Here is a 224,288-nt window from a genome sequence, read left to right as displayed (position 1 = left end):
GGAGTCCCGGCGCTGGGAGCCGACGTGGAGCGACGAGCAGCGCGAGGCCGGGTATGCCGGGTGGCGCAAGGCGGTCGAGCGCACGCTCGACTGGGTCGACGTCGACGAGGAGTAGCACCGACATGAGCAGCGGACTGTCACCACAGGACCGTCAGGCGGCCATCGACACCCTGGCCTCGGGCCGGGAGCTGGACCAGCTGGTCATCGGCGGTGGCGTGGTCGGCAGCGGCACGGCCCTCGACGCCGTGACCCGGGGCCTGTCCACCGGTCTGATCGAGCAGCGCGACTTCGCCAGCGGCACGTCGTCCCGCTCGAGCAAGCTCATCCACGGTGGCCTGCGCTACCTCGAGATGCTCGACTTCGGCCTCGTCCGGGAGGCCCTGCGCGAGCGCGGGCTGCTCCTCACCCGGCTCGCGCCGCACCTGGTCCGGCCGGTGCCGTTCCTCTACCCCCTCACCCACCACGTCTGGGAGCGCGGCTACGTCGGCTCCGGTATCGCCCTCTACGACGCCATGGCCATGCAGTCCGGCACCGGTGCGGGGCTTCCCCACCACCGGCACCTGACCCGGCGTCAGGCCCTGCGGCTCATGCCGAGCCTGCGCAGCAGCGCCCTCACCGGCGCCGTGCAGTACTACGACGCCCAGGTCGACGACGCCCGCCACACCATGGAGATCGCCCGTACCGCCGCCCACTACGGCGCGCACGTCGCGAACCGGGTCGCCGCCATCGGGTTCCTGCGCCAGGGCGAGCGCGTCACCGGGGTCCGGGCCGTCGACAAGCTGACCGACCGGGAGTTCGAGATCCACGCCCGGCAGATCGTCAACGCGACGGGCGTCTGGACCGACGACACCCAGGCCATGGTCGGCGAGCGCGGCCAGTTCCACGTCCGCGCGAGCAAGGGCATCCACCTCGTCGTGCCCCGTGACCGGATCCACTCCTCCACCGGGCTCATCCTGCGCACCGAGAAGTCGGTGCTGTTCGTCATCCCGTGGGGCCGGCACTGGATCCTCGGCACCACCGACACCGACTGGAACCTCGACAAGGCCCACCCCGCCGCGACCCGCGCGGACATCGACTACATCCTCGACCACGTCAACCGGGTGCTCGTGACGCCGCTGACGCACGAGGACGTCGAGGGCGTGTATGCCGGGCTGCGGCCGCTGCTCGCGGGCGAGTCGGAGTCGACGTCGAAGCTGTCACGCGAGCACGTCGTGGCCCACAGCGCCCCCGGCCTCGTGGTCGTCGCCGGCGGCAAGTACACGACCTACCGGGTCATGGCCAAGGACGCGGTGGACGAGGCCGTGCAGGGCCTCGACGGCCGCATCCCCGCCTCGACGACCGAGACCATCCCCCTCGTGGGCGCGGTCGGCTTCCAGGCCGCCTGGAACCAGCGGCACACGCTCGCGTCCGACGCCGGCCTGCACGTGGCCCGGGTCGAGCACCTGCTGCGGCGGTACGGCGCGCTGACCCAGGAGCTGCTCGACCTCGTGGCCGAGCGCCCCGAGCTCGGCGAGCCGCTCGAGGGCGCCGAGGACCACCTCAAGGCCGAGGTCGTCTACGCCGCCTCGCACGAGGGCGCCCTGCACCTCACCGACATCCTCACCCGGCGCACCCGGATCTCGATCGAGGCCTGGGACCGCGGCGTCTCGGCCGCGCCCGCGGCGGCCGCCCTCGTGGCCCCCGTGCTCGGCTGGGACGAGGCGCGGCAACAGTCCGAGGTGGACATCTACCTCGGCCGCGTGGAGGCCGAGCGGATCAGCCAGACGATGCCCGACGACGAGACGGCCGACGAGGCACGCCGCAGCGGCCCGGACAGCCGCATCTGAGCCGCTGCGGGCGCCTCAGTCGCCTGACCTGCGACGTTGCACCGTTCGTCCTAGGGTTTCGGGCATGGCTCGGTTGCGCACGGTGTCCCCCGGAACGCGCGGGTGGACCCGGCGTCGCAGCGGCAGGGGGTTCGTCTACCTCGACTCCGACGGCACGCGCCTCCCCGCCGAGGAGGTCGAGCGCATCCGGTCACTGGCCATCCCGCCGGCGTGGGAGAACGTCTGGATCTGCCCCCACCCGCGCGGCCACATCCAGGCCGTGGGCACGGACACCGCCGGGCGCCGGCAGTACCTCTACCACCCCGACTGGCGGGTCAAGCGCGACCAGATGAAGTTCGACCGGGTGCTCGCCGCGGCCGCCCACCTGCCCGCCGCCCGGCGCAGGGTCCTCGTCGACCTGGCGCTCGCGGACATGCCCCGAGAGCGTGCGGCCGCCACGGCCGTCCGCCTGCTCGACCACGGCTACTTCCGGATCGGCAGCGACGCGTACACCGACGCGAACGGCTCGTTCGGCCTCACCACCCTCGAGCGCCAGCACGTGCGCCGGCGCGGCGACGTCATCGTCTTCACCTTCGTCGGGAAGTCCGGCATCGAGCACCGCATCGAGATCGACGACGAGCTCGCGATGGCCGCCATCGACCGGCTGCGCAAGCGCAAGTCGGCGAGCAAGCGGCTGCTCGCCTACCAGCAGCAGCGCCGCTGGTCCGACCTCGACGCCGCCACCGTCAACGCCTACCTCGCCGAGCTGCTGCACGGCGAGATGACGGCCAAGGACTTCCGCACCTGGCACGCCACCGTCCTCGCCGCGCTGGCCCTGGCCACCACCCCCGAGAAGGGTGACACCAAGGCCTCCCGCCGCCGCGCGGTCAAGGCGGCGGTCGAGGAGGTCGCCGGCTACCTCGGCAACACCCCGACCATCGCCAAGAACTCCTACATCGACCCGCGGGTCCTGGACCTCTACGAGTCCGGGACCACCATCGCCGTCGATCCGTCCCGCTACCGCAGCCCCGAGCGCCGCCAGGCCGCCGTGGAGAAGGCCGTCCTGGCCCTGCTCGCCTCCGACTGAGCCCTCCGCGCTGCCGGGGCGCACCCGGCATACCCGGTTGCGCGGCGTGGCACCATGGCCTCGTGACCGCCAGCGAAGAGCAGAAGAAGCCGGAGAACCGCGCCCGTCCCACGACCGACGAGCTGCGGGCGTTCATCGCCGAGGACTGGGCGCCGCGCGCGCCCGGCGCGACCGGGCTGAGCGAGGCCGCGCGGTATGCCGCGGCGCGGCGTGCCAAGGTCAGCGAGGCCTTCCCCGGCGACCGGCTCGTGATCCCCGCCGGCGGCCTGAAGGTGCGCAGCAACGACACCGACTACGTCTTCCGCCCGCACAGCGCGTTCGCGCACCTCACCGGGCTCGGCGGCGACCGCGAGCCCGACGCGGTGCTCGTGCTGGAGCCCCGCGACGACGGCACCCACGAGGCCGTCCTGTACTTCCGCCCCCTGGCCGGCCGCGACACCGACGAGTTCTTCGCCGACGCCCGCTACGGCGAGTTCTGGGTCGGCGCCCGCCCGACGATCGAGGACATCGAGCTCGAGCTCGGCGTCACCGGCCGGCACATCGACGAGTTCGCCGACGCGGCGGTCAAGGACGCCGGGGAGGTCACCGTCCGCGTCGTGCGCGACGCCGACCGCGACCTGACCCGCCAGCTCGACGAGGCGCGCACGTCCGAGTCGGTCGAGGCCGAGGACCTCACCGAGGCCGACGACGAGCTCGCGCACTTCCTGTCGAACCTGCGCATGGTCAAGGACCAGTGGGAGCTCGAGGAGATGCGCAAGGCCGTCGCCGCCACCAAGCGCGGCTTCGAGGCCGTCATCGCCGACCTGCCCGAGGCCGTGGCCCGCGGCCGCGGCGAACGCTGGGTGGAGGGCGTGTTCGGGCTCGTCGCCCGGCACGAGGGCAACGGCGTCGGGTACGACTCGATCGCCGCCGCCGGCGACCACGCGACCACGCTGCACTGGATCAAGAACACCGGTGAGCTGCGCGACGGCGACCTGCTGCTGCTCGACGCCGGCGTCGAGATGGACTCGCTGTTCACCGCCGACGTCACGCGCACCCTCCCCGCGAACGGCACGTTCACCGACGCCCAGCGCGAGGTCTACGACGCCGTCCTCGAGGCACAGGAGGCCGGCCTCGCCGCGGTGAAGCCGGGCAACCGGTTCAGCGACATCCACGCCGCGGCCATCCGCGTCATCGCCGAGAAGCTGCACGGCTGGGGCCTGCTGCCCGAGGGCGTCGACGTCGAGGGGACGCTCGACAAGGAGCACGGCCAGTACCACCGCCGCTGGATGGTGCACGGCACGAGCCACCACCTCGGCATCGACGTCCACGACTGCGCGCTCGCGACCCGCGAGGAGTACATGGACGCCGTCCTCGAGCCCGGGATGGTCCTCACGGTCGAGCCGGGCCTGTACTTCAAGTCCGACGACCTGAAGGCGCCCGAGCGGTTCCGCGGCATCGGCGTGCGCATCGAGGACGACGTCGTCGTCACCGCGGACGGCCACGAGAACCTGTCCGCCGCCATGCCGCGCACGTCCACCGACGTCGAGGCGTGGATCCGCGAGGTCCAGTCCCGCTGACGGCCGTGGGGGCGGGCAGGCGCCCGCCCCCACACCGCAGGCCTCAGCGCCCGTCCCCGCGCGCCGCCCTCAGCGCCGGTCGACGACGTCCAGGACGAGCGCCTTGTCGACGCCGGCCGCCTGGCCGCCCCAGCCCAGGACCATGCCCAGCAGCTCGGGCGGCTTGGGGAACTGCTCGGGCAGCGCGGCGTTGTAGGCCCGGTGCGCCTCGAGCGAGGCCACGGCGCGGTCGAACTGGGCCGCCACGTCGACGTAGTGCGTCGCGGTCGGCGAGCCGCCGAAGCACAGCCGCCTGACGTTCCACGGCTCGAACCCCTCCTCGAGCAGCTCGGGGAAGATCCAGCGGTTCCCGGCATCCGCCACCGCGTCGACGCAAGCGAGCCCCACGGCGCGGTGGTCGGCCTGGTTCAGCATCCCCTGCACGAACCGGTCGCCGTAGTGCCCGGTGACGACGACGTCGGGCCGGCGCCGGCGGATCTCGCGGGCGATGTCGCGGCGCAGGCCCAGCCCGTACTCGATGACGCCGTCGCGGTGGTTGCCGAAGTCGACCTCGGTCACCCCCACCACGGCGGCCCCGTCGCGCTCCTCCTGCTCGCGCACCCGGGCCGCCTCCTCCGGGTGCATGGTGTCGATGCCGGCCTCGCCTCGGGTCAGCAGGAAGTAGGTCACCCGCTTCCCGGCGTCGGTCCACTTCGCGACGGCCGCAGCCGTGCCGTACTCGATGTCGTCGGGGTGCGCCACGACACACATGACCGACTCGAAGTCGTCGTCGAGCTCCTGCAGCGCAGGACGGCCCCCGTTCCCCATGGGTTCGCTCATGGGCGGCAGCGTAGGGCGCGGGCGCGCCGGCGGCCTCCCGCGTGTGGCGGATATGCGGTCAGGCGCGCGGGGGTCAGGCGGGCGGGGCCGGCGGAACGGGGGGCTCGCCGGCGGCGCGGTGCTGCGCAGCCTCGCGCTCGGCCTCGCGGGCCGCGGCGACCTGGGCCTGCGCGGCGGCCATGGGGTCCATCTGCGTGAGCATCTCGCGCGCCTGACCGGCGTACTTGTGCTCGACGAGGACCTCGTACTGCGTGGCCACGACCTGCGTCACCGAGGTGAAGTCGCGGGGGCCGCGCGCCAGCTGGTACCCGATGAGGCTCCACACGAGCCCGAAGAGCGCACCGAAGGCGATGGTGGCCAGGATGCTCGAGAAGCCGGCGCTGCTGGAGGTGTCGAGCAGCGCGAAGATCATCCCGACGAACAGGCCGAGCCACGCGCCGGAGACGAGGCCGCCGACCGCGGCGCGTCCACGGGTCAGCCGGCCGGTGACCCGCTCGAGCTGCTTGAGGTCGGTGCCGACGATGAGGACGTTCTGCACCGGGAACTCGTGGTCCGAGAGGTAGTCGACCGCCTTCTGTGCCGCCTCGTAGGTGTCGTAGCGCCCCAGCGACATGGGGTACTCCAGCGTCAGGACCGCCCGGGACCGCGACAGGGCGCTTGGCTGCGTGCTCATGGCACCAGTCTGTCAAAACCCGCTGCACGTTGTCTGTGCCCCGGCCGTGGAGCCGCTGACCGCGCGCTCGCGGCGGACACCCAGCCGCACGGCCGGTCCGCGGCGAGTGACACTCCCCCTGCTGCGGCGGGTGCCGTCCGCGCCCCAGCGGGGGTACAACTCCTCCATGGCACCGTGTGCGCCCGGCCGGGCGGCCTGAGTGGGCTTCGGACAGCTGGCCCTCATCTGCGCCGTGGCCCTGCTCGGCGCGCTCCTGTCCCTGCCGCGCGCGCTGCGCCTGCCGGTCGTCGTCGGCGAGCTGGCGGTCGGGGTGGCCCTCGGCGCGACCGGGCTGCGGCTGCTGTCGGCAGACGACCCCACCTTCCACTTCCTCGCGGAGATCGGGTTCGCGCTGGTCATGTTCGTCGCCGGATCGCACGTGCCGGTGCGGGACCCGTTGCTGCTGAAGGGCATTCGCACCGGTCTTGCCCGGGCCGCCGCCATCGGCGTCCTGGCGGCCGGCGTCGGCGCTGTCCTCGCCGCGGCCTTCGGCACCCCCCACACCAGCCTGTATGCCGTGCTGCTCACCTCCTCGTCGGCGAGCGTCGTGATGCCCGTCCTCGGGCCCGGCCCCTTCACCGCGAGGTCGGTGGTCGAGGTCCTGCCCCAGGTCGCAGTGGCCGACGCCGCGTGCATCGTCCTGCTGCCGCTCGTCCTCGACCCCCGGCACGCGGGCCGGGCCGCGCTCGGGGCCCTGGTCGTCGCGGCGGCCGCTGCCGCGGCGTGGTGGGGGCTGCGGTGGGCCCACACGTCGGGCCGGCAGCGGGCGGTGCACCGGCTGTCCGAGGAGCGCGAGCTGGCGATCGAGCTGCGGCTGCTCCTGTCGGTGCTGTTCGCCCTGGCCGCGCTCGCGGTGGCGCTGGACGTCTCCGTGCTGCTGGCCGGCTTCGCCCTCGGGCTGGTGGTGGCCGCGGTGGGCGAGCCGCGGCGTGTGGCCAAGCAGCTGTTCGCCGTCACCGAGGGGCTGTTCGCCCCGGTCTTCTTCGTCTGGCTGGGCGCGTCGCTCGACCTGCGGACGCTGGCCCAGCACCCGAGTGCGGTCGTGCTGGGGCTCGCGCTCGGTGTCGGGGCCGTGGTCGTGCACGGTGCCATGGTCGCCACGCGGCAGCCGTGGTCCCTCGCCGTCGCCACGTCCGCGCAGCTCGGGGTCCCCGTCGCGGCAGCGACCCTCGGCCGGGCCCACGGGCTCCTGGTCCCCGGCGAGGACGCCGCGATCCTGCTCGGCGCGCTCGTCACCATCGCGGCAACCGCCCTGGCCAGCACCCGCCTGCCCTCGCGGCGGCGCGCCGCTACTTCTTGAGGGCGAAGTCCTCGAGCAGGCGCCGGCCGATGATCATCTTCTGGATCTCCGCGGTGCCCTCGCCGATGAGCAGCATCGGCGCCTCGCGGTACAGGCGCTCGATCTCGTACTCCTTGGAGTAGCCGTACCCGCCGTGGATGCGGAAGCTCTGCTCCACGACGTCGGCGCAGTTCTCGGCGGCGAGGTACTTCGCCATCCCCGCCTCGAGGTCGTTGCGCGCACCGGCGTCCTTGAGCCGTGCCGCCTTCACCATCATCTGGTGGCTCGCCTCGACCTTGGTCGCCATGTCGGCGAGCCGGAACAGGATGCCCTGGTGCTCGGCGATCTTCTTGCCGAAGGTCTCGCGCTGCTGCGCGTAGGCGATGCCCAGCTCGAAGGCGCGCATCGACACCCCGCAGGCCCGTGCCGCGACGTTGACGCGGCCCACCTCGACGCCGTCCATCATCTGGTAGAAGCCCTTGCCCGGCTCCCCGCCGAGGATCTGGGCCGAGGTGGTGCGGTGGCCCTCGAGGACGAGCTCGGTCGTGTCGACGCCCTTGTAGCCCATCTTCTCGATCTTGCCGGGCACCGTGACGCCCTGGGCCGTCTCGCCGAAGCCGGGCTCCTTCTCCACCAGGAACGTCGTCATGTTCCGGTAGACGGAGTCCGCGCCGAGGTCGGTCTTGACCAGCACCGCCACGAGGTTGGCCGAGCCGCCGTTGGTGAGCCACATCTTCTGCCCGGTGAGCGTCCACTCCGTGTCGGCGCCCTCGCCGGCCCCCCGGACCGCCTTGGACCGGATCGCCGAGACGTCCGACCCGAGACCGGGCTCGCTCATCGAGAACGCGCCGCGCACCTCGCCGGTCGCCATGCGCGGCAGGTACCGCTGCTTCTGCTCCTCGGTCCCGTGCTGCAGCAGCATGTACGCCACGATGAAGTGGGTGTTGATGATGCCGCTCACCGACATCCAGCCGCGCGCGATCTCCTCGACCACCAGCGCGTAGGTCAGCAGCGACTCCCCCAGACCGCCGTACTCCTCGGGGATCATCAGCCCGAAGATCCCCATCTCCTTCATGCCCTCGACGATCTCGGTGGGGTACTCGTCGGCGTGCTCGAGCTGCTGCGCCACCGGGATGATCTGCTCCTCGACGAACTCCCGGACCAGCTTCACCAGCTCGGTCTGCTCCTCGGTGAGGCCGTCGGTCGTCTGAAGTCGGGACATGCTGGCGAGTATGCCGAGCGCCTCCGGTGGTGGGTACCGGACGGACGTGTGAGCCTGCCCACCCGCAGGTCGGGCGCGTGCCCCGCCCGTGTGTCCGCGGAAACTCGGTGGCGGACGTCACGTCGTCGCTGCCAGCATGGCCGGGCACGCCGACGGCACCGGCCGCGGCACGACTCGCTCGACGGGGCCACCACGTCGAACGGAAGGAGGGGCGACATGTCCACGACTGTCCCGGGCTGCCCTCGCGCCCACACCCCTTCTTCGATGGAGTCTTCCGTTGCACGCTTTTGGAGAGAACCCCGAGTTCTCGTTCGACAGCCTTCCTGACGCGCCGCCCGAGGGCGAGCGCTGGTCGAGCTGGGACGGTGCCACGCACGGTCCGAAACCCCGACCCGACTGGGTCATCACCGCCCTCGCAGCCGTCGAGGCCGACCTCGGCATCCTCAAGACCGGCAAGGAGGCCGACGTCCACGTCGTCCGCCGCTGGGTGCCCGACGGCACCGACCAGCCCGCGCTCGACACGTGGATGGCGGCCAAGCGGTACCGCACCACCGAGCACCGCATGTTCCACCGCGACGCCGGCTACCAGGAGGGCCGCCGGGTCCGCCGCAGCCGCGAGATGCGGGCCATGGCCCGGCGCACCGAGTTCGGCCGCGAGCTGCTGTCCGGCCAGTGGGCCTCGGCGGAGTTCGAGGCGCTCGGGCAGCTGTGGGAGCTCGGCCTGCCGGTCCCCTACCCGGTGCAGCTCAGCGACCGCGAGATGCTCATGGAGTTCATCGGCTCCGACGGCGAGGCGGCACCACGCCTGGCGCAGACGCGTCCGGCGCCTGACCTGCTCGCCGACCTCTTCGAGCAGCTCCGGCGGACGATGACGGTGCTCGCCGAGCACGGCTGGGCGCACGGCGACCTGTCGCCGTACAACGTGCTGGTCCACGACGAGCGGCTCGTCGTCATCGACTGGCCCCAGGTCGTCGACGTCATCGGCAACCCCCGCGGCTTCGAGTTCCTCGAGCGCGACGTCGCGAACATGTGCCGGTGGTTCCGGGCACGCGGCCTGGAGGCCGACGAGTCCGAGCTCATGGGCGACCTCGTCGCCGCGGCCACGTCACGCTGGTAGCCGGGCACCCGGCGTACCTAGGGTGGCGTCATGTCCACGATCCCCCGGCGAGCGCTGCTCGGCGGCGCCGCCGGGGCGGTCGCGCTCGGCCTCGCCGGGTGTGGCGCGGGCAGCCGCGCGGACGTGCTGGCGAGCGCAGGAACGCTGACCTCCCGGCACTGCCCCGGGCGCACCGTGCACTGGCAGCTCGCCCGACCCAAGGGCGTGCAGCGGCCGCCGCTGGTGGTCGTGCTGCACGGCAAGGGCGGTGACGCCAGCCACGCGTTCCGCATCCTGCACCTCGACGACCACGTCGCAGCCACCGGGCTCGCACTGGCGTCGGTCGACGGCGGCGACGACTACTGGCACCGGCGCCGGTCCGGGGTGGACCCGGGCGCGATGGTCGTCGACGACCTGATTCCATTGATGCGCAAGGAGACCGGCTACGAGGGCAGGATCGCCTTCCTCGGCTGGTCGATGGGCGGGTACGGCTCGCTGCTGCTCGCCAGCGAGCTGGGCCCCGAGCGCGTGTCCGCCGTGGTGGCAGAGAGCGCGGCGCTCTGGACGACCCCGGGTGCCAGCTCCCCCGGCGCCTTCGACGACCGCGAGGACTTCCTCGCCCACGACGTCTTCGCACCCGGGCGGCTCGCGGTGCTGCGCCGCATCCCGGTCCGGATGGACTGCGGGCGCTCCGACCCGTTCGTGTCCGGCAACCGCGCGTTCGCCCGCGCCCTGCCCTCGGCGCGGCTGACGGTCGACGACGGCGGCCACACCGCCGCCTACTGGCGCGACCACGCGGCCGCGCAGCTGCGCTGGGTCGCCGCACAGCCGCGCTGACCGGCACGCCTGCCGGGCACGGGCGCCGGTGGGCTCGTGGACCGGTGCGTCGGCCCGGTCAGCCGGGACTCGACAGCCGCGCGCGGTTCTCGTCGGCCCGGCGTTCGAGCACCACCCGCTCGGCGGCGTTCCGCGACCGGGCGGCTGCCTCGGCGAAGGCGGCCGCGGCCTCGGCGTGCCGAGAGGCGCGTTCGAGCAGGTCGCCCCGCACGCTGGGCAGCAGCGGCGAGCTCCCGAGCTCGTCGCCGCGCAGGGCGTCGAGCACGGCGAGCCCTGACGCGGGGCCGTGGGCGCGCCCGTGCGCGACGGCGCGGTTGACCTCGACGACCGGCCCCGGCGCGGCCTGCGCGAGGACGTCGTACAGGGCTGCGATCTGTGCCCAGTCGGTGTCCTCGGCGCGCCGTGCGCGGGCGTGCTGGGCGGCGATCGACGCCTGGAGGAAGTACGTCCCGACCGGCTTGCCCTGCGTGGCCAGCGCCCGCGCCTCCCGCAGCGCGGCCAGGCCGCGACGCACGAGCTCGTGGTCCCACCGCGACCGGTCCTGCGCCTCCAGCAGGACCGCGGCCCCCTCCTCGTCGACCCGCGCGGGCAGTCTTGAGGCCTGGAGCTCGAGGAGTGCCTGGAGGCCCAGGACCTCGGGCTCGTGCGGCGTGAGCCCGGCCAGCATCCGGGACAGGCGGATGGCCTCGGTCGCGAGGTCCGGCCGCAGCCAGCTCTCCCCCGATGCCGCCGCGTAGCCCTCGTTGAAGATCAGGTAGATCACGGCCATGACGTCGTCGAGGCGCTGGTCGCGCTCCGGACCGGTCGGGACGTCGAAGTCCGCGCGGGCCTCGGCGAGGGACTTCTTGGCCCGGGAGATCCGCTGGGCCATCGCGGGCTCGGTGGACAGGAACCCCCGCGCGATCTCGCTCGTGGTCAGGCCACCCACGAGGCGAAGGGTCAGGGCGGCCCTCGACTCAGGGCTCAGCGACGGGTGGCAGGTCAGGAACATCAGGCGCAGGACGTCGTCCTCGATGTGGTCGACCTGGTCGTCGAGGTCGGGCACGCGTCCCTCCTCTGCACCGGGTAGCGCGAGTGCGAGCCCCTCGACCTTGCGACGCAGGGTCTCGACTCGCCGGAAGTGGTCGACACCCCGGCGCTTGGCCGTGGTCATCAGCCAGGCGGCCGGGTTGGCCGGCACACCGGTCACCGGCCACTGCTCGAGGGCGGCGACCAGCGCGTCCTGGGCGAGATCCTCGGCCAGGTCGACGTCACGCGTCATCCGGGTGAGCGCACCGACCAGGCGCGCCGACTCGGCCCGCCACGCGGTGGTGATCGCTCCGGCGGTCGAGGCCTCGGTTGACACCCGTCGAGCCTACGAGACGGACGCCGCCGCCAGGCGGCGTCCGTCCCGTCGTGCTTCGGGCGGGCCTCGTCAGGCTCCCGCAGCCTCCGGCGGCGCCTCGGAGATCTGGCGCAGCGTCGCGACCATGCGGCACTCGGGCCAGTGCTTCGCGTGCAGGTCGGCGAACTCCTGCTGACCGGCGATCGCCTCCTCGACGGTGTCGTACTGCATGATCGCGAACCCGCCGACGACCTCCTTGGCCTCGGCGTAGGGGCCGTCGACGCGCGAGGTCTGGCCCTCGCGGACGACGAAGTTGACGGCGTCCTCGGTGCCGTAGAGGCCTCCCCCGTCGAGGAAGGTCCCCTTGGCCGCCTGCTCACCGATGTACACGTCCATCGCGTCCATCAGCGCCTGCGGCGGCGCCCCCGAGCCCTCTTCCATCCTGACGAATCCCATGAAGCGAGGCATCTGCTCGATCCTTCCGTTGTGAAGACGTGCACTGTCGCACGTACGTCGAACGGCGACCCCGGACTTCGACATGGGCCCCAGAAGTTTTTCCGGGTGCGCGCCTCAGTAGACCGTGACGCGGCGACCGAGGGGCACGCGGCCGGTCGCCCAGAGCATGTCCATCGCGGCGATGCTGACGCGGACGCAGCCGTGCGACGCGGGGTACGGGGGGACCGACCCGTAGCCGTGCAGCGCGATGCCGCCGTTGAAGTACGCCGGCCGCCACAGCGACCCCAGCGGCCCGGTGTCCCAGCCGTTCACCGTGCAATAGACGCGGAACGACCCCGTCGGGGTGTATGCCACGTGCCAGGCACCGCGGCTCCAGTAGCGCTGCCCCGAGCCGGTGCTCGTGTTGAGCGTCAGCACCAGCCGGCCGTCCACGGCATACACGAACAGCTGGCGGGCCTTGTCGATCTCCACCCAGGTGCCCGTCCGGGTGCGCACGCGGGGGCGGACGCCGGCGGCCAGCCGGCTCCAGGTGACGGGTCCGACGACGCCGTCACGGGTGATGCCGGCGGCCTTCTGCAGCGCGTAGACGGCCTGCTGGGTCAATGGGCCGAAGACGCCGTCGACGGTGCCGCACCAGTAGCGCAGCGCGGTCAACCGGCTCTGCAGGGTGCGCACCACCGTCCCCCTGCTGCCGAGCTGCACGGTGGGGTACGCCGCGTCGGCGCCTCCCGCCCCCACCAGGGTGAGTGCCCCCGCACCTGCCGTGACCGCCGCGGCCTGGAGCGCTGTGCGCCTCGTGATCTCCATGGCCCACCTCCGCTGCGTCCAGCACAGCGGAGGTGGGGGGCGAGCACCCGGGGAGAAGGTCCCGCGGGCGGTGGGCGGCGCGAACCCGACCGGCGGAGCCGTCACCGGGGACCGCCCGCCCCGTGGCGGGACCGGGTCAGTAGACGGTGACGCTGCTGCCGACCGGCATGAGGTCGTTCGCCCAGATCATGTCCATGGCGGGGTTGCTGACGCGGGCGCAGCCGTGCGACGCGGGGTAGCCGGGGATGGCACCGGCGCCGTGCACCGCGATGCCGCCGTTGAAGTACCGCGGACGCCACAGGTCACCGAGCGGGCCCTTGTCGAGGTGGTCGACGGTCCGGAAGACCCGGAACGACCCGGCCGGGGTCAGGGCGATGTGGTCGACCCCGTTGTAGGAGTAGTGCTGTCCGCTGCCGGTGCTGGTGTTGAGGATCGTCGTCACGCGACCACCGCGCACCACGAGCAGCAGCTGGCGCGCCTTGTCGATCTCCACCCCGGTGCCTCCGGTGCGGGACTGGGGACGGATCCCCGCCTGGAGCGCCCGTCGGGTCGCAGGGCCGAACACGCCGTCGCGCCCGAGCCCGGCCGCCTTCTGCAGCGCCATGACGGCCTGGGAGGTGAGGAAGCCGTAGGTGCCGTCGGCGCCACCGTTCCAGTAGCCGAGCTCGGTCAGCCGCTGCTGCACCTGCTTGACGTAGGGCCCCGAGTCACCGGCCTGGAGGGTGTCGCCCTCCTTCTTCTGGGTCGGCTTGGGCGTCGGGGTGGGCGTCTTGGTGGGGGTGGCGGGCTTCGTCGGCGACGTCGACGGGGTGCTGGTGGGGGTCGTCGGCGCCGAGGTCGGGGCCGTGGTGCCGGAGGGCTCCGGGGTCTCGCTCGTCGGGGACGGGGCCTCGCTGGTGGGGCTCGACGGCGACGTGCTGCTCGGGGCCGCGGACCCGGCGCTGGTCTGCGCGGTCTTCTGCCCGAACGTCACGCCCCCACAGCCCCCGAGCAGGAGGGCTGCGGCGACGGCCCCCCCGAGGGCGGCCGAGGTGGTGCGTGCGCGGTTCATGGTGTCCCCTTCCGTGGCCGGGTGCCCGGCCCACGAACGTCGAGCCTGCAGCCATGGTGACGCACGAGGCGGCCGTCAGGTTGTCTGCGACACCGACTGGGTCGCAGACCGTGACCAGAACGAGGCCGGACACAGTGGTGCGGCCGCCCTCCCCCCGAGGACGACCGCACCCTCCTAGACGCGCGCCCCGGGCGGGAGGTTGCCCCTCCCGGAAAGTTTTTTCTTCAACGACCTCGCGGCCGTCAGGCGTCGTCCGCCGCGAGGCCCGTGATCGCCTCGTGGACGGCCAGGACCCGCTGCGCGGTCTCGACGTGCAGGGCCTCCACCATCCGGCCGTTCAGCGTCACCACGCCCGTGCCGGCACCCGCCTCCCACGCCGCCAGGACCGCCCGGGCGTCCTCGACGGCCGCCTCGTCCGGCGCGAACGTCGCGTTGCAGGTCTCGACCTGACCGGGGTGCACGAGCGTCTTGCCGTCGAAGCCCATCTGGCGCCCCTGCCGGCACTCGGCCGCGAACCCCTCGGCGTCCACCACGTCGTTGAAGACGCCGTCGAGGATCACCGTGCCGGTCGCGCGCGCCGCGAGCAGGCACAGCGACAACCCGGTCAGGAGCGGCTGCCGTCCGGGCACGTGCTCGGCGTGCAGCTCCTTGGCCAGGTCGTTGGTGCCCATGACCAGCACCTCGAGCCGGTCGGACGCGGCCGCGATCTCCTCGCAGTGCAGCATCGCGGCGGGGGTCTCGACCATCGCCCACAGCTTCGTCCGCGCGGGGGCACCCGCCGCCTCCATGGCGGCCACCAGCGCGCGGACCTCGTCGGCGGAGCCGACCTTCGGCACGACGATGCCGTCCGGCCCGGCGGCGCACGCGGCAGCGAGGTCGTCCTCGTGCCAGCGGGTACCGAGGCCGTTGACCCGGATCGTCACCTCACGGCGGCCGTACTCCCCGGATCGCGCTGCGGCACAGGCGTTCTCGCGTGCCCGCTCCTTCGCGTCGGGGGCGACGGCGTCCTCGAGGTCGAGGATGAGGGCGTCGACCGGGAGCGTCTTCGCCTTCTCGAGCGCCCGCTCGTTGGACGCCGGCATGTAGAGGACCGAGCGGCGCGGACGGTGTGCCGCGGTGTCGCCCAGCGGCGCGTCCGCCGTGGTGCCAGCCACCTCAGGCACCCGCGCCTTCGCCTGAACCGGGCTGCACGGCATACAGCTGCGCTAGCTCGGGGTCGGTGGCGGCGAGCCGCTCCGCGAGCTCGAGCATCACCCGGCACTGCTTGAGCGAGGCGTCGTCCTCCATCTTGCCGTCGAGCATCACGGCGCCCGTGCCGTCGCCCATGGCCTCGACGACGCGGCGGGCGTGCGCGACGTCCTCCGCGGACGGGCTGAACACCTTCTTGGCGATGCCGATCTGCACCGGGTGGAGCGACCACGTGCCGACGCAGCCCAGCAGGAACGCGTTGCGGAACTGGTCCTCGCAGGCCACGACGTCGGCGATGTCCCCGAAGGGCCCGTAGTACGGGAAGATCCCGTGCATCGCGCAGGCGTCGACCATGCGGGCGATCGTGTAGTGCCACAGGTCCTGCTGGAACGTGGCTCGGGGCGCGTTGACCGCGTCCTCGACGCCGGCCGGCGGGTCCTGGCGGACGAGGTAGCCGGGGTGGCCCCCGCCGACCCGGGTCGTCTTCATCCGGCGGTCAGCCGCGAGGTCGGCCGGGCCGAGCGACATGCCCTGCATGCGCGGGCTGGAGCCGGCGATGGCCTCGACGTTCGCGACACCGCGCGCCGTCTCCAGGATCGCGTGGACGAGGACCGGTCGCGTGAGCCCTGCCTTCGCCTCGAGCTGGGCGAGCAGCCGGTCGACGTAGTGGATGTCCTCGGGCCCCTGGACCTTCGGCACCATGACGACGTCGAGCTTGTCCCCGATCTCGGTGACGAGCGTCGTGAGGTCGTCGAGCACCCACGGGCTGTCGAGGGCGTTGACGCGGGTCCACAGCTGGGTGCTGTCGCCGAAGTCGGTCGCCTTGGCGATCGCGACGAGGCCCTCACGGGCGGCGACCTTCTTGTCGGCCTTGACCGCGTCCTCGAGGTTGCCGAGCAGGACGTCGACCGTGCCGACCATGGCCGGCACCTTGGCCGCCATCTTCTCGTTGCTGGGGTCGAAGAAGTGGATGACGCGGGAGGGCCGGGCGGGCACCTCGGTCAGGGGCGCCGGGGCGCCGACGGCGAGCGGGGCGAAGAAGTCCTTGGGGCTGCGCACGCGGCGAAACTAGCAGCGCGGTTCACGGGGCGGTTATGACACAGTTCACGTGTGACCGAGACCGCGCCGCGACCCGCCGACGACGGGTCCCCGGCCGTGAACATCACGGCGCTGTTCGCCGAGGCCGCCACCAAGTCCGGGCTCATGTGGGTCCAGCCGCCGGACGACCGTGCGTGGCCCTTCTGGCACGCCTGGGCCGACGAGACCGTGTATGCCGTGTCCGGCCCCGGTGAGCAGACGCTGCCCTGGCTGCCCGCCGAGGTCGTGCTGCTGCTGCGCAGCAAGGACACCGGCGGCCGGCTGCTGGCGGTGCACGCGACGTGCGAGGACGTCACGCCGCAGGACGAGCGCTGGGCAGCGGCCACCGCCGCCCTGTCCGCGGCCCGTCTCAACGCGACCGACGACCTGCTGGACCGGTGGGCCCGCGAGTGCACCGTGCGCGCCTTCAGGCCGTTCGGCTCCCCGGTGGAGGCCCCCGGCAGCTACGGCACGGCCTCGGGCGCGGCCCCCGTCCCGCCGAGCACCGCCACGACGACGCACTGGCGGCCGTGGCACCTGCGCGGGCGACCGCGCCGGCGGCGGGGCACCCGTCGCCCGGACGACCGCTGAGCCTGCGGGCCGTGCACCGGCCCGGCGGATAGCCTTGCGGCGTGAGCACTCCGTCGCGCGTCTTCGTGGGCCGCCTGACCAGCCTGAGCGTCTTCGACCCGCTCGGCGACCAGGTCGGCCGGGTCCGCGACGTCGTGGTGACGTTCACCGCCTCCCGCCGCCGCCCTCGCGTCATCGGCCTCGTCGTCGAGGTGCCTGGCCGCCGCCGCGTGTTCGTGCCGATGACCCGGGTGACCTCCGTCGACGGCGGCCAGGTCATCACGACCGGGCTCGTGAACATGCGCCGGTTCGAGCAGCGCGCCAACGAGGTGCTCGTCATGGCCGAGATCCTCGAGCGGCCGGTCACCGTCAACGACCCCGAGGGCGCCTACGAGGCGACCGTCGAGGACGTCGCCATCGAGCGCGAGCGCGGCCGCGACTGGTCGATCTCCAAGGTGTACGTCCGGCAGGGCACGCAGAAGTCCTCGCTCGGGCCGTTCCGCCGCCGCCGGGGCACCACCGTGCTCGTGCCGGTCGAGGACGTCAGCGGCATCCACCGCCACGCCGAGGGGCAGTCGGCGGCGATGCTGCTCGAGACGTACGACGAGCTGAAGTCGGCCGACCTCGCCGAGGTGATCCACGACCTGCCCAAGCGCCGCCGCGCCGAGGTCGCCGAGGCGATGGACGACGCCCGCCTCGCCGACGTCCTCGAGGAGCTGCCCGAGGACGACCAGGTCGAGATCCTCGAGGGCCTGCCCGTCGACCGCGCGGCCGACGTGCTCGAGGCGATGGAGCCCGACGACGCGACCGACCTGCTGCACAACCTCCCGGAGGAGAAGCAGGAGGAGCTGCTGCGCCGGATGGAGCCCGACGAGGCCGCCGACCTGCGCCGCCTGCTGTCCTACGACGAGGAGTCGGCCGGCGGCATGATGACGACCGAGCCCGTCATCCTCGGCCCCGAGGCGTCGATCGCCGAGGCGCTCGCGGTCGTGCGGCGTGCAGAGATCTCCCCCGCCCTGGCGTCGACCGTCTACGTCTGCCGCGCGCCGCACGAGACCCCGACCGGCAAGTTCCTCGGCATCGTCCACATCCAGCGGCTGCTGCGCGAGCCCCCGCACGGCGCCATCGGCGCCATCCTCGACAAGGAGATCGAGCCGCTCACGGCCGACGCCCCGCTCGGCCAGGTGACCCGGATCCTCGCGACCTACAACCTCGTCGGCGTGCCCGTCGTCGACGACGAGGGCCGCCTCATCGGTGCCGTCACCGTCGACGACGTCCTCGACCACATCCTCCCCGACGACTGGCGCGAGGAGCGGCGCGAGGTGACCCATGGCTGAGCGCGAGCGCCGGCGGGACGCCTCGTCCCGGCTGGACCAGCCGCGCGACACCCGTCGCGCGGTGCTGCCCCGCCCCGCCCTGTCGCAGGAGACCTTCGGGCGCTGGAGCGAGGGCTTCGCCCGGTGGATGGGGACGGCGCAGTTCATCATCGCGATGACGGTGTTCGTCGTCGCCTGGGTGGGCTGGAACATCCTGTCCAGCCGCAGCCTGCACTTCGACGCCTACCCGTTCATCTTCCTGACCCTCATGCTCAGCCTCCAGGCGTCGTACGCCGCGCCGCTCATCCTGCTCGCGCAGAACCGCCAGGCCGACCGCGACCGCGTGGCGCTGGAGCAGGACCGCGCCCGGGACGAGCGGAACCTCGCCGACACCGAGTTCCTCACCCGCGAGGTGGCCGCCCTGCGGCACGCCATGCGCGACGCCGCGACCCGGGACTTCGTCCGCTCCGAGCTGCGCAGCCTGCTCGAGGAGTTCGAGGAGCGCGGGCTCGAGGTGCGCCGACGTGACGAGGCCGACAGCCGCGAGGAGACGGGCGGGTCGGCCCCGGAGACCGCGGCGACCTAGCATGGAGGCATGTCCGCCCCCTCTGCAGCACCGGTGACCGACGACGCCCTCCGGCAGGCGCTGGCCACGGTCATCGACCCCGAGATCCGCAAGCCCGTCACCGAGCTGGGGATGGTCGAGAGCTGCACGGTCGACGAGGCCGGTCGCGTCGCGGTGACGATCCTGCTCACCGTGTCGGGCTGCCCGATGAAGGACACCCTGACCAAGGACACCACCGCGGCCCTCGCCAAGGTGCCCGGTGTCACCGGCGTGACGGTCTCCCTCGGGGTCATGAGCGACGAGCAGCGCACCAAGCTCCGCGAGCAGCTGCGCGGCGGGACGCCCGAGCGCGAGATCCCGTTCGCCCGGCCCGGCTCCCTCACGCGCGTGTATGCCGTGGCCTCCGGAAAGGGCGGCGTCGGCAAGTCGTCCGTGACGGTGAACCTCGCCGCGTCCCTGGCCGAGAGCGGCCTGCGCGTGGGCGTGGTCGACGCGGACGTCTACGGCTTCTCCGTGCCGCGCATGCTCGGCGTGGAGCACCGGCCCACGCAGGTCGACGACATGATCCTGCCGCCCGTCAGCCACGACGTGAAGGTCATCTCGATCGGCATGTTCGTGCCCGGCAACCAGCCCGTCGTGTGGCGCGGGCCGATGCTGCACCGCGCGCTGCAGCAGTTCCTCGGCGACGTCTTCTGGGGCGACCTCGACGTCCTGCTCCTCGACCTGCCGCCCGGTACCGGCGACATCGCGATCTCGGTGGCGCAGCTCATCCCGACCGCGGAGATCCTCGTCGTGACGACGCCGCAGCAGGCGGCCGCCGAGGTGGCCGAGCGCGCGGGCTCGATCGCGCTGCAGACCCACCAGCGCATCGTCGGCGTCATCGAGAACATGTCGTGGCTCGAGCTGCCGGACGGCTCGCGCCAGGAGATCTTCGGCTCCGGCGGCGGCCAGGCGGTCTCGGAGTCGCTCACCCGCGCGGTCGGCGCCCCGGTGCCGCTGCTCGGGCAGATCCCGCTCGACACGAACCTGCGCGAGGGCGCGGACGAGGGCAACCCCGTCGTCCTGCGCGACCCCGACTCGCCGGCCGCGGTCGCCCTGCGCGGGATCGCCCGCGGTCTCGGCACGCGCTCACGCGGCCTGGCCGGGCGTTCGCTGGGTCTGTCCCCCGTCGGCCGCTAGCCGCCGGGGGCGCACGCACCCGCCCTTGCGCCGGTCAGCGCGCAGATCTCCGTCCCACTGCGCAGCGAGCGGGTCAGCGCGCAGTGGCACGCCGGTCTGTGCGCGGACGCGCGATCAGGTGGCGTCGTCGTCGAAGGGCGTCGGCAGCGACGGGTCGCGGGACACCGGGCCCGAGCCGGGTGACGCGGCCGCCCCGGTGGTGGCCGCCGAGGTCTCCGGCTCGAACGGTGTCGGGTCCATGAGCGCCTCGCGCACGATGCGGCGCGGGTCGTACTGGCGCGGGTCGTACTGGCGCCAGTCGATGTCGTCGAACTCGGGCCCCATCTGCTCGCGCAACTGACCCTTCGCACCCTCGGCCATCGCGCGCGCCTGGCGCACGAGCCGGCCCAGCTTCGCGGCATACTCCGGGAGCCGCTCGGGGCCCAGGATCACCACCGCGAGCACGATCAGCAGGATGAACTCCCAGCCGTTGACGCCTGCCACGAGCCCTCCTGCTCAGCTGCCGGACTTGCCGGCCAAGGTCAGTGTGACCTCGATGGTCTCACTGCCGCGCCGGACCGTCATCGACACCCGGTCACCGACGCTCTTGGCACGGATGGCCACGACGAGGTCGTCGGCACTGGTGACCTTGCGGCCGTCGAACTCGACGATGATGTCACCCGCCTTGACGCCTGCCTTGCCGGCGGGGCCGGACGGGTCGACCGGGTCGCCGCTGTCCGAGGTCGCCTTCGGCAGGACCCGGACGCCGTCGCCGGTGTACTGACGGTCGAGCACGACCCCGATGACCGGGTGCTGGGCCGAGCCGGTCTTGATGAGCTGCTCGGCGGTCTTGACGACCTGGTCGCTCGGGATCGAGAAGCCGACGCCGATGTTGCCGGACTGGGTGTCGGTCGAGCCCGGGATGCGCGCGATCGCCGAGTTCACGCCGATCACCTCGCCGCGCATGTTGAGCAGCGGGCCGCCGCTGTTGCCCGGGTTGATCGCCGCGTCGGTCTGGATGGCGTTGATGTAGGACTGCTGGTCGCCGTCGCCGCCGGGGCTCACCGGCCGGTTCAGCGCGCTCACGATGCCGCTGGTCACGGTCGACTCGAGCCCGAGCGGGGCGCCGACCGCGATGACCTGGTCGCCGACGACGACGTCCTTGGAGGCGCCCATGGTGAGCGGCTCGAGGCCGGTGCGCTCGGTCTTGAGGACGGCGAGGTCGTACGACGCGTCGCGGCCGACGATGGTGGCGGCGATCTCCGAGCCGTTCGAGAGCTCGATCTTGATCGTGCCGTTGTTCGCGGCGCTGGCGACCACGTGGTTGTTGGTGATGATGTGGCCGTCGCGGTCCAGGACGAAGCCCGAGCCGGTCCCCGCACCGTCGGCGCCGCGCACCTTGATGGTGACGACGCTCGGCAGCGCCTTGGCTGCGATGTTCGGGATGGATCCCTCCGGGCGCGCGGTCGACCCGGTCCCGGCCGTCGGGATCGAGGACGGCGCGCGGTCCAGGCGGCCGAAGTCGACGCGGTCGGTCGCGCCGAGCCAGCCGCCGAACATGCCACCGAGCACGGCGGCGACGAGCGCGGCAGCCGCGGCGACGGCCACGAGGGCACCCCAGCCGGGACCCTTCTGCTGCGGCGCGGTCGCGGGAACGGGGTGGGCACCGGACCACGGAGCCGCGCTGCCGGCATACCCGGCGTCGGCGGAGGGCGCGGTGATCGGGTCCCAGCCACTGCCCGGCAGGCCCGCCGCGGAGGCACCCTGCGGGTGGGCGGGCTGCTCCTGGCCGGACGGCTGCTGGGCTGACGGCTCCTGGCCGGACGGCTGCTGGGCTGACGGCTGCTGGTGGGCGGAAGCTTGCGTGGGCCAGCCCGTGGGCTCCTGCGCCCAGACCGGCTGCGGAGTCGCCTCGGCCTGCGACCCACCGGTGGGCTCCCCCTGAGCGGACGCGGGGGCCCCTGCCGTCGGCGTCCACGGGGCGGGCTCGGCAGCTGCGCCGCCCGTGGGCGCGGGCGCACCGGAGGCGCCGAGCTCCCGGGTGTGCGACAGGTCGACGGGCTGCGTGTGCTCGACCGGTCGCGGCGGCGCCCACGGGTCCCAGTGGTCGGGAGCCTGCACGGGCTGGGTGTCCTGCGGCTCGACGGCGGGAGCAGGGTCGGCCGGTGCGGCAGCGCGCTCGTCGTCGGCGCCCTGAGGACTCGCCTCGGGGTCGCGCTCGTTGGTCATGGCGTCGATTCTGCCGAACGTTGGCGCGCTCCGCTGACAGTGGGTCCGACGTTGCGGGCCGACACCGCGGTCCCTGCGGAGCTGCCGAGACCGCGCACGGTGAAGGCGGCGGTGGCGAAGCCGGGCTGCGCCGACCGCGTGCGCTGCACCGCGGGCGAGGCAGGGGTGGTGGGCGACGGCGCACCCGCTCCACCGGTCACGACCAGCCCCCAGGCGGCCGCCGCCGTGGCTCCCGCTGCGATGCCGGCGAAGACGGTCGCGCGACGCACCGACCGGTGCATCGCGGGCGCGCCCCGGTCGACGACCGGTACGGGGGCCACGGGCACGGGCGGCAGGAAGTGCGGACCGGCGCCGGCCCGCGCCGCGCCCCGGCCCGGACCCGCCCCGGCGGGGACATCGGCCGTCCCCTGCTCGAGCGCCTGCTCGGCGACGGCGAGCAGGAGGGAGCGCAGGTCGCCCGGCACCGCGGAGCAGGCCGGTGCCCGCAGGGCGTCGAGGACCCGGCGCTCCTGCTCGACGAGCGCCCGGCAGCGGGTGCAGGCGACGAGGTGGCGGTCCCAGTGGAGCAGGCTCGCAGCGTCCATGGCCCGGTCCGCGTAGGCGGTCAGGCGGTCGCCGAGGCACCGGCCGCCCCGCGGCGCCGGCCCCCCGACCAGCCCGAGGCGGGTCACCGCGACCCCGGCACCGCCCGGCCCAGCACCGGCAGCCGGCGCCGCGGGCTGGCGGGACGCTCGGAGTCCGTCGCGGGGCGTCCCAGCGAGGGGTCGCGGTGGGCCAGCGACTCGCGCAGCTGGGCGCGGCCGCGGTGGATGCGCGAGCGCACGGTGCCCAGCTTGATGCCGAGCGTGGCCGCGATCTCCTCGTAGGACAGGCCCTCGATGTCGCAGAGCACGACCGCCGCGCGGAACTCCGGCGACAGAGCGTCGAGCGCCCGCTGGACGTCGTCGTCGAAGTGCGTCGCGTCGTACGTCGCCTCGGGGCCCAGGTCACGGCTGGGCAGGCGGGCGGCGGACTCGTCGGAGAGGGCGTCGAAGCGGATGCGCTGCTTGCGGCGCATCTTGTCGAGGAAGACGTTGGTGGTGATGCGGTGCAGCCAGCCCTCGAAGGTGCCGGGCTGGTAGGAGTGCAGCGAGCGGAAGACGCGGATGAACACGTCGTGCGTGAGGTCCTCGGCGTCGTGCGGGTTGCCGGTGAGACGGTACGCGAGCCGGTACACCCGGGCCGAGTGCTGCTCGACGATCTCCTCCCACGTGGGCGGGACCCACGCGGGCTGCTCCTGGCCCTCTGCCCGGGGCGTGCCGATCATGTCGGTCGCGGTCACGTCCCTCACCTCCGGTCGGCGCACCCGGGGGTGCGTGCTGTGCACTCGGTCCAGACGACCGACTGCTCCGAATCGTTCCCGACCAACCTGAGGGTTTCCTGTACGTCTGCGGTCCGGGGAGCAACGCCCACGGCAGTAGGGTTTGCGCCATGAGTGCACAGAAGCCCGCAAGCTGGGCGTATGCCGAGGAGTTCGTGACCGAGAACGAGGTCATCGAGTCCGCCCGGCACCGCGGCGAGGAGCTGGGGGCGGTGCCCGTGGGCAACGGCGCCGGCGTCCTGCTGCGCCTGCTGGCGGCAGCCGTGCGCGCCCGGTCGGTCGTCGAGATCGGCACCGGCGGCGGCACGTCCGGCCTGTGGCTCCTGCAGGGGATGCCCGAGGACGGCATCCTCACGACCATCGACGTCGAGGCCGAGCACCAGGGCGCGGCCCGCAAGGCCTACGCCGAGGCCGGGATCGCCCACCAGCGCACCCGCGTCATCACCGGGCGGGCCCTCGACGTCCTGCCGCGCATGACCGACGGCGCCTACGACATGGTGGTCGTGGACGCCGACAAGCGGGAGTACCCCGAGTACGTCGACCACGCGATCCGGCTGCTGCGCTCGGGCGGGGTGCTCGTCCTGGACAACATGCTCTGGCACGACAAGGTCGCCGACCCCGCCGCCCGCGACGCCGAGACCACCATCCTCCGTGACCTCGGCAAGCGGCTGCGCGACGACGAGCGCCTCGTCCCGGCCCTGCTGCCCGTGGGCGACGGAGTGCTCGCGGCCGTCAAGCGCTAGGCGGTACCCGGGCCGGGGCCGCGACGGAAGCCCTCGGGGCCCTCGGCGATCGCCACGACCTCGAACGGCTCCACGAGCACGGGTGCCGACCCGATGATCTTGCTGCCGGCCGACTCGGCCGCGCCCACGCTGAACTCCTTCTGGAAGTCGTCGCGGTAGACGGCCTGGTCGAAGACGTAGGTCCCCTCGAACCAGCTGCCCTCGACCATGCGCCACGTCTTGAACGCGAGCCCGTCGAGGAACATGAACTTCGCCATCGACGTCCCGACGACGTAGTCACGCAGCTTGCCCGCCACGTCGGCGGGTGCCTCCTCCAGGGACCAGCGGACGGTCAACCCGTATCCGGCGTTCATCGCATCTCCTCCAGCCAGTGCAGGAGCAGCCGGGCACCGAAGCCCGTGCCGCCCTTGGTGTGGAGCCCGCTGTCGACGTCGGAGCGGCCGACCCCGGCGATGTCGAGGTGCGCCCAGCTCCGCGAGCCCGCGAACTCCCGGAGGAACAATGCTGCCGAGATCGAGCCGGCTCCGCCGCCGATGCCCGCGATGTGGTTGATGTCGGCGACGTCGCTGTCGAGGTTGGGCCGGTAGTCCTCCACCAGCGGGAACGGCCACAGCCGCTCCCCGGTGGCCTCCCCGGCCCGGACGAGCGCCTCACCGACGGCGTCGTCGGTGGCGTACACGGGCGCCATCGAGCGCCCCAGGGCGACACGGGCGGCGCCCGTCAGGGTCGCGATGTCGAGCAGGACGTCGGGCTCGAGCTCGAGGTCGGCGTATGCCAGGGCGTCGGCCATCACGAGCCGCCCCTCGGCGTCGGTGTTGCCGATCTCGACCGTGCGGCCGCCGTAGTGGGTGATGACGTCGCCGGGCCGGTAGGACGCGGCTCCCACCGCGTTCTCCGCGAGCGCGAGCAGGCCGGTGACCCGCACCGGCACGGCCAGGTCGCGGCACGCGGCCAGGACGGACAGGACGATGCCGGCGCCGCTCATGTCGGTCTTCATGGCGAGCATGCCCTCGGCCGGCTTGATGTCCAGGCCGCCGGTGTCGAAGGTGATGCCCTTGCCGACGAGCACGACGTGCGGCGTGCGCGCGCCGGCTCCCTCGGGGGTCCAGTCGAGCCGGACGAGGCGCGGCGGGGTGGCCGAAGCGGCGCCGACGGCGAGCAGGCCGCCGAAGCCCCCGGCGCGCAGCTCGCGCTCGTTCCACACGGTCACGTCGAGGCCGTGGCGCCGTCCCAGCGTCCGGGCCTGGGCGGCGACCCAGGCCGGGTTCTTGGTGTTCGACGGGACGACCGCCAGGTTGCGGGCGAGCATGGTGGCGGTGGCGCGTCGCACCGAGCGGCGAACGACGTCCCCGTCGTACGGGCCCACCAGCGCGACGACGGCCACGGGTGCGGGAGTCGGGGTGGTGCGGTCGCTGAGCCACCGCGGGCTGGCGTACCCACCGAGGGCGAGCCCTTCGGCGAGCGCCGACTGCGTCGCCAGCGGTTCCCCGGCCCCGATGGTGGTGACGAGGGCCGAGCGTCCCCGCACCGCGCGGCCGAGCGCTGCGCCGGCCGACCGGAGGTCCGCGGCCGAACCGGTCCCCACGCCCACGAGCAGGATGGTGCGTGCAGCCCGCTCCCCCGGGGCCAGGGGCACGGCCGTGACCGCGCCGGCGGCCACGGGCGGCTCCCAGGTCGCCCGCACCGACGTGGCGTCGAGGCCGACCAGCTCGAGCGCCTCGGCCCCGGACGCGTCGACGCCTGCCTCACCGACGGCGACCGCCAGGGCGAGGTCGCCCGGCTCGTGGTCGGCGAGGACGTCCGCGAGGGGTCGGTCCTGGACGGACCAGTCGCTGGTGGGGGGGTTCAGGAGCTCGGGGTCTGGCACGGCCCCGACCCTACCCACCCGGCCGGACCGGCCGGCATACCGCCGCCGCACCCACGGGGACGACGAAGGACCCCGGCCGGGCGTCCCGGCGGGGGTCCTTCGTGGTGGGGCCGAAGGGTTACTTCAGGCCCTCGCAGTTGTCGATGGCGTCGCCGAGGGCACGCACCTCGTCAGGGGTCATCTCGACGACGAGCCGACCGCCACCCTCCAGGGGCATGCGCAGCACGATGCCGCGACCCTCCTTGGTCACCTCGAGCGGGCCGTCGCCGGTCCTCGGCTTCATTGCCGCCATGGGGATGTGTCCCTTCCGTCAGGCGTGGTTTTGGCTGGGCACACGGGTCCACGCCAGTGGTCGTCGGTCAGCAGGTGCGCGCCAGTTTTCCCTCATTATCCCGTGAACAGCCTCACAGGTGAAATCCGCCCCACCACGCGCCCGGCATGATGACGCCATGACCGACACCCCCGCTCCCGGCCAGTCCCCCGTCCTCCTCGAGCGCGACGGCGCCGTCGCCACCGTGCGGTTCAACCGGCCCGAGGCCATGAACGCCCTCGACGTGGCGACGAAGGAGGCCCTGCTGGCGGCGCTGACCGAGGTGGCCGCGGACCCCGGGGTGCGCTGCGTCGTGCTCACCGGGTCCGGCCGGGCGTTCTGCGTGGGGCAGGACCTGCGCGAGCACGTGACGCTGCTGCAGTCGGACGACCCGTCGCTGTGGGAGACCGTGCCGACCCACTACAACCCGGTGGCCGAGCTGCTGGCGACGATGGACAAGCCGGTCGTGGCCGCGCTCAACGGGGTCGCGGCGGGCGCGGGCGCGGCGTTCGCGATGGCGGCCGACATCCGCATCATGGTCGACACCGCGGGGTTCAACCTGGCGTTCGCCGGCATCGCCCTGTCCTGCGACTCCGGCTCGTCGTGGTGGCTGCAGCGCCTGGTCGGGCCGGCTCGGGCCAAGGAGCTGCTGCTCCTGCCCCGCACCGTGCCCGCGCAGGAGTGCCTGTCACTGGGCCTCGTGACCACCGTCGTGACGGCCGAGGAGTTCGAGGCGGAGGTCGCGCGGGTCGCGACGCAGCTCGCGGCCGGACCGACGATGGCCTACGGCTCGATCCGGCGGGCCGTCGCGTATGCCGCGGGGCACCCGCTCGCCGAGTCCCTCGCCAAGGAGGGCGAGTTCATGGCGCGCACCGGGGCGAGCGCGGACCACCACGCGGCCGTCGACGCGTTCCTCGCCAAGGAGAAGCCGGTCTTCACCGGTCGCTGAGCCCGCCCGGTCGCGGAGCCCGCCCGGCCGACCGCGTGTCACGGCGGTGCGGCCGCCCAGGGCGTGTAGGTCAGCAGCGTGCAGGTGAACCAGAACATCCCCAGCACGAGGACGACGGCCACGACACCGACCCGGCGGCGCCAGTGCGGCACGATGCGCGCACCGGTGGAGGTCCGCATCGCCACCGACGCGACGAGCGCGGCGATCGGGAAGTCGAGCAGCAGGAACCGCCACATGCTCGTGATCGGCCGCACGACGGCCAGCAGGTAGAGCGGGTACGCGAGCGCCCACACCCGCAGCTCGACCGCGAGCCAGCGCCCGTGCCGGCCGAGGATGAGCGCGATGTAGGTGGCCACGAGCGAGACGAGGACCAGCACGCCGAAGAAGCCGTGCGACTCCCACGCCCACACCACCCAGAGCACGAACGGGCCCGACTCCGGCTTCTGCCCCCACGCCGCCTGCACGTCGAAGAACGCGGTCGGCAGCCCGCTCACGAGGCCGACCACCACCGGCCACGACAGCGACGAGACCGCGGTCGCCGCGATCATCAGCCCTGCCGTCACGCGCTGTCCGGCGAGCGGCGCCACCCCCGCAGCCCGGTCCTCGCGCCACCGCAGCGCGAGGTGGGCCAGCACCGCGCACGCGATCGCCGGGGCCACCGCGCGGGTGAAGCCGAGGACGATCGCCAGCGTGGCCACCCACGCGTAGCGCCGCTGCATGAGCAGCAGCAGGGACCCTGCGATGAGCACGGCCGCGACGGCCTCGGTGTACGGCATGACGAGCACGCCCGTCGCCGGGTAGAGGCACCACAGCGACGCCGCCGTCAGGGCCAGGCGCTCGCGGGCGGGCTGGGGCGAGGCGTGCAGCGCGAAGTGGAAGCAGCGCCACACCAGCAGGGTCGCCCCGGCGCCGAGCAGCAGGTTCAGCGCGACCGCGGCCCCGAGGAACGGCAGGCCGGTGACCATGAGCCCGCGCACGAGGAACGGGAAGACCGGGTAGAACGCCCACTCGCTGTAGGTCAGCAGGCCCGTGTCGGGGTCGGCCGGCAGCGGCACGGGGTAGCCGGTCTCGGCGATCCGCCGGTACCAGACGCCGTCCCAGCTGCCGAGGATGTCGGCGACGTTGGGGTCGACGTGGCCGACCCCGGCAGGGGTCTGGAACCAGACGGCGGCCACACCCATGGCGGCCACGACGAGGACGCGCGACGCGGCATACACGAGCAGGAGGTAGGCGACGGGGTGGCGCAGCGCCCGCTGCGCCACCGCGCTGCGACCGGCGGACGTCCGCAGCGCGGTCAGGCCGATGGTGCTCACGGCGGGTAGTCCGAGGGCGGGTGGAAGACGAGCAGCTTCCAGATCCAGGCGACCTGGCCCACGACACCGAGCGCGACGAGCACCCCGGCACGCGTCCACAGCCACCGGGCGCCGCGCTCGACCCAGCCGCCACCCAGCACCACGGCCACGAGCGGGAAGAGCGGCAGCGCGTAGCGGAAGATGCTCGTGAACGGGTCGAGGACGAGGGCGAGGTATGCCGGGTACGCCAGGCACCACGTGCGCAGCTCGGGTCCCAGCGCCGTCGCCCACGGCCCCAGGGTGAGCACCACGATGGCCGTCACGAGGGCCGCGAGCCCGACGGGTCCGTAGACCGCGGCGCCGTGGAAGTCGCGGAACGCCCACTGCGACATGCCGAGCCACGGCGTGAGCGGCTCGATGACGTGGCCGACCCGCCAGGCCGCCATGGTGTCGACGTAGGCCGTCCGCACGCCGGTCACGTGCCAGGCGACGAGCGGCCATGCGATCGCCCCGAGCCCGCTGCAGGCGAGGGCGAACGCGCCCGCGGCGTACTCCCCCGGCCCGACCGGCTCCCGCCCGCGCCCGCGCCAGCGCAGGAAGAGCGCCACGGCGACCACGGCGATGACCGGCACCGCGATCGGCCGGGTGAGTCCGAGCACCAGGGCAGCCACCCCCGCGCCGACCCACTGCCGCCGGATGACGGCCCACAGCAGCAGGCACAGGACGAGCATGGCCATGGACTCGGTGTAGGCCAGCTGGAGGGACACCGCGGCCGGGAAGGCCGCCCACACCGCGACGGTCGCGAGGGCCACCGGGCGCCCGACCTTCTCGGCGAGCAGGACGGCCATGACCAGTGCGGCGCCGAGCCCGCACAGCAGCGCGACGCAGGACGCCACGAGCGGGAAGCCGAAGCCGGTGAGGTCCATCAGCGCCCGGGAGACGAGCGGGAAGAGCGGGTAGAAGGCCCAGGCGTTCTGCGCGACCTGGCCGTCGGGCAGGCGCGGCAGGACGTGCGGGTAGCCCAGCTCGGCCACGTGCCGGTACCAGCTGCCGTCCCACAGCACCGTCATGTCCAGCGGCTCGACCGTGGGACCGGTCCAGTCCATCATCACCGGCTGCCGGTGCGAGGCGATGACGAGCAGCACCCAGCTCACCGCCCTCAGGACGAGGTAGACCAGGCCCGCGCGCCAGAGCAGGGCGCGCACCGGCGACCGGTTCACTCCGGGCCGCCGGCCCGGTGGCACCCCACGAGGTGGTCGTCCACGAGCCCGCAGGCCTGCATGGCGGCATACATCGTCGTCGGCCCGACGAAGACGAAGCCGGCCTTCTTCAGCGCCTTGGCGAGGGCGACGCTCTCCGGCGAGGTGGCGCGCAGCTCGGCGGTGCTGCGCGGAGGGGTGTGCTGCTCGGGCCGGTGCGACCAGACGAGGTCCTCGAGGCCGCCCTGCTCGCGCAGCCCCAGGACGGCGCGGGCGTTGGCGATCGCGGCGTCGACCTTGAGCCGGTTGCGCACGATGCCGGCGTCGGCCATGAGCCGCTCGCGGTCGGCGTCGTCGAAGGCGGCGACCGCCTCGGGGTCGAACCCCGCGAACGCGGTCCGGAACGCCTCGCGCTTGCGCAGGATCGTGATCCACGCGAGCCCCGACTGGAACGCCTCGAGGGTGATCCGCTCGTAGAGGGCCTTCTCCCCGTGGACCGGCACGCCCCACTCGAGGTCGTGGTACTCGAGGTAGTCGGGGCTCGAGCCGGCCCAGGCACACCGCGCCAGGCCGTCCGTGCCGACGACGACTCCGCTCACCGGGGCGCCCCCGCGGCCCGGTCGAGCATCGCGGCGATGGCACGCCCGTAGAGCCACTCGCTGCCCCGGGCCACGAGCGGGTCGAACAGCCGCTTGGCGGGCAGCGGCCGGACGACGGCGTCCTCGCGCCAGTCCAGCCGGGTGCCGTCGCCGTCGGGCGCCACGGTCACGTCGGCCCACCCACCGAGCACCCGGCCGGTCTTGACGACCCGGAACCGGCCGGCACCGTCGGTCGGCGGCTCCCAGACGGTCACGAGCATCGAGTCGCGGAACGCCAGCGGCCCGAGGCCGCTGATGCCGGCGAAACCCCATCCCGGGGTCGGCTGCCCGGTGTCGAGCCGCATGCGGGTGAGCGGCATCCAGTCGGCGTATGCCGCGAAGTCGGTGACCGCCGCCCAGACGGCCTCCGGGCTCGCCGGCGAGTGACGGGTCAGGTGGAAGCGGGCCATGGCGGTCAGCCGTCGAGGTCGTCGTGGGACGCGCGAGGCGTCGGCGCGGCGACGTCGCGCGGGTCCTGGGCGGCCTCGAGCTCGGCGATGCGGGCCTGGAGCTGGTCGAGCACCGCGTCGACCTGGTCCATGCGGTAGCCCCGCAGCGCGGTGTCGAACCGCACGGTGGAGACCTCGCTGGCCGGGAAGTGCTCGGAGAGAACGGGATCGGCCTGCGTCGTCGTCGCCGGGGCCATCGGGTCGTACCCGATCCGACCGGTCACGAGCGCGGCGAAGCCACCCACGAGCAGCACCGCGACGACGATGAAGAAGACCCAGACCACGCGCCCGATCGTCGCACGTCCGGCTGTCAGGGACCTACTCAGCCCGCCGATCCGGCATCGGGGACGTCGGCCGTGGCGACAGCCGGGGCGACGGCCGCGCGGGTCAGCATCTCGACGACGTGCGGCACGTCCTCGGGCGCGAGGCGGACCGTGGCCTTGCACGTGGCGTCCTGCCAGATCGACAGCACGACGCGGCCGCTCGCCGGGTGGCCGGAGATCCGCAGCGTGCGGCCCGCGACGTCGCGGCCGAGCACGACGTCGCCCAGGCGTGGCAGCGGCGACACGGTCATCGCCTCATTCTCGTGGGCGCCGGTCCCGGCGTCCATCCCCTGGTCGCCCGATCCCCGGTCGTCCGATCCCGGGGCGCCGCGGCCCGCAACCGCACCCCACGGCCGCAGGCCTCGGGTCGCGGGGCGCCCGGACCGCTCCTGCTACTCGGGCCGCTTGGCCACCACCTGCTCGTCGGCCTCGAGGATGATCCGGACCGCCTCGTCGACGTCGTCGGTGAGGTGCAGCAGGTCCACGTCCTTGGGGCTGACCGTGCCGGCGTCGAGGACCGTGCCGCGCAGCCAGTCGAAGAGCCCGCCCCAGTACGCCGTCCCCATGAGCACGATCGGGAACGAGGTGACCTTCTGCGTCTGGACCAGCGTCACCGCCTCGAACAGCTCGTCCAGGGTGCCAAAGCCGCCCGGCAGCACGATGAAGCCGCGGGCGTACTTCACGAACATCGTCTTGCGGGCGAAGAAGTAGCGGAAGTTGACGCCGAGGTTCACGTGCTCGTTGAGGCCCTGCTCGAACGGCAGCTCGATGCCGAGCCCGACCGACGCACCACCCGCCTCGTGCGCGCCCTTGTTGGCCGCCTCCATGGCGCCCGGCCCCCCACCGGTGATCACGGCATACCCGGCCTCGGCGAGCCGCCGACCGACCTCGGCGCCGAGCTCGTAGAACTCGGTCCCCGGCTTGGTTCGCGCCGAGCCGAAGACCGACACCGCCGGGCCGAGCTCGGCCAGCGCGCCGAACCCCTCGACGAACTCGCTCTGGATCCGCAGGACGCGCCACGGGTCGGTGTGCACCCAGTCGGTCGGTCCGCGCGAGTCCAGCAGCCGCTGGTCGGTCGTGGTGCCGGGGACCCGCGACCCGCGAAGCATGACCGGGCCGGTGCGGTACTCGACGTCCCACTCGGTGGCGCCGGCGGTCTGCCCCAGGTCGTCCTCGGTGTGGCTCAGGTCCTCGTGCTCGCTCACGCGCCCAACCTAGGCCACCGCAGGCCGCGAGCCGGGAAACGGCGCACTCCCCGCTAGGGTCGCGGAGGTGGACAGCACCCTGCAGGACAGCACCCGCCGGCGACTGCGCGCGATCGCCCTGGACCGGCAGCGGACAGGGCGCGTCCCCGGCCTCGCGGCCGCGGTGGTGCGTCGCGGCGAGCTGCTGTGGACCGACGGCATCGGGACGGTCGACGTCTCCGCGCCGCGGGTACCCGGACCCGACGACCAGTTCCTCGTGGCGTCCAACACCAAGTCCTTCACCGCCGTGCTCGTCATGGCGCTGCGCGACGAGGGGCGGCTCGACCTGGACGACCGGCTCGACGAGCACCTCCCCGGCGTGACCCACCGGGCGACCGTGAGGCAGGCGCTGGCCCATGCCACGGGGCTGGCCCGCGAGCCGCTCGGCGACATCTGGGAGACGCTCGAGCAGCCCGACCTCGAGACGCTCATGGCCGACTTCAACGCCATCGAGCGTGTGGGCCGGCCCCACGACCGGTGGCACTACTCCAACGTCGTGTATGCCGTGCTCGGCGAGCTCGTCGCGCGGCTCGACGGCCGCCCGTGGGAGGAGTCGCTGCGGGCGCGCATCCTCGAGCCGCTCGGCATGACGCGCACGACGGTCGGCTTCGACGGCGGCCCGCGGGCGACGGGGTACCACCTGTCCCCCTTCCACGACGTCCCGCAGGTCGAGCCGGTGGTGGACCTGCGGGCGATGGCCCCGTGCGGCGCCTTGGCGAGCACGGTGACCGACCTGGCGCGCTGGAGCGGCTTCGTCGCCGACCCGGACCCGGCGGTGCTGTCCCCCGACACGCTCGAGGAGATGACGCAGCCGCAGCTCATGACCGACCCCGACGGCTGGACCAGCGCGATGGGGCTCGGCTTCTTCCTCGTGCGCTCACCACAGGGCCGCACCTGGGTCGGCCACACCGGCGGTATGCCGGGTCAGGTCAGCGGGGTCTTCACCCACCGCGAGAGCGGCACCGGCGGCATCGTGCTCATGAACAGCTCGTCCTCCCCCGACCCGACGGCCTTCGCCCTGGCGCTGGGCGACCACGTCGTGGAGCACGACCCGGCCGAGGAGCCGGAGTGGCGGCCGGGGACGTCGGTGCCCGAGCACCTCGTGCCCCTGCTGGGCCGCTGGTTCTCCGAGGGCAGCGGCTACACCTTCAGCGTGCGCGAGGGCCGGCTCGAGGCGCGGGCGGACGCCGCGCCGGCGGACCGCGCGCCGTCCGTGTTCGAGCGCCTCGACGAGGACACCTACCGCACCGTCTCCGGGCGCGAGCGTGGCGAGCTGCTGCGCGTCACCCGCGGGCCGGACGGCGCGGTGCTCAAGCTGAACTGGGCGACGTACCTCGTCTCCCGTGAGCCGCTGGCCTTCGGGGAGCAGCCCTCGCGGTAGCCCCTCCCCGCCCGCGAGCGGCCGGGGCGCCCGGCCGCCGGCAGGGCGGCAAGCTCTGGGTCAGGCGAGCCAGCGCAGCAGCGCGGCCTCGGCGGACTCGAGCTGGTCGACCGGCACGCGCTCCTCGTCGTGGTGGGCGAGGTTGGGGTCGCCGGGGCCGAAGTTGACCGCGGGGACACCCATGGCCGAGAACCGCGCCACGTCGGTCCAGCCCTGCTTGGCCACGACGTCGACGCCCAGGGCGTCGACGAACGCCCGGGCGGCCGGGCGGTCCAGGCCGGGCCGCGCCCCGCCGGCGTTGTCGACGATGGTGACGACGAAGTCGCTGAACAGCTGGTGGACGACGGCGGCGGCGTCGTCCTCGGACTTGTCGGGGGCATACCGGTAGTTGACGGTGACCACGCACCGGTCCGGGATGACGTTGCCGGCGATGCCACCGGCGATGCCGACCGCGTTCATCGCCTCGCGGTACTCCAGGCCGTCGACCTCGACGGTCTCCGGCTGGTACGCCACGAGCCGCGCGAGCACCTCGGCCGCGTCGTGGATCGCGTTGTGCCCGTTCCACGGCCGGGCGCTGTGGGCGGCGATGCCCTTGGTGACGACCTCGGCGCGCAGGGTGCCCTTGCAGCCGCCCTCGACGATGGAGCCGGTCGGCTCGAGCAGCACGGCGAAGTCGGCGTCCTCGATGAGTTCCGGCCGCTGCTGGTGGATGTGCAGCAGGCCGTTGTACTGGCTGTCGATCTCCTCGCCCTCGTAGAACACGAAGGTCAGGTCACGCGACGGCTCGGCGACCAGGGCCGCCTTGAGCTGCACGGCGACGCCGCCCTTCATGTCGACGGTCCCGCGGCCCCACAGCTCCTCGCCCCGGCGCTGGGTGGGCAGGTTCGCCGGCTCGGTGGTGAGCGGCACGGTGTCGATGTGCCCGGCCAGGACGACCCGCTCGGAGCGGCCGAGGTCGGTGCGCGCCACCAGGGTGTTGCCGATGCGCGTCGTCGTCAGGTGGCCGAGGGGCGCGAGCGCCGCCTCGATGGCGTCGCAGACGGTCGCCTCGTTGAGGCTGACCGACTCGATGTCGCACAGCGCCGCGGTGAGCGTGACGACGTCCGCGGACAGGTCGAGGACGGGGGCGGTGGTGGCGTTTCCGGAGGTGCTCTGGGGGCTGCTCGACATGCCCGCCACCCTAGTGGGGCTGCGGATTCACGGAGCGCGCCGCACCTCTCGTACCCTTGGTCGCCATGAGCAGCGAGCGCACCGCCTGGGGACACGGCCTGGCCACGATCCACGACGACGGAGCCGTGCTCGACGCATGGTTCCCGCAGCCCGCCCTGGGCGGCCGCCCGGACGGCGCGGGCGTCCCGCAGGCGCTCGAGGCGCTCGCGGGCAAGGACGACGTGCGCCGCGTGCGCCGCGAGGTCGTGACCGTCGAGGTCGACCTGGACGCGGCCCCGGCCGACCCGTGCGACGCCTACCTGCGGCTGCACCTGCTCTCGCACTGCCTCGTGGAGCCCAACACGGTCAACCTGGACGGCCTCTTCGGCGTGCTCGCCAACGTCGTGTGGACCACCCAGGGACCGTGCGCGGTCGACGGCTTCGAGCTCACCCGCGCCGGGTTGCAGGCCCGCGGGCCGGTGCAGGTGCTCGGTGTCGACAAGTTCCCGCGCATGGTCGACTACGTCGTGCCGCGCGGTGTCCGCATCGGTGACGCCGACCGCGTCCGCCTCGGCGCGCACCTCGCGCCGGGCACCACCGTCATGCACGAGGGCTTCGTCAACTACAACGCCGGCACGCTCGGCCACTCCATGGTCGAGGGTCGCATCTCCCAGGGCGTCGTCGTCGGCGACGGCTCCGACATCGGCGGCGGCGCGTCCACCATGGGCACGCTGTCCGGTGGGGGCACGGAGCGCGTGCGCATCGGCGAGCGCTGCCTGCTCGGGGCGGAGTCGGGCCTGGGCATCGCGCTCGGCGACGACTGCGTCGTCGAGGCAGGCCTCTACCTCACGGCAGGGACCAAGGTGACCCTCGCCGACGACCGGGTCGTCAAGGCCGTCGAGCTCTCGGGGCAGGACAACCTGCTGTTCCGTCGCAACTCCGTCACCGGCACCGTCGAGGGGCTCGCCCGCGACGGGCACGGCATCGTGCTCAACTCCGCGCTCCACGCCAACGACTAGGCATGCCCACGACCAGGCGTCGCGCACCCCTCGCCGAGCAGCGCCGCCCCCGACGCGGGATGCGCCGCCTCCTGACCCGGCTGGTGCTCCTGCTCTTCGTCGTGGCCGTCGTCGGTGCGGGGGTTGTCGGCATCCGCGGGCTGCTGCACAGCTTCGCCGGGCCCCAGTGCCGGGCCACGGCGCTGGGCAAGAGCGTCACCTTCGACCCCAGCCAGACGGCATACGCGGCCACGATCGACGCGGTGGCGGAGAAGCGGGGCCTGCCCGCCCGCGCGGCCACCATCGCCATCGCCACGGCCATCCAGGAGTCGAAGCTGCGCAACCTCACGTACGGCGACCGTGACTCCGTGGGCCTGTTCCAGCAGCGGCCGAGCCAGGGCTGGGGCACCGAGAAGCAGATCCTCGACCCGGTCTACGCGACCAACAAGTTCTACGACGCCCTCGTGAAGATCGACGGCTACGAGCAGATGCGGATCACCGAGATCGCGCAGAAGGTGCAGAAGAGCGCCTACCCCGAGGCGTACGCCGAGCACGAGCAGGAGGGGCGGCTGCTGGCCTCGACCCTCTCCGGCCACTCCCCGGGCGGCCTCGGCTGCCGCCTCAAGGACGCCACCGACGGCAAGCCCGCGGCCCTGCGCAGCGCGCTGGCCACCGAGCTCGGGGTCACCTCGTCGGTGAAGGGCACGACCCTCACCGTCCGCGCCGGCTCCGAGCGGCGCGCGTGGGCCGCCGGAGCGTATGCCGTGGCCAAGGCCGAGCAGTTCGGCGCGACCTCGGTGACCGTCGGGTCCCGGACGTGGAGCCGGACGACGGGCGCCGACGGCTGGAGCTGGCAGGCGGCCCGCACGGCGGTCGGCAAGGACACGGTCGTCGTCAGGTTCGCCGGCGCCGGCTGAGCCCCCCAGTCGTCAGCGCACGACGATGGCGTCGCCGACCGGGCGCTCCCCCGTGGCGTCCGACGGGTGCGAGACCAGCTCGTCCCGGACGACCATGGCCGTCGACCCGCCGCCGTCGAGGTTCATCGCGTCGACCATGCCGAGCGACCTGGCGACCGCAGCCGTCTCGGGGATCGACAGGCCGAGCTCACCGAGCTGCCGGCCGTCGACCGTCACGAGCAGGGTGCGTCCGGCCCGGTCGACACCGGCGAAGGTGCGGGGGTTGCGCTGGAGCACCCAGCCGTAGGCGAAGCTCGGCTCGCCGGGGTGGACCATCCCGTCCTGGCGCTGGGTCACGTGGACCTGCCCGTCGCGGACCAGCTCGGGCCCGCCGTTGAGGACCGCCGCACCGGGCAGCGAGAGGGGGCGACGGCCGTCGGTCAGCGCGGTCTGCACACCAACCCGCTGGCCGGGACGCAGCGCCGCCACGAGCGGTGCCTGGGCCCCGGTGCCCTGCAGCGAGCGCTGGCCGGGTGCGAGCGCGACCCCGCGCGTCGACGCCACCGAGACGACGCGGCCGGAACGGTCGAGGACCGCCTCGGCGCCCGGGCCGGCAGGGGTGTTCGCGCCGTAGGCCGGTGTGAACAGCACGAGCTCGTCGGCGTCGGTGCAGGTGAAGTCGTGCAGCGGCAGGGACGTCGGCTGGTCGTCGGCGGTGCCGCCGCAGTTGCGGATGAGGCCGGGGACCCGGTTGAGACCGTCCAGGACCTGGCGGCCGGAGGGCAGGCCCACGGTCGCGCGCCAGGTGGGGCGGACGACCTCGGTGTGGCGGGCGCGCGGGTCGAGCACGAGCACGGGGCGGGTCCCCACGGGCTCGGACTCCAGCCGGCCGTCGTAGACGCCGGCGCCGGCCGGGTCGCCCTCGGCTCCGGCCTTCGGGTCGAGGACGAAGAAGCCGGCGTTGACGGCGACCTTCGCCTTCTCGTACCGCGAGAGCCAGGTCGGGGTCTCGCGCGCCTCGATGGTCGGGCCGAACGTCCCGGCGAGCGTCCCGCGGAACGTCCGGGGGTCGATCGTCACGACGTTCACCGTCCACGGGCCCTTGGCGGTCGACGTGCCGTCCCACCCGGCATACCAGGCCCGGCCGGAGAACCCGGCGGCCTTGAGCCGGGCGGCCTCGGCGGTCGCCTGCGCCTGGCTGCCGAATGTCGTGGTGAGCCGCACCCGCCAGCCGAGCACACCGGCGGGGACGTCCGCGACGGCCGGCTGGAGCACCTGCTGGGCCTCGGCCGGGAACCCGGCCGCGGTGAGCCGGTCGGCGAACGCGCGGGCGCTGGCCTCGTCCTGGATGGCACGTGGCGGGGCGTCCGGGTCGGGGCTGCTCGCGCCCGAGGGGATGCTCACCTCGACGACCCACGGGACGGAGGCGTCGGGCGCACCCCGGGTGATCCGGGTCCACGTGACCCCGGGCTCGACCTGCTGAACGGTCCGGGTCTCGGGCAGGCCGGCCGGGCCGAGGTCCAGCGGCCCGAAGGCTCCCCCCGTGTGGCGGGAACCGGTGGGCTGCGTTCCCGCATGGTGCATGTCGGCTGCCGTCGGCGCGCCGGGCGGGGACGCCGTCGCCGGGGAGCTCGCCACGGCTGCCGCCGCCGCGAGACCGATGGTGCCGACCGCTGCCGCCCAGGTGCGCCTCATGCGCGGAAGGCTACGACCGATTCGCCCCTTTCGCCCGGCGAGGTCCGAGACCCCCTCCCCTGACGCGACGACGCCCCCGGCCGCGGGCCGGGGGCGTCGTGGAGCGTGCGGGCGTGGGGTCAGCGGTCGCCCATGCCGACGTAGTCGCGCTCGGTGTGGCCGGTGTAGATCTGGCGCGGGCGGCCGATCTTGGTCTGCGGGTCCTCGATCATCTCGCGCCACTGGGCGATCCAGCCCGGCAGGCGGCCGAGGGCGAACAGCACGGTGAACATGCGGGTCGGGAAGCCCATCGACTTGTAGATGAGGCCGGTGTAGAAGTCGACGTTCGGGTAGAGCTTGCGCTCCACGAAGTAGTCGTCCTCCAGCGCGCGCTGCTCGAGCTGGAGCGCGATGTCCAGGAGCGGGTCCTGCACGCCACCCTTGTTGAGGATGGTGTCGGCGGTCTTCTTGATGATGGCGGCGCGCGGGTCGTAGTTCTTGTAGACCCGGTGGCCGAAGCCCATCAGCTTGACGCCGTCCTCCTTGTTCTTCACCTTCTTCACGAACGTGTCGACGTCGCCGCCGTTCTCGTGGATGGTGTTGAGCATCTCGAGCACGGCCTGGTTGGCACCACCGTGCAGCGGGCCGAACAGCGCGTTGATGCCGGCCGAGACCGACGCGAAGAGGTTGGCCTGCGAGGAGCCGACGAGGCGGACCGTCGAGGTGGAGCAGTTCTGCTCGTGGTCGGCGTGCAGGATGAGGAGCAGGTCGAGCGCCTTGACCATGTCCTCGTCGAGGTCGTACGGCTCGGCCGGGAAGCCGAACGTTATGCGCAGGAAGTTCTCCGGCAGGGACAGCGAGTTGTCCGGGTAGAGGAACGGCTGGCCGACGGACTTCTTGTACGCGTAGGCCGCGATCGTCGGGAGCTTGGCCATGAGGCGGACGGTCGAGATCTCGACCTGCTCCTTGTCGAACGGGTCGAGGCTGTCCTGGTAGAAGGTCGACAGCGCCGAGACCGCGGAGGACAGCACGGGCATCGGGTGCGCGTCGCGCGGGAAGCCGTTGAAGAACGCGCGCAGGTCCTCGTGCAGCAGGGTGTGGCGGCGGATCTTGGAGTCGAAGTCGTCCAGCTGCTGCTGGGTCGGCAGCTCGCCGTAGATGAGGAGGTAGGACACCTCGAGGTAGCTCGACTTCTCGGCGAGCTGCTCGATCGGGTAGCCGCGGTAGCGCAGGATCCCCGCGTCGCCGTCGATGTAGGTGATCGCGCTGCTGCACGAGGCGGTGTTGACGAAGCCGGTGTCGAGGGTGACGTTGCCGGTCTCCTTGAGCAGCTTGGAGACGTCGTAGCCGTTGTTGCCCTCCGTCGCCTTCACCAGGCCGAGCTCGAGGGTCTTCCCGTCGGCCGTCAGGGTGGCGCCAGCCGTTGCGTCAGTCATGTGTGTGTCCCATCTTCCACGAGTGTGTGCGGGCACCCGTCGGGTTCGCGTCAGGGCGCTCGTCGCGCACTGTGACGCTACCCCAACCGTGCTCGCGCCCGGGAATCGGGCTGGTCAGGCCCCGAGGCGCCGGACGGCCTCGGCGATGCGCTCGTCGGACGCCGTCAGGGCGATCCGGACGTGCTCGCGGCCGTGGTGCCCGTAGAAGGTGCCGGGCGCGACGAGGATCCCCCGGTCGGCCAGCGCCGCGACGGTCGCCCACGCGTCCTCACCCCGGGTCGACCACAGGTAGAGACCCGCCTCGGAGAGGTCGACCCGCAGGCCGAAGCCCTCGACGGCCGACCGCAGTGCCTGCCGGCGGGCGGCGTACCGGGCCTTCTGCGCGGCCACGTGCTCGTCGTCGCCGAGGGCCGCCGTGAGGGCGACCTGGACCGGCCACGGCACGATCATCCCGGCGTGCTTGCGCACCTCCAGCAGCTGCCGCACCAGGGCGACGTCGCCGGCGACGAACGCGGCACGGTACCCCGCGAGGTTGGACTGCTTGCTCAGCGAGTACACCGCGAGAAGGCCCTCGTGGGAGCCACCGGTGACGCGGGGGTCGAGGATCGACGGCGTGGTCGGCCCCTCCGAGCCCTCCCGCCAGTCCAGCTCGGCGTAGCACTCGTCGCTCGCGACGACGACGCCGTGCTGCCGCGCCCACGCGACGACCTTGGCGAGGTGCTCGACGCCGAGGACCTTGCCCGTCGGGTTGCTGGGGGTGTTGAGCCACAGCAGCTTCGGCGTGGTGGCGGGCGTCAGCGGACCGAGGGCGGCCAGCCCGTCGACCACGGTCGGCGTCGCACCGGCGAGCCGGGCCCCGACGTCGTAGGTCGGGTAGGCCACCGAGGGGAAGCCCACGAGGTCACCCGGCCCGAGGCCGAGCAGGGTCGGCAGCCAGGCCACCAGCTCCTTGCTGCCCACCGTCGGCAGGACCCCGTCGGGGTCGAGGTCGGGGACCCCGCGCCGTCGGGCGAACCAGCCCGCGACCGCCTCGCGCAGGGCGGGCGTGCCGTACGTCTGCGGGTACCCGGGCGCGTCAGCGGCCGAGCGCAGGGCCTCCTGGACGACCTCCGGCGTGGGGTCGACCGGCGTGCCGACGGACAGGTCGACGATGCCCCCGGGCACGGCACTCGCCCGCTCCTTGTACGGAGCGAGCGAGTCCCAGGGGAAGTCGGGGAGGACGCGTGAGGTCACGCGCTGACCTCCGCGCTCACTCGTCGTGCGACTGCGGGGGCAGGTCGGCGATCAGCGGGTGGTCCTTGTTGATGACGCCGAGCTTGGCCGCGCCACCCGGGCTGCCCAGGTCGTCGAAGAACTCGACGTTCGCCTTGTAGTAGTCGGCCCACTGCTCGGGGACGTCGTCCTCGTAGTAGATCGCCTCGACCGGGCACACCGGCTCGCACGCACCGCAGTCGACGCACTCGTCCGGGTGGATGTACAGCGAGCGCTCGCCCTCGTAGATGCAGTCGACGGGACATTCCTCGATGCAGGCCTTGTCCTTGAGGTCCACACAAGGCTGGGCGATCACGTACGTCATGCCGCACATACTATGCGGCGTGTGTCAGGCGATGTCGGCAACCTCCACGTCGGGTCCCGGGTGGTCGTCCGGTGGCGCCTCGACGCACCCGATGCCGCCACCGGGGCGACGCTGACCGACTCGGTCGGCACGCTCGTGGAGCTCACCGGCGACGCGCTCGTCGTCGAGACCGGGCATGGCCCCGTGCGCGTGTCCCTGGACCGGGTCACGGCCGCCAAGGTGGTGCCGCCCCGCCCCTCCCGCCGCGGTGCCGCCCACCTCGCCGTCTCGGTGGACGACCTCCAGCGGGTCATGGCCCCCGCGTGGGGCGCCCTCGAGCGCGACCGGCTCGGCGAGTGGGAGCTGCGCGCGTCCCAGGGATTCACCCAGCGTGGCAACTCGGTGGTGCCGGTGGGCGACCCCGGCGTGCCCCTCGAGCGGGCGGTCGACCAGGTCGAGGCCTGGTACGCCGCGCGCGGCCTGCCCGCCAGGCTCGCCCTTGCGGGCCCCGAGGGCTTCCGACCCGGCGACGACCCGCTCGGTGCCCTGATGCTGGCCCGCGGGTACACCGAGGGCAGCCGGACGCTCGTGCTGACGGCCTCGACCGAGCGCGTCGCCGCAGCCGACCCCGGCGGCCCGGACGTGGTGGTGTCGCCGGAGGCCTCGCCCGAGTGGCTGGCGACCTACCTCACCACCCGTTCCAGCGTCCCCGGCGTCAGCGAGCGCGTGGTCACCGGCAGCCCCGAGCACCTCTTCGGTCAGGTCCGTCCAGGCGGCGGGCTGTCCCAGAAGCTCGGGCTGCGGGACCCCGACGCCGCCGGGACCACCCCGATCGCGTTGGGCCGCATGGGGATCGCCCACGGCTGGGCCGGGCTCGGCGCGGTCTGGACCGACCCGGCATACCGGGGTCGGGGCCTGGCCGCCCACCTCACCGCGCAGCTGGCGGCGGCCGCCCGCGCCCGCGGGCTCCACCTCGTGCACCTGCAGGTCGAGCACGACAACGCCACGGCGATCCGGCTCTACCAGCGGCTCGGCTTCGACACGCACTCGAGCTACGTCTACCTCACCCAGCCGCGATAACGGGTGGCGCGGGCGGCCCGCTGCCGCAAGGCTGCCGCCCATGGTGAGCCGAATCATGCACACGTCCGTCGACAGCCGGAACGCCCACGACCAGTCGGTCTGGTGGGGCCGGGTCCTGGGGTTCTCCGAGGACCCGCAGGACCCGAACCTGCCCGGGCACGAGGAGTGCATGATCTTCTCCCCCGACGGCCGCACCCGGGTGCTGTTCATCGAGGTGCCCGAGGGCAAGACGGTGAAGAACCGGCTCCACTTCGACCTCTACCCGCAGGACGTCACCCGCGACGAGGAGGTCGAGCGGCTGCTGGGCATGGGGGCGACGATGCACCAGGACCTGCGCAAGGACGACGGGGGCGGCTGGGCGACGCTGCTCGACCCCGAGGGCAACGAGTTCTGCGTGCTGCGCAGCGTCTCCGAGCGGCCGGACCCCTACGCCCACCTCGTGCGCGACTGAGCCGCGTCAGCCGGCCTTCGGGTTGGTGCAGCGGACGTCGTCCTCGGGGATGTAGTGGGTGTTGAAGGTCGACGTCTTCACCTGCTTGCCGCCCTTGAGGAAGATGCGCGTGACCGTGACGTCGAAGCCGGGCGTCGGCGTCTGTGGCACGCAGGACGCCTTGTCGTCGGTGATGGTCCTCGGCTGGACGACGTTGCGGCGCGGGCCCTTCACGGCCTTGACGTCCCACACCTTGGTGCCGTGGAACGTCACGGTGACCGAGTTCCCCGAGACGCCCGCCTGGATGAGGATGCCGTAGCCGGTGTCGTTGGTGAACCGGTTGTCGACGTCCGGCCAGGAGATCGTGGCCTCGCGCCCTTCGGGGTAGCGCGAGATGTAGAAGGAGTGCGGGTGGTGCTCCTCGATCCGGGCACCGGAGAAGAAGATCGCGTTGAACAGCGTCGTCGAGAGCTGGGAGATGCCGCCGCCGTAGTCCTTGGTGAGCCGGCCGTTGACGATGACCGGTGCCGGGTTGTAGCCCTTGGCGGCGGTGCGCTGCCCGAGGACGGCGTTAAGGCTGAACGTCTGCCCCGGCGCGACGTAGGTGCCGTTGAGCGTGCGGGCCGCGATGGTGATGTTCTCGGTGCGCGGCGGGTTGAACGGGAACTGCGTCGAGAAGGTCGAGATCACCTCGCGCGGCTTGATCTTCTCCGCCTCGGCGGTCGTCAGCTTCGGCTGGACCACCTTCACGGAGACCGTGGCGGTCCGCCCGGGCGCCGTCAGCGCGGGGACGAAGGCGCTCGTGACCGAGGTGTCGTCGAGCGTGGAGCCGACGACAGCCGGCTGCACGACCGGGATGGTCCCCTTGAACGTGATCTTCGCGTCGCGGGCCGCCTTCTCCAGCCCCGCCGCGGCCGCGGCCTTGCGAACGGCGGCGACCAGCTTGGCCTCGTCGACCTGCGGCGAGAGCCGGCCCGAGTCGTCCGCCGTGACCGAGAGCGCCGGGGCGTATGCCGCGGGCTCGACCGGGAAGCGCTTGGAGCCGACGACGACGGTCACCGGCGCGGAGACCGCCGGCGTCGCGAACTCGCGGTTGGCGCGGTCGAGCTCGTCGGCGGACACCTTGGGGTCGACGGTGTCGAGCGCGGCCGTGACCGGGGTCGTCGCCGGCCAGCGTGCGGCGACCGCGTCGGCCGTCCGGCCCACGTCGACGCTGCGGCCCTGCGCCGGCTGCACGACGGCGACCTTGCCACCCGGGAACGTGATGCCACCCTCGACGACCGGGGTGTCGAGCGCCTTCGCCGCACCCCGCACCGCGGCCTCGAGCCTGCCCCGGTCGACCGCGACGGCGAGCTTCTGGTCGCCCCCGCCCGTGAGGTGCGCCCAGAGGTCGGCGGGCTTGAGCGAGAACCCGGTGAGCCCGTCGACGGTGCCGGGCAGGTCGAGACGCAGCCCTGCGTCGGCCGGGCTGAGCTCCTGCTTCGCGTCCCCCGCCACGAGGACGACCTTCTGGTCGCGGCGGTCGGCCAGCGCGCGGTCGAGGGTGCGCTCGGCCGAGGCCGGGCTCATGCCGCCGATCGGGACGCCCGCCACGGAGGTGTTGGCGGGGACGTGGCGGCCGAGGAAGTACGCCAGGCCGACGTAGCCGGCGACGAGGACGGTGAGGGCGACCGAGGCGCGCAGGGCCGCCGAGCCGTTCTCTCTCACGGGCACTCCCCTCAGCGCAGCGGCTGGTAGCGGCTGCGGTAGTAGACCAGCGCGTCGGCCGGGTGGTCGTTGCTCGACAGGGACACTACTTCGCCGACGACGATGCTGTGGTCACCCGCGCGGTGCATGTCGGTGGTGCGCAGCTCGAGCGTCGCGAGGGCGCCGTCGAGGAGGGCCACCCCCGTCCCCGGACCACGGTGATGGGCCACCCGGTCGAGCTGCCCGTGCAGCGGCCGGCCCTGGGTGGAGAGCCACTCGGCGGTGGGGCGCTGGTCGGCACCGAGGATGCTCACACCCCAGACGCCGGAGTCGGCGATGGCGTCGTGGAAGCGCGCGTCGACCTCGACGCAGGCCAGGACGAGCAGCGGCTCCATCGACACGGAGGTGACGGCGTTCGCCGTCATGGCGTGGTCGTGGCCGCCGGCGAAGGTCGTGAGGACGGTGACGCCCGTCGCGAACCGGCCCATGGCCAGGCGGAAGTGGTCTGCGTCGACGGGGGTGGTCACGACGACCCATCCAACAGGCCTGCGACACGACCCGCGCGGCGGCCCGCGTCCGGTGCGGGTGGCGCGGCGACCTCGCCCGTGGCCGGGTCGAGCCGGGCGAAGCCCTCGCGGCCGGCCAGCCGAGCGGCGATGTCGTTGGACAGCGCGTAGACGTCGCCGCGCACCTTCACCTGGGTGACGTGCTGCGACAGAGCCTCCCGCTGCACCGGCAGCGCCTCGGGGTCCTGCACCGCGTGGGTCACCAGGGGGTCCGCGACCACGGACGGCGGGTAGTCCCCGTCGACGGCCGGCACGCTCCACTCGCCGGTCAGCTCCGGGTGCGCGGCCAGCCACTCGCGGTCCTCGCGCGCCCAGGACCGCGGCGTCAGCACGGCATACAGCGCCGGCTGCTCGTGGGCGGGCAGGGAGGCCACGGCCGCGCACGTGACGCGGTGGGTCTGGATGTGGTCGGGGTGGCCGTACCCACCCTGCGCGTCGTAGGTGACCACCACGGCGGGCCGGGTGCGGCGGACGACGTCCACCACGAGCGCGGCGGCCTCCGCGAGGTCGGCGTTGACGAAGGCAGCGGGGTTGGCCGCGCTCGGCGTGCCGGCCATGCCCGAGTCTCGGTAGCGGGACAGCACCCCGCGAGCCGGGTCGGAGCCGAGCACCTCCCACGTCGTGCCCAGCGCCGCCATGGCGCGCGCCAGCTCCTCCGCCCGGTACGGGCCGAGGGCGTCGTCGTGGGCCGCGTCGAGGTGGAACAGGTCGGGCGGGATGACCTCGCCCTCCTCGCCGAGGGTGCAGGCCAGCACGTGCACGGGGTGGCCGGCGCGGACGTAGTGGGCCATGGTCAGCCCGGTCGTGAGGGTCTCGTCGTCGGGGTGGGCGTGGACGAACAGCAGCGGCGACCGGCTCACTGGCGCACCCCGACGTCCGCGAGGTCGACGAAGCCGCCCAGTGCCTCGTTGGCGGCGAACCCGGTGACCCGGCTGCCGGCGACGTAGAGCGAGCGGCGCTGCGCGAGCGCGACGAACGCGCCGCGCTGGGCCAGCCCGGCGTCGAGGCGGGCCCATGCCGCGGCGCGCTGGTCCGCGTCGGTGAGGGTGCCGATCCGGGTGATCTCCGCGTTCACCCTGTCGTCGGCGAACCGGCCGTAGTCACGGCCGCTGCTGGACGCGAGCAGGTTGAGCCGGCTGTCGAACAGCGGCGGGATGACCGTCGAGGCCGAGGGCCAGGACGCGGCCCAGTTGGCCCAGAAGACGTCGGTCTGGTCCTGGCGGCCGGGGGCACCGATCGCGGTGAAGTAGTCCTTCTCGATGGGCTGGAGGGTGACCGCGAAGCCGGCGTCCTCCCAGCCGTTCGTGAGCGCCGCCATCGCTTTGTCGGCCGTCGGGGTCGACCGGTACGCCACCCGGATCCGCACCGGCAGGGTCAGCCCCGCCTGCTGCAGCGCCGCCCTCGCGGCCGCCGGGTCGCCGGACCGGCCGGCCCCGGTCGGGTCGGCGTCGGTGTGCCCCGGGAGCGCCGGGCCGATGAGGCCGTACGCGACGTCGGCCGCGCTCTCGCCGCCCAGCGCCGTGACGTACCCCTCGCGGTTGGTGGCCAGGGCCAGGGCCCGGCGGACGCGCTGGTCGCGCATGACCCCCTTGGCGACGTTGGGCGCGAGGTAGTCGACGAACTGCGACGAGGGGTTGATCGAGCGGGCCCGCAGGCCGGAGTCGGACAGGATGCTCTGCTGCAGGGCCGGGGGTGCCGGGTCGAGGGTGACGGTCTGCCGGTGCTCCGGGTCGTCGGCGAGGACCTGCTGCACGGCGGTCTGCGACTCGGTGCCCTCGACGTAGCGGATGGTGTCCGGGAGCCCCTTGCGGATCGGGTCGGACGCCTTGTCCCACTTGGGGTTCCGCACGAAGGTGCCGCCGCTGCTGGGGTCCCAGTCGCCCTTCAGCTGGTACGGACCGCTGGAGAACACGGCATACGTGCCGCCCTTGGGGCCCTTGTCCTGGTCCTTCTTGACCGGGGCGAAGGCGGGCGAGGTGACGACCTGGTCGAACTCGACCACGGGCGCGGCGAGGTGGAACGTGATCGTCGGGCCCTGGCAGGTGACCGCCTTGTCGTAGGCCGCCTGCCCCTTGGCGTCCTTGGCCCACGGGCCCGCGTAGGCGGGCGTCCCGTCGGCCTTGCGCGGCAGGTCGAGGTACGCCGCGGGGTAGTTGAGCCCCTCCGAGGCCATCGGCTCGGCGAACGACCGCGAGACGCCGTAGCGCACGTCCTCGCACGTCAGCGGCGAGCCGTCCTGCCACCTCACGCCGTCGCGCAGCCGGTAGGTCCAGACCTTGTGGTCCTTGTCCGGCGTGCCCGGTCCGGTCGCCAGGTCGCCGACGACCGAGCGCTGAGCGGCGGCGTCGCGCCCGGGCGGGAACGCGGTGAGGGTCCGCAGGAAGACGCGGCCGGCGAAGGCGACGTCCGGAGAGATCGACATCCGCTGCGGGTCCCAGGTCGCCACCGGGCCGAGCGACAGCACCGTCAGCTCACCCCTGGGGGCGGCCGCCGTGCCCTCGCTGCCGCCACCCGCGCGCGGGGTGCAGGCCGTGGCCAGCGCCGTGACCAGCACGAGGCCGCCCGCGAGCAGCGGGCGGCCGAGGGGCAGTCGTGCGTCCGTCACGCGCCGGCCTCCCCGGGTCAGGCGTTGCGCGCCCGGGCTGCCGCGCGGGCGCGCAGGGTCTGGTCGAGCTCGACCTTGCGGATGCGGACCGCGTCGGGGGTGACCTCGACGCACTCGTCCTCGCGGCAGAACTCCAGGCTCTGCTCGAGGCTGAGCTTGCGCGGCGGGACGATCTTCTCGAAGTTGTCCGAGGAGGAGGCGCGCACGTTGGTGAGCTTCTTCTCCTTGGTGATGTTGACGTCCATGTCGTCGGCGCGGGAGTTCTCCCCGACGATCATCCCCTCGTACACCTCGGTGCCCGGGTCGGTGAACAGCGTGCCGCGCTCCTGCAGGTTCACCATGGCGTATGCCGTGACGACACCCTGGCGGTCGGCGACCAGCGACCCGCTGACGCGGGTCGTGATGGTGCCGAACCACGGCTCGTAGTCCTCGAACACGTGGTGGGCGATGCCCGTGCCGCGGGTCTCGGTGAGGAACTCGGTGCGGAATCCGATGAGGCCACGGCTCGGCACGAGGAACTCCATCCGGATCCAGCCGGTGCCGTGGTTGACCATCTGCTCCATGCGGCCCTTGCGGGCGGCGAGGATCTGGGTGATCGCACCGAGGAACTCCTCGGGGGTGTCGATGGTCAGGCGCTCGACGGGCTCGTGCAGCTTGCCGTCGACCTGCTTGGTGACCACCTGCGGCTTGCCGACGGTGAGCTCATAGCCCTCGCGGCGCATCTGCTCGACGAGGATCGCCAGCGCGAGCTCGCCACGACCCTGGACCTCCCAGGCGTCGGGGCGCTCGGTCGGCAGGACCCGCAGCGAGACGTTGCCCACGAGCTCCTTGTCGAGGCGGTCCTTGACCATGCGGGCCGTGACCTTGGAGCCGCGGACCCGGCCCACCATGGGGCTGGTGTTGGTGCCGATGGTCATCGAGATGGCCGGCTCGTCGACGGTGATGACGGGCAGGGCCACGGGGTTCTCGGCGTCGGCGAGGGTCTCGCCGATCATGATGTCGGGGATGCCCGCGATGGCGATGATGTCGCCGGGACCGGCCGACTCGGAGGGCTTGCGCTCGAGCGCCTCGGTCATGAGCAGCTCGGTGATCTTGACCCGCTCGGTGCTGCCGTCGGTCTTGATCCAGGCGACCTGCTGGCCCTTCGTGATCGTGCCGTTGTGCACGCGCAGCAGCGCGAGGCGGCCGAGGAAGTTGGACGCGTCGAGGTTCGTGACGTGGGCCTGCAGGGGCGCCTCGTCGTCGTACGTCGGGGCCGGGATGGTGCCGAGGATGGTCTCGAACAGCGCCTCGAGGTTGTCGGCGTCCGGAAGGCCGCCGTTCTCGGGGCGGTTCAGGGACGCGCGGCCGGCCTTGGCCGAGGCGTAGACGATGGGGAACTCGATCTGGTGCTCGTCGGCGTCGAGGTCCATGAAGAGCTCGTAGACCTCGTCGACGACCTCGGCGATGCGGCTGTCCGGGCGGTCGACCTTGTTGATGCACAGGACGACCGGCATCTTGGCGGACAGCGCCTTGCGCAGCACGAAGCGGGTCTGCGGCAGCGGGCCCTCGGAGGCGTCCACGAGGAGCACGACGCCGTCGACCATGGACAGGCCGCGCTCGACCTCTCCACCGAAGTCGGCGTGGCCGGGGGTGTCGATGATGTTGATGGTGGCGCCGTCCGCGAGGCCGGCGTCCGCCGCGGCCTTGCCGCGGTAGTGGATCGCCGTGTTCTTCGCGAGGATGGTGATGCCCTTCTCGCGCTCGAGGTCGCCACTGTCCATCGCACGCTCGTCGACGTGCTGGTGCTCGCCGAACGCGCCGGCCTCCCAGAGCATCTTGTCGACGAGGGTGGTCTTTCCGTGGTCGACGTGGGCAACGATGGCGACGTTGCGGATGTCGTCGCGGGTCTTCATGGGCATGGGGTCCATTGTCTCAGGGTTTCGGGGCCCCGATGACCACGGGCCCAGCCGGGGCCCTCGTGCTCAGCGCAGGCGGGTCGCGACCACGTCCACGATGGGCAGGTCCGCCGGGAGCCACGGCACGGCATACAGGTCCTCCCGGCCCAGCCACAGCAGCTCGTCGTGGTCCTCGATGGGCGCCGGCTCCCCCTGCGTGACGCGCGCCCAGTAGACGGTCATCGCGTAGGCGCCGCCGAGGGGCCACCGGCCGTCGGGCAGGGGCCCGGGGAGCACCTCCCCCACCTCGACCTCCACGCCGAGCTCCTCGAGGAGCTCGCGCCGCAGCGCCTCCACGACGCCCTCGCCGGGGTCGACCTTGCCACCGGGGAACTCCCAGCCACCGGCCAGCGCGGGGGGCTCGGTCCGGCGCGCTGCGAGCAACCGCGTGGGTGCCGCGAGGTCGTCGACGATGGCCGCCCCCGCAACCGCGCGCAGGGAGACGTCCCCCGCGGGCGCTGGGGAGGCGTCCCCCGCGGGCGGTGGGGAGACGTCCCCTGCGGGCGCTGCGTCCTCGGTCATCTGTCCCCGTTTGCATCGATCGTCCTGAGGCGTCCCATCCTGCCGCAGGGCCGCGGGGGCGCCGCATGCGCAACGGGAGAATCTCCACCACGTCACGATTCGGCATCACCGGCCGAACGGCGGTTCACCTCGTGCGCACCGAGGATCACACTCGACTCGCCCACCCACCGGGCGTGCCCCGATCCACCGGTCCTGGCAGTCCGACGGCGCGACGACGCGACGGAGGTATGCACGCCCATGACGGTGCCCCTGGAAGTCAGCCCCACCGGCTCGGGGCCGCAGCCGGAGGACGTGCTCGCGGGCGAGACGCAGATCGAGGGCCGGTCGCTCGGCCAGATCGCGTGGCGACGGCTGCGTCGCGACCGGGTCGCCATGGCGGGGGGCGCAGTGCTCGTCTTCCTGATCCTCGTGGCGGTCTTCGCGCCCCTCATCGTCAAGGTGCTGGGCCACCCGCCCAACGAGTTCCACCAGGACCTCGTCGACACCGAGAACGGCACCCTGGGCGCGAAGGGGCCGCTCGGCGGGATCTCCTGGAAGTTCCTCATGGGCGTCGAACCGGTCAACGGCCGCGACATCTTCAGCCGGGTGGTCTACGGCTCCCGGATCTCCCTGCTCATCGCATTCTTCGCCACCCTGCTGTCGGTGCTCATCGGGTCGACCCTGGGCATCGTCGCGGGTTACGTCGGCGGCTGGGTGGACGCGGCGATCAGCCGGTTGATGGACGTGTTCCTCGCGTTCCCGCTGCTCGTCTTCGCGATCGCGCTGGCGGGCGTCGTCCCCGACAAGGCGTTCGGCCTCTCGGGCAACGCTCTGCGCATCGTGATGCTCATCTTCATCATCGGCTTCTTCAACTGGCCGTACATCGGGCGCATCGTGCGCGGCCAGGCGCTGTCGCTGCGGGAGCGCGAGTTCGTCGACGCCGCGAAGGGGCTCGGGGCGAGGTCGCCGTACATCCTCGCGCGCGAGGTGCTGCCCAACCTGCTGGCCCCGATCCTGGTCTACGCGACGCTGCTCATCCCGACCAACATCCTGTTCGAGGCCGCCCTGTCGTTCCTCGGCGTCGGCGTCCAGCCGCCGACCGCGTCCTGGGGCGGGATGCTGTCCGACGCCGTGACGTACTACACGATGCCGCACTTCCTCCTCTGGCCCGGACTCGCGATCTTCGTGACGGTCCTCGCCTTCAACCTGTTCGGCGACGGACTCCGAGATGCGCTCGACCCCCGAGCCCGCTGATCCGCGGCGCTCGGCCCTTGAAACACCAGGAAGAAGGGTGAACACACCATGAGATCTGGAAGAGCGGCTCACCTGGCGATCGCCTCGGTCGCGGCGCTGGGCCTCGTCGCCTGCGCGGGGGGTGGAGGCAGCACCTCGGGCGGCAGCTCGGGGGGATCCGCCAGCGGCAGCTTCAACGCTGCCGTCAAGGCGGTCTACAACGCCTCGGACAAGAAGGGCGGGATCGTCAAGTTCGCGGACGAGGGCGAGCCCGACAGCACCGACCCGGGTGACACCTACTACGGCTACATGTGGGACTTCATCCGCCTCTACACGCGCTCGCTCACGATGTTCACCGTCGCGCCCGGCGACAAGAGCAACCAGCTGGTGGGCGACCTGGCCGAGGGCCTCGGCAAGGCCACCGACGGCGGCAAGACCTGGACCTACAAGCTGCGCTCGGGCCTGAAGTTCGAGGACGGCACCCCGATCACCTCCAAGGACGTCAAGTACGGCATCGAGCGCTCGACCGACAAGGCCACGTTCCCCGACGGCCCGACGTACTACGACTCGCTGCTCAACTGGCCCAAGGGCTGGGCGGGTCCGTACAAGTCCAAGGGGATGAACACGGACTCGGCCATCTCGACGCCGGACGACCTCACGATCGTCTTCCACCTCAAGGCCCCGTTCTCGAGCTTCGACTACCTCGCCATGACGCCGCAGACGGCACCGGTGCCGCAGGCCAAGGACACCGGCGCGAAGTACAAGGAGCACGTCGTCTCCAGCGGGCCGTACATGTTCGACACGTACTCCTCCGGCAAGAGCTTCACGCTGAAGCGCAACCCGAACTGGAGCGCGAGCACCGACCCGAACCGCAAGGCGCTGCCTGACGGCTACGAGTACGACATGAACGTCAACAGCGACGACATCGACAACCGGATCGTCGCCGGCGACCTCGACATCGCCGCCGTCGGCACGGGCGTCACCCCGGCCACGCAGAGCCGCGTGCTGTCCGACCCGACGCTGAAGGCGCGCGCGGACAACGCCACCCTGGCGCGGCTCTGGTACACCTCGATCAACCCGACGGTGAAGCCGTTCGACAACATCAACTGCCGCATCGCGGTCGAGTACGCCATGGACCGGACGTCGTACCAGACCGCCTACGGCGGCCCGTTCGCCGGCGGCGACCTCGCCACCACGCTGCTGCCGCCCGTCATCCCCGGATACCAGAAGTTCGACGACTACCCGACTCCCGGCGGGAAGGGCGACCTCGCGAAGGCCAAGGAGTACCTGGCCAAGTGCGGCCAGCCCAACGGCTTCTCGACCAACATCTCCTACCGCAACGAGCGGCCGAAGGAGAAGGCTGCGGCCGAGGCGTGGCAGCAGCAGCTCGCCAAGGTGGGCATCAAGGTGACCCCCAAGGGCTTCGCCAAGAAGGACTACTTCTCGACGTATGCCGGGAACCCGCCCTACGTGGTCAAGAACGACCTCGGCCTCGTCGTCAACGGATGGGGCGCGGACTGGAACGACGGCTACGGCTTCCTGTCCCAGATCACCGACAGCCGCGTCATCCGTGACACGGGTGGCTCGTCGAACACCAGCGTGCGCATCCCGGCGGTCGACCAGCTGCTCGACCAGGCGGCGACCGAGCTGGACGTCAGCAAGCGCAACGCGATCTGGGGCGAGATCGACAAGAAGGTCATGGACCAGGCAGTCATCTACCCCGGCGTCTACGCCAAGAGCCTGCTGCTGCGTGGGAAGAGCCTCACCAACGTGTTCGTCAACCCGCAGTTCGGCATGTACGACTACGTGTCCGTCGGCAAGCCGTGACGCACTGACCGAACCTCCTCCGAGCCAAGGCAGGTGAGAGCCTCCGACGACCGGCCCGGGCCCCATCCGGGCCGGTCGTCCCGGCAACAGCTGTGGTGACCTACATCCTCCGCCGACTGATCGCGGCGGCCGTGCTCCTCGTGGTCGTGAGCATGGTCGTCTTCGCGATCTTCTACCTCTTCCCGAGGTGGGCGGGCGCCACGCCCGAGACCCTCGCGACGCGGTACGTCGGGCGCAGCGCGACGGCGGCGACCGTCAAGGAGACCGCGAAGTCCCTGGGCTTCTACGACCCCGTCTGGCTGCAGTACTGGCACTGGCTCAAGGCCGTCTTCGTCGGCCAGGACTACGACATGGGCGCAGAGGTCGAGCACTGCCCCGCGCCGTGCCTGGGCTTCTCGTTCCAGAGCAAGACGCCGGTCTGGCCCGACATCGTCGACCGCGCCCCTGTCACGTTCTCGCTCGCCGCGGGCGCCTCGATCCTGTGGCTCTTCGCCGGTGTCGCGACCGGTGTGGTCTCGGCCCTGCGGCGCGGCTCGTTCTTCGACCGGGCCGCGATGTCCATCGCGCTCGGCGGTGTGTCGCTCCCCATCTTCTTCACCGGTCTCATCGGCCTCGCCTTCTTCAGCTACCGCATCCCCCTCTTCGCCGCAGGGGGCTCCTACACGCCGATCACGCACAACCCGTTCGCGTGGGCCTACGACCTGCTGCTGCCGTGGATCACGCTGGCGTTCCTGTTCTCCGCCCAGTACGCACGACTCACGCGCGCGGGCATGCTCGAGACGATGAACGAGGACTACATCCGCACGGCCAGGGCCAAGGGCCTGCCCGAGCGGACCGTGGTCGTGAGGCACGGCCTGCGCGGTGCCCTCACCCCCATCCTCACCATCTTCGGCCTCGACCTCGGACTGCTGCTGGGAGGTGCCGTGCTCACCGAGAAGACCTTCTCGCTCAACGGACTCGGCAAGTACACCGTCGACGCGATCGACAACCAGGACCTGCCCCGCATCCTGGGCGTCACGCTCGTCGCGGCGTTCTTCATCGTGATGTCCAACCTGGTGGTCGACCTGCTGTACGCCGTCGTCGACCCGAGGGTGCGTCGGTGAGCGGGCAGGGGTGGTCGCGGGGTGCCACGGCAGTCCCGCACCCCGCACCGGACGCGACCGGCCTCGGGGGCCTCGGCCCCGCGCCCGCCGACGCCTTCCTCTCGGTGCGCGACCTGCAGGTGCACTTCCCGACCGACGACGGGGTGGTCAAGTCGGTCGACGGGCTCTCCTTCGACCTCGCGCGCGGCAGGACCCTGGGCATCGTCGGGGAGTCGGGGTCGGGCAAGAGCGTGACGAGCCTGTCCATCATGGGACTGCACGACCCCGGCTCGGTCCGGATGACCGGTTCCATCCTGCTCGGCGGCACCGAGCTCGTGGGCGCCCCGCGCGAGCTCGTCCGCAGCCTGCGGGGCAAGCGGATGGCGATGATCTTCCAGGACCCGCTCTCGTCGATGCACCCCTTCTACACGGTGGGGCACCAGGTCATCGAGGCCTACCGGGTCCACAACGACGTCCCCAAGGCGGTGGCGCGCAAGCACGCGATCGAGATGCTCGACCGCGTCGGCATCCCGCAGCCGGACCGCCGGGTCGACGACTACCCGCACCAGTTCTCCGGCGGCATGCGACAGCGCGCCATGATCGCCATGGCCCTGTCCTGCGACCCCGACCTGCTCATCGCGGACGAGCCGACCACCGCGCTCGACGTCACCGTGCAGGCCCAGATCCTCGACCTCATCAGGGACCTGCAGGGCGAGTTCAACTCGGCTGTCATCATCATCACGCACGACCTCGGCGTGGTCGCCGAGCTCGCCGACGACATCCTCGTGATGTATGCCGGGAGGTCCGTCGAGTACTCCGCCGCGGACGAGGTGTTCAACCACCCGCAGCACCCGTACACGTGGGGCCTGCTCGGCTCGATGCCGCGGCTGGACCGTGGGACGACCGAACGCCTGCTGCCGATCCCCGGCACGCCGCCGAGCCTCATCCGCGTGCCCCCGGGGTGCCCGTTCCACCCCCGGTGCCGGTTCCGCGACCGGGTCGGCGCTGCGTGCACGACGGAGCGGCCGGCGTTCCGCGAGGTCGCCCCGGACCACCACATCGCCTGTCACCTCGAGGCCGCCGAACGCGAGGAGATCTGGACCCAGGAGATCCAGCCCTCGCTGGGTGCAGGGAGCTGACACCGTGACCACCGACATCGCCCGTGCCACCGGCCCGCTCCTGCAGGTCCGCGAGCTCACGAAGCACTTCCCGATCCGGCGCGGCCTGCTGCAGCGGCAGGTCGGGGCCGTCCAGGCCGTCGACGGGCTCACGTTCGACGTGCACACGGGCGAGACCCTCGCCCTCGTGGGGGAGTCTGGCTGCGGCAAGACGACAACGGGTCGGATGCTCACCAGGCTCATCGAGCCGAGTGCCGGCGAGATCCTCTTCGAGGGACGCGACATCACCCACCTGTCCACGGCGCGGATGCGGCCCCTGCGGCGGGACGTCCAGATGATCTTCCAGGACCCGTTCTCGTCCCTGAACCCCAGGCACACCGTCGGCACCATCGTCGGCGCGCCGTTCCGGCTGCAGGGCATCGAGACCCCCCACGGCGTCAAGAAGGCCGTGCAGGACCTGCTCGAGCTCGTCGGCCTCAATCCCGAGCACTACAACCGCTACCCGCACGAGTTCTCGGGGGGCCAGCGGCAGCGCATCGGCATCGCGCGGTCACTGGCCCTCAAGCCCAAGCTGATCGTGGCCGACGAGCCGGTCTCCGCCCTGGACGTCTCGATCCAGGCCCAGGTCATCAACCTGCTCGAGGACCTGCAGGACGAGCTGGGCCTGACCTACGTCGTGATCGCCCACGACCTGTCGGTGGTCCGGCACATGTCCGACCGGGTCGCCGTGATGTACCTCGGGAAGATGGTGGAGCTCGCCAGCCGCGACGCCCTCTACGCCAGCCCCATGCACCCGTACACCACCGCCCTGCTGTCCGCGGTCCCCATCCCGGACACCCAGCGTCGCCGCCACCGCGAGCGGATCCGCCTGCAGGGCGACGTCCCGAGCCCGATCGACCCACCGCCGGCGTGTCGCTTCCACACCCGGTGCTGGAAGGCCCAGGAGGTCTGCCGCACCGTCGAGCCACCGCTCGTCGAGCTCCGTCCTGAGCACCGCGTCGCCTGCCACTTCCCCGAGAACGCACCGTCCCGGCCGGCCGTGGAGGACACGACACCACTCGCATGACGGACCGTGCGGGCGCAACCGTGCGTATTCGGGCACGGGTCTCACTTTTGTTAATTTCGGCGGCGCAGGAGCGTCCCCGCCCCACTTCTCGCTAGGGTCCCTCACCAACCGTAGGAAGGTTTGCGCCCCGCACTCCTCCTCGGCAGGCACCATCGGCTCCACCCCTGGCGCCCGACCGGGTCGACCAGAGTTCGCACACAAGCGAGGTATTCATGAAGCTCACGCGGAAGGCGGCCCCGGTCGCCTTGGCGACGACGCTCGCCCTCTCCCTTGCCGCCTGCGCCCAGTCCAACCGGGACAACGGCAGCGGTTCCTCGGGCAGCGCCGGCAACATCAAGGACACGCTCACGTTCGGCGCCGCCGGCGCCCCCGAGCTGTTCGACCCCTTCTACGCCACCGACGGCGAGACCTTCCGGGTCACCCGACAGATGATGGAGGGCCTGGTCGGCATCAAGCCGGGCACCGCCGACATCGAGCCGGAGCTCGCCACCAAGTGGGAGTCCTCGTCGGACGGCAAGGAGTGGACGTTCACCCTCCGCCAGGGCGTCAAGTTCTGGGACGGCACCCCGTTCAACGCGGCTGCCGTCTGCTACAACTTCGAGCGCATGTTCGACCAGAACGAGGTCGCCGCGGGTGGCCCCGCCGGGTACTGGGCCGACGTGATGGGCTCGTTCAAGTCCGACGCCAAGAACGCCCTGTACCAGGGCTGCACGGCCAAGGACGACATGACGGCCGTCATCAAGATCAGCCGCCCGACCTCGAAGTTCCCGACCGCCCTGTCGCTGGACTCCTTCTCCATGCAGTCCCCGAAGGCGCTCAAGGACGGCGACGCCAACAACGTCACCAAGCAGGGTGACGGGTTCGGCTACCCGGCCTACTCCAAGAACCCGGTCGGCACCGGCCCGTACAAGCTGGAGAAGTTCGACGAGGCCAACAAGACGGTCACCCTCGTCGCGAACGACAGCTACTGGGGCGAGAAGCCGAAGACGAAGAAGATCGTCTTCAAGATCATCCCCGACGAGTCGACCCGTCGCCAGGAGCTCGAGGCCGGCAGCATCGACGGCTACGACCTGCCGAACCCCGCTGACTGGAAGGGCCTGAAGGACTCGGGCAACCAGCTGCTGATCCGCCCGGCGTTCAACATCCTGTACGTCGGCCTGAACCCGCAGCACAACCCGAAGCTCAAGGACCTCAAGGTCCGCCAGGCGCTCTACTACGCCATGAACCGCGACCAGCTCGTCAAGACCCAGCTGCCCGAGGGCGCAACGGTCGCGACGCAGTTCATGCCGGAGACGGTCGACGGCTACAACAAGTCGCTGCAGGCCTACCCGTACGACCCGGCGAAGGCCAAGTCGCTGCTCAAGGAGGCCGGCGCCGAGGGCATGACCCTCAACTTCGCCTACCCCTCCGACGTGTCGCGTCCGTACATGCCGAACCCGCAGAAGATCTACGAGGCGCTGCGCAGCGACCTCGAGAACGTCGGCATCAAGGTCCAGGTCAGCACCAAGCCGTGGAACGGTGGCTACCTCGACACCGTCGACAACGGCGGCTACGACGCGTGGCTGCTCGGCTGGACCGGTGACTACAACTCGGCCGACAACTTCATCGGCACGTTCTTCTCCAACCTCAAGGCGAACGACTTCCACACCAGCGTCACCTCCTACGGTGCGCAGCTGTCGAAGGACCTCGAGGCAGCCGACTCGATCGTCGACGAGGGGCAGCGCGCCGCGGCCTACGAGAAGATCAACCAGCAGATCCAGGAGGACTACCTGCCGGGTCTGGCGATCAGCCACTCCCCGCCGGCCCTCGTCGTGAGCAGCAAGGTGAAGGGCCTCGTCCCGAGCCCGCTCACCGCGGAGACCTTCTCGACGGTGACCGTCAGCAAGTGACCCGAGGACTGACCTCGGACAGCACTTCCTAAGACTGTGGCCGTCCCAGCACAATCGCTGGGACGGCCACAGTCGCGACTGAAGGAGATCGACCCCCCGTGCTCAGATTCATCCTCAGACGGCTCCTCCAGATGGTGGGCGTGGTCATCGTGCTCTCGATGCTCGTCTTCCTCTGGCTGCGGTCGCTCCCCGGCGGCACCGTGTCCGCCATGCTCGGCGAGCGGGCCACTCCCGCCCGCCGGGCCGCGCTGGAGAAGGCCCTCGGCCTCGACCAGCCGATCTACGTGCAGTACTGGGAGTTCGTGAAGCGGGCTCTGCAGGGCAAGTTCGGTGCCAGCACGGGGGTGCAGGCCGGTACCGACGCCTTCGACATCTTCCTGCAGCGCTTCCCCGCGACCATCGAGCTCGCCCTCTTCTCGATCATCCTGGCGATCGCCATCGGCATCCCGCTGGGCTACCTCGCCGCCCGGCGCCGCGCCTCGTGGTTCGACAACCTCTCGGTCGTCGGGTCGCTCATCGGCGTCGCCGTGCCGGTGTTCTTCCTGGCGTTCCTGCTCAAGTACTTCTTCGCGATCCAGCTGCACTGGCTCCCGGTCTCGGGCCGCCAGGACTCGAGCATCGACGCCACCCGCGTGACCGGCTTCTTCGTCCTCGACGGCCTGCTCACGCGCGAGTGGGACTCCGCCTGGGACGCCATCAAGCACCTCATCCTGCCCGGCCTCGCGCTGGCGACCATCCCGTTCGCGGTGATCTTCCGCATCACCCGGGCGGCCGTCCTCGACGTCATGGACGAGGACTACGTGCGCACCGCCGAGTCCAAGGGCCTGACCCGTCGCGTCATCCGCGGCCGCCACGTCCTGCGCAACGCGCTGCTGCCGGTCGTCACGACGATCGGCCTGCAGACCGGTGGCCTGCTCGTCGGCGCGGTGCTGACCGAGCGCGTCTTCAGCTGGGGCGGCCTCGGTGAGGCGACGGCCCTGTCCTTCGAGCGCCGCGACTACGCCGTGCTCCAGGTGCTGCTGCTGATGTTCGCCATCACCTTCGTCGTGATCAACCTGCTGGTCGACATCGCGTATGCCGTGATCGACCCCCGAATCCGGACGAGGTGAAGCCGGTGCCCAACCCCCTCAACCCCAGTACTAAGAAGCAGCGCATCGACGACCTCGCCGCCTCCACCGCCGGTGGCGGCGTGGCCCTCGCGGACCGTTCCGTCGGCGACGCGGGGCACGTCGAGGAGTCGGCCGGTGTCTCGCTCATCGCGAGCGCCTGGCGGCGGCTGCGCGGCAACCCCGTGTTCCTGCTCGGTGCGACGATCAGCGCGCTGTTCATCCTGCTCGCGATCTTCGCCCCGCTCCTGGCACCGCACGACCCCACTGCACGGCTGCTCATCGACCAGGTGCGTCCGCAGACCAACCCCATCCCCGGGGCCCAGCCGGGCTACCCGCTCGGCGCGGACTCGGTGGGACGCGACATCTTCTCGCGGCTGATCGTCGGCAGCCGGCAGACCCTCATCGTCGGCGTGCTGGCGACCCTGTTCGGGTTCGCCGGCGGCCTGGCGCTGGGCACCCTGGCCGGCGCCTTCGGCGGCTGGGCGGACTCCCTCGTGATGCGGCTCGTCGACGTGATGCTGTCGATCCCCTCACTGCTGCTCGCCGTCTCCATCGCGGCACTGGCCTCCAAGCCCAGCCAGTGGACCGTCATCATCGCCATCGCTGTGGTCCAGGTGCCGATCTTCGCCCGGCTGCTCCGCGGCTCGCTGCTCGCCCAACGGGCCAGCGACCACGTGCTCGCCGCGAGGGCCCTCGGCGTGAAGCGGTCCGCCATCGTGTTCCGGCACATGCTGCCGAACGCTCTGGGACCGGTCATCGTCCAGGCGACCCTCGTGCTGGCTGGCGCGATCATCGACGCCGCCGCGCTGTCCTTCCTGGGTGTCGGCAACCCCGACGACCGCCAGCCGGAGTGGGGCCAGATGCTCGGTGCCGCCCAGGAGTACATCTACGACAACCCGGCCCTCGCCGTGTGGCCCGCGCTGTGCATCATCATCGTGGCCCTGGGCTTCACCCTCATGGGTGAGTCGCTGCGCGAGGCCCTCGACCCCAAGAGCCGGAGGTAACGGCCGCATGACCGAGACCATCGAGAACGTCCGCACCTCGCGCACCGACGGCAGCGAGCCGCTGCTGTCGGTCCGCGACCTGCGCGTCACGTTCCGCCGTTCCGGCGACGAGCCGTTCGTGGCGGTCGACGGCGTCAGCTTCGACGTCCGCCCCGGCCAGACCGTCGGCCTCGTCGGCGAGTCCGGCTGCGGCAAGTCGGTGACGTCGCTGGCGATCATGGGCCTGCTCCCCACCCGCGGCGTGACGGTCGAGGGCGAGGTGCTGTTCAACGGCGCCGACCTGCTCAAGGAGTCCCGCGACCAGATGCGCGACCGGCGCGGCCGCGACCTGGGCATGATCTTCCAGGACCCGCTGTCGTCGCTGAACCCCGTCGTCCCGATCGGGCTGCAGGTGACCGAGGTGCTCGAGCGGCACCGCGGCCTGTCCCGCAAGGCCGCCCGGCCCATCGCCCGCGAGATGCTCGACAAGGTCGGCATCCCGGACCCGGACCGCCGGCTCAAGGACTACCCGCACCAGCTCTCCGGCGGCATGCGCCAGCGCGCCCTCATCGCGATGGCCCTGGCCTGCGAGCCGCGGCTGCTCATCGCCGACGAGCCCACGACCGCCCTCGACGTGACCATCCAGGCCCAGATCCTGGCCCTGCTCAAGGAGCTGGTCGAGGACACCGGGACCGCGCTGATCATGATCACGCACGACCTCGGCGTCGTCGCCGGCCTCGTCGACCGCGTCAACGTCCTCTACGGCGGCAAGATCGTCGAGCGTGGCGACCGGCACCCGCTGTTCGCCGAGCCGCGGCACCCGTACACCAACGGGTTGCTCGGCTCGATCCCCCGGCTCGACGGCTCCCGCGGCGAGCGCCTGCACCCGATCCCGGGGTCGGTCGCCGACAACCTGCCGTGGACGTCGGCCTGTGCGTTCGCGCCCCGGTGCCCGAACGCCGTCGACGAGTGCGTGCAGCACATGCCCGAGCTCGTCGAGGAGGGCTCGCGGGCCCTGCGCTGCTTCAACCCCGTGCGCCCCGGCCAGGAGGAGACCCGATGACCGCCACCGCCGAGACCCGCTCGACGCGCAGCGGCGACGACCGCGAGGTCCTCGTCGACGTCAAGGGCGTGAAGGTCCACTTCCCCATCAAGAAGGGCGTCATCTTCGACCGCACCGTCGGCCACGTCTACGCCGTCGACGGCGTGGACCTGCAGATCCGCCAGGGCGAGACCTACGGGCTCGTCGGCGAGTCCGGCTGCGGCAAGTCCACCCTCGGCCGGGCCATCCTCAACCTCGAGCCGCCCACCGCGGGCAGCGTCGAGTTCGACGGGGTCGACATCGCCTCCCTCAAGGGCGAGGAGCTGCGGCGCAAGCGCCAGGACATCCAGATGGTCTTCCAGGACCCCATGGGCAGCCTCGACCCGCGCCAGTCGGTCGAGTCGCTGCTGCTCGAGGGCATGAAGGCGCACGGCCTGGCCAAGGACGAGAAGCAGGCCTCGGCCCGGCTGCGCGAGCTGCTCAAGGCCGTCGGCCTGCCCCCGGCCGCGCTGCGCAAGTACCCGCACGAGTTCTCCGGCGGCCAGCGCCAGCGCATCGGGATCGCCCGGGCGCTGTCGGTCAACCCCAAGCTCATCGTCGCGGACGAGCCGGTCTCGGCCCTCGACGTCTCGGTGCAGGCGCAGGTCATCAACCTGCTCGAGGAGCTCCAGGACGAGTACGGCCTGACCTACCTCGTCATCGCCCACGACCTGGCCGTGGTGCGGCACATCAGCGACCGGATCGGCGTGATGTACCTGGGCTCCCTCGTCGAGGAGAGCGACGCGGTGGAGCTGTACGAGCAGCCGCTGCACCCGTACACCCGCGCGCTGATGTCCGCCGTCCCGGTGCCCGACCCGCTCGTGGAGGACCGCCGTGAGCGCATCCTGCTCACCGGCGACCTGCCCTCCCCGGCCAACCCGCCCCGGGGCTGCCGGTTCCACACCCGCTGCCCGTGGCGGCAGGAGACGAAGTGCGACACCGACCGCCCGCAGCTGCGGGTCGTCGAGGTCGACGGTGTCTCCGGCAACCACCGGGTGGCGTGCCACTGGGCGGAGCAGATCGCGTCCGGCGAGATCCAGCCGCACGAGGTCAAGGCGGTGGCCACCGAGCAGCACGAGTCGGGTGGCGACGCCGACTTCATGGGCCCGGCCTCGGTGCAGGAAGCCCTCTGACGGCCGGGACCACCACCCGTCGGTATGCCGCGTGCGCGCCTGCGCACGCGGCATACCGCTGTCCGGGGTCGGGACAGGTGAGGTTCGCCTTCCATGACAGGCGGGGCCGTCCTTGCCAGAGTGTGTCCATGGCCAGGTTGCTGAACGACGAGGAGATCGGTCGCCAGCTGCGCGACCTGCCGGGGTGGGGGCGCGACGGGAACGCGATCCGCGCCACCTACGAGGCGCCTGACTTCCCCACCGCGATCCGGCTCGTCGACGACGTGGCGCAGGACGCGGAGCAGATGGACCACCACCCCGACATCGACATCCGGTGGCGTGCGGTGCGGTTCACGTGTGCCACCCACTCCGAGGGCGGCCTCACCCAGCTCGACGTCGAGCTGGCGCACCGCATCCGCGAGGCAGCCGCCCGTCTGGGGGCGACGGCCGGTGAGTGAGGAGACCGAGGTGAGCAGGATCCCCCACACCGGCGAGGCCCACTCGCAGGGCATCGGGCAGCGGCTCAACTGGCTGCGTGCGGGCGTGCTCGGTGCCAACGACGGCATCGTGTCGACCGCGGGCATCGTCATCGGCGTGGCCGCCGCGACCACCGCCCGCGGCGCGATCCTCACCGCGGGCGTCGCCGGCCTGGCCGCCGGTGCGATGAGCATGGCGGCCGGCGAGTACGTCTCGGTGAGCACCCAGCGCGACACCGAGAAGGCCCTCCTCGCCAAAGAGGAGCGCGAGCTGCGCGAGATGCCGGAGGAGGAGCTCGCCGAGCTCACCGAGATCTACCGGGCCAAGGGGCTCAGCCCCGAGCTCGCCCGCGAGGTCGCCGTGCAGCTCACCGACCACGACGCCCTCGGGGCGCACGCCGAGGCCGAGCTGGGCATCGACCCGAACGACCTGACCAACCCGTGGCACGCCGCCTGGGCCTCGATGCTGGCGTTCACCATCGGCGCCCTGCTGCCCCTGGTCGCGATCCTCGTCGTGCCGGTGTCGGCGCGGGTGTGGGTCACGGCTGTCGCCGTGGCCATCGCCCTGGCGGTGACCGGCTGGGCCAGTGCGCGCCTCGGCGGTGCCAGGGTGCAGCCGGCCGTGCTGCGCAACGTCGGTGGTGGCGTGCTGGCCATGGTCGTCACCTACGGCATCGGCGCCCTGGTCGGCACCCAGCTCTGACCGCCTACCCGCGGACGTCTCGCCGGCGGAATCCCCAGACGGCCACCGCGACCAGGAGCACGAAGGTCGCCAGGGCCACGCCGAGCGCGGGGTAGGAGATACCGGTGCGCAGCGGGTCGTGCGCCGCGTACTGGTAGAAGGGCGAGTACCGCTGGAGTGGCTCCAGCCAGTCGACCATCGACCCCAGCCCGTTCACGAGGTACGCCACGACGACCAGGCCCGCCGCCGTGCCCCGCGCGAGACCTGCGTGGCCCGTGCCCGCACCGACCGCGAGCGCGACGCCGCCGAAGACCAGCGCGAGGGCCGCGAGGTGGGCCATCGCAGCGACGACCCCCGAGACCGGCAGGTGCAGGTCGAACGCCGCACCCTCCAGCACCAGGGCCACCCCCGTCACCACGACGAGCAGGACGGTGCCGATGACCAGGGCCAGGGCCTTGTCGAGCAGGACCCGAGTCCGGCTCACCGGTGCGCCCAGCAGCAGGTCGATGCTGTGCCGGTCCTCCTCGCCGGCGACGGCCGAGGAGCCCTGGCCGACGGCGTAGATGATGAGCAGCGCGGGAGCCATGAAGGACATGAGCTCGATCTGGATGTAGCCCGTCGGGGTCGACATGTCGGCGCCGGCCGTGGCGAACAGCGAGCGGAACGCCTCGGGCATCTGGTCCAGGAAGTCGCTCATCGACGGCTGGTCGCGCAGGCTCGGCCAGATCGCGGCATACAGCAGCACGACGAGCACGATCGAGCCGACCCAGCCCACGAGCGCCCGCCGCTGGTCGAAGAGGGTCTTGCGCCAGACGTCAGCCAGCATCGTCACCACCCCCGGTGTAGTAGCCGAGGAAGGCCTCCTCGAGCTCGGCCTCGGTGCAGGTCAGGTCGCGCAGCCGGTGCCGGCTCAGGGCCTTGACCACGCCGTCCAGCGACGCCTCTGGCGCCTTGCAGACGAGGTCGTGGCCCTGCACGGACAGGTCACGCACCCCCTCGACCGCCGCGAACTCCGCCGGGTCGACCGGGGTCGCCAGCGTGGCCCGGATGTGGTGGAGCGAGCGGGCCCGGAGCGCCTCGAGACCCTCCACCGCGACCAGCCGGCCCTGCCGCAGCACGGCGACCCGGTCGGCCACCCGCTGCACCTCCGCGAGCACGTGCGAGCTCAGCAGCACGGCGCCACCCGCCTGCGCCTGCTCACGCACGCACCGCTTGAACTCCTGCTGCGCCATCGGGTCCAGGCCGTTGGTCGGCTCGTCGAGGACGAGGAGGTCGACCGGCGCCATCATCGCCAGGACGAGGGCGAGCTTCTGTCGGTTGCCGCGGGACAGCTCCCCGCCGCGGCGCGAGAGGTCGAGGTCGAAGCGCTCGGCGAGCTCGCGGGCGCGTCCGTGGTGGCGCAGTCCCCGCAGGGAGCCGAGGAACTCCAGGTGCTGCTCCCCCGTGAGCCTGGGGTAGATGCCGCCCTCGCCTGACAGGTAGCCGACCCGGCGGCGCACGGCCACCGAGTCGGCCCAGGCGTCGTGCCCGCACACGAGCGCGGAACCCGTGGTGGGGCGCAGCAGCCCCATCAGCAGCCGCAGGGTCGTGGTCTTGCCCGCGCCGTTGGGGCCGAGGTACCCGAAGACCTCACCCGGCTCGATCCGCAGGTCGAGGTCGCGCAGGGCCCAGAACGACCCGTACCGCTTGCCGAGCCCGGACGCCTGGACCACCGGCTCCTGGGCGCGGGGCGCCACCTCGGGTGCGGTGGCGGGCGTGCGGACGGTGGGCGGGCTCCCTGTGCTCATGGCGGCCTCCTCCACCTCACCCTCCCGAGCGCGGGAGCCGGGGCACAGGGACGAAGGGCCCGGCTGCCCCGACCGGCCGGAACTCGCCCGCCCGTCGGGTCGTTGGACGCGACTCAGGCCCTCTCCCCTACCAGGACCGGTGATCCCACCCAGCCATGTCCGGCTATTGGCTCGACATCGCCCTCGTCGCCGTGCTCGTCCTCCTCAACGCGGTCTTCGCCGGCAGCGAGATGGCACTGGTCTCGCTCCGCGAGGGCCAGCTGCGCCAGCTGGAGCGTGACGGCTCCGCCCGCTCACAGCGGCTCGTCCGCCTGGCCCGGGACCCCAACCGGTTCCTCGCGACCATCCAGATCGGCATCACCCTGGCCGGCTTCCTCGCGTCCGCGACGGCGGCGGTGTCGCTGGCCGAGCCGCTCGTGCCGCACCTGCAGTTCCTCGGCTCGGCCGCCGAGGCGCTGTCCGTGGCCGTCGTGACGCTGGTGCTGTCGTTCCTCACCCTGGTCCTCGGCGAGCTGGCCCCGAAGCGTCTCGCGATGCAGTGGGCCCTCCCGTGGGCCTCGACGGTGGCCCGCCCGCTCGACCTGCTGTCGACCGCGGCACGCCCCGCCGTCGCCCTGCTCAGCGCCTCGACCAACGTCGTGGTCCGGCTGCTCGGCGGGCGCCCCGACGCCGAGGGTGAGGAGCTCTCGGCGGCCGAGCTGCGCGACCTCGTGACGAGCAACCCCGAGCTCGACCACGGCCAGCGCGAGATCATCAGCGGCGCCCTCGAGCTGCACGAGCGGATCCTGCGCCAGGTGCTGGTGCCCCGCGGGGCGGTCCTGGCGCTGCCTGCCGACACCCCGGTGGCCGAGGCACGCGAGCAGATGGCGCGGGCCGGCCACTCCCGCGTGCCCATCACCCGCGGCAACCACCTCGACCGCGTCCTGGGAATCGTCCACTGGGGCGCCGTCGTCCACGGTGACGACGAGCCCGTCGGGTCGCGGGTCCAGCCGGCGCTCATGCTCCCGGACACCGTCCGGGTGTCCGAGGCCCTGCGCCGGTTCAAGGAGGAGAGGCAGCAGATGGCGATCGTCGTCGACGAGCACGGCTCGGTCGACGGCATCGTCACCCTGGAGGACCTGCTCGAGGAGCTCGTCGGCGAGATCTGGGACGAGACGGATCGCGACGTGCTCGCGGCCCACCGGCACGACGACGGCTCGGTCACGCTGCCCGGGACCTTCCCGGTCCACGACCTCACCGACGTGGGGGTCGAGCTCGCCCTTGCCCCCTCGACCGACTACGCCACGGTGGCTGGCCTGGTGCTCAAGGAGCTCGGCCGCGTGCCGGAGCGGCCAGGTGACCTCGTCGCCGTCGGCGACTGGACGATCGAGGTGACCCGCGTCGCGCACCACGCCGTCACCCAGGTCCGCCTGCGACGTCCCGCGGCAGACCAGGCCTGAGCCGGGTCACTGGCAGAGCTGGGTGCCCGTGGGCAGGAAGCGGGGCGGGACCGCCGAGATGGGACGCGGGTCCTGGCGGAACGTCGAGCAGAACGCCTTGGTCAGCTCGTAGTTGTAGACCCCGACCACGACGGCCGACGCCGACAGGAGGATCAGCACCCCCATGGTCACGCTCTTGATCACGAGACGCAGTGTGGGGCCGGCACCCCTCGGCTGTGGGCGGATCGGGCCACCCTCCCCCATTTGGATGAGGACGCTTGTCAGGGTCTGTGCCGGTTCGTGTTCGTTCCGCGCACCACGACGGCCGGCCGCCCGGGCTCAGGAGGCAGCAGCGCCCGTCACCGCACCGGGCTGGCCGACCGCGATCCGCGCCATCGCAGCGAGCGAGGCCGTGCCGGGCGCCAGGTAGTCGTTGTGGCCGTACGCGCCGTCCACCGGCAGGGGCAGGGCCCCGAACGCCGGAGCGGTGGGGTCCGCCCCGTGGCCGAGGTCGCCGTAGCGGGTGTACGGCACCAGGCCGATGGGGTCGCCCTCCGCGCGCCCGGCCCAGACCCGCGCGGTGGTGCCGAGGTCGGCGCGGCGCTCGACGTCCATCCCCGGCGAGCCGATCGCGACTATGTCGCTGACGCGCAGGTGCGGGGCGGCGTGGCCGCACACGACCGAGCCGTAGCTGTGGCACACCAGCGTGACGTTCGCCGTGCGGGGCAGGGTGGCGACGAACCTGGCCAGGCGCGGGGCGCCCGCGATGGCGCGGTCCGATCGGGCCGCGGCCACGCCGAGGTCCTGCGGCGGGTCGTAGTCGAGCCACACCACCACGGCGGACTCGTGCGCCGGGTCGTCCTCCCGCATCCGCGTCAGCAGCGCCCGCGCCTGGACCGCCGGGTGCCTGCGGGTGGCCGCGGTCTCGTCGGCGATGAGCGGGCCCGTCCACGAGACACCCGGGACGAGGACGGCGACGTGGCGGGCCTTCGTGAGGTCGCCGAAGACCTCGACGATGCGCCCGGCACCGAGGGAGTCCGCCGAGAGCACGTGGGCGACGACGGCACCCGGGGCGGTGCGGACGACGGCGTTGTCGGCGATCTCCTGCGCCGCTGCCGGGCTGACCCAGACGCCACCGACGAGGACGGCAGAGAGCAGCAGGGGGTAACGCTTCTTCACGGGCGGGACGGCCTGGTCGGGTCTGCCGGCCGGGGGCAGGAGGGAGTTCGCGGGTCAGCCAACCACAGGAGTCTGTGTGTTCCCTCGGCGCCGGGCGCGTCGGCCGGCGCCCCGCCCGAGCCGGGCGCGGACGGCCACCCGCGCGCTGGCGACGACGACGGCACCGCACAGGAGGGTCTGCCACGTCACCCGCTCGCGGAGCAGGAGCGCCGCCCACAGGATGCTCAGCACCGGTTGCACGAGCTGGACCTGGCTCACCCGTGCCATCGGCCCGATGGCCAGCCCGCGGTACCAGGCGAAGAAGCCCAGGTACATGGAGACGACGCACAGGTAGGAGAAGGCGAGCCACTGGACGGCCGTCCCCGACGGCGCCCGGTCGACGACGGACACGACGGTGAGCGCGGCCATGACCGGGGCCGACAGCACGAGCGCCCACGAGACCGTCTGCCACGCCCCCAGCTCCCGCGCGAGCAGGCCGCCCTCGGCATACCCCACGGCGGCAGCGAGGACGGCGCCGAGCAGGAGCAGGTCCGCCCAGTGCAGCGATCCGAGGCCACCACCCTGGAGCGCCGCGAACACGACCACGGCGACCGCCCCCGTCGCCGCGGAGGCCCAGAACGTCCACGGCACCGACTCCTTGCCGCGCAGGACGGCCATGGCGGCCGTGGCGGCCGGCAGCAGGCCGATGACGACCGCGCCGTGGCTGGCCGGCGTGGTGGTCAGGGCGTACGACGTGAGCAGCGGGAAGCCGAGGACGACGCCGGCCCCGACGACCGCCAGGCGACGGACCTGGCGCCAGGACGGCCGGGACTGGCGGGTGGCGAGGAGGGCGACCGTCGCCAGCAGGGCAGCCACGACGGCTCGACCGGAGCCGAGGAACAGCGCGGACAGCCCGTCGTGGGTGGCGACCCGCGTGAACGGCACCGTGAACGAGAAGGCCGTGGTCCCGGCCAGGCCCCAGCCCAAGCCGGACCTCGCGGACGCCGCCGGCTGTGGCGTGGACGGCAGTTCCGCCGAGGACGGCGCATCCGCCGCAGTGGATAGCACCGGGGCCGTCGGGACGATAGCGCTACTCTGGTTCGTCATGAACGACGATAGCGCAAGCCGGATCGTGGCGGCTCTGCGCCCGTGGATCACGTCGGCACCACCCGGTGCCCGGCTGCCGTCCAACCGCTCGCTGGTGGCCGAGTACGGCGCGAGTCCCGTGACCGTCCAGAAGGCGGTGCGCCGGCTGGTCGCGCTGGGGCTGGTCGAGAGCCGCCCGGGCGTCGGCACGTTCGTGCGCTCGGCCCCCACCGCGCCGCGTCCGGCCGACCTCGGGTGGCAGACGGCCGCGTTGGGCGCCCCGCGCATCCGCACGAGCGGCCTCCCCTCGACCCAGCGCGCGTCGGCGCCCGACGCCATCCGCCTGCACTCGGGGTACCCGGCACCCGACCTGCTGCCCGAGCGGCTCGTCCGCGCCGCCCTGCAACGCGCCGCACGCACCGAAGCGGCCCTGACCCGCTCACCCACCGCTGGGCTGCCGGAGCTGCAGGCGTGGTTCGCCGGCCAGGTCGCCGCGAGCGCACCCTCGGGCGTCACCCCGCCCTCTCCCCGCGACGCCCTCGTCGTTGCGGGGAGCCAGAGCGCCCTCAGCTCCGTCTTCCGGGCGGTCGTCGGACCCGGGCAGCCCCTCGTCGTCGAGTCCCCCACCTACTGGGGCGCCATCCTCGCGGCCGAGCAGGCCGGGGTGGTGCTCGTGCCCGTGCCCTCGGGTCCCGACGGACCCGACCCCGACGAGGTGGACCGCGCGTTCGCGACGACCGGGGCCAGGGCCTTCTACGCCCAGCCCACGTTCGCGAACCCCACCGGTGCGCAGTGGTCGCGCGACACCGGCCTCGCCGTGCTCGAGGTCGTCCGACACCGGGGTGCGTTCCTCGTCGAGGACGACTGGGCGCACGACCTGGGCATCGATACCGACCCCGCGCCGGTCGCCGGCCACGACGACGACGGGCACGTCATCTACCTGCGGTCGCTGACCAAGTCGGTCTCCCCCGCCCTGCGGGTCGCGGCGGTGGTCGCCCGGGGGCCCGCGCGCGAGCGCGTCCTCGCCGACAGGGCCGCGGAGAGCATGTACGTCAGCGGGGTCCTCCAGGCAGCCGCGCTCGACGTCGTGACGCAGCCGGCGTGGGCCACGCACCTGCGATCGATGCGCCACCAGCTCAGGGCGCGCAGGGACAGCCTGCTCGAGGCGGTCACCACACATGCACCCGCCCTGCACGTGGACCACCTCCCACGTGGTGGCCTCAACCTGTGGGCGCGGCTGCCCGACGGCACCGACGTGCAGCAGGTCGTGCGGGACTGCGAGACCCGTGGGCTGGTCGTCGCCCCCGGCACCGAGTGGTTCCCGGCGGAGCCCTCCGGCCCGTACCTCCGGCTCAACTTCGCCGCCGAGGACCCCGCCCGGTTCGACGAAGCCGGCCGCATCCTCGGCGAGGTCGTCACCGCATCCACCTGAGCCGTCCCACACGGCGCGGCCCCTGACGGGTCCCCGTCGCAGGATCGCCGGAACCGGCCACGTCGGGCACGCGGGATCCCTACCCTGTCCCCAGTCGTGCGAAGGGGGCTCCGATGCCGATGTACAGCGGGAGACATCCGACCGTGACCTGGTACGTCGGACCGTGGGCGCAGCGCGACCGCGGCCCGGCGCCCGTCGAGGTGACCAGGTCGGACCCGTCTTCCCTCACGTTCCTCAACCCGCGCGTCTCCCTCCCCGGTCTGGTCGTCGTCGGCGTGGCGCTCGTCGCCGTGTTCGCGCTGCTCGTCGACGAGGGGCTCGGTGGAATCCTGGCCTTCGGCTTCATGGCCCTCGTCGTCGGGATCCTGGGCGCGGACCGCCTGCTGAGGAGCCGCCGGCCGGCCGTGGTCGTGGGGCCCGGAGGCGTGTGGTTCGGACCCGAGGCCGGCTCGACCTCCTCGAACGTCGTCGCCTGGGCCGACGTCAGCGAGCTCGTCCTCTTCACCGCCGTCCACGACGGACCCAAGGTCGACTCCGACAGCTCGGTCCGGTCCGGGACGGCCCTTGGCGCCCGCCGGCTGGCGCCTCCGTCGCTGCCGCCGGACGTGCAGCAGGACTGGGAGCAGCTCATGCGGTTCGTGGGCCAGGCACCGCACACCGCGGAGGCGCTGCAGGCCAACCTGCAGCAGGCGGCGCTCCTGCCCCACCGCTTCGTCCGGCCCTCGGCACTGCGCCGGCGCGAGGAGCTCGCGACGGCCGTCGAGCGGTGGGCACCGCACGTCCGAGTGACCTCGGGCGACCGCGTCGACTTCCGGATCCGCCACCCGTTGCTCCCCATGGCCCGTGACGCCATCGACGGCATCCGCGACTCGCTGCGGCGACCCGGCGACTGAGGCGCAGGGCGGGTCAGCCCAGGGCCGCCACGGCCTCGAGGATCGTCGCCGTCACCGCCTCCGGTTGGGAGACCATGACGGCGTGCGAGGAGGCGATGGTTCCGATGGTCGCCCCGGCCCGCTCGGCCATCCACCTCTGGCCGCTGGGCGGGATCGCCCTGTCGTTCTCGGCCACCAGGGCCCACGACTGCACGTCGCGCCACGCGGGCGGCCCGGCCTGCCCGGTGAATGCCCCCGTGGCAAGGGGTCGTTGCGACCACGCCATCACCCGCGCCACCTCGGCGGGGACGTCGGCGGCGAAGACCTGGGCGAAGCTCTCGGTCCTGATGTACAGGTCGGCGTCCGTGGCCGCCCCGTCCGGCGACCCTGCGGCGGTGAACGGCCTCGCCAGCGTGGTGTCGGGTCCCAGCTCACCGCCCGGGAAGCGCGCCGGGTCCAGCACCGTGGCGATGCTCTCGCCGGAGTCGAGGATGTATGCCGCGACGAACACGAGGGCGCGGACGTTGGCAGCACCTCGGGCCGCCTCCCCGATGACGGCGCCACCGTAGGAGTGGCCCACGAGGACCACCGGCCCGGGGAGCGTCGCGACCACGCTGCGTACCTGCTCGGCGTCCCGTCCCAGCGCACGCAGCTCGTTGGGGATGGCGATGACCGGCAGCCCGGCCGCGTCGAGCGCGGTCATGGTGGTCGACCACCCGCTGGAGTCGGCGAACGCACCGTGGACGAAGGCGACGGTGGGGGTACTCGTCATGACGGGCTCCTGACCTGGGTGCTTGTCGGCTGGCCCCGGCGCGGGGCCGGCCGATCACGAGTGGTTCTTGAGCGTTCAGGGTGCCCCTGGGGCTGGTCCCACGCCTTGCGCACGACGACGCAACCCATGACTGTCCTCGACGCCTGCTGGGAGGAGGGTGGACGAAACCGGTGGACGCACTCATGCTCGACCCATGGCCATGCCGACCGGGACGCCGCTCCTCGGCCGCGAGCAGGTGCTGGACCGGCTGCTCGACATGCTGGAGGGCGTGGAGATCGCTGGAAGGGCCGTGGGCCTTTCCGGGGAACCTGGGATCGGCAAGACCCTGCTGCAGGCGCACGTCGCGGAGCGGGCCCGGGACTCCGGTTTCGCCGTGTTGTCGGCGCGCGGGAGCCAGCGTGAGGCGCACCTGCCCTACGCCAACCTGCACCAGCTGCTCGGTCCCGTCCTGTCCCACGTCGATGAGCTGCCCACCCAGCAGCGTGACTCGTTGCTGGCGTGCTTCGGCATGGTCGCAGTCGAGTCGGTCAACCCGTTCTTCACGTCGTTGGCAGTGCTCGAGCTCCTCGTCCGCGCATCCGGCGAGAACCCGCTCCTGGTGGCGCTCGACGACCTCCACTGGATGGACCAGCCGACCCTCGACGCACTGGCATTCGTCGCCAGGCGGATCGAGACCGAGCGGATCGTCCTGCTGTGCACCTCGCGCACCCAAGAACCACTGCTCGGGGACGACCAGACCTTCACCTGGATCGAGCTGCCCAGCCTGCCCGAGACCGTCGCCGAGGAGCTCGTGGCGACGTGCGCCCCCGGGCTCGCATCCCCGATGCGGGAACGCATCGTCGCGGAGTCAGGCGGCAACCCGCTGGCCCTGGTCGAGTTCGCGAAGGCGCTGCAGTCGGGGACGCTCAGCTGGGCTGACGACGCCGATCGCGCACTTCCGATGACCGACCGCCTCGAACGTGCCTTCACCGCGAGAGCGGACGCGGTCAGCCCCTCAGCGCGTGCGGTGCTTGACGTCGCCGCGCTCGACGACGGGGACGACGTGGAGCTCCTCGTGACTGCTGCTTCCGTGTTGGCGGGGGCCCCAGTCGGACTGGAGGCGGTTTCGCCGGCGGTGGACCTGGGGTTCCTCACGGTCGACGGCCCGGCATACGCCATCGCCCATCCCCTGGTGGGTTCCGCGCTGCGACGCGCCATGACGCCCGAACGGCGCAGGAAGGGCCACGCCGCTCTTGCCGAAGCACTGGCCGCGTACCCCGACCGCGCCACCTGGCACAGGGCGAGCTCCGTGGCCGGACGGGACGAGCAGATCGCCGCCGAGCTGGAGAGGTCTGCCGACGAGGCTCGCCGTCGGGGGGCCTTCGCGACTGCGCTTGCACAGCTCGAGCGCTCCGCGGCGCTCACGCCGGACGCGCAGGACCGGGGCGCGAGGCTGCTCAGCGCGGCGGAGCTCGGGTTCCAGCTCGGTCGCCACGCCCACGTCGAGCAGCTCAGGGCGCAGGTCTCGGGGCTGACCCTGCGCCCGCGCGACCGCTCCCGCCTGACCTGGCTGGAGGGCGCCTTCCACGACGGCGCGACGAGCGACCCCGCCGATGTCCGGCACCTGGTCGACCTGGCGCGAGATGCCAACGGGCACGACGACACCGACCTGGCGATGCAGCTCCTCTTCGGCGCCGCACGAAGGGTGTGGTGGCGGGATCCGGGGGACGCGGTCCGCCGTGAGGTCATCGGTGCCGCACGTGAGGTCGCCCTGCCCCCCGGCGACCCGCGGGTGCTCGCCGTCCTCGGTCTCGCCGAGTCGCTCGAGCTGAGCTCGTCCATCCTCGCGGAGCTCGACCGGTGGCCGGCCGACCTGGGCGAACGGGCGGACCTGGCGGCTCCTCTGGGGATCGCCGCCTTCTGCGCCGGCGACTTCGTCCGCGCGGACTCGTTCCTGTCCGCGGCCATCCACCGGCTGCGTACCGACGGGCGCCTGAGCCTGCTCGCAGAGGCCCTGTCGATCCGGGCGTGGGCGGAGATCAACCTCGGGGTCTTCGACGCGAGTCGTTCCGCCGACGAGGGCATGCGACTGGCGGCCGAGACCGGGCAACGGGTGTGGGCGGGAACGGCCGGCTTGGCCGTGGCCACCATCGACGCCATCGCCGGACGGTGGCACGGTCGCCATCCGGCTCTGACCAGGGCGGAGCAGATCGCCCTGCAGCTGCCCAACGCCAGCTCCTCGCTCCTGGCCGGGGCACAGCTGGCCCGGGGGTTGGCAGAGCTCGCGTCCAACCGGCAGGAGCAGGCCTACGGCGAGCTGGCGCGCGTCTTCCGGCCGACCGACCCGTCGCACCAGCGCGTGCAGTCGCTGTGGACCATCGGCTACCTGGCGGAGGCGGCGGTCAGCACCGGCCGCCGCGAGGAAGCAAGGCCCCTGCTCGCTGCGGTGGAGGACCTGGCCTCGGACTCTCCTGCTGCGGGTGCCCGGATCCCGGTGGAGCACGCCAGGGCGGTCCTCGCGGACGACGGCTCGGCCGAGGAGCTGTTCCGGGCTGCGTTGTCGGGCGCGGGGCGCACGTTCCCGTGGCACCAGGCGCGCACGCAGCTGGCGTACGGCTCGTGGCTGCGGCGCCAACGCAGGGTCACAGAGTCACGGGAGCCCCTGAGATCGGCACGCACGGCCTTCGAGGCCCTGGGAGCCCAGCCGTGGGCGCAGCGGGCGGACCACGAACTGAGGGCGACCGGGGAACGCGGTTGGGAACCCACGACCCGGAGACAGGAGGAGCTGTCGCCGCAGGAGGCCCAGATCGCGGCGCTCGCGGCACGCGGCCTGTCGAACCGGGAGATCGGCCAGCGCCTCTTCCTCTCGCACCGCACCGTGGGCTCGCACCTGTACCGGGCGTTCCCGAAGCTCGGCATCACCAGCCGTCAGCAGCTGGCCGAGGTCCTCGTCGGCGACCAGCATGCGAGAGGACCGCTGAACCAGGCGCAGTCATCCGACTGAAGCGGGCTGCTCCGGCGCAGTCCTAGCGTCGACGAGCCGCGGGGCGTCCAGCACCCGGCAGGTCGATCAGGAGGAACGACTGTGACAACACCTGTGCTCTTCATCCATGGACTCTGGCTGCACGCCTCGTCGTGGGACGCGTGGACCACGCGCTTCCGCGACGAGGGCTACGACGCCCAGGCACCGGGCTGGCCCGGCGACGGCCCGACGGTGGAGGAGTCGCGCCGCGACCCCGACGCCATCGGCGACCACGGGATCGACGACGTCGTCGCCCACTTCGAGGCCCTCATCGACACGCTCCCCGAGAAGCCGGTCCTCATCGGTCACTCCTTCGGCGGGATGATCGCCCAGAAGCTGCTGGGCCAGGACTGTGCCAAGGCGGCCATCGCCATCGACGCGGCCCAGATCAAGGGCGTGCTGCCGGTGCCGCTGTCGGCGCTGTGGGCCACGCTGCCCGTCTTCAGGAACCCGGCGAACAAGCACCGTGCCGTGTCTCTGAGCGCCCAGCAGTTCCGCTTCGCGTTCGGGAACGCCGTCTCACCGGAGGAGTCCGACGAGCTCTTCGCGCGCTGGACGATCCCTGCTCCGGGCCGGCCCCTGTTCGAGGCGGCGGCCGCGAACTTCAACCCCCACTCGCCCGCCAAGGTCGCCACGGGAAACCAGTCACGCGGACCCCTCCTGCTCATCGCCAGCGGGAAGGACCACACCGTGCCGGAGTCGGTCACGCGGTCCACGTTCAAGCAGTACCGGCACTCCGAGGCCGTCACCGAGCTCACGACCTTCCCGGACCGCGGCCACTCGCTGACCATCGACTCGGGGTGGCCGGACGTGGCAGAGACGTGCCTGAAGTGGCTGCGGGAGCAGGGGCTGTGAACCTCGATCTCGACGGGAAGGTCGCGGTGGTCACCGGTGCCAGCCAGGGCATCGGCCTGCAGGTCACCCGTGCCCTGTGTGCAGAGGGGGTGCGGGTGGCAGCCGGCGCACTGAAGGGGTCCGCCGAGCTCACCGACCTGGCGGGCTCCCACGACGTGGCCGTCGTGCTGGGCGACCTCACCACGAGCACCGGCTGCCAGGCCCTCATGGACGAGGCGGTGGCGAGGTTCGGGCGCCTGGACGTCCTGGTGAACAACGTCGGAGGTGTCCGTCCGCGCACCGACGGCTTCCTCGCCGTCACCGACGACGACTGGCACTGGGCCCTCGAGCTCAACCTGCTCTCCGCCGTCCGCGCGACCCGGGCCGCGTTGCCCCACCTCGTCCGGGCGGCGCCCTCCGCGATCGTCACCGTCTGCTCGGTCAACGCGACGCTGCCCGACCCGGGCGTCATCGACTACAGCGCCGCCAAGGCCGCATTGCGGAGCTTCTGCAAGTCTTTGTCCAAGGAGCTCGGCCCCTCGGGTGTCCGGGTCAACACCGTCAGTCCCGGCCCGGTGGAGACCCCCCTGTGGCTCGGTCCCGGAGGAGTCGCCCAGACCGTCGGCGCAGCCAGCGGTCTGGATCCCGACGACGTCAGGAAGGCGGCGGTGGCCGACACCGCGACGCGCCGCTTCACCCGCCCGGACGAGGTCGCGCGAACGGTTCTCATGCTGGCCTCCCCGGCTCTCGGCAACCTCACCGGCAGCGACGTCCTGATCGACGGCGGCATGGTGGCCACCACCTGAGCCTGCTCCTCGCTGTCGACTCGATTCGCCTCCTCGACTCGCCGCGACGACTCGCCGCCGCGCGTCGCCCACTGCCGGCACCTCGTGCCCGGCTTCGTCTCCGTGCCCTGTCCCGCACCCTGATCCGAAGGAAGAACGTCCATGTCGATCGATACCAGACACCTGCGCCGAGCCCGTTGGAGCGGGCTGGCCGCCGCTGCGCTCGTCGCCCTGCTGCCCGTCACCGCATCCCTCGTCACCAGCGGCCAGACGAGCCGCGCCGAAGCTGCCACCCGCCACGCCGCCACGGGCGGCCTGTCGGCGGTTCAGCCCGCTCGGGCACCCCAGGACGGGTCGAAGCCGACCATCGTCCTCATCCACGGCGCCTTCGCCGACGCCTCCGGCTGGACGCAGGAGGTGGTCAGCCTGCAGCGCCAGGGGTACGACGTCATCGCCCCGGCGAACCCGCTGCGTGGACTCACCTCGGACTCGGACTACGTGCGGTCCGTCCTGGCCACCACCCCGGGCCCCGTCGTCCTGGTCGGGCACTCGTACGGAGGGGCGGTCATCACCAACGCCGCGCGAGGCGCCGAGAACGTCAAGGCGCTGGTCTACGTCGCCGCCTTCGTACCGGACGCCGGACAGGCCATCGTCACGTCGTACGACCCCGCCGCCTACCCCGGGTCCCTGCTGGGGCCCGACACCACGCTCATACCCCCGGCCGCCAACCCGGCCGCCCCCGGTGGCCAGGACCTCGACGTCTACATCAAGCCGGCCTCGTTCCGCACGGTGTTCGCCGGCGACCGCAGCCCGGCGGCCGCTGCTGCCATGGCAGCGACCCAGCGCCCCCTGAGCTACTTCGCCCAGACCGAGCCCTCCGGGCAACCCGCGTGGAAGAACCTGCCGAGCTGGGACCTCGTCACCATGCAGGATCGGGCCATCTCACCCGGAGGTCAGCTGTTCATGGCCCGCCGCGCCGGTGCGACCGTGTCCACAGTGGACTCGGCCCACGACGTGATCGTCTCCCACCCGCAGGACGTGGTGGACGTCATCCTCCAGGCCGCCAGGGCCGTCGGCTGAGCGCGGTCGCCCCCGGGCCACGCTGGCCGTCGTCGGCGGACTCACCGGCGACGGCCAGCAGGACGCCTCAGACGTTGAAGCGGAACTCGACCACGTCGCCGTCGGCCATGACGTAGTCCTTGCCCTCCATGCGCACCTTGCCGGCGGCCTTGGCGGCATTCATCGAACCGGCCTCGACCAGGTCGTCGTACGACACGATCTCGGCCTTGATGAAGCCGCGCTGGAAGTCGGTGTGGATGACACCAGCGGCCTGCGGGGCGGTCCAGCCCTGCTTGATCGTCCAGGCCCGCGACTCCTTGGGCCCGGCGGTCAGGTACGTCTGGAGGCCGAGGGTGTGGAACCCGGTGCGGGCCAGCTGGTCCAGCCCGGACTCGGTCGCGCCGAACGACTCGAGCAGCTCCATCGCCTCGTCGGGCTCCATGTCCATGAGGTCCATCTCGAGCTTCGCGTTGAGGAAGACCGCGTCCGCGGGGGCGACGAGCTCGCGCAGCGATGCGTGCAGGTCGGCGTCGCCGAGCTGCTCCTCGTCGAGGTTGAACACGTAGATGAACGGCTTCGTCGTGAGCAGCCCCAGCTGCCTGGCCTCGGCGAGGTCGACCCCGGCAGCCGCGCCCGCGGCATACAGGGTGTGACCCTCCTCGAGCACCTTCTGGGCGGCCACGGCGTTGTCGAGGAGGGGCTTGCGATCCTTTGTGATCCGCGCCTCCTTCTCCAGTCGCGGCACCGCCTTCTCGAGGGTCTGCAGGTCGGCGAGGATGAGCTCGGTGTGGATGGTCTCGATGTCGGAGGCGGGCGAGACCTTGCCGTCGACGTGGACGACGTCGCCGTCCTCGAACGCGCGCACGACCTGGCAGATGGCGTCGGCCTCACGGATGTTGGCGAGGAACTTGTTGCCCAGCCCCTCCCCCTCGGACGCACCGCGCACGATGCCGGCGATGTCGACGAAGGACACGGTCGCCGGGAGGATCTTCTCCGACCCGAAGATCTCGGCAAGCTTGGCAAGGCGAGCGTCCGGCAGCGGGACGACCCCGACGTTCGGCTCGATCGTCGCGAACGGGTAGTTCGCCGCGAGCACGTTGTTCTTGGTCAGGGCGTTGAACATCGTGGACTTGCCGACGTTGGGCAGACCGACGATTCCGATAGTGAGGGCCACGGGGTCAGGAGTCTACCGGCGCCTCCCGAGCGTCCCGACCACGGCGAGGAGCGGGTATGCCGGTCGAGCGGCGGGGTCGCGCCGGGTCAGGCTGGCTTCGGCGGCGTGGCGCGGGCAAGCTGGCGAGAGAGGGCGACGAGCCGCCCGGCGCTGTCCCAGACCTCGGCGTCCTCCTCGAGGTACCCGCCCGACATGGTGCGGCTGGTGAGGTTGACCCGCAGCCAGCCCGGGGCGGGACGCGCCCGCACGTGGGCGGTGAGCTCCAGGGTCGGCGTCCAGCCGGGCAGCCCCAGCTCGAAGGCCACCGGCGGCAGCGCGTCGACCGCGAGCAGGAGCAGCAGCGCGTCGGGCTCGCGGCCGTCGGCCATGCGCAGCCAGCCGCGGATGACACCCGTGCCCGACGGGCGGCCGACCGCCCAGCCGGTCGTGGCGGGGTCGAGCCGCAGGTCGAGCCGCTCGAGCAGGGACGCGTGCTTGAGGAAGTCCGGCGGGGCCTGGGCCGCGCTCACGCACTCTTCGGGCGGCGGCAGCACCGGTGGGGTGGCCGTCGTGCTGGCGTCGCCGTCGAGCCCGGCGAGGTCGCCGTACGTCGCGAGCACCCGCACCCGCTCGACCTCTCCGCCGTCGGGCCCGGCCTGCAGGAGCGAGGCCTGCGCGGTGGAGACGGCCCGACCGCGGCGTACCACGTCGGTGCGAACGGTGGCGGGTCCGGGCACGCCGGGGGTCAGGTAGTACGCGCTGATCGCGAGCGGGTCGGGGTGGGCCGCTCGCTCGTCGGTGGCCACCAGCTCCTCGCCCAGCGCGCGCCCGACCAGCGCCAGCAGCAGGCCGCCGTTGACGCCGCCCCCGATGCGCCAGCCCTCACCGAGCTCGGCGTCCCAGGCACCTGGCTCACCGGGCCGTGCCACCACCGCGGTCCCTGCGTCGAACTCGCTGGTCAGGCCGTCCATCCCCGTCCTCCGGTCGCCGTGCGTGCACGCCGGGCCCGGCGCCGACAGGAGCGTATGCCGTCCGGCCGCGCCTCAGGGGGTGGTCGTGGCGCTCGCCACGTCACCCGCGGCGCTCGCCTCGGGTGAGGACGTCACGCTCGCGGTCGCGTCGGTGGAGGCCGACGGGCTGGACGTGGTGCTCGCGGAGCTGGAGCCGGACGGCGCGGGCGCCGTGCCGGTGTCGGTGCCGGTCGGCGTGGAGCTCGTCGACGTGCCCGAGCCGCCGGTGCCGGTGCTCGGGGTCGCCCCGGTGGGACCGGTCGTCGAGGAGACCGTGGGGGGCCCTGTGGTCGCGGTGCCCGTCGGGGTGCTGCCCGCGGACGGCTCGACCCACGCGGGGTCCTTGCGCAGGATCGCGAGGATCTGCTCCTCGTAGGCGTCCACCCGGCTCTGCAGCTGGTCCAGCGGCACGTCGCGGATCGACTGCCCGAACTGCGCGATCTGGGCCCACAACGCCTGCAGCTGCGCGGTGCTCTGCGCACTGAGCGGTCCCGACAGCGTCACGACGAGCTGGGTGGCCAGGGCCTGCGTGACGCAGCGGACGCAGCTGTAGTTGACCGCCGCGGCGATGTTCTGGGGCACGGCGACATGGGCGTCGCCCACGATGACGACGACCTGGAACGCCACGGCGACCGCCTGGCAGTCGGTGCAGGAGGCGAGGGCGTACGCCTCGTTGGTGTTGGTGACGGTGTCGCCGTCGGCCCACACCAGCGCGAACGCGACGTCGTAGAGCGAGGTGCCGTCCGTCGTGTTGACCGCGAGGGCCTGGGTGTCGCCCTCCCCGGGGGGCGCGGGCCGGTCGAACGGGAACACCCACGTCGGCAGCGCCGAACCGTCCGGGGCGGTCTGCCCGGGACGCGGCACCATGACCACGGCGAGCTGCGGGGCGTCCGCCGAGGGCAGGCGCATCCCCTTGGGCAGGATCGCCCGGCCGGACCCCAGTCGTCCCTCTGCGATCGGGGTGGGCGCACCGGAGCGCGCCAGGGTCGCGTTCACAGCGTCCCCCAGCGTCCCCCGCTCGTATGCCTGGATGGGCCGGTAGGTGCCCGGCTGGGGCCACCACGCCCACCCCAGCCCGGCGACCACGGCGACGGCCGCCAGGCCAGCCAGCCCGCGGCGTACGGGGTGCCCCTCGGTGCTGCGCCACGTGCCGACGGCCACGCGGCGCACCAGCCGCGACACGATGAGCACGACACCCAGCACGGGCAGTGCGATCGCCACGATCGACAGGACGCGCACCAGCACGGCGAGGACGTCCCCGTCGCCGAGCTGCACCTGCAGGCGGGCCCACTGGCGGGCGACGGACGCCCAGGCCGTGCCCGCGACCCGGGGGAAGCTCAGGACCATCATCACGGTCGAGAACGCCAGCATCGGCACGACCACCAGCACCCACGTCGTCACGACGGCGCGGGCCCACGGCTTGAGGACCCTGGCCTCGGGGTCGTTCCAGTGCTGCGGCAGCAGCGAGAGCAGCGTGGGCTTGATGCGGTGGTACAGGTCCGGCACACCCGTCACGTCGGCGAGGACGTGGTAGCCGTCGAAGCGCACCAGCGGCGCGAGCTGCCGCACCATCTGCAGCACCTGCGTGGCGATGATGAGCAGGATGGCGTCCCAGCCCGTGCCGAACCAGACGCCGAACATGACGACTGCCACGATGGCGTTGAAGTAGAGACCGCCGAGGTCGGTGCGCACGCGCCCGGCCCGGCCGAGGCGGTAGCTGTCGGTGACGTCGGTGTAGAACGCCGGCCACACGAGGTACAGGCCCGTCCCCATCGCGCCGGGCGTCGCACCGCCGTAGCGTGCGGCCGCGGCGTGGCCGAACTCGTGGAAGCCCGCGGACACCACGGTGAGCGCGAAGACAGCCAGGAGCAGCGCGGGCTGGTCGAAGGCCTGGTGCGTCGCGGACGCCAGGCCCTTGTGCATGAGCACCCAGGTGCACACGGCGAGGAATGCGGCGACGAGCAGCACCACGACGACCGGGGCGAACAGCAGCGCGAACGGCGCGGTGACCCTCCGGGTGACCTCCGGGTCGGTGACGACGTAGCGGAAACGCAGTGCCAGCAACGGGTTCGAGCGCTTCAGCTGCGGGTCGGACCCGTCGGCCTTCCGCAGCAACCCGAGAGTGCGCAGCTTGGCGTCGCACAGGGTCTCGACGTCCTCGGCCCGGACCTGCCGGCCGACGGCGGCGCCCACGGCCTCGGCCACCTGGTCGAAGGCGCGCTCCCCGTCCACCGCCTCCAGCACGGCATACAGCAGCGGCGTGAGCTGGATGGTCTGTCCGTCGCCGCGGCGCACGAGGGCCGGCGCGGTGCGGTAGCCGGAACCGGGGACGGTCCCGAGCAGCTGCACCCCGTCGGCGCGGACGGGTACGTCGGAGCCGTCCGGGGCCGGGGCCGTCGGCCCGGGCGCTGCCCCCACGGCAGCGGGTGCGGGGGCAGCGTCGGACCCGGCGGGGGCGCTGGGCCCCTCGAAGGGAGTCACGGGAGCGGCTTCGTGAAGTGCTACTGGGAGATGCTCGAGGACTGGTCCGTCGTGGCGTTGGCGTCGGCGTCGACGTGCTGGGTGATGGCGACGTCCTGCTGAGCCAGGGATGCGGCGTGCGAGTCGACCGACCCGATGTTGCCGGCGACGGAGGCGTCGATGGGCGCCGCCACGTTGGCGTTGGCCGCGACCGCACCGGTGATCGGAGCCGCGAGCTTGAGGTCGGTGGCGAGGTTGACGTCGACGTTGAGCAGCGGACCGTCCAGCGGTCCGGCGGCGCCCGTCGAGGTCGGTACGGTGCCGTCCGTCGGGACGGTGCCATCCGTCGGGACGGTGGTCGTGCCGTCGGTGGCGGTGCCGTCGGTCGGGACGGTCGTGTCCGTGCCGTCTGCCGGGGCCGGGGCCGTGTCGGTCTGGTCGATGGTGGAACCCTGCTCGCCGTGGGCCACCGCCTCCCCGGTGATGCCCTGGTCGATGTGCGCACCTTGCGAGGCGAGGGCCGTGGCGTCGGAGCCGACGGACAGGACGTTCGCGCCGACGGCGGCCTCGATCGGTGCGGCGACGTTGGCGTTGGCCGCGACGGCCAGGTCGATCGGCGCGGCTGCGTCGAGGCCCAGGTCGAGGTCGGCGTTGAGGTCGAGGAGGCTGATGACCTCCTTGTCGGGCAGCGCGGTGCCGCCCTCGGCAGCGAGCTCCTCCGCGGTCAGCGACGGCAGGGTCGAGTCAGTCATGGTGCACTCCGTTGGTGACGGTTTCCCCCGGCAAGATGACTCCGTGAGGCTAGACCCGTCGCGGCGACCTCGCACGCCGAACGACGTCCTGACCTGCGGCTTTGCCGCCTGGGCGCCTCAGAGCGCCGGGAGACCGTCCTCGAGGTATGCCGTGGGGCCGGTGTGCGTCGCGAGGAAGGCGAGCAGGCGCTGGTTGTAGGCCGCGACCCTCCCCTCCCACTCCTCTTCGTCGGCGAAGTGCAGGGCGCGGATCTCCCTGCGCTGCAACGTCGCACGGCCCGCGATGCCGTCGGCGTCGTCGAGCGCCAGCTCGAAGACGAACACCGTGGCATCGGTCCACCCGCGCCACGGCGGCAGCCAGTTGACCGCGAGCAGGCTGCGCACCTCGACGTCGAGGCCGAGCTCCTCGCGGACCTCACGGACGACACAGTGCGCCGGCGACTCCGACGGGTCGACGACGCCGCCCGGCAGGTCCCACTCGTCCTTGTAGGTGAGCTCGCAGAGCAGCACCCTGCCGTCGCGGTCCCGCAGCACGCCCTGCGCGATCGCGCGCTTGGTGGGCAGCGTCGCGTTGAGGATGCCGATGAAACCCTCGCGTGAGTCCGGCGGCGGGTCCGTGGCGACCCGCGCCAGGACGACCACGTCCCCCCGGGACCCGGCACCGACGCGCGCCGCCCGCGCGATGCCCTCACGCCGCATACCCGAGCGGATGGCGGCGCGCAGCGAGTCGCGGTCGACGTCGGGGACGCGGGCCTCGACCCGGGCCACGCCGAGGTCGTCCACCGCCCAGTCCAGCGCCAGGCGCAGCGCCCGCTCGGCGATGCCGACGGCGCGGTACTCGGGGACCACCACCCACAGGACGTCGGCGTCCTCCTCGTCCACCAGCAACTCGACGCGACCGACCTGCGCCTCCTCCCAGACGAGCTCGAACGCGTAGGTGCCGACCTCCGACTCGGCGGGGAGCAGCGCGAGGTCGCCGTCGACGAGGGGCGCCGGTGCACCGGGGCGTTGCGGACCGGAGGGGGGTGTCGGCATGTCCCGACGCTATCGGTGGGTCCGTGTCGGTGGCAGGTGGCATGGTCGCCGGCATGGAACTCGTGCTCACCCTCGTGGTCGGTCTGGTGCTGGGCGGCGCGCTCGGGGCATGGCTCGCCCGGTCGGCCGCGGCCGCCCGCGTGGCGTCCGCGCGCACCGAGGCCGACCTGCTCCGCGAGCGGGTCGTCGACCTCGAGGCGACCGTCGCGGACGACGCCCAGACCGCCGCCGCCCTGGCCCCCCTGCGCGACGCCCTGGGCCGGGTGGAGCAGCAGGTCGGGGTGCTGGAGCGCGACCGCACCCGCCAGTTCGCCGCCCTCGAGCAGACGATCGCCCAGGTGCAGGCGTCGACCACGTCCCTCGACCGGCAGACGCAGAGCCTGGCCGGTTCGCTCAACGCCTCCACCGTGCGGGGTGCGTGGGGTGAGGTGCAGCTGCGCCGGGTGCTCGAGCACGCGGGGCTGCTCGCCCGGTGCGACTTCGAGGAGCAGGTGAGCCGGGTCAGCCGGCACGCGCGCCAGGTGCGGCCGGACGTCGTCGTCCGGCTGCCCGGCGAGAAGTTCCTCGTCGTCGACTCCAAGGCGCCGATGGTGGCGTTCCTCAGGGCCCAGGCCGACGACCTCGACGCGCAGGAGCGCACCCGGCTGCTGCGCGAGCACGCCACCCACCTCGGCTCGCACGTGCGCGGGCTCGCCGAGAAGGACTACTGGTCGGCGTTCGACACCTCGCCCGAGATGGTGGTCTGCTTCGTCCCGAGCGAGGCCATGCTCTCCGCGGCCCTGGCGGCCGACCCGAGCCTGCACGAGACGGCGATGGCCCGACGGGTCGTGCTCGTCGGACCCGGGTCCCTGCTGGCCCTGCTCCGTACGGTGGCCTTCACCTGGCAGCAGGACGCGCTGACCACCGGGGCCCGCGAGCTGATGGCGGTGGGCCGGGAGCTGTACGACCGGCTGGGCACGCTGGGCAGCCACGTCTCCCGGATGGGCGGGTCGCTGCAGCGTTCCGTGGAGGCGTACAACCAGATGGTCGGCGCGCTGGAGTCGCGGGTCCTGGTGTCAGCCCGCCGGATGCACGCACTGGGCGTGGTCGAGGACGAGCTGCCGGTCGCCTCTCCGGTCGAGGCCGGGCCGCGGGTCCTCACGGCGATGGAGCTCATCGAGGCCGCGACGGCCGAGGACGACCGGCCTCAGCTGACCCTGGACGTGCCCGGCGAACGGCCGAGCTGGACCGGCAGGGAGTCGACCGCGTAGACGATCGACTGGTCGCGGAAGCGCAGGTCCGAGGGCTCGACGGCGAGCGCCATCTCCGGGAACCGCCGCACGAGGCGGGGGAAGGCCGTGCGCAGCTCGAGGCGCGCCAGCTCGGCCCCCACACAGCGGTGGAAGCCGTGCCCGAACGCCACGTGCGGCGACGGCGGGCGGTGCGGGTCGAAGGTGTCGAGGTCGGGTCCGACGCGGGAGTCGCGGTCGGCCCGGCTGAGGGCAGCGATGACGACGTCGCCCTTGGCGATCCGCTGGCCGAAGAGGTCGACGTCGGTCTTCGCGAACCGGGGGAACGCGATCTGCACGACCGTGAGGTAGCGCAGCATCTCCTCCACGACCCGGTCGATCGCGCCGTCGTCGTCGCGGACGAGGTCGAAGTGCTGGCGGTCGCGCAGCAGCACGAGGGAGCCGAGGGCCAGCATGCTGGCAGTGGTCTCGTACCCGCCGGTGAAGACGCCGTCGGCGAGGCCGGCGATCTCCTCGTCCGAGACGTCGTCGCCGAGGGCGGCGATGACCCGGCCGAGCAGGCCGTCGCCCGGCTCCCGGCGCTGGCGTCGCGTGGCCTCCAGCAGGAACTCCTGGCTCTCGGAGATGGCACCGAAGGCACCCGACCCACCGGAGGTGACGTCGAACCGCGCGTGGCTCAGCGCGCGGAAGCGCTCGCGGTCCTCGGCGGGAAGCCCGAGCAGCTCGCAGATGACCAGGAACGGGACGGGGAAGGCGAACCGCTCGACGAGGTCGACGACCGGGCCGTCGGCGGCCATCGCGTCGAGCTGGTCGTCGACGATCGCCGCCACGCGCGGCGCCAGCCGCTCGATGCGGCGCATGGTGAACTCCGGCGTGAGCAGCGAGCGCAGCCGCGTGTGCTCGGGCGGGTCGGTGAACCCCAGGCCTGCGACCCGGGAGCCGGCCAGCCCGACGTAGGGCCGGATGTCGTTGCTGAAGCTCGCCTGGTCGGCGAGGACGGCCTTGGCCTCGGCGTGGCCGGAGACGAGCCAGATGTTCATGCCGAACATGTGCGCGAGGCGGTGGACCGGCTCCGGCGCGGTGCGCCCGAGCCGGGGAACGGGGTCGAGACCGGTGCGGCGCAAGGGGCGCAGCAGGCGGCGCGGGACGGCTTCGAGCGTGCTCAGGTCCACCGGTCCCCCACCGGTCGCCCGCGCGACGAGGCGCCTCGTCATCCTCGTGCGGGCGTCCGCCAACCCCATCATGGTCCGACGGTACCGGCGTGGAGGTCCCCGGCCGTGGCACTTGGCGCCGAGTCGCCGCCCCTGTCCTCGGACCGGGCCCCGGGGTGCCGGTCCCGGGGTGCCGGTCCCGGGGTGCCGGTCCCGGGGTGCCGGTCCCGGGGTGCCGGTCGGGTCAGGAGCCCGGCGGACCGGCAGGAGGGCTCAGTGGAGCGAGCCGGCCTCCTCGAACGCGCCGTCGTGGCGCATCTTGTCGCTCATGCCGTTGGCCTTGAGGTCACGGCGGATCTCGTTGGGCAGCGCGAAGAGAAGGCTCTCCTCGGCCGCAACGACGGGCTGCACGTCGGCGTAGCCCCGCTCGGCCAGGTAGGTCAGCACGTCGCGGACGAGGACCTCGGGCACCGAGGCGCCCGACGTGACGCCCACCGTGGTGACCCCGTCGAGCCACGCCTCGTCGATCTCCTCGGCGTAGTCCACCAGGTGCCCTGCCCGGGACCCGTGCTCGAGCGCCACCTCGACCAGGCGCACCGAGTTCGAGGAGTTGCGCGAGCCGACGACGATCATCAGGTCGCAGTCGGGCGCCATCTGCTTCACGGCCAGCTGGCGGTTCTGCGTGGCGTAGCAGATGTCGTCGCTGGGCGGGTCCTGCAACGCCGGGAACCGCTCGCGGAGCCTGCGGACGGTCTCCATGGTCTCGTCCACGGACAGCGTGGTCTGCGACAGCCAGACCACCTTCTCCGGGTCGCGGACGGTCACGTTGGCGACGTCGTCCGGGCCGTCCACGAGCGTGATGTGCTCGGGAGCCTCACCCGACGTCCCGACGACCTCCTCGTGCCCCTCGTGGCCGATGAGCAGGATGTCGAAGTCCGCGTCGGCGAACCGGACGGCCTCGCGGTGCACCTTGGTGACCAGCGGGCAGGTCGCGTCGATCGTGCGCAGGCTGAGCGCCTTGGCCTCCTCGTGGACGACCGGCGCCACGCCGTGCGCGGAGAAGATGACCGTGGCGCCCTCGGGCACCTCGTCGGTCTCCTCCACGAACACCGCTCCCCGCTTCTCCAGCGTCGAGACCACGTGCTTGTTGTGCACGATCTGCTTGCGGACGTAGACGGGCGGCCCGTACAGCTCGAGCGCCTTCTCGACCGTGACGACGGCCCGGTCGACGCCCGCGCAGTATCCCCGCGGGGCGGCCAGCAGCACTCGCTTGGTCGGTTCGCTCATGCCTCCATCGTAGGTTGAGCGCCCCGACCTCGGAGAACTGCCCGTGACCGGGCCGCCCTCGACGGGCAGGTCAGAGCGCGTGCGGCCCGAACCGCTGCCAGGCCACGAAGGCCGCGAGCAGGCCCAGCACCACGTTGACCGGCAGCACCTGCGGCTCGCGCCGTCGCAGGTGCGTCGCGACGGCGCCGAGCATGACCACGACCAGCCCCACGGCCGCCGTCGGCGTGAGCCAGGTGGCCACCCCGGTCGCGGCCGGCAGGACCAGCCCCAGCGCGCCCAGCACCTCCGCGGCCCCGATGAGGCGGATGGTCCCCTGCGAGAAGTCGTCCACCCAGCCCATCCGCTCGCGCAGGTCCTCCTTGGGCCGCGCCAGCTTGCCGAGACCCACGAAGGCGAAGAGCAGGGCCAGGACCACCTGCACGATCCACACCACGACGTTCACAGCGATCTCCTCTCGGACAAGTGGAGACACCCCTCCACTCTTGTGGACGCGACAACACCGCATGTGGAGTTCCTATTCCACTTAGACTGGGACGCGTGTCGTCGTCCGGGCCGGGGTGTGGGGACCGTCGGCTGCGCGCGGACGCGGCGGGGAACCGCGCCAAGATCGTGGCGGCGGCCCAGCAGGTGTTCGGCGAGGAGGGGGTGGCAGCCCCGCTGACGCGGGTGGCCGAGCGCGCCGAGGTGGGTATCGCGACCCTCTACCGCCGGTTCCCCGACCGCGACAGCCTCATCGCGGCGGCCTTCGACGACGTGCTCGAGCGCTACCGGCGCAACGCGGAGCAGGCCCTCGCCGAACCCGACCCCTGGGCGGCCTTCGCCTCGCTCGTGCTGGGTGTCGGGGAGCTGGCGGCGGAGAACCTGGGCTTCGCCCACCTCGTGCAGGCGGCAGCCCCCGTCCGGCACCGCAGCGGCGACACCGTCCCGCCGAGCTTCGAGACCGTCCTCGCCGTGCTCGACCGTGCGAAGGACGCGCGGGTCCTGCGAGCCGACTTCAGCGTGGACGACCTGCCGGTGCTGTCCTTCGCCCTGGCCGGCATCATCGAGACGACCCGCGACGACGCCCCGGACGCCTGGCGGCGCCACGCGCTGCTCTTCCTCGACGGGTGCCGACCCCCCGGGGCGACACCACTGCCCCCGGCCGTCGACCCGGCCCGGCTCCAGCGGGCCATGATCCGGGCCCGCCGGCGGCGCCAGACCCGGTGACCCGCTGCCCCTCTCCCGCGTACCTGCCGAGCGGCGTCGCCGCCGCCTCCTAGAGTTGGCAGCGTGAGCAGCCCCGCCCAGCGCGCCCCGCTGCCGGACCGTGCCGCCGACACCTCCCCCGAGCAGCCGTGGCCGGTGCGCCTGCTCAGCATGAAGATCGCCGAGTACGTCGAGAAGATGTCGGTCCTGTGGGTCGAGGGGCAGGTCGTCCAGCTCACCCGCCGTCCCGGCGCGCGCACGGCATACCTCACCCTCCGCGACCCGGACGTCGACATGTCCCTCTCGGTGGCCATCCAGGTCAACGCGCTCGACGCCATGCCGACGCCGCTCAGCCAGGGCGCCCGGGTCGTGCTGCAGGCCAAGCCGGTGTTCTGGACCCAGCGCGGCTCGCTGATGCTCGACGCCCGACAGATCCGGCCGGTCGGCGTCGGCGAGCTGCTCGCCCGGGTCGAACACCTCAAGCAGCTGCTGGCGTCCGAGGGCGTCTTCGACCCCGACCGCAAGAAGCCGCTGCCCTTCCTCCCCCGGACCGTCGGGCTCGTGTGCGGGCGGGCGAGCGCCGCCGAGAAGGACGTCGTCGAGAACGCCCGGCGCCGCTGGCCCTCGGTCCGGTTCGCGATCCGCGAGGTCGCCGTCCAGGGCCCCACCGCCGTCCAGGAGGTCACGGCGGCCCTGGCCGAGCTGGACGCCGACCCGGAGGTCGACGTCGTCGTCATCGCCCGCGGCGGCGGGTCGGTCGAGGACCTCCTGCCGTTCAGCAACGAGGCGCTGGTCCGCGCCGTCGCCGCCGCCCGCACCCCGGTCGTCTCCGCGATCGGCCACGACGTCGACACCCCGCTGCTCGACCACGTCGCCGACTGGCGGGCCTCGACCCCCACCGACGCCGGCAAGCGGGTGGTCCCCGACGCGCACGCCGAGCGCGAGGGCGTCAGGCAGGCGGCCGAGCGCGCCCGTGGCGCCCTGCGCCGGCGCGTCGAGGCCGAGCGCCGGCACCTCGTCGCGGTCCGCTCGCGGCCGGTGATGGCGGACCCGTCCGCCATGCTCGAGGTGCGCCGCCGCGAGCTCGACGCGCTGCGCGACCGCGCGCGCCGCCGGGTCCTCGCGGCCGTGCACCGGGCGAGCGACCAGGTCGGTCACCTCCGGGCCCAGGTGCGGGCACTCTCGCCGCAGTCCACCCTCGAGCGGGGGTATGCCGTGGTGCAGCACAGTGACGGCCGTGTGGTGCTCGACCAGGCCGAGCTCGAGGTCGACGAGCTGCTGCGCGTGCGGGTGGCGCGAGGGGACTTCGGCGTCCGCGTCGCCGGGCTGTCCTAGGGTTGCCGCCATGGCCAGGAGCGAGAAGGCAGCAGCACCGGCGGACGACACCTCGACGCAGGCAGAGTTCCCCGACGTCGCCGGGCTGTCCTACGAGGACGCCCGCGACGAGCTGATCTCGATCGTCGCCCAGCTCGAGGGCGGGCAGAGCGGGCTCGAGGAGAGCATGCGGCTCTGGCGCCGGGGCGAGGCCCTGGCCGCGCACTGCAGCACCTGGCTCGACGGTGCGGAGTCCGCGCTCGCCGAGGCCGACGAGGAGCGCGCCGGCGACTGACCTGCCGCCGCGGCGCGTCAGCCCTGGCCGGAGACCGGCTGGAGGGCCTCGGCGAAGGTCGACAGCTCGTCGAACGTGCCCGTGCCGGTCACGATGGTCGTGAGCTGCCCGGGGGACTCAGCCTTGTGCACCAGGCTGTTCTGCACCTTGCCGCTGCGCACGTAGGTGCCCCAGGTGAGGCCGCCGGCCTGGGTCTGCCCCGTCTCCCGGGCACGGTTCGTCTGCGCCGCCAGCCAGCCGGCCGTGGCGTCCTTGGTCTGCTCGATGGCGACGTAGTTGCCGGTGGGCGACTGGTACCCGGCGTGCCAGGTCATCAGGCCGTCGGTCGAGCGGACGTAGCGGACGCTCGTCGCCTTCCAGCCGTCGGGCAGCCCCAGTGGCGCCTCGATCGGCCACTTCGTGTCCGCAGCAACCTGCGTCGCCACCGAGGACACGTCGACCGGGGGCTGGCTGACCTGGTTGACCCGCGGCACGACCGCGATGAGCACCGCGACGATCGCGCCCACGACGAGCATCGACCGGATCATGTTCGCCACGGACCCGTTGGCGTAGGAACTGCGGGGGGCGGGGGTGCTCACGGCACCATCGTCCCTGACGGGGACCGCCCGGCGCCAACCGCCCCCGCGCACCGATAGGCTCGGTGGCACTTCCCCGACGCCGCGTGAAGGATCGATGCATGTCCGAGCAGCACCTGCCCTCGTCCCTTCGTGTGGGTGGGGAGGCGCCGGACCGGAACCTCGCCCTCGAGCTGGTCCGGGTCACCGAGGCCGCCGCCATGGCCGCCGGCCGGTGGGTGGGGCGGGGTGACAAGAACGGCGCCGACGGCGCGGCCGTGGAGGCCATGCGCACCCTGATCTCGACCGTGTCGATGAAGGGCGTCGTCGTCATCGGCGAGGGCGAGAAGGACGACGCGCCCATGCTGTTCAACGGCGAGGAGGTCGGCGACGGGAACGGCCCCGAGTGCGACGTCGCGGTCGACCCCATCGACGGCACCACGCTCACCGCGAAGGGCCAGTCGAACGCAGTCTCCGTGCTCGCGGTCGCCGAGCGGGGCGCGATGTACGACCCCAGCGCGGTCTTCTACATGGACAAGCTCGTCACGGGTCCCGAGGCGGCGGACGTCGTCGACATCCGGCTGCCCGTCGCCGAGAACGTCAAGCGCATCGCCCGCGCCAAGAAGGAGGGCGTCGAGGACGTCACGGTCGTCATGCTCGACCGGCCCCGCCACGAGAAGCTCGCGCAGGAGGTGCGCGAGGCCGGCGCCCGCCTGCGGTTCATCTCCGACGGCGACGTCGCGGGCGCGATCATGGCCGCCCGCGACGACACCGGCATCGACCTCCTGCTCGGCATCGGCGGCACGCCGGAGGGCATCATCACCGCCTGCGCCATCAAGTGCCTCGGCGGCGTCATCCAGGGCCGGCTGTGGCCCACGGACGACGAGGAGCGCCAGCGGGCGGTCGACGCGGGGCACGACCTCGACCGCGTGCTGTCCACCGACGACCTGGTCAGCGGCGAGAACTGCTTCTTCGTCGCCACCGGCATCACCGACGGAGAGCTGCTCCGGGGCGTCCGCTACCGCGCGGGTGGGATGACCACCCACTCGCTGGTCATGCGGTCGAAGTCCGGCACGATCCGCATCATCGAGAGCCACCACCAGCTCGCGAAGCTGCGCGCCTACTCCGCCATCGACTTCGAGGGTGCCGCGGCAGGTCGGGCATGAACCCGCGCCTGCTGGTCGTCGGGGAGGCCCTCGTCGACATCGTGGTCGACGGCAGCGGGGAGCCGGTCGAGCACGTCGGCGGCAGCCCCGCCAACGTCGCCGTCGGCCTCGCCCGGCTCGACCACCCCGTCGACTTCGCCTGCTGGCTCGGCCACGACGAGCGGGGCGAACGCATCGCTGCCCACCTGCGCCGCCACGGCGTGACGGTCCTGCCCGAGAGCTACGGCGAGGACCGCACGTCCACGGCGGTGGCGACGCTCGACGCGACGGGCGCGGCGACCTACGAGTTCGACCTGCACTGGAACCTCCCGTCCGTCCCCCTCCCCCGGGGCACCGGCCACCTGCACACCGGCTCGATCGGCACCGTCCTCGAGCCGGGCGCGGCCACGGTCACCGAGCTGATGCGCGCGGTCCGTGAGGTCGGCACCACTTCCTACGACCCGAACATCCGGCCCAGCATCATGGGCGGCCTCGACGCGGTCCGGGTGCGGGTCGAGGAGCTCGTCGCCCTCAGCGACGTCGTCAAGGCGAGCGAGGACGACCTCGAGCTGCTCTACCCCGGGCGCACCCCCGAGGAGGTGATGGCGCACTGGGTCTCCCTCGGTGCCCTGCTCGCCCTGGTGACGCTGGGGCCCGACGGCGTGGCCTACCGGGTCGCGTCGGGCGAGGACGTGGAGCGCGTGCCGGCGGTGGCCGAGCGCGTCGTCGACACCGTGGGCGCCGGCGACTCCTTCATGGCCGGCCTGGTGTCCGGGCTGGTGGTCGCCGGGCTGCTCGGGGACCCCGGTGCCCGCGAGCGGCTGCGGCGCGCGACACTGGAGGACGTGCGGCCCGCCGTGGAGCGCGGCGAGGCCACCAGCGGTGTGACGGTCGGACGGGCCGGGGCGTACGCGCCCAGCCTCGACGAGCTGTGACCCGCGCGGCCACGGCCGCACGCGACGACGAAGGAGCACCGAGCAGACCATGGCCCAGACCGACACCGACGCAGCACCCGTGACCGCCGGGACCGAGCCGAAGGACCCGACGCCCGGCCTCGAGTACGTCGACCTGCTGCCGATCGGCGAGGACCGCACCGAGTACCGCCTGCTCACCACCGAGGGCGTCAGCACGGTCGAGGGCCCCGGCGGCCGCACGTTCCTGCAGGTCGAGCCCGAGGCGCTGCGCCTGCTGACCGAGACCGCGATGCACGACATCGCGCACTACCTGCGCCCCGCCCACCTGGCCCAGCTGCGCCGGATCGTCGACGACCCCGACGCGAGCAACAACGACAAGTTCGTCGCTCTCGACCTGCTCAAGAACGCCAACATCGCCGCCGGCGGCGTGCTGCCGATGTGCCAGGACACCGGCACCGCGATCGTCATGGGCAAGCGCGGCCAGCACGTCCTCACCGAGGGCACCGACGAGCGCGCCATCAGCCAGGGCGTCCTCGACGCCTACACGCGGCTCAACCTGCGCTACTCGCAGATGGCTCCGATCACGAGCTGGGAGGAGAAGAACACCGGCTCCAACCTCCCGGCCCAGATCGAGCTCTACGCCGACACCGCGGCCGGCCACGAGACGGCATACAAGTTCCTCTTCATGGCCAAGGGCGGCGGTTCGGCGAACAAGTCGTTCCTCTACCAGGAGACCAAGGCGATCCTGAACCCCGAGCGCATGCTCGCCTTCCTCGACGAGAAGCTGCGCTCGCTCGGCACCGCCGCCTGCCCGCCGTACCACCTGGCCATCGTCATCGGCGGCACCAGCGCCGAGTTCGCGCTCAAGACGGCCAAGTACGCCTCGGCCAAGTACCTCGACGACCTCCCCACCTCGGGGTCGATGGCGGCCCACGGGTTCCGCGACACCGAGCTCGAGGAGCAGGTGCTCGAGCTGACCCGCAACTTCGGCATCGGCGCCCAGTTCGGCGGCAAGTACTTCTGCCACGACGTCCGCGTCGTGCGCCTCCCCCGCCACGGCGCCTCGCTGCCCGTCGCGATCGCGGTCTCCTGCTCGGCCGACCGCCAGGCCCTCGGCAAGATCACCCCGGAGGGCGTCTTCATCGAGGTGCTGGAGAGGGACCCGGCCCGGTTCCTCCCCGAGACGACCGAGGAGCACCTCGAGGGCGAGGACGACGTCGTCCGCATCGACCTCAACCGGCCCATGGACGAGATCCTCGCCGAGCTGACCAAGTACCCCGTCAAGACGCGGCTGTCCCTCACCGGACCGCTCGTCGTGGCGCGCGACATCGCGCACGCGAAGATCAAGGAGCGCCTCGACGCGGGCGAGGGCATGCCGCAGTACCTCAAGGACCACGCCGTCTACTACGCGGGCCCGGCCAAGACGCCGGAGGGGTATGCCAGTGGCTCCTTCGGGCCCACGACCGCCGGCCGGATGGACTCCTACGTCGAGCAGTTCCAGGCCGCCGGCGGCTCGATGGTGATGCTGGCCAAGGGCAACCGCAGCAAGCAGGTCACCGACGCGTGCGCCGCCCACGGAGGGTTCTACCTCGGCTCGATCGGCGGCCCCGCCGCGCGCCTGGCCCAGGACTGCATCAAGAGCGTCGAGGTGCTCGAGTACCCCGAGCTCGGCATGGAGGCCGTCTGGAAGATCGAGGTCGAGGACTTCCCCGCCTTCGTCGTCGTCGATGACAAGGGCAACGACTTCTTCGCCACGACGACCAAGCCGATGGCCATGTCCATCCCGAAGCGCCCCGGCCTGCTCTGACGAGGGCGGGCGCAGGACGACCCCGACGACCGACCACGACCCTCACCACCACCCCACCTCGACGACCAAGGAGAGTGCTGCTGTGACCGACGCTGGAACCGGATCGCCTACCGTCGCACCGGGCTTCGACGACCTTCTCGAGGCGAACCGCACGTACGCCGAGACCGAGTTCGCCACGGGCGGCTTCGACGGCATCGCGCACGCGGGCGTCGCCATCGTGACGTGCATGGACTCGCGGATCGACCCGCTGCGGCTCGTCGGCCTCAAGCCGGGCGACGCCAAGATCTTCCGCAACCCCGGCGGCCGCGTCACAGCGGCGGCCCTCGAGGCGATCGTCCTCGGGGTGCACCTGCTGAACGTCAAGCGCGTCCTCGTCGTCCCGCACACCCGGTGCGCCATGGCCTCCAACAGCGAGGCCGAGCTCCGCGAGCGCGTGGGCGCCTCCGCCGGGCAGGACGCCTCGTGGCAGCAGTTCAACGTGGTGACCGACCAGCGGGCCGCCCTGCTCCAGGACGTGCGCGCCGTGCGGACCCACCCGCTCGTCCCCGACTCGGTCGCCGTTGGCGGCTTCCTCTACGACGTCGACAGCGGGCTGCTGCAGCAGCTGGCCTGAGGCCGACGACCACACCGCCCCGGCCGCGCGCAACAGCGCGCGCCCGGGGCGGTGGCGTTTCGTGGGTCAGCCGACGCTGACGGTGACGTCGATGTTGCCGCGGGTCGCCTTGGAGTACGGGCACCGCTCGTGCGCCGCCTCGACGACCTTCTGCGCCACCTCGGGGTCCAGCCCCGGCAGGTGCGCGGTGATCGCCACGGCCAGCCCGACGCCCGTCTCGGTGTTGCCCAGGCTGACCTGCGCGGTCACCGTGGACTCCGACAGGTCCAGGCCCTGCGCCTGGCCGATCGACAGGATCGCGTTGCCGAAGCACGCGGAGTAGCCCGCGGCGAACAGCGTCTCGGGGTTCGCCTTGGGGTTCGCCTTGGAGCCGGGCTTGCCGAGCTCGAGGTCGAGCACCCCGTCCTCGCTGCGCACGCGCCCACCGCGTCCGCCCTTGGCGGTCGCCGCGGTCGTGTAGAGGGTCGAGGTCAGGGCTTCGTACGGCATGGAGGTCCTCCGGCTCGGGTGCGTCGTCGAGCCCATCCCACCACGCGCCCGTCCGGCTGCCGGATCCGGGACCACCAATCGGATCCGGGACCACCAGCCCAGCCGTCCCACCCCGCGGACCCACCAGCCGGACGCCTTGCCGGCCACTGCCGGCTCCACCACCTGCCGGACCCGACGCACCGGCACCGCGGCATACGCTGGCGCCATGTCCGCACGCAGGGTCATCGTCATCGGTGGTGGGATCGTCGGGCTCGCGGTCGCCGAGCGGCTGTCGCGCGAACCCGGCACCGAGGTCACCGTCGTGGAGAAGGAGCCGACGTGGGCCGCCCACCAGACCGGGCGCAACAGTGGCGTCATCCACTCGGGGCTCTACTACGCACCGGGGTCGCAGAAGGCGCTCATGTGCCGGGCCGGCTCGCAGTCGATGATCGAGCTCGCCCGCGAGGAGGGCATCCCCCACGAGGTCTGCGGCAAGCTCGTGGTCGCGACGCAGGGGCGTGAGCTGGCCGGGCTGGCCCGCCTGCGTGACCGCGGCCGGGCGAACGGCCTGGTCGTCGAGGAGCTCACGCCCGAGCAGGCGCGGGAGATCGAGCCGCACGTGCAGTGCGTCGCCGCCCTGCGGATCCCCGCGACGGGGATCATCGACTACGGCGCCGTGTGCCAGGCCCTCGTCCGCCGGCTCGAGTCGCGGGGGGCCGCCCTGGTCCTCGGGGCCGAGGTGCTGTCCTCGGTCCAGCGTGGCTCCGTGACGGTCGTGCGCACCACCCGCGGCGACCTCGAGGCAGATGCCGTCGTGGCGTGCGCCGGGCTGCACTGCGACGTGGTCGCCCGCCGTCTGGGCCACCACCCGTCGGCCCAGGTCATCCCGTTCCGTGGCGAGTACTACGAGCTGGCCCCCGGAGCCACCCACCTCGTGCGCAACCTGATCTACCCGGTGCCCGACCCGTCGTTCCCGTTCCTCGGCGTGCACCTGACGCGCGGGGTGGACGGGCACGTCCATGCCGGGCCCAACGCCGTCCTCGCGTTCGCCCGCGAGGGCTACACCTGGGGGACGGTCGTCCCCGGCGAGCTGCGGCAGACGCTGGCCTACCCCGGGTTCTGGCGGCTGGCCCGGCGCTACTACCGGGAGGGCGCCCGCGAGATGCTGCGCTCGGCCTCACGGCACCAGTTCGGCGAGAGCCTGCGCCGGCTCGTGCCCGAGGTCCGCGACGAGGACCTCGTGCCCACGGCTGCCGGGGTGCGCGCGCAGGCGATGAAGCCCGACGGCACCCTGGTCGACGACTTCCTCATCGAGCGCTCGGGCAACGTCGTGCACGTCCTCAACGCCCCGTCGCCCGCGGCCACCAGCGCCCTGGAGATCGCGCGCCACATCGCCGGGCTCGTTCCCGCCGACGCCTGACCGGACGGGTCAGAGCGAGAGGCGCTCCCGGACCACCGCGACGAGGCGGTCGGCCACGGCTGCCGCCTGCTCCTCCTCGGTGGCCTCGACCATGACCCGGACGACCGGCTCGGTCCCGGACTTGCGCAGCAGCACGCGCCCGGTACCGGCCAGCGCCTCCTCCTCGGCCTTGACGGCCTGCTGGAGCTCTTCGTCGGACTCCACGCGGGACTTGTCGACGCCCTTGACGTTGACCAGCACCTGCGGCAGCCGACGCATGACGGTGGCGAGCTCGGCCAGGCTCTTGCCGGTCTCGGCGACCCGGGCTGCGAGCATGAGGCCGGTGAGGACGCCGTCGCCGGTCGTGCCGTGGTCGAGGAAGATGACGTGGCCGCTCTGCTCGCCACCGAGGGTGTACCCGCCCGCCCGCATGTCCTCGAGCACGTAGCGGTCCCCCACCCCGGTCTGGCGCACGGTGATGCCCTCACGCTCCATCGCCTGGAGCAGGCCCAGGTTGCTCATGACCGTGGCCACGAGGGTGTCCTTGGCGAGGGCGCCCCGGGACCGCAGGGCGATCGCGAGGATCGCCATGATCTGGTCACCGTCGACCTCGGTGCCGGTGGCGTCGACGGCCAGGCAGCGGTCGGCGTCGCCGTCGTGCGCGATGCCGAGGTCGGCCCCCTTGGCGACGACGGCCGCCTTGAGGTGGTCGAGGTCGGTCGAGCCGTAGCCGTCGTTGATGTTGAGGCCGTCGGGCTCGGTGCCGATCTCGACCACCTCGGCGCCGGCGAGCCGGAACACCTCGGGCGAGACGGCCGAGGCCGCGCCGTGGGCACCGTCGATGACGACCTTGAGGCCGTCGAGCCGGTGCGGCAGCGCCTCGAGCAGGTGCGCGACGTAGCGCGCCTGACCGGCGCGGTTCTGGTGCACGCGACCGACGGAGGCGCCGGTGGGACGCTCCCCGTCGCGGTCCACGCTCGCCGCGATCTCGTCCTCGACGGCGTCGGGCAGCTTGTGGCCGCCCGCGGCGAAGAACTTGATGCCGTTGTCGGGCATGGGGTTGTGCGAGGCCGAGAGCATCACGCCGAAGTGCGCGTCCATGTCGGCGGTGAGGAAGGCGACGGCCGGCGTCGGCAGCACCCCCACGTCGTGCACGTCGACCCCGGCGGAGGCGAGGCCGGCGACCACGGCCGAGCTCAGGAACTCGCCCGACGCGCGCGGGTCGCGGCCGACCACGGCCTTGGGGCGGCGGCCGTCCTCGCGCGCCTCGCGCCCCAGCACGTGCGCCGCGGCGACGCTCAGCCCCAGGGCCAGCTCGGCCGTGATGTCGACGTTGGCCAGCCCTCGGACCCCGTCGGTCCCGAACAGTCGTGCCATGGAGAGGAAACCTTTCGTCGAACGTGCGCTCGCGGCATACGCGGGCGCGACGGTCCCGCGGGCGGCGGGAGGCGCCTAGCGAAACTACCCCCAACGCGCCGGAGGCGGCACCCGGGTGGAACCGGGTGCCGCCTCCGGGCGGTGCTGCCTGGCAGGAGCCGGGATCAGCGCTTGCTGTACTGCGGGGCCTTGCGGGCCTTCTTGAGACCGGCCTTCTTGCGCTCCGGGACGCGGGCGTCGCGGGTCAGGAAGCCGGCCTTCTTCAGCGCCGGACGGTTGAGCTCCTCGTCGACGCCGTTGAGCGAGCGCGCCACGCCGAGGCGGACGGCACCGGCCTGGCCCGAGGGGCCACCGCCGTGCACGCGCACGAGCACGTCGTACGCACCGTCGAGCTCGAGCACCTTGAGCGGCTCGTTGACGATCTGCTGGTGGACCTTGTTCGGGAAGTAGTCCTCGAGCGAGCGGCCGTTGATCTTCCACTCACCGGTGCCGGGGACGATGCGCACACGGGCGATGGCCTGCTTGCGACGGCCGGTGGCACCGCCGGGGGCGGAAGCGGACGGACGACGGGTCGACTCGCCGGAGACGGGGCCCTCGGACTCGGAGGTGTACTCGGTCAGCTCGGGCTCGTCGCTCTCGAGGACCTGGTCGTTGATGTTCTCGGTCACGATGTTCCTTACTGGGAGACCTGGGAGATCTCGAACGGGACGGGCTTCTGGGCGGCGTGCGGGTGCTCGGCGCCGGCGTAGACCTTGAGCTTGGTCAGCTGCTGGCGGCCCAAGGTGGTCTTGGGGATCATGCCGCGGACGGCCTTCTCGATCGCCTTCTCGGGGCTCTTGGCGAGCAGCTCGGTGTACGAGGTGCTCTTCAGGCCGCCCGGGAAGCCGGAGTGGCGGTACGCCTTCTTCTGCTCGAGCTTGGCGCCGGTGAGGGCGACCTTGTCGGCGTTGATGATGATGACGAAGTCACCACCGTCGACGTGGGGGGCGAAGGTGGGCTTGTGCTTGCCGCGCAGGAGGATCGCGGTCTGGCTCGCCAGGCGACCCAGGACGACGTCCGTGGCATCGATGACGTGCCAGGTGCGAGTGACCTCGGCCGGCTTCGGGGTGAAGGTGCGCAAAGTTCTGTGCCTTTACAACGGTTCGGATGGTGCGTATGCCGTGGGCGCCCGGGGCGCTGGCTGGTCGCCCGCGAGGGCGCACGACACAACAGTTCTCAAGTTTAGGGGTGCGAGGCAGCAGGCCCAAATTGCCCAGACTGGCACGGAAAACCGCCCCTGACCTGCACGGATGACGGTACACACTCTCCGTGCACACTTCTTGTGCAAACAGACTGTGCAAAGGTATTGTGCACACATGGCCTCATCCACTCCCCGCGAGCACATCGGCGACATGACCGGCCTGCGGCTCGACGCCGCGGCCGTGAAGGTCCTCGCCCACCCCCTGCGCGCCCGCCTCCTGGGCGCCCTGCGCGTGGGCGGCCCCGCCACGGCCACCGACCTCGCCACCCGGCTCGGCACCAACTCGGGCGCCACGTCCTACCACCTGCGCAAGCTGGAGTCCGTCGGGCTCGTCGAGGACAGCGGCGAGGGCGAGGGCAAGCGCCGGCTGTGGCGGGCGGCCACCGACTTCCACACCTGGGACCCCAGCGACTTCGAGGGCGACGAGGACTCCGAGACGGCCCTCAACTGGCTGGTCCGCGACTACCTCCGCCACTTCACCGAGCAGTTCGAGCGCTGGCTCGACGTCGAGGCCGACTGGCCGATGCCGTGGCGCGACGCCGCCGGCATGAGCGACTCGTTCATCGTCGCCACGGCCGAGCAGGTCGAGCAGCTCAAGGCCGAGCTCGACGAGCTGCTCATCCGCTACCGCCGCGTCGGCCAGGGCAACCCGAACGCCCGCAGGCTCGCCGTCTACAGCGCGCTCTACCCGCTCGACCTCGACCGTGCGCCGCGCTCCCGGGAGGACCGGCCATGACGACGACCCTCTCCCCCAGGGGCGCCCGCCGCGTCTTCCTCGTGCTGTCCACCACGCGCTGGCTGCCCGTGGGCTTCGTCGTGGGCCTGTTCGCCCTCATCGCCCGCGAGCGCGGTCTCTCGGTCGAGCAGATCACGCTCTACATGACCGCCCAGGGGATCATGGTCTTCCTGCTCGAGCTGCCGACGAGCGGGTTCGCCGACGTCCTCGGCCGCAAGCCGGTGCTGCTGGTCGCGGGCGTCGTCAACGTCCTCGCCGGCCTCGCCTACCTCTTCGCCCACTCGTTCTGGCAGTTCGCCCTGGCCGCCGGCCTCATGGGCGTCTACCGCGCGCTGGACTCCGGCCCGCTCGAGGCCTGGTACGTCGACACCGTCCACGACCGGGAGCCCGGCGCCGACGTCCACCGCGCCATGTCGGCGCAGGGGGTCCTCGTCGGTGTCGGACTCGGCGGTGGCGCCCTGGTGTCCGGCGGGCTCGTGGCGTGGCACCCGTTCCACGGGTCCAGCGCCCTGCTGCTGCCGATCCAGGTCTTCGTGACCCTCTGCGTCGTCCACCTGGTGGCGACGGCCGTCCTCCTGCGCGAGAACCCGCGCAGCGACGCCCGACTCCGCGCCCGGCTCGGCTCGTCCGTGCGCGAGACGCCGATGGTCGTGCGCGACGGCCTGCGCCTGCTGGGCCGCAACCGCGCCCTGCTGGGCCTGGTGCTCGTCGAGGTGTTCTGGGTGACGGGCATGACGGCCTACGAGACGTTCATGCCGCTCCGCCTGTCCGAGCTGCTCGGGTCCGAGGCGCGCGCCGGCGCCTGGATGGGACCGGCGGCGGCCGGTGGGTGGACCCTGTTCTCCGTGGGCTCGTGGCTCGGCGGGCGTGCCGCCGACCGCCTGGGCCTGCTGCCGGCCGCGGCCCTGGGGCGCGTCCTCAACGGCCTCGGCGCCCTGTGCATGGGCCTCGTCTTCGGCCCGGTCGCCCTGGTCGCGGCCTACCTCGTGACGTACACGCTGCACGGCGCGGCGAGCCCGGCATACTCCGGGCTCCTGCACCGCGAGGCCAGCTCGCGCAACCGCGCGACCATCCTGTCGATGAGCTCGCTGGCCATGCAGGCCGGTGGCGCCGTCGCCGGGCCGCTCCTGGGCGTGCTCGCCGCCCACACCTCCATCGCGACGGCCATGGTGGTCGCCGGCGTCGTCAGCACGCTGGGCGTCGTCTGCTTCCTGCCCGCCTGGCGGCGGTCGCGCCGCGTCGATGTCGAGGACACGACGGCCGTTCCGTCCCAGGCCTGACAGCACCCCGCGCCCGGGGTGCCCCACCGAAGGAGATGCCGTGAACGCCGACCAGGTCGAAGCCGTCCTCGCCAGGCCCATCGCCCAGGAGCTGCTCACCGGACCGCACCTCGTGCGGTTCGCCTACACGGGCCTGGACGGCGCACCCCGCGTCGTGCCGATCGGGTTCCTGTGGAACGGCACGCAGGTGGACATCTGGACCGTGCCGGGGTCGGCGAAGGTGAGGGCGCTGGCCGCGGACCCGCGGGTGGCCCTCACCATCGACACCGCCGGTATGCCGCCGCGTGTCCTGCTCCTGCGCGGGACGGCCGAGCTCACGACGATCGAGGGGATCCCCGACGGCTACGTCGAGGCAGCCCCCAAGGCCGTGCCGGCCGACCAGCTCGAGCAGTGGGAGGCGGGAGTGCGCGCGCTCTACGACTCGATGGTCCAGATCCGGGTCACGCCGACGTGGGCCACCCTGCACGACTTCGAGACCACGCTGCCCAGGGCCGTCCAGGACCTGCTCGACGCCAAGGCCGCCGCGCAGGCCTGAGGCGGCTCACGCCCCGACCGGGGTGGCGACCTCGTCGGGCACGGGGCCGGCCGTCGAGGACACCGCGCCGCCCCGGCGCAGGTCGCGCGAGCTGCGCACGAGCACCGGCGCGAGCGAGGCGGCGGCCATCACGACCGCGCCCGTCACGATGACGCGGCCGGTGCCGAACGCGTGCGCGAGCGGGCCGGCGAGCGCGTTCCCGGCCGGGATGGCGACGAACGACGTGAGGATGTCCCACGACGAGACCCGCGCGAGCACGGCGTGCGGCACGCCGTCCTGCAGAGCGGTGTCCCAGCAGACCGAGAAGTACATGAGCCCGCCGAAGGCCACCACGGCGGCGCCGAGGACCACCGCGAGCGTGCCCGGCCAGGCGAAGGCCGCGGCATACAGCGCCATCAGGGCCACGCACGGCCAGCCCACGAGCAGCGGGCGGCTCGGGTGCACCCGCAGGGCGAGGAGGCCGCCGAGCAGGCCGCCGAGACCGGCCGCAGCGGAGATCCAGCCGAGCGCGGTGGGGCCGCCGAGGTCCCGTACGGCGATGACGTCGATGAGGACGGTGACCGCGCCGAAGGCGGCGTGGTACGCCGTCGCAGCGAGCAGGCCCGCCAGCAGCCACCCGCGGCTCGTCACCTCGCGCCAGCCCTCCCTCAGCTCGGCCACCATGCCGGTGCGCTCCGCCCGCGGGGCGTCCACGCGGATGGCGGCGACGGTCGCGGCCGAGCACAGGAAGGAGGCCGCGTTGACCGCGAAGGCCCACGGCGCCCCCGCCCAGGCCACGAACACGCCCGCGGCGGCCGGACCGGCGATGAACGCGGCGTTCTGGAGGACGTTGAGGGTCGCGTTGGCCGCGTGGCGCCGCTCGACGGTCACCAGCAGCGGGCGCAGCGACACGAAGGCGGGCCCGAAGAAGGCCGCCGCTCCCCCGGTGACCGCGGCGAGCGCGCAGAGCAGGGCCGTGCCGTCCTGGCCGGTTGCGAAGTAGGCCGCCGTGCCCAGGGTGCTCGCCGCCCGGACCAGGTCGCTGACGACCATGATCCGCCCGGGGGCGAGCCGGTCGGCGAGGACACCTGCGAGCAGGGTGCACGCGAGCCGGGCGGTCATGGTCACCGCGAGGACCAGCCCCAGCCTGCCCGCCCCACCGCCGCCCGCCACGACGGCCACCGCCAGGGCGATCGGCCCGAAGGCGTCGCCGAACCAGGACAGCCCCTGCCCGGTGGCGAGGAGGCGGAAGCCGGAAGATGAAAGACCGCTGGCCATGGCCGAGATAATAGTTAGACGTCTGACTATCTGCAATCAAATTATCTGGTGGTATGCAGATCGGGCCGCTGCACTGGCACACTGGCCGCGTGGGTGAGCAGGAGCGCGACTGGGTGGACCAGCACGTCGACCGCTGGCGGACGACGTTCGACGGGTTCGACCCGGAGGTCGAGGGCGTCATGGTGCGCATCGGCGCCATCAACCGGCACGTCAAGGGCGCCAACACCGCGGCCTTCGAGCAGCTCGGCGTGGGCCAGCCGGAGTACGACACCCTGCACACCCTGCTCATCCAGCCCGAGCCCAACGAGGCGACCCCGGCGCAGCTCGCCGAGGCGTGCCACGTCACCCGGGCCGCGATGACGTCACGCCTGGACCGGCTCGTCGACCTCGGCTACGTCACCCGGGAGAGCGACCCGCTCGACCGTCGCCGGATCATCGTCCGGCCCACCCGTGCGGGTCGCGAGGTCTGGAAGCAGGCGCTCGAGCTCGCCGTCGTCAGCGAGAAGAAGACCCTCGAGGTGCTGAGCCCGCGGGAGAAGGTCGAGCTCAACGCCCTGCTGCGCAAGGTCGTCCGCGGCCTGCAGCGCTGACCCTCCCAGCCGCGGTTGCGCGGACCCTCCCAGCTGCGGTTGCGCGGCCGGACCGGCCCTGGACACAGGTGTGCGGCGCGACCCGCAGGTCGCGCCGCACACCTCCCCTGGTCCCGCGCCGGGAGGACTCAGCGCTGGACGAACACCGCCACGGTCCGCGGGGGCACGGTGGCCGTCCCGCCGGTGGCGTCCCACGTGGCCGTCTTCACGACCGGGTCGGAGCCGCCGGCCTGCACGGGCGACAGCGCCAGCGAGGCACCGGCCAGTCCGGGCACCTTCTGCGAGACCGCATCGGGCGAGGCGTTGAAGACCACGACCAGCCCGCGCAGCGACGGGTCGGCGTCCGCACCCTTCGTGTCGTCCACCCGCATCGCGATCACGCCGGGGTGGGCGTCCGCGGTGCCGCTCGCCGGGAAGGACACCTTGGCGTCGATCGCGTCGGCGGTCCCGAGGCGGAACAGCGGCGTCGAGAACCGCAGACGCAGCAGGTCCTGCGCCGCGGCGCTCGCACCCTGCACCTGGGCCGCGGTCGGCTTCAGCGCCGGGTTGGCCAGCAGCGGCTTCTGGTACTGCCACTTCGCCTCGTTGTCGCCCTTGAGCGGCAGGCCGTGGCCGAAGCCGTTGTCGGCGCCGGTCCAGTCGAGGGTGTTGAACCAGTCACCGCTGTCGTAGCTGTTGCGGTCCAGCGACTTGCTGCGCAGCAGGTCGGCGCCCGCGTGCCAGAACGACGGCGTCTGCGACAGCGCCGTGGTGGCCAGCGACAGCGTGTTCATCCGGACGCGGTCCGCCATCGAGGTCGCCACCGGCAGCTTGTAGGTCAGGCTGTCGAACAGCGTCTCGTTGTCATGGGCGTCGACGTAGGAGATGACCTCGTCGGGCTGGTCGGCGTACCCGGCCGGCGAGCCGTTGTAGTCGACGTCCTTGCCCTGGGCGACCTGTCCGGAGCCGTTGAGCCGGAACGAGAACGAGCGCAGGTTGCCCGCCAGCCCCAGCTCCACCAGGTCGGTGTCGTGCTTGAGCCGGGCGTCGGCGTTCGGGTTGGCACCGGTGTCCCCGTTGGGGTCGGTGGCCTCGCCGCTGCCGAAGCCCTGCGTGCGCGGGTCCTCGTCGAAGGGCCCGCCACCGCGGACGGCGTCACGCAGGCGGTCCGAGAAGGTGCCGATGTGCGTGCCGCCGAGCTGGCCCTGGGTGGCCTGCTCGAACCGCGCGTTGTTCGCCACCTCGCCGAAGTTCCAGCCCTCGCCGTACAGGTAGATGCTCTTGCCGTCGACACCGTCCTTCGCCAGCGTCAGCCGGTCCAGGGCCGCGCGGACGGCGAGCATGTTCGCCTTGGAGTGGTGGCCCATGAGGTCGAACCGGAAGCCGTCGACCTTGTACTGCTTGGCCCACAGCACGACCGAGTCGACCATGACCTTCTGCGCCATTGCGTGCTCGGTGGCGACGTTTTGGCAGCAGGTCGAGGTCTCGACCGCACCACTGGCGTTGAGCCGCTGGTAGTAGCCGGGCACGACCTTGTCCAGGACGCTCGTCGGCGCCTGACCGGAGGCCGGGGTGTGGTTGTAGACCTGGTCCAGGACGACGCGCAGGCCGTCGCGGTGCAGGGCGCCGACCATGGTCCGGAACTCCGCCACCCGCGACCCGCCGTCGGCCGTGGCCGCCGTCGAGGTGTACGAGCCCTCCGGCGCCATCCAGTGCCACGGGTCGTAGCCCCAGTTGAACGCGTCCTTGGCACGCGCGGCATCGACGCAGGCCTGCTGCTTGTCGCTGTCGGGCGCGGCCGAGCGGAAGTCGGCACAGCCCGGCTGGTCCTCGGGACGCTGCTGCTTCGCCGGGTCCTCGGGGATCGAGGCGATGTCGAAGGTGGGCAGCAGGTGCACGGTGTTGAGCCCGGCCGCGGCGAGCGCCTTGAGGTGCTTGGTGCCGTTGCCGTTCTCCGCGAACGCGAGGTACGAGCCGCGGTTCTCCGCGCTGACCGAGGAGTCGCCGACCGAGAAGTCGCGCACCTGCAGCTCGTAGATCGTGGAGTCCACGTCCTGCTTGAGCGGTGGGGACTTCGTGGTGGTCCAGGCGGCCGGCCGGTATGCCGGGTCGGCCAGGTCGACCGCGACGGACTTGGTCGAGTCGAGCGTGAGGGCCACGGAGTAGGGGTCGGTCACCGAGGTCGTCTCGACCTTGCCGGTGGTGGGCACCCACACGGTGACGTCATAGAGGTACCGCGCGTTCTTCGCCCCGGCGGTGGCCGTCCACGACCCGTCGTCCGAGCGCTTCATCGGCGTCCGGGTCGCCGCGCTGACCGGTGCGTCGGCCGGTGAGCCCGGGGCCCACGTCAGCAGGTCGACCTCGTGCGCCGTCGGCGCCCAGAGGCGGTAGCTCGGCCGGCTGCCACGGAAGGTGACGCCGTAGGCGGCCTTGCTGGCGTCCGCGGCATACACGTCGTCGAGGACGTAGGCCGTCTGCACACCGGTGGCGTCGAGCAGGCGGTGCACCGTGTCGAACATGCCGACGGCGACCTGGCCGCGCAGGATCTCGGGCACCTGCCTGGCCGTCTTCCGGTCGAGCCGCAGGGCGAGGTAGCCCTTGAGCTCGGGGTGCGCGGCGACGACCGACGCGGGCAGGCCGCGGGCGTCGTACGTCAGCGGTGCGGACGAGCCACCGGTGATCGCCTCGGCGTCCACGGCCAGGCCGCCGTCACGGGCCCACGCGAGGTCCCACTTCAACAGGGCCGGCTCGGCACCGTCCGGCACCATCGAGGCCGGCCAGGCGACGAGGTCACGGCTGACCCAGATGGCGCGCTGCTTGGTGATGTCGGGAGCCGTCCCGGCCCGCGCGACGGTGGTGGTGATCTCGTGGGTGGAGCGCTTGTACGAGATCGTCACGAGCATGCCGTCGTTCGGGACGGTGAGGCTGACGTTGGCGCCCCCCGGAGCGCCGCCGGCGCCGTAGTTGACGTCCCAGCTGAGGCCCTCGGCGACCTTGAACTGGTAGGTGCCGGCAGGGATCTGGGTGGTCGAGAACGTGTACGTCCCGTCGCCGTCCGGGTCCTCCAGCCACGGCTTCATGCAGTCGGGCGACCAGTCGGCGCAGCCGCTGATCTTGCTCTGGAAGCTGCCGGGGGCGGTGATGATCGGGCCCTGGGCGTCGGAGGTCACCCAGTGGGTGGCGTGGTCGTAGTAGAACGAGACGGGGCCGGTGGCAGGCGTCGTGTAGGCGATGTTGTCGCCGTTCGGCCGCGCGCCCGCCCCGTAGTTCTCGTCCCACTTCTTGTTGATGGCGGCCTTGTAGGCGAACTGCCGGCCTGCGGGCAGGTCGGTGTAGGTGCCCTTCCAGACCTGGTCCTTGGCCCCGAGGGTGAGCTGGGCCTGCGGGCAGTCCGGGGCCCAGTCGCTCGCGCAGCCCATCTCGGTGTTGTGGTCACCGGGCACGCTCACCGCGTCGGGCTGGGTCACCGGGCCGACGCCACCGCCCCCGCCGCCGCTGGCCTTCGGGTCGCCGACGACGCCGTACGACGAGGTCGCCGAGACGTGGCCCGCCGTGTCCTTGGCGACGGCGCGGTACTCGAGCAGCGTGCCCTTGGCCAGCCCCGTCACGTCGTGGAAGACGCGGTAGGGCGCGTTGTCGTCGGTGCCGAGCGGCGTCCACGCGGTGGTGCCGACGGGCCGGTAGGCGAAGCTCACCTGGGCGAAGGTGTTGTCGGGGATGGCCGCGCCGATCTCGGCCCGGCCGCCCACCACGTCACCGGCGCCCGGGGACGTGAGGTACACCGCGGGAGCCAACTTCGGCTGGTCCATCGGCGTCATGGCCTTCCACACCGAGACCGACTGCGCCGGCAGCGTGACGGTCAGGCGACCGTCCTTGGCCGAGCGCACCGACGACCGCGTGCCGTAGATCGGCGCGAAGCCCTGGTTGTGGCCGTAGGTCGCGAAGGTCGCGGACTTGGCGGTCGAGGCGTTGTTGAGGGCCACGACGTACTCGGTGCGCTTGGCCTTGTCGATGCGCGAGAAGGCGAAGACGCCGGCCGAGCTGCTCGCGTACCGGTGCACCTGCGCGCCGTCGGCGAGGGCCGGGTAGGCGGCCCGGACGGCAGCGAGGTCCTTGATGTGTCGGTACAGCGGCGCCTCGGTGTTGTAGCGGTCCTTGGAGCCGCTCGTGTCGCCGAGCACCTGCTCGGTGGCGTAGGACTCGGTCTTCGTCGCGAACATGTCCTGTCGGGCGGCCTTGTCGCCGCCGGAGCCCATGAAGCCCTGCTCGTCGCCGTAGTAGGTGATCGGCTGGCCGCGGGTGAGGTACATGAGCGAGTCGGCGAGCTCGACCCGGCGCAGCAGGTCGGCGTCGTTCGCGCTGGCGCCCTTGAGCATCATCGCGACCCGGCCCATGTCGTGGTTGCCGAGGAAGGTCGGCAGCTCGTAGGCGTTGGAGTCGGTGTCGGTGTAGTAGTCGTCGTCGGCGTACAGGTCGCGCAGGTCGGTGCCGGCCTTGCCCTGCACCCAGTTGACCGCCTGCTGCTGGAACCCGAAGTCGAGCGTCGCGGGCAGCTTGCCCGTGGTCGTGTACTGGCTCATGAACGAGGGGCGGGCGTCGTAGACCTCGCCGAACATGAAGAAGTCGTCGTTCCCGTCGTGCCGCGCCTGCTGCAGCATCGTCGGCCCGAAGCTCTGCCAGAACTCCATGTTGACGTGCTTGACGGTGTCGATCCGGAAGCCGTCGACGCCGAAGTCGACCCACGCCTTGTAGATGTCCTCCATGCCCTGCTGGACGTTCAGCTTCTCGGTGAAGAGGTCGTCGAGCCCGACGAAGTCGCCGTACTCGGCGGACTCGCCGGCGAAGGTCGAGTCACCGCGGTTGTGGTAGTTCGTCACGTCGTTGAGCCACGAGGGGACCTTGACCGTCGCGTCGGCGGGGGTGTTGAAGTAGGGCGTGTAGGGGAACGACGTCGCCGGGTCCATCGCCGGGAAGCCGGGCTTGCCGGCATACGTCTTGTCGTCGAAGACCGTGCCGCTGGCGTCCTTGTACGGGTACGCCGTCTTGTCGCGGTAGGAGTACTCGCCCTCCTTGTAGTTGATGACGTCAGCGGTGTGGTTGGTGATGATGTCGAAGAAGACCTTCATGCCCTTGGCGTGGGCCTTGGCGATGAGGGCCTTGAGGTCGGCGTTGGTGCCGAGGTGGGGGTCCACCTGGGTGAAGTCGGTGATCCAGTAGCCGTGGTAGCCGGCGCTGTCGTTGGGCGGAGTCCCCTGGACCGGGCGGTTCTTGAACGAGGGCGTGAGCCAGATCGCCGTGGTGCCGAGGCCCTTGATGTAGTCGAGCCTGGACTCGATGCCCTTGATGTCGCCGCCGTGGTAGTAGCCGCTGTTGGTCGGGTCGAAGCCGGTGACCGACTTGTCGCCGCTGAGGCCGCCGCGGTCGTTCGACGGGTCGCCGTTGGCGAACCGGTCGGTCATGACGAAGTAGTAGCGCTCCTTCGTCAGCCCGGCGCGCAGCGAGTCGCCGGCCATCGCCTTGTCCTGTGCGGTCACCCCGCCCGCGAGGTCGAGCGGCCGGATGCCGACCTGGTGGGTGGTGTCGTCGTAGGAGAACTCGAGCTTGGCCGGTCCCTTGAGGACGAGCGGGATGTTGGCCCCGTCCTTCGCGCCACCGGCACCGTAGTTCTCCGACCACGAGTGGTCGATGACGACCTTGAGCTCGTAGGAGCCGGCCGGGACGGTGAAGGTGCGGGTGTACGTGGTCCCGCCGCCCACCTGGGTGAGGTCGGTGGCCGTGCAGTCGGCCTGCCAGTCGGCCGAGCAGCCGAGCTCGGACTGCAGGGACCCCGCCAGGGTGGCGGTGCGGGGGGCCGCGTCCGCGGCGGAGGCGGGCAGGGCTGCGGCGAGGGGGACCGCCGCTCCCGAGAAGACGACTGCCGCACCGGCGAGGGCGGCGAGGAGGCGGCGGCGTGCAGCCATGACAGCTCCTTTGCTGCGAAGGGGGACGCTGCACTGTAGGACCGGCGTCCACGGGGCCGCCAGACCCCGACTGCAACTTTCCGCAAGAAATTGCGAAGTCTTGACCCTGCAGGTCAGCGGGCCCGCGCCACCCGACCTTCGTCCCAGACGGGGCCGTCCGACTCGTACACCCGGCCGTCCTGGCCGAAGACGAGGAACCGGTCGAACCCCCGCGCGAACCAGCGGTCGTGCGTGACCGCCAGGACGGTCCCCTCGAAGGCCGCGAGCCCCTCCTCCAGCGCCTCCGCGGAGTGCAGGTCGAGGTTGTCGGTCGGCTCGTCGAGCAGCAGGCAGGTCGCCCCCGACAGCTCGAGCAGCAGGATCTGGAACCGGGCCTGCTGGCCGCCGGAGAGCGAGTCGAACGTCTGCTCCGAGGCCCGGGCCAGCCCGTACCGGTCGAGCACCCTGGCGGCCTCCTCGCGGGGCCGCCCGGCCCGGTGCTCGTCGCCGCGGTGCAGGATCTCCAGCAGCGTCCGGCCCGCGAGCGCCGGCTGGTCGTGGGTCTGGGCGAACCACCCCGGGCGGACCCGGGACCCCAGCCGCAGCCGGCCGGCGTGCGCGACCGGTGCCGGACGGACGTCGCCGACGGGCTGGTGCTCCACGTCGGGGTCGGAACCGCCGGCGGCCACGAGCCGCAGGAAGTGGGACTTGCCGGAGCCGTTGCTGCCGAGGACCGCGACCCGCTCGCCGAACCAGACCTCGAGGTCGAACGGCCGCATCAGCCCGGTCAGCTCCAGCGCCTCGGCCATGACGGCACGCTTGGCAGTGCGGCCGCCGGTGAGCCGCATCCGGACGTTCTGGCGCTGCGGCACGGCCTCGGGCGGCCCGGCCTCCTCGAACCGGCGCAGCCGCGTCTCGGCCGCCTGCAGCTTGGGCGCCATGTCGGAGTTGTAGGCCGCCTTCTGCCGGTACATGACGACGAGCGCCTTGAGCTTGGCCTGCTCCTCGTCCCAGCGCCGCCGCAGCTCCTCGAGCTTGGCGTTCCGGTCCTCGCGCGCCTGGTGGTACGTCGAGAAGCGTCCCGGGTGCACCCACACCGTCGACCCGGCGGCCCCGGGCTCGAGAGTCGCGATCCGCGTCGCCACCCGGTCGAGCAGCTCGCGGTCGTGGCTCACGAACAGGACGGTCTTGGGCGAGGCGACGAGCTGCTCCTCGAGCCACCGCTTGGCAGGGACGTCCAGGTAGTTGTCCGGCTCGTCGAGCAGGAGCACCTCCTCCGGCCCGCGCAGCAGCGCCTCGAGCACGACCCGCTTCTGCTCGCCCCCGGACAGCGTCGCCACCTTGCGCCACTGTGCCTGCGCGAACGGGATGCCGAGCGCCGCGACCGTGCAGACGTCCCAGAGCGTCTCGTACTCGTACCCGCCGGCGTCCGCCCAGTCGACCAGCGCCTGCGCGTAGGCCATCTGGTCGGCCTCGCTGTCGCGCTCCATCATGAGCAGCTCGGTGCGGTCGATCTCCGCGGCCGCCCGGCGCACCGGCTCGGGGGCCACGGAGACGAGCAGGTCACGGACCGTCGAGTCGTCGCGGACCGAGCCGATGAACTGGCGCATCACGCCCAGCCCTCCGGACCGGGTCACCGCCCCCTCGTGCGGCGCCAGGTCACCGGCGATGATCCGGCCGAGCGTCGTCTTGCCCGTGCCGTTGGGACCGATGAGGGCCACCTTGGCGCCCTCACCGACCCGCAGGGACACCTCGGTCAGCAGCGGCCTGCCGTCGGGCAGGACGAAGCCGACGGAGTTGACGTCCAGGTGACCCACGGGACCCATCGTCGGGCACGCCGGCCCGGCTCGTCACGCGGATATCCGACCCCGCCTCAGCCGAACGGTGGAGACGTAGGTAAAGGCTTGTCCAAGTCGGCGGGGGGCGCCGTCAAGGAGTACCGACAATGGATGCAGTCCGCAACGAAACAGCCGCCAACGGACGCAACCGGCCACAACCGCCGAAGGGGGAAGCACCACCGTGCCGCACAGCCTGCGCCTGACCCACCTCGTGGTTAGGGTCGCCGTCGTGGCTCTGCTCGCGATCACCGCCATCGGGGCCACTGCCGCCCTGCGGGCGGAAGCGGTCGTCGAGCAGGTCCCGCCGGACGCCGCGCGGGCGATGTGGGTGTGGGACACCAGCAACCCCCAGGCCGTGGTCGACCTCGCGGTCGCCCGTGGCATCGGGCAGCTGTATGCCGCGGTGCCGCCGAACGTGGGCACCTCGCCCCAGCTGGCCCAGCTCACCCAGCTGAGCACGCTGGCCCGCCAGAACGGCCTGCGAATCGACGCCCTCGGCGGAGACCCGGGCTGGGTGGACAACCCCACCTGGGTGGTCGACCACTGGCTCAGGCCGGCGATCGCGACCCACCTGTTCAGCGGCGTCCACGTCGACATCGAGCCCTACGCCACCTCGGCCTGGCAGACCAAGCGCTCCACCGTGGTCCGCACGTACCTGTCCACGCTCGACACCCTGGTCAAGGCCGCCGGCACGGTCCCGCTGGAGGCGGACATCCCGTTCTGGCTCGACGAGGTCCCTGCCGGGAAGTCGACCCTCGACCGCGAGGTCATGCGGCGCACCAAGGGCGTCACGGTGATGGCCTACCGCAACACGGCCGCGGGACCCGACGGCACGATCGCCCTCTCGGCGAAGGCGATCGCCGCCGGTACGGCGCTCGGCGTTCCGGTGCGGATCGGGCAGGAGACCGACGACCTCGGCACCGACCCCGTCGAGGTGAAGCAGACGTTCCACGGCTTCACGCTCTCCCAGATGGAGGTGCAGCTCGACCAGGTCGTCGCGGCCTACACCTCCTCCCCGTCCTTCGCGGGGCTGGCGATCCACAGCGCGGCGGGCTACGCCGCGATGACGCCCTGAAGCACTGACGCCCGGGGGCACGCTCCTTCAGCGTCCGCACCGACCAGGCGATCACTCCAGCGTCCGCACCGACCGGGCCTCCTGCGCCCGCGCCGCGAGCTGGCCGTCCTCGGGGTAGACGACCTCCTCGAGCGAGAGGCCGTGGGGCGGCATGACGACCACACCCGGGTCCCGCCGCGCAGCCCGCAGCACCTCGGCCGGCCACCCCACCGGGCGGCGCCCCTCCCCCACCGGGACCACGGCCCCGACGAGCGAGCGCACCATCGAGTGGCAGAACGCGTCGGCCACGACGCGCGCCTCCAGGACGCCGTCGGGGCCACGCTCCCACCCGTAGTCGAGCAGCGTCCGGACCGTCGTCGCCCCCTCCCGTCGCTTGCAGAAGGCGGCGAAGTCGTGCAGCCCGACCAAGGACCGGGCGGCCTCGTCCAGCAGCCCTTCGTCGAGCGGGCGCTTGGTCGTCACCGTGTCCCGGCGACGCAGCGGGTCGACCGCCTCGGGCTGGTCGCACAGTCGGTACCGGTAGCGGCGCCGCAGGGCGGAGAACCGGGCGTCGAAGCCCGCCGGCGCCACGCCCACGGCCCGCACCACGACGTCCGGCGGCAGGATGCCGCGCAGCCGGGTCAGCGCGGCGGCCTCGGGCGACCGGTCCGAGCGCCCCGGCAGGGCCGCCCACGCCTCGGGGTCCGGGTCGAGGTGCACGACCTGCCCGCGCGCGTGCACGCCGGCGTCGGTCCGGCCGGCGACGACGAGCCGGACGGGCTCGGTCGCGCGCAGCAGCGTGCCGAGGGCTGCCGAGAGCTCGCCCTCCACGGTCCGCAGCCCGGGCTGCGCCGCCCACCCCGAGAAGTCCGTCCCGTCGTAGGAGACGTCGAGGCGCACCCGCAGGGAGGGCGACGCGCTCGGCATGGTGGCGAGCCTACCGACGGCCTGCGCACCCTCTGCCACAGTGGGGCCGTGACCGGCACGGACCTCGACCGCACCCCGCTGTCCACCCACCGCCGCGCGGTGGCCGCCGCCTTCGGCGCCCAGGGGCTGCTGTTCATCTCGCTCACCACCCGGCTGCCGCGGTTCCAGGACCAGTGGGGGCTCAGCGAGCTCGCGGTCTCGGGCCTGCTGCTCATGGTGGTCCTGCTCGCCGGCCTCGGCTCGGTGCTGGCCGAGCTCGGGGCCAAGCGCGCCGGCAGTGCCACGGTGCTGCGCGGCGCCCTGGTCCTCGCAGGCCTGGGCCTGGCCGTCGTGGCCCTCGCCCCGGCCGAGCCCGTCTTCGTGGCCGGGCTCGCGGCATACGGCCTCGCCCTCGGCTCGATCGACGCCACGACGAACATGCAGGCGGTGGCGCTCGAGCACCGCTACGGCCGCACGATCCTGCCGACCTTCCACGGCGCATGGACCCTCGGCGGCATCGCCGCCACGCTGGTCGCGATCGCCGTCAGCGGCGTCGGCATCACGGTCGGGCTGCTGCCGCTGGCGGCGCTCGGCGTCCTCGCCGCTGCCGCGCCGTTCCTGCCGCACGACGTCACCCCGGTCGAGCCGGCAGCGTCGGGGTCCGTGCCGTGGCGGCGCATCCTGCTGCTCGGCGCGGCGATGGTGCTCTTCTACATGGTCGACACGGCCGCCACGACGTGGGGCCCGGTCTTCCTGCGCTCGGCCCACGACGCACCGGACTGGCTGCTGCCCCTCGCGACGCTGCCCTACCTCGTCGCGAGCGGGGCCTTCCGGCTCGGCGGAGACGCGGCCGTGGCGCGCTGGGGCCCGGTCCCGCTCCTGCGGGCCGGGGCGGTCGTCGCGGCGCTCGCGCTCGCCGTCATCGTCTTCTCCCCCACGTGGGCCGTCGCCGTGCTCGGCTTCACGGTGCTCGGCGGCTCGGTCGCGGTCATCGCGCCGCTGAGCTTCTCCGCCGCGGCCGCCGTCGCCGGCAGCGGGCTCGACCCCGAGGCGCGGCGGGCCCGGGTGGACGCCGTCATCGCCCGGTTCAACCAGTTCAACTACGTGGGCGGCCTGCTCGGGGCCGTGCTCACGGGTGCGGTGGGCGCCGGCTCGCTGCGGATCGGGTTCGCCGTGCCGATGGTGCTGGTCCTGCTGATCCTCCCGCTCGCCGGCGCCTTCCGCGACGCCTGAGACGCGGAACGGGCCGCCCACCCCGGAGGGTGGACGGCCCGTTCGCGTGTGCCGTGCGGCTGGCGTCAGGCGCCGGCCTTGGTGAAGCCGGCGGCCTCGGCGTCCTCGGCGGACTTGAACCAGAACTCGGCGTGGGTCTGCTCGAACCACTGGCCGTCGGGCTCGTGGTACTTGCCGGAGTCGCGGTTGCCCTTGACCGTGTAGGCCTCGTCCGGGGACGAGCCGTCCTCGTTCGCGACGACGGCGCCGGCCGGGACCTCGGTCTCGGTGGCCTCGGTGGTCTCGGCCTCCTCCGCCTTCGCCTCGGCCTCGGCGGCCTTGGTCTCGGCAGCGGCGTCCTTGGCCTCGGCCTGCTTGGCGGCGCGCTTGGTGGCGGCCTCCGCCTCCTTGACCGTCGCCTTCTTGGCCAGCGGCTCGCGGACGAGCTCGATCACGGCCATGGGGGCGTTGTCACCCTTGCGGGCGCCGATCTTGGTGATGCGGGTGTACCCGCCCTGGCGCTCGGCCATGTCGGGCGCGATCTCGGTGAAGAGACGGTGCACGACACCCTTGTCGGAAATGACCGACAGGACCCGGCGACGGGCGTGCAGGTCGCCGCGCTTGGCGAACGTGACCAGGCGCTCGGCCAGCGGGCGCAGGCGCTTGGCCTTGGCCTCGGTGGTGGTGATCGAGTCGTGCTCGAACAGCGAGGTGGCCAGGTTGGCCAGGATCAGCCGCTCGTGCGCCGGACCGCCGCCGAGACGGGGACCCTTGGTGGGGGTAGGCATTTCGTAGGTTCTCCTTGGTGTGTGACCGAACGGGCCCGGCAGGGCCGTACCCGGCGGTCAGCGGCGGTTGGTCAGAGCTGCTCGTCCTCGGCCAGCGAACGGCCGTCGTCGGAGAAGTCGTCGTCGTAGTCGCCGTAGTTGTCGGCGATCGCGGAGGGGTCGAACCCGGGCGGGCTGTCCTTGAGGGCCAGGCCCATGCCGGCCAGCTTGGCCTTGACCTCGTCGATCGACTTCGCACCGAAGTTGCGGATGTCGAGCAGGTCCGCCTCGCTGCGACCCACGAGCTCACCCACGGTGTGGATGCCCTCGCGCTTGAGGCAGTTGTAGGACCGGACGGTGAGGTCGAGGTCCTCGATCGGCAGGGCCAGGTCGGCGGCCAGCGCGGCGTCGGTCGGCGACGGGCCCATGTCGATGCCCTCGGCCTCGACGTTGAGCTCGCGGGCCAGGCCGAACAGCTCGACCAGCGTCTTGCCGGCGGAGGCCATGGCGTCACGGGGTGCCATCGAGTTCTTGGTCTCGACGTCGACGATGAGCTTGTCGAAGTCGGTGCGCTGCTCGACACGGGTGGCCTCGACCTTGTAGGTCACGGCCAGCACCGGGCTGTAGATCGAGTCGACCGGGATGCGGCCGATCTCCTGGTCGCCGGACTTGTTCTGCTGGGCCGAGACGTACCCGCGACCGCGCTCGACGGTCAGCTCCATCTCGATCTTGCCCTTGCCGTTGAGCGTGGCGATGTGCAGGTCGGGGTTGTGCACCTCGACACCCGCGGGCGGAGCGATGTCGGCAGCGGTGACCGCGCCGGCGCCCTGCTTGCGCAGGTACATCACGACCGGCTCGTCGTGCTCCGAGGAGACCACGAGCTGCTTGATGTTGAGGATGATCTCGGTGACGTCCTCCTTGACCCCGGGGATCGTGGAGAACTCGTGCAGCACGCCGTCGATGCGGATGCTGGTGACCGAGGCACCCGGGATGCTCGAGAGCAGGGTGCGACGAAGGGAGTTGCCGAGCGTGTAGCCGAAGCCGGGCTCGAGGGGCTCGATGACGAAGCGGCTGCGGTTGTCCGCAACGACGTCTTCGCTGAGCGTGGGGCGCTGTGCGATGAGCACGCTGTTTCTTCCTTTCCGTCGGCGACCGCCATATGACGCCGATGAAGTCGCCGGTTGTCAGCCGGCCGGCCGGTCCACCTCTGTCCGTGGCCGGACCACACCCTGCCCGTATGCCGCGTGCGCGAGGTGCGCACGCGGCATACGGGACGGGGTCAGTTCTTCGAGTAGAGCTCGACGATCAGCTGCTCGGTGAGGATCGTGTCGATCTGCTCACGCACGGGCAGCTGGTGCACAAGGATCTGCAGCGAGCCCGGGACGACCTGGAGCCAGGCCGGGGTGGGGCGGTCGCCGTAGGTCTGGCGGGCCAGCTCGAACGGGAAGGTGTTCGCGGACTTGGCGCGGACGGTGACGATGTCGTACTGCTCGACGCGGTAGGACGGGACGTCCACGCGCACGCCGTTGACCTCGAAGTGGCCGTGGGTCACCAGCTGGCGGGCCGCACGGCGGGTGCGGGCCAGGCCGGCGCGGTAGACCACGTTGTCCAGGCGGGACTCGAGGATCTGCAGCAGGTTCTCACCGGTCTTGCCCGAGCGGCGCGAGGCCTCCTCGTAGTAACCGCGGAACTGCTTCTCCATGACGCCGTAGGTGAAGCGGGCCTTCTGCTTCTCCTGCAGCTGGGTGAGGTACTCCTTCTCCTGCATCCGGCGACGGCCGTGCTGGCCGGGCGGGAAGGGACGGAGCTCGAAGTTCTTGTCACCGCCGACGAGGTCGACCTTGAGGCGACGAGACTTCTTGGTGATGGGTCCGGTGTAACGGGCCATGGTTCTCTACTCTCTCCTGTCCCGTGGCTCAGACGCGGCGGCGCTTGGGCGGACGGACACCGTTGTGCGGCGAGGGGGTGACGTCGCTGATCGCGCCGACCTCGAGGCCGGCAGCGGTCAGGGACCGGATCGCGGTCTCACGACCGGAGCCCGGGCCCTTGACGAAGACGTCGACCTTGCGCATGCCGTGCTCCATGGCGCGGCGGGCGGCGGCCTCGGCGGCCATCTGGGCGGCGTAGGGGGTGGACTTGCGCGAGCCCTTGAAGCCGACCTGGCCGGCAGAGGCCCACGAGATCACCGCACCGGTGGGGTCCGTGATCGAGATGATGGTGTTGTTGAACGTGCTCTTGATGTGGGCCTGGCCCACGGCGACGTTCTTCTTCTCCTTGCGGCGGACCTTCTTGGCGCCGGCGGTACGGCTCTTGGGGGGCATTACTTACCAACCTTCTTCTTGCCGGCGACGGTGCGCTTCGGGCCCTTGCGGGTACGAGCGTTCGTCTTGGTGCGCTGCCCGCGCACCGGGAGACCGCGGCGGTGGCGAAGGCCCTCGTAGGAGCCGATCTCGACCTTGCGGCGGATGTCAGCGGCGATCTCACGTCGGAGGTCACCCTCGTGCTTGACGTTCGCCTCGATGTAGTCGCGGAGCTTGACCAGGTCCTCGTCCGTGAGCTCACGGACGCGGGTGTCGGGGTTGACCCCGGTGCTGGCCAGGGCCGCCTGGGCGGTCGTGCGACCGACCCCGAAGATGTAGGTGAGAGCGACCTCGACGCGCTTCTCGCGCGGGAGGTCCACACCGACAAGACGTGCCATCTTGTGGATTCCTTTGTTCACCGGAGGTCTGGAGCAGTACCGGTCCGGGCGAGTTCCCGAGGTCTGTCTCGGGGCACCGGTCCCCGGCCTCCGGGCCGGGGGTGACGTCCTGGTCGGTGTGGGAACACCGCGCACAGGGGCCGGGTACTGCAGTTCTTCACTTGTGCGTCTCGCGAAAGCTGCGAGGTCGTGCTGGGGCCGCGCCCACGAGGGGCCCGGTGGTGGAGCTGCTCAGCCCTGGCGCTGCTTGTGGCGCAGGTTCTCGCAGATCACCATGACCCGGCCGTGGCGGCGGATCACCTTGCACTTGTCGCAGATCTTCTTGACGCTCGGCTGGACCTTCATAGCCTCTGCTTCGCCTCGATCTGGGCCGCTGACCTCGTGGCCAGCGGGTACTGCATCAGCGGTAGCGGAAGACGATCCGGCCACGGGTCAGGTCGTACGGGCTGAGCTCCACCACCACGCGGTCCTCGGGGAGGATCCGGATGTAGTGCTGGCGCATCTTCCCCGAGATGTGAGCGAGCACCTTGTGACCGTTGGTCAGCTCCACCCGGAACATGGCGTTCGGGAGAGCCTCGACGATCGTGCCCTCGATCTCGATGACACCGTCCTTCTTGGCCATAGCCTCCACAATCTGCTGTCGTATCCGCCCGGATGGCGGACACACGAATGCGGCGCGCACGTCGCGCACCGACGCACAAGTCTACGCCAGACCCCCGCTGAGCACGAAATCGTGCTCCAGGGGCCGGCCGAGGGCCCGCGCAGGCTCAGCCGAGGGGCGCGAACGGGACACCAGCGGCCTCGAGCCGCTCCCTGCCCCCGTCGAGGGCGGTCAGCACCCAGATGCCGTCGTCGGTGACCGCCACCGAGTTCTCCCAGTGCGCCGCCCGCGAGCCGTCGGTCGTCACGACCGTCCAGTCGTCCTCCAGGACGCGGGTGTCCGCGCTGCCGAGGGTCACCATCGGCTCGATGGCCACGGTGAGGCCGGAGCGCACCGTGGGCCCCTTCTCGCGCACCCGGTAGTTCGGGACCTGGGGGTCCATGTGCATCGCGGTGCCGATGCCGTGGCCGACGTAGTCCTCGACGATGCCGTACTCGCGCCCGGACCGCTCCCCCGCCTCGACGAGGCTGTCCTCGACGGCGGCACCCACGGCATACAGGGACTCGCCCACCGCGAGGGCGGCGATGCCGGCCCACATCGAGTCCTCGGTGGCGTCGATGAGCTCAAGGTCCTCCGGCCGGCCCGCCTCGCGGCCGCCCACGACGAGGGACAGCGCGGCGTCGCCGTGCCACCCGTCGACGATGGCGCCGCAGTCGATCGAGATGAGGTCGCCCTCCTGGAGCACCCTGCTGCCCGGGATGCCGTGGACGACCTCGTCGTTGACGGAGGTGCACAGCGTGCCGGTGAACCCGTGGTAGCCGAGGAACGACGGCGTCGCCCCGCAGCCGCGGATGTGCTCCTCGGCGAGCTCGTCGAGCTGCCGGGTCGTCATCCCGGGGCGGACGGTCTGGGCCATGAGCTGGAGGGTCTGCCCGACCACCAACCCGGCCCGGCGCATGCGCAGGATCTGGTCGGGGGTCTTGGTCTCGACGCGGGACCTGCCGAACATCAGGAGGCTGCAGCCCCTCGCAGCGCGGCGGTGATGCGCTCGAACACCTCGTCGACCGAGCCCATGCCGTCGACCTGCACGAGCAGGCCACGGGCGGAGTACACCTCGGTCAGCGGGGCGGTCTCGCGGCGGTAGATGGCCTGCCGCTCGCGGATGACCTCCTCGCTGTCGTCGTCGCGACCCTGCTCCTCGGCGCGCTTGAGCAGGCGCTGGACGACGGCGTCCTCGTCGACGGTGAGCTCGAGCACCGCCTCGAGGCGGTGGTCGTGCTCGGCGAGGATCGCGTCGAGGGCGTCGACCTGCGGGGCGGTGCGCGGGTACCCGTCGAGCAGGAAGCCCTGCTCGGCGTCCGGCTCGAACAACCGGTCGCGGACGATCGCGTTGGTGATCTCGTCGGTGACGTAGCCACCGGAGGCGAGGACCTCCTTGACCTGCAGGCCGAGGGGGGTCTCGTTCTTGATGTTGGCGCGGAAGATGTCGCCGGTGGAGATGGCGGGGATGCCGAACTCGGCGGCGATCTTCGCGGCCTGCGTGCCCTTACCGGCGCCGGGCGGGCCGAGGATGATGAGGCGCATCAGCGGAGGAACCCTTCGTAGTGACGCTGCTGCAGCTGGGACTCGATCTGCTTCACGGTCTCCAGGCCCACACCGACGATGATGAGGATGGAGGTGCCACCGAACGGGAAGTTCTGGTTGGCGTTGACGAGCACCAGCGCGACGAGCGGGATCAGCGAGATGAGGCCGAGGTAGATGGCCCCGGGGACCGTGATGCGGGTGAGCACGTAGTCGAGGTACTCGGCCGTGGGTCGCCCGGCGCGGATACCTGGGATGAAGCCGCCGTAGCGCTTCATGTTGTCGGCGACCTCGACCGGGTTGAACGTGATCGACACGTAGAAGAACGTGAAGAACAGGATCAGGCCGATGTACAGGAGCATGTAGATCGGGTGGTCACCCCGCACGAGGTTGTTCTCGATCCACGTCACCCAGCCGGCCTGGTTGCCGGTGGCCGACCGGTTGAACTGTGCCACGAGCGAGGGCAGCGCGAGCAGCGAGGAGGCGAAGATCACGGGGATGACGCCGGCCATGTTGACCTTGAGCGGGATGTAGGTCGAGGTCCCGCCGTACATCTGGCGGCCCACCTGCCGCTTGGCGTACTGGACCGGGATGCGGCGCTGGCTCTGCTCGACGAAGACGACGAGCGCGATGATCAGGAAGCCGAGCAGGATGACGCCGACGAACACGTCCCAGCGGCCGTCCTGCTGCTGGATCGCCCACAGCGACCCCGGGAACGAGCTGGCGATCGAGGTGAAGATCAGCAGCGACATGCCGTTGCCGATGCCCTTGTCGGTGACGAGCTCGCCGAGCCACATGACCACGCCCGTGCCGGCGGTCATGGTGAGCACCATGATGACCAGGGTCGGGATCGACTCGTTCGGCAGGATCTTGGTGCAGTCCGGCCCGAAGAGCGCCGACGGGTTCTGCGCGAAGGTGATCAGCGTCGAGGACTGCAGGATCGCCAGGCCGATGGTCAGGTAGCGCGTGTACTGCGTCATCTTCGTCTGGCCCTGCTGGCCCTCCTTCTTGAGGGCCTCGAACCGCGGGATGACCACGGTGAGCAGCTGCACGATGATGCTGGCCGTGATGTACGGCATGATCCCCAGCGCGAAGATCGACAGCTGCAGGAGCGCGCCACCGCTGAAGAGGTTGGCCAGGCCGAGCACGCCGGAGTTCTTGGGCGCGCTCTTGATGCAGGCCTGCACGGCCGAGTAGCTCACGCCCGGGACGGGCACGTGCGAGCCCAGCCGGAAGATCACGATGATGAAGAGCGTGAACAGCAGCTTCCTGCGCAGGTCCGGCGTCTTGAACGCACGGGTGAAAGCGGTGAGCACAGGTCCTCCTGGTGGCGCGGGGGTCCCCCGCGGGAACGGTCAGGCAATCCTGAGAACGATACCCCGGGACTGCAGGGGCGCCGTACGACAGGCGGCAGCCGGGATGTCACCCCGACGGCCAGGGCGCCGCGGGCCGGCCCCGAGGGTACGGGCCCGGCACGGCAAAGACGTATGCCGCGGGCTCACGAAGAAGTGAGCCCGCGGCATACGTCGTGGTGCGGAGACGTCAGGCGGAGGCGACCGAGCCGCCAGCGGCCTCGATCTTCTCCTTGGCGCTGGCCGAGACCGCGTCGACGGTCACGGCGACCTTGACGTCGATCTCGCCGGTGCCGAGCACCTTGACCGGGTAGCCGTCACGGACGGCACCCTTGGCCACGAGGTCGTCGACGGTCACGTCGCCACCCTGGGGGTAGAGGGCGGAGAGGCGGTCGAGGTTGACGACCTGGTACTCCACCTTGAACGGGTTCTTGAAGCCGCGCAGCTTCGGCAGCCGCATGTGCAGCGGCATGGAGCCACCCTCGAACCGCTCGGGCACCTGGTAGCGGGCCTTGGTGCCCTTGGTGCCACGACCGGCGGTCTTGCCCTTGGAGCCCTCACCGCGACCCACGCGGGTCTTGGCGGTCTTGGCGCCGGGGGCCGGACGCAGGTGGTGCAGCTTGAGGGCCGAGCCCTCCGAGGCCTTGGCCTCGGGAGCCGCAGCCTTGGCGGCGGGCTTCTTCGCAGTGGCCTTCTTCTCGGCCATGGTCAGTCAACCTCCTCGACGGAGACCAGGTGGGTCACCGTCTTGACCATCCCGCGGATCTCGGGACGGTCCTCCTTGACGACGACGTCGCCAATGCGCTTCAGACCGAGGCTGCGCAGGGTGTCGCGCTGGTTCTGCTTGCCACCGATCTCGGAACGGGTCTGGGTCACCTTCAGACGAGCCATCACGCACCAGCCTTCGCGGCCTCGCGGCCGGCGGCCTGGGCGCGCAGCATCGCAGCCGGGGCGACCTGGTCGACCGGCAGGCCACGGCGGGCGGCCACGGCCTCGGGGCGCTCGAGGCCACGCAGGGCCTCGACCGTCGCGTGGACGATGTTGATGGCGTTGTCCGAGCCCAGGGACTTGGACAGCACGTCGTGGATGCCGGCGCACTCCAGGACCGCACGCACCGGGCCACCGGCGATGACACCGGTACCGGGAGCGGCGGGACGGAGCATGACGACGCCCGCGGCGGCCTCACCCTGGACGGGGTGCGGGATGGTGCCCTGGATGCGCGGGACCTTGAAGAACTGCTTCTTGGCCTCCTCGACACCCTTGGCGATCGCGGCGGGGACCTCCTTGGCCTTGCCGTAGCCGACACCCACGGTGCCGTCGCCGTCACCCACCACCACGAGGGCGGTGAAGCTGAAGCGGCGGCCACCCTTGACGACCTTGGCAACGCGGTTGATGGTCACGACGCGCTCGACGTACTGGCTCTTCTCGGCCTGGTCGCGTCCGCCGTCGCGGCGGTTGTCGCGGCCGCCACGGCGGTCGCCGCGCTCGCCGCGGTTGTCGCCGCCGGCGGCGCCAGTGCCTCGACGCTGGGGTCCGGGCATCAGATGTTCCTCATCTCAACGGTTGCGGTGTTCTTGGCGGTCATCACAGGGCCAGACCACCCTCGCGGGCGCCCTCGGCGATGGCGGCGACCCGGCCGTGGTAGCGGTTGCCACCCCGGTCGAAGACGACGGCCTCGATGCCGGCGCTCTTGGCGCGCTCGGCGAGGAGCTCGCCGACCTTGCGCGCCTTCGCGGTCTTGTCGCCCTCGAAGGTGCGCAGGTCCGCCTCCATCGTGGACGCCGACGCGACGGTCTTGCCGACCGTGTCGTCGACGATCTGCACGAAGACGTGGCGCGACGAGCGCGACACGACCAGGCGCGGACGCGCGGTGGTACCGGACACCTTCTTGCGCAGGCGCAGGTGACGACGTCCGCGTGCAGCGGACTTGCCCTTGGCTCGCTTGACGGTCATTGCCATGGCTTACTTACCAGCCTTTCCGACCTTGCGACGGATGTGCTCGCCCGCGTACCGCACGCCCTTGCCCTTGTACGGGTCGGGCTTGCGCAGCTTGCGGATGTTCGCGGCAACCTCGCCAACCAGCTGCTTGTCGATACCCTGGACCGAGAAACGGGTCGGGTTCTCGACGGCGAAGGAGATGCCCGCGGGGGCCTCCACGGTGATCGGGTGGCTGTAGCCGAGCGCGAACTCGAGGTTCCCGCCCTTGTTGGCCACGCGGTAACCCGTGCCGTGGATCTCCATCTTCTTCTCATAGCCCTCGGTGACACCGAGCACCATGTTGTTGATGAGCGAGCGGGTCAGGCCGTGCAGGGCACGGGACTGGCGCTCGTCGTTGGGGCGCTTCACCTCGACGGTGCCGTCGGCCTGCTCGACCGTGATGGGCTCGGCCACGACGTGGCTGAGCTCACCCTTGGGGCCCTTCACCGTGACGGCCTGGCCGTCGATGGTGATGTCGACACCGCTCGGGATGGCGACCGGGAGTCGTCCGATTCGCGACATGTCGAATCCCCTTACCAGACGTAGGCGAGGACTTCCCCGCCCACACCCTTGGTCGCGGCCTGGCGGTCCGTGAGGAGGCCAGACGAGGTGGAAATGATGGCCACACCGAGGCCGCCGAGGACCTTGGGCAGGTTCGTCGACTTGGCGTAGACGCGCAGGCCGGGCTTGGAGACACGGCGCACGCCAGCGATGGAACGCTCGCGGTTGGGGCCGTACTTCAGCTCGATGGTCAGCGTCTTGCCGACCTCGGCGTCCTCGACCTTCCAGCCGGCGATGTAGCCCTCGGCCTGGAGGATCTCGGCGATGTGGGACTTGAGCTTGGAAAACGGCATGGAGACTGCGTCGTGGTGCGCCGAGTTGGCGTTCCGGACGCGGGTCAACATGTCCGCAATCGGGTCAGTCATGGTCATGGGCTTCTCCGCCCTCTCTCACCGCGGTTTCACTGCGCCTGTCGCGCAGCGACCTTCGATGTAGAAGAAATTCGTGGATGGGTGGGGTCTTACCAGGAGCTCTTGGTCACGCCGGGGAGCTCGCCGCGGTGGGCCATCTCCCGGAGGCAGACACGGCACAGGCCGAACTTGCGGTACACCGAGTGCGGGCGGCCGCAGCGCTGGCAGCGCGTGTAGGCACGAACCTTGAACTTCGGCTTCTTGTTGGCCTTGTTGATCAGGGCGGTCTTCGCCATGTCAGTTCTCCTTGAAGGGGAAGCCGAGCGCCTTGAGCAGAGCGCGGCCCTCGTCGTCGTTGGTGGCGGTGGTCACCACGGTGATGTCCATGCCACGCACGCGGTCGATCCGGTCCTGGTCGATCTCGTGGAACATCGACTGCTCGGTCAGGCCGAAGGTGTAGTTGCCCTTGCCGTCGAACTGCTTCGGCGACAGGCCACGGAAGTCGCGGATGCGGGGCAGCGCCACGGACACGAGGCGGTCCAGGAACTCCCACATGCGGTCGCCGCGCAGCGTGGTGTGCGCGCCGATCGGCATGCCCTCGCGCAGCTTGAACTGCGCGATCGACTTGCGGGCCTTGGTGACGATCGGCTTCTGCCCGGTGATGGCGGACAGGTCGCGGATCGCGCCCTCGATGAGCTTGGCGTCCTTGGCGGCGTCGCCCACACCCATGTTGACGACGACCTTGACGACGCCGGGCACCTGCATGACGTTCGCGTAGCCGAACTGCTCGAGCAGCTGGCCCTTGATCTCGTCGGTGTAGCGCGTCTTCAGGCGCGGGGCCGACTTCTCGGCGATGGTGTCAGTCATGTTCCTCACAGGTCCTTGCCCGAGCGCACCGCGACACGGGTGCGGCTGGCCTTCTCGCGGCCGCCACGCTCGACGGTCTCGACGCGGGTCTTGACCCGGGTCGGCTTCTTCTCGGACGGGTCGACGATCGCCACGTTGCTCACGTGGATCGCGGCCTCCTGGACGACCAGGCCACCGGTGCGGCTGCCGCGAGCGGTCTGGCCGGCCTTGGTGTGGCGGGTCACGCGGTTGACGCCCTCGACCAGCACGCGCTGGGTCTCGGGGTAGACGGCGATGACCTTGCCCTGCTTGGCCTTGTCCTTGCCCGTGAGGACCTGGACGAGGTCGCCCTTCTTGATCTTCATCTTTGCAGCCATGGCTCAGAGCACCTCCGGCGCCAGCGAGATGATCTTCATGAACTTCTTGTCGCGCAGCTCGCGGCCCACAGGGCCGAAGATGCGGGTGCCACGGGGGTCGCCGTCGCCCTTGAGGATGACGGCAGCGTTCTCGTCGAACTTGATGTAGCTGCCGTCCGGCCGCCGGCGCTCCTTGGTGGTGCGCACGATGACCGCCTTGACGACGTCGCCCTTCTTGACGTTGCCGCCGGGAATGGCGTCCTTGACGGCGGCGACGATGACGTCACCGATGCCGGCGTAACGACGACCCGAGCCACCGAGAACACGGATGCACAGGATCTCCTTGGCACCGGTGTTGTCGGCGACGCGCAGTCGCGACTCCTGCTGGATCACTTCTCACTCCTGTCGTCGAGCTGGTTCTCACCCGCGGGTGAGCCTGGCCGAACTGTGGTGGTCTGGTCCGGTCCCGCGGCCGCCCCTCGGGGAGGGGCGCCGCGCGGGCCGGGGGTGCGGGCGGACCCGCAGGTGCTTACTTGGCCTTCTCGAGGATCTCGACGACGCGCCAGCGCTTGGTGGCCGACAGCGGTCGGGTCTCCATGATCAGGACCCGGTCGCCGATGCCCGCCGAGTTCTGCTCGTCGTGCGCCTTGACCTTGCTCGAGCGACGCATGACCTTGCCGTAGAGCGCGTGCTTCACGCGGTCCTCGACCTCGACCACGACGGTCTTGTCCATCTTGTCGCTCACCACGTAACCCTGGCGGGTCTTGCGGTAGTTGCGGTCGGTCGCCGTCACGGCCTCATCCTTCACGTTCTCGCTCATGCCGACTCCTCCGTGGTGGCCGGAGCCTGTCCGATCCCGAGCTCGCGCTCACGCAGCTCGGTGTAGATGCGGGCGATGTCCTTGCGGACCGCGCGCAGTCGGCCGTGGTTGTCCAGCTGGCCGGTGGCCGACTGGAAGCGGAGGTTGAACAGCTCCTCCTTGGCCTTGCGCAGCTCGTCGACCAGGCGGTCGTCGTCGAGACCACGCAGGTTCTCCGACGTCAGGTCCTTGGATCCGACTGCCATCAGATGTCACCACCCTCACGCCGAACGAAGCGGCACTTCATCGGGAGCTTGTGCATCGCCAGACGCATGGCCTCGCGGGCCACCTCCTCGGAGACACCCGAGACCTCGAACATGACGCGGCCGGGCTTGATGTTGGCGATCCACCACTCGGGGGAACCCTTACCGGAACCCATGCGGGTCTCGGCAGGCTTCTTGGTCAGCGGACGGTCGGGGTAGATGTTGATCCACACCTTTCCGCCACGCTTCATGTACCGCGTCATGGCGATACGAGCGGACTCGATCTGGCGGTTGGTGACGTAGGCGGGCTCGAGGGCCTGGATGCCGTAGTCGCCGAACGCGATCTTGGTCCCGCCCTTGGCAGCGCCCGAGCGACCCGGGTGGTGCTGCTTGCGGTGCTTGACTCGACGAGGAATCAGCATGGCGGTCAGGCCTCCTCAGTGGCAGCCGGTGCGCTCGCCTCGGGGGCGGTCGCCTCGGCGGCGGTCGTCTCGGTGGCGGCCGGGGCCTCGGTCCGCTCGCGACGGGCGCGGGCGGGACGGTCGGCGCCGTCGCGGCGCGGGCCACGGCTCGGGCGCGGGGCGGCAGCCTGCTGCTGGGCCAGCTCGCGAGCGGTGACGTCACCCTTGTAGATCCACACCTTCACGCCGATGCGGCCGAAGGTCGTGCGGGCCTCGTAGAAGCCGTAGTCGATGTTCGCGCGCAGGGTGTGCAGCGGCACGCGACCCTCGCGGTAGAACTCGGTGCGCGACATCTCCGCGCCGCCGAGGCGACCGGACACCTGGACACGGATGCCCTTGGCGCCGGCGCGGGTGGCGGACTGCATGCCCTTGCGCATCGCCCGACGGAAGGAGACACGGGCCGAGAGCTGCTCGGCGATGCCCTGGGCGACCAGCTGCGCGTCGATCTCGGGGTTCTTGACCTCGAGGATGTTCAGCTGCACCTGCTTGCCCGTGAGCTTCTCGAGCTCGCCGCGGATGCGGTCGGCCTCGGCGCCACGGCGACCGATGACGATGCCCGGGCGCGCCGTGTGGATGTCCACGCGGACGCGGTCGCGGGTGCGCTCGATCTCGACGCGGGAGATGCCGGCGCGCTCCATGCCCTCGGACATGAGCTTGCGGATCGCCACGTCCTCCTTGACGTAGTCGCGGTAGCGCTGGCCCTCCTTGGTGGAGTCAGCGAACCAGCGGCTCTTGTGCTCGGTGGTGATGCCGAGGCGGAAGCCGTGCGGGTTGACCTTCTGGCCCATTAGCGGGTGCCTCCCTTGGTGGTCTTCGGCGTGACGACCACGGTGATGTGGCTGGTGCGCTTGTTGATGCGGGCCGCGCGGCCCTGGGCGCGCGGGCGGAACCGCTTCATCGTCGGGCCCTCGTCCACGAAGGCAGCGCTGACGACGAGGTTGCGCTCGTCGAACGCCTCCGACGCCTTGTCCGCCTTGACCCGGGCGTTGGCGACGGCGCTCTCGAGCACCTTCTTCACCGGGTCGGACGCGGACTGCGGCGCGAAAGTGAGCACCGCGACGGCCTCGGTGACCTGCTGGCCACGGATGAGGTCGACCATGCGGCGGGCCTTCATCGGCGTGACGCGCACGTGGCGCGCGACGGCCTTGGCTTCCATCACGTTGTCCTTGTTCTCAGTGGAGGCGGCCATCAGCGACGACGCCCCTTCTTGTCTTCCTTCACGTGACCCTTGAACGTGCGGGTCGGCGCGAACTCACCGAGCTTGTGGCCGACCATCGACTCGGTGACGAACACCGGGACGTGCTTGCGGCCGTCGTGAACGGCGAAGGTGTGGCCCAGCATGTCGGGCGAGATGACCGACCGACGCGACCAGGTCTTGATGACGTTCTTCGAACCCGCTTCGTTCTGGGCGTCCACCTTCTTCTGCAGGTGGTCGTCGATGAAGGGGCCCTTCTTCAGACTGCGAGGCATGTTTCCAGGCTCCTATCAGCGCTTCTTGCCAGTACGGCGGCGACGGACGATCATCTTGTCGCTCGGCTTGCCGGGGCGGCGGGTGCGGCCCTCGGCCTGGCCCCACGGGCTGACCGGGTGGCGACCACCGGAGGTCTTGCCCTCACCACCACCGTGCGGGTGGTCCACCGGGTTCATGGCGACACCGCGGACGGTCGGGCGCTTGCCCTTCCAGCGCATGCGGCCGGCCTTGCCCCAGTTGATGTTCGACTGCTCGGCGTTGCCGACCTCGCCGACGGTCGCGCGGCAGCGCAGGTCGACGTTGCGGATCTCACCGGACGGCATGCGCAGCTGGGCGTAGGGGCCGTCCTTGGCGACGAGCTGCACGCGCACACCGGCGGAGCGGGCGATCTTCGCGCCGCCCCCGGGCTTGAGCTCGACGGCGTGGATGACCGTACCGGTCGGGATGTTGCGCAGCGGCAGGCTGTTGCCGGGCTTGATGTCGGCGCCGGGGCCGTTCTCGATCGCCATGCCCTGCTCCAGGCCACGGGGGGCCAGGATGTAGCGCTTCTCGCCGTCGGCGTAGTGCAGCAGCGCGATGCGGGCGGTGCGGTTGGGGTCGTACTCGATGTGAGCGACCTTGGCCGGCACGCCGTCCTTGTCATGGCGACGGAAGTCGATGACGCGGTAGGCGCGCTTGTGGCCACCACCGATGTGGCGGGTCGTGATCCGGCCGTTGCTGTTGCGGCCGCCGGACTTGCTCAGGGGGCGGACCAGCGACTTCTCCGGCGTGGAGCGAGTGACCTCGACGAAGTCGGCAACGCTGGAGCCACGACGCCCGGGCGTCGTCGGCTTGTACTTGCGGATACCCATGTTTCGAAGTTCCTTACGTCTCTTCAGCGTTCCCGTCAGGCGCCGGCACCGAAGATGTCGATCGAGCCCTCGCGGAGGGTGACGATCGCACGCTTGGTGTCCTTGCGCTTGCCGAGGCCGAACCGCGTACGGCGGGTCTTGCCGGGGCGGTTGAGGGTGTGGACGGAGTCGACCTTGACGCCGAAGATGCGCTCGACGGCGATCTTGATCTCGGTCTTGTTCGCACGCGGGTCGACGATGAAGGTGTACTTGCCCTGGTCGAGCAGCGAGTACGACTTCTCGGAGACCACAGGCGCGATCAGGATGTCGCGCGGGTCCTTGCCAGCAGCGAGGGTGCTCACTTCGTCTCCTCCTCAGCCGCCTCGGCCTCGGCGGCCTTGGTGGCGGTGGCCTTCTTGGCGGCGGCCTTCTTCGCGGGGGCCTTCTTGGCCGCCGGCTTCTCGGCGGGCGCCTCGGCGACGGCCTCGGTCACGACGACCTCGGCCTCGACGCCGCCGACCGGCTGGGCACCGTTGACGAACGCGTCGAGGGCGGCCTTGGTGAAGACGACCTCGTCGGCGCACAGCACGTCGTAGGTGTTGAGCTGGTCGGCCGCGAGCACGTGCACGCCCTCGACGTTGCGCACCGACTTCAGCGACACGATGTCGCTGCGGTCGAGCACGACGAGCAGGTTGGTGCGGGTGGTCAGGCCGGCCAGCAGCGCGACGGCGTCCTTGGTGGACGGGGCGTCACCGGTGACGAGCGACTCGACCACGTGGACGCGGTCGTGACGGGCCCGGTCGGAGAGGGCGCCACGCAGGGCAGCGGCCTTCATCTTCTTGGGGGTCCGCTGGCTGTAGTCGCGCGGCTGCGGGCCGTGGACGGTGCCACCACCGGCGAACTGCGGCGCGCGGGTCGAGCCCTGGCGGGCGCGGCCGGTGCCCTTCTGGCGGTACGGCTTGCGGCCACCACCGCGGACCTCGCCGCGCGTCTTGGTGGCGTGCGTGCCCTGGCGGGCGGCAGCCATCTGCGCGACGACGACCTGGTGGATCAGCGGCACGTTGACCTGGACGTCGAAGATCTCGGCGGGGAGGTCAGCGGCAACGGTCTTGGTAGCCATGTGGGTCAGGCTCCCTTCGCGGCCGTGCGGACGAGGACGGTGCCGCCGCGGGGGCCGGGGACGGCACCCTTGACGAGCAGCAGGCCCTTCTCGGCGTCCACGGCGTGGATCGTCAGGTTCTGGGTGGTCTGGCGCACGCCGCCCATGCGGCCGGCCATGCGCATGCCCTTGAAGACGCGGCCCGGGGTGGCGCAGCCACCGATCGAGCCCGGCTTGCGGTGGTTCTTGTGCGCACCGTGGGAGGAGCTGACGCCCTTGAAGCCGTGACGCTTCATGACACCGGCGAAGCCCTTGCCCTTGGTGGTGCCGGTGACGTCGATGTCCTGGCCCGCCTCGAAGCTCTCGACCGTGACCTCCTGGCCGAGCGTGTACTCGGCGGCGTCGGCGGTGCGGAGCTCGACGAGGTGGCGACGCGGCGTCACGCCGGCCTTCTCGAAGTGGCCGGTGAGCGGCTTGGTCACCTTGCGCGGGTCGATCGCGCCGAAGCCGATCTGGACCGCGGCGTAGCCGTCGGTGTCGGCGTCGCGCACCTGGGTCACGACGCAGGGACCGGCCTGGATGACGGTGACGGGGACGAGCCGGTTGTCGGCGTCCCACACCTGGGTCATCCCGAGCTTGGTGCCCAGGACGCCCTTCACGGTCTTGGTAGCAGTGGTGGTCATGTCGTCAGCCTCAGAGCTTGATCTCGATGTTGACGTCAGCCGGGAGGTCGAGGCGCATCAGCGAGTCGACGGCCTTGGGCGTCGGGTCGATGATGTCGATGAGGCGCTTGTGGGTGCGCATCTCGAAGTGCTCGCGGCTGTCCTTGTACTTGTGGGGCGAACGGATGACCACGAAGACGTTCTTCTCCGTGGGCAGCGGCACAGGGCCGACCACCGTCGCACCGGCACGGGTCACCGTGTCGACAATCTTGCGCGCCGAGTTGTCGATGACCTCGTGGTCATACGACTTCAGTCGGATGCGGATCTTCTGTCCCGCCATCTCCGTTACGTCTCTCTCTCGCCGTACAGCTTGCATGTGGCCGGCTCACGGACTCCGACCCCCGCGGTCGGGTGTGTCGCACCCGTTCCACGGTCCGACGACATGGGTTTCCCCGGTGTCGTGCGGTTGTGTCAGACATCCGGCGGAGCCGGGGCTTGCGCTTCCCTGGAGTGTCGCCCCTGCCCACGTCGTGGAGCCGGTTCGAGGTGTGTCACCGGGGGTGGCACCACCGACATGGGTCGGCGACGCGCGTCAAGCAACCGGTCCAGTGTGCCAGAGCCCCCCGCGACCTACCAAATCGGCCTCGGGGCACCCGGCATACCGGCACTCGTGGCGCGTCGTGCCCCCGGCCTCGAGCGTATGCCGTGCCCACGCCGGGGCACGACAAGGCCCCCGGACGCCTCGTCCGGGGGCCTTGTCGCAGCGCGCCGTGGCAGGGAGGCCGACGCGGACGCCGTCAGGGTCGCGGGCCGCCCAGCACGCCCGCGTCGAAGGCCTTGAGGACCGACGCCTTGTCCGCGGCGCTCAGCGTCCCGGCCTTGACCGCAGCGTCCAGCCGCGTGACCAGGTCGGAACGGTGCTCGGCCTCGCGCTGGGAGCGAACCGAGTCCAGCGCGGCCTGCACCTTGGACTCGCTCACGCCGAGCGCCTTGGCCAAGGCCGCAGCCATCGCCTTCTCGCGGGCCGTGCGGTCCGCCTCGGACGGCCGCGTGCCCTGCGCCGGGGGCGTGGACGGCCTCGTCGCCTCCCGCGCCGACTGCAGCGCGGCAGACAGCTTCGACTCACTCACGCCCAGTGCCTTGGCGAGGGCGGCGGTGTCCATCCCCGTGCCGGGGCCGCCCCGGTGACCACCCGGGCCGTGGCCGTCCCCGTCGCCGTCCGGGCGGGGGGCCGCCGGAGCGGTGGCCGCCGTGCCGGTGGTGGGGGTGGGCGTGGCGCTGGCGAACGCCTGGCTCGCACCGATCCCTGCGGCGACGGCGGCGACGGCGCCGACCGCGGCGACCGTGACTGACCTGCTGACGGGGGCCATGCGGACTTCCTCTCGTGGTTCTGCACGGTGCCACGCAGCCGTGCGGGGCACCTGCCACGATGCTGCCGGCCGGGGCTTGCCCCCAGCCGTGCCCAACCTGTCAGGAACCTGTCACCGTCCGCCGCTGCCCTCCTGCCCGGCTGACGAGCGCTGCCGGAGCTCGCGACCCTCGGCCACCTGCGCCGCCAGCTTCTCCTCCTTCTTCCTGGAGACCCGGGTGTCCCGAGGCGGCAGCTGCAGGGTCTCCTCGGCGACGATGCCGGACTGCAGCTGGCGGGCCCGCTCGAGCTCGGAGTCGACCTCGGCGCCGAAGAGCAGCGCGAGGTTGGTGATCCAGATCCACAGGAGGAAGACGATGACGCCGGCGAGCGAGCCGTACGTCTTGTTGTAGTTGCCGAAGTTGGCCACGTAGAAGCCGAACAGCGCCGACGCCACGACCCACACGACGATGGCGATCGTCGCCCCGACGCTGATCCAGCGGAACCGCGGCTGCCGGACGTTGGGGGTGGCGTAGTACAGCAGGGCCACCAGCAGGATGACGACGACGAGCATGACAGGCCACTTGGCGACGTTCCACACCGTGACGGCCGTGCCGCCGAGGCCGATGGTGTCGCCGACGGTGCGGGCCACCGGTCCGGTCACGACCAGCCCGACCAGCACGAGCGCGACCAGGACGATGCCGACCAGGGTGACGAGCAGCTGCACGGGACGCAGCTTCCAGAACGGGCGTCCCTCGTCGATCTGGTAGATCCGGTTCATCGCCCGGCCGAACGCGCCGACGTAGCCCGATGCGGACCACAGCGCGCCGAGGATGCCGACCACCAGGCCCAGGCCTGCCGCGTGGGACGAGGTCATCTGGTCGATGGGGCCGCGCAGCTGGTCGGCTGCACCGCTCGCGCCGAGCTGGCGGAGCATGTCGAGCATCGTGGACGTGGTCGACCTCCCCTGCCCGAAGACACCGAGGAGGGAGACCAGCGCCAGGAGCCCGGGGAAGACGGCGAGCACGGCGTAGTACGTGAGGGCCGCCGCGAGGTCGGTGCACTGGTCACGCCCGAACTCGGCCCAGGCCTTCTTCGCCGTGTACGTCCAGGCAGGCTTGTCCAGCTGTGGGGGCGAGTCGACCTTCTCGTCGTGCTCGGCCGGTGGCGCCGTGGCGCTCCGCCGTGTGCTGCTGCCCTCGTCCGCCATCGTGCTCCTCTCCCGTGCTGTCGTGGTCCTCCCCCACGTCCTGCCCGTTCCCGCTCCCGCCAAACACGGGCCGAAGCGGCTCACGACAGCCCCGTGCACGACAGAATCGGCCCATGACCTCGCCTCCTGCGGGACCGGGCCGCGCCCGCCAGTCGCTCGTCTACCGTGCCGGCGTCCTCGGCCACCGGCCCGCGGTCCCGACCGACTCCGCCGAGCTCGAGGCCCGGGCCCGCGCGCAGATGTCGCCGCGCGCCTGGGCGTACGTCGCCGGCGGGGCGGGCGAGGGCGCCACCATGCGCGCCAACCGGGAGGCCTTCGACCGGTGGCGGATCCTGCCGCGCATGGGCGCGGGACACGTCGACCGGGACCTGTCCGTCGACCTGCTCGGGCGCACGCTGCCCACTCCCCTGCTGCTCGCCCCCATCGGTGCCGCCGCGCTGGCCCACCGCGACAGCGACCTGCACATCGGCCGCGCGGCCGCGGCGACCGGCGTTCCGTACGTGCTGTCCAACCAGGGGTGCTCGCCCATGGAGGAGGTCGTCGCGGTGATGGGCGACTCCCCGCGCTGGTTCCAGCTCTACTGGTCGACCGACGAACCCCTCGTCGACAGCCTGCTGCGGCGGGCGGAGGCCAGCGGCGCCGAGGCCGTCGTGGTCACCCTCGACACGACCATGCTCGGCTGGCGCCCGCAGGACCTCAACCTCGGCAGCCTGCCCTTCAGCCAGGGCATCGGGATCGCGCAGTACACGTCCGACCCGCGGTTCCGGGAGGTCGTGCGCGAGCGGGTGGCTGCCGCCGCGGCCGGAGGCGGGAAGGCCGACGTCCAGGTCACCCTCGGCGCCCTGCGGTCGCTGCTGTCGATCAGTCGCGAGCACCCCGGTCGCACCCGGGCGAACCTGCGCTCCCCCGAGCCACGGGCCGCCGTGGAGACCTTCCTCGACATCTACTCCAACCCGGGCCTGACCTGGGACACCCTGGCCACGGTCAAGCGGCGGACGTCCCTGCCCGTGCTCGCCAAAGGCGTCCTGCACCCGGACGACGCGCGCCGGGCGGTCGAGGCAGGCATGGACGGCATCGTGGTCAGCAACCACGGGGGCCGGCAGGTCGACGGGGCGGTCGCCTCCCTCGACGCCCTGCCCGGGGTCCGCGAGGCGGTCGGGCCCGACCTGCCGGTCCTGCTCGACAGCGGCGTGCGCACCGGCTCGGACGTGGTCAAGGCGATTGCACTCGGCGCGACGGCGGTGCTGCTCGGACGTTCCTACGTGTACGGGCTCGCGCTGGCCGGGGCCGACGGGGTGCGCGACGTCGTGGCCAACGTCGTCGCCGAGCTCGACCTCACCCTCGGGCTCAGCGGGGTGGGCTCGGTCCGCGACCTCTCGCCCGACCTGCTGGTCCCGGCGCCCTGACAGCCGTCACCGGTCGTCCCCGGCCGGCCCGACGGCACACCGGCACACGCAAGGGGCCCCGCAGCCGAAGCTGCGGGGCCCCTTGACGAGCCGAGGCGTCAGATCACTTGTTGATCTTGGTGACGCGGCCGGCGCCGACGGTGCGGCCGCCCTCGCGGATGGCGAAGCGCAGGCCCTCCTCCATGGCGATGGGCTGGATGAGCTCCACCTTCATCTCGGTGTTGTCGCCGGGCATGACCATCTCGGTGCCCTCGGGCAGGTGGACGACACCGGTCACGTCAGTCGTACGGAAGTAGAACTGCGGACGGTAGTTGTCGTAGAACGGCGTGTGCCGGCCACCCTCGTCCTTGGACAGGATGTAGACGTTGGCCTCGAACTCCGTGTGCGGGGTGATCGAGCCGGGCTTGCAGATGACCTGCCCGCGCTCGACGTCCTCGCGCTTGGTGCCACGAAGCAGCAGGCCGACGTTCTCGCCCGCACGACCCTCGTCGAGCAGCTTGCGGAACATCTCGATGCCGGTGACGGTGGTCTTGGCCGGGACACCCGGGTGGATGCCGACGATCTCGACCTCCTCGTTGACCTTGAGGATGCCGCGCTCGATGCGGCCGGTGACGACGGTGCCACGACCGGTGATCGTGAAGACGTCCTCGACGGGCATGAGGAACGGCTTGTCGACCTCGCGCTCCGGCTCCGGGATGGCGGAGTCGACGGCGTCCATGAGGTCCAGGACCGACTGGCCCCACTCGGCGTCGCCCTCGAGGGCCTTGAGCGCCGAGACCTTGACGACGGGCAGGTCGTCACCGGGGAACTCGTAGTCGGACAGCAGCTCGCGGACCTCCATCTCGACGAGCTCGAGGATCTCCTCGTCGTCGACCATGTCGGCCTTGTTCAGCGCCACGACGATGTAGGGGACGCCGACCTGGCGGGCCAGGAGGACGTGCTCCTTCGTCTGCGGCATCGGGCCGTCGGTGGCGGCGACCACGAGGATCGCGCCGTCCATCTGGGCCGCACCCGTGATCATGTTCTTCACGTAGTCCGCGTGGCCGGGGCAATCGACGTGCGCGTAGTGACGCGACTCGGTCTGGTACTCGATGTGCGCGATGGAGATGGTGATACCGCGCTGCTTCTCCTCGGGCGCCTTGTCGATGTCCTCGAACGCGAACTGCGGGTTCAGGTCCGGGTACTTGTCGTGCAGGACCTTGGAAATCGCAGCCGTCAGCGTCGTCTTACCGTGGTCGATGTGACCGATGGTGCCGATGTTGACGTGCGGCTTAGTCCGCTCGAACTTTGCCTTCGCCACTTGATGTCCTCCTCAGGACTCTCTGGGTGATACGCCGTACGACCTGGTAGGACGTGGCGCGGATCTGTGGGTGGTACTTGGGGGTGGTGCTGGGTGGTCCTACGACCGCGGTGCGCGACCGGTAATGCTACCGGTCACTCGCCCCGGGTCTTCTTGATGATCTCCTCGGCCACAGCCTTGGGGACCTCGGCGTAGGAGTCAAACTCCATCGAGAAGCTCGCCCGGCCCTGCGTCTTGGACCGCAGGTCGCCGACGTAGCCGAACATCTCCGACAGCGGGACGAGGCCGCGGACGACCTTGGCACCGCTGATGTCCTCCATGCCCTGGATCTGGCCACGGCGGGAGTTGATGTCACCGATGACGTCGCCCATGTAGTCCTCGGGCGTACGCACCTCGACGGCCATCATCGGCTCGAGCAGCACGGGGTCGGCCTTGCGGACGGCCTCCTTGAGCGCCATGGAGCCGGCGATCTTGAACGCCATCTCGGAGGAGTCGACGTCGTGGTACGCGCCGTCGAGCAGGGTCGCACGGATGCCGACGAGCGGGTAGCCCGCGAGCACGCCGTACTGCATCGCGTCCTGGATACCGGCGTCGACCGACGGGATGTACTCGCGCGGGACGCGACCACCGGTCACCTTGTTCTCGAACTCGTAGAGCTCGCCGGACTCGGTGGTGTCCAGGGGCGCGAGGCTGATCTGGACCTTCGCGAACTGGCCCGAGCCACCCGTCTGCTTCTTGTGGGTGTAGTCGAGCTTCTCCACGGTGCGGCGGATCGTCTCGCGGTAGGCCACCTGCGGCTTGCCGACGTTGGCCTCGACCTTGAACTCGCGCTTCATGCGGTCCACGAGGATGTCCAGGTGGAGCTCGCCCATGCCGGCGATGATCGTCTGGCCGGTCTCCTCGTCGAGGTGGACCTGGAAGGTCGGGTCCTCGGCGGAGAGCTTCTGGATGGCCGTCGACAGCTTCTCCTGGTCGCCCTTGGTCTTGGGCTCGATGGCGACCTGGATGACCGGCTCCGGGAAGGTCATGGACTCCAGGACGATCTGCTCGTTCGGGTCGCAGAGCGTGTCACCGGTGGTGGTGTCCTTGAGGCCGATGGCGGCGTAGATGTGGCCAGCCAGCGCCTCCTCGACCGGGTTCTCCTTGTTGGCGTGCATCTGGAAGAGCTTCCCGATGCGCTCCTTCTTGCCCTTGGTCGAGTTCACGACCTGCGAGCCCGCGGCGACGCGGCCGGAGTAGACCCGGATGAAGGTCAGGGTGCCGAAGAACGGGTGGGCGGCGACCTTGAAGGCCAGCGCGGAGAACGGGGCCTCCTTGCTCGGCTCACGGGTCATCTCGACGGACTCGTCGCCCGGCTTGTGGCCCTTCATGGCCGGCACGTCGAGGGGCGACGGCAGGTAGTCGACGACCGCGTCCAGCATCGGCTGCACACCGCGGTTCTTGAACGCGGAGCCGCAGAAGATCGGGTACAGCTCGGAGGTGACCGTGAGCTTGCGGATGCCCGCCTTCAGCTCGTCGATCGACAGCTCCTCGCCACCGAGGTACTTCTCCATGAGCTCGTCGTCGGACTCGGCGACGCGCTCCACGATGTGGTTGCGGTACTCCTCGGCCTTGGCCTGCAGGTCCGCCGGGATCTCCTGGATCTCGTACTTGGCGCCCATGGTGACGTCACCCTTGGCGTCGCCCGGCCAGACCAGCGCGCGCATGTAGAGCAGGTCGACGACACCGATGAAGTCGTTCTCGGAGCCGATCGGCAGCTGCATCACCAGCGGCTCGGCGCCGAGGCGGTCCTTGATGGTCTGCACGGTGAAGTAGAAGTCGGCACCGAGCTTGTCCATCTTGTTGACGAACGCGATGCGCGGGACGTCGTACTTGTCGGCCTGGCGCCAGACGGTCTCGGACTGGGGCTCGACGCCCTCCTTGCCGTCGAAGACGGCGACGGCGCCGTCGAGCACGCGCAGCGAGCGCTCCACCTCGACCGTGAAGTCCACGTGGCCGGGGGTGTCGATGATGTTGATCTGGGTGCCCTCCCAGAAGGAGGTGACCGCGGCAGACGTGATCGTGATGCCGCGCTCCTTCTCCTGCTCCATCCAGTCGGTGGTCGACGCGCCGTCGTGCGTCTCACCGATCTTGTGGTTGACACCGGTGTAGAAGAGGATGCGCTCCGTCGTCGTCGTCTTGCCGGCGTCGATGTGCGCCATGATGCCGATGTTGCGGACCTTGTTGAGGTCCGTCAGGACGTCGAGTGCCACTCGTTTCTCATCTCGCTCGTTGCGGAAGTTCTGTGTTGCGCGCGGCAGGCGGTGGCCCGGCCGCGGGGCCCCGGTGCACCGCCCGCGCGAGGCGGGCGGCACACCGGGTCGCTGTCACCAGCGGTAGTGCGCGAAGGCCTTGTTGGACTCGGCCATCTTGTGGGTGTCCTCGCGACGCTTCACCGCGGCACCGAGGCCGTTGGACGCGTCGAGGATCTCGTTCATGAGGCGCTCGGTCATCGTCTTCTCGCGCCGCTGGCGCGAGTAGCCGACCATCCAGCGCAGGGCCAGGGTCGTGGCGCGGTTCGGCTTGACCTCGACCGGGACCTGGTAGGTCGCGCCACCGACACGGCGGGACTTGACCTCCAGGGTCGGGCGGATGTTGTCCAGCGCGCGCTTGAGGAGCACGACGGGGTCGGAGCCGGTCTTCTCACGGCAGCCCTCGAGGGCGCCGTAGACGATGGTCTCGGCGATCGACTTCTTGCCGTCGAGGAGGATCTTGTTGACCAGCGCGGTCACCAGCGGGGACTGGTAGACCGGGTCGACGACGAGGGGGCGCTTCGGCGCGGGTCCCTTGCGAGGCATTACTTCTTCTCCATCTTCGCGCCGTAACGGGAACGGGCCTGCTTGCGGTTCTTGACACCCTGGGTGTCGAGCGAGCCGCGGATGATCTTGTAGCGCACACCCGGCAGGTCCTTCACACGGCCGCCGCGCACGAGCACGATCGAGTGCTCCTGCAGGTTGTGGCCGACGCCCGGGATGTAGGCCGTGACCTCGATGCCGCTGGTGAGGCGCACACGGGCGACCTTCCGCAGGGCCGAGTTCGGCTTCTTGGGCGTGGTGGTGTAGACGCGGGTGCAGACACCGCGGCGCTGCGGCGAGCCCTTGAGGGCAGGGGTCTTGGTCTTGGTGACCTTGTCCTGCCGGCCCTTGCGCACCAGCTGGTTGATCGTAGGCAACCTGTTCTCCGTACGTTGTCGATTGTCTGCGCCCCCGGGCGTCTCGCGACGCGCCTCGGGCGCTCCTTGGTGTTGTCGCCGTGTCCGGCCCCCGCACTCGGGTGTGTCGGACGTGGCGCTCTCCCCTGCACTTCCCACGGCAGACCCTTGCGGATCGGTCGGAGGTTGCCCGGCGAGAGGTGGTGCCTTCCCGGCGGCCCCTCGTGCTTCCACGGTCGGCGCCGGCTCCGGCGGTCGCGTCCGAGGCAGACCTCAGACACAGTGTTCAAAGATACCGTCTGCGCAGGAGCCGTCCAAATCCGTGGAGCAGCACCCCACCGCGGTCCCCCGCACGGCATTCCCCCGGTACAACACCGCAGGTGCCGCGCGTATGCCGCATCCCTCCCCACGTGTTGCCACGAGGTGGTCACCGAGCGGCCGTTTCGGCGGGTGCGTGACCACTGGCCGGCGACAGGTGGGCACAACGCGAGGGCGGGTATGCCGTGTGTCTCCACACGGCATACCCGCCCTCGGTGGTGCGGGGAGACTCAGTCCAGACCGAGCTCGGCGTCGTCGAGGCGGATCGCCTCGCCGGAGCCGGGGCCGAACACCGGGTAGTCGTACTCGTAGTTCGGCATCGAGTACATCGCGGCCTTGGCCTCCTCGGTCGGCTCGACCTTGATGTTCCGGTAGCGCGGGAGACCCGTGCCGGCCGGGATCAGCTTTCCGAGGATGACGTTCTCCTTCAGACCCAGCAGCGGGTCCGACTTGGCGTTCATCGCGGCCTCGGTGAGGACGCGGGTCGTCTCCTGGAAGGAGGCGGCCGACAGCCAGGAGTCCGTGGCCAGCGAGGCCTTGGTGATGCCCATGAGCTCGGGGCGACCCGAGGCCGGGCGACCGCCCTCGGACACCACGCGACGGTTCTCGTTCTCGAACCGGCCGCGCTCGGCCAGCTCACCGGGGAGCAGGTCGGCGTCGCCCGACTCGATGATCGTGATCCGGCGCAGCATCTGTCGGACGATGACCTCGATGTGCTTGTCGTGGATCGACACACCCTGCTGGCGGTACACGTGCTGGACCTCGTCGACGAGGTGCATCTGCACCGCACGCGGGCCGAGGATGCGCAGCACCTGCTTGGGGTCGATCGACCCCTGCGTCAGCTGGGCGCCGACCTCGACGTGCTCGCCGTCCTGGACCAGCAGGCGCGCGCGCTTGCTGACCGGGTAGGCGTGCTCCTCCGAGCCGTCGTCCGGCGTGAGCATGATCCGGCGGGTCTTGTCGGTGTCCTCGATGGACACGCGGCCCGACGCCTCGGCGATCGGGGCGACACCCTTGGGGGTGCGCGCCTCGAACAGCTCGACGACACGCGGCAGACCCTGCGTGATGTCGTCACCGGCCACACCACCGGTGTGGAAGGTACGCATCGTCAGCTGGGTGCCGGGCTCACCGATCGACTGGGCCGCGATGATGCCCACGGCCTCGCCGATGTCGACCAGCTTGCCGGTGGCCAGCGAACGGCCGTAGCACGCGGCGCAGGTGCCGACGTGCGACTCACAGGTGAGCACCGAGCGGACCTTGACCTCCTCGACGCCGGCGGCGACGAGGGCGTCGATGACGACGTCACCGAGGTCGATGCCGGCCTCGGCCAGCGTCGAGCCGTCCTTGACCACGTCGGCCGCGAGCGTCCGGGCGTAGACCGAGGTCTCCACGTCGTCGTGCTCGACCAGCGCGCCGTCGGCCGTCTTGCGGGCGATCGGCATGGTCAGGCCGCGCTCGGTGCCGCAGTCGTCCTCACGGATGATGACGTCCTGCGACACGTCGACGAGGCGACGCGTGAGGTAACCGGAGTCGGCGGTCCGCAGCGCGGTGTCCGCCAGGCCCTTGCGGGAACCGTGCGTGGAGATGAAGAACTCGAGCACCGAGAGGCCCTCGCGGAAGTTCGCGCGGATCGGTCGCGGGATGATGTCACCCTTCGGGTTCGACACCAGGCCACGCATACCGGCGATCTGCCGCAGCTGCATCCAGTTACCACGAGCACCCGAGGACACCATCTTGTAGATGGTGTTGGTCTTCGGGAGGTTGGCCTCCATCTCCTTGGCGACCTCGTTGGTCGCCTGCGTCCAGATCTCGATGAGCTCCTGGCGACGCTCGTCGTCGGTGATCAGACCACGCTCGTACTGGGTCTGGACCTTGGTGGCCTTGGTCTCGTAGCCCTCGAGGATCTCGATCTTGCGCGGCGGGGTGACGACGTCGGAGATGGCCACCGTGGTGCCCGAGCGGGTCGCCCAGTGGAAGCCGTAGTCCTTCAGCGCGTCGAGGCTCGCCGCGACCTGCACCTTGCTGTACCGCTCGGCGAGGTCGTTGACGATCGAGGAAAGACGCTTCTTGTCGACGACCGCGTTCACGAACGGGTAGTCCACCGGGAGCGTCTGGTTGAACAGCGCGCGACCCAGGGTGGTCTCGACCACGAGCGAGGCGACCTGGCCCTGCTCGTTGGCCTCGACACCCTCGGGCAGCTCCGTGCCGGGCACCGGGACGACGTCCAGGAGCCGGATCTTCACGACGCTGCCGAGCTCGAGCTCGCCGGCGTCGAACGCCATCCGGGCCTCGGAGACGCTCGCGAACGCGCGGCCCGAGCCCTTGCCGTTCTCCACCTCGGAGGTGAGGTGGTACAGGCCGATGATCATGTCCTGGGTGGGCATGGTCACCGGACGGCCGTCGGCCGGCTTGAGGATGTTGTTCGAGGACAGCATGAGGATGCGGGCCTCGGCCTGCGCCTCAGCCGACAGCGGCACGTGCACGGCCATCTGGTCACCGTCGAAGTCCGCGTTGAACGCGGTGCAGACGAGCGGGTGGATCTGGATGGCCTTGCCCTCGACCAGCTGCGGCTCGAAGGCCTGGATGCCGAGGCGGTGCAGGGTGGGTGCACGGTTCAGCAGGACGGGGTGCTCGGTGATGACCTCCTCGAGCACGTCCCACACGACCGGGCGGGCCCGCTCGACCATGCGCTTGGCCGACTTGATGTTCTGCGCGTGGTCGAGGTCGACCAGGCGCTTCATCACGAACGGCTTGAACAGCTCCAGGGCCATCTGCTTGGGCAGGCCGCACTGGTGCAGCTTGAGCTGCGGGCCGACGACGATGACCGAACGGCCGGAGTAGTCGACGCGCTTGCCGAGCAGGTTCTGGCGGAACCGGCCCTGCTTGCCCTTGAGCATGTCGGACAGCGACTTCAGCGGACGGTTGCCGGGGCCCGTGACCGGGCGACCGCGACGGCCGTTGTCGAAGAGGCTGTCGACGGCCTCCTGCAGCATCCGCTTCTCGTTGTTGACGATGATCTCGGGCGCACCGAGGTCGAGCAGTCGCTTGAGGCGGTTGTTGCGGTTGATGACGCGGCGGTACAGGTCGTTCAGGTCGGAGGTCGCGAAGCGGCCACCGTCGAGCTGCACCATCGGGCGCAGGTCCGGCGGGATGACCGGGACGGCGTCCAGGACCATGCCCGCGGGCTTGTTGCTCGTCGCCTGGAAGGCGGTGACGACCTTGAGCCGCTTGAGGGCACGGGTCTTCTTCTGGCCCTTGCCGGTGGCGATGATCTCGCGCAGGAGCTCGGCCTCGGCCTCGAGGTCGAAGGTCTGCAGGCGCTTCTGGATCGCCGCCGCGCCCATGCCGCCCTCGAAGTAGAGGCCGAACCGGTCGCGCATCTCGCGGTAGAGGATCTCGTCGCCCTCGAGGTCCTGGACCTTGAGGTTCTTGAACCGGTCCCAGACCTGCTCGAGGCGCTCGATCTGCTGGTCCGCGCGCTTGCGGATCTGGTTCATCTCGCGCTCGGCGGACTCGCGCACCTTGCGGCGGGCGTCGGCCTTGGCACCCTCGGCCTCGAGCTCGGCCAGGTCGGCCTCGAGCTTCTTGGCGCGGGTGTCGATGTCGGAGTCGCGCTTGTTCTCGAACTCCTTCTTCTCGACCTCGATCTGGGCCTCGAGCGAGGGCAGGTCCTTGTGGCGCTGCTCCTCGTCGACCGAGGTGATCATGTAGGCCGCGAAGTAGATGACCTTCTCGAGGTCCTTCGGGGCCAGGTCGAGCAGGTACCCGAGGCGCGACGGGACGCCCTTGAAGTACCAGATGTGGGTGACGGGGGCGGCGAGCTCGATGTGGCCCATCCGCTCACGACGCACCTTGGCGCGGGTGACCTCGACGCCACAGCGCTCACAGATGATGCCCTTGAAGCGGACGCGCTTGTACTTGCCGCAGTTGCACTCCCAGTCCCGGGTGGGGCCGAAGATGCGCTCGCAGAACAGGCCCTCCTTCTCCGGCTTCAGGGTGCGGTAGTTGATGGTCTCCGGCTTCTTGACCTCGCCGTGGCTCCACTGGCGGATGTCCTCCGCCGTGGCCAGGCCGATGCGCAGCTCGTCGAAGAAGTTGACGTCGAGCACGTGGTTCCTTCTCTCGTGTCTCTAGGTAGAACTCAAGGGGGTGGTCGTCAGGAGGGGCGGTGTGCCGCGTGGCCGGCGCTGGGCGCGGCCACGCGGCCCACCGTCACACCTCCTCGACCGAGCTGGGCTCGCGCCGGGACAGGTCGATTCCGAGCTCCTCGGCCGCGCGGAAGACGTCCTCGTCGGACTCCTTCATCTCGATCGCGGTGCCCTCGCTGTTGAGGACCTCCACGTTCAGGCAGAGGGACTGCATCTCCTTGATGAGCACCTTGAAGGACTCGGGGATGCCGGGCTCGGGGATGTTGTCGCCCTTGACGATGGCCTCGTAGACCTTCACGCGGCCCTGGACGTCGTCGGACTTGATCGTCAGCAGCTCCTGGAGGGCGTAGGCGGCGCCGTACGCCTCGAGCGCCCACACCTCCATCTCACCGAAGCGCTGGCCACCGAACTGCGCCTTACCACCGAGCGGCTGCTGGGTGATCATGGAGTACGGGCCGGTGCTGCGGGCGTGGATCTTGTCGTCCACGAGGTGGTGCAGCTTGAGGATGTACATGTAGCCGACGGACACCGGCTCCGGGAACGGCTCGCCGGAGCGGCCGTCGAAGAGCCGGGCCTTGCCCGTGCCGTCGATGAGGCGGACGTCGTCGCGCGTCTTGAGCGTGGAGTCCAGCAGACCCACGATCTCGTCCTCGCGCACACCGTCGAACACAGGGGAGGCGACGCGGGTGCCGGCCGGGGCCTGGCGTGCGTCCTCGGGGATGAGCTTGGCCCACTCCGGGTTCTCCGCGATCTCCCAGCCGCGGCTGGCTGCCCAGCCGAGGTGGAGCTCGAGGATCTGGCCGACGTTCATACGACCGGGGACACCGAGCGGGTTGAGCACGACGTCGACGGGCGTGCCGTCCTCGAGGAACGGCATGTCCTCGACCGGCAGGATCTTGGAGATGACGCCCTTGTTGCCGTGGCGGCCGGCGAGCTTGTCACCGTCGGTGATCTTGCGCTTGTTGGCCACGTAGACGCGCACCAGCTGGTTCACGCCCGGGGGCAGGTCGTCGCCCTCGTCCTTGTCGAAGACCTTGACGCCGATGACGGTGCCGGTCTCGCCGTGGGGCACCTTGAGGGAGGTGTCGCGGACCTCGCGGGCCTTCTCGCCGAAGATGGCGCGCAGCAGGCGCTCCTCCGGGGTCAGCTCGGTCTCGCCCTTGGGCGTGACCTTGCCGACGAGCAGGTCGCCGTCGCGGACCTCGGCACCGATGCGGATGATGCCGCGCTCGTCCAGGTCGGCCAGGACGTCCTCGGAGACGTTCGGGATGTCCCGGGTGATCTCCTCCGGGCCGAGCTTGGTGTCGCGGGCGTCGACCTCGTGCTCCTCGATGTGGATCGAGGAGAGGACGTCGTCCTGCACCAGGCGCTGGCTGAGGATGATCGCGTCCTCGTAGTTGTGGCCCTCCCACGGCATGAACGCCACGAGCAGGTTGCGCCCGAGCGCCATCTCGCCACCGTCGGTGGCGGGACCGTCGGCGATGACGCCGCCGGCCTCGACCCGGTCACCCTCGTTGACGACGACGACCTGGTTGTACGAGGTGCCCTGGTTGGAGCGCGCGAACTTGGCGATCCGGTAGGTGCGGGTCGAGCCGTCGTCACCGGCGACCGTGACGAGGTCGGCGGAGACCTCGGTGACCACACCGGCGACCTCGGCCCGGACGACGTCGCCGGAGTCGAGGGCGGCGCGGTACTCCATGCCGGTGCCGACCAGCGGCGCCTCGGACTTGACCAGCGGCACCGCCTGGCGCTGCATGTTCGAGCCCATGAGCGCGCGGTTGGCGTCGTCGTGCTCGAGGAACGGGATCAGCGCGGTCGCGGCCGACACCATCTGGCGGGCCGAGACGTCCATGAAGTCGACGTCCTCACCCGGGATGTAGTCGACCTCGCCGCCCTTGGTGCGGACCAGGACGCGCTCGTCGGTGAAGTTGCCCTCGGCGTCGATGACGGCGTTGGCCTGCGCGATGACGTGCCGGTCCTCCTCGTCGGCGGACAGGTAGTGGATCTCGTCCGTGACGCGGCCGTTCACGACCTTGCGGTACGGCGTCTCGATGAAGCCGAACGCGTTGATCCGCCCGTAGGACGCGAGCGAGCCGATGAGGCCGATGTTCGGGCCCTCAGGGGTCTCGATCGGGCACATGCGGCCGTAGTGCGACGGGTGGACGTCACGGACCTCCATGCCGGCGCGGTCACGGGACAGACCACCCGGGCCGAGGGCCGACAGACGCCGCTTGTGCGTCAGGCCCGCGAGCGGGTTGTTCTGGTCCATGAACTGCGACAGCTGCGAGGTGCCGAAGAACTCCTTGATCGAGGCCACCACGGGGCGGATGTTGATCAGGGTCTGCGGCGTGATCGCCTCGACGTCCTGCGTGGTCATGCGCTCGCGAACGACGCGCTCCATGCGGGACAGGCCGGTGCGGACCTGGTTCTGGATCAGCTCGCCGACGTTGCGCAGGCGGCGGTTGCCGAAGTGGTCGATGTCGTCGACCTCGACCACGACCTCCTCGCCGTTCTTGCCCGTGAGGGTGGACTCACCGGCGTGCAGGGCGACGAGGTACTTGATCGTGGCGACGATGTCGTCGACCGACAGCACCGACTCCGACAGCGCGCCGGGCACGCCCAGCTTGCGGTCGATCTTGTAGCGACCGACCTTGGCCAGGTCGTAGCGCTTGGTGTTGAAGTAGAGGTTGTCCAGGAGGGTCTGGGCGGCCTCACGGGTCGGCGGCTCGCCCGGGCGCAGCTTGCGGTAGATGTCGAGCAGCGCGTCGTCCTGGCCGGCCGTGTGGTCCTTCTCCAGGGTGAGGCGCATCGACTCGTAGTCGCCGAACTCCTCGAGGATGTCGGCCTCGGTCATGCCGAGGGCTTTGAGGAGCACCGTGACCGACTGCTTGCGCTTGCGGTCGACGCGGACGCCGACCATGTCGCGCTTGTCGATCTCGAACTCGAGCCAGGCGCCACGGCTCGGGATGACCTTGGCGGTGTAGACGTCCTTGTCGGAGGTCTTGTCCGGGGTGCGCTCGAAGTAGACGCCCGGGCTGCGGACCAGCTGGGAGACGACGACGCGCTCGGTGCCGTTGATGATGAAGGTGCCGCGCTCGGTCATGAGCGGGAAGTCGCCCATGAAGACCGTCTGGCTCTTGATCTCGCCGGTGGTGGTGTTCATGAACTCCGCCGTGACGAACAGCGGGGCGGAGTAGGTCTGGTCCCGCTCCTTGCACTCCTCGATGGAGTACTTGACCTCCTCGAAGCGGTGGTCACGGAACGACAGCGACATGGAGCCGCTGAAGTCCTCGATGGGCGAGATCTCCTCGAAGATCTCCTCCAGGCCCGAGCGGTCGGGGACGTCGCCCCGGCCCTCGGCCTTCGCCTCGGCGACCCGGGCCTGCCAGCGCTCGTTGCCGAGGAGCCAGTCGAAGCTCTCGGTCTGGAGAGCCAGGAGGTCGGGGACCTCGAGGGGTTCGCGGATCTTCGCGAAGGACAGACGGCCGGAAGCCGTCCGTGCGGTGGACACAGTCTGAGTCGCGTTGCGCGAGGCAGCCAAGGAGGGGTCCTTCCACGGGCCTTGTGTTGAAACCGATGCCGCGCCGACCACCATGTCGGCCACGAGGAGCACCGGCCACGGATCCGTGCCGGAGGGCACGGCGAAGGGCAGGTGTCGATGGGGTCGGCGAAAGAGGGCAGCGCAAAGGATGAGCATAGACCCACGAGGGCAGGACTGTCCAACCGCGTCCAGCCGGTTTTCACCAGGGCTGTCGACGGGGGTCTCGCCGGGGCCGCAAGCCCCGGGTTTCGGATCGACGCAGACGAGGATGACGGGCGAAGGGCGGATCGTCAAGGGGAACGGACGGCGTGGCGCGCGTGCCGGCCCCCGGGACGACTGCGACGACGCCCCGTCCGGGGCGTCGTCGCAGGTCAGGCGGGGTGCGGCGGCCGGGTCAGAAGGCGTCCACCTTGCTCACCAGCCAGCGGTCGCCGACCTTCGTCATGGTCGCGATCACCCGGTTCTGGTCGACCACGGGCTGCTTCTGGTCGGCCCCGACCCGGGCCTGGTTGACGAACGCGAGGACCTTCACGGTGGTCGGCGAAGAGCTCATGACGCCCACGTCGGAGACCTTGGCCTGCACGACGGTCTGGTTCTTGACCGCCATCGGCTTGATCGTCTTGTCCATGGCGCTGGTGAACTCGCCCTTGAAGGACCCCGTCAGCAGGCCCTCGACCTGGGCGGCCTGCCCGTCGATCGTCTTGTAGTTGTAGCTGAGCAGCTGCTCGACGGAGGTCCTGGCCTGGCTGGCCGCGGCCCGGTCGGCCCGGTCCTGGGCGCCGCCGTCCTGCAGGGCCAGGCCCAGCACGACGCCGAGGGCGGCAAGGCTCGCCACCAGAACGAGCACGGGCGCCACCCAGCGGCGCCGTCCGTGGGACGGGGTCACCGCGGCCGTCGAGGACGCCGTGGTCGCCTCCGGGCGTGCTGCCCGAGCCGGCGCCGCCTGCGCCGGTGCAGCCTGTGCCGGTGCCGCCTGCCTGCGCGGCTTCTGCGCAGCAGGAGCCGGGGCCGGCGTCGACGGCGCCTCGCGCGCCTGCGAGGAGGCCGGGACCGCTGCCTGGGGGCGCGAGCGGCCCCGCTCCCCCGCGATCCGGCGCCGCGCGGCCGTCCTGGAGTCACCCGACGAACTCAAGGTTCTCCACCTTCCACGTGTCGCCGACCTTCCGCAGGTCCAGGCGCATCCGGTATGTCTTGGTCTCGCCGGCCGGCACCGCCGTGTTCTTCGTCGGCGCGACGACGCCGACGAGGGCGACGGCCGAGTCGCGGTCGCCCGAGACCAGCGCGGCCTCGGAGCGCTGCACCGTGGAGACCGTCTGGTTGGCGACGAGGACCTTCTTCAGCTCGTCGACCGACGCGGAGTAGCTCTTGAGGAACTCCCCCGTCGCCCCGGCCCGCACGCGCGCGGTGTCCGCGTCGACCTTCTGGTAGTCGACCGTGACGAAGTTGATGGCGAGCTGGCGCGCCGCCGCCGTCGCCGCGGCGTGCGCCTGGTCGGTCTGCCGCGCGGCATACCACTCGCGGCCCGAGGTGGCCGCGAGCACGACGGCTGCGACCAGGACCACGGCGGCGAGCAGCCACACGTGCCTGGGGGTGAGGTTCAGGGCCTTCGGCCCGGTGCGGGGGTTGGTGTCCGTGCTCGGCTCGGGCGCGGGGTCGCGCTCGGTCGCCGTCACCGCCCTCCCGGCGTGGGTGGTGAACGTGGTCATCGAGCAGCCTCCTTCATGATCCACAGCCACGAGGGGTCGGAGCCGCCGTCCGTGGGGGGCGTGGGGACCGACACCTGTGGCGTCGGGATGCCCAACGAGGCAGCCATCCCCGGGGATACGGGCTGGTCGCCGAAAGCCAGCGGCACGGCGGAGCCCGTGCTCGAGGAGGGGCCGGGGGCGTTCTGGGCCCCGCGCACCGTGGTGCCCGAGCCCCGGGGCGCGGTGCAGCGCGCGGACGTGTTCGCCTTGCCGCCGGACGTGTCGGTCGGGGAGCGCCGCTTGGTGCCGCCGTAGCCCTGGGTGCAGACCGGCGGGCTCTGTGCGAGCGCGAGCCCGAAGTGCGCGGTGCCGTCGCCCGGCACGACGGTGTACCCGCCCGCCACGACGTCGGGGTAGGTGACCAGCAGCTGCTGGATGCCGTCGACCCGGGAGGTGGTCACCTGCCCGATGGTGATGAGGTTGGCCAGGAGGGTGGCGAGGTTGCCCTGGTTGTCGCGGATGAGGGTCTGAAGCTCCTGCGAGGCGACGGCCCCGCGGTCGAGGACCAGGCGCAGGTCACCGTCGGAGGACTTGAGGGTGGCCGTGAGGTCGGCGAAGTCCGACGCGAACGTCTTGACCTGCCCGGAGGTGTCGCGCTGGGTGTCCAGCACGATCCGTCCGTCGTCGAGGAGCTTGACCGTCTGCGGGAGGGCCTCGGTGGCGGAGCGAGTCAGGCGGTCGCCGCTGTCGAGCAGGCGCTGCAGGTCGGTGCCGCCGTCGGCGAAGCCCTTGCCGAGCTCGTCGACGACGACCTGCAGGTCACGCTTGTCGACCGAGTTGACCGTGTGGTCGAGGTGCAGCAGGAGGTTGTCGACCCGCAGGGGGTAGCCGGTGTCCTGGCGCGGGACGGTGTCCCCGTCCTTGAGGTCGGGGCCCGAGCCGGTGCGGGGCTGGAAGTCGAGGTACTGCTCGCCCACGGCGGAGCGGTTCTCGACCACGACCCGGGTGTCCTTGGGGATCTCCACCCCGCGGTTGATCCGGGCGTCGACGAGCACGCCGTCCCTGGACAGCCGCAGCCGCTCGACCCGGCCCACGGTCACCCCGCGGTAGGACACCTCGGAGCCGACGAAGATGCCGCCGGACTGCTCGAAGTCGGCCGAGATGCGGTACTGGCCACCCGCGACCCGGTCGTACAGGCCGACGTACTTGGCCGACAGCACCGACACGGTGAGCAGGGTGATCATCAGGAACGCGAACAGCTGGACCTTGACCCCTCGGCGGATCATCCGGCACCTCCCGAGCACAGGATCGGGATCGAGCACACGGGCGTCGTGGGGGTGCTGGACGGCGTCGGGGCGGGAAGGCTGGGCAGGCCGCCGGTGGGCAGGGTGCCGGTGGGCAGCGGGATCGGCAGACCGAGGCCGCCGCCACCGCCGCCCGAGCCGCCGCCGGAGCCGCTGCCCGAGCCGCTGGACAGGTTGCCGGCAAGGTCCTTGAGGTTGAGGTCGAGGTCGGCCGACATGTTGGTGAAGTCGCCCTTCATGGCCGCCGTGGTGCCGTCCGAGAACGGGTAGGTCAGCAGCAGCTGCATCGACTTCGGCAGGGCGTCGCCCGCCTTGGTGAGCTGGCTGAGGATCGGCTGCAGGGCCTTGAGGTTGGCCGCGGTGTCGGCCTTGCTCTGGGAGATGACCCGGGTGCCGACGTCGCCGAGGCGGCTGAGGGCCTGGAGCATCTGCACGAGCTGCTGGCGCTGGTCGGCCAGGACCTTCAGGCCCTTGGGCATCGACTCCAGGGCTTTGGCCAGGTCGTCCTTCTGCGCCTCGAGCTTGGCGGCCAGCTTGTCGATGTTGTCGATGGCCCGGACGATCTCGGCCTTCTGCTGGTCCAGGCCGCCGACGAAGGTGTCGAGCTGCTTGATGACGTCGCGGATCTGGGTCTGGTTGCCCCGCATGGCGTTGTTCAGCTCGGTCTCGATGGTCTTGAGCTGGGCGACGCCACCGCCGTTGAGCAGCAGCGACATCGCCGACAGCACCTCCTCGACCTCGGGGTTGCGCCCCGTGCGGTCGATCGGGATGTTGTCGCCGTCGCGCAGGCGGCCCTCCGGTGCGGCCCCGGTGGGCGGTGCGAGCTCGACGTACTTCTCGCCGAGCAGCGAGGTCTGCTTGAGCTCGGCGACGGCGTTGTCGGGCAGGTCCACGGACTTGGGGATGCGCAGGGTGACCCGGGCGGTCCACCCGTTGAGCTCGATCTTCTCGACCGACCCGACGGTGACCTGGTCGACCTTGACCGAGGACTGCGGCACGAGGTCGAGGACGTCGGCGAACTCGGCGGTCACACGGATGACGTCGCCGTGCTGGGCGGCGCCGCCGGGCAGCGGCAGGTCGAACGCGCCCTGGCAGCCGCTCACGGACACCACCGCGGCACCCACGGCGAGCGCCACGAGCGCCCGGCGGCGCGGCATACGGGACGGGGTCGTCATCGTGCACCTCCCAGGAGGCCGCCCAGGGTCGGGTCGGCACCGTTGACCACGACGGCGGGGGCGGCGGACGACGCGGCGGCGCCGGTCGCGGTCCCGCCCTGCGGGATCGCGGACAGCAGGTTGACCGGCAGCTTCACCCCGGCGCCCGAGAGCTGGCCCAGCAGGTCCTCGACCGGCTTGAGCGCCTTCTTGGCCTGCGAGCAGATGGCAGCGGCGCGCGGGTTGTTGCTCGCCTCGACGAGGCTGCACACCAGGTTGTCGAGCTTGAGGTTCTCGTTGATGTTGGCGCGGGTGTCGAGGGTGCCGGTCGCGGGGTTGTAGGCGTTCTGCAGGTTGCTGATGGCGACCGGGGCGTTGGTGAGGGTCTCGGCGAGCGCGTCGCGCTGCTTGGCGACGGTGCCGGTGACCGAGGCCAGCTGGTCGAGGTTGGTGGTCAGCGCGGCCCGGTTGTCGTGGACGAACGAGCTCACCTCGCTCAGGGCGACCGCGAGGTTCTTCAGGGCGGCGGCGAGGTCGTCGCGCTCCCCGTCGAGCTGCTGGGAGACCGTGGCGAGGTCGGCGTTGAGCCGGCGCACCTGGTCGTCGTTGGTCGCCAGCATCGTCGTGAAGGTCTGCAGGTTCTTCACCGTCCCGAACAGGTCGTTGCGGCCGCCGGAGAGGGTCTCGAGCGCCTTGGACAGGTCGTGGTTGGTGTCGTGCAGCTTCTGGCCCTGGCCGTCGAGGTTGGCCGCGCCGGTCCTGAGCACCTCCGAGAAGGCACCGTTCTTGTTCGCCCCGTCGGGACCGAGGGCGACGAGCAGGTCGTCCAGGCTCTGGGAGATCCGGTCGAGCTCGACGGGGACCGCGGTGCGGTCGAGCGGGATCGTCGCGCCGTCCTTCATGACCGGACCCGCGTGGTATGCCGGGAGCAGCTGCACGTAGCGGTCGCTCACCAGCGACGGGGCCACGACCGCGGCCTGGGCGTCGGCCGGCACCTTGTACCTGCGGTCGAACTCGAACCGGACCCGCACCTTGTCCCCCATGGGCGTGACCTCGGTGACCTTGCCGACCTGGACGCCGAGGATGCGGACGTCGGAACCGGGGAAGAGGCCGACGGCGCGGGTGAACTCCCCCGTCACGTGGACCGCGTCCTGGCGCGGCCAGAACGCGTACGCACCGGCGGCGAGGGCCACGACGGCGAGGGCGGCGACGAGCTTGCCCACCAGCCCCACGCGGGGCAGGCGCGGCAGCGAGTGACGACGGGCCATCAGTTGCCACCTCCGGGCGCGGCGACGGGGGTCGTGAGGTTCGCGATGTAGGTGTCGAACCAGCGGCCGTTGCCGAGGACGTTCGCGAAGAGCCGCGTGAACGGCGCCATCGCGGCGATCGTGTCGCTGAGGTCCTGCTCGTGCTTCTGCAGCGTGGCCAGGACCTTGGTGAGCTGGTCGAGGGCCGGCTTGAGCTCGGCCCGGTTGTCCCGGACCAGGCCGGTGATCTGCTGGGCCATGGCGGAGGTGTTGGTGAAGAGCGTGTGGATGGCGTCCTTGCGGGCGTTGAGCTCCACCATGAGCAGGTCGGCGTTCTTGATGATCGACTCGACCGCCTTGTTCCGCTGGGCGACCGTGCCGCTGACGCTGTTGGCCGAGGCGAGCAGCTGCTTGAGCTGGGCGTCGCGCGAGGCGATGGTGCGCGAGAGCCGGCCGAGGCCGTCGAGCGCGGCCCGGACGTCGGCGGGGCTGTCCTTGAACTCGGTGGCCAGCGTGGTCAGCGACTTCGCCAGCTCGTCGGTGTCGATCCGCTCGCTGGTCGTCGCCAGGTCGGTGAAGGCGTTGACGATGTCGTAGGAGGAGACCGTGCGGTCGAGCGGGATCTGCGAGTCGGCCCTGAGCTGGCCGGTCCCGCCGGGCTCGAGGGCGAGGTACTTCTGCCCCAGGAGGGTCTTCATCCGCACCGAGGCGCCGGTCTGGGTGCCGAACTTCACCGGCTCGGTGACCTTGAAGTCGACCACGACGTGGTCGCCGGCGAGGTCGACCTTCTCCACCTTGCCCACCTTGACGCCGGCGATGCGGACGTCGTCGCCCTTGAGCAGGCCGCCGGCCTCGGAGAAGGCCGCGCTGTAGTGCCGGCCGCCGCCGAGCAGGGGCAGGTTGCCGATGTTGAACGCCAGGACGAGCAGGACGGCGATGACGGTCAGCCCGGCGGCCCCGATGGGGACCGGGTTGCGCTCACGGAAGGGGATGCTCACTTGCACCTCGCAGCGGAGAGTGCGGCCGGCTTCTCCAGGGGCACCTTGACGGCGGGCAGCCCCGGTCCCGCCGAGGGGATGACGACCGAGCCGCTGAAGTCGCACATGTAGAAGTTGAACCAGGAGCCGTACGTCGCGGTCCGGGTGATCGTGTTGATCTTGCCCGGGGAGGTCGAGAGGAACTTCTCGAACGCTGCGGTGTTGGACGGCTTGTTGAGGTTCTGGCCCAGCGCCCGCAACTGCGAGACGTCGTCCTTGATCGACGGGCGCGTGACCTGGAGCAGGTCCGCGGTCTGGGCGGTGAGCGAGTTGATGTTGGTCAACGAGGCCCCGATGGTCTTGCGGTCGGCCGCCAGCCCGGAGACGAACCGCTGGAGCTGGTCGATGAGCTCCTTGAGGGCGGCGTCGTGGGCGTCGACGGTGCCGAGCACGGCGTTGAGGTTGTCGATGGTGCGGCCGATCACGGCGTCGCGGTCGGCGAGCGTGGAGGTCAGGGACGCCGTCTTGGCCAGCAGCGAGTTGATGTTGCCGCCCTCGCCCTGCAGGACGCTGATGATGTTGGACGACAGCTCGTTGACGTCCTTGGGCGACAGGGCCGCGAAGAGCGGCTTGAACCCGTTGAACAGCGTCGTCAGGTCCAGGGCCGACTGCGTGTGGTCGAGCCCGATGCGCGCGCCGTCCTTCAGGGGCGTGGCTCCCCCGACCTCCTGGGTGAGGGCGATGTAGCGCTCCCCGACGAGGTTGCGGTACTTGATCGTGGCCTTGGTGCCGGCGGTGAGGACGCTCGTCTTGAGCACGTCGAAGGTGACGTCGGCGTGGATGCGGTCCTTGTCCACGGCGATGGCCTTGACCTCGCCGACGCGCACACCGGCGATCCGGACCTCCTGGCCTGCGGCGAGGCCGGTGACGTCCTGGAAGACCGCGTGGTACGTGTTCTTGTCGCCGAACTGGGTGTTGGCGATCGTCGCCGCGAGCGTCCCGGTCGCGAGCAGGGTGGCGACGACGAAGACGATGAACTTCACGAGACTGGCACGGGTGCTCATCGCTGGCTCACCACCGATCCGCGGAGCATGGGGCCGGCGAGCAGGGTGGTGATCGCCGTGGAGCCGCTGGTGCGCTGTGCGCCGAGCAGGGCGGAGACGAGTGCCTGCTCCTGCTCGGTCCCGGCGAGGCCGGCGTCCGGGTCGGGTATGCCGACGCCGGAGGTCCCGGCGAACATGCCCGGCAGCGCGCTGCCGGCGCTGGACCCGGAGGCCGAGGTGCCGTCGGCGAAGTGGATGCCCTTGCGCGGGTTCGCCTGGCTGCCGTAGTGGTCGGGCAGGCCGTAGCAGGTCGGGCCGCGGTGCTCGCCCCAGCGGGGCTCCTCCCCAGGGCGGTACCCCTGACGCTGCGGGGTGGTCTCGACGGTGATGTGGAAGGTCGCGTCGCGCCAGGCCTGGTCGATGCGGGGGATCCAGTTGGTGAGGGCCTGCGCCATGCAGGGGTACTCCGGCGAGTAGCGGGCGAAGAGCTCGAGGCTGGGGCGGCTGACCTGCCCGACGCGGATGATGCGGTCACCGTTCGCGTCGAGGAAGTCGGCGGTCGTGTTCGCGAAGCCGGCCGTCCCGGCCAGGAAGCCCGCCAGCTGGTCCTTCTTCGTCACGATCGTCGTGTTCGTCGTGATCAGGTTCGTCGCCGCCCGCACCAGGTCCGGCGCCGCCACGGCATACGTGCTCGCCAGGTCCGCCAGCCCGCTGATGTCCGCCTTGATCACCGGCATCTTCGGGTTCAGAGCCTTGAAGTAGTCGTCCACCAGCACCAGGTTCTGGCCCAGCCGCGTCCCCCTGCCCTCCAGCGCCGACGCCAGCGCGTTCAGGGTCGTCGCCAGCTTGTCGGGACGCACCGTCCGCAGCAGCGGCAACAGGTCGTCGAACACCTTCTCCAGCTCGATCGCCACGCTCGTGCGGTCCTGCCGGATCGTGTCCCCGGACTCGAGGTGCCGCGCCGGACTGCCCGCCTGCGGCGAGACCAGGTCGACGTAGCGCTCGCCGAACAGCGTCTTGGGCAGCAGCCGCGCGGAGACGTCGGCCGGGATCAGGTCGACCGTCGAGGGGTCGAGCGCAAGCACCAGGCGCGCGCCCTTGCCCGTCGTCTCGACCTTGCGCACCTCGCCCACGATCAGCCCCCGCAGCTTGACGTCGGAGGACGCCTGCAGCTGGGAGCCGACCCGGTCGGTGAGGAGGGTGACGGTCACGACGGGGGTGAAGCGCTTCTGGAAGGAGGCCACGGACAGGCCGACGAGCAGGAGCACGACCACGACGAAGCCGACGCCGTACGCGCGGTTGCCCAGGCGCGACATCCAGCCGCGCGCGGGTCCCACGCCGTCCTCGGGGTGCTGCGACATCTGCTACCCCGCGATCCGGACGGTCGTGGTGGCGCCCCACACGGCGAGGGAGAAGAAGAAGTCCACGATGTTGATGGCCACGATCGAGGTCCGCACGGCCTTGCCGACCGCCACGCCGACGCCGGCCGGGCCGCCGGACGCGGTGTAGCCGTAGTAGCAGTGGATCAGGATGATCACGACCGCGAAGACCATGACCTTGAGGAAGGAGTAGAGGACGTCGATCGGCGGCAGGAACAGGTGGAAGTAGTGGTCGTACGTGCCCGCCGACTGCCCGAAGTAGTGGACGACGATGAAGCGGGTCGCGCCGTAGGAGGAGAGCAGGCCGAGCACGTACAGCGGCACCACGGCCACGAAGCCGGCGATCATGCGGGTCGTCACGAGGAACGGCAGCGACGGGATGCCCATGACCTCGAGGGCGTCGACCTCCTCCGAGATCCGCATGGCGCCGAGCTGGGCGGTGAAGCCGCAGCCCACCGTGGCGGCGAGCGCCAGGCCAGCGACCAGCGGGGCGATCTCACGGGTGTTGAGGTAGGCCGAGACGAAGCCGGTGAACGCGCCCGTGCCGAGCTGGTTGAGGGAGGAGTACCCCTGCAGGCCGACCTGGCTGCCGGTGAAGAAGGCGAGAAAGGCGATGACGCCGACGGTGCCGCCGATGACGGACAGGGCACCGGAGCCGAGGGAGACCTCGGCGAGCAGCCGGATGACCTCCTTCTTGTAGCGGCGGAGGGTGCGCGGGCTCCAGGCGAGGGAGCGCACGTAGAAGCGCATCTGCTCGCCCAGGCTGTCGAGCGCCCGGCCGGGGCGACCCGCGAGGTCCATGACCTTGCTCATTCCGGCACCTCCTTCAGATCTTCTGGGGGACGACTTGGAAGTAGACGGCGCTGGCGACGAAGTTCACGACGAACAGGAACATGAAGGTGATGACCACGCTCTGGTTCACCGCGTCGCCGACACCCTTCGGGCCGCCGCCCGCGGTGAGGCCCTTGTAGGAGGCGACGACGGCGGCGATGAAGCCGAAGATCACCGCCTTGATCTCGGAGGTCCACAGGTCGGCGAGCTGGGCCAGCGCCGTGAACGAGGCGATGTACGCGCCGGGCGTGCCGCCCTGGATGATCACGTTGAAGAAGTAGCCGCCCGCCACACCGACGACCGACACCAGGCCGTTGAGGAGCAGGGCCACGAGCATCGCGGCGAGCACGCGCGGGACGACGAGCCGCTGGATCGGGCTGATGCCCAGCACCTCCATGGCGTCGATCTCCTCGCGGATCTTGCGCGAGCCGAGGTCGGCGCAGATCGCCGAGCCGCCGGCGCCGGCGATGAGCAGCGCGGTCACGATCGGGGAAGCCTCACGGATGACGGCGAGCACGGAGGCAGCGCCGGTGAAGGACTGCGCGCCCAGCTGGCGGGTCAGCGTGCCGAGCTGGAGGGCGATGACGGCGCCGAACGGGATCGAGACGAGCGCGGTCGGCACGATCGTCACCGAGGCGATGAACCAGCACTGCTGGATGAACTCCTTGGCCTGGAACGGCCGACGGGGCAGCGCACGCACCACGTCGAGGACGAGCGCGAAGAGCGAGCCGCTCTGCCGCAGCGCACCCGTGAGCGGGTTGCTCATGACAGGGCCTCTTCGGGCTGCGTGGCACGGGGCGTGGTCAGGCCGGCGTGGTGCGACTCGAACGAACCGGGAGGCGGCGTGACGCCGTTGGCGCGGCACCACTCCCCCGCCGGGCGCTCACCGCGGCGCGGCGAGCCGTCGCTGGTGCGCAGCTGCAGCGGGATCGGGGGCAGGGGCGGCAGCTCCTGGCCGGACTCGGCGGCCAGCTCGTCGGCGTCCTTCTCCTCGGACATGCCGATGGGGCCGATGGTCTGGGCGTTGAGGAACTGGCGCACGACCGGCTCCTCCGAGCTCAGCAGCATCTCGCGCGGCCCGAACATGGCGAGGTGCTTGTGGTAGAGCAGGCCGATGTTGTCGGGCACGGTGCGCGTGGAGTTGATGTCGTGCGTGACGATGAGGAACGTCGCCTCGATCTGGGCGTTGAGGTCGATGAAGAGCTGGTTGATGTAGCTCGTGCGCACCGGGTCGAGGCCCGAGTCGGGCTCGTCGATGAGCAGGATCTCGGGGTCGAGCACCAGGGCCCGCGCCAGGCCGGCGCGCTTGCGCATACCGCCGGAGATCTCGCCGGGCAGCTTGCCCTCGGCGCCTTGGAGGCCGACCAGCTCCATCTTCTCGAGCACGATGTTCCGGATCTCGGTCTCGGACTTCTTCGTGTGCTCGCGCAGCGGGAACGCCACGTTGTCGAACAGGTTCATCGAGCCGAAGAGCGCACCGTCCTGGAACAGCACGCCGAAGAGCTTGCGCACCTCGTACAGGTCGTGCTCGCGCAGCCGGGTGAGGTCCTGGCCCTGGATCCAGATCGAGCCGGCGTCGGGCTTGAGCAGGCCCACGAGGGTCTTGAGGAAGACGGACTTGCCCGTGCCCGAGGGGCCGAGCATGACGGAGATCTCGCCTGCAGGGAGGGTCAGCGTGACGTCGTTCCAGATCAGCTGCGACCCGAATCGCTTGGTCAGGCCCACGACCTTGATCTCTGTGCCCACGTCTCACCTCGTCGTGAAAATGCATGCCCGATGAGGGCCCCGGTTCGCACAGCACAACGAGTCGGGCCGTCGCAGGTTACGGCCCGGTAGCGAAGGCCGCATGTCGGACGAAGCGGCCGTTGGGGACTCCCCCGGCGGGAAGCGCGCGGGTCGGGGATGCTCGTCCCATGGCCGACGACACGTTGCGGTGGGACATCCGCTCCCCCGTGCCGCGCTGGCTGCGGGTGGCCTCGTGCCTGGTGCCGCTCGTCGCGGTGGCCGGCCTGGTCGCGGACGTGGTCCGCGGTCTGCCGCAGGGACGGGTCGTGGGCCAGGTGGTGTGGGTGCTGCTCACCGGCAGCGCGGCATACCTCGCCAACCGGCGGCAGGAGGTGGTCGTCGACGCCACCGGCATACGCATGCCGCTGCGCCGTCCGGTCGCATGGGCGGACGTCGACCACGTGGAGCAACCGGGGCCGTGGGACTCGGTGGTCCGGGTCGTCGCGCCCGACGGCAGCGTGCGCCCCACCGGGCTGCCGTCGCGGTTCGCCCAGGACGTGGCCCGCATCGGCGACAAGCCCCTGCGCCGCCAGGCGTAGGGACAACGCAAACACACGGGGACGCACGAAGGCGGGCCCGACCGTGGTCGGACCCGCCTTCGCGGAGTTCGTGCTCCCTAGAGGGAGCGCGAGGTCACTTGAGGGTGACGGTGGCCCCGGCGCCCTCGAGGGCCTCCTTGGCCTTGTCGGCAGCAGCCTTGTCGACCTTCTCCAGGACCGGCTTCGGAGCGCCGTCGACGAGGTCCTTGGCCTCCTTCAGGCCGAGGGAGGTCAGCGCGCGGACCTCCTTGATGACCTGGATCTTCTTGTCGCCAGCGGACTCGAGGATGACGTCGAACTCGTCCTGCTCCTCGGCGGCGGCGGCCTCGCCGCCACCGGCGGGGGCGCCGGCAGCCGCGACGGCAACCGGGGCCGCAGCGGTGACGTTGAAGGTGTCCTCGAACTGCTTCACGAACTCGGAGAGCTCGATGAGGGTCATCTCCTTGAAGGCCTCAAGGAGCTCGTCGGTGGAGAGCTTCGCCATGGTGGGCGTCCTTTCTTCTCTTACTTCGTATGCCGTGAGTGGCGGTTTGGTTGGTGAGCGGGCCCCGGGGGGTCAGCTCTCGTCGCCACCCTCGGCGACGTCTGCGGTGGCCTCGGCCGCGGGGGCCTCGGCGGGGGTCTCCGGAGCGTCGGCCGCGGGGGCCTCGGCAGCCTCGGTGCCAGCGGCGGCCACGGGGCCCTCCGCCTCGACCTTGGCCCGCAGCGCGTCGACGACCCGAGCGGTCTGCGACAGCGGCGCGGCGAAGAGGTAGACAGCCTGGCTGAGCGACGCCTGGAGGGCACCGGCCAGCTTGGCCAGGAGGACCTCGCGGGACTCGAGGTCCGCGAGCTTGGTGATCTCCTCGGGAGACAGGGCCTTGCCGTCGAGGACGCCGCCCTTGATCACGAGGAGGGGGTTCGCCTTGGCGAAGTCACGCAGGCCCTTGGCGGCCTCGACCGGGTCGCCATCGACGAAGGCGATGGCGGAGGGGCCGACGAGCTGGCCGTCGAAGGCCGTGACTCCGGCCTCCTTGGCGGCGAGCTCGGTGAGCGTGTTCTTCACGACGGCGAAGGTGGCGTTCCCGCGCAGCGAGTTCCGCAGGTCGGTGATCTGCTTCACCGACAGCCCGCGGTACTCGGTCAGCACGGCCGCGCCGGAGTTGCGGAACCTGTCCGACAGCTCGGCGATGGCGGCAGCCTTGTCAGCCTTGGCCATGGGGCCTCCCTTCCGTGGTGTGTGACCGCCCGGGTCCGGCTCCCACATGAAGAAAGCCCCGGCGCAGGGCACGGGGCTCACGGCATACCGACGAAGCGGTATCTCGGTGTTTCCGGCCTGCGCTGGCGCCCACCTCAGGTGGGACCTTCGGTCTCCGTGCCGGGCACGGCGACAACCAAGCGGTCTCTGGTCAGCGCCCAGAGTACGCGGCGGGGGCCGCAGCGACCAAATCGCTGCGGCCCCCGCCACCCGGGACGGGTCGCGCTCAGCCGGTGGGGAGCTTGAAGGTGCCCACCTGGTCGGCCGGCGGCGCGGTGATCGTGGACTTCTTGCCCCAGTCGGAGAAGGTGATCTTCAGCGTCTGGCCCTGGACCTGCGTGGTCATGAGGGTGGGGCGGTCCTGCTTGTCCAGCGTGTAGTGCGCGGTCACGGGCGCGACCGACGGGGCCGCCGTCGAGCCGCCCGTGCCACCGAGCAGCTTGGTGGGGTCGATGGTGACCTCGTACTCGGTCGTGTCGCCGGAGGTGCCCACGACCTTGGCCTTGGTCCCCTGCAGCGCCTTGGCGAACTGGCGCGGGTCGTTGTCCTGTCCGCCCAGGCCGGCGAACATCTTGCTCACCGGGTCGTCGGCCTTGGGGTCGATCTTGACCCACGGCTTGTCCGTGCCGGGCAGGCCCTTCATGTAGATGACGCCGCCGAGCGAGACCACCTCGAGCTTCTCGCCCTGGATCTCCATGGTCATCTGCTGCTCCATCGAGCTGTCCTTCATGACGAAGCTGCCGCTGGCCTTGCCCTGGCCACCGAAGTCCATCGCCATCGAGCCGGAGCCGGCCGCCACCATGGCGTCGGTCATCCGCTTGGCGAGGGCGGCTCCGTCGACGGAGTCGCCGGACTTCACCGCCGCGGGCGAGGAGCTCTTCGCCGCGGTGCCCGAGCCCGAGTCGGTGGCGCTGCCGCAGCCGGCGAGCCCGAGTGCCGCCGCCAGCGCGGCAGCGGCGATCGTCGTGCGCTTCATGGGTCCCCCTCGGTCGACCGCGTGCGGCGGTGCGTCTGGTTTCCGGGGGTTCGTCCCCCCGCGTTCCGCACCCACCCTACGGCCTGCCCCGGACGAGGAAGGTCGGGGATGCCGCGAGCCCGCCACCTCGAGGAGGTGGCGGGCTCGCGGTCGGCGCGGGGACGCGGGGGCTCAGGCCTCCGCGTTCTCCTCGCTGAGCAGGTTGCGGGTGCGGGTGTAGTCCAGCGGGATGCCCGGGCCCATCGTGGTGCTCATCGTGGCCTTGAGGATGTAGCGGCCCTTGGAGGCGGACGGCTTGAGCCGCAGGACCTCCTCGAGCGCGGTCGCGTAGTTCTCGACCAGCGACTTCTCGTCGAACGAGGCCTTGCCGATGATGAAGTGGAGGTTCGCGTGCTTGTCGACGCGGAACTCGATCTTGCCGCCCTTGATGTCGGAGACGGCCTTGGCGGTGTCCATGGTGACGGTGCCGGTCTTCGGGTTCGGCATGAGGCCGCGCGGGCCGAGGACCTTGCCGAGGCGACCGACCTTGCCCATCATGTCGGGGGTCGCGACGACGGCGTCGAAGTCGAGCCAGCCGCCGGAGACCTTCTCGATCATGTCGTCGGAACCGACGAAGTCGGCGCCGGCCTCACGGGCGGCCTCGGCCTTGTCGCCGTTGGCGAAGACCAGGACGCGGGCGGTCTTGCCCGTGCCGTGCGGCAGGTTGACGGTGCCACGGACCATCTGGTCGGCCTTGCGCGGGTCGACACCGAGTCGCATCGCGACCTCGACGGTCTCGTCGTACTTGGCCTTGGCGGCACCCTTGGCGAGGCGGACGGCCTCGAGCGGGGCGTAGGACTTCGCGGCGTCGATCGTCTCGGCGGCCGCGCGGTAGGCCTTGCTGCGCTTCATGTTCTGCTCCTGTTGTCTGTACTGCGGTTGGAGTTGTGGTCAGTCGGACCAGCGCTGGTCCTGCCACGGGGTCCGGTGTGCCGCTGGGGCGGCACACCGGGAGACCTCACAGGGAGGTGTCGATGCCCATGGAACGGGCGGTGCCGGCGATGATCTTCATCGCCTGCTCGACGTCGTTGGCGTTGAGGTCTTCCATCTTCTGCTCGGCGATGGCGCGGACCTGGTCGGCCGTGAGGGAGGCGACCTTGGTCTTGTGCGGCTCGCCGGAGCCCTTCGGCACGCCAGCGGCCTTCTTGATCAGCTCGGCGGCCGGCGGCGTCTTGGTGATGAAGGTGAAGGAGCGGTCCTCGTAGACCGTGATCTCCACCGGGATGACGTTGCCGCGCTGGGACTCCGTCGCAGCGTTGTACGCCTTGACGAACTCCATGATGTTGACGCCGTGCTGACCGAGGGCGGGACCCACGGGCGGAGCCGGGGTGGCCGCACCGGCCTGGATCTGCAGCTTGATGAAGCCGGAGACCTTCTTCTTGGGAGGCATGTCTGTTCCTTCTGTGGTGGTGGGCCGACGCCGTGGGCGATGACCCGGTTGCAGGCCCGGGAGACCGTGCGGTCACCCCGGGGTGTGCCGTCCGGTCAGATCTTGGCGACCTGGTTGAACGACAGCTCGACCGGGGTCTCCCGGCCGAAGATCGAGACGAGCACCTTGAGCTTCTGGGTGTCGGGGTTGATCTCGGAGATCGTCGCCGGGAGGGTCTCGAAGGGGCCCTCCATGACCGTGACGGACTCGCCGACCTCGAAGTCGACGACCGCGACCTCGCGGGGCTTGCCGGCGGCGGCACCCGTGCCGGTCGCACCGGCGGCGGCCTGCTCGGCACCGAGGTCGGACGGCGCCAGCATGGTGAAGACCTCGTCGAGGCTCAGCGGCACCGGCTGGTGGGCGTTGCCGACGAAGCCGGTGACGCCGGGGGTGTGCCGGACGGCGCCCCACGACTCGTCGGTGAGGTCCATGCGGACCAGGACGTACCCGGGCATCCGGACACGGCGGACCAGCTTCTTCTGGCCGTTCTTGATCTCGGTGACCTCCTCCATCGGCACCTCGGCCTGGAAGATGTAGTCCTCCATGTTGAGGGAGGTCGTGCGGTTCTCGAGGTTGGCCTTCACGCGGTTCTCGTAGCCGGCGTAGGAGTGCACGACGTACCACTCGCCGAACTGGCTGGCGAGCATGTCCTTGAACTCCTGCACGGGGTCGCCGGCCGGTGCGTCGACGGGCTCTGCGACCGCGGCCGCCTCGGGCGCGTCGCCCGGCTCCTCCACGAGCTCGGCGTCGTCGGCAGGGGCGGCCTCGACCTGCTCGTCGACGGTCACGGGGGCGTCGTCAGTGGTCTCGGGCTCGGCGGACTCGCCGGCGAGGCCGTCCTCGAGCTCGAGGGACGTACCGTCGACCGAGGTCAACTCCGTCTCGGGCTCGGCGTTCTCGGTGGTCCACTGGTCGGACACGCTGATGACCTACTTCCTTCTGGGAGACCCGGGGGAACCGGGCACGTGCGGCAGGGCGGCGACTAGCCGCCGAAGACCCACAGGACGAGCTTGGTGAAGCCGAAGTCGATCGACGACACCAGCGCCATGATCACCGTCACGAACACGATCACGACGATCGTGTAGTTGACGAGCTCGGAGCGCGTCGGCCGGACGACCTTGCGCAGCTCGTCGAGGATCTGGCTGACGAACAGCGACACCGCCCGGAAGAACCGCGACACCGGGTTGCCGCCCTTGCCGCCCTTGCGGCTGGTACGACCGGAGCCGCGGGTGCCCGCGCTCACATCCGTCACGACGTCTGCTCTCCCTGGGGTGTGCCGCGCCGCCGGCTGACGTCACGGGTCCTGCTGTGCGCAGGGCAGGAGGGACTCGAACCCCCAACCGCCGGTTTTGGAGACCGGTGCTCTACCAATTGAGCCACTGCCCTACGGGAGCGCCGGTGGGGCGGTGCTCCCGCTGGCCGACGCCGACCGGGTTCCGGGCACGCCGGAAGCATGGTCGAAGTCAACCGAGGAGCAAGCATACGTGAGGCGCGGGGCCGAACGCGAACTCGCCCCGGGCCGCCCCAGTCCTGCGCCACGAGCGGGGAGCAGCCCCGGACCGCACCCGCAGGTGACCGGCGTCCGGACGCCGCCGCGCGGCATACGGGGCCTCTGGGACCATGGGGCACGTGACCGAGCAGAGCACCCCCACCGCCACCCCCCTCGCCGAGCGCTCGCAGGACGAGCTCGACACGTTCGCGCAGGAGCAGCAGGCAGCGTACGACGCCCTGGTGCAGCGCGGCCTGAGCCTGGACCTCACCCGCGGCAAGCCGGCCAGCACCCAGCTCGACCTCGCCGACGGCCTGCTGTCCCTCCCCCACGGCACGACCGACGCCGCCGGCGTCGACACCCGCAACTACGGCGGGCTCGAGGGGATCCGCGAGCTGCGCGAGATCTTCGCCGAGCTGTTGTGGGTCTCCCCCGAGCAGGTCGTGGCGGGCGGCAACTCCTCGCTGACGATGATGCGCGAGGTGCTGGTCGACCTGTGGCTGCACGGCGCCGTCGACGGCGAGCGCCCGTGGGGCACGGAGGAGAAGGTCCGCTTCATCTGCCCCGTCCCCGGGTACGACCGGCACTTCACGCTGCTCGACTGGTTCGGCATCGAGATGGTGACCGTGCCCATGCACGAGGACGGCCCGGACGCCGAGGCGATCGCCGAGCTCGCGGCCAAGGACCCCAGCATCAAGGGCATGTGGGTCGTCCCGACCTACGCCAACCCCACCGGCTCGGTCGTCACCCAAGAGGTGGCGGCGCGGCTGGCGTCGATGGAGACGGCCGCGCCGGACTTCAAGATCTTCTGGGACAACGCGTACGCCTTCCACCACCTCACGCAGGACGAGGCCAAGAGCGCGGACATTCTCAGCCTCGCCGCGGCGGCCGGGCACCCGCACCGCCCCGTCATGTTCGCCTCCACCTCCAAGATCACGTATGCCGGCGCCGGAGTCGCCTTCCTCGCGGGGTCGGTGGAGACGGTGAAGTGGTACACCGGCCACCTCGGCAAGGGGGCGATCGGGCCCGACAAGGTCAACCAGCTGCGGCACGCCCAGTTCTTCGGCTCCGCCCAGGGCGTGCGCGACCACATGGTCAAGCACCGCGAGATCATCGCCCCCAAGTTCGCCGAGGTCGACCGCATCCTCGACGAGCGCCTCGGCGGCCTCGGGGTGGCCGAGTGGACGCACCCGACCGGCGGGTACTTCGTCAGCCTCGACGTCCTCGACGGCACCGCCGCCCGCGTGGTCGAGCTGGCCAAGGCGGCCGGCATCGCGCTGACGCCGGCCGGGTCCTCGTTCCCGCACGGCGACGACCCGCGCGACCGCAACATCCGGCTGGCGCCGACCTTCCCACCGCTCGAGCAGGTCACCGCGGCTATGGAGGCCGTGACCACCTGCGTCCTGCTGGCGAGCGCCGAGAAGCTGCGCTCGCGGGCCTGAGGCCGGGACGCCCACCTGGAGGGGCGGTCAACGGTTCCTCGCCCTGCGGGGAGGGACCGCTCGCCGCCCCTTCGTCGTCGGGACCGACGGGACCTTCTGCTGGTTGCGAGGTGCCCCCTGCTGGCGTTGGCTTGTCCCATGAGCGACCAGCCAGGAGTGGAGAGCATCGAGGACGACGCGACCGGCAGCTACAGCGTCGACGACGCCGTGGACGCGGGCATGGGACAGGGCGAGCTGCTCGACACCAGCGAGGGCGACAACGAGCCCTGGTCGCCCCCGGACATGCAGCCGCGGGGCACCGAGTGGGGCACCACGGCGGCCGAGCAGGAGCAGGGCGAGTCCCTCGAGCAGCGGATCATGCAGGAGGAGCCCGACCCGGCGAGCGCCTACGGCGCCCCGGACAACGAGTCGGGGCTCGACGAGGACCCGCGGGACCGCGTCGGCGGCGACGACCCCGACTCGATCGCGGCCGAGGACGACTTCGTCGGTGACGCCGAGGTCGGCGACGTCGCCGCCGGTGAGCTCGTCGAGCAGGACGAGGGCGTGCGCGAGGACACCGAGAAGGACATGGACGCCAGCGAGGCGGGCTTCGCCGAGGGCCCCGAGGAGACCGCGATCCACATCGTCGAGGACTGACCCCGGCGGGGCCGGGAATGTACCCGAACCCGGCCCACCTGTGAATCCCCGCGAGGACGATTTCTCGCGGGGATTCACGTTCCTAGACTTCCCGCCACGTGGCGCCGGTCGGCGCGCCCGTGACCGGGGAGGGGCAGGTGTACCTCAGCGAGCGCCCACGGACGCAGTCCGGGCCGCAGGCGCCTGCGGCTGACCGCGGCGACGAGCCGCGCGGGGACGGGCGGAGCGGAGGTCGGCCGGCCGGGGACCGGCGGAGCGAGGGCCGGCGGAGCGAGGGCTGGCGGCCCGGGGACCGGCGGCGCGGTGTCGGCAGCACGGTGGTGCTGCTGGGGCTCGTCAGCCTGCTGACCGACGTCTCCTCGGAGTCGGTGTCGGCCGTCCTGCCGCTCTACCTCACCGCGGTGCTGGGCCTCTCCCCGCTCGCCTACGGCTTCGTCGACGGCCTCTACCAGGGCGTGAGCGCGCTCGTGCGGATCCTGGGCGGCTGGCTCTCGGACCGGGCCGACCGCCCCAAGTGGGTGGCGTTCGCCGGCTACGGGCTGTCCGCCGTGACCAAGGTGTTCCTCCTGCTGGCGCAGGGGCTCGGGGCCGTGACGACCGTCATCACGCTCGACCGGCTGGGCAAGGGGCTGCGGACGGCGCCGCGGGACGCGATCATCGCGGCGTCGACACCGGAGCACGCGCTGGGGCGAGCCTTCGGGGTGCACCGGGCGCTCGACACCACGGGCGCGGCGATCGGCCCGCTGATGGCGTTCGCGATCCTGTGGTTCGTCCCGGGCGACTACCGCGGGGTGTTCCTCGCCTCGCTGGCCGCCGCAGTCCTCGGGCTGGCGCTGCTCGGTCTGATGGTGCCCGACCTGCGACCGCGCCGCCGGGCGGCAGCCGCACGGACGGCGTCCGCCGGACTACCCGGCGCCGACCCCGACGACACCGCCCCGGGACCCGCTCCACGAGAGGCTCCAGGACCCGCTCCCCTGGTGACCCCGTCGTGGCGGTCGTTGCGGGACCGCTCGTTCGGGCGCGTGGTGCTCGCCTCCGGGGTGCTCGGCGTGCTCACGATCAGTGACGGGTTCCTCTACCTGTCGCTGCAGCAGCGTGACTCGTTCGCCGCGACGTGGTTCCCGTTGCTCTTCGTCGGCACCAACGTCGCCTACCTCGCCCTGGCGGTGCCGTTCGGCCGGCTCTCCGACCGGCTCGGCCGCGCCCGGGTGCTCGTCGGAGGGCACGTCCTGCTCGTGGGTGCGTACCTCCTCGCGGCGCTGCCCACGGGCGGCCTCGGGCTGACCCTCGCCTGCCTCGTGGCGCTCGGTGCGTTCTACGCGGCGACCGACGGGGTGCTCGCGGCCCTGACCTCCCAGCTGGTACCGGCCGGCGCGCGGGCCCGCGGCATCGCGACCGCCCAGACCGTGCAGGCGCTGGCCCGGTTCGGCTCCTCCCTGGTCTTCGGGGCACTGTGGACCGGGCTGGGGCGTGGCCCGGCGGTGGTCGCCGTCGCGGTCGCCCTCGCCGTGGCGGTCCTGGCCTGCGGCTGGCTGCTGCGCGGGCTGGGCAGCAGCACCCCCGCGGCGGCCGAGGTGGCCGCGTGAGCACCCGCGCCCGCCTCGCGGTGCTCCTCGCCCTGGCCGTGGTGCTGGTCGGCGGCACCGCGGCATACCTCGTGGGGTCCCGCGACGCGCAGCTGACGGCGGCGCGCGCGGCGCCCGCCCAGGCCACCGTCGCGGCGGCGAGCGTGGCCTCGGGCCCGCGGATCGTCTTCCGGAACACCGCGATCGGACCTGACTACGGGCGCGTGGCCATGGTGCCGCTGTCCGCCCCCGGCGGCCCGCGGGCGATCACCGGCACATCGTGCGACCGCGTGTTCGCGGCGTCCGGCCACACGCTCTGCCTCGCGTCCGAGACCGGCATGGTCGCCGGCTACTCGGCGCGGGTCTGGGCCGACGCCGGGGGGCCGAAGCTGGACCTGCCCCTCACCGGGACCCCGAGCCGGGCCCGGCTGTCCGACGACGCGAGGTTCGCGGCGACGACCAGCTTCGTGGCCGGCGACTCCTACTCCTCCGCGCACTTCTCGACCCGCACCGTCGTCACCGAGCTCGCCACCGGGAAGTCGGTCGACCTCGAGGCCTTCCGGCTGGTCCACCGGGGCCGCGCCATCACCCCGGCGGACCGCAACTTCTGGGGCGTGACGTTCGCCGCCGACGACGACCACTTCTACGTGACGGTGCAGTTCTCCGGCACGACGTGGCTCACGTCCGGCCAGCTGTCGACCCGCACCGTGCGGACCGTCCGCTCGGACGCCGAGTGCCCCTCGCTGTCCCCGGACGGGACGAAGGTGGCGTACAAGAAGCGCGGCGACCGGCGCCCGGGCGACTGGCGCCTGGCCGTCATGGACGTCGCGACGGGGCGCGAGACGGTGCTCGCGGAGCAGCACTCGGTCGACGACCAGGTTGAGTGGCTCGACGACGCGACGATCCTCTACGGGCTGCCGGGCGAGGGCACGGCCGCGGCCGAGAGCAACGTGTGGGCCGTCCCCGCCGACGGCACCGGCTCACCGAGGATGCTCATCGCGAAGGCGTGGTCCCCCGCCGTCGTCCGCTGACCAGGTGCAAGACTGCACGCCATGTCGCGAGCGGTGGTGGACCTGCCCAAGGCGCACCTCCACCTGCACTTCACGGGGTCGATGCGGGTCACGACGGTGCACGAGCTCGCGGCCCGGCACGGCATCCGGCTGCCCGACGCGCTGACGAGCGACTACCCGCCGCGGCTGAGCGCCCGCGACGAGCGCGGCTGGTTCCGGTTCCAGCGGCTCTACGACGCGGCGCGGGCCTGCGTCCGCGACGAGTCCGACCTGCGCCGGATCGTGCGCGAGGCCGCGGAGGACGACGCCGCCGAGGGCTCCCGCTGGCTGGAGATCCAGGTGGACCCCACGTCGTACGCCCCGTTCGTCGGCGGCATCACGCCGGCGCTGGAGATCGTCCTCGACGAGGCCCGGTCGGCCTCCGCCGCCGGTCCCACCGGCGTCGCCGTCGTCGTGGCCGCCAGCCGCATCCGGCACCCGCTCGACGCCCGGACCCTGGCGCGGTTGGCGGCGCGGTATGCCGGTGAGGGACCGGGCGAGGTCGTGGGCTTCGGGCTCAGCAACGACGAGCGCCGGGGCGTGACCGAGGAGTTCGCGCCGGCCTTCGAGATCGCCCGTCGCGCGGGCCTCGCGCTCGTGCCGCACTCCGGGGAGCTGCTCGGGCCGACGGCCGTGGAGACGACCCTGGAGTCGATCCGGCCCGACCGCATCGGGCACGGAGTGCGGGCGGTCGAGGACCCGCGGGTCCTCGAGCTCGTCGCGGAGTCGGGCGTGGCCCTGGAGGTCTGCCCGCACAGCAACGTCGCCCTCGGCGTCTACGGCAGTGCGCAGGACGTGCCGCTGCGAACGATCGTCGAGCACGGCATACCGGTCGCGCTGGGCGCGGACGACCCCCTGCTGTTCGGCTCCCGGCTGGCACCGCAGTACGAGTCCGCGCGCGCGGACCTCGGGTTCTCCGACGAGGAGCTGGCGGCCCTGGCCCGGGGCTCCTGGCGCGCCTCGCGGGCACCGGAGGACGTGCGCAAGCAGGCCCTCGAGGGGATCGAGTCCTGGCTGGCGGGCTGAGGTCCCGGCCGGCGCGTCAGAGGCTGGTGCCGACGAGGACCGGCTCGTTGACGAGGGTCACGCCGAAGGCGGCGTCGACCCCGTCGCGCAGCTCACGCGCCAGCGCGACGACGTCCCGGGCGGTGGCGTCGCCCCGGTTCGTGACGGCCAGGGTGTGCTTGGTGGACAGGGCGGCCGGCCCGGGCATGCGGTGGCCCTTGCCGAAGCCCGCGTGCTCGATGAGCCAGGCCGCGGAGGTCTTGACGTCGCCCTCGGCGTCGGCGAACCGGGGTGGCCTCGGGCCGTCGGGCCCCAGCCGCTCGGCCGCCCGGCGCTCGAGCTCCTCGAACCGCTGCGGCGACAGGATCGGGTTGGTGAAGAACGATCCGCACGACCAGGTGTCGTGGTCGTCCTCGTCGAGGACCATCCCGCGGCGGCGGCGCTGGGCCAGCACCGCCTCGCGGGCGTCCGCGAGCGGGACGCGGTCGCCCACCTCGACACCGAGCTGGCGGGCGAGGTCGGCGTACGCCACGGGCCGGCTGAGCTCGCTGGGCACCAGCTGGAACAGGACGTCGAGGACGACGTACCGGTCGGTGGCCTTGAAGACGGAGTGCCGGTAGGTGAAGGCGCAGTCGGCGTTGGCGACGGTGCGGACCACCTGGTCGCGCCGGTCCCACACCCGCACCGAGGCGATCGTCTGCGCGACCTCCTGGCCGTAGGCGCCGACGTTCTGCACCGGCGTCGCCCCGGTGCCGCCGGGGATGCCCGACAGCGCCTCGATGCCGGCCCAGCCCTCGGCGACGGCCCGGGCGACGAGGTCGTCCCAGGGCACGCCTGCCGCGACGCGCACCATGACGCCGCCGCACAGGTCGGCGGACTCGACCGTGATGCCGTCGGTCGCGACCCGCAGGACGGTGCCGGCGAAGCCCTCGTCGGCCACGACGACGTTGGACCCGCCGGTGAGGACCAGCAGGGGCTCGTCGGCGTCGTCGACCTCGCGCGCGGTGTCGACGACCTCGTCGGTCGTCTCTGCGGTGACCAGCCGGGCGGCCGGGCCGCCGACGCGCATGGTGGTCAGGGGCGCGATGGGCGCGTCGTGCTCCTCGCGCATCAGGCGAGTGCCACCACCGCGAGGCACCGGCCGAGCGCCTTGGTGCCCTCGGCGGTCACGGTCAGCTCCACCGTGGCCCGGCGGGACTCCTCGTCGAGGGACTTCACGGTGCCGGACACCTCGAGGTCGGCGCCGTCGCGGGGGACGACGACCATCGAGGTGAAGCGGGTGCCGAACTCGACCACGCGGCCGCCGTCACCCACCCACTCCTCGAGCACGGCACCGGCGGCGCCCATGGTCCACATGCCGTGGGCGATGACGTCGGGCAGGCCCACCGAGCGGGCGAAGTCCTCGTCCTGGTGGATGGGGTTCTGGTCGCCGGAGGCGTTGGCGTAGGCCACGAGGGTGTCGCGGCCGACGTGCACCGTCGTGGGGCCGAAGGTGTCCCCGGCGGTCACGTCGTCGAAGCGGCGGACGGCCATGCTCACTCCCCTCCCCGGACGACGATGGTGGAGGTCGACGTGCACAGGGCCTCGCCGTCCTGCGTCGCGAGCTCGGTGCGGGTGGTGACCATCGAGTGACCGCCGGCCTGGCGGATCGAGTCGACGGTGAGCGTGCCCACGACCGAGTCGCCGGCGGTGATGGGCCGGTGGTGCACGAACTTCTGCTCGCCGTGGACCACGCGGCTGTAGTCGATGCCCGCCTCGGGGTCGGCGACGTACTGGCGGTCCACCTGCTGGGCGATGCTCACCGCGAAGGTGGGCGGCGCGATGACGTCGCGGTAGCCCGCGGCCCTGGCGGCCTCGGCGGAGGAGTGCACCGGGTCGTGCGAGCCGACCGCCTCGGCGAAGGCCGTGAGCATCGCCGCGTCCACGGCATACGGGCCACTGGGCGGGTAGGTGCGCCCCAGAAAATCTGCGTTGACGGCCATGGCGCCCACTCTAGGGGCGGGCCCGGACGGGCACCGACCCAGCCCACAGCCGCGCCCCGGGGACGACGAAGCCGCCCGGCGGACGGGTGGGCCCAGGAGCACGTGGCGGCCGCCGCCCCGGGGACGACGAAGCCGCCCGGCGGACGGGTGGGTCCGGGGCGGCTTCGGGGTGCGCCTGTCGGCGCGCTGCTCAGCGGGTCTCGCGGTGCAGGGTGTGCTTGCCGTCGCGAGGGCAGAACTTCTTCATCTCCAAGCGGTCGGGGTTGTTCCGACGGTTCTTCTTGGTGATGTAGTTGCGCTCCTTGCAGTCCACGCACGCCAGGGTGATCTTGGGGCGGACGTCTGCGCTCTTGCTAGCCACGGGGCAACCTGCTCTCGAAACTGACGGTGTCTGAAACTCGTGTGATCGGCCGCGGTCGACGCGGCAGCGACACATCAGGGTACGCGACCTCGGGCCGAAACCTGAAATCGCAGTTGTAGCGGGAGCGGGGCTCGATCCCGCGACCTCACGATTATGAGTCGTGCGCTCTAACCAGCTGAGCTACCCCGCCTCGGGGTTCGACGCCCTGCGGCGCCGGACCAGAGCCCCCTGTCGGAATCGAACCGACGACCTTTTCCTTACCATGGAAACGCTCTGCCGACTGAGCTAAGGGGGCCTGCCCATCGTGCGCAGGCGTGGCCTGCGCGGAAGTGCGACGGTGAGACTACAGGGTGAGCCCGCCGGGAGTGAAATCGACTGCCACGACAGCCGGCAGGGTCGCTGCCAGCGGTGCGAGGGCGGCTCCGGAGGCCGGTCCTGCGAGGGTGGCGGGCCCCCGGCGCGGGCGGTTCACAGCCTCGTCGCGGTGCGCACGAGAGCGGCCAGCGACAGCGAGGTGCTGTGCGGCGGCCAGGCGATGACGGTCGTCACCCGCGGCGCGTCCACGACGGGCACCACGGCGTGCTCCGACCCGAGCTGGAGCCGGACCGACTCGGGCAGCACCGCGCTGGCCCGCCCCAGGCCGACGAGCTGGAAGAGCTCGGTCGAGCCGTGGATCCCGACATCCGGGCCCGCACCGGCAGGAGCGGGGAAGCGCAGCGGTGCGTCGGTCAGCGCCTCCACCTCCGACAGCTCGACCCGGTCCCGACTCGAGAGCGGGTGGCCCGCGGGCAGGACGGCGACCTGGCCCTCGTCCTGCAGCACCTCGGTGTCGAGGCCGGCCGTGGAGTCGAACGGCAGGTGCAGCAGCGCCACGTCGGCGCGGCCGTCACGCAGGATGCCCTCCTGCTCGCCGGGGCCGCAGAGCAGGAGGTGCACGGGGACGGCGCCGGGCTCGGCGGCATACGCGTCGAGCAGCTTGGCCAGCAGCTCGACCGAGGCGCCGGCCTTGGTGACGAGGACGAGGCCGGGCCGACCGTCGGCGCCGGCGGCCCGACGGGTGCGCCGCTCGGCGGCGGAGACGGCCGCGAGCGCCGCCCGCCCCTCGCGCAGCAGCACCTCCCCGGCCGGGGTCAGGGCCACTCCCCTGCTCGATCGCTCGAGCAGGGTGGCACCGAGCCGGCGCTCGAGGCGCTGAACCGCCCGGGAGAGAGGGGGCTGGGCCATGCCCAGCCGCTGGGCCGCGCGTCCGAAGTGCAGCTCCTCGGCGACGGCGACGAAGTACTGCAGCTCCCGCGTCTCCACCTGCGCCACGGTAGACCGCACACTGGGCCCCGGGCGATACCCGCCGGGTATCGCCGGCGACCGAACCGGTGTTGGCCGTGGCCGCCGGCGCGCGCCGAGGGTGGGGGCATGACACGAAGCACCAACGAAGCCACCAGCCACGCCACGACGACCAGCAGCACCGCGCCCGACGCCGAGAGGGCGGCCGCGAGCCGGCCGACCACCGCCCTGGTCACCGGCGCGAACAAGGGCATCGGCTACGAGATCGCCGCGGGCCTGGGCGCCCTCGGCTGGAGCGTCGGCGTCGGCGCGCGTGACGACGCCCGGCGCGAGGCCGCCGTGCAGCGGCTCCGGGACGCCGGGTACGACGCCTTCGGCGTGCCCCTCGACGTCACTGACGACGACAGCGTCGCGGCGGCGGCCGCGCTGCTCGAGGAGCGGGGCGGCCTCGACGTCCTCGTCAACAACGCCGGCATCACCGGCGGGATGCCGCAGCTGCCCAGCGAGGTGAGCGTCGAGCAGCTGCGCCGGGTCCTCGACGTCAACGTGTTCGGGGTCGTCCGCACGACCGGGGCTTTCCTGCCCCAGCTCCGGCGCTCCGCCCACCCGCGGGTGGTCAACATGTCGAGCGGGGTGGGCAGCCTCACCCGGCAGGCGGCGACCAGCGACCCGCTGGCGACCGGCCCGGTCTCGGGCGCCTACTCCCCGTCGAAGACCTACCTCAACGCCGTCACGCTGCAGCTCGTCAAGGAGCTCGCCCAGCGCGGCGAGCAGCGCATCCTCGTCAACCTCGCCTGCCCGGGCTTCGTCGCGACGGACCTCAACGACTTCGCCGGCGTCCGCAGCCCGCAGGAGGGTGCTCAGGTCGCGATCCGGCTGGCGACCCTGCCCGACGACGGCCCGACGGGCGGCTACTTCGAGGACGCCGGCCCGATCCCCTGGTGAGCCGCGGTCAGCGGAAGGCCGACACCCCCGTGAGCGCCTCGCCCACGACGAGCGTGTGCATCTCGACGGTGCCCTCGTAGGTCAGCACCGACTCGAGGTTGTTCATGTGCCGGATGACGGGGTACTCCAGGCTGATGCCGTTCGCCCCGAGGATGGTCCGCGCGGTGCGGCAGATCTCGAGGGACTCGCGGATGTTGTTGAGCTTGCCGAGGCTGACCTGGGTCGGCGTGATGGTGCCGGCGTCCTTGCGACGGCCCAGGTGCAGCGCGAGGAGCTGGCCCTTGACGAGCTCGAGGGCCATGTCGGCGAGCTTCTGCTGGGTGAGCTGGAACCCCGCGAGGGGACGTCCGAACTGGTGCCGCTCCACGGCATACCGGCGGGCGGTCTCGAGCGAGGAGCGGGCGGCGCCGAGCGAGCCCCAGACGATGCCGTAGCGCGCCTCGGTGAGGCAGGACAGCGGGCCCTTGAGCCCGCGCACCTCGGGGAACACCGCGTCGGCGGGCAGTCGGACGCCGTCGAGCACGAGCTCGGAGGTGACCGACGCCCGCAGCGACAGCTTGTGCTTGATGAGCGGCGCGGAGAAGCCGGGGGTGTCGGTCGGCACGACGAACCCGCGGATGCCCTCGTCCGTCTGTGCCCAGACCACCGCGACGTCGGCGATCGAGCCGTTGGTGATCCACATCTTCGAGCCGTCGAGCACCCAGTCGGCGCCGTCGCGCCGGGCGCGGGTGCGCATCGAGCCCGGGTCGGAGCCGTGGTCGGGCTCGGTGAGGCCGAAGCACCCGATCGCCTCTCCCGCGGCCATGCGCGGCAGCCACGCCTGCTTGTGCTCCTCGCTGCCCCAGCGGTGGATGGCGAACATCGCCAGCGACCCCTGGACGGACACGAGGGACCGGATGCCGGAGTCGGTCGCCTCGAGCTCGAGGCAGGCCAGGCCGTAGTCGACCGAGCTCAGGCCGGCGCAGCCGTAGCCCTCGAGGTGCATGCCGAGCAGCCCGAGGCCGCCGAGCTCGCGGGCGAGGCCCCGGATGTCGTCGACCTCGCCGCGCTCGAACCAGTCCGCGACGTGCGGCTCGACCCGCTTGTCGAGGAAGGCGCGGGTGCTGTCCCGGATCGCCTTCTCCTCGTCGGAGAGCAGGTCGTCGATGCCGGCGAGGTCGAGCGGGTTCCGGTCCATGGGGCCAGTCTGCCGCGCCGCGGCGCCGGCGTGCCCGCAGCCGTGGCTGGTGTCACTCCCCGGTCAGGGCTTGGGGTGGGCCAGCTCGCTGATCCGGGCGATGGCGTAGGCGTAGCCGCTGGGGCCGCAGCCCACGATGACGCCGGTCGACACCGCGGACAGGTAGGAGTGGTGCCGGAACTCCTCGCGGGCGTGCACGTTGCTCAGGTGCACCTCGAAGACCGGGACCGACACGGTGGCGAGGGCGTCGCGCAGCGCGATGGAGGTGTGCGTGTAGGCGCCGGCGTTGACGACGAACCCGACCGCCTCGTGGCGCAGCTCGTGGATCGCGTCGATGAGGTCGCCCTCGTGGTTGCTCTGGCGGAAGTCGACGGCCAGCCCGGCGAGGCTCGCGGCCTTGCGGCACAGGGCCTCCACGTCGGCGAGGGTGTCGTGGCCGTAGACCTCGGGCTCCCTCTCACCGAGCAGGTTGAGGTTGGGGCCGTTGAGGACGACGACGGTCGGCTCGCTCATGGGGGCAGCTCCTGTGCTGGCGGGGTGGGCCGTCGGTCCGGACCCGTTGGTGCGGGCCACTGTGGCACGGCCCGGTCGCACCTACAGGGTAGGACAGAAGTTCGGCATGTCCGGTGGAGCCGCAGGTCAGCCGTTCGGTGACGGGCTCCGGGGTGCCGCGCCCTGCGGCACCCCGGAGCCGTCGCGTCAGCGCAGGACGCGGCGCAGGAGCAGGACCGCGACCACCGCGGCGACCACCGCGAGCACCGGCTTGGCGTAGGTCTTCACGAGCACCGGCAGGACCGTCGAGCCGAGGTCGAGCGCCTCCTGGGGTACTGGCTGCCTCGCCGCGGCGCGTTCGGCCCGCGAGGGCGGGTATGCCGTGGTGCCGGGCGCGCCCGCCTGCGCAGGCGCCGGCGTGGCCGGGCCCGCGGCGGCCGGAGGCCCGGCCGCACCCGCCGCGGCCGGTGCGGCAGCACCCGCACCGGCAGCCGGTGCCTCCGCGGACCGGGTGGACGGCACGGGCTCGGGGGCGGCCTCCTCCTCGGGCGCGCCACCACCGATCCGGCCCTCGATGCAGGCGACGAACTGCTGGAGCAGCTTGTCGGACACGTCCTGCATCACCCCGCGACCGAACTGCGCGGGCTTCCCCGTGACGGCGAGGTCGGTGACGACGTCCGCGGTCGTCCCTCCCCCGTCCGCCTCCGACAGCCGGATCGTCACGGTGGCACCGGCCGTGCCGTTGCCCCGCTTGTCCTTGCCCTTCGCCTCGATCACCGCGTGGTGGGTGGCGTCGTCGCGCTCCACGAAGGACCCGGACCCGGCGTACTGCAGGGCGATCGGGCCGAGCTTGACCTTGACCGTCCCGGAGAACCCGTCGTCGGTGACCTCGGTGACCGCAGCACCGGGGAAGCAGCTCCCCACCGCCTGGAGGTCCATGAAGGTCGCCCAGGTCTCCTCGACGGACGCCGGGACGGTGAACGAGTGGGTCAGCTCCACGCGTTCACGCCCCCGCCGCCGCGAGGACGGCGCGCCGGGTCAGCACCGTGGCGAGGTGCCGGCGGTAGTCGGCGTCGCCGTTGAGGTCCGACGGCGGGTTGGTGCCGTCGGCGGCAGCCGCGCAGGCGTCGCGCACCGCGTCCTCCGTCGCCGCAGTGCCCACCAGTGCCTGCTCCACCGCGGTGGCCCGCAACGGTGTGGACCCCATGTTGGTCAGCCCGATCCGCGCCTCGGCGATGCTGCCGCCGTCGACCCGGACCGTCGCCGCGACCGCGACGATCGACCACTGGTGCGCCACCCGCACGAACTTCTCGTAGCGGCTGCCCCAGCCGGTGTGCTTCGGCACCCGGATCGCCGTGAGCAGCTCGCCCTCGCCGACCGCCGTCTCGAACAGGTCGCGGAAGAAGTCGCCCGCCGCGACGGTGCGCTCGCCACCCTGGCCTGCGACGACGAGCTCGGCGTCGAGCGCGAGCACCGGGGCACCGACGTCGCCCGCCGGGTCGGCATGGACCAGCGCACCACCCACCGTGCCGCGGTGGCGGATCTGGGGGTCTGCGACCTCCTTCACCGCCGCGTGCAGGACCCCCGCGTGCTCGCGCACGAGGTCGGAGGCGAGCACGTCGGCATACGTCGTCATCGCACCGATGACGATGCTGTCGCCGTCCTCGCGGATGCCGCGCAGCTCCTCGACCCGGCCGAGGTCGATGACCTTGTCGGGGGCGTTGAGCCGCATGCGCAGGATGGGCAGCAGGCTCTGGCCGCCCGCGAGCACCTTGGCGTCGTCGCCGGCCTGCGCGAGCGCTGCCAGCGCGTCCGCGACCGAGGTGGGGGCGACGTACTCGAACTGCGCCGGGATCACTGGCCCGCTCCTTCCGCCGAGGCGCTGCTACTGGGGTCGGCCGGGGCCTGGTTGGGCGCGCCGTCGTCGAAGTGGGGCTGGGCCTCGGGCGTCGTGCCAGCGGCCTGCTCCCCGCCCGCCGAGCGGATCGCCCGCCACACGCGCTCGGGCGTGCACGGCATCTGGATGTCGTGGACTCCCATCGGCCGCAGCGCGTCGACGACCGCGTTGACGACGGCCGGGGTGGACGCGATCGCACCCGCCTCGCCGACTCCCTTGGTGCCCAGGGTGTTGGTCGTCGAGGGCGACGTGGTGTTGTCGGTGACGAAGCTGATCGTGTCGGCAGCGGTGGGCAGCGTGTAGTCGACGAACGAGCCGGTGACGAGGGTCCCGTTGTCGTCGAAGACCGCCTCCTCCCACAGGGCCTGTGCGATGCCCTGCACGAGGCCACCGTGCACCTGCCCCTCCACGATGATCGGGTTGACGATCTGCCCGACGTCGTCGACGCAGACGTACGACCGCATCCGGACCTGGCCGGTCTCGGTGTCGACCTCCACGGCGCACAGGTGCGTCCCGTGCGGGAAGGAGAAGCTCTCCGGGTCGAACGTGGCGTCCGCGTCGATGCCGGACTCCATGCCCTCGGCGAGGTTGTGCGAGGTGAACTGCGCGGCGGCGACCTCGGTGATGCCGATGCCCTTGTCCGTCCCCTTGACGGTGAACCGGCCGCCGGAGAACTCCAGGTCGTCGACGCTGGCCTCGAGCAGGTGGGCGGCGACGAGCTTGGCCTTGGCCACCACCTTGTCCGCAGCTCGGACCACGGCCTCGCCACCCACGACCAGGGAGCGGGAGCCGTAGGTGTCGAGCCCGCGCGGGGCGATCTGGGTGTCGCCGTGCAGCACCTCGACGTCCTCGAACGGCACGCCCAGCCGGTCGGCCGCGATCTGGCTCCACGCCGTCTCGTGACCCTGCCCGTGTGGCGAGGTGCCGGTGATGACCTCGACCTTGCCGGTCGGCAGCATGCGGATCGAGGCGTGCTCCCAGCCGCCGGCCCCGTAGTTGAGGGTGCCGAGGACACGCGAGGGTGCCAGGCCGCACATCTCGGTGAACGTCGAGACGCCGATGCCGAGCTGGACGGGGTCGTTGCGGTCGCGGCGCTCCTGCTGCTCGCGGCGCAGCGCGTCGTAGTCGAACAGCTCGCGGGCGCGGGCCGTCGCCGCCTCGTAGTTGCCCGAGTCGTACGTCATGCCGGCCACGGAGGTGAACGGGAACTCGTCGTGCGTGATCCAGTTGCGCTCGCGGATCTCGAGCGGGTCGACCCCGACCTCCGCGGCCAGCTCGTCCATGAGCCGCTCGATGGCGTACGTGGCCTCGGGCCGTCCGGCCCCGCGGTAGGCATCGACCCACGTGGTGTTGGTGAGGACGGTACGGACCGTGAACCGGTAGGCGTCGAACTTGTAGATCGCGTTGAACATCCACGCGCCCAGGACCGGGACGCCGCCGCCGACGAGACCGACATAGGCCCCGAGGTTGGCGACGAGGTCGACCTTGAGCGCGGTGACCTTGCCCTCCTTGGTCGCCGCGAGGGTGAGCGTCTGGTACTGGTCGCGGCCGTGGTGGCCGGAGACCAGAGACTCCGAGCGGGTCTCGGTGTACTTGACCGGCTTGCCGACGTGGCGGGCGACGGCGAGGGTCACGAACTCCTCGGCCGTGGTCTGCAGCTTCCCGCCGAACCCACCGCCCACGTCGGGGGCGATGACGCGGACCTTCGACTCCGGCATACCCGTCGTGGCCGCGATGAGGAAGCGCAGGATGTGCGGCACCTGCGTCGAGGTCCACACGGTCACCTGATCCCCCGTCGGGTCGACCACGGTCGAGCGGGGCTCCATGAAGGCGGGGATGAGTCGCTGCTGGCGGTACTCGCGCTCGATGACGATGCCCTCGGCCCGAGCCTTCTCGATCGCCTCGTCGACGTCGCCGCCGGTGCCGCCCTGCGCCGAGTCCAGGGTCCACACCGCGGAGGTGTTCGTCCCGAGGTCGGGGTGGGCCAGGACCGCGTCGCTGACGGCCTCCTTGGCGTCGAGGACCGCGGGCAGCTCGTCGTAGTCGACGTCCACCAGCTCCGCCGCGTCGCGGGCCGCGGCTGCGGTCCGCGCCACGACGGCCGCGACGATCTCGCCGGCGCAGGCGACCCGGTCGATCGCGAAGGGCAGGTGGGCCGGGGTCTTCTGGTCGGTGGTGATCGGCCAGGCGTTGGCGACGGCGCCCTGGGTGTCACGGACGTCGGCGCCCGTCACGACGGCCACGACACCCGGCGCCCTGCGGGCGGCCTCGGTGTCGATGCCTGCGATGGTCGCGTGCGCGAACGGACTGCGCACCATGGCGATGTGCAGCATCCCGGGGAGCACCATGTTGTCGGTCCAGCGGGTCCGGCCGGTGATGAGGCGCTGGTCCTCCTTGCGCAGCCGGGCCCTGCCGACCTCGCCCGCCGCCGTGTCCGGGCGGTCGTCGACGGCGGTCACGACTGCGCTCCGGCGGTGGCGCCCTGGCCGGCTGCCTGCTGCACGGCCCTGACGATGTTGTGGTAGCCGGTGCAGCGGCACAGGTTGCCCTCGAGGCCGACCCGGATCTCCTCCTCGGAGGGGTTCGGGTTGTCGCCCAGGACGTCGATGGCCTGCATGATCATGCCGGGCGTGCAGTAGCCGCACTGGAGCGCGTGGCACTCGTGGAACGCCTTCTGCACCGGGTGCAGCTCGCCCCCGCTGGCAATGCCCTCGATGGTGGTGACCTCGTGGCCATCGGCCTGGACCGCGAGGACGTTGCAGGACTTCACGCTGTGCCCGTCGAGGTGGACCGTGCAGGCACCGCAGTTGCTGGTGTCGCAGCCCACGACCGTGCCGGTCTTGCCGAGCGTCTCTCGGAGGTAGTGGACGAGGAGCGTTCGCGGCTCCACCTCGTCGGAGTAGTCGACGCCGTCGACCGTCACGTTGATGCGGGTCATTCGATCACCTCTCTGTGTTCGAAAACGCTGCGCGTGGTGCGCCCTGCACGACCCCGGCTCCTCGGATCCTCACCCGAGCAGCCCGCGGGCCACAACCATCACTGCGGATGGTTCGTCGGGTGGTCCCCTCCTCCTGCGGAGGGTGTCGGGGAGGACGGGGAGGAGGACGTCGAGGCGAGCTCGGCGCCGTGGTGGTGGATGGGGCCTTCGCGGTGGGCCAGGCGCTCGCCGCGGCCACCCCAGCGCAGGGCGACGATCTCGGCCGCGATGCTGACTGCCGTCTCCTCGGGCGTGCGCGCGCCGAGGTCCAGGCCGATGGGGCTGGACAGGCGCGCGAGCTCGTCCTCGGACAGCCCCGCCTCCCGCAGCCGCTCCAGCCGGTCCTCGTGGGTCCGCCGCGAGCCCATGGCGCCGACGAAGCCGACCTCGGGCAGCCGCAGCGCGATCTCGAGGACGGGGACGTCGAACTTGGGGTCGTGGGTCAGCACGCAGACGACGGTCCGGCCGTCGACGCGACCGGCGTCGCGCTCGGCCGCGAGGTAGCGGTGCGGCCAGTCGACGACGACCTCGTCCGCGTCGGGGAACCGCGACCGGGTCGCGAAGACCGGCCGCGCGTCGCACACCGTGACGCGGTAGCCCAGGAAGTGGCCCTGGCGCGCCACGGCGGCGGCGAAGTCGATGGCGCCGAAGACCAGCATCCGCGGGCGCGGGGCGTACGACGCGACGAACACGCGCATGCCCTCGCCGCGACGCTCGCCGTCGGGGCCGTAGGTGAGCGTCTCGGTGCGGCCGGCGGCGAGCAGCCCGCGTGCGTCGTCGGCGACGGCGTCGTCGGCCCGCGCGCTCCCGAGCGAGCCCTCCACGGTGGGGCGCGCTGCGTCCGAGCCCATCGCGGTGGTGTCGCGACTGACCTCACCCGTGCCCTGCGCGGGACCCCCGTCGAACGTCCCGTCCTCGGGCCGCACGACCAGCCGGCGCCCGACGCGCGACGGGTCCGGGTGCTCGATGACGGTGGCCACCGCGACCGGGCGGCCCGCCTCGACGTCGGCGGCGACCTCCTCGAGCTGGGGGAAGGTGGTGCGGTCGACCGCCTCGACGAAGACGTCGAGGATGCCCCCACAGGTGAGGCCGACGGCATACGCGTCGTCGTCGCTCACGCCGTAGCGCTGCAGCTGTGGGACGCCGTCGGCGACGACAGACTGGGCGAGCTCGTAGACGGCGCCCTCGACGCACCCGCCGGACACCGAGCCCACGGCCTCGCCACCCGGGCCGACGAGCATCGCCGCGCCGGGCTGGCGCGGGGCCGAGCGCCAGGTGCCGACGACCGTGCCGACGCCGACGGTGGCACCCGCGCGCCACCACCGCAGCAGCTCGTCCATCACGTCACGCACGCGCCACCACCTCCACGAGCTCCTCGAAGGTCGCCATCGAGTGGCCGGCCACGAAGTCGTCCACGTGCGGCAGCGCCGCGACCACCCCCTGCTGCACCGGCTGGTAGCCGGCCTTGCCGCGGTGCGGGTTCACCCAGACGACCCGGTGCGCGACGGCCCGCAGCCGGCGCATCTGCTCGCCGAGCGCCGCCGGGTCCGAGCGCTCCCAGCCGTCGCTGAACAGGACGACCACCGCGCCGCGGGCCATGCCGCGGCGCCCCCAGCGGTCGAGGAACGCGGCCACCCCCTCGGCCAGGCGGGTGCCGCCTGCCCAGTCGGGCACGACGTCGCCGCAGGACGCGAGGGCCCGGTCGGCGTCGCGCTGCCGCAGCGCGCGGGTGACGTGGGTGAGGCGGGTGCCGAGCGTGAACACCTCCACGGGCAGGCCGGAGGTGGCGTACGCGTGGGCGAGCCGCAGCAGCGAGTCGGCGTAGCCGCTCATGGACCCGGAGACGTCGACCAGCAGGACGACCCGGCGGGGTCGCGTGCCGCGACGGCGCCATGCGATCGGCCCGGGCTCCCCCATCCGGCGCAGCTGGTCGCGCAGGGTGCGGTGCGCGTCGACGGAGCCGCGCGACGCGGCGGTCCACCGGTGCGCCCGGCGGCGGGGCGCGCGCGGCCGCAGGTGGGCGAACAGGTCCGAGAGCCGGGCACGCTCGGCCGGGCTCAGGGCCGCGACGTCCCGGTGGCGCAGCACCTCGGTGTCGCTGGCGGTCGCGCGCAGGACGTCGTCCTCGGCGGCCGCACCGGTCCCGGCGTCCACCGCGTCGAGCGAGGCCTGCGGCACGGTCGTCGGCTGCGCCTGCCGCGGCCGGGTCCGGGCGCGCTCGAGGCCGAACCACGCGGCATACACCTGGTCGTAGCGCTCGAGGTCCGCCGGTGAGCCGCACAGCGTCGCCCGCCCCGCCCAGTAGACGCCGCGCTCGGAGCCGGCGCCGACCTCGGCGACGGCGGTGAGGTACGTCCGCTCGCGGTCGGCCGTGACGGCCACGCCGGCGGCGCGCAGGGCGCGGGCGAACCCGAGGAGGATCGCGTCGGGCGCGTGGTCGCCCCCGGCGGGGGCGGCCTCCTGGGTCCGCACGCTCATCGCGACAGGATCCGGTCGAGGGCGGCGCGGACGCGCTCGGCGTCCTCGCGGTACTTCACGGCGGCGCCGAGGCTGACTGCGGCGGTCTCGAGGTCGAGCTCCCGGGCGCCGAGCTCCTGCAGGGCGCGCGCCCAGTCGAGGGTCTCGGCGACTCCCGGCGGCTTGACGAGCCCGCCGTCGTCGCGCAGCCGGTGGACGGCCGAGACCACCTGTGCGGCAAGGGATTCCGACACCTCAGGGGCACGGCTGCGGACGATCTCGAGCTCGCGCTCCAGGCCCGGGTGGTCGATCCAGTGGTAGAGGCAGCGGCGCTTGAGCGCGTCGTGCAGCTCGCGGGTGCGGTTCGAGGTGAGGACGACGACCGGTGGCGTCGCGGCGGTGACCGTGCCCAGCTCGGGGATGGTGACCTGCCACGTCGAGAGCACCTCGAGCAGGAACGCCTCGAACTCGTCGTCGGCGCGGTCCACCTCGTCGACGAGCAGGACGGCGGGCGCGTCCCGCAGCGCGCGCAGGACCGGGCGGTCGAGCAGGAACCGCTGGTCGAACAGCTGCTCCTCCACCGCGCGGACGTCACCGGCGTCGGCCGCCACGGCCTCGACCGCACGCAGGTGCAGGATCTGGCGCGGGAAGTCCCAGTCGTACAGCGCCTGGCTCGCGTCGATGCCCTCGTAGCACTGCAGCCGGATCAGCGGCAGGTCGAGCGCGCCGGCGACCGCCTCGGCGAGGGCCGTCTTGCCGGTGCCGGGCTCGCCCTCGAGGAGCAGCGGGCGCTGCAGCCGCAGCGCCAGCCAGGTGACGGTGGCGAGGGCGTCGTCGGCGAGGTACCCGGTGGAGGCGAGCCCGTCGCGGAGGTCCCCCGTCGTCGCGAAGGCCTCCCGTGGCTCCATGGGCACAGCATCACAAATGCGCGCCCCCGAAGGAACCCCTGCGGCCCGGCCGCCGCGACGGGCGGTCGGTCAGGCGACGTCGGCGGGCGTGTCCGTGTCCCGCCCGGTGGCGAGGTCGCCGCACTCGACCACGACGTGGTCGTGCGTGGCGAGGTAGTCGCGGGCGCCGGAGTCCCCGTGCAGCGTCGCCAGGACCCCGTCCCAGTGGTCCCGCCCGATCACGACGGGGTGCCCGGGGAGACCGGCGTATGCCGCGCGGCCGAGGGCGCGGCGCCCGTCAGCGCCCGCGGTGGTCGCCGCAGCGGTCGCCGCAGCGGTCGCCGTGGTCGTGACGGCGCCGGCGGCCGTGACGGTGGTGGTGACGCGGCGGACGACCTCGGCGTCGACGTCGGGCAGGTCCACCAGGAGCAGACACACGGCGTCGGCGCCGCTGTCCCGGACCGCCGTGAGGCCGGCGCGCAGCGACGCGGCCTGCCCCGTGGCCCAGTCGGGAGCCTCCACGACGAGGTCGGCGGCACCGGCATACCGGCGCACCTCCTGCGCCTGCGCGCCGACGACGACGAGCACGGGGTCGCAGCCGGACTCGCGCAGGACGGCCAGGCCGCGCTCGACGAACCGGCGCCCGCAGGGTTCACGCAGCAGCGCCTTGGCGCCGCCCATGCGCCGGCCACCACCCGCGGCCAGCAGCAGGCCGGCCACGCTCACGAGGATCGGCTCCGTCGCACGGGCCCACCCTGCCACGACGCGCCGAGGGCCGTGGTCAGGTCAGCGCGCGTCGACCCAGGCCAGCGCGAGTCGTCCCAGGTCAGCGGGTGTCGCCCTGAGGTCGGCGGGTGTCGTCCTCGCCGGCACGACGCTCGTCGAACTGGCCGGGCGCGGCAGGGTCCTCGACGTACCGGTTGCCGGCCACGAGCTCGGTGGCGACGGCATCCACCCACCGCGCCGGCTGGTCCACGACGCCGCGCTCGGCGAGCGCCTGGACGAGGGTCGTGGCCACCGCACCCGGCTCCCTGCCGCGGGCGTCACGGCCGACGCCGTCGATGACCTCCTGGATGACGGCCTGGGTCCGGCGGTGCCGGGCGTGCTGGTCGTCCTGCATCTGGGCCAGGTCGCGGTCCTGCTCGCTCATCGCGTCTCCTTCGGGGTCGGGAAGCCTCCACGAGCGGCATACCCAGACTTGGCGCGGTCATGCCCGCGCCACGACAGCGCGCGAAGGTGCCCGGGGAGCGGGGCCCGGCCGCCGGAGCGCAGCAGGGGCGGGACCGCCGCAGCGGCCCCGCCCCCGAGACGTGCGCTCAGCCCTTGAGGCCGGCCTCGACGGCGGCGATGATGCGCGGGCGCAGCTCGGCGGCGCTGATGACCGCGTCGACCGACCCGACCTGCACGGCCCGGTGGATGCTGTGCACGGAGTCGAACTCGGACGCGACCTGGCCGAGCTTCTCCGAGCGCACCGACGCACGGACCTCCGCCAGCTCGGTGGCGAGCTCCGCCCGGCGTGCCCCGGTGGCGGCGTTGACGGCCGCCTCGAGCTCGGTGACCCGCGGGTCGGCCGCGGTCCGGGCGTCGACGTCGCGCGAGAACACCACGGCCGCTGCCGGCGCGCCGCCGATGACCGACGCGAACGAGCCCTCGACCGCGAGCACGGTCATTCGCGGGTTGAGCGCCTTGGAGAACACGACGAACGCGCCACCGTGGTAGCGGCTGACGACGCAGAACACGATCGGCCCGTCGAAGTTCACGATGGCCCGGCCGATCTCCGCGCCGTACTCGAGCTGCAGCTGGCGCATCGACTCGGGCGACCCGTCGAAGCCGGACAGGTTCGCGAGCACCACGACCGGGCGGTTGCCCGAGGCCGCGTTGATCGCCCGCGCCGTCTTCTTCGACGACCGCGGGAAGAGCGTGCCCGCGGTGTAGGTGTCGGGGCCGTCGGTGGGCGGGAAGCCGCGGCGGGCGACGTTCTTGGACTCGATCCCGATGAGGCAGACGGGGATCCCGCCGAGGTGGGCGTCCTGGACCACCGACGTCTCGGCGTCGGCCATGCCGGCCCAGCGCTCGAGGGTGGGGTGGTCCTGGTCGGCCACGGCCGCCATGAGCGTGCGGATGTCGAACGCCTTCTTGCGGTCGGGGTTGGTCGCCACCGAGAAGATGTCACCGACCGTCGTGAACCCGGAGTCGGGCAGCTCGTGCGGGAAGACCGTGACGTCGCGGTCGACCGGGTCGGACGTCCTCGCCCGGCGCGGGCCGTCCTCGCCCGGGTGGACGTACGTGTGCTCGTAGTGCGCCAGCAGGATGTCGCGGGCTCCGGCGAGGTCGGGGGCCCAGTACTGCGCCTGTCCGTTGGGGCCCATGACGCGGTCGTACCCGCCGATGCCGTGGTTGTCCTCGGCGCTGACGCCACCGGAGAAGTCCAGTGACTGCTTGCCGGTGAGGACCATCGCGCTGTCCGGCGTCATGACGAGGATGCCCTTGGTGTGCATCAGCATCGTGGCCTCGGCGTTCCAGTACGGCTGGGCCCCCACGTTGATGCCGGCCACGACGATGTTGATCTCGCCGCCGTCCTGGGTGAACTCCACGATCCGCTTGAGCGCCCGGGCCACCCAGTCCATGTTCTCGGTGCCCGAGTCCATCGAGATGCGGGCGCCGGCCGACAGGGCGAACCACTCCACCGGCACGCCCATCTCCTGGGCGAGGTCGAGGGCGGCAATGACGCGGGTGCACTCGGCCTCGGAGACGGCCCCGAGCGCCTTGAGCGGGTCACCGCACAGCAGCACGCGCGTGACGCCCTCGGGGTAGCGCTCGGTGGGCGTCGTGATGACACCCGCGATGATGCCCGCCTTGTTGAGGCCGTAGGGCCGGTCGACCGGGACGAGCGAGCCCTTGTCGTCGAGGTCGTACTCGGTGGCGGTGCCACCCGGGCCCGCGATCATGGCCTGCAGCTCGTACGGGTACACGACGCCGCGGCGCCGGGCACGGACGACCTTCTGCGCGTAGTCGTCCAGCGGCTTGAGCCGCTCGGTCGGCGGCTCCTCGACGGAGGTCACGACCCCTGAGCCGGGCTGGTAGTGGAACCGCGCGGCGAGTGGGGCGCTGGCCCCGTCGGGGGTGGCGATGCGGCCCTGGACGAGGACCTCCTCGATGCCCGCGCCGGCCGTGAGCGGCGAGATCTTCGCCTGCAGGGCGGTGAGCTGGTCGAGGTTGGCCTCCACCGGGGGCCAGATGTGGACCCAGACGTGGTTCATGTCGAGGCGGGCGCCGGCGGCACCGCGCGCGGACCGGGCGCGACGGATCGCCTCGAGGCAGTTGGCGATCGCGCGCTCCGCGTGCGGGAGGGCGGTGACCCGCCCCTGCTCGTCGCGCACGACGGCGAGCTGGCGCACCTGGGCCAGCGCCACGAGCCGCCGGTCGTCGGAGTTGCCCGGGGCGACGCACTCGTAGAGCAGGACGTCGGCAGGTGCCTCGAGCCGGGTGACCTCGAAGTCGCGCAGCCGCCACAGGTTGAGCCGGCGGCCCACCATCGGGTGCACGCCGCGCACCAGCCGGTCCTCGACCATCGTCCCGTCCTCGGGACGGAAGCTGAAGTACCCGACCGGCCGTCCACCGCCGGGGCAGACGGCGACGGCGACGCGTCGCACCTCGCGGGCGAACGGCAGCCCGGTCAGCGCGGCCGCGAGCCGGGCCGAGGCGTCCTCGGGCGACTCGGGCTCGTCAGGCCAGGCGAGGTAGAGGTCGACGACCGCCTCGTGCCCCTCCGCGCGCTCGGCGAGCTGGGCCGCGACGCCCTCGACCAAGGAGCTCCCCGGGGAGAGCTCGTCCACCCGGCCCACGGTCGAGACCAGGTGCGTCGGCCGGCCGTCGAGCGCGTAGTCGGCCACGGCATACGGGCGCTCGCCGACCTCCACCTCACGCAGGCCGGTGAGGGCGTGCTCGCGGTAGTGCCGCTTGACCAGGACGGCGAGCATCGGCTCGCGGCGCGGGACCCCGCGCTCGAGCCGGTCGGAGAGGAACTGCACGATCTGCTCGGGGATGGCAGCGAGCTGGTCCATCCGCTGCGCCCGCTCCGGGCCCTCGGGCATGGCCTCGAGGGCGGCCACCTCGTCGGCGACCCCGCCGAGCACGCTGGCCCGGTCGGCGTCGACGAGTGGCTGGTCGAACCAGCGGAACCGGACGCTGCGCGCGAGGTCGCCGATGACCGGGAAGCGCAGCTGCGTCGCGACGACGAGCCGGTCGAGCACCTCGCGCGCGGCGGCGTCGAGCGGCGGCTCGGGGCACGGCTCGGCGATCCAGCGCTGGAGCAGCGCCGTGCCGAGCGCGACCTCCGGGGCCGAACGCTGCTGGGCGAGGAAGACCCGGAAGACGGCCTCCTCGAGCTCCGGCGTGCGGTCGAGCCCGTCGACCGCGTAGTGCCGCAGCACCTGCGACAGCTTGTGGCGGAAGTGCTCGGGCAGCGCCCCGCGCTCGACGTCGAGGCTCTGCAGGTAGGTGTGGAAGTGCTCGCGCGGGCTGTGCACCCGGTGCTCGACGTGCTCGTCCTGGCCGGCCGGCCGGTTGCGGCTGAGCTCGGCGAAGTCGGCGAGGACCTCGAGCACCGCGACCTCTCGGCCCACCTGCGACTCGCCGCGGGCGGTGAGCTGGTCCCGGGCCGCGAGGTATGCCGTGAGGGCGTCACCGCGCGGGTCGACGTCGTAGCCGAGCAGCATCGCGCACAGGTCGGCGCGGGTGCGGCGGACGGCGACGTGGGGGTCGCCGTCAGAGCCGTCGCCGTCGGGCAGGTCGAGGTCGACCGCCTGCTCCGCCACGGGTGCCGCGGCGGCCTCGGCCCCGTCGTCGACCGGCTCGAGGCGCACGAGCGGCGCCCCCGTCTCGACCTGGCTGCCGGAGGAGACGAGCAGCTCCTTGACGCGCGCGGCGAACGGCGCGGGCAGGACGGTCTCCATCTTCATCGACTCGAGCACCAGGACCGGGGCGCCCTGCGCGACCTCGGACCCCACGGGCACGGGCGTCGCGACGACGAGCGCCGGCGCGGGGGAGCGCAGGACGCCCCCCTCGTCGCGGCTGACCCGGTGGGTGACGCCGTCGACCTCGACCAGCTGGACGGGTCCGTGGGTGGCCGTGGTGAGCCGGTGCAGCCGGCCGCCGACGGTGATCCTGCTGGTGTACTCGTCGAGGCGGTCGAGGTCGGCGGTCACCGTCTGCTCGGAGGCCGGGCCGGCGACCGTGACGCGGAACCGGTGCGGCCCGGTGCGCCAGACCGTGACCTTGTACGCCGTGCCGCGCAGCTTGAGGTCGATGGCGCGGCCGGTGCGGTGCTGGACCTGCGGCCGCCCGCCGCGGGCGGTCTCGAGCAGGCGGGTGCGCTCGACGCCCTCCTCGTCCTCGTACGCCTCGATGCCGGCGGCGACCAACGCGATGCCGGAGTGGCGGTGGGAGACCAGCCGGCCCTCGGCCCGGACGCGGTCGATCCAGCCGGTGTCGGCGGTGCCGTCGACGACCTCGGGCTGGTCGAGCAGGTCGAGGATGAACGACTTGTTGGTGGCGCCGCCCTCGATGACGACGGTGGTCTCGGCCATGGCGCGGCGCAGGCGGGCGAGCGCCTCGTCGCGGTCGGCGCCCACGGCGATGATCTTGGCGATCATCGAGTCGAAGTCGGCGGGGATCGAGTCCCCTTCTCCCACACCGGTGTCCACGCGGATGCCGGGACCCGCGGGCAGCGTCAGCAGGGCGATGCGACCAGGCGAGGGCGCGAAGTCGCGGTCGGGGTCCTCGGCGTTGAGCCGCGCCTCGACGGCGTGCCCGACCTCGACCGGGCGCTCGCCCTCGAGCCGGCCGCCGGAAGCCACGTGGATCTGCAGCTTGACCAGGTCGGTGTCGGTCGTCGCCTCGGTGATGGGGTGCTCCACCTGGAGGCGGGTGTTCACCTCGAGGAACGCGAAGAACTTCTCGCCCGGGTGGTAGAGGAACTCGACGGTGCCGGCACCGGCATACCCGACGGCGATGGCGAGCCGCTCGGCGGCGGCCTTGACCTCCGCCACCTGCTCGGGGCCGAGGACGGGCGAGGAGGACTCCTCGATGACCTTCTGGTTGCGGCGCTGCACCGAGCAGTCGCGCACGCCGAGCGCCCACGCCGTGCCCTGGCCGTCGGCGATGACCTGCACCTCGACGTGGCGTGCGCCGGTGACGAGCTTCTCGAGGAAGACGACTCCGGAGCCGAATGCGCGCTGCGCCTCGTCGCGCGTGCGCTCGTAGGCGTCGGTGAGGTCGGCGTCGGAGTCGACCCGGCGGATGCCGCGCCCACCGCCGCCCGCCGTCGCCTTGAGCATGAGGGGGTAGCCGATGCGCGCGGCCGCGGCCTTGGCGTCCTCGAGGGTGTCGACACCGCCGCGGCTCCACGGGGCGACCGGGACCCCGACCTCCTCGGCGATGAGCTTGGAGCCGATCTTGTCGCCGAGCTTGCGCATGGCCTCCGGGCTCGGACCGATGAACGTCACGCCGATCCGCTCGCACAGGGCGGCGAAGTCGGGGTGCTCGGCGACGAAGCCCCAGCCGACCCACGCCGCGTCGGCGCCGGTCTCGCGCAGCGCCCGCTCCAGCACGGCGTAGTCGAGGTAGGGCCGGTTCGCGGCCGGGCCGAGGTCGTACGCGGCGTCGGCCTCGCGCACGAACATCGCCCGCTTCTCGCCCTCGGTGTGCAGCGCCACGGTCTCGATCCGGTGGCCGCCGTCGCCCGCCTGGGCGTTGAGGTCGCGCACCGCGTGGATGAGACGCATGGCGGCCTCGCCGCGGTTGACGATGGCGATGCGCGAGAACATCGGGCGGGCCTCCCAGGAGCAGGTGACGGACGACGCGACCCGTCCGCCCGGGGGCGTGGGTCACCGCCCGAGCCTGCCACCCCGGGACGGTGACTCGCGAGTAATGCGGGGTCCGGTGTGCCCACCTAGGGTGGACGGCATGGCACGGGCCGGCTCGATCCTCTGGTTGCGCAGGGACCTGCGCCGCGGCGACCTGCCCGCGCTGGGGGCCGCCGCCGAGGCCGCCGGCGACTCCTCGGTGCTCGTCCTCTACGTCCTGGACCCGACGCTGTGGAAGGGCGCCGGGGACGCCCGCCGCGCGTGGCTGGCCGCGACGCTCGAGGCCGCCAACGAGGCGTACGACGGCCGTCTCTGCCTGCTGAGCGGCAACCCGCGGACCGTCGTCCCGCGCGTGGCGAAGGAGACCGGCGCCGGCTCGGTGCACGTGTCCCGCGAGACCACTCCCGCCGGCCGCCGGCGCGACGAGGCGGTGCGAGAGCGCCTCGAGGAGGCCGGGGTCGGCTGGGTCGAGACCGGCACCCCGTATGCCGTGGGCCCCGGGTCGGTCGTCAACGGCAGTGGCACCGAGTACAAGGTCTTCACGCCGTTCTCCAAGGCCTGGCGCGACCACGGGTGGCCCGACCCGGCGAGCGAGCCGAAGGGGATGACCCTCTCCCGCGTCGCCTCCGACGACGACGCGTGGAAGGAGGTCCGGGCGGCGCTGCGCGGCAAGGACCTGCCCGAGATGCCCGACGCCGGGGAGCAGGCGGCCCTGCGCCGCTGGCACGACTTCCTCGACGACGGGCTCGCCGACTACGGCGACCGGCGGGACCGGGCCGACCTGCCCGGCGTCTCCCGGATGTCGGCCTACCTCAAGATCGGGGCCATCCACCCGCGGACGATGCTCAAGGACCTTGCCGGCCGCCGGGGCAAGGGGGCCGAGACGTACCGCACCGAGCTGTGCTGGCGCGAGTTCTACGCCGACGTCCTGTGGCGGCACCCCCAGTCGGCCTGGGCCGACCTGCGGCCGGCCCTGCAGGGCATGACGTACGAGTCGCACGAGGACCTCGTCGAGGCCTGGCGGCAGGGGCGCACCGGCTACCCGGTCGTCGACGCGGCGATGCGCCAGCTCCTCAGCGAGGGCTGGATGCACAACCGCATGCGGATGGTCACCGCGAGCTTCCTCACCAAGGACCTGCACGTGTGGTGGCCCGTGGGCGCCCGGCACTTCCTCGACCACCTCATCGACGGCGACATCGCCTCGAACAACCACGGGTGGCAGTGGGTCGCGGGCACGGGCACCGACGCCTCCCCCTACTTCCGCGTCTTCAACCCGGTCACGCAGGGCCAGCGCTACGACCCCGACGGCGACTACGTCCGCCGCTACGTGCCCGAGCTCGCGCACCTGTCGGGTGCCGCGGTCCACGAGCCGTGGAAGGCCGACGGCGGCTACGAGCACGGGTACCCCGAGCGCATCGTCGACCACGCGGAGGAGCGGCTCGAGGCGCTGCGCCGCTACGAGGCCACCCGGGCGTGACGTCGTGATCAACCCGGTGGCGGAGATCCGCGCGTTCGTCCGGGCCGCGCTGGTCCAGCCCGTGCCACGAGACCACACCGAGACCGACGCCGCGTTCCGCCGGCGCCGGGTGGTCGCGGTGGTCACGCTGGTCGTCGGGACGGTCGTGCTCGCCCTCGCCCTGCGGATCGAGCCGGGCAACGTGCTGTTCTACCCCGCGTCGTTCGGCCTCGCGGTCGTCTGGGCGGTCGGCGCCCTGCTGTCCGGACCGCTCCACCTCGGGCACGCGCGCACCCGGGCCGGCGGGTACGACGCCCGCCCGGTCGTGCAGTCCCTCGCCCTCGGCGCGCTGCTGCTCGGCGTCTTCCTGGCCGGCGGCCTCCTCGTGGCCCGCATCCCGTTCCTGCGCGACCCGGTGAACCAGCTGCTCGACCACGCCCGGCTCGGGTCGCTCGCCCTCGTCGCGGTCATCACCGCGGTCAACGGCATCGCCGAGGAGCTCTACTTCCGCGGCGCCCTCTATGCCGCGGTCGGCCGCAAGCACGCCGTCCTCGTCACGACGGTCGTCTACGCGCTCACCACGGTCGGCGCCGGCATACCCCTGCTCGTCCTCGCCGCGGCCGCGCTCGGCCTGATCGTGGCCCTCCAGCGCCGGGTCACCGGCGGGGTCCTGGGCCCGATGATCACCCACCTCACCTGGTCGCTGGGGATGCTCTTCCTGCTCCCCCACGTCCTCGGGACAGGAGCCCCATGACCACCGTCCTCGTCACCGGAGCCACCGGCTACATCGGCGGGCAGCTCGTGCCCGTGCTGCTCGACCGCGGCCACCACGTGCGCGTCCTCACGCGGTCCCGCAAGGGCCTCGCCGGCCGCCCGTGGGCCGACCGGGTTGAGGTCGCCGAGGGCGACGCCTCCCGCGGCGAGGACGTGCGGCGGGCCCTCGAGGGCGTCGACGTCGCGTACTACCTGCTGCACTCGATGGACGGCGGCGGCTCGTTCATCGAGCGAGACCGGTCGATGGCGCAGACCTTCGCCGACGCCGCGGGCGAGGCGGGCGTGGGCCGCGTGGTCTACCTCGGCGGGCTGCACCCGGAGGGCGAGCTGTCCGACCACCTCGCCTCGCGGGTCGAGGTCGGCGAGACGTTCCTGCGCGGGCCGGTGCCGGCGGTCGTGCTGCAGGCCGGCGTCGTGCTCGGCAACGGGTCGGCCTCGTTCGACATGCTGCGCCACCTCACCGAGCGGCTCCCGGCGATGGTCGCCCCCAAGTGGGTGGGCAACCGGATCCAGCCGATCGCCGTGGCCGACGTCGTGCACTACCTCGCCGGGGCGGTGGACCTGCCCGAGGGGACCAACCGCACCTTCGACCTCGGCGGCCCGGAGGTCATGACGTATGCCGAGATGATGCAGCGCTACGCGTCGGTGGTCGGCCTGCGGCCGCGGCACGTCGTGAGCGTGCCCGTCCTCACCCCGCGGCTCGCCGGGCTGTGGGTCGACGTCGTCACGCCGATCCCCGCCGGCCTCGCCCGCCCCCTCGTCGGCAGCCTCGTGCACGAGGCGGTGTGCCGCGAGGACGACATCCTCGAGGTCCTCGGACCGCCCCCGGGCGGTCGGACCGGCTTCGACGAGGCGGTCCTCGCGGCCGTCGCCGACGTGGACCCCCACCGGTGGAGCCGCACGCTGGCACGGACGTCCGCCGTGGTCGGCGCCGCCGCCGTCGTCGGGTCGCTGCTCACCGACCCCACCTCCCGGTGGTACCGCCGGCTCGACAAGCCGTCGTGGCAGCCGCCGGCCGGGGCGTTCCCCGTCGTCTGGACGGCCCTCTACGCGACGACCGCCGTCGTCACGGCCCGCGCCAGCGCCGAGCTGGCCGAGCGTGGCGACACCGCCGAGGCCAAGGACCTCGAACGCGCGCTGGTCGCCAACATGGTCCTCAACGCCGGGTGGTCCGGCCTCTTCTTCCGCGCGCACCGGCTCGGCCTGGCCACCGCGGGCGCCGCCGCCCTCGCCGCCAGCAGCGCGGACCTGGCCCGCCGCGTCGGCAGCACCGGCAAGGGCAAGGCCGCCGGCATCGGCGCGTATGCCGCGTGGTGCGGCTTCGCGACCGTGCTCACCGCCGCCATCGCCCGCCGGAACCCGAGGGCAGGACGATGACCACCTTCGACGCGCGCAAGGTGTCCAAGGCGGTCGTGCCGTACACCCGCCAGCAGGTCTGGGAGGTGCTCTCCGACCCCTCGGCCGTCGCCCGGCTGACGCCGATGGTGCGCGGCATCGAGGGCGCCGGCGACCTGTGGCGGTGGCGGCTGGCGCCGATCGAGGTGCTCGGCAAGGACATCGGGCTCGCGTTCACCGAGCGGATGGAGTTCAGGGAGCCCGAGCGGATCGAGTTCACCCACGAGCCCGACGGCCACGAGCGCGCCGGGGTCAACGGCACGTACACGCTGACGGCGGCCGGCCGGGGCACCCGGCTGGCGATCGACCTGGCCGTGGAGGTCGACCTGCCGTTCCCTCGGCTGGCCCGCCCGGCGGTCACGACGTCGATGCAGGCGGTGCTCGTCGCGATGGGGGCCGGGTTCGCCCGGCAGCTCGACCGGCACCTGTCCGGCTCCTAGGCCGGCGGCCTGGCCCACGCGGGGTCGGTGGCCAGCGGGCCCAACGGGTCCGGGGCACCGGTGTCGGCGCCGCGGGCTGCCGGGGAGCCGGGGGCGGGAGCCGCGAGCGCGCGACTGATGGCCCGGGCCACCGGCACGGGCCGGGATCCCGCCGGCAGCAGGTCCCGCACGTAGTCGTCGTCGCGGCACACCATGTCGTGGCGCAGGCTCGCGACGAGGGACCGGACGGTCGAGGCCGGGACGTCCGTGAACAGCGGCGCCACCCGCGCGACCAGCGCCGTCGGCAGCAGGGCCGGCACCTGCAGCGCGCGTCCGCCGGCCAGCCGCGCGTAGAGCCGCAGCAACGCGGCATACGACATGCGCTCCCCGCTCCCCACGTCGTAGGTGCGGCCGCCCCCGGACGCCGTCAGCGAGCCCACCAGCGCCGCCACGACGTCGCTCACGGCGACCGGCTCGACGGCGCTGCGCATCCACGACGGCACGACCTGCACCGGCAGCCGCCGGCTCAGCTGGCGCATGATCTCGAACGACGTCGACCCGGCCCCGACGACCATCGCAGCGCGCAGCGCCCAGGTCGGGACCCCGCTGTCGCCGAAGACCTGCTCGACCTCGAGCCGTGAGCGCAGGTGCGGCGAGAGGTCGCCCTCGGGGACGTCCGGGACGAGGCCGCCGAGGTACACGATGCGACCGACGCGCGCCCGCACCGCGGCGTGCGCGGCGTTGTAGGCGCCCTCGCGGTCGGCGGTGGTGAAGTCCGGGCCGGCCAGGCCGTGCACGAGGTAGACCAGCGCGTCCGCCCCGTCGGCAGCGTCCCGGGCCGCGGCCCGGTCGGCGACGTCGAGCCCGGCCACGCGCACGGCACCGGCCCACGGGAACCGCCGGGCGCGTGCCGGGTCGGTGAACGTCGCGGTGACCTCGTGTCCGTCCGCGAGCAGCGCGGGGACGAGCCGGCTGCCGATGTACCCGCCCGCGCCCATCACGGTCACGCGCACGCGAGGTCCTCGGAGGTCGGGGTCGGCACCCGCCCAACCTAACCCGGCGGGCCGGGTCGCACCGGCGGGCGTCGCACGGCTCCCCCGCCCGGCGGCACTGCCTCGAGGTGCCCACACCGGACGACCCGGGGCGCGGCCCGCCGCCGCGGTCTCAGGTGGTGCGGGTGACCTTCGACAGGCCCCGGGGGGCGTCGGGGTCGTGGTGACGGGCCACGGCCATCGCGTGCGCCACGCGCTGCAGCGGGATGATCTCGAGCAGGGGGCTGAGGTCCTCGCGCACCCGCGGCACGGGCACCACGACGTTCGCCGGCCCGAGCGACCCGTCGCCCACGAGCGTGACGTCGGCGCCGCGGTCGGCGAGCCGGGCCAGCACCGGCTGCATGGCAGCGCCGGCCGTGCCGTGCGGCGCCACCGCCACGACCGGGCGGTCCTCGTCCACCATGGCCAGGGGGCCGTGGAGCAGGTCGGCACCGGAGAACGCGTGCGCGGCGAGGTAGGAGGTCTCCATGAGCTTGAGTGCCGCCTCGCGCGCGGTCGGGTAGGCGTAGCCGCGACCGGTCACGACCACCTTGTCGACGAAGCGGAACCGCGCGGCGACCTCGTCGGCGGCCGGTTCGGCGACCGCCTCGGCTGCGAGCCGGGGCAGGTCCGCGGCAGCGCCGGCGTCGCCGCCGTCGAGAGACTCGACGAGGAGCCAGAGGGTGAGCAGGGTGGCGGTGTAGGTCTTCGTCGCGGCGACGGCCCGTTCCACCCCCGCGCCGATGTCGAGCTGGAGGGCGGCCGCCTGCGCCAGGGGCGAGTCCGGGGCGTTGGTGACCGCCAGCGTCAGCGCCCCGGCGCGACCGGCCGCAGCGGTCGACTCCACGAGGTCGGGCGAACCGCCGGACTGGCTCACAGCGACCCAGAGGACGTCGCGCAGGTCGGGCTGCGCGCCGTATGCCGTGATGGTGGACGGGGACGCGAGGCCACACGGCAGGCCGAGCCGGATCTCCACGAGGTACTTGAGGTAGAGCGCCGCGTGGTCGCTCGTGCCACGCGCGGCCACGAGGACGAAACGCGGGGCAGCGGAACGGATACGGGCCGCCACGGCCGCGCGGTCGGCACCGCCGGTCCCGCTCAGCAGCCGCTCGAAGACCGCCGGCTGCTCGGCGATCTCGGCGGCCATGAGCACGCCGGGGCGGTTCTCCTCGGTGCTGTCGCCTGCTCGCTCCATCGGGGACTCCTCTCCGCGCTCACACCGGGTCGGGGAACACCAGGGGTCCGAGCTCGGCGCGCGCGATCGTGTGGGCCATGAACCCGGGGACGTCGTCGATGCTGAACCGGTCCACCCCGGCGGCCACACAGCTCAGCAGCGTGTCGACCCGCATCATCGGCGCCGTCCACTTGAGCAGGACGTCGCGGGGGACGACCTGGCGCATCGCCTTGACCTCGCTGAAGCTCGGGAGCGTGGAGCGCCACAGGCCACCCTGCACGAGCCAGATGCCCGTGTGGGCGAGCTTCTCGCAGGCGTCGAGCAGGACACACCGGCTCAGCCCCCGGGTGTCCACGACGGCGCGCACGCGCGCCCCGACGCCGGAGGCGAAGTGCGCCACCTCCTCGACCTGCTCCAGCAGCCCGACGAGGTCGCCCTCGACCCGGTCCGCGGGGGCCATGACGGCCAGGTCGTCCGCCCCCTCCCGGATGAGGTCACGCGCCTCGACCTGCAGCGGGCGGGGGTCCGAGTCGTCCAGCCCCAGGGCCGTCACCACCGCCGGCCCGCGGTGGGCAAGCGTGGCGGCCGCGGCACGGACGTGCCCGGGCCGCGTGAGCACCGCGCCGACGCCCCAGTCCACCGCGACCGCGCAGCCCAGCTCGACTGCGCTCGTGGTCGGCGGCCGGTCCCCGTGCGCGCCGTACAGCCGGAGCTCGAGCAGGGCCAGCACCTCGCCCGGGGTCACGCAGCCCCGCTCGAGCAGGTCGGCCGAGCTCAGGACGTGGCGCGCAGCGGCGCCCTCCGCGAGGGTCGCCCGGCGCCCCGGCGTCTGTGCCACGCTCGTCTCCCCTGCTGGTTCCTCATCCGTGATGTCGCGAACGTCCCAGACTCTGGCGGTTGGTGGGACTTGCCGGCATCCTGCCGGCGCACGCACCGGAGTAGTGCGGGGGAACCAGCCGACCACGCGGGGCGTCCTCAGGCAACCGGCAGGGTGACGGTGAAGGTCGTCCCGCGCCCCGGCGTCGAGCGCACGTCGATCGACCCGCCGTGCCGGGCCACGATGCGCTTGACGATGCTCAGGCCGAGGCCGGTGCCGGGGACGGAGAGCGCGTCGGGGTTCGTGGAGCGGAAGAACTCGGTGAACAGACGCGCCTGGTCCTGCGCGGAGATGCCCATCCCCTGGTCGACCACCTCGAGCACCGCGTGGCCGTCGCTCTCCTGGGCCCGCACCGTGACCCGGCCGCCCTCGCGGCTGAACTTCACGGCGTTGCCGACGAGGTTGTCCAGCACCCGCGACAGCTCGTCGGCGCTGCCGAGGACGGTGAGCTCCTCGTCCTGCTCGTGCACGAGGCCCACGCCGCCGCGGGTCGCCGCCGGCGCGAACATCTCGAGCGCGTCGTCGACCAGCTGTCGCACACCGACCGGGGCGCGGACGAGCGGGCGGTCCGGGTCGCTGAACCGGCCCAGGACGAGGAGGTCGTCGACCAGGCCCTGCAGCCGCCGCACGTTGCGCTCGATGACGCCGAGCGACCAGGCGGCGTCGGCGGAGGGGTCGTCGCGGAGCATCTCGACGTGGCCGACCACCGAGGCCAGGGGGTTCTTCAGCTCGTGCGACACGGTCGAGAAGAGCGTGGCCCTTGCCCGCTCGGTGGCCCGGAGGTTCTGGACCAGCTGCCGCTCGAGGGAGAAGAGCCGGGAGTTGAGCACGGAGCGCCCGAGGTCACGGCCGATCTCGAGCGCGGCGGCGGTCTCTGCGTCGCTCCACGTGGGGTAGGACCCGGCGCGCGTGCAGACGAGGTACCCGAGGCACTGCGACGCGGCGCCGATCGGGGCCAGCAGCAGGCTGTGCGAGCCGGACCGGCTGATGAAGTCGATGACCCGCGCCCGCTCCTCCGGGCCGACCAGGTCGTCTGCCTCCGTGTCGCTCGCGGCCACGGTCACCGTCCGGCCGAGGGCCCACGCGTCCTCGGCGACCCGGCGCACGAGGTCGACGAGCGCCGGCGGGGTCGGGGGGAACCGTCCCGGCCAGGTGGCGGTGCGGCCCTCGCCCGGGGCGTCCCCGAAGGTCCGCACCCACAGCTGCGTGCACCCGAGGCCGGTGGCCACCGGCTCGGCGACGGCGTCCACGACCTCTCCCGGCTCCAGCACGGCATTCGACACGCGGGCGACGGCCTGGACCGCCTGTGCGAGCCTGACCCGCTCGGCCAGCCGGGCGCGTTCCTGCGCAGCCGCGAGGACCACCCCGGCCTGGCCGGCGAAGACCTCGAGCACCACCCGCTGCAGCGGACCAGGGCGGTGCCCGGTCACCGGGAGGTCGACGTTGAGGACGCCGGCCAGGTCGCCGGCGGCGGTGAAGAACGGTGCGAACAGGGTGTCGTTCGGGTGCCAGGCGTCGTCGTCGGCACCGCCGTCCCAGGTGGAGTCCACCCACCCCGCGGGCGAGGACCCAGGCAGGCGGTCGTGCGGAACGAAGCGCAGGGCGCCCCACTCCTCGGCCACGGCGAACTCGGCGTCCACGACGTGCCGGGGCGTCACCCTGCCCAGCACGGCCTCCCGCGCCCCGGCGTCACCACCGACGGCGACGGCCTCGAGGTCGCCGTCCACGCGGACCAGGCTGAGGGCCGCCACCCGGAACAGCGCGACCTCGGCGGCGCTCTCGACGATGCGCTCGTAGAGCATGCGGTCGTCGGCGGCAGTCGCCGCCTGGGTCATGATGGCGCCGATGCTCCGGAGTGCACCGATCTCCCACGTGTCGACGTCCACGACCTCTACTCCCCTGCGAATGCTTGCCGTTGACAACGCTAGCCGGACAACGGTCGCGAAGCAGGCAGAACCGGGAGGAACCAGACGAACGGACGACCGGCTGCGACGACCCCCCGGTCTCCGCTCCCCCATCGGCGGCAGCGGGGACGGCCGTAGGGTTTCGGAATGACCGGTTCGGGAGGTGGGGTGGCGACCCTGGTCGCGATCGGTGTGGCACCGCCGGGCGGCGGGGGCCGCGTGGCACTGCACCGCTGGGACGGCGCGTCCGTGCTCTCGGGGCCGGTGGCGCAGGTCCCGGTCGAGGCGCCCACGTGGCTGCGGTGGTCGGCCGGCGGCGACCTGCTCGTCGTGGCGAGCGAGGTGGGTGCCGGGCGCCTGGTCACGCTGGAGGTCGTGGACCCACCGGGCTCGGTACCAGCGACGGCACCGACGACGGCACCGGCGGCGGCACCGCGGCTGCGCCGGGTCGCGGACGTCGCCACCGGCGGTTCGCACCCGTGCCACTTCGCACCGACCGGGGACGGCGCGCACGTCGTCGTGGCCAACTACGGGGACGGCGTCGTCTCCCTGCTGGCCGTCGACGGCGGCGCGCCGACGCGGCTCCTCGACTCGGTGCGGCTGACCGGTTCGGGACCGGTCGCGGACCGGCAGGAGGGCAGCCACCCGCACCACGTGGCGCCCGCGGGCGACGGCACCGTCAGCATCGTGGACCTCGGGTCGGACCGGGTCCGGACCTTCGAGGTGTCGGGCGGCCGCCTGCACCACGTCGCCACGACCGACCTGCCGGCAGGGACGGGACCACGGCACCTCGTCCGGGCCGCCTCCTCCAGCGCGGCCTTCCTCACCTGCGAGCTGAGCGGGCAGGTGATCCGACTGGCCGAGGAGACTCCGGGCAGGTTCAGCGTGGTCGCGACCGCCGCCGCGTCGTCACGACTGGGCCACGACGACGTCGCGCACGTGGCGCTCGACGACGCACGTGGCCTGCTCCACGTCTCCAACCGCGGACCCGACACCGTCAGCACCTTCGACGTCACCGGGGACGGGCTGCGCCTGGTCGGCGAGGTCGACGTCCCGGCCCACCCGCGGCAGTTCACCGTGGCCGGCGGCCACCTGCTGGTCGGTGGCCTGCACGGCGGCGCGGTGTCGGTCCACCCGCTGGCCGCCGACGGACGGCCCGGCCCGGGGGTGGTCACCTCCGTGGAGGCGCCGGCGTGCGTGGCCGTCCGCCCCGGGCGTCAGGGCGCCGGGACGGACGGCGAGCGGTTCAGGCCGAGCGAGGGGTGATCTCGCCCATCGGCCCGAAGCCGGAGACCTCCTCGGCGTCGACGTAGATGATCTGCGGCTGGGCCGAGACGATGTCGGGCATCTCGGCCATGAACCGGGCCACGTGCGCCTGCTTCATGTGCTCGCCGCCGGCGTCCGCGTCGCGGAACCCCTCGATGCACACGTAGGTGTCCGGCTCGGTGAGGCTCTGGGAGAACTCGAAGAACACGCAGCCGGGCTCCTCGTTGACGGACTTGGCGTAGTAGTCCGACAGCTCGCGCCACTCCTCGAGCTTGTCCTCGCGGATCGGGAACTTCACGGTGATGAGGATCATCGGGTCGGTCTCTCCTTCGTGCAGGTCGGGGGTGGGTGCGGCGTTCCTCGAACCTATGCCGCTGCCTGTGCCGGGGCGACCGGGGGCTCGGCCGAGGGCGCGCGCCCTGCGACCGCGGACTGGATGCGCGCTCCGAGCACGCCCGAGGCCCAGCCCAGGAGGGCGCCCACGACGAGGGCGATGGCGGTGGGCCAGAAGCCGAAGGCCGTGCCGAAGTACGCGGCGGCCCCGACGAACGCCCCGGGGATGAAGGACAGCGGGGCCCAGCCGGCCTGCAGGCACATCAGGGCAGCGACCACGCCCACGGCGATCGCCAGGGCGCCGGGGAACGACGCGACGTGCAGGAACGCCGCCACCAGCCAGCCGTAGGCCAGGCCCGACAGGTTGGCGGCCAGGCCGCGGGTGAAGCCGATGCGTCCGCCACCGGCGGCGAAGTAGCAGGCCCAGGCGAGGAAGCCGACCCACGTGACGAGCTCGAGGCTGGAGCTCACCTGGGTCCAGATGCCGGCGAGCACACCGATCGACACGGCGACTCCGACGTAGTTCTTCATGACGGACTCCTTTGTCCGGGAGGGGAAAACGCTGCTGGGTGCTCGGCCGGTCAGGGCACGAGGATGGCGCGCCCGCGGACGGCGCCGTTGTCGAGGTCGGTGACCGCCTGCTGGAAGTCGTCGAGGGCGTACTTCTGCGTGTGCAGGGTGACGGCCCCGGTGGCGGCGAGCGCCATGAGGTCCTGCAGGTCGTTGTAGGACCCGACGAGGTTGCCGATGACGTTCTTCTCGGTCGAGATGAGGTCGATGGTCGGCACCACGACGTCCTCGCCGTACCCGACCACGTGGTAGTCGCCGGCCTGCCGGGTCATCGCGATCCCCTCGGAGGTGGACCCGTTCTCGCCGACGAAGTCGACGACCACCTCGGCGCCGTGCCCACCGGTGAGCCCGAGCACCGCGTCCACCTGGCCACCGTCGGCGAGGACTCCCTGGTGCGCACCGATCGACGTGGCCAGGTCGAGCGCCGCCTGGTTGCGGTCGACGACGACGAGCCGCGCCGGGGAGAGCGCGCGCAGCACCTGGATCCCGATGTGCCCCAACCCTCCTGCGCCGATGACGACGCAGGTGTCGCGCGGCGTCAGGCGCCGGGCCGCCTTCGCGGCAGCGTGGTATGCCGTGAGGCCGGCGTCCGCGAGCGCCGCCACGTCCGCGGGCTCCAGGGAGTCGTCGATCTTCACGACCGAGCGGGCGGACGTGAGGAGGTACTCGGCATACCCGCCGTTGGTGTCGATGCCCGGGAAGGCGCTGGACTCGCAGTGCACGTCGTCGCCCGAGCGGCAGGCGCGGCACAGCCCGCAGGTGATGAGCGGGTGCAGGATCACCTTGTCGCCCTCGCGGACGTTGGTCACGGCGGAGCCGACGGCGTGCACCCACCCGGCGTTCTCGTGCCCGATCGTGTAGGGCAGCTGGACCTGCGACTTCTCGGCCCACTGTCCCTCGAGGATGTGCAGGTCGGTGCGGCAGACGCCGGCACCGCCGATGCGCACGACGACGTCCCACGGACCTTTCGCCTCCGGCACGGGGACCTGCGTCATCTCGAGCTTCTGGTGGTAGCCGACGACCTGCACGGCTCGCATGGTGCTCATGTGTGGGTCTCCTTCAGGGTCAACGGGATCAGGTGGTGGTGGTCGGCGGGCTCGGCGCCGTCGGGGCGGAACACCTGGTCGGCGCCGGCCCCGTCGTAGCGGGTGCGGAGCAGCCCCCGGCAGAAGTGGGCGTTGCCGTCGATCGAGATGCGCGTGGCCCGGGCCCGGCGCAGCGCGAGCGGTACGTCGTCCGTCGCGTAGCCGGTACCCCGGTGGTCGACCAGCACCACGGCGTCGGGGTCGTCCGGCAGGCCGAGGGCGGCCCGGCGGCGCAGGAGCGCGTCGGTGGTGCGTCCGGGCGGGAGGTCGCGAAGCCGCACCTCGCCGACCTGCGACAGGTCCAGCGACGGGTCGGCGCGCAGCAGGTCGGTGAGGCAGCGCTCGGCCGCGGCCGTGTGGGCCTTGCGCCGGAACGTCCACCGCAGGTCCTCCAGGCTGCTCTCGGCCTCGTGGCCGAAGGTGCCGACGTAGCCGGCGTCCGCCGCCAGCCCGGCGTTGATCAGGGCCGAGTCGTGGTGGTCGTCGAGCTCGACGACCACCCGGCCGACGCCGTCGAGCGCCGTGAGGGCGTCCTTGGCGTCCGAGGCCATGAGGTAGGCGAAGTTCGGCGAGCAGAACGAGGTGGGCAGGCGCAGGTGGACGGTGACGTCGGAGCCGTCGACCTCGACCGACCGGACGAAGCCGAGGTCGGTCACCGGCTCGTCGAGCTCGGGGTCGATGACGGTGTCGAGGGCGCGTCGGACGGCAGCCCTCGACACCGTCTGCTCGGAGGCGAGGACGGTCATGGCGTCAGACCGTGGCCAGGTCGGCGGCGGCCGGGTCGCGCGGACCGGTCTCGGTGGTCTCGGCCTCGGGCAGGCGCAGCTCGGCGGGGACGTCGATGCCGTACATCTTCGCGGCGTTGAGGCCGAGGATCTTCTTCTTCTGGTCCGTGGTGATCGGGGCGTACTCCGTCATGTCCTCGGGGATCTGGAAGTCGACGAACCGCTCGACGAGCCAGCGCGGGGTCCAGATCGCGTAGTCGCTGGAGAAGAACAGCCGGTCCTCGCCGACCCAGTAGAGGAGCTCGCCCATGATCTGCGCGAAGTACCGCGGCCGCGTGTGGATGAACGGCATGGCGACCGCCAGGCCGCCGTAGACGTTGGGCTCCTGCGTGGCGATCCAGCAGTAGTCCTCCAGCCGCGGGAGGCCGACGTGCTCGACGATGAAGTTGAGGTCGGTGAAATCGGTGGCGACGTGGTCGATGTCGGCGACGTCGAACGCGTCACGGTCCAGCGGCCGGATCGTGGGGCCCTTGTGGACGTGGATGTTGGTGATGCCGAGCTCGCGGCAGACCTCGAAGTAGCGGTAGGCCCAGGGGTCGTCGAGCTTCCAGCCGCGCGACTCGCCGTGCCACTCGGCCGTGTAGAGCTTCACTCCCTTGAAGCCCATCGCCTCGTGGTCGCGCCGCAGGTCGTCCAGGCCCTGCTCGCCGTTGCGGGGGTCGAAGTTGTGGTTGTACGTCAGCTTGCCGGAGTTGGCCGCGGCCAGCTCGTACGCCTCCTTCGTCTGTCCGAAGCCGTTTGTGTAGAACTCGGTCAGGGCGGCGGGCTGGAAGATGGCGTGGTCGACGTAGCCGTCCTCGAACAGGTCCTTCATCAGCCGCTGGCCGCCCTGGTAGAGGTAGTCCTCGTACGACCACACCTCCGCCTCGGGCGAGAGGTTGCGGTGGTAGTCGTAGAAGCAGTCGATGAACTGCTTGCCGTGCTCGTTGCGCAGGTTCTCCGGACGCGCGTCCCAGAGGGCGATGTGCGCGTCGACGATGAAGTAGTTCTCGCCGTCCTTGGTGTACATGGCCTTCTCCTTCTCGCGACGCCGTCGTCGCGGACTGCAGCGACGGTAGGAGCCGGTCGTGGCCGGTGACAGGGGGTCGTCGTCTCACTTTGAGACCCCGCCCCGTCTCACTTTGAGACGCGAACCCGTCGCCTCGACGAAGACCCGGCGTTACCGTTTCGGGGAGCGAGAGGAGGTCGACGATGACCGCCGACCACGAGGCCGCCCTGCCCCGCCGCGTGGGCGCGCCGACCGGGGCCCCGTGGGACTCCACGGCCTCCTCCGCCCCTCCGTCGAAGCGCCTGCTCGCGTCGTGGCAGCGCAGCGAGGAGTACGGCGTCTCGCTCGAGTCGGTCGACCCCGTGTGGGCCGGCTCGGTGGTGCCGGACTCGCTCTTCTTCGAGTGCGGCCACGAAGTCCTCACCAGCCTGCACCGGACCCTGGCCGACGAGCCGCTCAGCCTCATGCTCACCGACGCCGACGGGCTGGTGCTCAACCGGTTCTCGGGCGACACGAGCCTGCTGCGCGCCCTCGACCGGGTGCACCTCGCGCCCGGGTTCGCCTTCTCCGAGCGCGAGGCCGGCACCAACGGCCTCGGGCTCGCCCTGGCCGACCGGGCCCCCTCCCTGGTCCGGGCCGAGGAGCACTACAGCGCCAGCCTGTGCACCTACACGTGTGCGGCGGTCCCGGTCATCGACCCCGTCGGCGGGCGGCTCGAGGGCTGCGTCAACATCACGACGTGGTCCCGGTCCTCGGCCGGCCTGCTGCTCGCGCTCGCCGAGTCGGCGGCCTCCACCACGGCGGCCCTCATGCTCGCCCGCTCCAGCGGCCGGACCGCCCGCTCGCAGCCGCGAGGTGCCGTCTTCCGGGTCCAGCGTGCACGCCTGGAGCCGGCGGCGGGCACCATCCGGTCGATGTCGGCGGCGTGGACCGACGCCCTGGAGACGGCGACGTCGGCGTTCCGCGCAGGCCACACCGTCGCCGCGGTCGGCGAGTCCGGGTCGGGCCGCGCCACCCTCCTCGGCCAGGCCCTGCGCCGGGCCCACCCCCGCATCCGCGTCCTGACGGCCGACGTCCCCGCGGCCGAGGACGTCGAGGCGTGGCTGTCCCTGTGGGTGCCCGAGCTGGCCAAACCCGACACCGCCGTCGTCGTCGAGAACGTCGACGCCCTCCCGGCCTGGGCGGCATACGAGCTGCGGCAGCGCGCCACGGCGGCCGTGGCGGACCGGCCGCCCACGGCCGAGGGCGGCCTGGCCTGGGCGGTCACCGCCCGGGACCTGGACATGGTGCCGGCGCCCCTTGCCCCGCTGGTCGGCAGCGTCGTGGAGGTGGCGCCGCTGCGCGAGCGCCCCGAGGACGTGCTGGCCCTGGCCCGGTGGGTGGCCCACCAGGCCCGCATGCGCGAGGTGGACTTCACGCCGGCGGCCGAGCGCGCGCTGCAGGCCCACGACTGGCCGGGCAACGTCGACGAGCTCGTCAGGGTGGTCCACGACGCGGCGGGCCGCTCCGAGACCGTCGACGTGCGGCACCTCCCCCCGGCGTTCTCGACCCACCCCGCGCACCGCCTCTCGCGCATGGAGACCCTGGAGCGCGACGAGATCGTCCGGGCCCTGGCCCGCGACGGGGTGAGCGTCGGCGAGGCCGCCGCCGATCTGGGCATGAGCCGCGCGACGCTCTACCGCAAGCTGCGGTACTACGGCGTCTCGCGCTGAGCGCGGCACTCCAGCAGCCGCGGACCGGCGGCCTCGACGTCCCACCCGCCGTCGTGCAGCAGCTGCCGCCACTGTGCCTCGGTGCGCTCGCGGCCGCCCAGCATGACGAGCATGTGCAGGTCCATCCACGGCGTCCAGTCCCAGGCCTCGGCGTCGGCCAGGACCATCTCGACGACCAGCAGCCGCGCGCCGTCGGGTGCCGCCCGGCGGCAGGCGCGCAGGATGCGCAGGGCCTGCTCGTCGTCCCAGTCGTGCAGCACCACGGCCATGACGTAGGTGTCGGCGACGGGCACGTCCTCGAAGAAGCTGCCCGCGACGAAGCGGCAGCGGTCCGCGGCCCGGGAGGCGGCCATGAGGGCGAGCGCCTGCTCGCGCACCGACGGCAGGTCCAGCACCGCCCCCGACAGGTGCGGGTGGGCCTCGAGCACGGCGAGGAGGTTGGTACCGGTGCCGCCGCCAATGTCGACGACGGAGGTCGACCCCGACCAGTCCCTCGCGAGCAGCACCTCCCTGCGCTGCCGGGAACCTGCAGCCATGGCCGCGTTGAACCGCGCCCCCTCGTCCGGGTGGCTCGACAGCCAGTCGAACATCGGCATCCCGCGCTGCCGCTCGAACGCCGAGCCGCCCTCGCGCAGGGCCACGAGCAGGTCGGCCCACGCGGCATACCCACGGTCGGTGTGGATGTCGACGAACGGAGCCACGGTCGTCGCGGCGTCCCTGCGCAGGAGCCGTGAGACGTCCGTGTGGACGACGCCGTCGGGCCCGGTGTCGAAGACACCGACCGTGCGCAGCGCCCGCAGCAGCCGCGTGAGCTGCAGGGCCGGTATGCCGGTGTGGCCGGCGAGCGCCTCGAGCGGCACCGGCTCGTCCCCGACGCGGTCGGCGAGGCCGGTGTCGACCACCACGCCGAGCGCCTGGGTGACCATGTAGCCGCCGAGGAGCCGCATGACGTCCTGTGCCGGTGGGAGCTCCACGGTCCGGACGGTACGCGCGGGACCGCCCGTCCGGGTCAGCCGTCTGCAGCAGGACCGCGGTGTCAGAAGTGGGACTTCAGGGCGCGCAGGACCCAGCCGAGGTGCTCGTCGGCCCAGCCCAGGGTGGACAGCGTCGAGTCCACGATCTGCGGCGGGAAGCGGACGAGGGTGTCGCGCAGCACGAGGCGGTCGAAGTCGACCAGGACCGGCCCCGTCCGCGGCTCGCCGTTGGGGTGCCGGAAGGCGACCCCGGCGGACTCCATGATGCGGATCATCTCCTGGGCGATGAGGCCGTACCCCACCGTCGTCGGGTGCACGCCGTCGAGCGAGAACAGGCCGCCCTGGTCCCGGCCGCCGTGCCCGTCGCCGCTGAGGAAGCGCGAGTCGATCGGCGGCTGCAGGACCTGCAGGGTCGCCGGCAGCGGGTACGGCGTCCACCAGGGCGGCCTGGCGTTGACGTCGTTGATGTACCGCCGGGCGGCGAGGCGGTCGAGCATGCCCGCGATGTCGAGCAGGTACCAGTCCCGCACGGTCCCGTCCGGCGCGCCGCCGCTGCGCTCGGTGCGCACCACGCCCTCGATGTCGGTGTTGAAGACGTCGATCGCGTAGTCGACCGCACGCGCCTCGTCGCCGGTGATGTGGACGTCGCGGCCGGCGTTGAACGCCTGGTCGGTGACCCACGGCCTCGCGTAGTAGGGGAAGTAGCGCGACCCCGGCTGGACCTTGCCGCCGATGCCGCGGGCGATCGGCGCGATGGTCACGTGCGGGACCGTGCACCAGATGACGTGCCGGGCCCGGATGCCGCGGACCGCCTCGACGACGTGCCCGAGCTCGGACCGGAAGTGCTCGGGACGCCAGATCGTGTACTGGCCCTTGCCCGTCAGGGAGTCGTACCCGGGGCCGCTCCAGCGGACGGTGAGGTCGGTGACCGTGCGCAGGGCGTTGTTGGCTCCCAGGAAGACGATGAGGGTCTCGATGCCGTCGTCGGTGTCGTCGTCCTTGTCCTCTCCGAGCCGGGCCGCCGCCTCGAAGACGGACAGCGTCTTCTCGCTGTCGCCGCGGGGGTAGACGCGCAGCGCCGCGCGTTCGCTGTTGTGCTCCACGACCTGCTGGAGCAGGTCGTCCTTGGGCGTCCCCACCTGCTGCTCGAGCAGCTCTGCCGTCCAGTCCAGCGCGTCCCGCAGGTCCCAGCCGTACATGCCGAGGGCGTGGTTGATGCCTGTCGCCGTCGGGGGGACGGCGCCGGGGCCGCGCTCCCAGTAGTCCTCGACGTCGTCCATGAACTGGCGCGCCCGGAACAGCGCGAGTGGCAGCTCCCACAGGCTGATCGCCGAGCCCACCTGCGACTCCAGGTCGCGCATCAGCAGCTCGAGGTTGATGGGCAGGCCGCCGAGCCCCGGGTAGCGCGGGTAGCGGAAGCCGTCGAGCCACCCCAGCTCGTAGGCGATGATCGCACCGTACGACAGGTCGGTGTTGAAGACGGCCCCGCTCTGGAAGCCGTGGCTCAGCGAGTCCCCGATCACGACCAGCCGGTTGCGCGGCGCGCCCGTCCACGACTGCGGTGGCAGCGTGACGCCCACGGTGGCGTCGAAGCAGGGCACGCGGGGGCCGGCCGCGCGGGCCGCCAGGTCCTTCACCTCGTCGGGGGCGTCGGGCGGGACGGTCTCGGCCGTCACGGAGGGGGCGCGCGTGCCGTCGGGCATGGCCGGTCACCTTTCTCTGCGGTGTGCGTCGTTCGGGGTGTGCCGTGTGCGTCGTCCGGGGTGTGCCGTGTGCGTCGTCCGGGGTGTGTCGTGTGCGTCGTTCGCAGTGGGTCAGCGCACCCGCCTGCGCGCGACCGTGAGCTTCCCCGCGGTCTTGGGCCCGTACTCGCCGTCGGCGAGCAGGCCACCGGCCCGCTTCTGGAAGGTCTTCACCGCGCCGGAGGTCATGGGCCCGAAGTCCCCGTCGACCTGCAGGCGCGAGGCCTGGACCTTGTTGAGGCAGCGCTGCAGCTGCTTGACGAGCACCCCGGCGCTCCCCCGCCGGAGCATCGGCAGGCCCGGCGGCGCGACATCGCTGCCGGTCGCCGCGCCACGGGCCGCCGCGTGCGCCGGCGCCGCCGCCCGCACGGCCGCCTGCCCTGGCCCGGCATACTCCGGGCGCCCGTAGCCGACGATGGTGGAGGCGTAGCGCGCCCGGCGCCGGCAGGCGTCGGACGTGTTGCCCTCGATGGTGTAGACGACGCCGTCGCGGACGCCCGTCACGAGGCCGATGTGGTCGATGGCGCCGATGCGGTTGGTCTCGTCCCAGTCGAAGAAGACGATGTCGCCGCGGCGGATGCCGGCGATGTCGACGTGCCACTGGCCCTCGCGCCGGAAGCGCTCCGCGTGCCAGACGGTGAAGGCGTAGTCCCGCCCGAAGCAGACCGGCCCGGCGTTGCCGGAGGCGTTGGCCCAGTAGGTGATGCTCTGGTTGCACCACGGCGCCGTCGAGAAGACCGGGCCGTTGCGCTGGGAGTACCAGCGGGTGATCGTGTTCGGCCTGCCCGTCAGGCCCAGCGACCGTTCGGCCGCCCTGACCATGTCCTCGACCCCGGTCATCACTGCCCCTCCTGCCCCGCGGGACCGCCCGGTCCGGCCGCCGGTCCGCCTGCCGCCGGCCCACCCGCCGCCGGTCCGCCTGCCGCCGGTCCGCCTGCCGCCGGCGCGGGGGGTGCGGTCGTGCCGGCGGCGGGGGGCCCGTAGATCCCCTGCGCGTCCGGGGCGCCGAACTCCTTCTCGAGCAGCTCGGCCTCCTCGTCCTCGCTCTGGTCCTTGCGCGCGTTCCCGGTGTCGCGCAGCTGGTCGAACTGGTCCTGCTGGGTGGCCGCGTCGGGCTCGTCGACGGGACGGTCCTTCTCCGGCACGGACCCACCCGTCGCGGGTGCCTCCTCCTCGGGCCCCGCAGGCACGGGGCTCCCGGTCACGGGCTCCCCGGCTGCGGTGGCGTCCGGGCCCCCGGCTCCGGGCACAGGAGGTGGCTCGGTGCCCGTCGCGACGCCGGTCGAGCCTGCGTCGGCCGTCGGCACGGCGGCGGGAAGGACCTCCGCCTTGGAGTTCGGCAACGGCGCGTTCGCCTCGCCTCCCGGCAGGCCCTCGAGCAGGTCCTGCGCACGCTTGTCGAGCAACCGGGACAGCGCCTGCTGGGAGAACCCGAAGAGCAGGGCGTAGGCGAGGATCTGGCCCTGGTTGTCGAGGTTGGACAGGCCGGGTGCGAAACCGCCCTTGATGGCGACGAGGCCGAGGATGGCGGTCATCGCCCCGAGCGGGAACTTGAGGACCGCGAGCGCCACCGGCACGTCGTAGGGGTTGGCGGTGCCCTTGAGGTTGCGGATCGACAGCACCGCGGCGAAGGCGCCGCCCAGGCCGCCCATCGCCGTCGCCACGAGGATGTCCGGGGCAGTCGGCTCGGCACCCACACGCTCGCGCGACGGGCAGGCGATGATCTTCTCCCTGCCGGTGTCGAAGCACAGGGGGACCCAGCTCGGGTTCCTGGCGACGAAGACCAGCGTCACGACGACGCACACGAAGAGGAAGGCCGTGGCCAGCAGCACGATGTTGCGGAAGCTGCGCAGCTGCGCGTGCTCGAGGTCGAGCTTCTCGTAGCTGTCGCCGACCAGCCGCCGCATGCGCGGGCGCAGCCGCGCAGTGGGGAGCGCGTTCAGCTCGGCGATGGTCGAGCGTCGGGGGTCGTCCCGGTGCAGCGTGGCGTTGGCGCGGGCCACCACCATGGGGATCTCCGCGCGGAGCTCGGCGTCCGTGTACAGGTCGAGCATCGCGCTGCGCGCCGAGTGCATGTTCCGGTATGCCGCCTCGACCAGCGTCCCGCGCCACCAGTTCGCGAGGCGGCCGGGGATGGGGTCGTCGCGGAAGGCGGCCGCCCGGGCCCGCTCGACGAAGCCGTCGACGCCGACCGCCACCATCTCCTGCGGCTCGGTGAGGTCACCCCGCGCCCGGGCCGCGTCGACGCGCATCTTGAGTCGGTTCGTCTCGACCGCCACCTGCTGCACCCAGATCCGACGGCGCGGCGCCGTGGCCTCCCCTCCCTGGCCTGCGCCCATGGTCCTCACCCCCACGCTCCCCGGGCCTGCGGCGCCCGTGTGGGCTCAGGGTGACGGGTGGTGCGTCACGCCACCGTCACGGCTGTGTCACGCCGACCGAGGACAGTGGCGTCCGCACCCGTCCGGTAGCGGTGCAGGAGGGCGGCCATGAGCTCCGAGGGCTGCACCCCGAGCTCCCGGTCGAGCAGCCGGGCGTACCGGTCGTGCTGGCGGACGGCCTCGGCCACGTTGCCCTCCTGCAGGTGGACGGACAGGAGCAGCCGGTGGCCGCTCTCGCGCAACGGGTCCGCCTCCACCAGGGCCAGGGCGACCTGGAGCGCCTCCCCCGCCCTCCCCCCGTCCAGCAGGGCGGTCCCGATGACGTCGAGCGAGTACAACCGCAGCTGGCGGAAGCGGTCCCGCTCCTCCACCACCCACTCGTCGTACCACCCGGTCAGCAGGTCGCCGCCCAGGCGGCGCAGCGCCTCGCCGGCGGCGAACAGCCTGGGAGGTGGCTGGCGCGTGGCGAGCACCTGCTGGGCATCGGGGAGCAGGCCGTGCAGGTCGACGACGACGTGCTCGGCCAGCGCGAGCCCGGTCCCGCAGGTGCGCACCAGGGCGGGCCCAGGGAGGGCGGCGATGCGCCACAGGGCGCTGCGCAGGCTGGCACCGGCGTGCTGCTCGTCCGCGTCCGGCCAGAGCGTGGCGCTGACGAGGGACCGTGGCGTCGGCCTGGCCAGCAGGGCCAGGAGCGCGAGCAGCCGCTGCGAGGCGGCCGGCAGCTCGACCGGTTTGCCCCGGTCGCGCAGCTCGAAGTCGCGCACGACGCCGAGCGAGACCTGCGTGTCGAGGTGGGCGCTTGCGGTGGCGTCCAGCACGGTCCTCACCCCTCATCCGGAGCGACGACGGCGCGGCTGGGCCTCCGAGTCGGTGTGGGGCCCGCCGGGGACGGCGGACGCCCACTCCGTGGGTCCCTGCAGGCCCGAAACGCGCCGTTTCACGATCCAGACATCGTAAAGCGACGCTCCGGGCCCCAAATACAGCGGATGACGGAGCACCGCACAGCCACCGACAGGTGGGAGGGCAGAACGGACTGTGCGTTGCCCCGGGAGCCGGGGCAACGCACAGTCGCAGGTGAACCGCCCGTCTGCGGGGCTCGGGCAGTCGGGTCAGCCCGCGTGCTCGACCAGTAGGCGGGTCAGCCCGCGTGCTTGGCCAGGGCGAGCCAGGTCTCGACGACGGTGTCGGGGTTGAGCGACATCGACTCGATGCCCTGGTCCATGAGCCACTCCGCGAGGTCCGGGTGGTCCGACGGGCCCTGGCCGCAGATGCCGATGTACTTGCCCTGCGTGCGGCAGGCCTCGATCGCCATGGCGAGCATCTTCTTCACCGCGGGGTCGCGCTCGTCGAAGGCGTCGGCAACCAGGGCCGAGTCGCGGTCCAGGCCGAGGGTCAGCTGGGTCAGGTCGTTCGACCCGATCGAGAACCCGTCGAAGTGCTCGAGGAACTCCTCGGCGTTGACGGCGTTCGACGGGACCTCGCACATCATGACGACCTGCAGGTCGTTCTCGCCGCGGCGCAGCCCGTTCTGGCCCAGCAGGTCGATGACACCCTTGGCCTCGGCGATCGTGCGCACGAACGGGATCATCACCTTGACGTTGGTCAGCCCCATCTCGTCGCGAACGAGGCGCAGCGCCTCGCACTCCATCGCGAAGCACTCGGCGAACTCCGGCGACAGGTACCGCGCCGCGCCGCGGTACCCGATCATCGGGTTCTCCTCGTGCGGCTCGTAGCGGGACCCGCCCAGCAGGCCGGCATACTCGTTGGACTTGAAGTCGGACATGCGCACGATCACCGGCTCCGGTGCGAAGGCGGCCGCCAGCATCGAGACGCCTTCGGCGACGCGCTTGACGAAGAAGTCGCGCGGGCTGTCGTAGGCGGCGATGAGCGACTCGACCTCCGCCTTGACCGCGGGCTCCTGGTCCTCGAGCTCGAGCAGCGCCTTGGGGTGGATGCCGATCTGGCGGTTGATGATGAACTCGAGGCGGGCCAGGCCGACACCGCGGTTCGGCAGCCGGGAGAACTCGAACGCCTGGTCCGGGGTGCCGACGTTCATCATGACCTTGACCGGCAGCTCGGGCATGTCGTCCAGCGCCGTCTCCGTGACGGTGAACTCCATCATCCCCTCGTAGACGCGGCCGGTGTCGCCCTCGGCCGCGGAGACGGTGACCTCCTGCCCCTCCTGCAGGCTGGTCGTCGCGGTGCCGGTCCCCACGACGGCGGGGATGCCGAGCTCGCGGGCGATGATCGCGGCGTGGCAGGTGCGGCCGCCCCGGTTGGTGACGATCGCGCTGGCACGCTTCATGATCGGCTCCCAGTCGGGGTCGGTCATGTCGGCCACGAGCACCTCGCCGGCGACGAAGTCGTGCATCTGCTCCGCCGAGGTCAGCACCCGCACCGCGCCGGCGCCGATCTTCTGCCCGATGGCGCGGCCCTCGACGAGGACGGTGCCGCGCTCGTCGAGCCGGTACCGCTGCAGCGACGACCCGGTCTGGCGCGACTTCACCGTCTCGGGGCGCGCCTGCAGGACGTAGAGCAGGCCGTCGACGCCGTCCTTGCCCCACTCGATGTCCATGGGGCGGCCGTAGTGCTCCTCGATGGCCAGCGCGTGCCGGGCCAGCTCGGTGACCTCGTCGTCGGTGAGGCTGAGCCGCTGGCGGTCTGCCTCGTCGACGTCGACGAACTCGATCGTGCGACCGACCTCGGTGTCGGAGGTGTAGACCATCTTGGTCGCCTTGGCGCCCAGGCCACGCTTGAGGATCGCCGGCCGGCCCTCGCGCAGCGCCGGCTTGTAGACGTAGAACTCGTCCGGGTTCACGGCGCCCTGCACGACCGCCTCGCCGAGCCCGTAGCTGCTCGTGACGAACACCGCGTCGGGGAAGCCGGACTCGGTGTCGATGGTGAACATGACACCGGAGGAGCCGATGTCGGAGCGGACCATGCGCTGGACCCCGGCCGAGAGCGCGACGGCCGCGTGGTCGAAGTCGCTGTGCACGCGGTAGGCGATGGCGCGGTCGTTGTAGAGCGAGGCGAAGACCCGCTTGATGGCCAGCAGGATCGAGTCGATCCCGCGCACGTTGAGGAACGTCTCCTGCTGCCCCGCGAACGACGCGTCCGGCAGGTCCTCCGCCGTGGCGCTGGAGCGCACCGCGAAGCTCACCTCGTCGCCGTGGTCCCCCACCAGCCGCTCGTATGCCGTGCGGATCTCGTCCTCGAGGTCGGCCGGGAAGGGCTGCTGCTCGACGGCCTCGCGGATCCGGGCGCCCACGTCGGCGAGCGCCCTGGTGTCCTCGACGTCGAGGCTGTCGAGCAGGCCGTTCACGGTGTCGACCAGCCCCTCGTGGGCCAGGAACCGCCGGTAGGCCTCCGCGGTCGTGGCGAAGCCGTCGGGCACCCGCACGCCCGCGGCCGAGAGGTGCTGGACCATCTCGCCGAGGGAGGCGTTCTTGCCGCCGACCGTCTCCACGTCGTCCAGACCGAGGTCTGCGAACCACACGATGTTGGCGGAGTCGTTGCGGGTCAAGGCGTTCCTTTCGGTGTGCGGCGGGGTGCCGCGTCAGCTGGGGGCGGGCAGCGTGCTGCTCTGCATGATGACGGCGGCCATCTCCTCCACCGACATCGAGGCGGAGTTGATGGACGGTATGCGGTGGGCTCGGTACAGCGCCTCGGCGCGGCGCAGCTCGTAGCTGCACTGGGCGAGGGTGGCGTAGGTGGACCCCGGGCGGCGCTCCCCCCGCACCTGGCTGAGGCGGGCCGGCGTCGACAACAGGCCGAAGCACCGGTCGACGAGGCCGCGGACCGGCCGGGGTAGCCCGCCGGACTCGAAGTCCTCCTCGACCAGCGGGTAGTTGGCGACCTTGATGCCGTGCTGGAGGGCAAGGTACATCGACGTCGGCGTCTTGCCGCAGCGCGACGGCGCGATGAGGATCAGGTCGGCGGCCTCGAGGTGGCGCAGGCTGGCGCCGTCGTCGTGCTCCATGGCGTACTCGATGGCCTTCATCCGCGCGTCGTAGCGCCGCTGGTCGCCGAGCCCGTGCAGCGCCGCCACCCCGTGGGCCGCGTTGACGTGCAGCACCCGCTCGATGGTGTCGAGGTGCGAGCCGAAGAGGTCGATGAAGGCGGCCTTGGTCTCCTGCAGGGCCATCCGGACGTCGTCGTCCGAGACGGTGGAGAACACCAGTGGCGAGACCGACTCGGTCACGGCGGCGTCGAGCTCGGCGACGACCGACCGGGCCTGCTGCACTGTCGTGATGAAGGGGAACTTGCGCCGGACGAACCGCACGGACGGGAACTGCTGCAGCATGAGGTTGCCCAGCGTCTCGGCGGAGATGCCGGTGCCACCGGCCACGAAGAAGACGGGGGTCGCCGGGGCGTCCTCGCGGGTGGTCTCCATCGTCCTCCTCTCCGGGACGGCCGCACCCTCGCTGGCGCGGCCGTGGGCCGATCGTGGCAGCCCACACCCCTCGGACGCCAGTTGGCCCAGCTACCCCCGGGACGAGGGTCGAACTTCGTCGGCGGCGACGCTCCCCGCACCCTCGCCGTCCGCGCGGACCACCAGGTCCGCGCGGACGCGCGTGCGCCGGACCAGCTCGGCGTTGACCTGGTCGTGGGTCCGCGCCCGCTCCCAGGCCTGGGCCTCGGCCCGCCCGTAGGACCGGTGCCGATCCGCGAGCCGCCGCAGTCGCTCGTCGTGGTCGAGGTCGAGGTACCAGACCGCGTCGAGGTGCCGGCGCACCTCGAGCCACGGGTGCTCGTCGAGCAGGAGGTAGTTGCCCTCCACCAGCACCACGGGGGTGTCCCGCGAGATGGCGATCCGGGCCGCGATGGACTCGTCGTGCTCGCGCAGGAACTCCGGCGCGTAGACCACGTCCTCCCGCTGGTCGCGCAGCCGCTCGAGGAGCTGCACGAAGCCGTGCGCGTCGAAGGTCTCGGGCGCTCCCTTGCGCTCGCGCAGGCCCAGGTCGTCCAGCACCTTGTTGGAGAGGTGGAAGCCGTCCATGGGTGCGGGTGCGGCGTCAGGCCCGAGGGCGTCGACCAGCTCCGCGACGAGCGTCGACTTGCCGGCGCCGGGCTCGCCGACCACGCCGACGATGGTGCGCCGGCCGGGGGCCGCGACGGCCCGCAGCCGACCGATGAGGTCGCGGAGGTGCTCGACGTCCCGCGGCGCGACGGGCGGGGCCTGCGAGCTCACGGCGCCTTGACCGCGAGCACCGCGCACTCGGCGTCGAGCAGCACCCGCTGCGCGGTGCTGCCCGTGACGAGCTTGCCGACGGGCGAGCGGCGACGGACCCCGATGACGATGAGGTCGGCCGAGACCTCCTCGGCCGCGGCGAGGATCTCCTGCGCGGCCGAGGACGCCGCCGTGGGCTGCCGGATCTCGTGCTCGAGCCCGAGACCGTCCAGCTTGGCGTCCAGGGCGTCGAGGTCCGCGGCCCTGGCGAACAGCGGGTGGGCGTTGTCGCCGTGGTGGCCGGTGTTCACGACGACGAGGCGTGCGTGGTCCCGCTGGGCGAACGCGATCGCGTGGTCGACCGCCGCCAGGCCCTCCGGGGTGGGGATGTAGCCGACCACGACGGTCACGACGCCCCACCTCCTCGCGCGGCACCGGCGCCGGCGATGTCGACGTCCGCGGGGATCTCCTCGGCGCCGGTGATGAACGAGACGACGTCGCTCATCGACACCCGGCTCGGCTCGACCACGCCGGCACGCCGCCCGAGCCGGTGGACGTGGATGCGGTCGGACACCTCGAACACGGCCGGCATGTCGTGGCTGATGAGGACGACCGGCAGGCCGCGCTCCTTGATCCGCCGGATCAGCTCGAGCACCTGGGCCGTCTCGCGGACGCCGAGGGCAGCGGTCGGCTCGTCCATGATGACGACCTTGCTGCCGAACATCGCGGCCCGGGCCACGGCCACCGCCTGGCGCTGGCCACCCGAGAGCGTCTCGACGGTCTGGGAGATGTCCTGGATGGTGGCGATGCCGAGCGAGTTGAGCTCGTCGCGGGCCGCGGCGCGCATGCCCTTCTTGTCGAGCAGCCGGAACCTGCCGAGCACGCCCTCGCGCCGTCGCTCGCGCCCGAGGAACAGGTTGCTCGCGATGTCGAGGGCCGGCGCGACCGCGAGGGTCTGGTACACCGTCTCGATCCCCTTGCGGCGCGCGTCGATCGGCGAGTGGAACCGGACCTCGTCGCCGTCGAGGGTGATGGTCCCCGCGTCGGGCTGGAGGGCGCCGGTGAGCGCCTTGACGAGGCTGGACTTGCCGGCCCCGTTGTCCCCGACGATGGCCAGCACCTCACCGGGGTAGAGGTCGAAGTCCGCGCCGTTGATGGCCGTCACGTGGCCGTACCGCTTGACCAGGCCGCGGCCGGTCATCACGGGCTCGCGGGTGGCGGTGCCGCCCGGTGCGCTCTCGCTTCGCGTCACGGTGTCCATCACGCCCTCCTGCGGGTCGCCTGGTCGAACGCGACGGCTGCGATGACGAGCACGCCGGTCGCGAGGTTCTGGTAGTTGGAGTCGATGCCCATCTGCGTCAGGCCACTGCGCAGGATCGCGACGATCAGGGCGCCGACCACCGTGCCGATCACGCCACCGCGCCCACCGAACAGGCTCGTGCCGCCGATGACGACCGCGGTGATGCTGTCGAGGTTGCCGGTCTGGTAGGCGTTGGGGTCCGCCGTCGGCGTGCGGCCCAGGGCCATCCACGCGGCGAACCCGTAGATCAGCCCGGCCACGAGGTAGACGCTCACGAGCGTCCGGTCGATGTGGATGCCGGTGAGGCGGGCCGCCTCGGGCTCGTTGCCCACGGCATACACGTGCCTGCCCCACGCCGTCTTGCCCAGGACGAACCACATGACCGCGAACAGGATCGCCGCGAGGATCATGCCGAGCGTGAACTGGACGCGCCCGAAGAGGTAGAGCGACGTGCCGAGCCAGGTGAGTGCACCGTCCGGGACCGCGAAGGTGGTGCCCGTGCTGTAGAGGTTCGTCACCGCGGTCATCACGGCGAGCATGCCGAGGGTGACGATGAACGGGGGCAGCTTGACCCTGGTGACGAGCAGGCCGGAGATCGTCGCCGCGATCGTGCACGCGACCAGGCCGGCGAGGATGGCCAGGCCGCTCGGCAGGCCGCCGATGGTCAGCCGGGTCAGCAGGAGCGTCCCGAACACGGCGATGGCCGCGTTCGCGAGGTCGATGCCGGCCGTGAGGATGACCAGCGTCTGGCCCAGCGCGAGGGTCCCGATGACGACGGACTGCTGGACGATCAGCGAGAAGTTGTCGATGTTGAAGAACGTGCTCGTGCTGACCGAGAAGAACACGATGGCGATGACGAGCGCGGCCGTCGGCCCGAGGACGGGGTTGCGGGCGAACGCCCTGCGTATGCCGTCGCCGCGGCTCCGGTGCTGGGTGGCGGTTCCCGAGGTGGTCGACATGGTCAGCCCCAGCAGTTCGCGGCGCCCCAGGTCGTGTCCTTGGACTCGACGCCGGGAACGGGCTTGTCGGTGATGAGGGTGGCGCCGGTGTCGATGAAGCCGCTGGGCTTGGTGCCCGACTTGGCGTACTCGACGACGGCCTTGACGCCGTCCTCGGCCATCTTCTTCGGGAACTGCATGACGGTGGCCACGAACTGGCCGTCCTTGACGTTCTGCACGCCGGCGCAGCCGCCGTCGATGGCGCCGACGATGACCTTGTCGGCGATGCCCTTCTCCTTGAGCGCCTGGTAGGCGCCCCGGGCGGCCGGCTCGTTGATGTTGTAGACGACGTTGACCTGGCCGCCGACGCGCTGCAGGAGGTTCTCCATGGCCGCCTGCGCCTTGGTCTGGTCACCCTGCGTCAGCGCGCTGCCGATGATGTCGGGCGTCTTGAGCGGCAGGCCCATCCCCTCGAGGAAGCCGTTGTGCCGCTGGATGCCGACCGAGGCGCTGGGGTCGAGGTCCATCGCGACGATCTGCGGCTTGGTGCTGCCCATGCGCGCCTTGACGTACTGGCCGAGCAGCTTGCCTGCCTGCTCGTTGTTCGTGGCGTAGGTCGCGGCGACGGCGTCGGGCGGCGTGGTCGCCGTGTCGAGCGCGATCACGATGACGCCGGCGTCCTGCGCCTTCTTGATCGCACCCAGCACACCGGCGGAGTTGCTCGGCGTGATGAGGATGCCCTTGACGCCCTGCTGCACGAGGTTCTCGATGGCGGTGACCTGCCCGGCGTTGTCGCCGTCGAACTTGCCGGCGAGGGCGATCAGGGTGTCGCCGTTCTTCTGCGCCTCGGCCTTGGCCGACTCGCGCAGCTTGACGAAGTAGGGGTTGCTGTCGGTCTTGGTGACCAGCCCGATCTTGATCGGGCCCTTGGACCCCCCGCTGCTGCCGACGGCGCCCGGTCCGGACGTCTTCGTGGTGCTGCAGGCACCGAGGGCGAGGGCCGTCGTCGATGCGAGTGCGACGGCCGCTGCAGCCGTCCGCGTCCTGCTGTGCCGGTTCATGTGCGTTCTCCTGGATCGAGGCCTAAGCGGCGTTGGTCGGGACTCGTGACCTTCGGCGTGATACCTCCGGACGTCCGTCACAGTAGGAGCGCGGACCGCCCGGGAGAATGGTTTGCGCAAATGCTTGCGCGAAAACTCGACGGCCCGGCACGATGCCACGGTGAGGCCTCCGCGGCGTACTCCTCGACTCGCAGACGTCGCCAAGCTGGCGGGGGTCTCGATCTCGACCGTGTCCCACGTCGTCAACGGGACCCGGTTCGTCTCCCCCGACACCCGCGACCGGGTCCGGCAGGCGATGACCAGCCTCGACTACGAGCCCCCGCCCCTTGCCGTGCGCAGCCGGTCGGGCCGCGCCATCGGCCTCGCCATCACGGGCGCTTCCAGCCCCTACTTCGCCGAGCTCATCCAGGGCGTGGAGTCCGAGGCGAGCCGCGCCGGTTTCGCGCTGCTGCTGTGCGACACCCACGACGACGTGCAGCGCGAGGCGGATGCCGTGTCGATGTTGTTGGCGCACAACGTCGAGGCGATCGTCATCGCCCCCACCAAGGGCTTCCAGTCCGAGACGCTGCCGCTCTTGCGCAAGCACGAGACGCCGTTCGTCTTCGTCGACCGCATGAGCGACGTCCGCTGCGACCAGGTGGGCACCGAGAACGAGGCCGTGTCCGTCGCGCTCGTCGAGCACCTGCTCGAGCTGGGGCACCGCAGGGTCGGCATGCTCACAGGTCTCGAGGGACTGTCGACGACGCAGGAGCGCTGGCGCGGCTACGTCAGGGCACATGAGCTCGCCGACGTGCCGATCGACCCGCGGCTCGTCGTACCCGCCCACTCGACCGTCGGCGGTGGCCGCGCGGGCACCACGGCCATGCTGCGGCTGGACGAGCCACCGACCGCGATCTTCAGCGGCAACAACGCCATGACCATCGGCGCACTGCTGGCACTCAAGCAGGGCGGTCGGCGGGTGCCGGAGGACGTCGCCCTCGTGACGTTCGACGACTTCGAGTGGGCCAGCGCCATGTCACCCGCGCTGACCGCCGCCGCCCAGCCGTTCCACGCCATGGGGGCACAGGCGGTCCAGCTGCTCATGCGCCGGTTGGAGGACCCCTTCGCCCCACGCCGGGTGGTCCGGCTGCCCGTGGAGATCGAGCACCGGGAGAGCTGCGGCTGTCGCGCGGAGCCGGCCACGACCTGACGACGTCGCGTCACATGGCGAAGGGCCCCGGACCGGCGTCTCCGCTGGTCAGGGGCCCTTCGCTGCACAGGGTGGCGGGTGAAGGATTCGAACCTTCGAAGCTTTCGCGACGGATTTACAGTCCGCTCCCATTGGCCGCTCGGGCAACCCGCCTGGTGCGCGTGGAAGGATAGCAAGGACCACCACGATTGCCGAAACCGGCGCCGGCGTGGCCTGCCCGCACGGGGCCGCCGGCGCCACAGGAAGGACCCACCCATGGCCGACAGCTCGTTCGACATCGTCAGCAAGATCGACCACCAGGAGGTCGCCAACGCCCTCAACAGCGCCTCGCGCGAGGTCGCCACGCGGTACGACTTCAAGAACGTTGGCGCCTCGATCGAGGCCAGCGGCCAGGACAAGGTGATCATCAAGGCCAACACCGAGGAGCGCGCCAACGCCGTCCTCGACGTCTTCCAGACCTGGTTGGTCAAGCGCAAGGTCTCGCTCAAGCACCTCGAC

Annotated in this window: 218 protein-coding genes, 4 tRNA genes and 3 pseudogenes (2 of these 225 only partly in view); 68 read left to right on the top strand and 157 right to left on the bottom strand. The window is 72.1% G+C overall.

Annotated features, from left to right (window positions below):
- The 4 genes from glpK to J2X64_RS12230 form a co-directional block, all read left to right on the top strand.
- Window positions 1-115, top strand: partial view of a glycerol kinase GlpK gene (glpK, locus tag J2X64_RS12245; protein ID WP_310154649.1) — the 3' end only. Its footprint begins 1,424 nt before the window's first position; 115 of the gene's 1,539 nt are visible here — the last part of the coding sequence; the start codon falls outside the window, past its left edge; it ends in the stop codon at window positions 113-115.
- Window positions 116-122: 7 nt separating this feature from the next.
- A complete protein-coding gene (locus J2X64_RS12240; RefSeq protein ID WP_310154647.1) occupies window positions 123-1,826 on the top strand; it encodes a glycerol-3-phosphate dehydrogenase/oxidase in 1,704 nt (567 codons plus the stop codon).
- Between the two features lie 64 nt (window positions 1,827-1,890).
- On the top strand, window positions 1,891-2,892 hold the full coding sequence (locus J2X64_RS12235; protein ID WP_310154644.1) for a DNA topoisomerase IB: 1,002 nt from the start codon (window positions 1,891-1,893) through the stop codon (window positions 2,890-2,892).
- A gap of 62 nt (window positions 2,893-2,954) precedes the next feature.
- Window positions 2,955-4,451 carry an aminopeptidase P family protein gene (locus tag J2X64_RS12230; protein ID WP_310154640.1) on the top strand — a complete coding sequence of 499 codons (1,497 nt, stop codon included), beginning with the start codon at window positions 2,955-2,957 and terminating at the stop codon, window positions 4,449-4,451.
- A gap of 69 nt (window positions 4,452-4,520) precedes the next feature.
- On the opposite strand, the gene J2X64_RS12225 is transcribed toward J2X64_RS12230, so the two are convergent.
- Both J2X64_RS12225 and J2X64_RS12220 read right to left on the bottom strand, forming a co-directional pair.
- Window positions 4,521-5,270, bottom strand: a complete 750-nt coding sequence (locus J2X64_RS12225; protein ID WP_310154637.1) for a PIG-L deacetylase family protein — start codon at window positions 5,268-5,270, stop codon at window positions 4,521-4,523.
- A 73-nt stretch (window positions 5,271-5,343) separates the two neighbouring features.
- A complete protein-coding gene (locus J2X64_RS12220) occupies window positions 5,344-5,943 on the bottom strand; it encodes a general stress protein (RefSeq protein WP_310154634.1) in 600 nt (199 codons plus the stop codon).
- A gap of 199 nt (window positions 5,944-6,142) precedes the next feature.
- On the opposite strand from J2X64_RS12220, the gene J2X64_RS12215 reads away from it, so the two are divergent.
- The gene (locus tag J2X64_RS12215) at window positions 6,143-7,282 is read left to right on the top strand and encodes a cation:proton antiporter (RefSeq protein ID WP_310154631.1); all 1,140 of its coding nucleotides are present in this window, start codon (window positions 6,143-6,145) and stop codon (window positions 7,280-7,282) included.
- On the opposite strand, the gene J2X64_RS12210 is transcribed toward J2X64_RS12215, so the two are convergent.
- A complete protein-coding gene (locus J2X64_RS12210; protein WP_310154628.1) occupies window positions 7,272-8,483 on the bottom strand; it encodes an acyl-CoA dehydrogenase family protein in 1,212 nt (403 codons plus the stop codon). The genes J2X64_RS12215 and J2X64_RS12210 overlap by 11 nt on opposite strands.
- A 277-nt stretch (window positions 8,484-8,760) precedes the next feature.
- Between J2X64_RS12210 and J2X64_RS12205 the strand changes: the two genes are divergently transcribed.
- Together J2X64_RS12205 and J2X64_RS12200 are read left to right on the top strand one after the other, a co-directional pair.
- Window positions 8,761-9,600, top strand: coding sequence for an RIO1 family regulatory kinase/ATPase (locus tag J2X64_RS12205; protein ID WP_310154626.1), 840 nt, complete (start codon window positions 8,761-8,763; stop codon window positions 9,598-9,600).
- Window positions 9,601-9,630: 30 nt separating this feature from the next.
- Window positions 9,631-10,416: an alpha/beta hydrolase-fold protein gene (locus tag J2X64_RS12200; RefSeq protein WP_310154623.1), complete on the top strand. Its 786-nt coding sequence runs from the start codon at window positions 9,631-9,633 to the stop codon at window positions 10,414-10,416.
- 58 nt (window positions 10,417-10,474) lie between these two features.
- Here the strand turns inward: J2X64_RS12200 and J2X64_RS12195 are convergent, their stop codons facing one another.
- The 6 genes from J2X64_RS12195 to J2X64_RS12170 form a co-directional block, all read right to left on the bottom strand.
- On the bottom strand, window positions 10,475-11,761 hold the full coding sequence (locus J2X64_RS12195) for a DUF6596 domain-containing protein (protein WP_310154619.1): 1,287 nt from the start codon (window positions 11,759-11,761) through the stop codon (window positions 10,475-10,477).
- A gap of 69 nt (window positions 11,762-11,830) precedes the next feature.
- Window positions 11,831-12,208, bottom strand: coding sequence for a YciI family protein (locus J2X64_RS12190; protein WP_310154616.1), 378 nt, complete (start codon window positions 12,206-12,208; stop codon window positions 11,831-11,833).
- A 102-nt stretch (window positions 12,209-12,310) separates the two neighbouring features.
- Window positions 12,311-13,003, bottom strand: a complete 693-nt coding sequence (locus tag J2X64_RS12185) for a L,D-transpeptidase family protein (protein ID WP_310154613.1) — start codon at window positions 13,001-13,003, stop codon at window positions 12,311-12,313.
- Between the two features lie 136 nt (window positions 13,004-13,139).
- A complete protein-coding gene (locus tag J2X64_RS12180) occupies window positions 13,140-14,054 on the bottom strand; it encodes a L,D-transpeptidase family protein (RefSeq protein ID WP_310154610.1) in 915 nt (304 codons plus the stop codon).
- A gap of 242 nt (window positions 14,055-14,296) precedes the next feature.
- Window positions 14,297-15,208, bottom strand: a complete 912-nt coding sequence (locus tag J2X64_RS12175; protein ID WP_310154609.1) for a CoA ester lyase — start codon at window positions 15,206-15,208, stop codon at window positions 14,297-14,299.
- A 1-nt stretch (window position 15,209) separates the two neighbouring features.
- Window positions 15,210-16,301: a CoA ester lyase gene (locus tag J2X64_RS12170; RefSeq protein ID WP_310154605.1), complete on the bottom strand. Its 1,092-nt coding sequence runs from the start codon at window positions 16,299-16,301 to the stop codon at window positions 15,210-15,212.
- A gap of 51 nt (window positions 16,302-16,352) precedes the next feature.
- Between J2X64_RS12170 and J2X64_RS12165 the strand changes: the two genes are divergently transcribed.
- The 4 genes from J2X64_RS12165 to J2X64_RS12150 are packed head-to-tail and all read left to right on the top strand — an operon-like array spanning window position 16,353 to window position 19,949.
- Complete coding sequence (locus J2X64_RS12165) at window positions 16,353-16,910, top strand: hypothetical protein (protein WP_310154602.1); 558 nt, start codon at window positions 16,353-16,355, stop codon at window positions 16,908-16,910.
- Between the two features lie 41 nt (window positions 16,911-16,951).
- The gene (locus J2X64_RS12160) at window positions 16,952-18,226 is read left to right on the top strand and encodes a magnesium transporter MgtE N-terminal domain-containing protein (protein WP_310154599.1); all 1,275 of its coding nucleotides are present in this window, start codon (window positions 16,952-16,954) and stop codon (window positions 18,224-18,226) included.
- A complete protein-coding gene (locus J2X64_RS12155; RefSeq protein ID WP_310154597.1) occupies window positions 18,219-18,791 on the top strand; it encodes a DUF1003 domain-containing protein in 573 nt (190 codons plus the stop codon). The genes J2X64_RS12160 and J2X64_RS12155 overlap by 8 nt, the downstream gene beginning before the upstream one ends.
- A gap of 9 nt (window positions 18,792-18,800) precedes the next feature.
- On the top strand, window positions 18,801-19,949 hold the full coding sequence (locus J2X64_RS12150; RefSeq protein ID WP_310154595.1) for a P-loop NTPase: 1,149 nt from the start codon (window positions 18,801-18,803) through the stop codon (window positions 19,947-19,949).
- A gap of 114 nt (window positions 19,950-20,063) precedes the next feature.
- Here the strand turns inward: J2X64_RS12150 and J2X64_RS12145 are convergent, their stop codons facing one another.
- The 4 genes from J2X64_RS12145 to sigE all read right to left on the bottom strand — a co-directional run bounded on the left by J2X64_RS12145 (window position 20,064) and on the right by sigE (window position 23,463).
- On the bottom strand, window positions 20,064-20,432 hold the full coding sequence (locus tag J2X64_RS12145) for a twin-arginine translocase TatA/TatE family subunit (RefSeq protein ID WP_310154591.1): 369 nt from the start codon (window positions 20,430-20,432) through the stop codon (window positions 20,064-20,066).
- Between the two features lie 12 nt (window positions 20,433-20,444).
- Window positions 20,445-22,157 carry a trypsin-like peptidase domain-containing protein gene (locus tag J2X64_RS12140; protein WP_310154588.1) on the bottom strand — a complete coding sequence of 571 codons (1,713 nt, stop codon included), beginning with the start codon at window positions 22,155-22,157 and terminating at the stop codon, window positions 20,445-20,447.
- Complete coding sequence (locus J2X64_RS12135; protein ID WP_310154585.1) at window positions 22,154-22,741, bottom strand: hypothetical protein; 588 nt, start codon at window positions 22,739-22,741, stop codon at window positions 22,154-22,156. The genes J2X64_RS12140 and J2X64_RS12135 overlap by 4 nt, the downstream gene beginning before the upstream one ends.
- Window positions 22,742-22,824: 83 nt before the next feature.
- On the bottom strand, window positions 22,825-23,463 hold the full coding sequence (gene sigE / locus J2X64_RS12130) for an RNA polymerase sigma factor SigE (protein ID WP_310155865.1): 639 nt from the start codon (window positions 23,461-23,463) through the stop codon (window positions 22,825-22,827).
- A gap of 164 nt (window positions 23,464-23,627) precedes the next feature.
- Here sigE and J2X64_RS12125 point away from each other — a divergent pair, with 164 nt between their 5' ends.
- Window positions 23,628-24,260, top strand: coding sequence for an O-methyltransferase (locus J2X64_RS12125; protein WP_310154582.1), 633 nt, complete (start codon window positions 23,628-23,630; stop codon window positions 24,258-24,260).
- On the opposite strand, the gene J2X64_RS12120 is transcribed toward J2X64_RS12125, so the two are convergent.
- The 3 genes from J2X64_RS12120 to J2X64_RS12110 form a co-directional block, all read right to left on the bottom strand.
- Complete coding sequence (locus J2X64_RS12120; RefSeq protein ID WP_310154580.1) at window positions 24,257-24,613, bottom strand: hypothetical protein; 357 nt, start codon at window positions 24,611-24,613, stop codon at window positions 24,257-24,259. The genes J2X64_RS12125 and J2X64_RS12120 overlap by 4 nt on opposite strands.
- Complete coding sequence (locus J2X64_RS12115; RefSeq protein ID WP_310154577.1) at window positions 24,610-26,127, bottom strand: leucyl aminopeptidase family protein; 1,518 nt, start codon at window positions 26,125-26,127, stop codon at window positions 24,610-24,612. Before J2X64_RS12115 ends, J2X64_RS12120 begins: the two co-directional genes overlap by 4 nt.
- Window positions 26,128-26,245: 118 nt before the next feature.
- On the bottom strand, window positions 26,246-26,419 hold the full coding sequence (locus tag J2X64_RS12110) for a DUF3117 domain-containing protein (protein ID WP_082590346.1): 174 nt from the start codon (window positions 26,417-26,419) through the stop codon (window positions 26,246-26,248).
- A gap of 157 nt (window positions 26,420-26,576) precedes the next feature.
- Between J2X64_RS12110 and J2X64_RS12105 the strand changes: the two genes are divergently transcribed.
- Window positions 26,577-27,386, top strand: coding sequence for an enoyl-CoA hydratase-related protein (locus tag J2X64_RS12105; protein ID WP_310154572.1), 810 nt, complete (start codon window positions 26,577-26,579; stop codon window positions 27,384-27,386).
- A 38-nt stretch (window positions 27,387-27,424) separates the two neighbouring features.
- Here J2X64_RS12105 and J2X64_RS12100 read toward each other — a convergent pair whose 3' ends face one another.
- The 7 genes from J2X64_RS12100 to J2X64_RS12070 form a co-directional block, all read right to left on the bottom strand.
- Window positions 27,425-28,699: a hypothetical protein gene (locus J2X64_RS12100; protein WP_310154569.1), complete on the bottom strand. Its 1,275-nt coding sequence runs from the start codon at window positions 28,697-28,699 to the stop codon at window positions 27,425-27,427.
- Entirely contained in the window at window positions 28,696-29,883 is a 1,188-nt protein-coding gene (locus tag J2X64_RS12095) for a hypothetical protein (RefSeq protein WP_310154567.1), read from the bottom strand. The genes J2X64_RS12100 and J2X64_RS12095 overlap by 4 nt, the downstream gene beginning before the upstream one ends.
- A gap of 11 nt (window positions 29,884-29,894) precedes the next feature.
- Entirely contained in the window at window positions 29,895-30,476 is a 582-nt protein-coding gene (locus J2X64_RS12090) for a DNA-3-methyladenine glycosylase I (protein ID WP_310154564.1), read from the bottom strand.
- A complete protein-coding gene (locus J2X64_RS12085) occupies window positions 30,473-30,925 on the bottom strand; it encodes an SRPBCC family protein (protein WP_310154561.1) in 453 nt (150 codons plus the stop codon). Before J2X64_RS12085 ends, J2X64_RS12090 begins: the two co-directional genes overlap by 4 nt.
- A 5-nt stretch (window positions 30,926-30,930) precedes the next feature.
- A complete protein-coding gene (locus J2X64_RS12080; RefSeq protein ID WP_310154559.1) occupies window positions 30,931-31,248 on the bottom strand; it encodes a DivIVA domain-containing protein in 318 nt (105 codons plus the stop codon).
- A 38-nt stretch (window positions 31,249-31,286) separates the two neighbouring features.
- On the bottom strand, window positions 31,287-31,538 hold the full coding sequence (locus J2X64_RS12075) for a hypothetical protein (RefSeq protein ID WP_310154557.1): 252 nt from the start codon (window positions 31,536-31,538) through the stop codon (window positions 31,287-31,289).
- Between the two features lie 141 nt (window positions 31,539-31,679).
- Window positions 31,680-32,396 (bottom strand): TIGR00730 family Rossman fold protein, encoded by a 717-nt coding sequence (locus J2X64_RS12070; RefSeq protein WP_310155862.1) that lies wholly within the window; start codon window positions 32,394-32,396, stop codon window positions 31,680-31,682.
- Between the two features lie 163 nt (window positions 32,397-32,559).
- On the opposite strand from J2X64_RS12070, the gene J2X64_RS12065 reads away from it, so the two are divergent.
- Window positions 32,560-33,912, top strand: a complete 1,353-nt coding sequence (locus J2X64_RS12065; protein WP_310154554.1) for a serine hydrolase domain-containing protein — start codon at window positions 32,560-32,562, stop codon at window positions 33,910-33,912.
- A gap of 60 nt (window positions 33,913-33,972) precedes the next feature.
- On the opposite strand, the gene dapE is transcribed toward J2X64_RS12065, so the two are convergent.
- A complete protein-coding gene (gene dapE / locus J2X64_RS12060) occupies window positions 33,973-35,082 on the bottom strand; it encodes a succinyl-diaminopimelate desuccinylase (RefSeq protein ID WP_310154551.1) in 1,110 nt (369 codons plus the stop codon).
- A gap of 65 nt (window positions 35,083-35,147) precedes the next feature.
- Here dapE and dapD point away from each other — a divergent pair, with 65 nt between their 5' ends.
- Window positions 35,148-36,080, top strand: coding sequence for a 2,3,4,5-tetrahydropyridine-2,6-dicarboxylate N-succinyltransferase (dapD, locus tag J2X64_RS12055; RefSeq protein ID WP_310154548.1), 933 nt, complete (start codon window positions 35,148-35,150; stop codon window positions 36,078-36,080).
- 2 nt (window positions 36,081-36,082) lie between these two features.
- Entirely contained in the window at window positions 36,083-36,976 is an 894-nt protein-coding gene (locus J2X64_RS12050) for a hypothetical protein (protein WP_310154545.1), read from the top strand.
- A 12-nt stretch (window positions 36,977-36,988) separates the two neighbouring features.
- Here the strand turns inward: J2X64_RS12050 and J2X64_RS12045 are convergent, their stop codons facing one another.
- From J2X64_RS12045 to fdxA, 4 genes are all read right to left on the bottom strand, one after another.
- On the bottom strand, window positions 36,989-38,650 hold the full coding sequence (locus tag J2X64_RS12045) for a phosphodiester glycosidase family protein (RefSeq protein ID WP_310154543.1): 1,662 nt from the start codon (window positions 38,648-38,650) through the stop codon (window positions 36,989-36,991).
- A gap of 119 nt (window positions 38,651-38,769) precedes the next feature.
- Window positions 38,770-40,065, bottom strand: coding sequence for a citrate synthase (locus J2X64_RS12040; RefSeq protein ID WP_310154540.1), 1,296 nt, complete (start codon window positions 40,063-40,065; stop codon window positions 38,770-38,772).
- A 114-nt stretch (window positions 40,066-40,179) separates the two neighbouring features.
- On the bottom strand, window positions 40,180-41,298 hold the full coding sequence (gene dapC / locus J2X64_RS12035; RefSeq protein ID WP_310154537.1) for a succinyldiaminopimelate transaminase: 1,119 nt from the start codon (window positions 41,296-41,298) through the stop codon (window positions 40,180-40,182).
- A gap of 16 nt (window positions 41,299-41,314) precedes the next feature.
- Window positions 41,315-41,641 (bottom strand): ferredoxin, encoded by a 327-nt coding sequence (gene fdxA, locus J2X64_RS12030; protein WP_310154534.1) that lies wholly within the window; start codon window positions 41,639-41,641, stop codon window positions 41,315-41,317.
- Between the two features lie 21 nt (window positions 41,642-41,662).
- Between fdxA and J2X64_RS12025 the strand changes: the two genes are divergently transcribed.
- Window positions 41,663-42,700, top strand: a complete 1,038-nt coding sequence (locus J2X64_RS12025; protein WP_310154532.1) for a GNAT family N-acetyltransferase — start codon at window positions 41,663-41,665, stop codon at window positions 42,698-42,700.
- Between the two features lie 40 nt (window positions 42,701-42,740).
- On the top strand, window positions 42,741-43,151 hold the full coding sequence (locus J2X64_RS12020; protein ID WP_310154529.1) for a VOC family protein: 411 nt from the start codon (window positions 42,741-42,743) through the stop codon (window positions 43,149-43,151).
- 6 nt (window positions 43,152-43,157) lie between these two features.
- Here J2X64_RS12020 and J2X64_RS19165 read toward each other — a convergent pair.
- The 7 genes and pseudogenes from J2X64_RS19165 to J2X64_RS11990 form a co-directional block, all read right to left on the bottom strand.
- A pseudogene (locus J2X64_RS19165) lies at window positions 43,158-43,766 on the bottom strand (VanW family protein); the annotation flags it as partial.
- A 552-nt stretch (window positions 43,767-44,318) separates the two neighbouring features.
- Window positions 44,319-44,699: pseudogene (locus J2X64_RS19160) on the bottom strand (peptidoglycan binding domain-containing protein); the annotation flags it as partial.
- A gap of 149 nt (window positions 44,700-44,848) precedes the next feature.
- Window positions 44,849-45,343, bottom strand: a complete 495-nt coding sequence (locus J2X64_RS12010; protein ID WP_310154525.1) for a flavin reductase family protein — start codon at window positions 45,341-45,343, stop codon at window positions 44,849-44,851.
- Window positions 45,340-46,242: an N-acetyl-1-D-myo-inositol-2-amino-2-deoxy-alpha-D-glucopyranoside deacetylase gene (gene mshB, locus J2X64_RS12005; protein WP_310154522.1), complete on the bottom strand. Its 903-nt coding sequence runs from the start codon at window positions 46,240-46,242 to the stop codon at window positions 45,340-45,342. Before mshB ends, J2X64_RS12010 begins: the two co-directional genes overlap by 4 nt.
- Entirely contained in the window at window positions 46,239-47,987 is a 1,749-nt protein-coding gene (locus tag J2X64_RS12000; protein WP_310154520.1) for an ABC transporter substrate-binding protein, read from the bottom strand. The genes mshB and J2X64_RS12000 overlap by 4 nt, the downstream gene beginning before the upstream one ends.
- 17 nt (window positions 47,988-48,004) lie before the next feature.
- Complete coding sequence (typA, locus tag J2X64_RS11995) at window positions 48,005-49,888, bottom strand: translational GTPase TypA (protein WP_310154517.1); 1,884 nt, start codon at window positions 49,886-49,888, stop codon at window positions 48,005-48,007.
- A 63-nt stretch (window positions 49,889-49,951) separates the two neighbouring features.
- A complete protein-coding gene (locus J2X64_RS11990) occupies window positions 49,952-50,446 on the bottom strand; it encodes a (deoxy)nucleoside triphosphate pyrophosphohydrolase (RefSeq protein WP_310154514.1) in 495 nt (164 codons plus the stop codon).
- Window positions 50,447-50,683: 237 nt separating this feature from the next.
- On the opposite strand from J2X64_RS11990, the gene J2X64_RS11985 reads away from it, so the two are divergent.
- The 12 genes from J2X64_RS11985 to J2X64_RS11930 all read left to right on the top strand — a co-directional run bounded on the left by J2X64_RS11985 (window position 50,684) and on the right by J2X64_RS11930 (window position 64,104).
- Complete coding sequence (locus J2X64_RS11985; protein WP_310154511.1) at window positions 50,684-51,679, top strand: ABC transporter permease; 996 nt, start codon at window positions 50,684-50,686, stop codon at window positions 51,677-51,679.
- A gap of 48 nt (window positions 51,680-51,727) precedes the next feature.
- Complete coding sequence (locus tag J2X64_RS11980) at window positions 51,728-53,485, top strand: ABC transporter substrate-binding protein (RefSeq protein WP_310154508.1); 1,758 nt, start codon at window positions 51,728-51,730, stop codon at window positions 53,483-53,485.
- A 95-nt stretch (window positions 53,486-53,580) separates the two neighbouring features.
- Window positions 53,581-54,588: an ABC transporter permease gene (locus J2X64_RS11975; RefSeq protein ID WP_310154506.1), complete on the top strand. Its 1,008-nt coding sequence runs from the start codon at window positions 53,581-53,583 to the stop codon at window positions 54,586-54,588.
- A complete protein-coding gene (locus tag J2X64_RS11970; protein WP_310154503.1) occupies window positions 54,585-55,706 on the top strand; it encodes an ABC transporter ATP-binding protein in 1,122 nt (373 codons plus the stop codon). The genes J2X64_RS11975 and J2X64_RS11970 overlap by 4 nt, the downstream gene beginning before the upstream one ends.
- Before the next feature lie 4 nt (window positions 55,707-55,710).
- The gene (locus J2X64_RS11965) at window positions 55,711-56,751 is read left to right on the top strand and encodes a dipeptide ABC transporter ATP-binding protein (protein WP_310154500.1); all 1,041 of its coding nucleotides are present in this window, start codon (window positions 55,711-55,713) and stop codon (window positions 56,749-56,751) included.
- 212 nt (window positions 56,752-56,963) lie between these two features.
- Entirely contained in the window at window positions 56,964-58,640 is a 1,677-nt protein-coding gene (locus J2X64_RS11960; protein ID WP_310154497.1) for an ABC transporter substrate-binding protein, read from the top strand.
- 98 nt (window positions 58,641-58,738) lie between these two features.
- Complete coding sequence (locus J2X64_RS11955) at window positions 58,739-59,749, top strand: ABC transporter permease (protein ID WP_310154494.1); 1,011 nt, start codon at window positions 58,739-58,741, stop codon at window positions 59,747-59,749.
- Window positions 59,750-59,754: 5 nt separating this feature from the next.
- Window positions 59,755-60,753, top strand: a complete 999-nt coding sequence (locus J2X64_RS11950) for an ABC transporter permease (protein ID WP_397444047.1) — start codon at window positions 59,755-59,757, stop codon at window positions 60,751-60,753.
- Between the two features lie 7 nt (window positions 60,754-60,760).
- Entirely contained in the window at window positions 60,761-61,795 is a 1,035-nt protein-coding gene (locus tag J2X64_RS11945; RefSeq protein ID WP_310154488.1) for an ABC transporter ATP-binding protein, read from the top strand.
- Window positions 61,792-62,946, top strand: a complete 1,155-nt coding sequence (locus tag J2X64_RS11940) for an oligopeptide/dipeptide ABC transporter ATP-binding protein (RefSeq protein WP_310154485.1) — start codon at window positions 61,792-61,794, stop codon at window positions 62,944-62,946. The genes J2X64_RS11945 and J2X64_RS11940 overlap by 4 nt, the downstream gene beginning before the upstream one ends.
- Window positions 62,947-63,074: 128 nt before the next feature.
- Window positions 63,075-63,383 carry a 4a-hydroxytetrahydrobiopterin dehydratase gene (locus J2X64_RS11935; protein WP_310154482.1) on the top strand — a complete coding sequence of 103 codons (309 nt, stop codon included), beginning with the start codon at window positions 63,075-63,077 and terminating at the stop codon, window positions 63,381-63,383.
- A gap of 10 nt (window positions 63,384-63,393) precedes the next feature.
- Window positions 63,394-64,104, top strand: a complete 711-nt coding sequence (locus J2X64_RS11930; RefSeq protein WP_310154480.1) for a VIT family protein — start codon at window positions 63,394-63,396, stop codon at window positions 64,102-64,104.
- A 4-nt stretch (window positions 64,105-64,108) separates the two neighbouring features.
- Here J2X64_RS11930 and J2X64_RS11925 read toward each other — a convergent pair whose 3' ends face one another.
- Both J2X64_RS11925 and J2X64_RS11920 read right to left on the bottom strand, forming a co-directional pair.
- Window positions 64,109-64,909, bottom strand: a complete 801-nt coding sequence (locus J2X64_RS11925; protein WP_310155859.1) for an ABC transporter permease subunit — start codon at window positions 64,907-64,909, stop codon at window positions 64,109-64,111.
- The gene (locus tag J2X64_RS11920) at window positions 64,899-65,870 is read right to left on the bottom strand and encodes an ABC transporter ATP-binding protein (protein ID WP_310154477.1); all 972 of its coding nucleotides are present in this window, start codon (window positions 65,868-65,870) and stop codon (window positions 64,899-64,901) included. Before J2X64_RS11920 ends, J2X64_RS11925 begins: the two co-directional genes overlap by 11 nt.
- A gap of 155 nt (window positions 65,871-66,025) precedes the next feature.
- Between J2X64_RS11920 and J2X64_RS11915 the strand changes: the two genes are divergently transcribed.
- The gene (locus tag J2X64_RS11915) at window positions 66,026-67,309 is read left to right on the top strand and encodes a hemolysin family protein (protein ID WP_310154474.1); all 1,284 of its coding nucleotides are present in this window, start codon (window positions 66,026-66,028) and stop codon (window positions 67,307-67,309) included.
- A gap of 6 nt (window positions 67,310-67,315) precedes the next feature.
- On the opposite strand, the gene J2X64_RS11910 is transcribed toward J2X64_RS11915, so the two are convergent.
- The 3 genes from J2X64_RS11910 to J2X64_RS11900 all read right to left on the bottom strand — a co-directional run bounded on the left by J2X64_RS11910 (window position 67,316) and on the right by J2X64_RS11900 (window position 69,433).
- Window positions 67,316-67,492, bottom strand: a complete 177-nt coding sequence (locus J2X64_RS11910; protein WP_310154471.1) for a hypothetical protein — start codon at window positions 67,490-67,492, stop codon at window positions 67,316-67,318.
- A 135-nt stretch (window positions 67,493-67,627) separates the two neighbouring features.
- Entirely contained in the window at window positions 67,628-68,467 is an 840-nt protein-coding gene (locus tag J2X64_RS11905; protein ID WP_310154468.1) for an alpha/beta hydrolase, read from the bottom strand.
- A 54-nt stretch (window positions 68,468-68,521) separates the two neighbouring features.
- Window positions 68,522-69,433 carry a DMT family transporter gene (locus J2X64_RS11900; RefSeq protein ID WP_310154465.1) on the bottom strand — a complete coding sequence of 304 codons (912 nt, stop codon included), beginning with the start codon at window positions 69,431-69,433 and terminating at the stop codon, window positions 68,522-68,524.
- 118 nt (window positions 69,434-69,551) lie between these two features.
- Here J2X64_RS11900 and J2X64_RS11895 point away from each other — a divergent pair, with 118 nt between their 5' ends.
- Together J2X64_RS11895 and J2X64_RS11890 are read left to right on the top strand one after the other, a co-directional pair.
- On the top strand, window positions 69,552-70,964 hold the full coding sequence (locus J2X64_RS11895; RefSeq protein ID WP_310154462.1) for a PLP-dependent aminotransferase family protein: 1,413 nt from the start codon (window positions 69,552-69,554) through the stop codon (window positions 70,962-70,964).
- Window positions 70,965-71,077: 113 nt separating this feature from the next.
- Window positions 71,078-71,857, top strand: a complete 780-nt coding sequence (locus tag J2X64_RS11890) for a hypothetical protein (protein ID WP_310154459.1) — start codon at window positions 71,078-71,080, stop codon at window positions 71,855-71,857.
- A gap of 13 nt (window positions 71,858-71,870) precedes the next feature.
- On the opposite strand, the gene J2X64_RS11885 is transcribed toward J2X64_RS11890, so the two are convergent.
- Complete coding sequence (locus J2X64_RS11885) at window positions 71,871-72,608, bottom strand: alpha/beta hydrolase (protein ID WP_310154456.1); 738 nt, start codon at window positions 72,606-72,608, stop codon at window positions 71,871-71,873.
- Between the two features lie 193 nt (window positions 72,609-72,801).
- Here J2X64_RS11885 and J2X64_RS11880 point away from each other — a divergent pair, with 193 nt between their 5' ends.
- From J2X64_RS11880 to J2X64_RS11865, 4 genes are all read left to right on the top strand, one after another.
- Complete coding sequence (locus J2X64_RS11880; protein WP_310154454.1) at window positions 72,802-75,591, top strand: AAA family ATPase; 2,790 nt, start codon at window positions 72,802-72,804, stop codon at window positions 75,589-75,591.
- A gap of 81 nt (window positions 75,592-75,672) precedes the next feature.
- A complete protein-coding gene (locus J2X64_RS11875; RefSeq protein WP_310154451.1) occupies window positions 75,673-76,464 on the top strand; it encodes an alpha/beta hydrolase in 792 nt (263 codons plus the stop codon).
- A complete protein-coding gene (locus J2X64_RS11870) occupies window positions 76,461-77,249 on the top strand; it encodes an SDR family oxidoreductase (RefSeq protein ID WP_310154449.1) in 789 nt (262 codons plus the stop codon). The genes J2X64_RS11875 and J2X64_RS11870 overlap by 4 nt, the downstream gene beginning before the upstream one ends.
- 141 nt (window positions 77,250-77,390) lie before the next feature.
- Window positions 77,391-78,308 (top strand): alpha/beta hydrolase, encoded by a 918-nt coding sequence (locus J2X64_RS11865; RefSeq protein ID WP_310154446.1) that lies wholly within the window; start codon window positions 77,391-77,393, stop codon window positions 78,306-78,308.
- A 67-nt stretch (window positions 78,309-78,375) separates the two neighbouring features.
- Here the strand turns inward: J2X64_RS11865 and ychF are convergent, their stop codons facing one another.
- The 5 genes from ychF to J2X64_RS11840 form a co-directional block, all read right to left on the bottom strand.
- Window positions 78,376-79,461, bottom strand: coding sequence for a redox-regulated ATPase YchF (ychF, locus tag J2X64_RS11860; protein WP_310154444.1), 1,086 nt, complete (start codon window positions 79,459-79,461; stop codon window positions 78,376-78,378).
- An 86-nt stretch (window positions 79,462-79,547) separates the two neighbouring features.
- Entirely contained in the window at window positions 79,548-80,411 is an 864-nt protein-coding gene (locus J2X64_RS11855) for a thioesterase family protein (protein ID WP_310154441.1), read from the bottom strand.
- A gap of 72 nt (window positions 80,412-80,483) precedes the next feature.
- On the bottom strand, window positions 80,484-82,931 hold the full coding sequence (locus J2X64_RS11850) for a hypothetical protein (protein WP_310154439.1): 2,448 nt from the start codon (window positions 82,929-82,931) through the stop codon (window positions 80,484-80,486).
- A gap of 20 nt (window positions 82,932-82,951) precedes the next feature.
- Window positions 82,952-83,662, bottom strand: a complete 711-nt coding sequence (locus J2X64_RS11845) for a peptidoglycan-binding protein (RefSeq protein ID WP_310154436.1) — start codon at window positions 83,660-83,662, stop codon at window positions 82,952-82,954.
- Window positions 83,663-83,779: 117 nt separating this feature from the next.
- A complete protein-coding gene (locus J2X64_RS11840; RefSeq protein WP_310154435.1) occupies window positions 83,780-84,697 on the bottom strand; it encodes an NUDIX hydrolase in 918 nt (305 codons plus the stop codon).
- Between the two features lie 53 nt (window positions 84,698-84,750).
- Here J2X64_RS11840 and J2X64_RS11835 point away from each other — a divergent pair, with 53 nt between their 5' ends.
- Window positions 84,751-85,947: a DNA recombination protein RmuC gene (locus J2X64_RS11835; protein ID WP_310154433.1), complete on the top strand. Its 1,197-nt coding sequence runs from the start codon at window positions 84,751-84,753 to the stop codon at window positions 85,945-85,947.
- Here J2X64_RS11835 and J2X64_RS11830 read toward each other — a convergent pair.
- The 3 genes from J2X64_RS11830 to J2X64_RS11820 all read right to left on the bottom strand — a co-directional run bounded on the left by J2X64_RS11830 (window position 85,884) and on the right by J2X64_RS11820 (window position 88,806).
- Complete coding sequence (locus J2X64_RS11830; protein WP_310154429.1) at window positions 85,884-87,170, bottom strand: cytochrome P450; 1,287 nt, start codon at window positions 87,168-87,170, stop codon at window positions 85,884-85,886. The two genes, J2X64_RS11835 and J2X64_RS11830, sit on opposite strands and share 64 nt — an antisense overlap.
- Before the next feature lie 180 nt (window positions 87,171-87,350).
- The gene (locus tag J2X64_RS11825; RefSeq protein ID WP_310154427.1) at window positions 87,351-88,364 is read right to left on the bottom strand and encodes a 4-hydroxy-3-methylbut-2-enyl diphosphate reductase; all 1,014 of its coding nucleotides are present in this window, start codon (window positions 88,362-88,364) and stop codon (window positions 87,351-87,353) included.
- 70 nt (window positions 88,365-88,434) lie between these two features.
- Window positions 88,435-88,806: a DoxX family protein gene (locus J2X64_RS11820; RefSeq protein WP_310154424.1), complete on the bottom strand. Its 372-nt coding sequence runs from the start codon at window positions 88,804-88,806 to the stop codon at window positions 88,435-88,437.
- 95 nt (window positions 88,807-88,901) lie between these two features.
- On the opposite strand from J2X64_RS11820, the gene J2X64_RS11815 reads away from it, so the two are divergent.
- From J2X64_RS11815 to J2X64_RS11805, 3 genes are all read left to right on the top strand, one after another.
- Window positions 88,902-89,570 carry a TetR/AcrR family transcriptional regulator gene (locus tag J2X64_RS11815; protein WP_310154421.1) on the top strand — a complete coding sequence of 223 codons (669 nt, stop codon included), beginning with the start codon at window positions 88,902-88,904 and terminating at the stop codon, window positions 89,568-89,570.
- A gap of 63 nt (window positions 89,571-89,633) precedes the next feature.
- Window positions 89,634-90,884 carry an exodeoxyribonuclease VII large subunit gene (gene xseA / locus J2X64_RS11810; RefSeq protein ID WP_310154418.1) on the top strand — a complete coding sequence of 417 codons (1,251 nt, stop codon included), beginning with the start codon at window positions 89,634-89,636 and terminating at the stop codon, window positions 90,882-90,884.
- Between the two features lie 10 nt (window positions 90,885-90,894).
- The gene (locus tag J2X64_RS11805; RefSeq protein WP_310154416.1) at window positions 90,895-91,158 is read left to right on the top strand and encodes an exodeoxyribonuclease VII small subunit; all 264 of its coding nucleotides are present in this window, start codon (window positions 90,895-90,897) and stop codon (window positions 91,156-91,158) included.
- Window positions 91,159-91,175: 17 nt separating this feature from the next.
- On the opposite strand, the gene J2X64_RS11800 is transcribed toward J2X64_RS11805, so the two are convergent.
- Window positions 91,176-91,736, bottom strand: coding sequence for a DUF4245 domain-containing protein (locus tag J2X64_RS11800; RefSeq protein WP_310154413.1), 561 nt, complete (start codon window positions 91,734-91,736; stop codon window positions 91,176-91,178).
- 98 nt (window positions 91,737-91,834) lie between these two features.
- Between J2X64_RS11800 and glpX the strand changes: the two genes are divergently transcribed.
- From glpX to J2X64_RS11780, 4 genes are all read left to right on the top strand, one after another.
- Window positions 91,835-92,878: a class II fructose-bisphosphatase gene (glpX, locus tag J2X64_RS11795; protein ID WP_310154410.1), complete on the top strand. Its 1,044-nt coding sequence runs from the start codon at window positions 91,835-91,837 to the stop codon at window positions 92,876-92,878.
- The gene (locus J2X64_RS11790; RefSeq protein ID WP_310154405.1) at window positions 92,875-93,792 is read left to right on the top strand and encodes a carbohydrate kinase; all 918 of its coding nucleotides are present in this window, start codon (window positions 92,875-92,877) and stop codon (window positions 93,790-93,792) included. Before glpX ends, J2X64_RS11790 begins: the two co-directional genes overlap by 4 nt.
- A gap of 49 nt (window positions 93,793-93,841) precedes the next feature.
- Window positions 93,842-95,578 carry a fumarate hydratase gene (locus J2X64_RS11785; protein ID WP_310154403.1) on the top strand — a complete coding sequence of 579 codons (1,737 nt, stop codon included), beginning with the start codon at window positions 93,842-93,844 and terminating at the stop codon, window positions 95,576-95,578.
- An 82-nt stretch (window positions 95,579-95,660) separates the two neighbouring features.
- Window positions 95,661-96,191, top strand: a complete 531-nt coding sequence (locus J2X64_RS11780; protein WP_310154401.1) for a carbonic anhydrase — start codon at window positions 95,661-95,663, stop codon at window positions 96,189-96,191.
- 66 nt (window positions 96,192-96,257) lie between these two features.
- On the opposite strand, the gene J2X64_RS11775 is transcribed toward J2X64_RS11780, so the two are convergent.
- The gene (locus tag J2X64_RS11775; RefSeq protein ID WP_310154398.1) at window positions 96,258-96,911 is read right to left on the bottom strand and encodes an organic hydroperoxide resistance protein; all 654 of its coding nucleotides are present in this window, start codon (window positions 96,909-96,911) and stop codon (window positions 96,258-96,260) included.
- Between J2X64_RS11775 and lhgO the strand changes: the two genes are divergently transcribed.
- Complete coding sequence (gene lhgO, locus J2X64_RS11770) at window positions 96,886-98,079, top strand: L-2-hydroxyglutarate oxidase (RefSeq protein WP_310154396.1); 1,194 nt, start codon at window positions 96,886-96,888, stop codon at window positions 98,077-98,079. The two genes, J2X64_RS11775 and lhgO, sit on opposite strands and share 26 nt — an antisense overlap.
- A gap of 9 nt (window positions 98,080-98,088) precedes the next feature.
- On the opposite strand, the gene glmM is transcribed toward lhgO, so the two are convergent.
- The 3 genes from glmM to rplM all read right to left on the bottom strand — a co-directional run bounded on the left by glmM (window position 98,089) and on the right by rplM (window position 100,555).
- Window positions 98,089-99,435, bottom strand: coding sequence for a phosphoglucosamine mutase (gene glmM / locus J2X64_RS11765; protein WP_310154394.1), 1,347 nt, complete (start codon window positions 99,433-99,435; stop codon window positions 98,089-98,091).
- 164 nt (window positions 99,436-99,599) lie between these two features.
- A complete protein-coding gene (gene rpsI, locus J2X64_RS11760) occupies window positions 99,600-100,103 on the bottom strand; it encodes a 30S ribosomal protein S9 (protein ID WP_310154392.1) in 504 nt (167 codons plus the stop codon).
- 8 nt (window positions 100,104-100,111) lie between these two features.
- Complete coding sequence (gene rplM / locus J2X64_RS11755; protein ID WP_310154389.1) at window positions 100,112-100,555, bottom strand: 50S ribosomal protein L13; 444 nt, start codon at window positions 100,553-100,555, stop codon at window positions 100,112-100,114.
- Between the two features lie 235 nt (window positions 100,556-100,790).
- Here rplM and J2X64_RS11750 point away from each other — a divergent pair, with 235 nt between their 5' ends.
- From J2X64_RS11750 to J2X64_RS11740, 3 genes are read left to right on the top strand one after another with little or no spacing between them, the layout of a single operon-like run.
- Window positions 100,791-101,411 carry a helix-turn-helix domain-containing protein gene (locus J2X64_RS11750; RefSeq protein ID WP_310154387.1) on the top strand — a complete coding sequence of 207 codons (621 nt, stop codon included), beginning with the start codon at window positions 100,791-100,793 and terminating at the stop codon, window positions 101,409-101,411.
- Window positions 101,408-102,691 carry an MFS transporter gene (locus tag J2X64_RS11745; protein ID WP_310154384.1) on the top strand — a complete coding sequence of 428 codons (1,284 nt, stop codon included), beginning with the start codon at window positions 101,408-101,410 and terminating at the stop codon, window positions 102,689-102,691. Before J2X64_RS11750 ends, J2X64_RS11745 begins: the two co-directional genes overlap by 4 nt.
- A 40-nt stretch (window positions 102,692-102,731) precedes the next feature.
- Complete coding sequence (locus tag J2X64_RS11740) at window positions 102,732-103,226, top strand: pyridoxamine 5'-phosphate oxidase family protein (RefSeq protein ID WP_310154382.1); 495 nt, start codon at window positions 102,732-102,734, stop codon at window positions 103,224-103,226.
- 6 nt (window positions 103,227-103,232) lie between these two features.
- Here the strand turns inward: J2X64_RS11740 and J2X64_RS11735 are convergent, their stop codons facing one another.
- The gene (locus J2X64_RS11735; protein ID WP_310154379.1) at window positions 103,233-104,483 is read right to left on the bottom strand and encodes an MFS transporter; all 1,251 of its coding nucleotides are present in this window, start codon (window positions 104,481-104,483) and stop codon (window positions 103,233-103,235) included.
- A gap of 89 nt (window positions 104,484-104,572) precedes the next feature.
- Here J2X64_RS11735 and J2X64_RS11730 point away from each other — a divergent pair, with 89 nt between their 5' ends.
- Window positions 104,573-105,073, top strand: coding sequence for a MarR family transcriptional regulator (locus tag J2X64_RS11730; protein ID WP_310154377.1), 501 nt, complete (start codon window positions 104,573-104,575; stop codon window positions 105,071-105,073).
- Window positions 105,074-105,201: 128 nt separating this feature from the next.
- Here the strand turns inward: J2X64_RS11730 and pulA are convergent, their stop codons facing one another.
- Entirely contained in the window at window positions 105,202-111,012 is a 5,811-nt protein-coding gene (pulA, locus tag J2X64_RS11725; protein ID WP_310154375.1) for a pullulanase-type alpha-1,6-glucosidase, read from the bottom strand.
- Between the two features lie 113 nt (window positions 111,013-111,125).
- Window positions 111,126-112,808, bottom strand: coding sequence for an ATP-binding cassette domain-containing protein (locus J2X64_RS11720; RefSeq protein WP_310154374.1), 1,683 nt, complete (start codon window positions 112,806-112,808; stop codon window positions 111,126-111,128).
- 250 nt (window positions 112,809-113,058) lie between these two features.
- Between J2X64_RS11720 and J2X64_RS11715 the strand changes: the two genes are divergently transcribed.
- Window positions 113,059-113,904 carry a hypothetical protein gene (locus J2X64_RS11715; RefSeq protein ID WP_310154372.1) on the top strand — a complete coding sequence of 282 codons (846 nt, stop codon included), beginning with the start codon at window positions 113,059-113,061 and terminating at the stop codon, window positions 113,902-113,904.
- A 51-nt stretch (window positions 113,905-113,955) separates the two neighbouring features.
- Here J2X64_RS11715 and truA read toward each other — a convergent pair whose 3' ends face one another.
- Window positions 113,956-114,810, bottom strand: a complete 855-nt coding sequence (truA, locus tag J2X64_RS11710) for a tRNA pseudouridine(38-40) synthase TruA (RefSeq protein WP_310154369.1) — start codon at window positions 114,808-114,810, stop codon at window positions 113,956-113,958.
- Window positions 114,811-114,858: 48 nt separating this feature from the next.
- Here truA and J2X64_RS11705 point away from each other — a divergent pair, with 48 nt between their 5' ends.
- Entirely contained in the window at window positions 114,859-116,022 is a 1,164-nt protein-coding gene (locus J2X64_RS11705) for an MFS transporter (RefSeq protein WP_310154367.1), read from the top strand.
- A 65-nt stretch (window positions 116,023-116,087) separates the two neighbouring features.
- Here J2X64_RS11705 and rplQ read toward each other — a convergent pair whose 3' ends face one another.
- The 33 genes and pseudogenes from rplQ to J2X64_RS11540 all read right to left on the bottom strand — a co-directional run bounded on the left by rplQ (window position 116,088) and on the right by J2X64_RS11540 (window position 135,233).
- Window positions 116,088-116,789 carry a 50S ribosomal protein L17 gene (gene rplQ, locus J2X64_RS11700; protein WP_310154363.1) on the bottom strand — a complete coding sequence of 234 codons (702 nt, stop codon included), beginning with the start codon at window positions 116,787-116,789 and terminating at the stop codon, window positions 116,088-116,090.
- Window positions 116,790-116,860: 71 nt separating this feature from the next.
- Window positions 116,861-117,895, bottom strand: coding sequence for a DNA-directed RNA polymerase subunit alpha (locus J2X64_RS11695; RefSeq protein WP_310154361.1), 1,035 nt, complete (start codon window positions 117,893-117,895; stop codon window positions 116,861-116,863).
- A gap of 152 nt (window positions 117,896-118,047) precedes the next feature.
- Window positions 118,048-118,656, bottom strand: a complete 609-nt coding sequence (gene rpsD, locus J2X64_RS11690; RefSeq protein WP_310154358.1) for a 30S ribosomal protein S4 — start codon at window positions 118,654-118,656, stop codon at window positions 118,048-118,050.
- 28 nt (window positions 118,657-118,684) lie between these two features.
- Window positions 118,685-119,089, bottom strand: a complete 405-nt coding sequence (rpsK, locus tag J2X64_RS11685) for a 30S ribosomal protein S11 (protein WP_310154356.1) — start codon at window positions 119,087-119,089, stop codon at window positions 118,685-118,687.
- A complete protein-coding gene (gene rpsM, locus J2X64_RS11680; RefSeq protein ID WP_310154353.1) occupies window positions 119,089-119,466 on the bottom strand; it encodes a 30S ribosomal protein S13 in 378 nt (125 codons plus the stop codon). The genes rpsK and rpsM overlap by 1 nt, the downstream gene beginning before the upstream one ends.
- A gap of 231 nt (window positions 119,467-119,697) precedes the next feature.
- Window positions 119,698-119,811 (bottom strand): 50S ribosomal protein L36, encoded by a 114-nt coding sequence (gene rpmJ / locus J2X64_RS11675; protein WP_010148647.1) that lies wholly within the window; start codon window positions 119,809-119,811, stop codon window positions 119,698-119,700.
- 55 nt (window positions 119,812-119,866) lie between these two features.
- Entirely contained in the window at window positions 119,867-120,088 is a 222-nt protein-coding gene (gene infA, locus J2X64_RS11670; RefSeq protein WP_006946284.1) for a translation initiation factor IF-1, read from the bottom strand.
- A gap of 145 nt (window positions 120,089-120,233) precedes the next feature.
- Window positions 120,234-121,076 carry a type I methionyl aminopeptidase gene (gene map, locus J2X64_RS11665; RefSeq protein WP_310154263.1) on the bottom strand — a complete coding sequence of 281 codons (843 nt, stop codon included), beginning with the start codon at window positions 121,074-121,076 and terminating at the stop codon, window positions 120,234-120,236.
- Window positions 121,076-121,651, bottom strand: coding sequence for an adenylate kinase (locus J2X64_RS11660; RefSeq protein WP_310154260.1), 576 nt, complete (start codon window positions 121,649-121,651; stop codon window positions 121,076-121,078). The genes map and J2X64_RS11660 overlap by 1 nt, the downstream gene beginning before the upstream one ends.
- A complete protein-coding gene (gene secY / locus J2X64_RS11655; RefSeq protein ID WP_310154257.1) occupies window positions 121,651-122,964 on the bottom strand; it encodes a preprotein translocase subunit SecY in 1,314 nt (437 codons plus the stop codon). Before secY ends, J2X64_RS11660 begins: the two co-directional genes overlap by 1 nt.
- A gap of 226 nt (window positions 122,965-123,190) precedes the next feature.
- Window positions 123,191-123,706: a 50S ribosomal protein L15 gene (rplO, locus tag J2X64_RS11650; RefSeq protein WP_310154254.1), complete on the bottom strand. Its 516-nt coding sequence runs from the start codon at window positions 123,704-123,706 to the stop codon at window positions 123,191-123,193.
- Between the two features lie 2 nt (window positions 123,707-123,708).
- On the bottom strand, window positions 123,709-123,891 hold the full coding sequence (gene rpmD, locus J2X64_RS11645) for a 50S ribosomal protein L30 (protein ID WP_020143226.1): 183 nt from the start codon (window positions 123,889-123,891) through the stop codon (window positions 123,709-123,711).
- Entirely contained in the window at window positions 123,891-124,541 is a 651-nt protein-coding gene (gene rpsE, locus J2X64_RS11640) for a 30S ribosomal protein S5 (RefSeq protein ID WP_310154247.1), read from the bottom strand. The genes rpmD and rpsE overlap by 1 nt, the downstream gene beginning before the upstream one ends.
- Window positions 124,542-124,584: 43 nt before the next feature.
- Window positions 124,585-124,959: a 50S ribosomal protein L18 gene (rplR, locus tag J2X64_RS11635; RefSeq protein ID WP_310154244.1), complete on the bottom strand. Its 375-nt coding sequence runs from the start codon at window positions 124,957-124,959 to the stop codon at window positions 124,585-124,587.
- 3 nt (window positions 124,960-124,962) lie between these two features.
- A complete protein-coding gene (gene rplF, locus J2X64_RS11630; RefSeq protein WP_310154241.1) occupies window positions 124,963-125,499 on the bottom strand; it encodes a 50S ribosomal protein L6 in 537 nt (178 codons plus the stop codon).
- An 11-nt stretch (window positions 125,500-125,510) separates the two neighbouring features.
- Complete coding sequence (rpsH, locus tag J2X64_RS11625; protein WP_310154238.1) at window positions 125,511-125,909, bottom strand: 30S ribosomal protein S8; 399 nt, start codon at window positions 125,907-125,909, stop codon at window positions 125,511-125,513.
- Window positions 125,910-125,998: 89 nt separating this feature from the next.
- The gene (locus J2X64_RS11620; RefSeq protein ID WP_310154234.1) at window positions 125,999-126,184 is read right to left on the bottom strand and encodes a type Z 30S ribosomal protein S14; all 186 of its coding nucleotides are present in this window, start codon (window positions 126,182-126,184) and stop codon (window positions 125,999-126,001) included.
- Between the two features lies 1 nt (window position 126,185).
- Window positions 126,186-126,755 (bottom strand): 50S ribosomal protein L5, encoded by a 570-nt coding sequence (rplE, locus tag J2X64_RS11615; RefSeq protein WP_310154231.1) that lies wholly within the window; start codon window positions 126,753-126,755, stop codon window positions 126,186-126,188.
- Between the two features lie 5 nt (window positions 126,756-126,760).
- Window positions 126,761-127,111, bottom strand: a complete 351-nt coding sequence (rplX, locus tag J2X64_RS11610; RefSeq protein ID WP_310154228.1) for a 50S ribosomal protein L24 — start codon at window positions 127,109-127,111, stop codon at window positions 126,761-126,763.
- Between the two features lie 3 nt (window positions 127,112-127,114).
- On the bottom strand, window positions 127,115-127,483 hold the full coding sequence (gene rplN / locus J2X64_RS11605; protein ID WP_310154225.1) for a 50S ribosomal protein L14: 369 nt from the start codon (window positions 127,481-127,483) through the stop codon (window positions 127,115-127,117).
- 136 nt (window positions 127,484-127,619) lie between these two features.
- Complete coding sequence (gene rpsQ / locus J2X64_RS11600) at window positions 127,620-127,910, bottom strand: 30S ribosomal protein S17 (RefSeq protein WP_310154222.1); 291 nt, start codon at window positions 127,908-127,910, stop codon at window positions 127,620-127,622.
- Window positions 127,907-128,155, bottom strand: a complete 249-nt coding sequence (gene rpmC, locus J2X64_RS11595) for a 50S ribosomal protein L29 (protein WP_310154220.1) — start codon at window positions 128,153-128,155, stop codon at window positions 127,907-127,909. Before rpmC ends, rpsQ begins: the two co-directional genes overlap by 4 nt.
- Window positions 128,155-128,574 carry a 50S ribosomal protein L16 gene (rplP, locus tag J2X64_RS11590; RefSeq protein ID WP_056883301.1) on the bottom strand — a complete coding sequence of 140 codons (420 nt, stop codon included), beginning with the start codon at window positions 128,572-128,574 and terminating at the stop codon, window positions 128,155-128,157. The genes rpmC and rplP overlap by 1 nt, the downstream gene beginning before the upstream one ends.
- Window positions 128,575-128,579: 5 nt before the next feature.
- Window positions 128,580-129,401, bottom strand: coding sequence for a 30S ribosomal protein S3 (rpsC, locus tag J2X64_RS11585; RefSeq protein WP_310154216.1), 822 nt, complete (start codon window positions 129,399-129,401; stop codon window positions 128,580-128,582).
- Complete coding sequence (gene rplV, locus J2X64_RS11580; protein ID WP_310155856.1) at window positions 129,401-129,769, bottom strand: 50S ribosomal protein L22; 369 nt, start codon at window positions 129,767-129,769, stop codon at window positions 129,401-129,403. Before rplV ends, rpsC begins: the two co-directional genes overlap by 1 nt.
- Window positions 129,770-129,801: 32 nt before the next feature.
- Entirely contained in the window at window positions 129,802-130,083 is a 282-nt protein-coding gene (gene rpsS, locus J2X64_RS11575) for a 30S ribosomal protein S19 (protein ID WP_310154212.1), read from the bottom strand.
- A 15-nt stretch (window positions 130,084-130,098) separates the two neighbouring features.
- Window positions 130,099-130,935 carry a 50S ribosomal protein L2 gene (gene rplB, locus J2X64_RS11570; protein ID WP_310154209.1) on the bottom strand — a complete coding sequence of 279 codons (837 nt, stop codon included), beginning with the start codon at window positions 130,933-130,935 and terminating at the stop codon, window positions 130,099-130,101.
- Window positions 130,936-130,970: 35 nt separating this feature from the next.
- Entirely contained in the window at window positions 130,971-131,276 is a 306-nt protein-coding gene (gene rplW / locus J2X64_RS11565; protein ID WP_310154207.1) for a 50S ribosomal protein L23, read from the bottom strand.
- Between the two features lie 134 nt (window positions 131,277-131,410).
- Window positions 131,411-132,034 (bottom strand): annotated as a pseudogene (gene rplD, locus J2X64_RS11560) (50S ribosomal protein L4); the annotation flags it as partial.
- A 5-nt stretch (window positions 132,035-132,039) separates the two neighbouring features.
- Window positions 132,040-132,696 carry a 50S ribosomal protein L3 gene (rplC, locus tag J2X64_RS11555; RefSeq protein WP_310154205.1) on the bottom strand — a complete coding sequence of 219 codons (657 nt, stop codon included), beginning with the start codon at window positions 132,694-132,696 and terminating at the stop codon, window positions 132,040-132,042.
- Window positions 132,697-132,706: 10 nt separating this feature from the next.
- Window positions 132,707-133,015 (bottom strand): 30S ribosomal protein S10, encoded by a 309-nt coding sequence (rpsJ, locus tag J2X64_RS11550; protein ID WP_009775966.1) that lies wholly within the window; start codon window positions 133,013-133,015, stop codon window positions 132,707-132,709.
- 457 nt (window positions 133,016-133,472) lie between these two features.
- On the bottom strand, window positions 133,473-134,045 hold the full coding sequence (locus tag J2X64_RS11545; RefSeq protein WP_310154145.1) for a hypothetical protein: 573 nt from the start codon (window positions 134,043-134,045) through the stop codon (window positions 133,473-133,475).
- 111 nt (window positions 134,046-134,156) lie between these two features.
- A complete protein-coding gene (locus tag J2X64_RS11540; protein ID WP_310154144.1) occupies window positions 134,157-135,233 on the bottom strand; it encodes a YihY/virulence factor BrkB family protein in 1,077 nt (358 codons plus the stop codon).
- A gap of 113 nt (window positions 135,234-135,346) precedes the next feature.
- Between J2X64_RS11540 and J2X64_RS11535 the strand changes: the two genes are divergently transcribed.
- Complete coding sequence (locus J2X64_RS11535) at window positions 135,347-136,639, top strand: alpha-hydroxy-acid oxidizing protein (protein ID WP_310154141.1); 1,293 nt, start codon at window positions 135,347-135,349, stop codon at window positions 136,637-136,639.
- A 103-nt stretch (window positions 136,640-136,742) separates the two neighbouring features.
- Here the strand turns inward: J2X64_RS11535 and tuf are convergent, their stop codons facing one another.
- From tuf to J2X64_RS11450, 17 genes are all read right to left on the bottom strand, one after another.
- Window positions 136,743-137,939, bottom strand: a complete 1,197-nt coding sequence (gene tuf / locus J2X64_RS11530) for an elongation factor Tu (RefSeq protein ID WP_310154138.1) — start codon at window positions 137,937-137,939, stop codon at window positions 136,743-136,745.
- Between the two features lie 134 nt (window positions 137,940-138,073).
- Window positions 138,074-140,191 (bottom strand): elongation factor G, encoded by a 2,118-nt coding sequence (fusA, locus tag J2X64_RS11525; protein WP_310154135.1) that lies wholly within the window; start codon window positions 140,189-140,191, stop codon window positions 138,074-138,076.
- Between the two features lie 114 nt (window positions 140,192-140,305).
- Entirely contained in the window at window positions 140,306-140,776 is a 471-nt protein-coding gene (gene rpsG, locus J2X64_RS11520; RefSeq protein WP_310154132.1) for a 30S ribosomal protein S7, read from the bottom strand.
- Window positions 140,776-141,150 (bottom strand): 30S ribosomal protein S12, encoded by a 375-nt coding sequence (gene rpsL, locus J2X64_RS11515; protein ID WP_310154129.1) that lies wholly within the window; start codon window positions 141,148-141,150, stop codon window positions 140,776-140,778. The genes rpsG and rpsL overlap by 1 nt, the downstream gene beginning before the upstream one ends.
- A gap of 527 nt (window positions 141,151-141,677) precedes the next feature.
- Window positions 141,678-145,556: a DNA-directed RNA polymerase subunit beta' gene (locus J2X64_RS11510; RefSeq protein ID WP_310154127.1), complete on the bottom strand. Its 3,879-nt coding sequence runs from the start codon at window positions 145,554-145,556 to the stop codon at window positions 141,678-141,680.
- A 103-nt stretch (window positions 145,557-145,659) separates the two neighbouring features.
- A complete protein-coding gene (rpoB, locus tag J2X64_RS11505) occupies window positions 145,660-149,136 on the bottom strand; it encodes a DNA-directed RNA polymerase subunit beta (protein ID WP_310154123.1) in 3,477 nt (1,158 codons plus the stop codon).
- Window positions 149,137-149,530: 394 nt separating this feature from the next.
- Window positions 149,531-150,268: a hypothetical protein gene (locus J2X64_RS11500; RefSeq protein ID WP_310154120.1), complete on the bottom strand. Its 738-nt coding sequence runs from the start codon at window positions 150,266-150,268 to the stop codon at window positions 149,531-149,533.
- Window positions 150,252-150,842 carry a hypothetical protein gene (locus tag J2X64_RS11495; RefSeq protein WP_310154117.1) on the bottom strand — a complete coding sequence of 197 codons (591 nt, stop codon included), beginning with the start codon at window positions 150,840-150,842 and terminating at the stop codon, window positions 150,252-150,254. Before J2X64_RS11495 ends, J2X64_RS11500 begins: the two co-directional genes overlap by 17 nt.
- The gene (locus tag J2X64_RS11490) at window positions 150,839-152,107 is read right to left on the bottom strand and encodes an MlaD family protein (protein WP_310154116.1); all 1,269 of its coding nucleotides are present in this window, start codon (window positions 152,105-152,107) and stop codon (window positions 150,839-150,841) included. The genes J2X64_RS11495 and J2X64_RS11490 overlap by 4 nt, the downstream gene beginning before the upstream one ends.
- Window positions 152,104-153,300: an MCE family protein gene (locus J2X64_RS11485; RefSeq protein ID WP_310154113.1), complete on the bottom strand. Its 1,197-nt coding sequence runs from the start codon at window positions 153,298-153,300 to the stop codon at window positions 152,104-152,106. Before J2X64_RS11485 ends, J2X64_RS11490 begins: the two co-directional genes overlap by 4 nt.
- Window positions 153,297-154,547, bottom strand: coding sequence for an MCE family protein (locus tag J2X64_RS11480; protein ID WP_310154110.1), 1,251 nt, complete (start codon window positions 154,545-154,547; stop codon window positions 153,297-153,299). The genes J2X64_RS11485 and J2X64_RS11480 overlap by 4 nt, the downstream gene beginning before the upstream one ends.
- Window positions 154,547-155,524: an MCE family protein gene (locus J2X64_RS11475; RefSeq protein ID WP_310154107.1), complete on the bottom strand. Its 978-nt coding sequence runs from the start codon at window positions 155,522-155,524 to the stop codon at window positions 154,547-154,549. The genes J2X64_RS11480 and J2X64_RS11475 overlap by 1 nt, the downstream gene beginning before the upstream one ends.
- The gene (locus tag J2X64_RS11470) at window positions 155,521-156,567 is read right to left on the bottom strand and encodes an MlaD family protein (RefSeq protein WP_310154102.1); all 1,047 of its coding nucleotides are present in this window, start codon (window positions 156,565-156,567) and stop codon (window positions 155,521-155,523) included. Before J2X64_RS11470 ends, J2X64_RS11475 begins: the two co-directional genes overlap by 4 nt.
- On the bottom strand, window positions 156,564-157,907 hold the full coding sequence (locus tag J2X64_RS11465; RefSeq protein ID WP_310154098.1) for an MCE family protein: 1,344 nt from the start codon (window positions 157,905-157,907) through the stop codon (window positions 156,564-156,566). Before J2X64_RS11465 ends, J2X64_RS11470 begins: the two co-directional genes overlap by 4 nt.
- A gap of 3 nt (window positions 157,908-157,910) precedes the next feature.
- Complete coding sequence (locus tag J2X64_RS11460) at window positions 157,911-158,738, bottom strand: ABC transporter permease (RefSeq protein WP_310154096.1); 828 nt, start codon at window positions 158,736-158,738, stop codon at window positions 157,911-157,913.
- 13 nt (window positions 158,739-158,751) lie between these two features.
- A complete protein-coding gene (locus J2X64_RS11455; protein ID WP_310154092.1) occupies window positions 158,752-159,522 on the bottom strand; it encodes an ABC transporter permease in 771 nt (256 codons plus the stop codon).
- On the bottom strand, window positions 159,519-160,502 hold the full coding sequence (locus tag J2X64_RS11450; protein WP_310154089.1) for an ABC transporter ATP-binding protein: 984 nt from the start codon (window positions 160,500-160,502) through the stop codon (window positions 159,519-159,521). The genes J2X64_RS11455 and J2X64_RS11450 overlap by 4 nt, the downstream gene beginning before the upstream one ends.
- A gap of 167 nt (window positions 160,503-160,669) precedes the next feature.
- Between J2X64_RS11450 and J2X64_RS11445 the strand changes: the two genes are divergently transcribed.
- Window positions 160,670-161,080 carry a hypothetical protein gene (locus tag J2X64_RS11445; protein WP_310154086.1) on the top strand — a complete coding sequence of 137 codons (411 nt, stop codon included), beginning with the start codon at window positions 160,670-160,672 and terminating at the stop codon, window positions 161,078-161,080.
- Between the two features lie 94 nt (window positions 161,081-161,174).
- Here the strand turns inward: J2X64_RS11445 and rplL are convergent, their stop codons facing one another.
- From rplL to J2X64_RS11405, 8 genes are all read right to left on the bottom strand, one after another.
- Window positions 161,175-161,564, bottom strand: coding sequence for a 50S ribosomal protein L7/L12 (gene rplL, locus J2X64_RS11440; RefSeq protein ID WP_310154083.1), 390 nt, complete (start codon window positions 161,562-161,564; stop codon window positions 161,175-161,177).
- A 72-nt stretch (window positions 161,565-161,636) separates the two neighbouring features.
- Window positions 161,637-162,278 carry a 50S ribosomal protein L10 gene (gene rplJ / locus J2X64_RS11435; RefSeq protein WP_310154080.1) on the bottom strand — a complete coding sequence of 214 codons (642 nt, stop codon included), beginning with the start codon at window positions 162,276-162,278 and terminating at the stop codon, window positions 161,637-161,639.
- Window positions 162,279-162,543: 265 nt separating this feature from the next.
- On the bottom strand, window positions 162,544-163,293 hold the full coding sequence (locus tag J2X64_RS11430; protein WP_310154077.1) for a hypothetical protein: 750 nt from the start codon (window positions 163,291-163,293) through the stop codon (window positions 162,544-162,546).
- Window positions 163,294-163,464: 171 nt separating this feature from the next.
- Window positions 163,465-164,184, bottom strand: a complete 720-nt coding sequence (rplA, locus tag J2X64_RS11425) for a 50S ribosomal protein L1 (protein WP_310154075.1) — start codon at window positions 164,182-164,184, stop codon at window positions 163,465-163,467.
- Window positions 164,185-164,290: 106 nt separating this feature from the next.
- On the bottom strand, window positions 164,291-164,722 hold the full coding sequence (rplK, locus tag J2X64_RS11420; protein ID WP_310154072.1) for a 50S ribosomal protein L11: 432 nt from the start codon (window positions 164,720-164,722) through the stop codon (window positions 164,291-164,293).
- 95 nt (window positions 164,723-164,817) lie between these two features.
- The gene (gene nusG / locus J2X64_RS11415) at window positions 164,818-165,681 is read right to left on the bottom strand and encodes a transcription termination/antitermination protein NusG (RefSeq protein WP_397444046.1); all 864 of its coding nucleotides are present in this window, start codon (window positions 165,679-165,681) and stop codon (window positions 164,818-164,820) included.
- A gap of 62 nt (window positions 165,682-165,743) precedes the next feature.
- The gene (gene secE / locus J2X64_RS11410; protein WP_310154069.1) at window positions 165,744-166,013 is read right to left on the bottom strand and encodes a preprotein translocase subunit SecE; all 270 of its coding nucleotides are present in this window, start codon (window positions 166,011-166,013) and stop codon (window positions 165,744-165,746) included.
- A gap of 61 nt (window positions 166,014-166,074) precedes the next feature.
- Window positions 166,075-166,147: transfer RNA gene (locus J2X64_RS11405), tRNA-Trp, on the bottom strand.
- 234 nt (window positions 166,148-166,381) lie between these two features.
- On the opposite strand from J2X64_RS11405, the gene J2X64_RS11400 reads away from it, so the two are divergent.
- The 5 genes from J2X64_RS11400 (at window position 166,382) to J2X64_RS11380 (ending at window position 171,968) form a co-directional block, all read left to right on the top strand.
- Window positions 166,382-167,692 carry an aminotransferase class I/II-fold pyridoxal phosphate-dependent enzyme gene (locus J2X64_RS11400; RefSeq protein ID WP_397444045.1) on the top strand — a complete coding sequence of 437 codons (1,311 nt, stop codon included), beginning with the start codon at window positions 166,382-166,384 and terminating at the stop codon, window positions 167,690-167,692.
- A gap of 138 nt (window positions 167,693-167,830) precedes the next feature.
- Window positions 167,831-168,328: a DUF5709 domain-containing protein gene (locus J2X64_RS11395; protein ID WP_310154064.1), complete on the top strand. Its 498-nt coding sequence runs from the start codon at window positions 167,831-167,833 to the stop codon at window positions 168,326-168,328.
- Between the two features lie 98 nt (window positions 168,329-168,426).
- Entirely contained in the window at window positions 168,427-169,914 is a 1,488-nt protein-coding gene (locus tag J2X64_RS11390; RefSeq protein WP_310154061.1) for an MFS transporter, read from the top strand.
- Complete coding sequence (locus J2X64_RS11385; protein WP_310154058.1) at window positions 169,911-170,924, top strand: hypothetical protein; 1,014 nt, start codon at window positions 169,911-169,913, stop codon at window positions 170,922-170,924. Before J2X64_RS11390 ends, J2X64_RS11385 begins: the two co-directional genes overlap by 4 nt.
- 21 nt (window positions 170,925-170,945) lie before the next feature.
- Complete coding sequence (locus J2X64_RS11380) at window positions 170,946-171,968, top strand: adenosine deaminase (protein ID WP_310154055.1); 1,023 nt, start codon at window positions 170,946-170,948, stop codon at window positions 171,966-171,968.
- A 16-nt stretch (window positions 171,969-171,984) separates the two neighbouring features.
- On the opposite strand, the gene J2X64_RS11375 is transcribed toward J2X64_RS11380, so the two are convergent.
- The 7 genes from J2X64_RS11375 to J2X64_RS11345 form a co-directional block, all read right to left on the bottom strand.
- The gene (locus J2X64_RS11375) at window positions 171,985-173,058 is read right to left on the bottom strand and encodes a UDP-N-acetylmuramate dehydrogenase (RefSeq protein WP_310154052.1); all 1,074 of its coding nucleotides are present in this window, start codon (window positions 173,056-173,058) and stop codon (window positions 171,985-171,987) included.
- Window positions 173,058-173,480, bottom strand: coding sequence for a MaoC/PaaZ C-terminal domain-containing protein (locus tag J2X64_RS11370; protein ID WP_310154049.1), 423 nt, complete (start codon window positions 173,478-173,480; stop codon window positions 173,058-173,060). The genes J2X64_RS11375 and J2X64_RS11370 overlap by 1 nt, the downstream gene beginning before the upstream one ends.
- Window positions 173,481-173,482: 2 nt before the next feature.
- On the bottom strand, window positions 173,483-173,929 hold the full coding sequence (locus tag J2X64_RS11365) for a MaoC family dehydratase N-terminal domain-containing protein (protein WP_310154045.1): 447 nt from the start codon (window positions 173,927-173,929) through the stop codon (window positions 173,483-173,485).
- Window positions 173,930-174,119: 190 nt separating this feature from the next.
- Window positions 174,120-174,290: a 50S ribosomal protein L33 gene (rpmG, locus tag J2X64_RS11360; RefSeq protein ID WP_310154042.1), complete on the bottom strand. Its 171-nt coding sequence runs from the start codon at window positions 174,288-174,290 to the stop codon at window positions 174,120-174,122.
- 116 nt (window positions 174,291-174,406) lie between these two features.
- Window positions 174,407-174,480: transfer RNA gene (locus J2X64_RS11355), tRNA-Met, on the bottom strand.
- A gap of 32 nt (window positions 174,481-174,512) precedes the next feature.
- Window positions 174,513-174,585 (bottom strand) — tRNA-Thr (locus tag J2X64_RS11350).
- Between the two features lie 173 nt (window positions 174,586-174,758).
- Window positions 174,759-175,592: a LysR family transcriptional regulator gene (locus J2X64_RS11345; RefSeq protein ID WP_310154041.1), complete on the bottom strand. Its 834-nt coding sequence runs from the start codon at window positions 175,590-175,592 to the stop codon at window positions 174,759-174,761.
- Window positions 175,593-175,700: 108 nt separating this feature from the next.
- Here J2X64_RS11345 and J2X64_RS11340 point away from each other — a divergent pair, with 108 nt between their 5' ends.
- Complete coding sequence (locus J2X64_RS11340) at window positions 175,701-176,516, top strand: SDR family NAD(P)-dependent oxidoreductase (RefSeq protein ID WP_310154038.1); 816 nt, start codon at window positions 175,701-175,703, stop codon at window positions 176,514-176,516.
- A 7-nt stretch (window positions 176,517-176,523) separates the two neighbouring features.
- Here the strand turns inward: J2X64_RS11340 and J2X64_RS11335 are convergent, their stop codons facing one another.
- The 12 genes from J2X64_RS11335 to J2X64_RS11280 all read right to left on the bottom strand — a co-directional run bounded on the left by J2X64_RS11335 (window position 176,524) and on the right by J2X64_RS11280 (window position 193,230).
- Window positions 176,524-177,693: an acyl-CoA dehydrogenase family protein gene (locus tag J2X64_RS11335; RefSeq protein WP_310154035.1), complete on the bottom strand. Its 1,170-nt coding sequence runs from the start codon at window positions 177,691-177,693 to the stop codon at window positions 176,524-176,526.
- Between the two features lie 63 nt (window positions 177,694-177,756).
- Window positions 177,757-178,206 carry a type II 3-dehydroquinate dehydratase gene (gene aroQ / locus J2X64_RS11330; protein ID WP_310154032.1) on the bottom strand — a complete coding sequence of 150 codons (450 nt, stop codon included), beginning with the start codon at window positions 178,204-178,206 and terminating at the stop codon, window positions 177,757-177,759.
- Window positions 178,207-178,392: 186 nt separating this feature from the next.
- Window positions 178,393-179,184, bottom strand: a complete 792-nt coding sequence (locus J2X64_RS11325) for an SRPBCC family protein (RefSeq protein ID WP_310154028.1) — start codon at window positions 179,182-179,184, stop codon at window positions 178,393-178,395.
- A gap of 4 nt (window positions 179,185-179,188) precedes the next feature.
- Window positions 179,189-180,043: a xanthine dehydrogenase family protein subunit M gene (locus tag J2X64_RS11320; RefSeq protein WP_310154025.1), complete on the bottom strand. Its 855-nt coding sequence runs from the start codon at window positions 180,041-180,043 to the stop codon at window positions 179,189-179,191.
- Window positions 180,040-182,541 carry a xanthine dehydrogenase family protein molybdopterin-binding subunit gene (locus J2X64_RS11315; RefSeq protein ID WP_310154022.1) on the bottom strand — a complete coding sequence of 834 codons (2,502 nt, stop codon included), beginning with the start codon at window positions 182,539-182,541 and terminating at the stop codon, window positions 180,040-180,042. The genes J2X64_RS11320 and J2X64_RS11315 overlap by 4 nt, the downstream gene beginning before the upstream one ends.
- Window positions 182,538-183,020, bottom strand: coding sequence for a 2Fe-2S iron-sulfur cluster-binding protein (locus tag J2X64_RS11310; protein WP_310154020.1), 483 nt, complete (start codon window positions 183,018-183,020; stop codon window positions 182,538-182,540). Before J2X64_RS11310 ends, J2X64_RS11315 begins: the two co-directional genes overlap by 4 nt.
- 98 nt (window positions 183,021-183,118) lie before the next feature.
- Window positions 183,119-184,411, bottom strand: a complete 1,293-nt coding sequence (locus tag J2X64_RS11305) for an XdhC family protein (protein ID WP_310154017.1) — start codon at window positions 184,409-184,411, stop codon at window positions 183,119-183,121.
- The gene (locus J2X64_RS11300) at window positions 184,404-185,537 is read right to left on the bottom strand and encodes a VWA domain-containing protein (protein ID WP_310154014.1); all 1,134 of its coding nucleotides are present in this window, start codon (window positions 185,535-185,537) and stop codon (window positions 184,404-184,406) included. Before J2X64_RS11300 ends, J2X64_RS11305 begins: the two co-directional genes overlap by 8 nt.
- The gene (locus J2X64_RS11295) at window positions 185,534-186,424 is read right to left on the bottom strand and encodes a MoxR family ATPase (protein ID WP_310154012.1); all 891 of its coding nucleotides are present in this window, start codon (window positions 186,422-186,424) and stop codon (window positions 185,534-185,536) included. Before J2X64_RS11295 ends, J2X64_RS11300 begins: the two co-directional genes overlap by 4 nt.
- Before the next feature lie 69 nt (window positions 186,425-186,493).
- The gene (locus J2X64_RS11290) at window positions 186,494-187,123 is read right to left on the bottom strand and encodes an NTP transferase domain-containing protein (protein ID WP_310154009.1); all 630 of its coding nucleotides are present in this window, start codon (window positions 187,121-187,123) and stop codon (window positions 186,494-186,496) included.
- A gap of 106 nt (window positions 187,124-187,229) precedes the next feature.
- Window positions 187,230-187,553 carry a hypothetical protein gene (locus tag J2X64_RS11285; RefSeq protein ID WP_310154004.1) on the bottom strand — a complete coding sequence of 108 codons (324 nt, stop codon included), beginning with the start codon at window positions 187,551-187,553 and terminating at the stop codon, window positions 187,230-187,232.
- 166 nt (window positions 187,554-187,719) lie between these two features.
- Window positions 187,720-193,230 carry a carboxyl transferase domain-containing protein gene (locus J2X64_RS11280; protein ID WP_310154001.1) on the bottom strand — a complete coding sequence of 1,837 codons (5,511 nt, stop codon included), beginning with the start codon at window positions 193,228-193,230 and terminating at the stop codon, window positions 187,720-187,722.
- Window positions 193,231-193,369: 139 nt separating this feature from the next.
- Between J2X64_RS11280 and J2X64_RS11275 the strand changes: the two genes are divergently transcribed.
- Genes J2X64_RS11275 through J2X64_RS11260 form a run of 4 tightly spaced genes read left to right on the top strand, consistent with a single transcriptional unit; the run spans window position 193,370 to window position 197,334 of the window.
- Entirely contained in the window at window positions 193,370-194,746 is a 1,377-nt protein-coding gene (locus J2X64_RS11275; protein ID WP_310153999.1) for a deoxyribodipyrimidine photo-lyase, read from the top strand.
- 4 nt (window positions 194,747-194,750) lie between these two features.
- On the top strand, window positions 194,751-195,479 hold the full coding sequence (locus tag J2X64_RS11270; protein ID WP_310153996.1) for a CPBP family intramembrane glutamic endopeptidase: 729 nt from the start codon (window positions 194,751-194,753) through the stop codon (window positions 195,477-195,479).
- Window positions 195,476-196,876 carry a tryptophan-rich sensory protein gene (locus J2X64_RS11265; RefSeq protein ID WP_310153993.1) on the top strand — a complete coding sequence of 467 codons (1,401 nt, stop codon included), beginning with the start codon at window positions 195,476-195,478 and terminating at the stop codon, window positions 196,874-196,876. The genes J2X64_RS11270 and J2X64_RS11265 overlap by 4 nt, the downstream gene beginning before the upstream one ends.
- On the top strand, window positions 196,873-197,334 hold the full coding sequence (locus tag J2X64_RS11260; RefSeq protein WP_310153990.1) for an SRPBCC family protein: 462 nt from the start codon (window positions 196,873-196,875) through the stop codon (window positions 197,332-197,334). The genes J2X64_RS11265 and J2X64_RS11260 overlap by 4 nt, the downstream gene beginning before the upstream one ends.
- On the opposite strand, the gene J2X64_RS11255 is transcribed toward J2X64_RS11260, so the two are convergent.
- The 4 genes from J2X64_RS11255 to J2X64_RS11240 all read right to left on the bottom strand — a co-directional run bounded on the left by J2X64_RS11255 (window position 197,331) and on the right by J2X64_RS11240 (window position 202,281).
- Entirely contained in the window at window positions 197,331-198,326 is a 996-nt protein-coding gene (locus J2X64_RS11255; RefSeq protein ID WP_310153987.1) for an NAD(P)H-binding protein, read from the bottom strand. The genes J2X64_RS11260 and J2X64_RS11255 overlap by 4 nt on opposite strands.
- A gap of 151 nt (window positions 198,327-198,477) precedes the next feature.
- Window positions 198,478-199,539, bottom strand: a complete 1,062-nt coding sequence (locus J2X64_RS11250) for an SIS domain-containing protein (protein WP_310153983.1) — start codon at window positions 199,537-199,539, stop codon at window positions 198,478-198,480.
- A gap of 19 nt (window positions 199,540-199,558) precedes the next feature.
- The gene (locus J2X64_RS11245; RefSeq protein WP_310153981.1) at window positions 199,559-200,356 is read right to left on the bottom strand and encodes a hypothetical protein; all 798 of its coding nucleotides are present in this window, start codon (window positions 200,354-200,356) and stop codon (window positions 199,559-199,561) included.
- Window positions 200,357-200,493: 137 nt separating this feature from the next.
- On the bottom strand, window positions 200,494-202,281 hold the full coding sequence (locus J2X64_RS11240) for a GAF domain-containing sensor histidine kinase (protein ID WP_310153978.1): 1,788 nt from the start codon (window positions 202,279-202,281) through the stop codon (window positions 200,494-200,496).
- A gap of 165 nt (window positions 202,282-202,446) precedes the next feature.
- Between J2X64_RS11240 and J2X64_RS11235 the strand changes: the two genes are divergently transcribed.
- Window positions 202,447-203,565 carry a beta-propeller fold lactonase family protein gene (locus tag J2X64_RS11235; RefSeq protein WP_310153977.1) on the top strand — a complete coding sequence of 373 codons (1,119 nt, stop codon included), beginning with the start codon at window positions 202,447-202,449 and terminating at the stop codon, window positions 203,563-203,565.
- On the opposite strand, the gene J2X64_RS11230 is transcribed toward J2X64_RS11235, so the two are convergent.
- From J2X64_RS11230 to J2X64_RS11210, 5 genes are read right to left on the bottom strand one after another with little or no spacing between them, the layout of a single operon-like run.
- Window positions 203,546-203,878 carry a putative quinol monooxygenase gene (locus J2X64_RS11230; protein ID WP_310153973.1) on the bottom strand — a complete coding sequence of 111 codons (333 nt, stop codon included), beginning with the start codon at window positions 203,876-203,878 and terminating at the stop codon, window positions 203,546-203,548. The genes J2X64_RS11235 and J2X64_RS11230 overlap by 20 nt on opposite strands.
- A 53-nt stretch (window positions 203,879-203,931) precedes the next feature.
- Window positions 203,932-204,429, bottom strand: a complete 498-nt coding sequence (locus tag J2X64_RS11225) for a DUF1097 domain-containing protein (RefSeq protein ID WP_310153970.1) — start codon at window positions 204,427-204,429, stop codon at window positions 203,932-203,934.
- A 50-nt stretch (window positions 204,430-204,479) separates the two neighbouring features.
- Window positions 204,480-205,514 (bottom strand): NAD(P)-dependent alcohol dehydrogenase, encoded by a 1,035-nt coding sequence (locus J2X64_RS11220; protein WP_310153967.1) that lies wholly within the window; start codon window positions 205,512-205,514, stop codon window positions 204,480-204,482.
- Window positions 205,511-206,299, bottom strand: a complete 789-nt coding sequence (locus J2X64_RS11215) for an iron-sulfur cluster assembly protein (RefSeq protein ID WP_310153964.1) — start codon at window positions 206,297-206,299, stop codon at window positions 205,511-205,513. The genes J2X64_RS11220 and J2X64_RS11215 overlap by 4 nt, the downstream gene beginning before the upstream one ends.
- A gap of 4 nt (window positions 206,300-206,303) precedes the next feature.
- Window positions 206,304-207,347, bottom strand: a complete 1,044-nt coding sequence (locus J2X64_RS11210) for an amidohydrolase family protein (protein WP_310153962.1) — start codon at window positions 207,345-207,347, stop codon at window positions 206,304-206,306.
- A gap of 182 nt (window positions 207,348-207,529) precedes the next feature.
- Between J2X64_RS11210 and J2X64_RS11205 the strand changes: the two genes are divergently transcribed.
- Window positions 207,530-209,038 (top strand): GAF domain-containing protein, encoded by a 1,509-nt coding sequence (locus J2X64_RS11205; protein ID WP_310153958.1) that lies wholly within the window; start codon window positions 207,530-207,532, stop codon window positions 209,036-209,038.
- Here J2X64_RS11205 and J2X64_RS11200 read toward each other — a convergent pair.
- The 12 genes from J2X64_RS11200 to J2X64_RS11145 all read right to left on the bottom strand — a co-directional run bounded on the left by J2X64_RS11200 (window position 209,020) and on the right by J2X64_RS11145 (window position 222,601).
- Window positions 209,020-210,012, bottom strand: a complete 993-nt coding sequence (locus J2X64_RS11200) for a methyltransferase (RefSeq protein WP_310153955.1) — start codon at window positions 210,010-210,012, stop codon at window positions 209,020-209,022. The genes J2X64_RS11205 and J2X64_RS11200 overlap by 19 nt on opposite strands.
- Before the next feature lie 62 nt (window positions 210,013-210,074).
- Entirely contained in the window at window positions 210,075-211,715 is a 1,641-nt protein-coding gene (locus J2X64_RS11195) for a hypothetical protein (protein ID WP_310153952.1), read from the bottom strand.
- Between the two features lie 111 nt (window positions 211,716-211,826).
- A complete protein-coding gene (locus tag J2X64_RS11190; RefSeq protein WP_310153950.1) occupies window positions 211,827-212,594 on the bottom strand; it encodes a peptidoglycan-binding protein in 768 nt (255 codons plus the stop codon).
- Window positions 212,594-214,093: a hypothetical protein gene (locus tag J2X64_RS11185; protein ID WP_310153949.1), complete on the bottom strand. Its 1,500-nt coding sequence runs from the start codon at window positions 214,091-214,093 to the stop codon at window positions 212,594-212,596. The genes J2X64_RS11190 and J2X64_RS11185 overlap by 1 nt, the downstream gene beginning before the upstream one ends.
- Window positions 214,094-214,158: 65 nt before the next feature.
- On the bottom strand, window positions 214,159-214,959 hold the full coding sequence (locus tag J2X64_RS11180; RefSeq protein WP_310153944.1) for a BTAD domain-containing putative transcriptional regulator: 801 nt from the start codon (window positions 214,957-214,959) through the stop codon (window positions 214,159-214,161).
- A gap of 311 nt (window positions 214,960-215,270) precedes the next feature.
- Window positions 215,271-217,655, bottom strand: a complete 2,385-nt coding sequence (gene ppsA, locus J2X64_RS11175; RefSeq protein ID WP_310153940.1) for a phosphoenolpyruvate synthase — start codon at window positions 217,653-217,655, stop codon at window positions 215,271-215,273.
- Window positions 217,656-217,688: 33 nt separating this feature from the next.
- Window positions 217,689-218,525, bottom strand: a complete 837-nt coding sequence (locus J2X64_RS11170; protein ID WP_310153937.1) for a pyruvate, phosphate dikinase/phosphoenolpyruvate synthase regulator — start codon at window positions 218,523-218,525, stop codon at window positions 217,689-217,691.
- Window positions 218,526-218,615: 90 nt separating this feature from the next.
- The gene (locus J2X64_RS11165) at window positions 218,616-219,323 is read right to left on the bottom strand and encodes a nucleoside/nucleotide kinase family protein (protein ID WP_310153935.1); all 708 of its coding nucleotides are present in this window, start codon (window positions 219,321-219,323) and stop codon (window positions 218,616-218,618) included.
- Window positions 219,320-219,712 carry a universal stress protein gene (locus J2X64_RS11160; protein WP_310153933.1) on the bottom strand — a complete coding sequence of 131 codons (393 nt, stop codon included), beginning with the start codon at window positions 219,710-219,712 and terminating at the stop codon, window positions 219,320-219,322. The genes J2X64_RS11165 and J2X64_RS11160 overlap by 4 nt, the downstream gene beginning before the upstream one ends.
- Entirely contained in the window at window positions 219,709-220,563 is an 855-nt protein-coding gene (locus tag J2X64_RS11155) for an ATP-binding cassette domain-containing protein (RefSeq protein ID WP_310153930.1), read from the bottom strand. The genes J2X64_RS11160 and J2X64_RS11155 overlap by 4 nt, the downstream gene beginning before the upstream one ends.
- Entirely contained in the window at window positions 220,563-221,561 is a 999-nt protein-coding gene (locus J2X64_RS11150; protein WP_310153927.1) for an ABC transporter permease, read from the bottom strand. The genes J2X64_RS11155 and J2X64_RS11150 overlap by 1 nt, the downstream gene beginning before the upstream one ends.
- Before the next feature lie 2 nt (window positions 221,562-221,563).
- Complete coding sequence (locus J2X64_RS11145) at window positions 221,564-222,601, bottom strand: substrate-binding domain-containing protein (RefSeq protein WP_310153924.1); 1,038 nt, start codon at window positions 222,599-222,601, stop codon at window positions 221,564-221,566.
- Between the two features lie 160 nt (window positions 222,602-222,761).
- On the opposite strand from J2X64_RS11145, the gene J2X64_RS11140 reads away from it, so the two are divergent.
- Window positions 222,762-223,790 (top strand): LacI family DNA-binding transcriptional regulator, encoded by a 1,029-nt coding sequence (locus J2X64_RS11140; RefSeq protein ID WP_310153921.1) that lies wholly within the window; start codon window positions 222,762-222,764, stop codon window positions 223,788-223,790.
- Between the two features lie 72 nt (window positions 223,791-223,862).
- Here the strand turns inward: J2X64_RS11140 and J2X64_RS11135 are convergent.
- A tRNA-Tyr gene (locus J2X64_RS11135) sits at window positions 223,863-223,943 on the bottom strand.
- A 102-nt stretch (window positions 223,944-224,045) separates the two neighbouring features.
- Between J2X64_RS11135 and J2X64_RS11130 the strand changes: the two genes are divergently transcribed.
- Window positions 224,046-224,288, top strand: the 5' end (the start) of a protein-coding gene (locus J2X64_RS11130) for a YajQ family cyclic di-GMP-binding protein (RefSeq protein WP_310153918.1). 258 nt of this gene lie beyond the right edge of the window; the window shows 243 of its 501 coding nt (coding positions 1-243); the start codon lies at window positions 224,046-224,048; its stop codon lies off the right edge, out of view.

Source organism: Phycicoccus sp. 3266 (assembly GCF_031456495.1).
Classification (GTDB): domain Bacteria; phylum Actinomycetota; class Actinomycetes; order Actinomycetales; family Dermatophilaceae; genus Pedococcus.
The sequence above is the reverse complement of the archived record's forward strand: the minus strand, read 5'-3'. Positions and strand labels throughout refer to the sequence as shown.

Bases quoted from the DNA above. Each gene is read 5' to 3' on its own strand.
- J2X64_RS12240 (WP_310154647.1), top strand. From the start codon at position 123: ATGAGCAGCGGACTGTCACCACAGGACCGTCAGGCGGCCATCGACACC.
- J2X64_RS12235 (WP_310154644.1), top strand. From the start codon at position 1,891: ATGGCTCGGTTGCGCACGGTGTCCCCCGGAACGCGCGGGTGGACCCGG.
- J2X64_RS12225 (WP_310154637.1), bottom strand. From the start codon at position 5,270: ATGAGCGAACCCATGGGGAACGGGGGCCGTCCTGCGCTGCAGGAGCTC.
- J2X64_RS12220 (WP_310154634.1), bottom strand. From the start codon at position 5,943: ATGAGCACGCAGCCAAGCGCCCTGTCGCGGTCCCGGGCGGTCCTGACG.
- J2X64_RS12210 (WP_310154628.1), bottom strand. From the start codon at position 8,483: ATGTCCCGACTTCAGACGACCGACGGCCTCACCGAGGAGCAGACCGAG.
- J2X64_RS12200 (WP_310154623.1), top strand. From the start codon at position 9,631: ATGTCCACGATCCCCCGGCGAGCGCTGCTCGGCGGCGCCGCCGGGGCG.
- J2X64_RS12190 (WP_310154616.1), bottom strand. From the start codon at position 12,208: ATGCCTCGCTTCATGGGATTCGTCAGGATGGAAGAGGGCTCGGGGGCG.
- J2X64_RS12185 (WP_310154613.1), bottom strand. From the start codon at position 13,003: ATGGAGATCACGAGGCGCACAGCGCTCCAGGCCGCGGCGGTCACGGCA.
- J2X64_RS12180 (WP_310154610.1), bottom strand. From the start codon at position 14,054: ATGAACCGCGCACGCACCACCTCGGCCGCCCTCGGGGGGGCCGTCGCC.
- J2X64_RS12155 (WP_310154597.1), top strand. From the start codon at position 18,219: ATGGCTGAGCGCGAGCGCCGGCGGGACGCCTCGTCCCGGCTGGACCAG.
- J2X64_RS12150 (WP_310154595.1), top strand. From the start codon at position 18,801: ATGTCCGCCCCCTCTGCAGCACCGGTGACCGACGACGCCCTCCGGCAG.
- J2X64_RS12140 (WP_310154588.1), bottom strand. From the start codon at position 22,157: ATGACCAACGAGCGCGACCCCGAGGCGAGTCCTCAGGGCGCCGACGAC.
- J2X64_RS12135 (WP_310154585.1), bottom strand. From the start codon at position 22,741: ATGGACGCTGCGAGCCTGCTCCACTGGGACCGCCACCTCGTCGCCTGC.
- sigE (WP_310155865.1), bottom strand. From the start codon at position 23,463: ATGATCGGCACGCCCCGGGCAGAGGGCCAGGAGCAGCCCGCGTGGGTC.
- J2X64_RS12125 (WP_310154582.1), top strand. From the start codon at position 23,628: ATGAGTGCACAGAAGCCCGCAAGCTGGGCGTATGCCGAGGAGTTCGTG.
- J2X64_RS12120 (WP_310154580.1), bottom strand. From the start codon at position 24,613: ATGAACGCCGGATACGGGTTGACCGTCCGCTGGTCCCTGGAGGAGGCA.
- J2X64_RS12110 (WP_082590346.1), bottom strand. From the start codon at position 26,419: ATGGCGGCAATGAAGCCGAGGACCGGCGACGGCCCGCTCGAGGTGACC.
- J2X64_RS12105 (WP_310154572.1), top strand. From the start codon at position 26,577: ATGACCGACACCCCCGCTCCCGGCCAGTCCCCCGTCCTCCTCGAGCGC.
- J2X64_RS12085 (WP_310154561.1), bottom strand. From the start codon at position 30,925: ATGGCCCGCTTCCACCTGACCCGTCACTCGCCGGCGAGCCCGGAGGCC.
- J2X64_RS12075 (WP_310154557.1), bottom strand. From the start codon at position 31,538: ATGACCGTGTCGCCGCTGCCACGCCTGGGCGACGTCGTGCTCGGCCGC.
- J2X64_RS12070 (WP_310155862.1), bottom strand. From the start codon at position 32,396: ATGCTTCGCGGGTCGCGGGTCCCCGGCACCACGACCGACCAGCGGCTG.
- dapE (WP_310154551.1), bottom strand. From the start codon at position 35,082: ATGTCGAGCAGCCCCCAGAGCACCTCCGGAAACGCCACCACCGCCCCC.
- dapD (WP_310154548.1), top strand. From the start codon at position 35,148: ATGAGCAGCGAGCGCACCGCCTGGGGACACGGCCTGGCCACGATCCAC.
- J2X64_RS12050 (WP_310154545.1), top strand. From the start codon at position 36,083: ATGCCCACGACCAGGCGTCGCGCACCCCTCGCCGAGCAGCGCCGCCCC.
- J2X64_RS12045 (WP_310154543.1), bottom strand. From the start codon at position 38,650: ATGAGGCGCACCTGGGCGGCAGCGGTCGGCACCATCGGTCTCGCGGCG.
- J2X64_RS12040 (WP_310154540.1), bottom strand. From the start codon at position 40,065: ATGACTGACGCAACGGCTGGCGCCACCCTGACGGCCGACGGGAAGACC.
- fdxA (WP_310154534.1), bottom strand. From the start codon at position 41,641: ATGACGTACGTGATCGCCCAGCCTTGTGTGGACCTCAAGGACAAGGCC.
- J2X64_RS12020 (WP_310154529.1), top strand. From the start codon at position 42,741: ATGGTGAGCCGAATCATGCACACGTCCGTCGACAGCCGGAACGCCCAC.
- typA (WP_310154517.1), bottom strand. From the start codon at position 49,888: ATGCCCATGAAGACCCGCGACGACATCCGCAACGTCGCCATCGTTGCC.
- J2X64_RS11990 (WP_310154514.1), bottom strand. From the start codon at position 50,446: ATGACCGAGGACGCAGCGCCCGCAGGGGACGTCTCCCCACCGCCCGCG.
- J2X64_RS11985 (WP_310154511.1), top strand. From the start codon at position 50,684: ATGACGGTGCCCCTGGAAGTCAGCCCCACCGGCTCGGGGCCGCAGCCG.
- J2X64_RS11980 (WP_310154508.1), top strand. From the start codon at position 51,728: ATGAGATCTGGAAGAGCGGCTCACCTGGCGATCGCCTCGGTCGCGGCG.
- J2X64_RS11960 (WP_310154497.1), top strand. From the start codon at position 56,964: ATGAAGCTCACGCGGAAGGCGGCCCCGGTCGCCTTGGCGACGACGCTC.
- J2X64_RS11945 (WP_310154488.1), top strand. From the start codon at position 60,761: ATGACCGAGACCATCGAGAACGTCCGCACCTCGCGCACCGACGGCAGC.
- J2X64_RS11940 (WP_310154485.1), top strand. From the start codon at position 61,792: ATGACCGCCACCGCCGAGACCCGCTCGACGCGCAGCGGCGACGACCGC.
- J2X64_RS11935 (WP_310154482.1), top strand. From the start codon at position 63,075: ATGGCCAGGTTGCTGAACGACGAGGAGATCGGTCGCCAGCTGCGCGAC.
- J2X64_RS11925 (WP_310155859.1), bottom strand. From the start codon at position 64,909: ATGCTGGCTGACGTCTGGCGCAAGACCCTCTTCGACCAGCGGCGGGCG.
- J2X64_RS11920 (WP_310154477.1), bottom strand. From the start codon at position 65,870: ATGAGCACAGGGAGCCCGCCCACCGTCCGCACGCCCGCCACCGCACCC.
- J2X64_RS11915 (WP_310154474.1), top strand. From the start codon at position 66,026: ATGTCCGGCTATTGGCTCGACATCGCCCTCGTCGCCGTGCTCGTCCTC.
- J2X64_RS11895 (WP_310154462.1), top strand. From the start codon at position 69,552: ATGAACGACGATAGCGCAAGCCGGATCGTGGCGGCTCTGCGCCCGTGG.
- J2X64_RS11890 (WP_310154459.1), top strand. From the start codon at position 71,078: ATGCCGATGTACAGCGGGAGACATCCGACCGTGACCTGGTACGTCGGA.
- J2X64_RS11885 (WP_310154456.1), bottom strand. From the start codon at position 72,608: ATGACGAGTACCCCCACCGTCGCCTTCGTCCACGGTGCGTTCGCCGAC.
- J2X64_RS11880 (WP_310154454.1), top strand. From the start codon at position 72,802: ATGGCCATGCCGACCGGGACGCCGCTCCTCGGCCGCGAGCAGGTGCTG.
- J2X64_RS11865 (WP_310154446.1), top strand. From the start codon at position 77,391: ATGTCGATCGATACCAGACACCTGCGCCGAGCCCGTTGGAGCGGGCTG.
- J2X64_RS11855 (WP_310154441.1), bottom strand. From the start codon at position 80,411: ATGGACGGCCTGACCAGCGAGTTCGACGCAGGGACCGCGGTGGTGGCA.
- J2X64_RS11845 (WP_310154436.1), bottom strand. From the start codon at position 83,662: ATGACTGACTCGACCCTGCCGTCGCTGACCGCGGAGGAGCTCGCTGCC.
- J2X64_RS11840 (WP_310154435.1), bottom strand. From the start codon at position 84,697: ATGCCGACACCCCCCTCCGGTCCGCAACGCCCCGGTGCACCGGCGCCC.
- J2X64_RS11835 (WP_310154433.1), top strand. From the start codon at position 84,751: ATGGAACTCGTGCTCACCCTCGTGGTCGGTCTGGTGCTGGGCGGCGCG.
- J2X64_RS11830 (WP_310154429.1), bottom strand. From the start codon at position 87,170: ATGATGGGGTTGGCGGACGCCCGCACGAGGATGACGAGGCGCCTCGTC.
- J2X64_RS11825 (WP_310154427.1), bottom strand. From the start codon at position 88,364: ATGAGCGAACCGACCAAGCGAGTGCTGCTGGCCGCCCCGCGGGGATAC.
- J2X64_RS11805 (WP_310154416.1), top strand. From the start codon at position 90,895: ATGGCCAGGAGCGAGAAGGCAGCAGCACCGGCGGACGACACCTCGACG.
- glpX (WP_310154410.1), top strand. From the start codon at position 91,835: ATGTCCGAGCAGCACCTGCCCTCGTCCCTTCGTGTGGGTGGGGAGGCG.
- J2X64_RS11790 (WP_310154405.1), top strand. From the start codon at position 92,875: ATGAACCCGCGCCTGCTGGTCGTCGGGGAGGCCCTCGTCGACATCGTG.
- J2X64_RS11785 (WP_310154403.1), top strand. From the start codon at position 93,842: ATGGCCCAGACCGACACCGACGCAGCACCCGTGACCGCCGGGACCGAG.
- lhgO (WP_310154396.1), top strand. From the start codon at position 96,886: ATGTCCGCACGCAGGGTCATCGTCATCGGTGGTGGGATCGTCGGGCTC.
- J2X64_RS11775 (WP_310154398.1), bottom strand. From the start codon at position 96,911: ATGACGATGACCCTGCGTGCGGACATGGCGCCAGCGTATGCCGCGGTG.
- glmM (WP_310154394.1), bottom strand. From the start codon at position 99,435: ATGGCACGACTGTTCGGGACCGACGGGGTCCGAGGGCTGGCCAACGTC.
- J2X64_RS11750 (WP_310154387.1), top strand. From the start codon at position 100,791: ATGGCCTCATCCACTCCCCGCGAGCACATCGGCGACATGACCGGCCTG.
- J2X64_RS11745 (WP_310154384.1), top strand. From the start codon at position 101,408: ATGACGACGACCCTCTCCCCCAGGGGCGCCCGCCGCGTCTTCCTCGTG.
- J2X64_RS11735 (WP_310154379.1), bottom strand. From the start codon at position 104,483: ATGGCCAGCGGTCTTTCATCTTCCGGCTTCCGCCTCCTCGCCACCGGG.
- pulA (WP_310154375.1), bottom strand. From the start codon at position 111,012: ATGGCTGCACGCCGCCGCCTCCTCGCCGCCCTCGCCGGTGCGGCAGTC.
- truA (WP_310154369.1), bottom strand. From the start codon at position 114,810: ATGCCGAGCGCGTCGCCCTCCCTGCGGGTGCGCCTCGACGTCTCCTAC.
- rplQ (WP_310154363.1), bottom strand. From the start codon at position 116,789: ATGCCTACCCCCACCAAGGGTCCCCGTCTCGGCGGCGGTCCGGCGCAC.
- rpsD (WP_310154358.1), bottom strand. From the start codon at position 118,656: ATGGCCCGTTACACCGGACCCATCACCAAGAAGTCTCGTCGCCTCAAG.
- rpsK (WP_310154356.1), bottom strand. From the start codon at position 119,089: ATGCCCCCCAAGAGCCGTACCGCCGGCGCCAAGAAGGTCCGCCGCAAG.
- rpsM (WP_310154353.1), bottom strand. From the start codon at position 119,466: ATGGCACGTCTTGTCGGTGTGGACCTCCCGCGCGAGAAGCGCGTCGAG.
- rpmJ (WP_010148647.1), bottom strand. From the start codon at position 119,811: ATGAAGGTCCAGCCGAGCGTCAAGAAGATCTGCGACAAGTGCAAGGTG.
- infA (WP_006946284.1), bottom strand. From the start codon at position 120,088: ATGGCCAAGAAGGACGGTGTCATCGAGATCGAGGGCACGATCGTCGAG.
- map (WP_310154263.1), bottom strand. From the start codon at position 121,076: ATGTTCGGCAGGTCCCGCGTCGAGACCAAGACCCCCGACCAGATCCTG.
- J2X64_RS11660 (WP_310154260.1), bottom strand. From the start codon at position 121,651: ATGCGCCTCATCATCCTCGGCCCGCCCGGCGCCGGTAAGGGCACGCAG.
- rplO (WP_310154254.1), bottom strand. From the start codon at position 123,706: ATGGCCGAGAAGAAGGCCACTGCGAAGAAGCCCGCCGCCAAGGCTGCG.
- rpmD (WP_020143226.1), bottom strand. From the start codon at position 123,891: ATGGCTCGTCTGAAGGTGACCCAGACCCGTTCCGAGATCGGTGGCAAG.
- rpsE (WP_310154247.1), bottom strand. From the start codon at position 124,541: ATGCCCGGACCCCAGCGTCGAGGCACTGGCGCCGCCGGCGGCGACAAC.
- rplR (WP_310154244.1), bottom strand. From the start codon at position 124,959: ATGGCAATGACCGTCAAGCGAGCCAAGGGCAAGTCCGCTGCACGCGGA.
- rplF (WP_310154241.1), bottom strand. From the start codon at position 125,499: ATGTCGCGAATCGGACGACTCCCGGTCGCCATCCCGAGCGGTGTCGAC.
- rpsH (WP_310154238.1), bottom strand. From the start codon at position 125,909: ATGACCATGACTGACCCGATTGCGGACATGTTGACCCGCGTCCGGAAC.
- J2X64_RS11620 (WP_310154234.1), bottom strand. From the start codon at position 126,184: ATGGCGAAGACCGCCCTGATCAACAAGGCCAACAAGAAGCCGAAGTTC.
- rplE (WP_310154231.1), bottom strand. From the start codon at position 126,755: ATGACTGACACCATCGCCGAGAAGTCGGCCCCGCGCCTGAAGACGCGC.
- rplX (WP_310154228.1), bottom strand. From the start codon at position 127,111: ATGGCTGCAAAGATGAAGATCAAGAAGGGCGACCTCGTCCAGGTCCTC.
- rpsQ (WP_310154222.1), bottom strand. From the start codon at position 127,910: ATGAGCGAGAACGTGAAGGATGAGGCCGTGACGGCGACCGACCGCAAC.
- rpmC (WP_310154220.1), bottom strand. From the start codon at position 128,155: ATGGCAGTCGGATCCAAGGACCTGACGTCGGAGAACCTGCGTGGTCTC.
- rplP (WP_056883301.1), bottom strand. From the start codon at position 128,574: ATGCTGATTCCTCGTCGAGTCAAGCACCGCAAGCAGCACCACCCGGGT.
- rpsC (WP_310154216.1), bottom strand. From the start codon at position 129,401: ATGGGCCAGAAGGTCAACCCGCACGGCTTCCGCCTCGGCATCACCACC.
- rplV (WP_310155856.1), bottom strand. From the start codon at position 129,769: ATGGAAGCCAAGGCCGTCGCGCGCCACGTGCGCGTCACGCCGATGAAG.
- rpsS (WP_310154212.1), bottom strand. From the start codon at position 130,083: ATGCCTCGCAGTCTGAAGAAGGGCCCCTTCATCGACGACCACCTGCAG.
- rplB (WP_310154209.1), bottom strand. From the start codon at position 130,935: ATGGGTATCCGCAAGTACAAGCCGACGACGCCCGGGCGTCGTGGCTCC.
- rplC (WP_310154205.1), bottom strand. From the start codon at position 132,696: ATGACCACCACTGCTACCAAGACCGTGAAGGGCGTCCTGGGCACCAAG.
- rpsJ (WP_009775966.1), bottom strand. From the start codon at position 133,015: ATGGCGGGACAGAAGATCCGCATCCGACTGAAGTCGTATGACCACGAG.
- J2X64_RS11545 (WP_310154145.1), bottom strand. From the start codon at position 134,045: ATGGCCCCCGTCAGCAGGTCAGTCACGGTCGCCGCGGTCGGCGCCGTC.
- J2X64_RS11540 (WP_310154144.1), bottom strand. From the start codon at position 135,233: ATGGCGGACGAGGGCAGCAGCACACGGCGGAGCGCCACGGCGCCACCG.
- J2X64_RS11535 (WP_310154141.1), top strand. From the start codon at position 135,347: ATGACCTCGCCTCCTGCGGGACCGGGCCGCGCCCGCCAGTCGCTCGTC.
- rpsG (WP_310154132.1), bottom strand. From the start codon at position 140,776: ATGCCTCGCAAGGGACCCGCGCCGAAGCGCCCCCTCGTCGTCGACCCG.
- J2X64_RS11495 (WP_310154117.1), bottom strand. From the start codon at position 150,842: ATGACCACGTTCACCACCCACGCCGGGAGGGCGGTGACGGCGACCGAG.
- J2X64_RS11490 (WP_310154116.1), bottom strand. From the start codon at position 152,107: ATGATCCGCCGAGGGGTCAAGGTCCAGCTGTTCGCGTTCCTGATGATC.
- J2X64_RS11485 (WP_310154113.1), bottom strand. From the start codon at position 153,300: ATGACGACCCCGTCCCGTATGCCGCGCCGCCGGGCGCTCGTGGCGCTC.
- J2X64_RS11480 (WP_310154110.1), bottom strand. From the start codon at position 154,547: ATGGCCCGTCGTCACTCGCTGCCGCGCCTGCCCCGCGTGGGGCTGGTG.
- J2X64_RS11470 (WP_310154102.1), bottom strand. From the start codon at position 156,567: ATGAGCACCCGTGCCAGTCTCGTGAAGTTCATCGTCTTCGTCGTCGCC.
- J2X64_RS11465 (WP_310154098.1), bottom strand. From the start codon at position 157,907: ATGTCGCAGCACCCCGAGGACGGCGTGGGACCCGCGCGCGGCTGGATG.
- J2X64_RS11460 (WP_310154096.1), bottom strand. From the start codon at position 158,738: ATGAGCAAGGTCATGGACCTCGCGGGTCGCCCCGGCCGGGCGCTCGAC.
- J2X64_RS11455 (WP_310154092.1), bottom strand. From the start codon at position 159,522: ATGAGCAACCCGCTCACGGGTGCGCTGCGGCAGAGCGGCTCGCTCTTC.
- J2X64_RS11445 (WP_310154086.1), top strand. From the start codon at position 160,670: ATGGCCGACGACACGTTGCGGTGGGACATCCGCTCCCCCGTGCCGCGC.
- rplL (WP_310154083.1), bottom strand. From the start codon at position 161,564: ATGGCGAAGCTCTCCACCGACGAGCTCCTTGAGGCCTTCAAGGAGATG.
- rplJ (WP_310154080.1), bottom strand. From the start codon at position 162,278: ATGGCCAAGGCTGACAAGGCTGCCGCCATCGCCGAGCTGTCGGACAGG.
- J2X64_RS11430 (WP_310154077.1), bottom strand. From the start codon at position 163,293: ATGAAGCGCACGACGATCGCCGCTGCCGCGCTGGCGGCGGCACTCGGG.
- rplA (WP_310154075.1), bottom strand. From the start codon at position 164,184: ATGAAGCGCAGCAAGGCCTACCGCGCGGCCGCCGAGACGATCGACGCC.
- rplK (WP_310154072.1), bottom strand. From the start codon at position 164,722: ATGCCTCCCAAGAAGAAGGTCTCCGGCTTCATCAAGCTGCAGATCCAG.
- J2X64_RS11400 (WP_397444045.1), top strand. From the start codon at position 166,382: ATGGGGCACGTGACCGAGCAGAGCACCCCCACCGCCACCCCCCTCGCC.
- J2X64_RS11395 (WP_310154064.1), top strand. From the start codon at position 167,831: ATGAGCGACCAGCCAGGAGTGGAGAGCATCGAGGACGACGCGACCGGC.
- J2X64_RS11380 (WP_310154055.1), top strand. From the start codon at position 170,946: ATGTCGCGAGCGGTGGTGGACCTGCCCAAGGCGCACCTCCACCTGCAC.
- J2X64_RS11375 (WP_310154052.1), bottom strand. From the start codon at position 173,058: ATGCGCGAGGAGCACGACGCGCCCATCGCGCCCCTGACCACCATGCGC.
- J2X64_RS11370 (WP_310154049.1), bottom strand. From the start codon at position 173,480: ATGGCCGTCCGCCGCTTCGACGACGTGACCGCCGGGGACACCTTCGGC.
- J2X64_RS11365 (WP_310154045.1), bottom strand. From the start codon at position 173,929: ATGGCCGTCAACGCAGATTTTCTGGGGCGCACCTACCCGCCCAGTGGC.
- J2X64_RS11340 (WP_310154038.1), top strand. From the start codon at position 175,701: ATGACACGAAGCACCAACGAAGCCACCAGCCACGCCACGACGACCAGC.
- J2X64_RS11335 (WP_310154035.1), bottom strand. From the start codon at position 177,693: ATGGACCGGAACCCGCTCGACCTCGCCGGCATCGACGACCTGCTCTCC.
- aroQ (WP_310154032.1), bottom strand. From the start codon at position 178,206: ATGAGCGAGCCGACCGTCGTCGTCCTCAACGGCCCCAACCTCAACCTG.
- J2X64_RS11310 (WP_310154020.1), bottom strand. From the start codon at position 183,020: ATGACCCGCATCAACGTGACGGTCGACGGCGTCGACTACTCCGACGAG.
- J2X64_RS11300 (WP_310154014.1), bottom strand. From the start codon at position 185,537: ATGAGCGTGCGGACCCAGGAGGCCGCCCCCGCCGGGGGCGACCACGCG.
- J2X64_RS11295 (WP_310154012.1), bottom strand. From the start codon at position 186,424: ATGGAGCCACGGGAGGCCTTCGCGACGACGGGGGACCTCCGCGACGGG.
- J2X64_RS11285 (WP_310154004.1), bottom strand. From the start codon at position 187,553: ATGAGCGAGCAGGACCGCGACCTGGCCCAGATGCAGGACGACCAGCAC.
- J2X64_RS11280 (WP_310154001.1), bottom strand. From the start codon at position 193,230: ATGTTCTCGCGCATCGCCATCGTCAACCGCGGCGAGGCCGCCATGCGT.
- J2X64_RS11275 (WP_310153999.1), top strand. From the start codon at position 193,370: ATGGCACGGGCCGGCTCGATCCTCTGGTTGCGCAGGGACCTGCGCCGC.
- J2X64_RS11265 (WP_310153993.1), top strand. From the start codon at position 195,476: ATGACCACCGTCCTCGTCACCGGAGCCACCGGCTACATCGGCGGGCAG.
- J2X64_RS11260 (WP_310153990.1), top strand. From the start codon at position 196,873: ATGACCACCTTCGACGCGCGCAAGGTGTCCAAGGCGGTCGTGCCGTAC.
- J2X64_RS11250 (WP_310153983.1), bottom strand. From the start codon at position 199,539: ATGGAGCGAGCAGGCGACAGCACCGAGGAGAACCGCCCCGGCGTGCTC.
- J2X64_RS11235 (WP_310153977.1), top strand. From the start codon at position 202,447: ATGACCGGTTCGGGAGGTGGGGTGGCGACCCTGGTCGCGATCGGTGTG.
- J2X64_RS11230 (WP_310153973.1), bottom strand. From the start codon at position 203,878: ATGATCCTCATCACCGTGAAGTTCCCGATCCGCGAGGACAAGCTCGAG.
- J2X64_RS11225 (WP_310153970.1), bottom strand. From the start codon at position 204,429: ATGAAGAACTACGTCGGAGTCGCCGTGTCGATCGGTGTGCTCGCCGGC.
- J2X64_RS11220 (WP_310153967.1), bottom strand. From the start codon at position 205,514: ATGAGCACCATGCGAGCCGTGCAGGTCGTCGGCTACCACCAGAAGCTC.
- J2X64_RS11215 (WP_310153964.1), bottom strand. From the start codon at position 206,299: ATGACCGTCCTCGCCTCCGAGCAGACGGTGTCGAGGGCTGCCGTCCGA.
- J2X64_RS11210 (WP_310153962.1), bottom strand. From the start codon at position 207,347: ATGTACACCAAGGACGGCGAGAACTACTTCATCGTCGACGCGCACATC.
- J2X64_RS11205 (WP_310153958.1), top strand. From the start codon at position 207,530: ATGACCGCCGACCACGAGGCCGCCCTGCCCCGCCGCGTGGGCGCGCCG.
- J2X64_RS11195 (WP_310153952.1), bottom strand. From the start codon at position 211,715: ATGCCCGACGGCACGCGCGCCCCCTCCGTGACGGCCGAGACCGTCCCG.
- J2X64_RS11190 (WP_310153950.1), bottom strand. From the start codon at position 212,594: ATGACCGGGGTCGAGGACATGGTCAGGGCGGCCGAACGGTCGCTGGGC.
- J2X64_RS11185 (WP_310153949.1), bottom strand. From the start codon at position 214,093: ATGGGCGCAGGCCAGGGAGGGGAGGCCACGGCGCCGCGCCGTCGGATC.
- J2X64_RS11170 (WP_310153937.1), bottom strand. From the start codon at position 218,525: ATGGAGACCACCCGCGAGGACGCCCCGGCGACCCCCGTCTTCTTCGTG.
- J2X64_RS11155 (WP_310153930.1), bottom strand. From the start codon at position 220,563: ATGGACACCGTGACGCGAAGCGAGAGCGCACCGGGCGGCACCGCCACC.
- J2X64_RS11150 (WP_310153927.1), bottom strand. From the start codon at position 221,561: ATGTCGACCACCTCGGGAACCGCCACCCAGCACCGGAGCCGCGGCGAC.
- J2X64_RS11145 (WP_310153924.1), bottom strand. From the start codon at position 222,601: ATGAACCGGCACAGCAGGACGCGGACGGCTGCAGCGGCCGTCGCACTC.